180 protein-coding genes and 12 pseudogenes (1 of these 192 cut by a window edge) are annotated in these 214,473 nt (G+C 72.2%); 104 read left to right on the top strand and 88 right to left on the bottom strand.

Annotated elements, in window-relative coordinates; genetic code table 11:
- Positions 1-148: 148 nt before the first annotated feature.
- The 13 genes and pseudogenes from ACZ7D7_RS17935 to hypE all read left to right on the top strand — a co-directional run bounded on the left by ACZ7D7_RS17935 (position 149) and on the right by hypE (position 12,680).
- Positions 149-737 (top strand): annotated as a pseudogene (locus tag ACZ7D7_RS17935) (4Fe-4S cluster-binding domain-containing protein).
- A 40-nt stretch (positions 738-777) separates the two neighbouring features.
- Positions 778-1,629: a universal stress protein gene (locus ACZ7D7_RS17930; protein ID WP_470825328.1), complete on the top strand. Its 852-nt coding sequence runs from the start codon at positions 778-780 to the stop codon at positions 1,627-1,629.
- A gap of 505 nt (positions 1,630-2,134) precedes the next feature.
- Positions 2,135-2,641: a hydrogenase maturation protease gene (locus ACZ7D7_RS17925; protein WP_470825327.1), complete on the top strand. Its 507-nt coding sequence runs from the start codon at positions 2,135-2,137 to the stop codon at positions 2,639-2,641.
- Complete coding sequence (hypF, locus tag ACZ7D7_RS17920) at positions 2,638-4,929, top strand: carbamoyltransferase HypF (protein ID WP_470825326.1); 2,292 nt, start codon at positions 2,638-2,640, stop codon at positions 4,927-4,929. Before ACZ7D7_RS17925 ends, hypF begins: the two co-directional genes overlap by 4 nt.
- A gap of 6 nt (positions 4,930-4,935) precedes the next feature.
- Positions 4,936-5,193: a HypC/HybG/HupF family hydrogenase formation chaperone gene (locus ACZ7D7_RS17915; protein WP_470825324.1), complete on the top strand. Its 258-nt coding sequence runs from the start codon at positions 4,936-4,938 to the stop codon at positions 5,191-5,193.
- 137 nt (positions 5,194-5,330) lie between these two features.
- Complete coding sequence (locus ACZ7D7_RS17910; RefSeq protein ID WP_470825323.1) at positions 5,331-6,494, top strand: 4Fe-4S dicluster domain-containing protein; 1,164 nt, start codon at positions 5,331-5,333, stop codon at positions 6,492-6,494.
- The gene (locus tag ACZ7D7_RS17905) at positions 6,494-6,958 is read left to right on the top strand and encodes a Crp/Fnr family transcriptional regulator (RefSeq protein WP_470825322.1); all 465 of its coding nucleotides are present in this window, start codon (positions 6,494-6,496) and stop codon (positions 6,956-6,958) included. Before ACZ7D7_RS17910 ends, ACZ7D7_RS17905 begins: the two co-directional genes overlap by 1 nt.
- Positions 6,955-7,761, top strand: a complete 807-nt coding sequence (locus ACZ7D7_RS17900; RefSeq protein WP_470825321.1) for an FAD/NAD(P)-binding protein — start codon at positions 6,955-6,957, stop codon at positions 7,759-7,761. Before ACZ7D7_RS17905 ends, ACZ7D7_RS17900 begins: the two co-directional genes overlap by 4 nt.
- Position 7,762: 1 nt before the next feature.
- The gene (locus tag ACZ7D7_RS17895) at positions 7,763-8,551 is read left to right on the top strand and encodes an NADH-quinone oxidoreductase subunit B family protein (RefSeq protein WP_470825319.1); all 789 of its coding nucleotides are present in this window, start codon (positions 7,763-7,765) and stop codon (positions 8,549-8,551) included.
- Positions 8,548-9,879 carry a Ni/Fe hydrogenase subunit alpha gene (locus tag ACZ7D7_RS17890; RefSeq protein WP_470825318.1) on the top strand — a complete coding sequence of 444 codons (1,332 nt, stop codon included), beginning with the start codon at positions 8,548-8,550 and terminating at the stop codon, positions 9,877-9,879. The genes ACZ7D7_RS17895 and ACZ7D7_RS17890 overlap by 4 nt, the downstream gene beginning before the upstream one ends.
- Before the next feature lie 23 nt (positions 9,880-9,902).
- Entirely contained in the window at positions 9,903-10,529 is a 627-nt protein-coding gene (locus ACZ7D7_RS17885; RefSeq protein WP_470825316.1) for a CBS domain-containing protein, read from the top strand.
- A 16-nt stretch (positions 10,530-10,545) separates the two neighbouring features.
- Complete coding sequence (hypD, locus tag ACZ7D7_RS17880) at positions 10,546-11,649, top strand: hydrogenase formation protein HypD (protein ID WP_470825314.1); 1,104 nt, start codon at positions 10,546-10,548, stop codon at positions 11,647-11,649.
- Positions 11,646-12,680: a hydrogenase expression/formation protein HypE gene (gene hypE, locus ACZ7D7_RS17875; RefSeq protein WP_470825313.1), complete on the top strand. Its 1,035-nt coding sequence runs from the start codon at positions 11,646-11,648 to the stop codon at positions 12,678-12,680. Before hypD ends, hypE begins: the two co-directional genes overlap by 4 nt.
- Before the next feature lie 538 nt (positions 12,681-13,218).
- Here hypE and ACZ7D7_RS17870 read toward each other — a convergent pair.
- Positions 13,219-14,232 carry an Acg family FMN-binding oxidoreductase gene (locus tag ACZ7D7_RS17870; protein WP_470825312.1) on the bottom strand — a complete coding sequence of 338 codons (1,014 nt, stop codon included), beginning with the start codon at positions 14,230-14,232 and terminating at the stop codon, positions 13,219-13,221.
- Positions 14,233-14,861: 629 nt separating this feature from the next.
- On the opposite strand from ACZ7D7_RS17870, the gene ACZ7D7_RS17865 reads away from it, so the two are divergent.
- The 8 genes from ACZ7D7_RS17865 (at position 14,862) to ACZ7D7_RS17830 (ending at position 21,300) form a co-directional block, all read left to right on the top strand.
- The gene (locus ACZ7D7_RS17865; protein WP_470825310.1) at positions 14,862-15,080 is read left to right on the top strand and encodes a hypothetical protein; all 219 of its coding nucleotides are present in this window, start codon (positions 14,862-14,864) and stop codon (positions 15,078-15,080) included.
- A 28-nt stretch (positions 15,081-15,108) separates the two neighbouring features.
- Positions 15,109-15,765: a DUF4389 domain-containing protein gene (locus ACZ7D7_RS17860; protein WP_470825309.1), complete on the top strand. Its 657-nt coding sequence runs from the start codon at positions 15,109-15,111 to the stop codon at positions 15,763-15,765.
- On the top strand, positions 15,762-16,139 hold the full coding sequence (locus ACZ7D7_RS17855) for a hypothetical protein (RefSeq protein ID WP_470825308.1): 378 nt from the start codon (positions 15,762-15,764) through the stop codon (positions 16,137-16,139). Before ACZ7D7_RS17860 ends, ACZ7D7_RS17855 begins: the two co-directional genes overlap by 4 nt.
- A gap of 110 nt (positions 16,140-16,249) precedes the next feature.
- Positions 16,250-16,471 carry a universal stress protein gene (locus ACZ7D7_RS17850; RefSeq protein ID WP_470825307.1) on the top strand — a complete coding sequence of 74 codons (222 nt, stop codon included), beginning with the start codon at positions 16,250-16,252 and terminating at the stop codon, positions 16,469-16,471.
- 89 nt (positions 16,472-16,560) lie between these two features.
- On the top strand, positions 16,561-17,523 hold the full coding sequence (locus tag ACZ7D7_RS17845) for an ABC transporter ATP-binding protein (RefSeq protein ID WP_470825306.1): 963 nt from the start codon (positions 16,561-16,563) through the stop codon (positions 17,521-17,523).
- Entirely contained in the window at positions 17,520-19,112 is a 1,593-nt protein-coding gene (locus ACZ7D7_RS17840) for an ABC transporter permease (RefSeq protein ID WP_470825304.1), read from the top strand. The genes ACZ7D7_RS17845 and ACZ7D7_RS17840 overlap by 4 nt, the downstream gene beginning before the upstream one ends.
- A 200-nt stretch (positions 19,113-19,312) precedes the next feature.
- On the top strand, positions 19,313-20,206 hold the full coding sequence (locus tag ACZ7D7_RS17835) for a universal stress protein (protein ID WP_470825303.1): 894 nt from the start codon (positions 19,313-19,315) through the stop codon (positions 20,204-20,206).
- 401 nt (positions 20,207-20,607) lie between these two features.
- Positions 20,608-21,300 carry a response regulator gene (locus tag ACZ7D7_RS17830; protein WP_470825362.1) on the top strand — a complete coding sequence of 231 codons (693 nt, stop codon included), beginning with the start codon at positions 20,608-20,610 and terminating at the stop codon, positions 21,298-21,300.
- A 62-nt stretch (positions 21,301-21,362) separates the two neighbouring features.
- On the opposite strand, the gene ACZ7D7_RS17825 is transcribed toward ACZ7D7_RS17830, so the two are convergent.
- Complete coding sequence (locus ACZ7D7_RS17825) at positions 21,363-22,103, bottom strand: CBS domain-containing protein (RefSeq protein ID WP_470825302.1); 741 nt, start codon at positions 22,101-22,103, stop codon at positions 21,363-21,365.
- Positions 22,104-22,138: 35 nt separating this feature from the next.
- Positions 22,139-22,603 carry a cyclic nucleotide-binding domain-containing protein gene (locus tag ACZ7D7_RS17820; RefSeq protein WP_470825301.1) on the bottom strand — a complete coding sequence of 155 codons (465 nt, stop codon included), beginning with the start codon at positions 22,601-22,603 and terminating at the stop codon, positions 22,139-22,141.
- Between the two features lie 195 nt (positions 22,604-22,798).
- Between ACZ7D7_RS17820 and ACZ7D7_RS17815 the strand changes: the two genes are divergently transcribed.
- From ACZ7D7_RS17815 to ACZ7D7_RS17800, 4 genes and pseudogenes are all read left to right on the top strand, one after another.
- Positions 22,799-23,068, top strand: coding sequence for a hypothetical protein (locus ACZ7D7_RS17815; protein ID WP_470825300.1), 270 nt, complete (start codon positions 22,799-22,801; stop codon positions 23,066-23,068).
- 3 nt (positions 23,069-23,071) lie between these two features.
- Positions 23,072-23,686 (top strand): annotated as a pseudogene (locus ACZ7D7_RS17810) (arginine deiminase family protein); the annotation flags it as partial.
- Positions 23,687-23,707: 21 nt separating this feature from the next.
- Positions 23,708-23,911: pseudogene (locus ACZ7D7_RS17805) on the top strand (ornithine carbamoyltransferase); the annotation flags it as partial.
- Positions 23,860-24,492, top strand: a pseudogene (locus tag ACZ7D7_RS17800) (amino acid kinase family protein); the annotation flags it as partial. The pseudogenes ACZ7D7_RS17805 and ACZ7D7_RS17800, both read left to right, overlap by 52 nt.
- Here the strand turns inward: ACZ7D7_RS17800 and ACZ7D7_RS17795 are convergent.
- From ACZ7D7_RS17795 to ACZ7D7_RS17780, 4 genes and pseudogenes are all read right to left on the bottom strand, one after another.
- Positions 24,456-24,735 (bottom strand): annotated as a pseudogene (locus ACZ7D7_RS17795) (pyridoxamine 5'-phosphate oxidase family protein); the annotation flags it as partial. The pseudogenes ACZ7D7_RS17800 and ACZ7D7_RS17795 sit on opposite strands and share 37 nt — an antisense overlap.
- A 244-nt stretch (positions 24,736-24,979) precedes the next feature.
- Positions 24,980-27,673: a bifunctional acetaldehyde-CoA/alcohol dehydrogenase gene (gene adhE, locus ACZ7D7_RS17790; RefSeq protein ID WP_470825299.1), complete on the bottom strand. Its 2,694-nt coding sequence runs from the start codon at positions 27,671-27,673 to the stop codon at positions 24,980-24,982.
- 199 nt (positions 27,674-27,872) lie between these two features.
- Positions 27,873-30,557, bottom strand: a complete 2,685-nt coding sequence (ppdK, locus tag ACZ7D7_RS17785) for a pyruvate, phosphate dikinase (protein WP_470825298.1) — start codon at positions 30,555-30,557, stop codon at positions 27,873-27,875.
- Between the two features lie 203 nt (positions 30,558-30,760).
- On the bottom strand, positions 30,761-31,645 hold the full coding sequence (locus tag ACZ7D7_RS17780; protein WP_470825296.1) for a universal stress protein: 885 nt from the start codon (positions 31,643-31,645) through the stop codon (positions 30,761-30,763).
- A 378-nt stretch (positions 31,646-32,023) separates the two neighbouring features.
- On the opposite strand from ACZ7D7_RS17780, the gene gap reads away from it, so the two are divergent.
- Both gap and ACZ7D7_RS17770 read left to right on the top strand, forming a co-directional pair.
- Positions 32,024-33,052, top strand: coding sequence for a type I glyceraldehyde-3-phosphate dehydrogenase (gap, locus tag ACZ7D7_RS17775; RefSeq protein WP_470825295.1), 1,029 nt, complete (start codon positions 32,024-32,026; stop codon positions 33,050-33,052).
- A gap of 192 nt (positions 33,053-33,244) precedes the next feature.
- Positions 33,245-34,960, top strand: a complete 1,716-nt coding sequence (locus ACZ7D7_RS17770) for a sensor histidine kinase (protein WP_470825294.1) — start codon at positions 33,245-33,247, stop codon at positions 34,958-34,960.
- Between the two features lie 26 nt (positions 34,961-34,986).
- Here the strand turns inward: ACZ7D7_RS17770 and narI (ACZ7D7_RS17765) are convergent, their stop codons facing one another.
- The 6 genes from narI (ACZ7D7_RS17765) to ACZ7D7_RS17740 all read right to left on the bottom strand — a co-directional run bounded on the left by narI (ACZ7D7_RS17765) (position 34,987) and on the right by ACZ7D7_RS17740 (position 43,815).
- Positions 34,987-35,754: a respiratory nitrate reductase subunit gamma gene (gene narI / locus ACZ7D7_RS17765; RefSeq protein WP_470825292.1), complete on the bottom strand. Its 768-nt coding sequence runs from the start codon at positions 35,752-35,754 to the stop codon at positions 34,987-34,989.
- Entirely contained in the window at positions 35,751-36,398 is a 648-nt protein-coding gene (gene narJ / locus ACZ7D7_RS17760) for a nitrate reductase molybdenum cofactor assembly chaperone (RefSeq protein WP_470825291.1), read from the bottom strand. Before narJ (ACZ7D7_RS17760) ends, narI (ACZ7D7_RS17765) begins: the two co-directional genes overlap by 4 nt.
- Positions 36,395-38,059 (bottom strand): nitrate reductase subunit beta, encoded by a 1,665-nt coding sequence (narH, locus tag ACZ7D7_RS17755; RefSeq protein WP_470825290.1) that lies wholly within the window; start codon positions 38,057-38,059, stop codon positions 36,395-36,397. The genes narJ (ACZ7D7_RS17760) and narH (ACZ7D7_RS17755) overlap by 4 nt, the downstream gene beginning before the upstream one ends.
- A gap of 34 nt (positions 38,060-38,093) precedes the next feature.
- Positions 38,094-41,771 (bottom strand): nitrate reductase subunit alpha, encoded by a 3,678-nt coding sequence (locus ACZ7D7_RS17750; RefSeq protein WP_470825288.1) that lies wholly within the window; start codon positions 41,769-41,771, stop codon positions 38,094-38,096.
- A gap of 310 nt (positions 41,772-42,081) precedes the next feature.
- Entirely contained in the window at positions 42,082-42,555 is a 474-nt protein-coding gene (locus ACZ7D7_RS17745) for a hemerythrin domain-containing protein (protein WP_470825287.1), read from the bottom strand.
- A gap of 48 nt (positions 42,556-42,603) precedes the next feature.
- Positions 42,604-43,815, bottom strand: coding sequence for a nitrate/nitrite transporter (locus ACZ7D7_RS17740; RefSeq protein ID WP_470825361.1), 1,212 nt, complete (start codon positions 43,813-43,815; stop codon positions 42,604-42,606).
- 387 nt (positions 43,816-44,202) lie between these two features.
- On the opposite strand from ACZ7D7_RS17740, the gene ACZ7D7_RS17735 reads away from it, so the two are divergent.
- Positions 44,203-44,625, top strand: a complete 423-nt coding sequence (locus ACZ7D7_RS17735; protein WP_470825286.1) for a pyridoxamine 5'-phosphate oxidase family protein — start codon at positions 44,203-44,205, stop codon at positions 44,623-44,625.
- 64 nt (positions 44,626-44,689) lie between these two features.
- Here ACZ7D7_RS17735 and ACZ7D7_RS17730 read toward each other — a convergent pair whose 3' ends face one another.
- The 6 genes from ACZ7D7_RS17730 to ACZ7D7_RS17705 form a co-directional block, all read right to left on the bottom strand.
- Entirely contained in the window at positions 44,690-45,757 is a 1,068-nt protein-coding gene (locus ACZ7D7_RS17730; protein WP_470825285.1) for an Acg family FMN-binding oxidoreductase, read from the bottom strand.
- 154 nt (positions 45,758-45,911) lie between these two features.
- Entirely contained in the window at positions 45,912-46,358 is a 447-nt protein-coding gene (locus ACZ7D7_RS17725; RefSeq protein ID WP_470825284.1) for a hypothetical protein, read from the bottom strand.
- A complete protein-coding gene (locus ACZ7D7_RS17720; RefSeq protein ID WP_470825283.1) occupies positions 46,358-48,988 on the bottom strand; it encodes a multicopper oxidase domain-containing protein in 2,631 nt (876 codons plus the stop codon). The genes ACZ7D7_RS17725 and ACZ7D7_RS17720 overlap by 1 nt, the downstream gene beginning before the upstream one ends.
- Complete coding sequence (locus tag ACZ7D7_RS17715) at positions 48,985-50,250, bottom strand: TIGR04053 family radical SAM/SPASM domain-containing protein (protein WP_470825282.1); 1,266 nt, start codon at positions 50,248-50,250, stop codon at positions 48,985-48,987. The genes ACZ7D7_RS17720 and ACZ7D7_RS17715 overlap by 4 nt, the downstream gene beginning before the upstream one ends.
- 376 nt (positions 50,251-50,626) lie before the next feature.
- Positions 50,627-51,130 (bottom strand): hypothetical protein, encoded by a 504-nt coding sequence (locus ACZ7D7_RS17710; protein ID WP_470825281.1) that lies wholly within the window; start codon positions 51,128-51,130, stop codon positions 50,627-50,629.
- Positions 51,131-51,249: 119 nt separating this feature from the next.
- On the bottom strand, positions 51,250-52,083 hold the full coding sequence (locus ACZ7D7_RS17705; protein WP_470825280.1) for a DUF2249 domain-containing protein: 834 nt from the start codon (positions 52,081-52,083) through the stop codon (positions 51,250-51,252).
- 401 nt (positions 52,084-52,484) lie between these two features.
- On the opposite strand from ACZ7D7_RS17705, the gene ACZ7D7_RS17700 reads away from it, so the two are divergent.
- From ACZ7D7_RS17700 to ACZ7D7_RS17660, 9 genes are all read left to right on the top strand, one after another.
- A complete protein-coding gene (locus tag ACZ7D7_RS17700; RefSeq protein WP_470825278.1) occupies positions 52,485-56,183 on the top strand; it encodes a nitrate reductase subunit alpha in 3,699 nt (1,232 codons plus the stop codon).
- Positions 56,183-57,718, top strand: coding sequence for a nitrate reductase subunit beta (narH, locus tag ACZ7D7_RS17695; protein WP_470825277.1), 1,536 nt, complete (start codon positions 56,183-56,185; stop codon positions 57,716-57,718). Before ACZ7D7_RS17700 ends, narH (ACZ7D7_RS17695) begins: the two co-directional genes overlap by 1 nt.
- On the top strand, positions 57,715-58,527 hold the full coding sequence (gene narJ / locus ACZ7D7_RS17690; protein WP_470825276.1) for a nitrate reductase molybdenum cofactor assembly chaperone: 813 nt from the start codon (positions 57,715-57,717) through the stop codon (positions 58,525-58,527). The genes narH (ACZ7D7_RS17695) and narJ (ACZ7D7_RS17690) overlap by 4 nt, the downstream gene beginning before the upstream one ends.
- Positions 58,524-59,300 (top strand): respiratory nitrate reductase subunit gamma, encoded by a 777-nt coding sequence (gene narI, locus ACZ7D7_RS17685; RefSeq protein ID WP_470825275.1) that lies wholly within the window; start codon positions 58,524-58,526, stop codon positions 59,298-59,300. Before narJ (ACZ7D7_RS17690) ends, narI (ACZ7D7_RS17685) begins: the two co-directional genes overlap by 4 nt.
- Positions 59,297-59,932, top strand: coding sequence for a vitamin K epoxide reductase family protein (locus tag ACZ7D7_RS17680; protein WP_470825274.1), 636 nt, complete (start codon positions 59,297-59,299; stop codon positions 59,930-59,932). Before narI (ACZ7D7_RS17685) ends, ACZ7D7_RS17680 begins: the two co-directional genes overlap by 4 nt.
- A gap of 61 nt (positions 59,933-59,993) precedes the next feature.
- Positions 59,994-60,275, top strand: coding sequence for a DUF6457 domain-containing protein (locus tag ACZ7D7_RS17675; protein ID WP_470825273.1), 282 nt, complete (start codon positions 59,994-59,996; stop codon positions 60,273-60,275).
- Between the two features lie 45 nt (positions 60,276-60,320).
- Positions 60,321-61,163, top strand: a complete 843-nt coding sequence (locus tag ACZ7D7_RS17670) for a class I SAM-dependent methyltransferase (protein WP_470825272.1) — start codon at positions 60,321-60,323, stop codon at positions 61,161-61,163.
- An 11-nt stretch (positions 61,164-61,174) separates the two neighbouring features.
- Positions 61,175-61,525 carry a cupin domain-containing protein gene (locus tag ACZ7D7_RS17665; protein WP_470825270.1) on the top strand — a complete coding sequence of 117 codons (351 nt, stop codon included), beginning with the start codon at positions 61,175-61,177 and terminating at the stop codon, positions 61,523-61,525.
- Positions 61,526-61,822: 297 nt separating this feature from the next.
- Positions 61,823-62,194 carry an Rv1733c family protein gene (locus ACZ7D7_RS17660; protein ID WP_470825360.1) on the top strand — a complete coding sequence of 124 codons (372 nt, stop codon included), beginning with the start codon at positions 61,823-61,825 and terminating at the stop codon, positions 62,192-62,194.
- A gap of 140 nt (positions 62,195-62,334) precedes the next feature.
- Here ACZ7D7_RS17660 and ACZ7D7_RS17655 read toward each other — a convergent pair whose 3' ends face one another.
- From ACZ7D7_RS17655 to ACZ7D7_RS17645, 3 genes are all read right to left on the bottom strand, one after another.
- Entirely contained in the window at positions 62,335-63,327 is a 993-nt protein-coding gene (locus tag ACZ7D7_RS17655) for an Acg family FMN-binding oxidoreductase (protein WP_470825269.1), read from the bottom strand.
- A gap of 67 nt (positions 63,328-63,394) precedes the next feature.
- A complete protein-coding gene (locus ACZ7D7_RS17650; RefSeq protein ID WP_470825267.1) occupies positions 63,395-64,300 on the bottom strand; it encodes a universal stress protein in 906 nt (301 codons plus the stop codon).
- Between the two features lie 24 nt (positions 64,301-64,324).
- Positions 64,325-65,230: a universal stress protein gene (locus tag ACZ7D7_RS17645; protein ID WP_470825265.1), complete on the bottom strand. Its 906-nt coding sequence runs from the start codon at positions 65,228-65,230 to the stop codon at positions 64,325-64,327.
- A 328-nt stretch (positions 65,231-65,558) separates the two neighbouring features.
- Here ACZ7D7_RS17645 and ACZ7D7_RS17640 point away from each other — a divergent pair.
- Both ACZ7D7_RS17640 and ACZ7D7_RS17635 read left to right on the top strand, forming a co-directional pair.
- Positions 65,559-65,845, top strand: a pseudogene (locus ACZ7D7_RS17640) (globin family protein); the annotation flags it as partial.
- 429 nt (positions 65,846-66,274) lie between these two features.
- A complete protein-coding gene (locus ACZ7D7_RS17635; RefSeq protein WP_470825264.1) occupies positions 66,275-66,442 on the top strand; it encodes a hypothetical protein in 168 nt (55 codons plus the stop codon).
- A 108-nt stretch (positions 66,443-66,550) separates the two neighbouring features.
- On the opposite strand, the gene ACZ7D7_RS17630 is transcribed toward ACZ7D7_RS17635, so the two are convergent.
- Positions 66,551-66,895, bottom strand: coding sequence for a helix-turn-helix transcriptional regulator (locus tag ACZ7D7_RS17630; protein WP_470825263.1), 345 nt, complete (start codon positions 66,893-66,895; stop codon positions 66,551-66,553).
- Positions 66,896-67,052: 157 nt separating this feature from the next.
- Between ACZ7D7_RS17630 and ACZ7D7_RS17625 the strand changes: the two genes are divergently transcribed.
- From ACZ7D7_RS17625 to ACZ7D7_RS17610, 4 genes are all read left to right on the top strand, one after another.
- A complete protein-coding gene (locus tag ACZ7D7_RS17625; protein WP_470825262.1) occupies positions 67,053-67,673 on the top strand; it encodes a universal stress protein in 621 nt (206 codons plus the stop codon).
- Positions 67,673-67,798, top strand: a complete 126-nt coding sequence (locus ACZ7D7_RS17620; RefSeq protein WP_470825261.1) for a hypothetical protein — start codon at positions 67,673-67,675, stop codon at positions 67,796-67,798. Before ACZ7D7_RS17625 ends, ACZ7D7_RS17620 begins: the two co-directional genes overlap by 1 nt.
- A 142-nt stretch (positions 67,799-67,940) precedes the next feature.
- Positions 67,941-68,993: a TerC family protein gene (locus ACZ7D7_RS17615; RefSeq protein ID WP_470825260.1), complete on the top strand. Its 1,053-nt coding sequence runs from the start codon at positions 67,941-67,943 to the stop codon at positions 68,991-68,993.
- Entirely contained in the window at positions 68,990-69,526 is a 537-nt protein-coding gene (locus tag ACZ7D7_RS17610; RefSeq protein ID WP_470825259.1) for a hypothetical protein, read from the top strand. Before ACZ7D7_RS17615 ends, ACZ7D7_RS17610 begins: the two co-directional genes overlap by 4 nt.
- A gap of 150 nt (positions 69,527-69,676) precedes the next feature.
- Here ACZ7D7_RS17610 and ACZ7D7_RS17605 read toward each other — a convergent pair.
- Positions 69,677-70,432: pseudogene (locus ACZ7D7_RS17605) on the bottom strand (Tn3 family transposase); the annotation flags it as partial.
- Between ACZ7D7_RS17605 and ACZ7D7_RS17600 the strand changes: the two are divergent.
- Positions 70,429-70,851, top strand: coding sequence for a hypothetical protein (locus ACZ7D7_RS17600; RefSeq protein ID WP_470825258.1), 423 nt, complete (start codon positions 70,429-70,431; stop codon positions 70,849-70,851). The pseudogene ACZ7D7_RS17605 and the gene ACZ7D7_RS17600 overlap by 4 nt on opposite strands.
- Before the next feature lie 198 nt (positions 70,852-71,049).
- On the top strand, positions 71,050-72,621 hold the full coding sequence (locus ACZ7D7_RS17595; protein WP_470825257.1) for an oleate hydratase: 1,572 nt from the start codon (positions 71,050-71,052) through the stop codon (positions 72,619-72,621).
- 470 nt (positions 72,622-73,091) lie between these two features.
- Here ACZ7D7_RS17595 and ACZ7D7_RS17590 read toward each other — a convergent pair whose 3' ends face one another.
- Positions 73,092-74,102, bottom strand: coding sequence for a zinc-dependent alcohol dehydrogenase (locus ACZ7D7_RS17590; RefSeq protein WP_470825255.1), 1,011 nt, complete (start codon positions 74,100-74,102; stop codon positions 73,092-73,094).
- Positions 74,103-74,129: 27 nt separating this feature from the next.
- Positions 74,130-75,050: a universal stress protein gene (locus ACZ7D7_RS17585; RefSeq protein ID WP_470825254.1), complete on the bottom strand. Its 921-nt coding sequence runs from the start codon at positions 75,048-75,050 to the stop codon at positions 74,130-74,132.
- A 46-nt stretch (positions 75,051-75,096) separates the two neighbouring features.
- Here ACZ7D7_RS17585 and ACZ7D7_RS17580 point away from each other — a divergent pair, with 46 nt between their 5' ends.
- Together ACZ7D7_RS17580 and ACZ7D7_RS17575 are read left to right on the top strand one after the other, a co-directional pair.
- Positions 75,097-75,630 carry a hypothetical protein gene (locus ACZ7D7_RS17580; RefSeq protein WP_470825253.1) on the top strand — a complete coding sequence of 178 codons (534 nt, stop codon included), beginning with the start codon at positions 75,097-75,099 and terminating at the stop codon, positions 75,628-75,630.
- 77 nt (positions 75,631-75,707) lie between these two features.
- Positions 75,708-75,833 (top strand): annotated as a pseudogene (locus ACZ7D7_RS17575) (ArsR family transcriptional regulator); the annotation flags it as partial.
- Positions 75,834-75,897: 64 nt separating this feature from the next.
- Here ACZ7D7_RS17575 and ACZ7D7_RS17570 read toward each other — a convergent pair.
- The 5 genes from ACZ7D7_RS17570 to ACZ7D7_RS17550 all read right to left on the bottom strand — a co-directional run bounded on the left by ACZ7D7_RS17570 (position 75,898) and on the right by ACZ7D7_RS17550 (position 79,276).
- Positions 75,898-76,122 (bottom strand): hypothetical protein, encoded by a 225-nt coding sequence (locus tag ACZ7D7_RS17570; RefSeq protein ID WP_470825251.1) that lies wholly within the window; start codon positions 76,120-76,122, stop codon positions 75,898-75,900.
- A 24-nt stretch (positions 76,123-76,146) separates the two neighbouring features.
- Positions 76,147-76,722 carry a TSUP family transporter gene (locus tag ACZ7D7_RS17565; RefSeq protein ID WP_470825250.1) on the bottom strand — a complete coding sequence of 192 codons (576 nt, stop codon included), beginning with the start codon at positions 76,720-76,722 and terminating at the stop codon, positions 76,147-76,149.
- Between the two features lie 72 nt (positions 76,723-76,794).
- The gene (locus tag ACZ7D7_RS17560; RefSeq protein WP_470825249.1) at positions 76,795-77,862 is read right to left on the bottom strand and encodes an ArsO family NAD(P)H-dependent flavin-containing monooxygenase; all 1,068 of its coding nucleotides are present in this window, start codon (positions 77,860-77,862) and stop codon (positions 76,795-76,797) included.
- Entirely contained in the window at positions 77,859-78,971 is a 1,113-nt protein-coding gene (gene arsB / locus ACZ7D7_RS17555) for an ACR3 family arsenite efflux transporter (protein WP_470825247.1), read from the bottom strand. Before arsB ends, ACZ7D7_RS17560 begins: the two co-directional genes overlap by 4 nt.
- Entirely contained in the window at positions 78,968-79,276 is a 309-nt protein-coding gene (locus ACZ7D7_RS17550; protein ID WP_470825246.1) for an ArsR/SmtB family transcription factor, read from the bottom strand. Before ACZ7D7_RS17550 ends, arsB begins: the two co-directional genes overlap by 4 nt.
- 95 nt (positions 79,277-79,371) lie before the next feature.
- Here ACZ7D7_RS17550 and ACZ7D7_RS17545 point away from each other — a divergent pair, with 95 nt between their 5' ends.
- Together ACZ7D7_RS17545 and trxB are read left to right on the top strand one after the other, a co-directional pair.
- Positions 79,372-79,794, top strand: coding sequence for an arsenate reductase ArsC (locus tag ACZ7D7_RS17545; RefSeq protein WP_470825359.1), 423 nt, complete (start codon positions 79,372-79,374; stop codon positions 79,792-79,794).
- 19 nt (positions 79,795-79,813) lie between these two features.
- Complete coding sequence (gene trxB / locus ACZ7D7_RS17540; protein ID WP_470825358.1) at positions 79,814-80,764, top strand: thioredoxin-disulfide reductase; 951 nt, start codon at positions 79,814-79,816, stop codon at positions 80,762-80,764.
- A gap of 633 nt (positions 80,765-81,397) precedes the next feature.
- Here the strand turns inward: trxB and ACZ7D7_RS17535 are convergent.
- Positions 81,398-84,211, bottom strand: coding sequence for a heavy metal translocating P-type ATPase (locus tag ACZ7D7_RS17535; protein ID WP_470825245.1), 2,814 nt, complete (start codon positions 84,209-84,211; stop codon positions 81,398-81,400).
- 212 nt (positions 84,212-84,423) lie between these two features.
- On the opposite strand from ACZ7D7_RS17535, the gene ACZ7D7_RS17530 reads away from it, so the two are divergent.
- Both ACZ7D7_RS17530 and ACZ7D7_RS17525 read left to right on the top strand, forming a co-directional pair.
- Entirely contained in the window at positions 84,424-84,687 is a 264-nt protein-coding gene (locus ACZ7D7_RS17530; protein ID WP_470825243.1) for an SHOCT domain-containing protein, read from the top strand.
- Positions 84,688-84,736: 49 nt separating this feature from the next.
- Positions 84,737-84,991 (top strand): DUF2933 domain-containing protein, encoded by a 255-nt coding sequence (locus ACZ7D7_RS17525; RefSeq protein ID WP_470825241.1) that lies wholly within the window; start codon positions 84,737-84,739, stop codon positions 84,989-84,991.
- A 792-nt stretch (positions 84,992-85,783) separates the two neighbouring features.
- Here the strand turns inward: ACZ7D7_RS17525 and ACZ7D7_RS17520 are convergent.
- The 4 genes from ACZ7D7_RS17520 to ACZ7D7_RS17505 form a co-directional block, all read right to left on the bottom strand.
- The gene (locus tag ACZ7D7_RS17520) at positions 85,784-86,074 is read right to left on the bottom strand and encodes a cation-transporting P-type ATPase (protein ID WP_470825239.1); all 291 of its coding nucleotides are present in this window, start codon (positions 86,072-86,074) and stop codon (positions 85,784-85,786) included.
- Positions 86,075-86,346: 272 nt separating this feature from the next.
- Positions 86,347-87,225, bottom strand: coding sequence for a potassium channel family protein (locus tag ACZ7D7_RS17515; RefSeq protein ID WP_470825238.1), 879 nt, complete (start codon positions 87,223-87,225; stop codon positions 86,347-86,349).
- Between the two features lie 112 nt (positions 87,226-87,337).
- On the bottom strand, positions 87,338-89,734 hold the full coding sequence (locus tag ACZ7D7_RS17510; protein WP_470825237.1) for a glycoside hydrolase family 65 protein: 2,397 nt from the start codon (positions 89,732-89,734) through the stop codon (positions 87,338-87,340).
- Positions 89,735-89,792: 58 nt separating this feature from the next.
- Positions 89,793-90,668, bottom strand: a complete 876-nt coding sequence (locus ACZ7D7_RS17505) for a universal stress protein (protein WP_470825236.1) — start codon at positions 90,666-90,668, stop codon at positions 89,793-89,795.
- Positions 90,669-90,988: 320 nt separating this feature from the next.
- Between ACZ7D7_RS17505 and ACZ7D7_RS17500 the strand changes: the two are divergent.
- The 5 genes and pseudogenes from ACZ7D7_RS17500 to ACZ7D7_RS17480 all read left to right on the top strand — a co-directional run bounded on the left by ACZ7D7_RS17500 (position 90,989) and on the right by ACZ7D7_RS17480 (position 94,888).
- Positions 90,989-91,356, top strand: a pseudogene (locus tag ACZ7D7_RS17500) (Crp/Fnr family transcriptional regulator).
- A gap of 36 nt (positions 91,357-91,392) precedes the next feature.
- A pseudogene (locus tag ACZ7D7_RS17495) lies at positions 91,393-91,647 on the top strand (CBS domain-containing protein); the annotation flags it as partial.
- A 314-nt stretch (positions 91,648-91,961) separates the two neighbouring features.
- A complete protein-coding gene (locus tag ACZ7D7_RS17490) occupies positions 91,962-92,831 on the top strand; it encodes a universal stress protein (RefSeq protein WP_470825234.1) in 870 nt (289 codons plus the stop codon).
- Between the two features lie 82 nt (positions 92,832-92,913).
- A pseudogene (locus ACZ7D7_RS17485) lies at positions 92,914-93,518 on the top strand (P-loop nucleotide/nucleoside kinase family protein); the annotation flags it as partial.
- A gap of 341 nt (positions 93,519-93,859) precedes the next feature.
- Positions 93,860-94,888, top strand: coding sequence for an alcohol dehydrogenase catalytic domain-containing protein (locus ACZ7D7_RS17480; RefSeq protein WP_470825357.1), 1,029 nt, complete (start codon positions 93,860-93,862; stop codon positions 94,886-94,888).
- Positions 94,889-95,554: 666 nt separating this feature from the next.
- On the opposite strand, the gene ACZ7D7_RS17475 is transcribed toward ACZ7D7_RS17480, so the two are convergent.
- Positions 95,555-96,520: a pirin family protein gene (locus ACZ7D7_RS17475; RefSeq protein WP_470825232.1), complete on the bottom strand. Its 966-nt coding sequence runs from the start codon at positions 96,518-96,520 to the stop codon at positions 95,555-95,557.
- A 186-nt stretch (positions 96,521-96,706) separates the two neighbouring features.
- Here ACZ7D7_RS17475 and ACZ7D7_RS17470 point away from each other — a divergent pair, with 186 nt between their 5' ends.
- Together ACZ7D7_RS17470 and ACZ7D7_RS17465 are read left to right on the top strand one after the other, a co-directional pair.
- Positions 96,707-97,054, top strand: coding sequence for a tetratricopeptide repeat protein (locus ACZ7D7_RS17470; RefSeq protein ID WP_470825231.1), 348 nt, complete (start codon positions 96,707-96,709; stop codon positions 97,052-97,054).
- A gap of 32 nt (positions 97,055-97,086) precedes the next feature.
- Positions 97,087-97,737: a peptide deformylase gene (locus ACZ7D7_RS17465; protein ID WP_470825230.1), complete on the top strand. Its 651-nt coding sequence runs from the start codon at positions 97,087-97,089 to the stop codon at positions 97,735-97,737.
- Between the two features lie 46 nt (positions 97,738-97,783).
- On the opposite strand, the gene ACZ7D7_RS17460 is transcribed toward ACZ7D7_RS17465, so the two are convergent.
- On the bottom strand, positions 97,784-99,217 hold the full coding sequence (locus ACZ7D7_RS17460; RefSeq protein ID WP_470825229.1) for a dihydrolipoyl dehydrogenase family protein: 1,434 nt from the start codon (positions 99,215-99,217) through the stop codon (positions 97,784-97,786).
- Positions 99,218-99,383: 166 nt separating this feature from the next.
- Between ACZ7D7_RS17460 and trxA the strand changes: the two genes are divergently transcribed.
- Complete coding sequence (gene trxA / locus ACZ7D7_RS17455; protein ID WP_470825228.1) at positions 99,384-99,788, top strand: thioredoxin; 405 nt, start codon at positions 99,384-99,386, stop codon at positions 99,786-99,788.
- 55 nt (positions 99,789-99,843) lie between these two features.
- Here the strand turns inward: trxA and ACZ7D7_RS17450 are convergent, their stop codons facing one another.
- The 3 genes from ACZ7D7_RS17450 to ACZ7D7_RS17440 all read right to left on the bottom strand — a co-directional run bounded on the left by ACZ7D7_RS17450 (position 99,844) and on the right by ACZ7D7_RS17440 (position 103,215).
- Positions 99,844-101,277 (bottom strand): benzaldehyde dehydrogenase, encoded by a 1,434-nt coding sequence (locus ACZ7D7_RS17450; protein ID WP_470825226.1) that lies wholly within the window; start codon positions 101,275-101,277, stop codon positions 99,844-99,846.
- Between the two features lie 136 nt (positions 101,278-101,413).
- Positions 101,414-102,451: a LacI family DNA-binding transcriptional regulator gene (locus ACZ7D7_RS17445; RefSeq protein WP_470825225.1), complete on the bottom strand. Its 1,038-nt coding sequence runs from the start codon at positions 102,449-102,451 to the stop codon at positions 101,414-101,416.
- Between the two features lie 62 nt (positions 102,452-102,513).
- The gene (locus ACZ7D7_RS17440) at positions 102,514-103,215 is read right to left on the bottom strand and encodes a TetR/AcrR family transcriptional regulator (protein WP_470825224.1); all 702 of its coding nucleotides are present in this window, start codon (positions 103,213-103,215) and stop codon (positions 102,514-102,516) included.
- Between the two features lie 178 nt (positions 103,216-103,393).
- On the opposite strand from ACZ7D7_RS17440, the gene ACZ7D7_RS17435 reads away from it, so the two are divergent.
- Positions 103,394-103,957: an NAD(P)H-dependent oxidoreductase gene (locus ACZ7D7_RS17435; protein WP_470825223.1), complete on the top strand. Its 564-nt coding sequence runs from the start codon at positions 103,394-103,396 to the stop codon at positions 103,955-103,957.
- Between the two features lie 52 nt (positions 103,958-104,009).
- On the opposite strand, the gene ACZ7D7_RS17430 is transcribed toward ACZ7D7_RS17435, so the two are convergent.
- Positions 104,010-104,942, bottom strand: a complete 933-nt coding sequence (locus ACZ7D7_RS17430) for a LysR family transcriptional regulator (protein ID WP_470825222.1) — start codon at positions 104,940-104,942, stop codon at positions 104,010-104,012.
- Positions 104,943-105,066: 124 nt separating this feature from the next.
- Here ACZ7D7_RS17430 and ACZ7D7_RS17425 point away from each other — a divergent pair, with 124 nt between their 5' ends.
- From ACZ7D7_RS17425 to ACZ7D7_RS17415, 3 genes are all read left to right on the top strand, one after another.
- Positions 105,067-105,285 (top strand): hypothetical protein, encoded by a 219-nt coding sequence (locus tag ACZ7D7_RS17425; protein WP_470825221.1) that lies wholly within the window; start codon positions 105,067-105,069, stop codon positions 105,283-105,285.
- Positions 105,286-105,386: 101 nt separating this feature from the next.
- Complete coding sequence (locus tag ACZ7D7_RS17420; RefSeq protein ID WP_470825220.1) at positions 105,387-105,845, top strand: MarR family winged helix-turn-helix transcriptional regulator; 459 nt, start codon at positions 105,387-105,389, stop codon at positions 105,843-105,845.
- A 32-nt stretch (positions 105,846-105,877) separates the two neighbouring features.
- Entirely contained in the window at positions 105,878-107,068 is a 1,191-nt protein-coding gene (locus tag ACZ7D7_RS17415) for a CaiB/BaiF CoA transferase family protein (protein ID WP_470825219.1), read from the top strand.
- A gap of 12 nt (positions 107,069-107,080) precedes the next feature.
- Here ACZ7D7_RS17415 and ACZ7D7_RS17410 read toward each other — a convergent pair whose 3' ends face one another.
- Positions 107,081-107,737 (bottom strand): phosphoribosyltransferase, encoded by a 657-nt coding sequence (locus tag ACZ7D7_RS17410; protein WP_470825217.1) that lies wholly within the window; start codon positions 107,735-107,737, stop codon positions 107,081-107,083.
- Between the two features lie 285 nt (positions 107,738-108,022).
- Between ACZ7D7_RS17410 and ACZ7D7_RS17405 the strand changes: the two genes are divergently transcribed.
- Positions 108,023-109,234 carry a polysaccharide pyruvyl transferase family protein gene (locus ACZ7D7_RS17405; protein ID WP_470825216.1) on the top strand — a complete coding sequence of 404 codons (1,212 nt, stop codon included), beginning with the start codon at positions 108,023-108,025 and terminating at the stop codon, positions 109,232-109,234.
- 25 nt (positions 109,235-109,259) lie between these two features.
- Positions 109,260-110,699 carry an FAD-dependent oxidoreductase gene (locus tag ACZ7D7_RS17400; protein ID WP_470825215.1) on the top strand — a complete coding sequence of 480 codons (1,440 nt, stop codon included), beginning with the start codon at positions 109,260-109,262 and terminating at the stop codon, positions 110,697-110,699.
- 21 nt (positions 110,700-110,720) lie between these two features.
- Here ACZ7D7_RS17400 and ACZ7D7_RS17395 read toward each other — a convergent pair whose 3' ends face one another.
- A complete protein-coding gene (locus tag ACZ7D7_RS17395; protein WP_470825214.1) occupies positions 110,721-111,377 on the bottom strand; it encodes a dienelactone hydrolase family protein in 657 nt (218 codons plus the stop codon).
- Positions 111,378-111,528: 151 nt separating this feature from the next.
- On the opposite strand from ACZ7D7_RS17395, the gene ACZ7D7_RS17390 reads away from it, so the two are divergent.
- Together ACZ7D7_RS17390 and ACZ7D7_RS17385 are read left to right on the top strand one after the other, a co-directional pair.
- Positions 111,529-111,984: an archease gene (locus ACZ7D7_RS17390; RefSeq protein ID WP_470825212.1), complete on the top strand. Its 456-nt coding sequence runs from the start codon at positions 111,529-111,531 to the stop codon at positions 111,982-111,984.
- 138 nt (positions 111,985-112,122) lie between these two features.
- Complete coding sequence (locus ACZ7D7_RS17385) at positions 112,123-112,575, top strand: YbhB/YbcL family Raf kinase inhibitor-like protein (protein WP_470825211.1); 453 nt, start codon at positions 112,123-112,125, stop codon at positions 112,573-112,575.
- A gap of 6 nt (positions 112,576-112,581) precedes the next feature.
- Here the strand turns inward: ACZ7D7_RS17385 and ACZ7D7_RS17380 are convergent, their stop codons facing one another.
- Both ACZ7D7_RS17380 and ACZ7D7_RS17375 read right to left on the bottom strand, forming a co-directional pair.
- Positions 112,582-112,923, bottom strand: coding sequence for a DUF6343 family protein (locus tag ACZ7D7_RS17380; RefSeq protein ID WP_470825209.1), 342 nt, complete (start codon positions 112,921-112,923; stop codon positions 112,582-112,584).
- Positions 112,924-113,077: 154 nt separating this feature from the next.
- Positions 113,078-113,506 carry a VOC family protein gene (locus ACZ7D7_RS17375; RefSeq protein ID WP_470825208.1) on the bottom strand — a complete coding sequence of 143 codons (429 nt, stop codon included), beginning with the start codon at positions 113,504-113,506 and terminating at the stop codon, positions 113,078-113,080.
- Positions 113,507-113,747: 241 nt separating this feature from the next.
- Between ACZ7D7_RS17375 and ACZ7D7_RS17370 the strand changes: the two genes are divergently transcribed.
- From ACZ7D7_RS17370 to ACZ7D7_RS17360, 3 genes are all read left to right on the top strand, one after another.
- Positions 113,748-114,386: a LysE family translocator gene (locus ACZ7D7_RS17370; RefSeq protein WP_470825207.1), complete on the top strand. Its 639-nt coding sequence runs from the start codon at positions 113,748-113,750 to the stop codon at positions 114,384-114,386.
- A 250-nt stretch (positions 114,387-114,636) separates the two neighbouring features.
- Positions 114,637-116,061 (top strand): amidase, encoded by a 1,425-nt coding sequence (locus ACZ7D7_RS17365; protein WP_470825206.1) that lies wholly within the window; start codon positions 114,637-114,639, stop codon positions 116,059-116,061.
- A 9-nt stretch (positions 116,062-116,070) separates the two neighbouring features.
- Positions 116,071-116,535 carry a type II toxin-antitoxin system PemK/MazF family toxin gene (locus tag ACZ7D7_RS17360; protein WP_470825205.1) on the top strand — a complete coding sequence of 155 codons (465 nt, stop codon included), beginning with the start codon at positions 116,071-116,073 and terminating at the stop codon, positions 116,533-116,535.
- Positions 116,536-116,580: 45 nt separating this feature from the next.
- On the opposite strand, the gene ACZ7D7_RS17355 is transcribed toward ACZ7D7_RS17360, so the two are convergent.
- Positions 116,581-117,432, bottom strand: a complete 852-nt coding sequence (locus ACZ7D7_RS17355; protein WP_470825204.1) for a TIGR02452 family protein — start codon at positions 117,430-117,432, stop codon at positions 116,581-116,583.
- A gap of 287 nt (positions 117,433-117,719) precedes the next feature.
- On the opposite strand from ACZ7D7_RS17355, the gene egtA reads away from it, so the two are divergent.
- The 4 genes from egtA to egtD are packed head-to-tail and all read left to right on the top strand — an operon-like array spanning position 117,720 to position 122,123.
- Positions 117,720-119,060, top strand: a complete 1,341-nt coding sequence (gene egtA, locus ACZ7D7_RS17350; protein WP_470825356.1) for an ergothioneine biosynthesis glutamate--cysteine ligase EgtA — start codon at positions 117,720-117,722, stop codon at positions 119,058-119,060.
- Positions 119,057-120,373: an ergothioneine biosynthesis protein EgtB gene (gene egtB, locus ACZ7D7_RS17345; protein WP_470825202.1), complete on the top strand. Its 1,317-nt coding sequence runs from the start codon at positions 119,057-119,059 to the stop codon at positions 120,371-120,373. Before egtA ends, egtB begins: the two co-directional genes overlap by 4 nt.
- A complete protein-coding gene (gene egtC, locus ACZ7D7_RS17340) occupies positions 120,373-121,164 on the top strand; it encodes an ergothioneine biosynthesis protein EgtC (protein WP_470825201.1) in 792 nt (263 codons plus the stop codon). Before egtB ends, egtC begins: the two co-directional genes overlap by 1 nt.
- Entirely contained in the window at positions 121,161-122,123 is a 963-nt protein-coding gene (gene egtD / locus ACZ7D7_RS17335) for an L-histidine N(alpha)-methyltransferase (RefSeq protein ID WP_470825200.1), read from the top strand. The genes egtC and egtD overlap by 4 nt, the downstream gene beginning before the upstream one ends.
- 78 nt (positions 122,124-122,201) lie before the next feature.
- Here the strand turns inward: egtD and ACZ7D7_RS17330 are convergent, their stop codons facing one another.
- Complete coding sequence (locus ACZ7D7_RS17330) at positions 122,202-123,461, bottom strand: extracellular solute-binding protein (protein ID WP_470825199.1); 1,260 nt, start codon at positions 123,459-123,461, stop codon at positions 122,202-122,204.
- 222 nt (positions 123,462-123,683) lie between these two features.
- Here ACZ7D7_RS17330 and ACZ7D7_RS17325 point away from each other — a divergent pair, with 222 nt between their 5' ends.
- Positions 123,684-123,899, top strand: a complete 216-nt coding sequence (locus ACZ7D7_RS17325; RefSeq protein WP_470825197.1) for a dodecin — start codon at positions 123,684-123,686, stop codon at positions 123,897-123,899.
- A 36-nt stretch (positions 123,900-123,935) separates the two neighbouring features.
- Here ACZ7D7_RS17325 and ACZ7D7_RS17320 read toward each other — a convergent pair whose 3' ends face one another.
- A complete protein-coding gene (locus ACZ7D7_RS17320) occupies positions 123,936-124,427 on the bottom strand; it encodes a phosphatase domain-containing protein (protein WP_470825195.1) in 492 nt (163 codons plus the stop codon).
- Positions 124,428-124,587: 160 nt separating this feature from the next.
- On the opposite strand from ACZ7D7_RS17320, the gene rpmF reads away from it, so the two are divergent.
- Genes rpmF through ACZ7D7_RS17305 form a run of 3 tightly spaced genes read left to right on the top strand, consistent with a single transcriptional unit; the run spans position 124,588 to position 126,989 of the window.
- Entirely contained in the window at positions 124,588-124,758 is a 171-nt protein-coding gene (rpmF, locus tag ACZ7D7_RS17315; protein ID WP_101375277.1) for a 50S ribosomal protein L32, read from the top strand.
- A 4-nt stretch (positions 124,759-124,762) separates the two neighbouring features.
- Positions 124,763-125,941 carry a GTP-binding protein gene (locus tag ACZ7D7_RS17310; protein ID WP_470825193.1) on the top strand — a complete coding sequence of 393 codons (1,179 nt, stop codon included), beginning with the start codon at positions 124,763-124,765 and terminating at the stop codon, positions 125,939-125,941.
- A gap of 49 nt (positions 125,942-125,990) precedes the next feature.
- On the top strand, positions 125,991-126,989 hold the full coding sequence (locus tag ACZ7D7_RS17305; RefSeq protein WP_470825192.1) for an LLM class flavin-dependent oxidoreductase: 999 nt from the start codon (positions 125,991-125,993) through the stop codon (positions 126,987-126,989).
- 63 nt (positions 126,990-127,052) lie between these two features.
- Here ACZ7D7_RS17305 and ACZ7D7_RS17300 read toward each other — a convergent pair whose 3' ends face one another.
- Entirely contained in the window at positions 127,053-128,369 is a 1,317-nt protein-coding gene (locus ACZ7D7_RS17300) for a phytase (RefSeq protein ID WP_470825191.1), read from the bottom strand.
- 160 nt (positions 128,370-128,529) lie between these two features.
- On the opposite strand from ACZ7D7_RS17300, the gene ACZ7D7_RS17295 reads away from it, so the two are divergent.
- Positions 128,530-130,872: an ATP-binding cassette domain-containing protein gene (locus ACZ7D7_RS17295; RefSeq protein ID WP_470825190.1), complete on the top strand. Its 2,343-nt coding sequence runs from the start codon at positions 128,530-128,532 to the stop codon at positions 130,870-130,872.
- Here the strand turns inward: ACZ7D7_RS17295 and ACZ7D7_RS17290 are convergent.
- The 5 genes from ACZ7D7_RS17290 to ACZ7D7_RS17270 all read right to left on the bottom strand — a co-directional run bounded on the left by ACZ7D7_RS17290 (position 130,829) and on the right by ACZ7D7_RS17270 (position 136,299).
- Positions 130,829-131,872, bottom strand: coding sequence for a lysophospholipid acyltransferase family protein (locus tag ACZ7D7_RS17290; RefSeq protein ID WP_470825189.1), 1,044 nt, complete (start codon positions 131,870-131,872; stop codon positions 130,829-130,831). The two genes, ACZ7D7_RS17295 and ACZ7D7_RS17290, sit on opposite strands and share 44 nt — an antisense overlap.
- Entirely contained in the window at positions 131,869-132,642 is a 774-nt protein-coding gene (locus tag ACZ7D7_RS17285) for a GNAT family N-acetyltransferase (protein WP_470825188.1), read from the bottom strand. Before ACZ7D7_RS17285 ends, ACZ7D7_RS17290 begins: the two co-directional genes overlap by 4 nt.
- Positions 132,643-132,930: 288 nt before the next feature.
- A complete protein-coding gene (locus ACZ7D7_RS17280) occupies positions 132,931-133,680 on the bottom strand; it encodes a succinate dehydrogenase/fumarate reductase iron-sulfur subunit (RefSeq protein WP_470825187.1) in 750 nt (249 codons plus the stop codon).
- Positions 133,677-135,626, bottom strand: a complete 1,950-nt coding sequence (locus ACZ7D7_RS17275) for a fumarate reductase/succinate dehydrogenase flavoprotein subunit (RefSeq protein WP_470825185.1) — start codon at positions 135,624-135,626, stop codon at positions 133,677-133,679. Before ACZ7D7_RS17275 ends, ACZ7D7_RS17280 begins: the two co-directional genes overlap by 4 nt.
- Position 135,627: 1 nt before the next feature.
- Positions 135,628-136,299 (bottom strand): succinate dehydrogenase, encoded by a 672-nt coding sequence (locus ACZ7D7_RS17270; protein ID WP_470825355.1) that lies wholly within the window; start codon positions 136,297-136,299, stop codon positions 135,628-135,630.
- Between the two features lie 119 nt (positions 136,300-136,418).
- Here ACZ7D7_RS17270 and ACZ7D7_RS17265 point away from each other — a divergent pair, with 119 nt between their 5' ends.
- Positions 136,419-137,303: a LysR family transcriptional regulator gene (locus ACZ7D7_RS17265; RefSeq protein ID WP_470825184.1), complete on the top strand. Its 885-nt coding sequence runs from the start codon at positions 136,419-136,421 to the stop codon at positions 137,301-137,303.
- Between the two features lie 114 nt (positions 137,304-137,417).
- On the opposite strand, the gene ACZ7D7_RS17260 is transcribed toward ACZ7D7_RS17265, so the two are convergent.
- The 3 genes from ACZ7D7_RS17260 to ACZ7D7_RS17250 all read right to left on the bottom strand — a co-directional run bounded on the left by ACZ7D7_RS17260 (position 137,418) and on the right by ACZ7D7_RS17250 (position 141,568).
- A complete protein-coding gene (locus ACZ7D7_RS17260) occupies positions 137,418-139,559 on the bottom strand; it encodes a putative bifunctional diguanylate cyclase/phosphodiesterase (RefSeq protein ID WP_470825183.1) in 2,142 nt (713 codons plus the stop codon).
- The gene (locus ACZ7D7_RS17255) at positions 139,556-140,368 is read right to left on the bottom strand and encodes an SAM-dependent methyltransferase (RefSeq protein ID WP_470825182.1); all 813 of its coding nucleotides are present in this window, start codon (positions 140,366-140,368) and stop codon (positions 139,556-139,558) included. The genes ACZ7D7_RS17260 and ACZ7D7_RS17255 overlap by 4 nt, the downstream gene beginning before the upstream one ends.
- A 255-nt stretch (positions 140,369-140,623) precedes the next feature.
- Positions 140,624-141,568, bottom strand: coding sequence for an SCO0930 family lipoprotein (locus tag ACZ7D7_RS17250; RefSeq protein ID WP_470825181.1), 945 nt, complete (start codon positions 141,566-141,568; stop codon positions 140,624-140,626).
- A 449-nt stretch (positions 141,569-142,017) separates the two neighbouring features.
- Between ACZ7D7_RS17250 and ACZ7D7_RS17245 the strand changes: the two genes are divergently transcribed.
- The 3 genes from ACZ7D7_RS17245 (at position 142,018) to ACZ7D7_RS17235 (ending at position 143,946) form a co-directional block, all read left to right on the top strand.
- Positions 142,018-142,437 carry a hypothetical protein gene (locus ACZ7D7_RS17245; protein ID WP_470825179.1) on the top strand — a complete coding sequence of 140 codons (420 nt, stop codon included), beginning with the start codon at positions 142,018-142,020 and terminating at the stop codon, positions 142,435-142,437.
- An 18-nt stretch (positions 142,438-142,455) separates the two neighbouring features.
- Positions 142,456-143,220: a bestrophin-like domain gene (locus tag ACZ7D7_RS17240; RefSeq protein ID WP_470825178.1), complete on the top strand. Its 765-nt coding sequence runs from the start codon at positions 142,456-142,458 to the stop codon at positions 143,218-143,220.
- Positions 143,221-143,409: 189 nt separating this feature from the next.
- A complete protein-coding gene (locus ACZ7D7_RS17235; protein ID WP_470825177.1) occupies positions 143,410-143,946 on the top strand; it encodes a hypothetical protein in 537 nt (178 codons plus the stop codon).
- 137 nt (positions 143,947-144,083) lie between these two features.
- On the opposite strand, the gene ACZ7D7_RS17230 is transcribed toward ACZ7D7_RS17235, so the two are convergent.
- Positions 144,084-144,569 (bottom strand): hypothetical protein, encoded by a 486-nt coding sequence (locus ACZ7D7_RS17230; protein ID WP_470825176.1) that lies wholly within the window; start codon positions 144,567-144,569, stop codon positions 144,084-144,086.
- 332 nt (positions 144,570-144,901) lie between these two features.
- Here ACZ7D7_RS17230 and ACZ7D7_RS17225 point away from each other — a divergent pair, with 332 nt between their 5' ends.
- Complete coding sequence (locus tag ACZ7D7_RS17225) at positions 144,902-145,567, top strand: class F sortase (RefSeq protein ID WP_470825175.1); 666 nt, start codon at positions 144,902-144,904, stop codon at positions 145,565-145,567.
- 29 nt (positions 145,568-145,596) lie between these two features.
- Here the strand turns inward: ACZ7D7_RS17225 and ACZ7D7_RS17220 are convergent, their stop codons facing one another.
- On the bottom strand, positions 145,597-146,430 hold the full coding sequence (locus ACZ7D7_RS17220; protein WP_470825174.1) for a polysaccharide deacetylase family protein: 834 nt from the start codon (positions 146,428-146,430) through the stop codon (positions 145,597-145,599).
- 159 nt (positions 146,431-146,589) lie between these two features.
- Between ACZ7D7_RS17220 and ACZ7D7_RS17215 the strand changes: the two genes are divergently transcribed.
- Together ACZ7D7_RS17215 and ACZ7D7_RS17210 are read left to right on the top strand one after the other, a co-directional pair.
- Positions 146,590-147,051: a universal stress protein gene (locus tag ACZ7D7_RS17215; protein ID WP_470825173.1), complete on the top strand. Its 462-nt coding sequence runs from the start codon at positions 146,590-146,592 to the stop codon at positions 147,049-147,051.
- A 141-nt stretch (positions 147,052-147,192) separates the two neighbouring features.
- Positions 147,193-148,605 carry an amino acid permease gene (locus ACZ7D7_RS17210; RefSeq protein ID WP_470825172.1) on the top strand — a complete coding sequence of 471 codons (1,413 nt, stop codon included), beginning with the start codon at positions 147,193-147,195 and terminating at the stop codon, positions 148,603-148,605.
- A 40-nt stretch (positions 148,606-148,645) separates the two neighbouring features.
- On the opposite strand, the gene ACZ7D7_RS17205 is transcribed toward ACZ7D7_RS17210, so the two are convergent.
- Entirely contained in the window at positions 148,646-149,797 is a 1,152-nt protein-coding gene (locus ACZ7D7_RS17205) for a CapA family protein (RefSeq protein ID WP_470825171.1), read from the bottom strand.
- 210 nt (positions 149,798-150,007) lie between these two features.
- Here ACZ7D7_RS17205 and ACZ7D7_RS17200 point away from each other — a divergent pair, with 210 nt between their 5' ends.
- From ACZ7D7_RS17200 to ACZ7D7_RS17190, 3 genes are all read left to right on the top strand, one after another.
- Positions 150,008-150,553, top strand: a complete 546-nt coding sequence (locus ACZ7D7_RS17200) for a sigma-70 family RNA polymerase sigma factor (RefSeq protein WP_470825169.1) — start codon at positions 150,008-150,010, stop codon at positions 150,551-150,553.
- A 134-nt stretch (positions 150,554-150,687) separates the two neighbouring features.
- Entirely contained in the window at positions 150,688-151,191 is a 504-nt protein-coding gene (locus tag ACZ7D7_RS17195; protein WP_470825168.1) for a hypothetical protein, read from the top strand.
- A gap of 197 nt (positions 151,192-151,388) precedes the next feature.
- The gene (locus ACZ7D7_RS17190; RefSeq protein ID WP_470825167.1) at positions 151,389-152,048 is read left to right on the top strand and encodes a zf-HC2 domain-containing protein; all 660 of its coding nucleotides are present in this window, start codon (positions 151,389-151,391) and stop codon (positions 152,046-152,048) included.
- A 45-nt stretch (positions 152,049-152,093) separates the two neighbouring features.
- Here ACZ7D7_RS17190 and ACZ7D7_RS17185 read toward each other — a convergent pair whose 3' ends face one another.
- Together ACZ7D7_RS17185 and ACZ7D7_RS17180 are read right to left on the bottom strand one after the other, a co-directional pair.
- A complete protein-coding gene (locus ACZ7D7_RS17185) occupies positions 152,094-152,957 on the bottom strand; it encodes an Fpg/Nei family DNA glycosylase (RefSeq protein ID WP_470825166.1) in 864 nt (287 codons plus the stop codon).
- A gap of 31 nt (positions 152,958-152,988) precedes the next feature.
- On the bottom strand, positions 152,989-155,076 hold the full coding sequence (locus ACZ7D7_RS17180) for a SpoIIE family protein phosphatase (RefSeq protein ID WP_470825165.1): 2,088 nt from the start codon (positions 155,074-155,076) through the stop codon (positions 152,989-152,991).
- Positions 155,077-155,280: 204 nt separating this feature from the next.
- Here ACZ7D7_RS17180 and ACZ7D7_RS17175 point away from each other — a divergent pair, with 204 nt between their 5' ends.
- A complete protein-coding gene (locus ACZ7D7_RS17175; RefSeq protein WP_470825164.1) occupies positions 155,281-156,702 on the top strand; it encodes a lipase maturation factor family protein in 1,422 nt (473 codons plus the stop codon).
- A gap of 180 nt (positions 156,703-156,882) precedes the next feature.
- On the opposite strand, the gene ACZ7D7_RS17170 is transcribed toward ACZ7D7_RS17175, so the two are convergent.
- Both ACZ7D7_RS17170 and ACZ7D7_RS17165 read right to left on the bottom strand, forming a co-directional pair.
- The gene (locus ACZ7D7_RS17170) at positions 156,883-157,977 is read right to left on the bottom strand and encodes an aldo/keto reductase (protein WP_470825163.1); all 1,095 of its coding nucleotides are present in this window, start codon (positions 157,975-157,977) and stop codon (positions 156,883-156,885) included.
- A gap of 177 nt (positions 157,978-158,154) precedes the next feature.
- Positions 158,155-161,178, bottom strand: a complete 3,024-nt coding sequence (locus ACZ7D7_RS17165) for an alpha-mannosidase (protein ID WP_470825161.1) — start codon at positions 161,176-161,178, stop codon at positions 158,155-158,157.
- Positions 161,179-161,412: 234 nt separating this feature from the next.
- Here ACZ7D7_RS17165 and ACZ7D7_RS17160 point away from each other — a divergent pair, with 234 nt between their 5' ends.
- Positions 161,413-162,765, top strand: coding sequence for an amidase (locus tag ACZ7D7_RS17160; protein ID WP_470825160.1), 1,353 nt, complete (start codon positions 161,413-161,415; stop codon positions 162,763-162,765).
- On the opposite strand, the gene ACZ7D7_RS17155 is transcribed toward ACZ7D7_RS17160, so the two are convergent.
- A complete protein-coding gene (locus tag ACZ7D7_RS17155) occupies positions 162,766-163,248 on the bottom strand; it encodes a GNAT family N-acetyltransferase (RefSeq protein ID WP_470825159.1) in 483 nt (160 codons plus the stop codon).
- 44 nt (positions 163,249-163,292) lie between these two features.
- The gene (locus ACZ7D7_RS17150; protein ID WP_184826938.1) at positions 163,293-163,466 is read right to left on the bottom strand and encodes a hypothetical protein; all 174 of its coding nucleotides are present in this window, start codon (positions 163,464-163,466) and stop codon (positions 163,293-163,295) included.
- Positions 163,467-163,697: 231 nt separating this feature from the next.
- Between ACZ7D7_RS17150 and ACZ7D7_RS17145 the strand changes: the two genes are divergently transcribed.
- On the top strand, positions 163,698-164,144 hold the full coding sequence (locus tag ACZ7D7_RS17145) for a hypothetical protein (protein WP_470825157.1): 447 nt from the start codon (positions 163,698-163,700) through the stop codon (positions 164,142-164,144).
- A gap of 31 nt (positions 164,145-164,175) precedes the next feature.
- On the opposite strand, the gene ACZ7D7_RS17140 is transcribed toward ACZ7D7_RS17145, so the two are convergent.
- From ACZ7D7_RS17140 to ACZ7D7_RS17115, 6 genes are all read right to left on the bottom strand, one after another.
- Positions 164,176-165,678, bottom strand: coding sequence for an SDR family NAD(P)-dependent oxidoreductase (locus ACZ7D7_RS17140; protein WP_470825156.1), 1,503 nt, complete (start codon positions 165,676-165,678; stop codon positions 164,176-164,178).
- Between the two features lie 71 nt (positions 165,679-165,749).
- Entirely contained in the window at positions 165,750-167,126 is a 1,377-nt protein-coding gene (locus ACZ7D7_RS17135; RefSeq protein ID WP_470825353.1) for a wax ester/triacylglycerol synthase family O-acyltransferase, read from the bottom strand.
- A 436-nt stretch (positions 167,127-167,562) separates the two neighbouring features.
- On the bottom strand, positions 167,563-170,190 hold the full coding sequence (locus ACZ7D7_RS17130) for a PA14 domain-containing protein (protein WP_470825154.1): 2,628 nt from the start codon (positions 170,188-170,190) through the stop codon (positions 167,563-167,565).
- A gap of 237 nt (positions 170,191-170,427) precedes the next feature.
- Complete coding sequence (gene glgC, locus ACZ7D7_RS17125) at positions 170,428-171,648, bottom strand: glucose-1-phosphate adenylyltransferase (RefSeq protein WP_470825153.1); 1,221 nt, start codon at positions 171,646-171,648, stop codon at positions 170,428-170,430.
- Positions 171,649-171,699: 51 nt separating this feature from the next.
- Complete coding sequence (gene glgA, locus ACZ7D7_RS17120) at positions 171,700-172,869, bottom strand: glycogen synthase (protein WP_470825151.1); 1,170 nt, start codon at positions 172,867-172,869, stop codon at positions 171,700-171,702.
- A gap of 50 nt (positions 172,870-172,919) precedes the next feature.
- Positions 172,920-173,636 carry a (2Fe-2S)-binding protein gene (locus tag ACZ7D7_RS17115; RefSeq protein WP_470825352.1) on the bottom strand — a complete coding sequence of 239 codons (717 nt, stop codon included), beginning with the start codon at positions 173,634-173,636 and terminating at the stop codon, positions 172,920-172,922.
- 324 nt (positions 173,637-173,960) lie between these two features.
- On the opposite strand from ACZ7D7_RS17115, the gene ACZ7D7_RS17110 reads away from it, so the two are divergent.
- Positions 173,961-175,247, top strand: coding sequence for a DMT family transporter (locus tag ACZ7D7_RS17110; RefSeq protein WP_470825149.1), 1,287 nt, complete (start codon positions 173,961-173,963; stop codon positions 175,245-175,247).
- On the opposite strand, the gene ACZ7D7_RS17105 is transcribed toward ACZ7D7_RS17110, so the two are convergent.
- On the bottom strand, positions 175,237-176,544 hold the full coding sequence (locus tag ACZ7D7_RS17105) for a transglycosylase family protein (protein WP_470825147.1): 1,308 nt from the start codon (positions 176,542-176,544) through the stop codon (positions 175,237-175,239). The two genes, ACZ7D7_RS17110 and ACZ7D7_RS17105, sit on opposite strands and share 11 nt — an antisense overlap.
- 324 nt (positions 176,545-176,868) lie before the next feature.
- On the opposite strand from ACZ7D7_RS17105, the gene gndA reads away from it, so the two are divergent.
- Positions 176,869-178,311, top strand: a complete 1,443-nt coding sequence (gene gndA / locus ACZ7D7_RS17100; protein WP_470825146.1) for an NADP-dependent phosphogluconate dehydrogenase — start codon at positions 176,869-176,871, stop codon at positions 178,309-178,311.
- 550 nt (positions 178,312-178,861) lie between these two features.
- Here gndA and ACZ7D7_RS17095 read toward each other — a convergent pair.
- From ACZ7D7_RS17095 to ACZ7D7_RS17075, 5 genes and pseudogenes are all read right to left on the bottom strand, one after another.
- A complete protein-coding gene (locus ACZ7D7_RS17095) occupies positions 178,862-179,503 on the bottom strand; it encodes an aspartate/glutamate racemase family protein (protein WP_470825351.1) in 642 nt (213 codons plus the stop codon).
- A gap of 23 nt (positions 179,504-179,526) precedes the next feature.
- Positions 179,527-179,871, bottom strand: coding sequence for a GNAT family N-acetyltransferase (locus ACZ7D7_RS17090; RefSeq protein ID WP_470825145.1), 345 nt, complete (start codon positions 179,869-179,871; stop codon positions 179,527-179,529).
- A gap of 43 nt (positions 179,872-179,914) precedes the next feature.
- A complete protein-coding gene (gene panD / locus ACZ7D7_RS17085; protein ID WP_470825143.1) occupies positions 179,915-180,334 on the bottom strand; it encodes an aspartate 1-decarboxylase in 420 nt (139 codons plus the stop codon).
- A gap of 437 nt (positions 180,335-180,771) precedes the next feature.
- A pseudogene (locus ACZ7D7_RS17080) lies at positions 180,772-180,846 on the bottom strand (nucleotidyl transferase AbiEii/AbiGii toxin family protein); the annotation flags it as partial.
- A gap of 34 nt (positions 180,847-180,880) precedes the next feature.
- The gene (locus tag ACZ7D7_RS17075; RefSeq protein WP_470825142.1) at positions 180,881-181,021 is read right to left on the bottom strand and encodes a hypothetical protein; all 141 of its coding nucleotides are present in this window, start codon (positions 181,019-181,021) and stop codon (positions 180,881-180,883) included.
- A 604-nt stretch (positions 181,022-181,625) separates the two neighbouring features.
- Here ACZ7D7_RS17075 and ACZ7D7_RS17070 point away from each other — a divergent pair.
- The 4 genes from ACZ7D7_RS17070 (at position 181,626) to ACZ7D7_RS17055 (ending at position 195,743) form a co-directional block, all read left to right on the top strand.
- Positions 181,626-188,021, top strand: a complete 6,396-nt coding sequence (locus ACZ7D7_RS17070; protein WP_470825141.1) for a protein kinase domain-containing protein — start codon at positions 181,626-181,628, stop codon at positions 188,019-188,021.
- A gap of 58 nt (positions 188,022-188,079) precedes the next feature.
- The gene (locus ACZ7D7_RS17065) at positions 188,080-191,034 is read left to right on the top strand and encodes a helicase-related protein (protein WP_470825140.1); all 2,955 of its coding nucleotides are present in this window, start codon (positions 188,080-188,082) and stop codon (positions 191,032-191,034) included.
- Positions 191,034-195,158, top strand: coding sequence for an Eco57I restriction-modification methylase domain-containing protein (locus ACZ7D7_RS17060; protein WP_470825139.1), 4,125 nt, complete (start codon positions 191,034-191,036; stop codon positions 195,156-195,158). The genes ACZ7D7_RS17065 and ACZ7D7_RS17060 overlap by 1 nt, the downstream gene beginning before the upstream one ends.
- Positions 195,159-195,377: 219 nt before the next feature.
- Entirely contained in the window at positions 195,378-195,743 is a 366-nt protein-coding gene (locus ACZ7D7_RS17055) for a hypothetical protein (protein WP_470825138.1), read from the top strand.
- A 46-nt stretch (positions 195,744-195,789) separates the two neighbouring features.
- Here ACZ7D7_RS17055 and ACZ7D7_RS17050 read toward each other — a convergent pair whose 3' ends face one another.
- Both ACZ7D7_RS17050 and ACZ7D7_RS17045 read right to left on the bottom strand, forming a co-directional pair.
- Positions 195,790-195,975 (bottom strand): DUF397 domain-containing protein, encoded by a 186-nt coding sequence (locus ACZ7D7_RS17050; RefSeq protein ID WP_086686122.1) that lies wholly within the window; start codon positions 195,973-195,975, stop codon positions 195,790-195,792.
- Positions 195,972-196,862, bottom strand: coding sequence for a helix-turn-helix domain-containing protein (locus ACZ7D7_RS17045; RefSeq protein ID WP_470825137.1), 891 nt, complete (start codon positions 196,860-196,862; stop codon positions 195,972-195,974). The genes ACZ7D7_RS17050 and ACZ7D7_RS17045 overlap by 4 nt, the downstream gene beginning before the upstream one ends.
- A 320-nt stretch (positions 196,863-197,182) precedes the next feature.
- On the opposite strand from ACZ7D7_RS17045, the gene ACZ7D7_RS17040 reads away from it, so the two are divergent.
- Both ACZ7D7_RS17040 and ACZ7D7_RS17035 read left to right on the top strand, forming a co-directional pair.
- Positions 197,183-197,407: a DUF397 domain-containing protein gene (locus ACZ7D7_RS17040; RefSeq protein WP_470825136.1), complete on the top strand. Its 225-nt coding sequence runs from the start codon at positions 197,183-197,185 to the stop codon at positions 197,405-197,407.
- A gap of 93 nt (positions 197,408-197,500) precedes the next feature.
- Positions 197,501-197,968, top strand: coding sequence for a hypothetical protein (locus tag ACZ7D7_RS17035; RefSeq protein ID WP_470825135.1), 468 nt, complete (start codon positions 197,501-197,503; stop codon positions 197,966-197,968).
- 7 nt (positions 197,969-197,975) lie between these two features.
- Here the strand turns inward: ACZ7D7_RS17035 and ACZ7D7_RS17030 are convergent, their stop codons facing one another.
- Positions 197,976-199,049, bottom strand: coding sequence for a hypothetical protein (locus ACZ7D7_RS17030; protein WP_470825134.1), 1,074 nt, complete (start codon positions 199,047-199,049; stop codon positions 197,976-197,978).
- Positions 199,050-199,260: 211 nt separating this feature from the next.
- Between ACZ7D7_RS17030 and ACZ7D7_RS17025 the strand changes: the two genes are divergently transcribed.
- On the top strand, positions 199,261-199,707 hold the full coding sequence (locus tag ACZ7D7_RS17025; RefSeq protein WP_470825133.1) for an ATP-binding protein: 447 nt from the start codon (positions 199,261-199,263) through the stop codon (positions 199,705-199,707).
- A gap of 25 nt (positions 199,708-199,732) precedes the next feature.
- On the opposite strand, the gene ACZ7D7_RS17020 is transcribed toward ACZ7D7_RS17025, so the two are convergent.
- The 5 genes from ACZ7D7_RS17020 to ACZ7D7_RS17000 are packed head-to-tail and all read right to left on the bottom strand — an operon-like array spanning position 199,733 to position 208,519.
- A complete protein-coding gene (locus ACZ7D7_RS17020) occupies positions 199,733-201,049 on the bottom strand; it encodes a hypothetical protein (protein ID WP_470825131.1) in 1,317 nt (438 codons plus the stop codon).
- A 49-nt stretch (positions 201,050-201,098) separates the two neighbouring features.
- A complete protein-coding gene (locus tag ACZ7D7_RS17015; protein WP_470825129.1) occupies positions 201,099-202,211 on the bottom strand; it encodes an AAA family ATPase in 1,113 nt (370 codons plus the stop codon).
- Positions 202,212-202,216: 5 nt separating this feature from the next.
- On the bottom strand, positions 202,217-204,100 hold the full coding sequence (drmB, locus tag ACZ7D7_RS17010) for a DrmB family protein (protein WP_470825127.1): 1,884 nt from the start codon (positions 204,098-204,100) through the stop codon (positions 202,217-202,219).
- On the bottom strand, positions 204,097-207,246 hold the full coding sequence (locus tag ACZ7D7_RS17005) for a helicase-related protein (RefSeq protein WP_470825126.1): 3,150 nt from the start codon (positions 207,244-207,246) through the stop codon (positions 204,097-204,099). Before ACZ7D7_RS17005 ends, drmB begins: the two co-directional genes overlap by 4 nt.
- Before the next feature lie 37 nt (positions 207,247-207,283).
- Positions 207,284-208,519: a sigma-70 family RNA polymerase sigma factor gene (locus tag ACZ7D7_RS17000; RefSeq protein ID WP_470825125.1), complete on the bottom strand. Its 1,236-nt coding sequence runs from the start codon at positions 208,517-208,519 to the stop codon at positions 207,284-207,286.
- Between the two features lie 464 nt (positions 208,520-208,983).
- On the opposite strand from ACZ7D7_RS17000, the gene ACZ7D7_RS16995 reads away from it, so the two are divergent.
- The 3 genes from ACZ7D7_RS16995 to ACZ7D7_RS16985 are packed head-to-tail and all read left to right on the top strand — an operon-like array spanning position 208,984 to position 214,217.
- Positions 208,984-210,795, top strand: coding sequence for a DUF4357 domain-containing protein (locus ACZ7D7_RS16995; RefSeq protein WP_470825124.1), 1,812 nt, complete (start codon positions 208,984-208,986; stop codon positions 210,793-210,795).
- Positions 210,792-212,045 carry an McrC family protein gene (locus ACZ7D7_RS16990; RefSeq protein ID WP_470825122.1) on the top strand — a complete coding sequence of 418 codons (1,254 nt, stop codon included), beginning with the start codon at positions 210,792-210,794 and terminating at the stop codon, positions 212,043-212,045. Before ACZ7D7_RS16995 ends, ACZ7D7_RS16990 begins: the two co-directional genes overlap by 4 nt.
- A gap of 36 nt (positions 212,046-212,081) precedes the next feature.
- The gene (locus ACZ7D7_RS16985; protein ID WP_470825121.1) at positions 212,082-214,217 is read left to right on the top strand and encodes a UvrD-helicase domain-containing protein; all 2,136 of its coding nucleotides are present in this window, start codon (positions 212,082-212,084) and stop codon (positions 214,215-214,217) included.
- Between the two features lie 62 nt (positions 214,218-214,279).
- Here ACZ7D7_RS16985 and ACZ7D7_RS16980 read toward each other — a convergent pair whose 3' ends face one another.
- Positions 214,280-214,473, bottom strand: the 3' end of a protein-coding gene (locus ACZ7D7_RS16980) for an N-6 DNA methylase (RefSeq protein ID WP_470825120.1). 1,462 nt of this gene lie beyond the right edge of the window; the window shows 194 of its 1,656 coding nt (coding positions 1,463-1,656); the start codon falls outside the window, past its right edge — the gene reads right to left on this strand; it ends in the stop codon at positions 214,280-214,282.

Below are 214,473 nucleotides of genomic sequence, written 5' to 3'. Positions count from 1 at the left end.
CCATCCGGGTCTCCGGATACGCCGTCAACTTCGTCCGCCTGACCCGCGAGCAGCAGCTCGACGTGATCAGCCGCACCTTCCACGGAGCGCTGTGAGCGAGCGGACCGTGAAGGCGATGACGACAGACCGAGCGACAAGGCGCGGCCGGATGACCGGGCCCGGCCGGGCGACCGAACCCGTCCGGGTGACGGGCCGGGTCCACTCCTGGGACCTGTCCACCGGGGTGGACGGTCCCGGGACCCGGTTCGTGCTCTTCCTCAGCGGCTGCGCTGCCTGTACTGCGCCAACCCCGACACCTGGCACATACGGGACGGGCGGGAGACCACCGTCGACGAGGTCCTGGCGAAGATCGACGAGTACCGGGCCTTCATCACCACCGCGGGCGGTGGAGTGACCCTCACCGGCGGGGAAGCGCTGCTCCAGCCCGCCTTCACCGCCTCCCTCCTGCGCCGCTGCAAGGAAGCCGGACTCGCCCTCGACACCTCCGGCGATGTGGATCCGCTACGTCCTCGTCCCCGGCTGGACCGACGATCCGGCGGCCGTCGACGGACTCGGCGCGTTCCTCGCCGGCCTCGGCAGCGTCGACCGCGTGGACGTCCTGCCGTTCCACAAGCTCGGCGCCCACAAGTACGACGCCCTCGGGATCCCCTTCCCTGCGCGACACACCTACCCCGGACTCCGAGCTCACCGAGCGGGTGCGCGAGCAGTTCCGGGAGCACGGCCTGCGGGCCTTTTGACCAGAAGTGCACCAAGAATCCATGAGGGAGTGCGAGAGAGATGACTACTCGTCATGTGACCGTCGGAGTGGACGGCTCCCTGACCGCCACCTGGGCGCTGGACCGAGCCGCCGACGAGGCGGAGCGACGCGGCATCGCGCTGCACATCGTGTACGCCGTGCCCGACCGTGACGAAGCCGGACCGGTCCTGGCCTCGGCCGCCTCCCGGGTGCGCGCCCGGCACCCCGGCCTGCCGGTCGTGGCCTCGGCCGTCGAGGGGAGCCCCGCGCACGCTCTGGTGCGCGAAGGACACGACGCCGATCTCACCGTGGTCGGAACCCGAGGGCTCGGCGGCGTCGCCGGCAGGCTGCTCGGTTCGGTGAGCCTGCGCCTGGCCGCGCACACCCGCGGCCCGCTGCTCGTCGTACGGGGCGACCAGCCGTCCGGGGAGTCCGGCACGGTACTGCTCGGCATCGAGAGCGACGCCGACGCCGACGCGGCTGCCTACGCTTTCGCCGAGGCGGAACGCCGCGCAGCGCGGCTGAGCGTCGTGCACGCCTGGACGCACAGGCGCCTCTCCCCCGAACTGCCGTCACTGGTGCCCGCGACGAGCCCTGGCCAGCAGGAGGACGCGCGGCGCGCCCGGAGCGAGGAAGCGGTACCCCGCTTCACCCTGGCCGGGCTGCAGGAGCGGTACCCGCACGTGGGCGTCGAGACACGCACGGTGCGTACGGTGCCGGCGCAGGCGCTCCTGACGGCCACCCGAGAAGCCGACATCGTGGTCATCGCCGCACACCGCGACCCGAATCGGCACGGGGTGCACCTGGGGCCGGTCACCCACACCCTGCTGCACCACTCCCACTGCCCTGTCGTGATCGTGCCGGCCGGATGGGACAAGGGTTCTCCGACCTGAGGGCCTTGAACGCGTGGTCAACGTCGTCGATCCGGTCCGGCGCTGCCCAGGGAGGAACCGTCTCGGCATCGAGCGGATACGCCACACGACGGTCAGCTGTGCCCCAACCGGCCGTCCGACGGTGGGGTCGGTTGGGGCACGGCACGGGCCGATGGCCCTCTTCACGGCGTGTGGGTCCTCGGCTCCGCAACGCCTCCGACCGCACCCCGATGTCCACATCACGCCGACACCCGCCTCCGGTCCCCGGGCGGGGTACTGCTCCGGCGGACCTGCCCGAGCGGTTGAGCCGGGGCAGCACGACCGGCAGGGCCGGCCCAGCGCATTGGACCTTCTGGACAGTCACCGGCCTGGCAGTGGCCGGACGCCGCACGGTGACACCGCTCTCGCCCTGCTGCTGCACGCCAGGTGCCCCGTCGCCGTTGTTCCGGCCTGACCCCGGTCGGCCCTCTGCCTTGGGCCCTTCGGCCCCTGTGGGACAGGGCGGCCTCGCGCCACCGTGGGAGGCGTGAGGAAGCGCGATCGGGTCGCCGTCATCGGCGTCGGGAACGAGTTCCGGCGCGACGACGGCGTGGGCTGGGCCGTGCTCGCCCGGCTGCGGGAGCGAGCGGAGGAACGGCCGCTGCCGCCGGGCACCGACCTCGCCACCTGTGACGGCGAGCCGGGGCGACTGATCGGCCTGTGGGAGGGCGCCCGCCTCGCCGTGGTGGTCGACGCGGCCCACGCCCATCCGGGCACCCCGGGCCGGGTGCACCGCCTCGAACTCGACGCCGGGCTCCTCGACCAGCCGCCGACCACCAGCTCGCACGGCCTCGGCCTGGGTGAAGCCATCGAACTCGCCCGGGCGTTGGACCTGTTGCCGGACCGGCTGGTCGTGTACGCCGTGGAGGGCGCCGAGAGTGAGCTCGGAAGAGGCCTCTCCCCTGCCGTCGCGGACGCCGTGGAACCACTCGTCGAGGCCGTCGCGCAGGAGATCGTGCAGCTTCGGGACGCGTCCACCGGGAGGCCGGCATGACCGTGCGCCGCTTCCATGTGGAGGGCATCGTGCAGGGCGTCGGCTTCCGGCCCTTCGTCTACCGCACCGCGGCCGACCTCGGCCTGGACGGCTGGGTGGCCAACGTGAACGGCCACGTGGAGGGTGAGGTCGCCGGGCAGGCCCGGACGATCGAGGAGTTCGCCGCCCGCCTGCGCTCCGGCGCGCCCGCCCTGGCCCGGGTGCGCCGCGTCGAACTGACCGCCGGCACGCGGCAGTCGTCGTACCGCCCGGGCTTCCAGGTGCGCCGCAGCGCTCCCGGTCACGCGGACACCGCGCCCCGCGAGGTCCCGCCCGACGCGGCGATCTGCGACGCCTGCCTGCGCGAACTGCGCGATCCGCGCGACCGGCGCTACCGCTACCCGTTCATCAACTGCACGGACTGCGGCCCGCGCGCCTCGATCATCGAGGAGCTGCCGTACGACCGGGTCCGCACGACCATGCGTCGCTTCCCCCTGTGCCGGCAGTGCGCGGCCGAGTACGGCGATCCCGGCGACCGGCGCTTCCACGCCGAGCCCGTCGCCTGCCCCGTGTGCGGGCCGCGGCTGGCCTGGGAGGACCTGCGGGGCGAGGAGGCGCTGCGGGCGGCGGCGAAGACGGTCACCGAGGGCGGAATCGTGGCGCTGAAGGGGCTGGGCGGCTACCAGCTGGTGTGTGACGCGGGCGATCCGGCGGCCGTCGCGGAGCTACGACGCCGCAAGCACCGCCCGTCGAAGCCCTTCGCCGCGATGGTCCCGGACCTGCGGACGGCGGCCTGGATCGCCCGGATCGGCGCCACGGAACAGCGGGCTCTGACGTCTCCGGAGCGCCCTGTGGTGCTGCTCGCCCGCCGCCGACGGCGGGGAACGGTTCCGCCGCTCGCGCCCGAGGTCCACCCCGGCCTGCACCGTGTCGGCCTGTTCCTGCCCACGACCGGCCTGCACCACCTGCTGCTCGACGAGCTGGCCCGGCCTCTCGTGGTCACCAGCGGCAACCTCAGCGACGAGCCGATCGCCGTCGACGACGCGGAGGCCGCGCGCGCCCTTGCCTCGGTCGCGGACGGCTTCCTCACCCACGACCGGCCGATCCGGTCCCGGTACGACGACTCCGTGGTGCAGTACGCCGGGCGGACCCGGATCACGATCCGCCGGGCACGCGGGCTGTCCCCGGCCCCGCTACCGCTTCCGGTACGGGAGCCGGTTACCGGTGCCGGCGCCCAGCTGAAGCACACGTTCACCCTCGCCGCCGACGGCCGGGCCCTCATCGGGCCGCACACCGGAGACCTGGCCGACCTGCCGACGTACGAGGCGTTCACCGCGTCGTACGACCATCTCAAGCGGCTGACCGGTATCGACCCCGCCGTCCTCGCCCACGATCTGCACCCCGGCTACCTGTCCACGCAGTGGGCGAAGGCGCAGCCGCTGCGCCGGATCCCGGTGCAGCACCACCACGCGCACGTGGCCGCCTGCGCGGCCGAACATGGAGTGCGGGGGCCGTTCCTCGGCGTCGCCTACGACGGGCTGGGGCTGGGCGACGACGGCACACTGTGGGGCGGCGAAATCCTCGTCGCCACTCTGAGCGGCTACCGCCGCGTGGGCAGGTTCGCGACCGCGCCCCTGCCCGGCGGCGACGCGGCGGTACGCCATCCCTCCCGCACGGCCCTCGGCCATCTGCTCGGCGCCGAGATGCTGGGCTCCTCGCGCCCGTACTCCTGGCTCGTCCGGCCGTTCACCGACCGGCTCGACCCGGCCGAGGTCGATGCCGTGCGCGCCATGGTCGCGCGGGACGTCAACTGCCCGCGGGCGTCCAGCGCCGGACGGCTCTTCGACACGGTGGCCGCGCTGCTCGGCCTGTGCCACCGGATGAGTTACGAGGGTGAGGCGGCCGTCCTGCTCGAGGCAGCGGCCGGTGACGAGCACGCCGTGCCGCTCGCCCACCGGGTCGTACGGGAGCGGGGCCTGTCGGTGTACGACCCGGCGCCTACCCTGACCGACCTGCTGATGCGGCAGCGCGACGGGGAGCCGGTGGCCCGGCTGGCGGCGGCGTTCCATCTGGCGCTCGCACATGCCACCTCGGACCTGGTCGCCCGGGCCGTGGCCGAGGGCGCGCCGCGCACGGTGTGCCTGGGCGGTGGCTGCTTCGTCAACCGCAGGCTGCTGACCGAGGTGAAGCGCCGGCTGCACGCACAGGGGCTGCGGGTCCTCGTCGGCGGCCAGGTCCCGGTCGGGGACGGCGGGATCAGCTACGGCCAGGCGGCGGTCGCAGCCGCGCGGCTGGCCGGGGAGGAGTGAGCGGCGATGTGCCTGGGCATCCCGGGCAGGGTCGTGGAGATCCACGACGATGCCGGACTGCGCATGGCGACCGTCGACTTCGGCGGTGTCCGGCGCGAGGTCTGCCTGAGCTGCACGCCCGAAGCGGGCGTGGGGTCGTACGTCATCGTCCACGTCGGCTTCGCGATCACTCAGGTCGACGAGGTGGAGGCGCGGCGGACGCTCGCCGTGCTGCGGGCCATGGCGGGCGCGGTGGAGGGGGAGCTGGGTGAGTCACTGCCGTAGCGGACCCGAGGGCCCGTGGGCTTGGAAGGAGCCGGTCGGCCCGTCAAGAGGGCCGGTCAGCCCCTGCCGCGAGCACCGCCGCGCGGCGCAACCTGACAGTGGAGAAGCACGGAACCGCCCGTAAGAGGAGGACCGTCATGACCGCCCCCGCAGCCCCGGCCGTGCTCGACCGGGATGGTCTGAACGCGTTGGTCGCGGCTCTGGTGGCGCAGGGGCGAACGGTCATCGGGCCGACCGTCCGCGATGGTGCGATCGTGCTGGCCGAGCTGACGTCGGCGGACGCGCTCCCCTATGGCTGGGGCGTCGAGCTGGACGCCGGACGCTATCGGCTGGTCCCTCGGGCGGACGGCGCGGCCTTCGCGCACAGCGCCGGTCCGCAGTCCTGGAAGTCCTATCTGCACCCGTCCCGGGAGCGCCTGTGGAGTGCCGACCGGACGCCGGAGGGAGACGTGTCCTTCACTCCGGACGAGCCGGAGGTCCCCTCGTACGCCTTCCTCGGTGTCCGCCCCTGTGACCTGCGAGCCATCGCGATCCAGGACCGCGTCCTGACCGGCGGGCACTACGCGGACGACGGCTACGGCAGGCGTCGCCGCAAGGCACTGCTGATCGCCGCCGAGTGCACCGAGCCCGGGGCCACCTGCTTCTGCGTGTCGACCGGCGGCGGCCCGGCTGCCGATCCCGCATACGACCTCGCACTCACCGAGATCGCGAACCAGGACGGGCACCGCTTCCTCGCGCGCGTCGGCAGCGACGAAGGCGCCGAACTGCTGGACGGGATACCGCACGGCGACGCCGACCGGACCACGCAGGACACCGCCGACGCAGCCGTGGACGCGGCCCGCGACCGCATGGGCCGTTCACTGCCCCCAGTCGATCTGCGCACCCTCATGGGCGCGAGCCTGACCGCCGAGCGCTGGGACGACGTCGCCGCCCGCTGTCTGACCTGCGGCAACTGCACCATGGTCTGCCCGACCTGCTTCTGCACCACCACCGAGGAGGTCACCGACCTCACCGGTGACCACACCGAGCGCCGGCAGCGCTGGGATTCCTGCTTCGACCTGGACTTCTCCTATCTGCACGGCGGCCCGGTCCGCTCCTCGGCCCGCAGCCGCTACCGGCAGTGGGCCACCCACAAGTTCTCCACGTGGCACGACCAGTTCGGTTCCTCGGGATGCGTCGGGTGCGGGCGCTGCATCGCCTGGTGCCCGGCCGGCATCGACATCACGGAGGAAGTCGCCGCCCTGGACGCCGAACTCGCCCAGCACACCGCACACGCGGCTTCCGGAACGGAGACGGACTGATGCCTCCCTCGCTCGCCCTGCGCAGGAACCACGCTCTGCCCGTCGAGCACCGCGAGCGGCTGCTGCGCCTCGGCCGCGAGGTGAGCTTCGCGCCGGGCACCCGCCTGTTCGAGGAGGGCGGACACGCGAACCGCTTCTGGATCGTCCGCGACGGCACGGCAGCCCTCGACATGCATGTGCCCGGCCGTCGGCCGCCGGTCGTCGAGACGCTCGGCGTCGGCGACCTCGTCGGCTGGTCCTGGCTGTACGAGCCGTACGTGTGGCAGCTGGGCGCAGAGGCCCTGACCCGTCTGCGGGCCTACGAGTTCGACGCGGTCGCCGTCCGTCTCATGTGCCTGGACGACCCCGAGTTCGGGCGTGCAGTGGAGCACTGGGTCGGACGGGTGCTGGCGCACCGCCTCAACGCAGCCCGCGCCCGGCTGGTCGACCTGTACGGGATCTACGAGACGAAGGAAGTGCGATGACCGCCGTACCGGTCCCGCATCGCGTGGTCGCCCGTCGGCCGGAGACCGCGGACACGGTCACGCTGGGCCTCGAACCGGTTGCCGCCGCCCTGCCCGACTTCGCGCCGGGACAGTTCGCGATGGTGCACTGCTTCGGCCGCGGCGAGATCCCCGTCTCGGTGAGTTCCGTGCAGGCCACGGGCGGTCTCGCGCACACGATCCGCTCGGTGGGCGCGGTCTCCGACGGGCTGTGCGCGAGCCGGGTCGGCGACGTCGTCGGGCTCCGTGGTCCGTACGGCAACACCTGGGAACTGGTGCGGGCGTACGGCTGTGACGTGCTGGTCGTGGCCGGCGGCATCGGTCTCGCCCCGCTGCGACCGCTGATCCTGAGCGCGCTGGCCGAGCCGGAAGCGTACGGCCGCCTCAACGTGCTGGTCGGGGCGCGCACCCCGGGCGACCTGATCGCCCGGCAGGAGATCGAGAGCTGGCGCACGGCGTTCACCGGTGTGACGGTCGACCAGCCCGATGCCGACTGGCGCGGGGACGTCGGCGTGGTCACCCGGCTGCTGGGGCGGGCACACCTCAGCCCCGAGCACACGTGGGCGTTCGTCTGCGGCCCCGAGCCGATGATCCGGGCCACCGCCCGCGAACTCGCCCAGCGCGGTGTCCGCCGCGACCGCATCCGCGTCTCCCTGGAACGCAACATGCGCTGTGCCACAGGGCACTGCGGACACTGCCAGCTCGGCCCCTTGCTGCTCTGCCAGACGGGTCCCGTCGTGAACTGGACGCAGGCCGAACCCCTTCTGTCGGTGAGGGAGTTGTGAAATGGCACCCACACTCGCCGTGTGCAAACTGGCCTCCTGCGACGGCTGCCAGCTCACCCTGCTGGACTGCGAGGACGAACTCCTGGCTCTGGCGGGCGAGGTGCAGCTCGCGCACTTCCTGGAGGCGTCCAGCGCGGTGGAGCCCGGACCGTACGACCTGTCCCTCGTCGAGGGCTCTGTCACCACGGCCGAGGACGCCGAGCGCGTCCGCGCGATCCGGGCGGCCTCGCGCCACCTGGTGACCATCGGAGCGTGCGCGACCGCCGGAGGCATTCAGGCGCTCAGGAACTTCGCGGACGTCGACGAGTACCGGCGCGTGGTGTACGCGCACCCGGAGTACGTCGAGACCCTGGCCACCTCCACGCCCGTGTCGGCGCATGTGGACGTCGACTTCGAGCTGCGCGGCTGCCCGATCGACAAGCGTCAGCTCATCGAGGTGATCACCGCGTTCCTCGCCGGCCGCAAGCCGGACATCCCGGATCACAGCGTGTGCTTCGAGTGCAAGCGGCGCGGCACGGTCTGCGTGACCGTCGCCCACGGAACGCCCTGCCTCGGCCCGGTCACGCACGCCGGGTGCGGGGCGCTGTGCCCCGCATACGGCCGCGGCTGCTTCGGCTGCTTCGGCCCGTCCGGATCGGTGAACCTGCCCGCGCTGATCCCGCTGCTGCGCCGCGACGGCCTCGACGACGACGCCGTGGAGCGGTTCCTGCACACCTTCAACGCCGCCGCGTTCGAGAAGTTCGAGAAGTTCGAGGAGTTCGAGAAGTTCGAGAAGGAGTCGGCCAAGTGACGCACCGTGGTTCCCGTCTGCTGCACGTCGGCTCGCTGTCCCGGGTCGAGGGCGAGGGCGCGCTGCGCCTGCACGTCCACGACGGCACGGTCACCGAGGCACAGCTGAACATCTACGAGCCGCCGCGGTTCTTCGAGGCGTTCCTGCGCGGCCGTTCCTACACCGAACCGCCGGACATCACTGCCCGGGTATGCGGGATCTGCCCGGTGGCGTACCAGATGAGCGCCTGCGCGGCGATCGAGGACGCGTGCGGGGTGACGGTCGATCCGGTGATCCGCGATCTGCGCCGATTGCTGTACTGCGGCGAGTGGATCGAGAGCCAGGCGCTGCACATCCATCTGCTGCACGCCCCGGACTTCCTGGGCCGCGCGAGCGCGATCGAACTGGCCCGCACGCACCGGGCCGAGGTCGAGCGGGGGCTCCGCCTGAAGAAGGCCGGCAACTCGCTGATGGAGTTGCTCGGCGGTCGGGCGGTGCACCCCGTGAACGTCCGCCTCGGCGGCTTCTACCGGGTGCCCACCCGCGAGCAACTCCGCCCGTTCGCCGAGGAGTTGAAGCAAGCACTGGGCGACGCGTGGGACACCGTGCGCTGGGTCGCGGGCTTCGAGTTCCCGGACGCCCGGGTCGAGGCCGATCTGCTGGCGCTGGCGGAGCCGGACACGTACGCCATCGAAGGCGGCACGCCGACCGTCCTGCACGCCGACGGGACCACCGGCTCTTTCCCCCTGCGGGACTTCACCGAGCACGTCGCCGAGACGCATGTGCCGCACTCCACCGCACTGCACTCGCGGCTCGACGGGCGACTGCATCTCACCGGCTCCCTGGCCCGGTTCGCGATCAGCGGGGCGCGGCTGTCGCCGGTCGCGCTGGAGGCGGCTGTGGAGGCCGGACTCGGCGATCCGCGGGCGGGGGCTGTGTGCCGTAACCCGTTCCGGTCGATCCTGGTGCGGGCCGTGGAGACGGTGTACGCCGTCGGCGAGGCGCTGCGGATCATCGAGGCGTACGAGCCGCCCGCGCGTCCATACACCGAAGTCCTGCCGGTAGCGGGTATCGGGCACGGTGCCACCGAGGCTCCCCGCGGGGTGCTGTACCACCGCTACGGACTCGACGCCGACGGCCTCGTCACCAGCGCGCTGCTGGTGCCGCCCACCGCGCAGAACCAGGGCGCCATCGAGGACGACCTGCGGCGGCTGGCCCAGCGCGCCATCGCCGGACACGACGCCGGCGACGCCGAGCTGACGGCGCTGTGCGAGCGGGCGATCCGCAACCACGACCCGTGCATCTCCTGCTCGACCCATTTCCTCGACCTGACGGTCGTCCGTACCTGAAGAGAGACATGCGGGAGGTTGTCATGCCTGAATCTCCGTACACCGTGAGCGACGTGATGACGCACACCGTCATCGCGGTCGGCAGCGAGGCGCCCTTCAAGGAGATCGTCGAGCTGCTCGACCAGTGGAAGGTCAGTGCCCTGCCGGTGCTGGCCGGTGAGGGCCGGGTCGTCGGGGTGGTCTCCGAGGCCGATCTGCTGCCCAAGGAGGAGTTGCGCGACGGCAACGAGGCCGGCAGCGATGTCGAGGTGCGGCTCAAGGCGGCCGCGCTGACCGCGGGTGAGCTGATGAGCACCCCGGCGGTGACCGTCCACGCGGACGCCTCGCTGGCCGAGGCGGCCCGCATCATGGCCCGCCGGCACGTCAAACGGCTCCCGGTCGTGGACGGCGTCGGCATGCTCCAGGGTGTCGTCAGCCGCAGTGACCTGCTCAAGGTGTTCCTGCGGCGCGACGCCGAGATCGCCGACGAGATCCGCGGCAGCGTGCTCACCCATCTCCCGGTCACCACCGATCTGGGGGTTTCGGTCACCGAGGGCGTGGTCACGCTGACCGGCTCGATGCCCGAGCGCGGGCTCGTGCCCGTGGTGGCCCGGGCCGTGCGGGCCGTCGAGGGAGTCGTCGACGTCCAGCTGGACCTGACCCATCGATGAAGGGCCGGCACGATCGATGAGGTACCTCGACGAGTACCGCGATCCCGTCCTCGCCCGGCGCCTGCTGGACGAGCTGCGGCAGACCGCCACGCGCCCCTGGCGGATCATGGAGGTGTGCGGCGGCCAGACCCACACCCTCGTCCGCCAGGGCATCGACGAACTGCTCCCGGCCGGAATGCGGATGATCCACGGCCCGGGCTGCCCGGTCTGCGTGACCCCGCTGGAGACCCTGGACCGGGCCATGTCCGTCGCTACCCGGCCCGACGTGATCCTCACCAGCTTCGGCGACATGCTTCGCGTGCCCGGCACCGACACCGACCTGCTGTCGCTGCGGGCCCGGGGAGCGGACGTACGGGTGGTCTACGCCCCGATGGACGCCGTGCGCCTGGCCGCCGAGCACCACGACAAGGAGGTCGTGTTCCTCGCGGTCGGCTTCGAGACGACCGCTCCCGCCAACGCCACGGCCGTGCTGCACGCGGCTCGCCTCGGGCTGACGAACTTCTCGATGCTGGTCAGCCATGTCCTCGTCCCGCCCGCGATGACCGCGCTGCTCGAAGACCCCGACTGCGAGGTGCAGGCCTTCCTGGCGGCGGGGCATGTGTGCGCGGTGATGGGCTGGCGGGAGTACGAGCCGATCGCCGCGAAGTACCGGGTGCCGATCGTGGTCACCGGCTTCGAGCCGCTGGATCTGCTGGAGGGCATCCTCATGGCCGTACGGCAGCTCGAGTCGGGTCGGTACGAGGTGGAGAACCAGTACGTGCGGGCCGTGCGGCGCTCGGGCAACAGCGAGGCGCAGGACGTGGTGCGTGAGGTGTTCGAGGTGACCGACCGGGCTTGGCGGGGCATCGGGGCGCTGCCCGACAGCGGGCTGGAACTGACGGCGAAGTACCGGCGGTTCGATGCGGCCCTGCGCTTCGACGTGGGCGGGCTGTGTCCCGTCGAGGACGCCGAGTGCATCGCCGGCGCCATCCTCACCGGGGCCAGGCTGCCCAGCGACTGCGCGGCGTACGGCACCCGCTGCACGCCCCGTCACCCCCTCGGCGCGCCCATGGTGTCGTCCGAGGGCACCTGTGCCGCCTTCCACGCGGCCGGACGCACCCCTGCGAGGAGCACGCCATGACCACCCAGTGCCCCACCCCGCACATCGAGAACGAGGTCGTCCTGCTCGGCCACGGAGCCGGCGGCCGTCTCACTGCGGAGCTCCTCGAGCGGCTGGTCCTGCCCGCCCTGGACGGTGACTGCGGCCCCATGGAGGACGCGGCGCTGCTGCCCGGCTACCGGGAACTGGTGATCAGCACCGACAGCTTCGTCGTCAGCCCGCTGTTCTTCCCCGGCGGGGACATCGGGTCCCTCGCCGTCCACGGCACCGTCAACGACCTCGCCATGCGAGGCGCGTGGCCACTCGCCCTGTCCGTCTCCCTCATCATCGAGGAAGGGCTGGCGCTGAACGAACTCCGCGCGGTCCTGGACTCGTTGGGCAAGGCCGCTCAGGGCGCGGGCGTGCCCGTGGTCACCGGGGACACCAAGGTCGTGGGGCGCGGTGCCGCCGACAGGCTCTTCATCAACACCACCGGCATCGGGCAGCGGCACGGCTCCCTGCATCCGTCCGCCGCACTGGCCCGCCCCGGCGACACGGTCCTGCTGTCCGGGCCGATCGGGCTGCACGGCACGACCGTCCTCAGCACCCGTGAGGGGCTCGGCTTCGAGGGCGACATCGCCTCCGACACCCGCCCGCTGCACCGCCTGGTGGGCGCCCTGGCACCGCTCGGCGCCGACGTCCACGTCCTGCGCGACCCGACGCGCGGCGGGCTCGCCGCCGCCCTCAACGAGATCGCCCGCGACTCGTCCGTCGCCATCGAGATCGAGGAGAGCTCCGTGCCGGTGCCCGAGCCCGTCGCCTCCGCCTGCGATCTGCTCGGCCTGGACCCGCTGATCGTCGCCAACGAAGGCTGCCTGGTCGCCTTCGTCGCCGCGGACGCGGCCGAGGACGCGCTGACGGCAATGCGGTCGGTGGTGGAGGGCGCGCAGGCGGTGCGGATCGGCGAGGTGCTGCCGGACGGGCCGGCGGGACGGATCACGCTGCGCACGCTGGTGGGCGCCCGGCGCATCGTGGACATGCCGCTCGGGGAGCAACTGCCGCGGATCTGCTGAAGCGGGCGGACTCGTGAACGGTATCGGTCCGAACCGGCGCACGAGGCCCAGCCGACGAGAACCACGGTCGCGCCGACACTCACCGCGGCCACCGTTCCGAGCACGGCGCCCTGGGGTTCTGCCTGGTCGGCGGTCGCGGGCGCGGCCATGAGACGGCCCTCGGCGTCCAGCCACACCCGGCTGTTGTCCCACCCTCTCGCTGCCGGGCTCGACGTGGGTCAGGCCCGTCCGCGCCCTGCCGTCCTGCCCGATCCAGCGGACGGTGGCCCACGCCCGGTCGTCACCGACGCCCTCGGACGAGGACGCGGTACGTTCCGCATCCTCGCTGAGCACGGCCGGCACGGCGATTCGCTGCGCCCGCAGACTGTCCATGGTGTGTTCGACGGCATGCGCGGTCAGGACGCCCGAGACGACGGCCGCCACCGCGAGTGCCCAGGCTCCGAGCAGTAGCCAGGCCTCGACGAGATGGCTGCGGCGCCTGAGCGGGCTGGCTTTGAACTGCCAACGGAGCCTGTTACGGGGCCCCTACGGGTCATTGTCACCACCGGACCGGATACCCGTCGCGGGCCAATACCACGGCGGGCGGGCGCCGTGGCGTGCACCACAGTTGGGGCGCCCTCCCGAAGCGCAGGATCACCTGCGGGAACCGGCCACCGGTCACGTGCGCCCGGATCTCCGATCGCAGCACGGGCAGTTCGAGGGGCTGGGTGTGGAAGGCCGCCACGACCTGATGGGCCGCCGCGTACAGCAGGACGCGCTGGAGGGCCTGCCCTGAACGCAGCCAGTGCGGGCACCCGTCGTAAGGCGTGGACAGGACGGCGACGACGCCCGTGCGTCCAGGACACTTGCGGTACGGGCCGCCGAACCGCCGGACGCGGCCCAGATAGTCACGGCCGGCGAGCACAGTGCGGTCCGGGTGCTGGCGGCACGCCTCAACCGGCACTCCGTCCGGGCCGACGGACCGCGCGATCTCGGCGTCGTGCCCCGGGTCCGCGCGGTGAAGGTCCTCTGCGGTACGCACCAGGTCAGCGAGCAGCCGGAGTTTCTCCGGTTCGTCGATGACCTGCAGGAAGGCCCCCTCGGCCCGGGCGTGGTCGTGCAGTTCGTCGATGAGCGCGTCGGGCACGGGGGCGGGGCCGAAGGGGCCGCGGTGCGTGTGCCGGTGTGGCATCGCGCGGGCCATCAGTGTCTCGTCGGGGGTGGCCGGGGCGTGTGCGGCGTAACCCACGTGGGCCAGGAAGGCGGAGTCGCCGGGTTCCGGCAGGAGGTCGACGGCGGGCCGGAAGCCGAGGTGCCGTACGGCCATCCGTACGTTGAACAGGGCCGCCCCGCAGGCGATCACCGCCTCCCGGCCGCCCGGGTCGGTCAGGGTCAGTCGGCGTCCGGAGTCCAAGTGCACCTCGAAGCCGTGGTCATGGCCCTCCTCGGCGAAGAACCAGGGCTGGCTGTTGTGCGGCGAGGGCGCCAGAGAGGCGGCGCGGGCCAAATGGAGAGCCGCCCTGCCGGGGGCGCGCTGCGAAGCGTGGCCGGGACTCTCGTACGACAGGGCCATGGCGCATCCACCTTTCGTAAGCTTTCAGGGCCACGCGGCCCGCTCGTACCCGGGTCCGGGCCCGAAACTGCGGTGGTCCCGCCGGGCGAGGTGGCGCCATCGCCATTCGGGCCGGCCTTCGGACCACCGAGGCCCGCGAGCGCTTCTCCAGTGCTGCTCCTCGGCTTCGGCCTCCCGAGCCGCCGTGGTGAGCACGTCGACCGACCCGGCGGCGTCGCCTCGCGGGCCGTCCTCGGGCACTGCCCCGAAGCCGCGGAAGGTGCGCCCGGCCGGGTATCCGCTTCCAGCGTCGGCCCCGGGAGTGCCGACGCTGCAGGGGCCACAGGTCCCCGGCCGGGACCGCCCGGCCCAACGACCCCTGAGATCACCGAAGTGGCGGGCGTGACTGGACGAACGGCAGCAGCGGCGCCCGGCCCTGCCTGCGCCCACGGCCGTCAGGGCATCAGGGCATCAGGGCATCAGGGCATCAGGACGACTCTCCTGACCGCACTTCGGCGTTGGGGCCGATCGGCCCGGTCACATGCCCATTCAGCCCTTGGGCCGTCTGGTTCGCCGGCGGGACGCTGGAACCGAGCCCCCCGCTTCAAGGACCCGGCGTTCAGGACCGGGCACAACTGAGGAGAGCAGCGATGGTTCCTCTCATCCTGATCGGCGCGGTCGTGCTGGGCGCCAGCCTGGTGTTCGGCCAGAGCTCGTTCATCGTCGGCTTCGTTCTGATGGCCGCCGGCGCACTCGGTCTCATCACCTTCATCGCCACGCCCGGCCTGGTCCGGCGTCCCGGTGAGGGAGCGGTCGTGATCGAGAAGCACTTCATCGGTGACGACGACCACCGGCGCTACCGCACGTGATCACCACGCCGTTCGAAGGGAGCGACTCATGGCTACCGAAGCACTGCGCCCGGCCCATCCAGCCCGGTTGACCGCGGCGCTCGATCCGCACCTGTCGCGCTGGCTGTGGCTGGTGAAGTGGCTGCTCGCCCTGCCGCACTACGTCATCCTCGCCTTCCTGTGGGTGGCGTTCGTCCTGGTGAGCGTGGTGGCCTTCTTCGCCGTGCTCTTCACGGGCCGCTACCCGCGCGCGTTGTTCGACTTCAACGCGGGCGTGCTGCGCTGGAGTTGGCGTGTGGGTTACTACGCGTACAGCGCCCTCGGCACCGACCGCTACCCGCCGTTCTCGCTCGCCGACGTGCCCGACTACCCGGCCCACTGGGACGTGGCGTACCCCGAGGAGCTGTCCCGGGGGCTTGTGCTGGTGAAGTGGTGGCTGCTGGCCCTCCCGCACTACCTGGTGCTGGGGTTCCTCCTCGGCGGGATCCGGGTGGTCTGGGTCTCCGGCGGACTGATCGGGCTGCTCGCCCTGTTCGCGGGCGTCGCGCTGGCCTTCACCGGCCGCTATCCGCGCGGCATCTTCGACCTGATCACCGGCCTCAACCGATGGGTCCTGCGCGTTGCGGCCTACGCGGCCCTGCTCACCGACGTGTATCCGCCGTTCCGGCTCGACATGGGCGGCGACGAACCGGAGGCGCTGTCATGATCACCGCACTGGTCTCGGCGTTCCTGTTCGCCCACGGGCTGGTCCATCTGGCCGTGTGGCTGCCGCACGACAGCACCGACCAGCCGTTCGACCCCCGGCACTCGTGGGCGCTGGCGTCGGCCGGCCTGGCGCAGGCCAGGGTCGTGGACAGGACGGCTGTCAGCCTTGCTTCGGTCACCGCGATGCTCTACGTCATCGCGGGTGCGGCCACCGCGGCGCAGAGCAGCGGCTGGGCCGACGCGGCGGTGCTCGCGGCGACGGTCGGGCTGATTCTGAAGTCCGTGTGGTTCAACGCCTGGCTGTCGCTCGGCGTGCTGCTCGACATGGGCGTCATCGCCGCCGTGGCCCTGAGCTGGCCGGGCTCGCTGTACTGAGCCGGGCCATCGGCAAGGACCGTCGGGCACGGCGCCGGAGCCACTCGGCCCACGCCCCGTCCGTCCGGGGCGCGGCACGGTGGGAGCAGAGGCCGTTCGAGGAGGCAGCCATGACCGAGCACACCGGAGGAATCGTGGTGGGCGTCGACGGGTCCGAGGCGTCCGTGGCCGCACTGCGCTGGGCCGCTGGACAGGCGCGGGCCCTTGGCACGGAGGTCGTCGTCGTGCACGCCTGGGAAGCGGCTGCGGCCGGGCCTCTCCCGGCCCGAGCGGCCCTTCAAAGGTCGCGGCCGCCAGGTCTCTGGCGCGTTGACGTCCGCGTCACCGCCTGACCTTCAGGGGCACCCCAGGGACCTTCGGCCCCTGCCGGGAGCGCACCACCATAGGAAAGCATCGAGGGAAGCCGACGCGGGAGACGCCCATGTCCACTGACTCCGCTCCACACCGCCGCAGTACGCCCGGTGGCGACGGCTCAGCTGCTGCCTCCGTCTCGGGCCTGGTGAAGACCTTCGGTCGCACCCGCGCCCTGGACGGGCTGGACCTGACGGTCGCGGCAGGTGAGGTGCACGGCTTCCTCGGGCCCAACGGCGCGGGCAAGACCACGACCATCCGTGTCCTGCTCGGGTTGCTGCGCGCTGATGCGGGCGAGGTCCGGCTGCTGGGCGGCGACCCCCGGCGCGACGCCGTCGCCCTGCACCGGCGGCTGGCGTATGTGCCGGGTGACGTCAGCCTGTGGCCCAAGCTCACCGGCGGCGAGATCATCGACGTCTTCGGGCGGCTGCGCGGCGACCTCGATCCGGTCCGGCGGGACGAGCTGCTCGATCGGTTCGAGCTGGACCCGGCCAAGAAGGCACGCACCTACTCCAAGGGCAACAGGCAGAAAGTGGGCCTGGTCGCGGCGCTGGCCTCCCGAGCGGAGCTGCTGCTCCTGGACGAGCCGACGTCCGGTCTCGACCCGCTGATGGAGAGCGCCTTCCAGGAATGCATCCGCGAGATCAAGGCCGAGGGCCGCACGGTGCTGCTCTCCAGCCACATCCTGGCCGAGGTCGAGGCCCTGTGCGACCGGGTGAGCATCATCCGCGCGGGCCGCACCGTGGAGAGCGGCACGCTGGCCGAGCTGCGGCATCTGACCCGTACATCCATTGACGTCGAGACGGTCCGCCCGCCCACCGGGATCGGCGCGCTGCCGGGCGTGCACGATCTGCGCGTCGAGAACCACCGGGCTCGCTTCGACGTCGACACCGACCGCCTCGACGACGCCGTACGCCACCTCACCGGCTTCGGTGTCCACACGCTCACCAGTCAGCCGCCCACGCTCGAGGAGCTGTTCCTGCGCCATTACGGCGAGGAAGCGGCCCACCGGGAGCACAGGGAGCGCTCATGACCCGCACGGCAGAGCTCACCGGCACCGTCACGCTCACCCGACTGATCCTGCGCCGCGACCGCATGCGCGTTCTGGTCTGGACCGTGGCCGTCCCCCTGCTGGTGCTGCTGACGGCGGCCAGCGTCAAGGGCCTGTACTCCACGCAGCACGATCTCGACGTGGCGGCCCGGGCCAGTGAGGACAACGCCGCGGCGATCGCGTTCAACGGTCCACCCCTGGCACTGGACACGCTGGGCGGCGAGGTGGCCTTCCAGGTCGGCACCTTCGGACTGGTCATGGTCGCCCTGATGAGCACCTTCATGACCGGGAGGAATACCCGTGGCGAGGAGGAGGCCGGCCGCACCGAGCTGATCCGCTCGCTCCCCGTCGGCCGCCATGCGAACGCCACCGCCACCCTGCTCGTCGTGGTCGGCATGAACGTGGCCGTAGGCGCCGCGAGTGCGCTCGGCCTCATCGCCTTGGACCTGCCCACCACGGGGGCAGTGGTGTTCGGCACGTCCTTCTGCGTGCTCGGCCTCGTCTTCGCCGCGTTCACGACCGCCCTGGCCCAGATCTCGGAGAACACCAGGGTCGTACACGGCAGCACGGGCGCCGTGCTGGGCGCGGCCTTCGTCCTGCGGGCGGTCGGAGACATCGGCGACGGGACGGCGTCGTGGTTCTCCCCCATCGGCCTGGTCCAGAAGGCCAGGCCGTTCGCGGGCGAGCGCTGGTGGCCGCTGCTGCTCGCGACCGCCTGCGCCGCCTTCGTCATCGCCGCAGCCCACGCCTTGTCCGACCGGCGCGACCTCGGCGCGGGACTCGTCCAGCCCCGGCCCGGTCCGCCGCGCGCGGCACCCGGTCTGGGCCGGCCACTCGGTCTGGCCCTGCGGCTGCAGCGCGGGTGCCTCATCGGCTGGAGCTGCGGGGTGTTCCTCACCGGCCTCGCCTACGGCTGGGTCGCCGCCGACGTCGAGGACTTCATCGGCGACAACGAGACCATGACGGACTTCGTCGCCCGGTACGGCACGACGGACCTCACCGACTCCTACCTCGCCCAGTCCCTGCTCGTCGTCGCCCTCATCGGCACCGGCTTCGCCGTCCAGTCCGCGCTGCGTCCCCAGGGCGAGGAGACCGGTCTGCGGGCCGAGCCACTGCTCGCCACGCCCGTCTCCCATGGCCGCTGGCTGGCAAGCCACCTGGCCGTGGCACTGGCCGGCAGCGTGGTCGTGCTGGCCGTCGCGGGCCTGGGCACGGGACTCGCGTACGGCGTCGCGGGCGGCGGCTGGGTCCAGGTCCCCCGTCTGGTCGGCGCCGCGCTCGCGTATGCGCCGGCGCTGTGGCTGCTCGTGGGGCTCGCGACAGCGCTGTTCGGGCTGGTGCCCCGAGCCACGATCGCCGCATGGGCGTTCCTCGTGGCCTGCCTCGTCATCGGTCTGCTCGGCGGAGTTCTCGACCTGCCCGCCTGGGCCATGGATGTCTCGCCCTTCGAACACATCCCGCACCTCCCAGCGGGCAATCCGGGTGTCACGGCACCGCTGCTGGTCGCGGCACTCGCCGCCGTACTCACGGCGGCCGGCCTGGCGGGCTTCCGACGGAGGGACATCGGCTAGGTTCAACGGCACCGCCAGTGCGCTGTGCCACGGCCCCTGCATCCCGGCCGAGTGGCAGCGTGACCAGCGGCAAAAGGGCCGTTCGGCCCCGTTGCGGGCCCCGTCGACCCCTGCCGGGGGCCGTGCCTGCCCGGCGATCCTGGTACTGGAGAGAGCAGCCTCGCGTCAGAGGCGGGGGACCGACCTGGGAGGTGTTGGCCGTGCTTCGTCCTGTTGTCGTGGGACTGGACGGTTCTCGTGAGAGCCTCGCTGCAGCCGACTGGGCGGCCCGCGAGGCACTCAGGCGCGGCCTGCCGCTCCGCCTGGTGCACGCCTGGGAAGGCGGCATGCCGGCCGACGAGTCGGAGCTGCCCGAGCTCGAGACGCCGCGATACTGGGCGCGGCGGATCCTGCGCGGAGCAATGGACCGGCTCAACGAACGCTATCCGCAGGTCTGTCCGAGCGCCGACCAGATCTCCCGGCCCGCGGCCGACGCCCTGGTCGCGGCGGGTGACGAGTCGGAACTGCTGGTCCTGGGCAGCCGGGCGTTCAGCGGCTTCGGCGGGTTCATGGCCGGTTCCGTGGCACTGGCGACGGTGGCCCATCTGACGCGGCCCGTCGTGCTCGTACGCGCCGACCAGACACTCGCGGACGAGCACGAGCAGGACGCCGAGCACCGGGCGTCGGCGCACACGCCGTACCGAGCCGTCGTGGTGGGCGTGGATCCGGCGAGTCCGAGTGAGGAACTACTCGCGTTCGCCTTCGGGAGTGCGGCTCTGCGTGCCGCTCCGCTGCGGGTCGTGCACGCGTGGCAGCTGCCGTACGTGCCGCGTGCGCTGGAGGCGAAGGCGCGCAGGGACGTGCGGGCGGCCGCCGTGCGGGCGCTGGACGCCGTGCTCGAGCCGTGGCGCACGAAGTTTCCCTCGGTGGAGGTCCACGAGCTGGTCGAGGAGGGGCGTCCGGCGCAGCAGCTTCTGGCCGCGACGCAGGATGCCGGTCTGCTGGCCGTCGGCCGCAGGATCCGCCCGGCCAGGATCGGCGTGCACACCGGGCCGGTCGCGCACGCCGTGATGCACCACGTCCGTTGCCCTGTCGCGATCGTGCCGCACGAGTGAGTCCCCGTACGGGTGAGTCGTCCTTCCCGTCCATCCAGCCAGGGCCGGACCGGAAAGGACTCACGGTCCGCGGCGGGCCAGGCGCTCCCGATGGGCCGGACGGGTCCCTTGCCGCAGAGTCGGACGTGGTCCGTAAGAGCTCCGCGCCGTCCGCGTCCAGGCAGAAGCTGACCGGCAGACCACGGGTAGCGCCCGACGCGTGTACACGACACGACCGACGGGCACCTTCGCCGGCAGACGCAGGGCCGACAGACGCGGTTGTCGGCCGCCGCGGGCCCAGGGGAGAAATCGGACCGGTCGGCCCTGTTCGTCTGGCCGCGATGCGAGAAGGATCTCCTTAGGAAGGCCGATGCTGTCCTGGAGTGGGTATCGGCGCGGAGCGCGTGAGCGAGGAGTATGTGATGGCGGACAGCGAGCAGCCCGGTACCGACACCCCGATCCGGGTCTTCCTGCTGGACGACCACGAGGTGGTACGCCGGGGAGTGCACGACCTGCTGGACGACGAGCCGGATATCACCGTGGTCGGCGAGGCCGGCACGGTTGAGCAGGCCTTGGCGCGTGTGCCGGCGCTTCGCCCGCAGGTGGCCGTGCTCGACGTCCGACTGCCCGACGGCGACGGCGTGACCGTGTGCCGTGAGCTGCGCTCGCGCATGCCGGAGCTGGCCTGCCTGATGCTGACCTCGTTCGACGACGAGGAGGCCCTGCTCGACTCGATCATGGCGGGCGCATCCGGGTACGTCCTGAAGCAGATCCAGGGCTCGGACCTGGTGTCGGCCGTCCGCACGGTGGCCCGGGGGCAGTCTCTGCTCGACCCCAGCGCCACGACCAGGCTGATGGCACGGCTGCGCGGAGGCCAGGAGCAGGAGCAGGAACCGGACGCGCTGCCGGGCCTGACCGACCGCGAGCGGGAGATTCTCGCCCTGATCGGCGAGGGCCTGACCAACCGGCAGATCGGTCAGCGCCTCTACCTCGCGGAGAAGACGGTCAAGAACCACATCTCCCGCTTGCTGGCCAAGCTCGGTGTCGAGCGGCGCATCCAGGCCGCGGTGATCGCGACGCAGGCCAAGGACCGGCTCAAGCACGAAGGGCACTGATCGCGGCAGGCCAACCTATCGGCGGTCGTGCGACGAGCGGGCGGGGACGGGTTCGCCTGTGCCTACCCCGATGCAGGAGACGTGCTCGCGTCTCCTTCGGAGAGCGACGCGCCGCCGCCCGTGACGGCTGTGGCCGATTCCGTCGTCTCGGGAGAACGGCCGGATCGCGTGAGGTCGAACTCCACGTCCACCACTCCCTCGACGGCCCGGACCAGGCGCGCGGCCACCGGGACGAGGGACGTGTCCCGGACACGGCCGCTGAGCGTCACTGCCCCGTCCCGCACCTCGACTCGTACGGCGGACGTGGCGCCGGGGAAGAGGTACGACACGACCTCCCGCCGGACCTCCTCGGCGATCTCATCGTCTTCGCGCAGGAACACCTTCAGCAGGTCCGCGCGGCTCACGATGCCTCGCAGCATGCCCGAGTCATCGACCACGGGAAGCCGCTTGACCTTGGCGCGTGCCATGGTCCGTGCGGACTGTGCGAGTGTTGCGTCCGCTTCGACGGTGAGGGCCGGAGCTGTCATCAGCTCCGCTGCCGTCAAGGCGCCCGCCTTGGCAAGGTCGGACAGGCGCCGCAGCTGCGTGTACCGGTCGGGGTCGCCGTCGCGGAACTCCTCCTTGGGCAGCAGGTCGGCCTCGGAGACCACGCCGACGACGCGGCCCCCGTCCTCCAGCACGGGCAGGGCGCTGACCTTCCGCTCCTGCATGATCCGTACGATCTCCTTGAAGGCGGTCTCGCGGCTGATGGCGGCGACCGAGTGGGTCATCACATCGCTCACGATGTGCGGGGTGCCGTGCATGGTGCCTCCCTGGTCCGTTCCACGCGAAGTGACAGTCATCGGGAGACGCCACTCCCGTACGGGGCGTACAGATCCATCAGCCGGGTGCGGGCGGACCGCAGGCGGTGGGCCAGGATGTCGCCCACCCACTGGGTGACCGCCAGGCCGAACTCGGGATCGTCCCGGCACATCGAGCGGACGCAGTCGGCGTCGAACTCGTACGCGCGCACCGGGGTGGTCGCCTCGGCGCCCATGTGCCAGGTGTGCGGCGCGAACAGCCAGGACCATCCGACGAGTTCGTTGTGCCTGAGGGTCTCGATGACGGCCGCCCTGCGGCCGGGGACGCGTATGTCGAGGTCGACCGAGCCGGTACGGATGATCCAGAACCGGTCCGCGTGTCCACCCTCCTCGAAGAGGCGCGTGTCCTGCGGGAACGACACCTCGCGGGCGATCCGCATGAGTCGCTGCTGGTGGTCGGCGGACAGTGCCCGCAGCATGCTGGGCGTGGCGGGGGCGTTCATGACCGTGCCTCCTGAGAGAAGGGCGTACGGGTCTGTCGCTTCCAGGGTGGTCCCCGTGCACCCGCCCGGACCAGGGACCGACCGGCCCCACGACCGGGCCACTCGGCAATGGGTGAGGGCCCTTCGGCATGCTGCGTCGGCACCGGATCCGAGGTTCGATGAAGAGGGCGAGAAGTTCGCGGAAGGAGGCATACCGTGAGTACGTCACCGACTCCCGATGTGTGGCGGCTGTCCGCTGTTCTTCTGGTGAGTTCCGCTGCGGTCACGTTCGCGGTCAGCGCCGTGCTCGACGTGCTGGCGGAGCGGGCGGCGCGGAATCGCCGCGCCCGTCAGCGGGCGTCGGTCGGGCCGACGAGCGATGTGACGGGCACCGAGGAAACGTCAAGGCTCGAACAACAGGCGGTCCCAGAGCAGGTCAGGCTCGGAGCGCGTCCGCCGGTCGAGGCAGCGGTCGCCGGCCGATAGGGCCGGCGCGAGAGCCTGCACGCCGAGGCCGTCTACCGCTTCCATCCGATGTTCGCGTCCGCCGCGCCCGCACCGCTGCTCGCCGGCCCGGCGGGCACCCTTGAAGGAGGGGACGTCCATGTCCTGGGAAACGGTGCCGTCATGGTCGGCATGGGCGAGCGGACCACGGCTCAGGCTGTGGAGAACCTGGCCGTCCGGCTCTTCGCCACGGGCACGGCCAGCGGGCTGATCGCGGTCCAACTCCCCGCCGCCCGCGCGTACACGCACATCGACACCGTGCTCACCATGGTCGACCGCGACGCCTTCACGATCTACCCGGGTCTCGCCGACTCCCTGCGTTCCTGGACGCTCCTGCCCAGCACCGCTCGCGAGACCGGCTTCGCCGTCACCTCCAACTCCGATCTGGCCACTGCCCTGGCCGAGGCCCTCGACCTGGACAAGGTCCGCATGCTCTCCGCGCCCCAGGACATCCGCAACGCCGAGCGCGAGCAGTGGGACGACGGCAGCAACTTCCTCGCCCTCGCCCCCGGAGTGATCGTCGGCTACGAGCGCAACGTCACCACCAACACCCACCTACGCAAGCAGGGCATCGAGACCGTCACCATCGCCGGTGCCGACACAAAGGAGGTCGAGACCGCCGTGCACGGCGCCGACTTTCCGCACACCGGCGTCTGGGTCTCCATGGGAGAACCGGCCGAGACCTGGCGGGAGCGCATCGAGCTGCTGCTCCCCTACCAGGTCAACGACAAGACCCTCGCGGCCACCGACAACCCCGCCGTCAAGTTCATGCACTGCCTGTCGGCCCTTCACGACCACCAGACACGCCTCGGCTCCGAACTGCTCGACGCCCACGGCCTCAACGGGCGCGAGGTCACGGACGAGGTGTTCTCCTCGCCCGCCTCGCCCACGAGCACGACATCGTCGTCACCCATGGCATCGGGCCGCAGATCGGACTGCTCGCCGTCGAGAGCGCCACCGACCCGGCCCTCAGCGCCCCCTGTCCGCCGGACCTGCTCGGCGCCCAGACCCAGGGCATGATCGGCTCGCTCCTGGCGCGGACCCTGCACAGTGCCCTGCCCGGGCGCCGGATCGCCGCGCTGGTCATCCACACCCTCGTACACGCCGACGACCCTGCTTTCGGCCGTCCCACGAAGTGCTTCGGCCAGGTGTGTCCGCGAGAAGAGGCACGCAAGCTCGCCCGCAAGCGTGGCTGGCACATCGCCCAGGACACCACCGGCTGGCGCCGCGTGGTCCCTTCCCCCTTGCCGGAGCGCATCGTGGAGACCGACACGATCCACGATCTGCTCGGCATCGGCACGCTCGTGATCTGCGCCGGCGGCGGAGGCGTCCCCGTGACCGCCGACAACGACACCGGCGCGTTGACCGGACCGAGGTGCGTGTCCGGGTCGATGGTGTCGGCTTCGTAGGCCACGACCACGCCCGGCTGCCGGCCTGACGGTGCGACGGGTCGGGGCCGCGCCCTCGTGAGTACGGATGATGATGTCACCGTCGTCCAGGACGTGATTGACCGGACGGACGGTCGGCAGCGCATGCCGGGTGAAGACGATCCTGCCCAGGGACGCGCTTCCCGGCAGGCGCAGGGCTTCGTCCTTGGCGAGTGCCACGCTCTGGCGCGGCCCGGTCGGCACAGTACGGGCGTTGTCGATGGTCGTGGCGGACTTCCGGACGGCTCGGTCACTTACTGCTGTGCGCCTGTGGACCGCGCGCAGCAAGGCTGTCGCGGCCCGGTTGCCGTCCCGGCAGCCGAGGCGGCCGGGACGGCTTGGGCGTCGTCCCTCTCGGACGCGAGCGCGTCCCGGCCCGGGCACCCGCCCAGGGCCGACGCCGGGGACGGGCTCGATCAGGCCATGGCAACGGCACCCGGCACCTCGCACCAGGGCCTTGCGGCTCTCATTCCGCGTCCGGCCGACCCGCGTCCGGTCGGCGAGGCATCCGGCCGTAGTAGGCCCTGCGCATGATGTCCTGCATGTCGTCGAGCATCGGCATCCGCGGGTTGGCCGGCGCGCACTGGTCCTCGTAGGCGTTGAGCGCCTGCTGGGGCAGTGCGTCGAGGAACCTCCGCTCGTCGACGCCGAGGGCCTGGAACGACGGCTCGATGCCCACCGCCCCGCGGAGCCGTTCGACGGCCACGGCCAGCGACTCCACGCCCTCGGCCGGGGTGGCGGCGGGCAGGCCGAGGGTGCGGGCGATGTCCTGGAAGCGTTCGGGGGCGCGGTAGTTCTCGTACTTGGGCCAGCCCGTCAGCTTGGTCGGGATGGTGCCGTTGTAGCGGATGACGTGGGGCAGCAGGACCGCGTTGGTGCGGCCGTGGGCGATGTGGAAGGTGGCACCGAGGGTGTGGGACATGGCGTGGACGATGCCGAGGAAGGCGTTGCCGAAGGCCATGCCCGCGATGGTGCCGGCGTTGTGCATCTTCTCCCTGGCCTCTGCCGAGCCGTCGCGGTCGTTCACGGCCGCTTCGATGTGTTCGAAGATCAGCCGGATCGCGTGCAGCGCGAGGCCGTCGGTGAAGTCGTTGGCGTACACGGACACGTACGCCTCGATGGCGTGAGTGAGGGCGTCGAAGCCGCTGTCGGCGGCCAGCGCCGGGGGCAGCTCGGTGGTGAGCAGCGGGTCGACGATGGCCACGCTCGGGGTGAGCGCGTAATCGGCCAGCGGGTATTTCTTGCCGGTCGCCGGATCGGAGATGACCGCGAACGGCGTGACCTCCGCTCCGGTGCCGGACGTGGTGGGCACGCACACCAGGCGGGCCCGGCTGCCCAGCGTTGGGAAGCGGAAGGCGCGCTTGCGGATGTCGGAGAACTTCTGCCGCATGTCCGCGAAGTCGATCTCCGGCTGCTCGTACAGCAGCCACATCACCTTCGCCGCGTCCATCGGCGAGCCGCCGCCGAGCGCGATGATCGTGTCCGGGCGGAAGTCCCGCATGAGGCCGGCGCCGCGGCGCACCGAGTCGATGCTCGGCTCGGGCTCGACGTTGTCGATGATCTGCAGGGTCACCGGCTGGGGCCGACGCTGCAGGACGCGGCTCACCCGGTCGACGAAGCCGAGGCGGGTCATGGTGGCGTCGGTGACGACGGTGACGCGGTGCACGTCCGGCATGGACTGCAGATAGCGGATGGCCTGCGGCTCGAAGTAGATCTTCGGCGGGACCTTGAACCACTGGAGGTTGTTGCGGCGTGTGCCGACCCGCTTGACGTTCAGCAGCTGGGCGGCGGAGACGTTGTTGGACACCGAGGTGCTGCCCCAGGAGCCGCAGCCCAGGGTGAGCGACGGCAGCAGGCCGTTGTAGATGCCGCCGATCGCGCCTTGCGAGGAGGGCGAGTTGACGATGACACGTACGGTCTTCATGCGACGGCCGTACGCCTCGGCGAGCTCGCGGTCCTCGGTGTGGATGACCGAGCTGTGGCCCTGGCCGTGGAAGGCGACCATGTCGGCGGCCAGGTCGAAGCCCTGCTGCTCGGAGCCGGCCCGCAGTACGGCGAGCACCGGGCAGAGCTTCTCGCGCGTCAGCGGCTCGTCCGGGCCCACCCGTTCGGCCTGGACGAGGATGACCGAGGTGTTCTCGGGCACGCTGAACCCCGCCTCGCGTGCGATCCACGCGGGGCTCTGTCCGACGGCCGCCGCGTTCACCTTGGGCTCGCAGCCGCCGCCCGGGGACTTGCCGGCCGGAAAGAGAAAGCTCTCCAGCTTGGTCTTCTCCTCGGCGGTCGCCAGGTGGGCGTGCAGCGTGCGGAACTCGGCGAGTGCCGCGTCGTAGATCTCCTCATCGAGGACGACGGCCTGTTCGGAGGCGCAGATCATGCCGTTGTCGAAGGACTTGGACAGCACCAGGTCGTTGACGGCCCGGCGCAGCTTGGCGCTCTTGTGCACATACGCCGGGACGTTGCCGGCGCCCACTCCGAGCGCGGGCTTGCCGGCCGAGTAGGCGGCCTTGACCATGGCGTTGCCGCCGGTGGCGAGGATCAGCGCGACGCCCGAGTGGTGCATCAGTGCGCTGGTCGCCTCGATGGACGGAGCCTCGATCCACTGGACGCAGTGCTCCGGCGCGCCGGCCGCGACGGCCGCGTCCCGGACGATCCGCGCCGCTTCCGCGCTGCACCGCTGCGCGGAGGGGTGGAAGGCGAACACGACCGGGTTGCGGGTCTTCAGCGCCATCAGCGCCTTGAAGATCGTGGTGGAGGTCGGGTTGGTCACGGGGGTGATGGCGGCCACCACGCCGACCGGCTCCGCGATCTCGACCATGTCCTCGATGTCGTCGCGGGCGATGACGCCGACGGTCTTCATCCTGCCCATGCTGTGGGTGACGTGCTCGCACGCGAACATGTTCTTCGCGGCCTTGTCCTCGAAGACGCCGCGGCCGGTCTCCTCCACGGCAAGGCGGGCCAGTGCGGTGTGCTGGTCGAGGGCGGCGACCGAGGCCTTCTTCACGATGTGGTCGACCTGCTCCTGGTCGAGGGAGTCGTAGTCCGCCAGCGCCTTCAGCCCGTTCGTGACCAGCCGGTCCACGGCGATCGCGGTGTCGGAGGGCCCGCCTTGGGGGTGCTGCCGGGCAGCGGTCCGGTTGCGGTCGTCCTTGTGGGCCATGGAAATGCGCCTCCTTGATCGGCGTGCCGAAGTGTGGACTCGACGTTCGTGGAGGGAGCGGCACCTCGGGGGATCGGTGCCGTTCCCCTTACGACGGTCTCTCAGCGGGGCGCTCGCTCCCAGGTGCCGACGGTCCTCCCTCGGGTCCGACCGGCCCGGAGATCCAGGGCCGGTCGGACCCGGGACCGCGAGCCCGACCTCACCTGCTGTCGCTGCCCTCGGTGTCCGGGAGTGCCGCCCGGCCCGCCTCCAGTCGGGCGACCGGGACACGGAACGGGGAGCAGGAGACGTAGTCCAGTCCCGCACCGTGGAAGAAGTGCACCGAGTCCGGGTCTCCGCCGTGCTCGCCGCACACGCCGATCTTCAGGTCGGGCCGTGCGGCGCGGTCCTCGGCCACGGCGATCTCCACCAGCCGGCCCACGCCCTCGCGGTCGATCGTCTCGAACGGGGAGACCTTGAAGATGCCCTTGTCGAGGTAGGCGGAGAAGAACGCCGCCTCGACGTCGTCGCGGGAGAAGCCCCACGTGGTCTGGGTGAGGTCGTTGGTGCCGAAGGAGAAGAACGCGGCCTCCCGCGCGATCCGTCCGGCCGTCAGCGCGGCCCTCGGCAGCTCGATCATCGTGCCCACCGGGCAGTCGACGGCGATGCCGGTCCGCGCGGAGACCTCGGCCAGGACCCGCTCCACCTCCGCGCGGACGATGTGGAGTTCCTCCACCGCGTCGATGAGCGGCACCATGATCTCGGCCTTGGGGTCCCCGCCCGCGCGCTTGCGCTCCGCGACGGCTTCGGCGATGGCCCGGACCTGCATGGCGACAAGACCCGGGACCACCAGGCCGAGGCGTACGCCGCGCAGGCCGAGCATCGGGTTCTCCTCGTGCATGCGGTTCACGGCCTCGAGCAGCTCCGCGTCGTGCGGGTCCGGCGCGTCGCCGTGCGCCTGAGTGGCGGCGACGCGCACCGCCAGTTCGGTGCGGTCCGGCAGGAACTCGTGCAGCGGCGGGTCGAGGAGCCGGATCGTCACCGGCAGGCCGTCCATCGCGGCGAGGATCTCGATGAAGTCCTGCCGCTGGAGCGGCAGCAGCCCTTCGAGGGCCCGGTCCCGCTCGGCGTCCGTGCGGGCCAGGATCATGGCCTCGACCAGCTTGCGGCGCTCGCCGAGGAACATGTGCTCGGTACGGCACAGCCCGATGCCCTCGGCGCCGAAGCGGCGGGCGCGAGCGGCGTCCTCGGGGGTGTCCGCGTTGGCCCGCACGCCCAGTCGCCGTACGGAGTCGGCCTGTCGCATGGCACGGGCCACGGCGTCGACCAGCCCGGCCGGCTCCTCGCCCCTCTCGAAGTAGCGCATGACCGCCGAGTCGACCAGCGGCAGCGAGCCGAGATGGACTGCGCCCTCCGAGCCGTCGACGGAGATGACGGTGCCCTCCTCGACGGTGACGCCGTTGGCGGTGAACCGTCGCGCGCCGGGATCGACGGTGAGCTCCTCGGCACCGCAGACGCACACCTTTCCCATGCCGCGTGCGACGACGGCCGCGTGGCTGGTCTTGCCGCCACGGCTGGTCAGTACCGCCTGGGCGGCGACCATGCCGGGCAGGTCGTCCGGGTTGGTCTCCTGCCGTACGAGGACGACCTTCTCCCCCGCCGCGGCGCGCCGCACCGCCTCCGCGGAGTCGAAGACCGCGGCCCCCACGGCGGCCCCCGGCGAGGCCGGAAGGCCGTGCGCCAACGGTGCACCGGCATCCGAGGTGTCGAAGCGGGGGAACATCAGCCGGGCGAGCCCCTCGCCGTTCACCCGGGCCAGCGCCTCGGCGGGACCGATCAGGTTCTCGTCGGCCAGTTCGGCGGCGATGGCGAACGCGGCCTCCGCGGTCCGCTTGCCGACGCGGGTCTGGAGCATCCACAGCCTGCCGCGCTCGATGGTGAACTCGATGTCGCACAGGTCGCGGTAGTGGTTCTCCAAGGTCCGCATGTGTTCGCACAGTTGCCGGTACGACTCCGGGTCGAGCCGCTGGAGCTCGTCGAGCGGGACGGTGTTGCGGATGCCCGCCACGACGTCCTCGCCCTGCGCGTTGGACAGATAGTCGCCGTAGACGCCGGGCCGGCCGGTGGCCGGGTCTCGGGTGAAGGCGACGCCGCTGCCGGAGTCGGGGCCCAGGTTGCCGAACACCATGGTCTGGACGTTGACGGCGGTGCCCAGGTCGTCGGGGATGTGCTCGCGCCTGCGGTAGACGCGGGCGCGCTCACCGTTCCACGACTCGAAGACGGCGCGAACCGCCCGGCGCAGCTGCTCGTCCGGGTCCTGCGGGAAGTCCTCGCCGGTCTCCCGGCGGATCAACCGCTGGTAGACGTCGACCAGTCCGGCGAGGTCGGCGGCTCCCAGGCGCAGGTCGTCGGGCGCGTTGCGCGTCTTCTTGAGGGTGTCGAGGGCGTTCTCGAAGAGCGCTCCGTCGACCCCCATCACCGTGCTGCCGAACATCTGGACGAGGCGGCGGTACGAGTCCCAGGCGAAGCGCTCCTGACCTGAGGCCTTGGCCAGTCCCTGCACGGACTCGTCGTTCAGGCCGATGTCCAGGATCGTGTCCATCATGCCGGGCATGGAGAACCGCGCCCCGGAGCGCACGGACAGCAGCAGCGGGTCGTCGGGCTGCCCGAGCCAGCGCCTGGCGGCCCGTTCCAGGGCCGCCAGGTGCTCGTCGATCTCCTGCGTCAGCCCGTCGGGCTCGGTGCCCGAGGCCAGGAAGGCCCGGCAAGCCCCTGTGGTGACCGTGAAACCGGGCGGAACCGGCAGGCCCATCCGGGTCATCTCTGCAAGGTTGGCACCCTTGCCGCCGAGGAGGCCGGCCATCTCCCGGCCGCCTTCGGTGAAGTCGTACACGTATCGGGTCATGGCCTGCATCCCTCTTCTCTCGGATCTTCCCTCGGGCCTTGCCGTGCGTGGTGCGCGTGACGCGTCGGTCCGCCCGGCTCGGTCTCGGCTCACGTCCTGGTATTTCGTGTGCCGGCGTCCGGCGCGCCGGGGAAACAGACTCATCCGGGTGGTACTCCCGGCTGCAGGCCCCGGATGTCCCCGCTCTGCGGTCCGGTGGCCCCTCAGTCGTGGGGTACGACGGCGACGGGCGCGGCTGCATGGTGGATCACGCCATGGGTGACGGGACCGATGCGCATACCGAGGGCCGGCCGGTGCGTCTCACGGCCCACGACCACGATCGCCGCGTTCCGTGCCGCTTGGAGGATGACTTCCGCGGCGGTCGCGAGGCCGATCCTGTGGGCCACCCGGACCTGCGGATAGCGCTGCCGCCAGGGCTCGATGGCCTCCAGGAGCTCCTTCTCGACCCGGGCCTCCATGCCGCCGTCCTCGTCGCCCACGACCACGGCCCGGTACGCGAACGCCGGTGGACGGCTCCAGGCGTGCACCACGCGCACGCCGGCCCCGCGGGCGGCCGCGACGGTGAAGGCGAACTTCAGCAGTTCCTCTGCGGGTTCGTCCCGGTCCTGGATTCCGACGACCACTTCGCCGCCGTCCTCGTCCGCTGCCTGGGCGTCTGCAACGCCGTCGGGCTGGGGCGCGCGTACGAGCACCACGGGAACGTGCGCCCGGGCGAGCACGTGCTGACCGACGGACCCGAGGAGGAAACCGGTGATGACGCCTTGCCCGCGCGAACCCAGCACCAGCATCTCGGCGCCCTCCGCACTCCGCAGCAGCGCCCGGGGGGCAAGATCGGACACCTGCTCGACGGCGACCGGCAGAGCCGGATGCTTCGCCGCGAGGTCCTGCCTGGCCTCGTCCAGGAGCTGCTGCGCCCACTGCTTCTGGGCTTCCGACTCCTGGGCCGAGGGAACGTCGACCGGCCGCCAGATCCAAGCGGTGACCAGGCGCAACGGCAAGCCGCGACGCTGAGCCTCGCGGGCTGCCCAGTCAACAGCGGCGCGGCTCTCGGCGGTGCCGTCAAGGCCGACGACGATAGGGGAAAGCATGGGGGACACCTCCGTATCCGGTTACGTCCTGCGCGGGCCTCGGCACACCCGCCGGCCCGGGAGGTCCGGTGGATCCACGCGGCGCTGCCTCAGCACGACCACGCGGAGCCACCGGTCCCCCGCTCCGATCGTCGCGACGCCCCGGTCCGTGCGCCCAGGGGCCGCTGGTCCCCTCCCACGACCACTCGGCCCTCCCGGTCAGGACCCGGTGGGCCCCTCCACCGCCTTGCCGCGGTCCCTCGTCGGCCGGCCGGTCCACCCAGCCCCCGAAGCCGGGCCGAACGTCCCCCTGCCCGCCCCCGTACGGCCCATCCCCGCTCCTCCCCCACACTCGCAGACTGGTCTGGACATCGCAGACCGGAGGAAAGGACGAGGGAGATGACCGTGCGGGTGGGAATCAACGGCTTCGGGCGTATCGGGCGCAACTACCTGCGCTTGGTGCTGGAGCGCGCGGAGGCGGGCACCGGCACGCCGATCGAGGTGGTGGCGGTCAACGACCTCACCTCCCCGGCGGCCCTCGCTCACCTGCTCGCCTTCGACTCGACGTACGGCAGGCTGCGCCGCTCGGTCGAGCACGACGACACCTCGATCACGGTCGACGGCCATCGCATCGCCGTGACCGCAGAGCGCGACCCCGCCGCCCTGGACTGGGCAAGCCTCGGTGTGGACGTCGTCATCGAGTCCACCGGCCGCTTCCGCACCCGCGAGGACGCCGGACTGCACCTCAAGGGCGGGGCCCGCAAGGTGCTGCTGTCGGTCCCCGGCAAGAATGTCGACGCCACCATCGTGATGGGCGTCAACGAGGGCACGTACGACCCGGAAGGCGACCAGGTCGTCTCCAACGCCTCGTGCACCACCAACTGCGTGGCCCCGATGGTGAAGGTCCTGGACGAGGCCTTCGGCATCGACAAGGGCCTGATGACCACCATCCACGGCTACACCAACGACCAGGTCGTCCTCGACGGCCCGCACAAGGACCTCCGCCGTGGCCGCACCGCCGCCGTGAACATCATCCCCACGTCCACCGGCGCCGCCCGAGCCGTCGGACTGGTCATGCCGGAGCTGGCCGGCACCCTTGACGGCCTCGCTGTCCGCGTTCCCGTCGAGGACGGCTCGCTCACCGACCTGACCGTCGTCCTCGACCGGGAGGTGACCGCCGAGGAGGTCAACACGGCCTTCCGCGAGGCCGCCGCCGAGTCCCTGAAGGGCATCCTGCGGGTGTCCGACGCGCCGATCGTCTCCCGTGACATCGTCGGCGACCCCGCCTCCTGTGTATTCGACGCGCCGCTCACCCAGGCGCACGGCAGCCTGGTCAAGGTCTTCGGGTGGTACGACAACGAATGGGGCTACACCAACCGCCTCCTCGACCTCACCGAGTACGTCGTCGCCCGGCTGCCGGAGAGGTGAGAGCCCACCCTCCACGTTTGCGCAGTGGCCTCCGGCCCGGACCTCCGTTCCGGGCCGGAGGCCACTGGTCGTCCCGCTGCCGCGCCTGGATTCCCGTCCCGTTCCACGACACGGCCCCGGCCGGATACGGTGACATGGCGGGAACGATCTGCCGTTCCCGCCCCGCCACGGGAAACGCACACGGAGGAAGCGGTGAAGAGCTCCCAGGACAGCCGCGTTCGGTTGCCCCAGCTCCGGCTGGACGAGCTGCTGGAAGAGCTCCAGGCCCGGCTGGACGCGGCCCGCGGTACGCGGGACCGGGTGCACAGTCTGCTCGAGGCCGTACTGTCGGTCGGTCGGGAACTGGACCTGGAGCAGGTCCTGCGCAGCATCGTGGAAGCCGCGGCGACTCTGGTCGAGGCACAGTACGCGGCCCTCGGTGTCATCGGGCCGGACGGGAAGCGGCTGTCGGAGTTCCTCACCGTCGGGGTGACCGAGGAACAGATCGCCAAGATCGGCCCCTTCCCGTCCGGGCACGGCATCCTGGGCGAGTTGATCAGGAATCCGGAGCCGCTGCGACTGTCGAAGCTCTCGGACCACCCGGCCTCGTACGGCTTCCCGCCGCACCACCCGCCGATGAACACCTTCCTCGGCGTGCCGATCAGGGTCCGCGATCACGTCTTCGGCAACCTCTACCTCACCGAGAAGCGCGGCGGCGCTCAGTTCGACGAGGAGGACGAGTCCGTCCTGTCGACCCTGGCCGTTGCGGCCGGTGTGGCGATCGACAACGCCCGCCTGTACGAGGAGTCCACCCAGCGCGAGCGCTGGCTGCGGGCGAGCGGGGAGATCACCCACAGCCTGATGTCCGGCAGCCCGCGCACCGAGGTCCTCGGGGTCATCGCCGAACGGGCACTGGAGATAGCCGGTGCAGAGCTGGCCGCGGTCGCCGTGCCGGTGCCGAACACCGACACCTTGGCGGTGGAGCTGGCCATCGGCCAGGAGGCGGAGACACACCGCGGCCTGGTGCTGCCGGTCGAAGGCAGCCTGATCGGCGCGGCCTTCTCCGCCGCCGAGCCTGTGACAAGCGCGGACGTCACACGCGACGAGCGGATCTTCGCCGGCCCTCAGCGATTCGCGGGGCTTGGGCCCGCCGTGGCCGTGCCGATCGGAACAGGTGACGGAGTGCGCGGTGTCCTCCTGCTCGTGCGGGCCGCCGGACGCACTGTCTTCGCCGAGGCGGAGACGGGACCGCTGATGGTCTTCGCAGGCCAGGCGGCCGTGGCCATGGAACTCGCCGAGCGACGGGCCGACGCCGAACAGATCGCGTTGCTCGCCGACCGGGACCGCATCGCCAGGGACCTGCACGACCTGGCGATCCAACGGCTCTTCGCCACTGGGATGACGCTGCAGAGCGCCGGACGCCTCATCGACCACCCCGACGCGTCCGAGCGCGTACTGCGGGCAGTGGACGACCTGGACGAAACCATCAAGATCATCCGATCGACGATCTTCGGGCTCCGCGCGCGGGAGACCAGCGGCAGGGAAACGCTGCGTTCCCGCGCGGCGCGTTCCGCCGGGGAAGCGGCCCCGGTTCTCGGTTTCGCCCCCAGCCTCCGGATGGAAGGCCTGCTGGACACCAATGTGCCTCCGGAGATCGCCGACCACGTGGTGGCCGTACTGTCCGAGGCACTGACCAATGTGGCCCGCCACGCCCACGCCAGCCGGGCGGATGTGAGCCTGAAGACGGACGGCGTGGAAGTGACCCTCACCGTCACCGACGACGGCGTCGGCATCCCGCCCGAAGGGCGCCGCAGCGGTCTGCGCAACCTCGCCGAGCGCGCGGAGCAGTTGGGAGGAGCATTGGAACTCCTCAGCCCACCCGGCGGCGGAACCACCCTCACCTGGCGGGTCCCGGTCGGGGAGCACTGATCGCTGGTCCGGCGGGTGACCTCCTGTCACCGGACGCGTTCCCACCCCCGGTGCGGGGCCCTGGCGCCGAGCCGGGTGTCGCGGCTGCGATAGACGATGTAGGGCCGGGTCAGATAGCCGAGCGGTGCGGTGAGCATGTGGACGAGCCGGGTGAAGGGCCAGATCGCGAACAGGAGCAGGGCGCTGAGGGCGTGGAGCTGGAAGAGCACCGGGGCTTCGGTCATCAGATCCGGGTCGGGCTGGAGGTAGAAGATGGAGCGGAACCAGGGGGAGATGGTTTCGCGATAGTTGTAGCCGCCGCCGACGAGGTTGGCGGCCACGGTGGCGGCCAGGCCCAGGGCGATGGTCGCCGTCAGGGAGACGTACATGGCCTTGTCGTTGCGGGTGGTGGCCGAGAACACGGGCCCGACGGTGCGGCGTCGGTAGATCAGGACGGCCAGGCCGCCGACGGTGGCGACGCCCGCGATGGCGCCGAGGACGACGGCCGAGACATGGTAGGCGTCCTCGCTGATGCCGGCCGCTTCGGTCCAGCTCTCCGGGATCACCAGGCCGCCGATGTGGCCGAGGAGCACGATGAGGATGCCGAAGTGGAACAGCGGGCTGCCGATGCGCAGCAGGCGCCGTTCGTACAGCTGGGAGGAGCGGGTGGTCCAGCCGAACTTGTCGTAGCGGTAGCGCCAGATGTGGCCGAGGACGAACACCGCGAGGACGACGTACGGCAGGACGACCCACAGCAGGATGCCGCCGGTGCCGGCCTCGACCGCCAGGGTGAGGGGCTGTGCGGGTGTGGTCATCGAGGGCCTCCTACGACGGGATCGGGCAGGAGTTCCGGCGCCGCGTACGGGTCGAGGCCGACCTGTTCCTCGGGCGGCCCCTGGGCGGCGAGCCGGGCCACCGCCGCGCGCTCGTCGCCCGCGAGGGCGGGCAGGGTGGCGGACACGGAGTCCAGGACGTGCGCCCAGGGCGAAGCGGCGTCGCGGAGGGCGAGTCGCAGCAGTTCCAGGCCCGCGCGGTGATCGGTGAGCAGCCGTGCTCCGGTGGCGGGTTCGGCGGCGGCGAATTCGAGAACGACGGCGAGGTGGTCGGGCAGTTCGTCGTCAGTGAGCCGCCATCCGGCTCTGGCGTAGGTCTGCTTCAGCCGCAGCAGGGCGACGCCCCGCTTCCTGGTGTCGCCGTGCGCGTAGTAGGTGAGGTACGGGCAGCAGCGTTTGCGGTGGTCGAAGGTGGCGACGTAAAGGGCGGCCAGGTCCGGCAGCGGGGTCCGCTCGGCGTGCTCGGCGAAGTGCACGAGGGGTTGGGCGACTTCCTTGGGCTGGGTGGCGGCGACCTCGCGAGCCAGGGGGAGGCGCTCGGCGAGTCGCTCGTCGGGGTAAGCCAGCAGCAACGACTGGATCTGCCATGCCAGGGTGTTGCGGACCGCGGCGGCGGGCGACTTCATGACGCGGGGCCCTCCTCGTCGTGCTCGGCGGGTGGGAACAGTCCGGGCGGGCGTCCCTTGCCGTCCCAGTTGAGGAGGTTGACGCGGGTGGCCTTGTCGGTGGGGGCGGCTGGAGTGTCGGAGGTCTGGCGGTCGCGCAGGGCCCGGTAGTTCTCGACCGCGATGGGCGCGGCACCGCCGGAGGTCTCGCCGAAGGGACCGGAGCCGCCCATGCCGGGGCCGCCCTCGTAGTCGAGGCTGCACTCGGTGGCCAGCTCCTCCAGTTGGTGGGCCTGTTCGGCGTGGGCGGGCGGGATGACGTACCGCTCGTCGTACTTGGCCAGGGCCAGCAGCCGGTACATGTCGTACAGTTGCTCGCCGCTCATGCCGACCGACTTGGGGATGGTGTCGTCGGGCTCGCGCCCGAGGTTGATGTCGCGCATGTAGGAGCGCATGGCGGCCAGGCGGTGCAGGACCGCGTCGACGGGTGCGGGATCGCCGGCGGTGAAGAGCTGGGCGAGGTAGTCGACGGGGATGCGCAGGGCGTCGACGGCGGCGAAGAGGTTGCGGTGGTTCTCGGCGTCGTGTCCGGTGTCGCGGACCGCGTCGACAACCGGGGACAGCGGCGGGATGTACCAGACCATGGGCAGGGTGCGGTACTCCGGGTGGAGCGGCAGGGCCACCTTGTACGTGTTGATCAGGGAGTGGATCGGGGAGCGCTGAGCGGCCTCGATCCAGTCCCGGGGGATGCCTGCCTTCTCGGCTTCGGTGATGACCTGAGGATCGTGAGGGTCGAGGAAGACCTTGCGCTGGGCCTCGTACAGGCCGGTGTCGTCGGGGGTGGAGGCGGCCTCGAGGACGCGGTCGGCGTCGTAGAGGACGAGGCCGATGTAACGCAGTCGGCCGACGCAGGTCTCGGAGCAGACGGTGGGCAGGCCGACCTCGACGCGGGGGAAGCAGAAGGTGCACTTCTCGGCCTTGCCGGTGCGGTGGTTGAAGTAGACCTTCTTGTACGGGCATCCCGTCACGCACATCCGCCAGCCGCGGCAGCGGTCCTGGTCGACCAGGACGATCCCGTCCTCCTCCCGCTTGTAGATCGCGCCGGAGGGGCAGGAGGCCGCGCAGGACGGATTGAGGCAGTGCTCGCAGATGCGCGGCAGATAGAACATGAAGGTCTGCTCGAACTCGAACCTGATCTTCTCCGAGACCTCGTTCAGCAGGACGTCCTTCGCACTGGTCGCGGCCGATCCGCCGAGGTCGTCGTCCCAGTTCGCCGACCAGGAGATCTTCATGTCCTTCCCCGAAATCAGGGATTTCGGGCGGGCGACGGGGGTGTGCTCCTGCAGCGGGGCGTTGGTCAGGGTCTCGTAGTCGTACGTCCAGGGCTCGTAGTAGTCGTCGAGGGACGGCAGAACGGGGTTGGAGAAGATCTGGATCAACTTCTTGAACCGGCCGCCGGCCTTCAGGGCAAGGCGGCCCCGCTTGTTGAGTTCCCAGCCGCCCTTCCAGGTGTCCTGGTCCTCGTAGCGCCGCGGGTAGCCCTGGCCGGGGCGGGTCTCGACGTTGTTGAACCAGACGTACTCGACGCCGGTCCGGTTGGTCCACGCCTGTTTGCAGGTGACCGAGCAGGTGTGGCAGCCGATGCACTTGTCGAGGTTCATCACCATCGCCATCTGGGCCATACAGCGACCGACAGTGACTCCGTCACGGGGCATGTCAGTACTCCACGTCCTGGCCGCGGCGGCGGACGACGGTGACCTCGTCGCGCTGGTTGCCGGTCGGGCCGTAGTAGTTGAAGGCGTAGGAGAGCTGGGCGTAGCCGCCGATCAGGTGGCTGGGCTTGATCAGCAGGCGGGTCAGGGAGTTGTGGATGCCGCCGCGGCGGCCGCTCGTCTCCGTGCGGGGCACGTCGATCAGGCGGTCCTGGGCGTGGTGCATGTAGACGGTGCCTTCCGGCATGCGGTGCGATACGACCGCGCGGGCGGCGACCACGCCGTTGCGGTTGACGGCCTCGATCCAGTCGTTGTCGTGCACCCCGATCTTCGCCGCGTCCTGCGTGCTCATCCAGATCGTCGGGCCGCCCCGGGACAACGACAGCATGAACAGGTTGTCCTGGTACTCCGAGTGGATGGACCACTTGTTGTGCGGGGTCAGGTAGCGGACGGTCACGCCGAGTTCCCCGACGTCTCCGATCCGGGGCTCGTCGAACAGTGCGTCCATGTTCAATGGAGGGCGATAGATGGGGAGTTGTTCGCCGAGTGCGGTGATCCAGTCGTGGTCGAGGTAGAAGTGCTGGCGGCCGGTGAGGGTGTGCCAGGGTTTGAGGCGCTCGACGTTGACGGTGAACGGTGAGTAGCGGCGCCCGCCCGTCTCGGAGCCGGACCACTCCGGAGAGGTGATGACCGACACCGGAGCTGCCTGGGTGTCGGCGAAGGTGATCTGCTTGCCCTCGTGCTCGGCGGCCAGGTCCGCCAACTGTGTGCCGGTGCGGGTTTCGAGGGTGTGGAAGCCCTGGGTGGCCAGGTGGCCGTTGGTGGTGCCGGACAGGGCGAGGATCGCCTCGCAGGCGTGCACGTCCCGGGCGATCGACGGCCGTCCGTCGGCCGCTCCGCCGCGCACGGTGCCGTTCTTGTGCCGCAGGTACTCCAGCTCACGGTCGACCTTGAAGGTGACCCCCTTGGTGGTGGCACCGAGGGTGTCCAGCAGGGGGCCGAGAGCGGCCATCTTGTCGGCGACGGCCGCGTAGTCCCGCTCGACCGTCACGAGTTTCGGCATGGTGCGGCCCGGCACCGGCTCGCACTCGCCTGCCTTCCAGTCGCGGACGCGGCCGTGCGGGGTGGCCAGTTCGTCGGGGGTGTCGTGCAGCAGCGGGGCGGCGACCACATCCCTGCGGACACCGAGGTGGCCGGCGGCCTGGCGGCTGAACTCCTTGGCGAGGGTGTGGAAGGCGTCCCAGTCGGTGCGGGTCTGCCAGGGTGGGGCGATCGCCGGGTTGAAGGCGTGTACGAAGGGGTGCATGTCCGTGCTGGACAGGTCGTGCTTCTCGTACCAGGTGGCGGCGGGCAGGACCACGTCGGAGAAGACGGTGGTGCTGGTCATCCGGAAGTCCAGGGCCAGCAGCAGGTCGAGCTTGCCGACCGGGGCCTCCTCCCACCACACCACGTCCCGTGGGCGGGCGTCCGGTGGGGCCTCGGTGGCCCGGACCGAGGCGTCGGTGCCGAGCAGGTGCTTGAGGAAGTACTCGTTGCCCTTCGCCGAGGATCCCAGCAGGTTGGCCCGCCACACGGTGAGCACGCGCGGGAAGTTCTCCGGCGCGTCCGGGTCCTCGCCCGCGAACCGCAGCCGTCCCGCCTTGAGTTCGTCCACGATGTGCTCCGCGACCGGTCGGCCCGCTGCCTGCGCCTCGTCGGCGAGGTCCAGCGGATTGCGGTCGAAGGTGGGATACGACGGCATCCAGCCCATGCGTGCCGACTGCGCGATGACGTCCGCGGTGGTCTTCCCGGCGAACGGGCCTGCTCCGCCGCCTGCCGCCGCGAGGGTGTCCGCGGAGAAGGGGTCGTAGCGGAACTGGTCGCTGTGCAGGTACCAGTACACAGTCTGGATCATCAGCCGAGCCGGACGGTTCCAGTCCGCGGCCGTCGCGATCGACTGGTGGCCGGTGATCGGGCGTACCTTCTCCTGGCCCACGTAGTGCGCCCAGCCGCCGCCGTTGACGCCCTGGCAGCCCGTCAGCGTCGTCAGCGTCAGAAAGGCTCGGTAGATGGTGTCGGAGTGGAACCAGTGATTGGTCCCCGCCCCCATAATGATCATTGAACGGCCACCGGACTCCTCGGCGTTGGCAGCGAATTCCCGAGCGATCCGCGCTGCCCGCTCAGCGTCCACACCGGTGATCGCCGCCTGCCAGGCAGGGGTGTACGGCTGATGCGCGTCGTCGTACGAGTGGGGCCACTGACCGGGCAGGTTCTCGCGGACCACTCCGTACTGCGCCAGCAACAGGTCGAACACTGTCGTGACCAGGCGCCCGGCCACCCGCCGCACCGGCACCCCGCGCCACAGCCGCCGCGGTCCGCCGTCCGGCGCGTCGAAGCACGGCAGCTCCACGACCACTGGTGGTTCGTCACCGCCGTCGGCGGACAGCAGCGGATCGATGCCCCCCAGGTCGAGGTTCCACTTCCCGGCGCCCGCCTCGCCGTAGCGGTCGCCAAGCGTGCCGTTCGGCACGACAGGGTGCCCTGTGGCACTGTCCAGCAGCACAGTGCGGAACTCGGCGTGCTCCACCGCGGCGTGTTCTCCGCCCAGGTCGGCGGCGGTCACGAACTTGCCCGGTGCGCACGAGCCGTCCTCGCGCTCCTCGACGGCAACGAGGAAGGGCAGGTCCGTGTACTGCTTGACGTACGAAGTGAAGTACTCCGTCTGCCGGTCGACGAAGAACTCCTTGAGGATCACATGCCCCATGGCCATCGCCAGCGCTCCGTCGGTGCCCGGCTGGGCGGGCAGCCACTCGTCGGCGAACTTCACGTTGTCCGCGTAGTCGGGCGACACGGCGACGACCTTCTGTCCTCGGTAGCGCGCCTCCGCCATCCAGTGCGCGTCCGGCGTCCGGGTCACCGGCAGGTTCGAGCCCCACATGATCAGATATCCGGCGTCCCACCAGTCCCCCGACTCCGGTACGTCGGTCTGGTCGCCGAACACCTGCGGCGAGGCCACGGGCAGGTCGGCGTACCAGTCGTAGAACGACAGCATGGCGCCGCCGAGCAGCGAGTAGAAGCGGGCGCCGGCCGCATGGGAGACCATCGACATCGCCGGGATCGGTGAGAACCCCGCCAGCCGGTCCGGCCCGTACTCCTTGATCGTGTGCACATGGGCGGCGGCGACCATCTCCACCGCCTCGTCCCAACGCGCCCGCACCAGGCCACCCTTGCCGCGCACTTGCTTGTAGCGGCGCGCCTTCTCCGGGTCGGAGACGATGTCCGCCCAGGCCGCCACCGGATCCCCCAGCCGCGCCTTTGCCTCGCGGTACATCTGCAGCAGCACGCCCCGCACGTAGGGGTGACGCACCCGGGTGGGCGAGTAGGTGTACCAGGAGAAGGCGGCGCCGCGCGGGCAGCCGCGCGGCTCGTACTCGGGCCTGTCGGGGCCGACCGACGGGTAGTCGGTCTGCTGTGCTTCCCAGGTGATGATGCCGTCCTTGACGTACACCTTCCACGAGCACGAGCCGGTGCAGTTCACGCCGTGCGTGGAGCGGACCACCTTGTCGTGCGACCAGCGGTCCCGGTAGAACTCGTCCGCCTGCCGGCCACCCTTTCTGTGCAGGGTGCGCAGGTCGTCGGAGACCTCCGCCTTGGTGAAGAACCGGCGGCTGCGCACCAGCGCCTCCGCCAGATCGCTGTCCATGCCCGTCCGCGACTCTTCCCGGCTGGTCTCCGTACCCACCGTGCCACTCCACCCCGGACGCCCCGGACGTCCGTTCGAATTGTGATCGGTTCCGGCCGCAAACGACTTTACGACCGCCGTCCCCCGGGCGGTCAACAGCCACACCGCGAACAACATCAGGGCTCGTAAAGATCGCCTGCGTGCAGCGCCGGTCAGCCCGGCTCCGCGCGACCACGCCGACGTCGGCAAAAAGCCCGTACCCCCGCTCGGCGTGAGCGGGGGTACGGGGCTTACAGGGGTAGCTGCCCTGGACCGCGGGGACGTGGGAACGTCAGACGGCCGGCCGAGACAGGGTGCTCCCCGCCTTGGCGCGGGCGGCCTCGACCGCTTCCCACTGCTCGGTGCTGAGGCCGGCGAGTGCGGCCGGGAAGACACCGTCCTGCTCCTTGAGAATGTGGTCCCGCAGCAGGTCGAGGGTGCCGATCAGCCGATCCGGCCAGGCCGCGTCGGCCAGGTAAGGCCCCTCCGCCTCTGCCAGCACCGCCTCGATGCGGCGGTGCTCGTCCTCCAGCGCGGCGATCTGCTCGGGAAACTCATCGGCCATCGCCGGGAACAGGCCATGCTCCTCCACCTCGGTGTGCGGGCCCAGCACGGCCGCGATCTCACGGGCGAGCTCCGCCATCCGGGCGATGGCGCCGTCACGCCGGGCGTCCCGTACGAGGCTGATGAGGCTGACGACCTTCTCGTGCTCCTGGGTCAGTTCGTCGATGGTCTCCAGGGCCTGGCAGCCGCAGTACTCACACACCGTCTTCTTCTCCCTGCTCCTCGAACCCGTCGTTCTCGTCCGCCGTCCTCACGCGGTGGTGCCCGAGGTGCGGTGCCCACGTCGGCGGCCGGTGCTCGGCTTGCGCTCGCCGCCTACGTCCGCGGCGCGCACACCGGTGAGGGTGAAGACCAGGGCGGCGGCGGCCACGATCGCGAGCAGGGCGAGGCCGGCCGCGTACGTCCCGTACTGGCCGTACAGCGAGCCCATCACCAGCGGCGGCAGGAAGCCGCCCAGACCGCCCGCCGCGCCGACCACGCCGGTGACCGAGCCGACCTTGTTGGCCGGGGTGCGCAGGGCCACCAGGGCGAACGTCGCCCCGCTGGCCGCCCCGAGCGCGGCGGCCATGGACAGGAAGGCGATGGTGCCCACCGGCGCCAGGGCCGGGGTGAACGACTGCGCCGCCGCGCCGGCCACGACCACGGCCAGCGAGCCGGCCAGCACCCGGACCGGGCCCAGGCGGTCGGACAGCCAGCCGCCCATCGGGCGCATCGCCACCGCGAGGAGCACGAACCCGGCCATGCGGTTCGCGGCGTCGGCCTGGGTGAGGCCGTAGCCGGTCTTGAGGTAGGTGGGCAGGTAGACGGAGAAGGCGACGTAGCCGCCGAACGCGACCGCGTACAGCGCGGATGCCTGCCAGGTGATGCGCAGGCGGGCGGTGGCTGCCAGGCGGCGGGCCAGCGGCTCGGTCGGCACGATGCGGCCGGGCGCGTCGCGCAGCAGCAACGCGGAGGCCACGGCGTACACGGCCAACACCCCGGCGGTGATCAGGAAGGGGGTGGACATGCTGTTGGCCTCGACCAACTTCACGGTGGTCAGGGCGCTGATCGCGGTGCCGCCCATGCCCGCACCGAAGACACCGATGGCCAGGCCGCGCCGCTCGGGCGGGAACCAGGCGTTGACGAGCGGCACGCCGACGGCGAACGCGGTTCCGCCGATGCCGAGGAAGAAGCCGCCGACCAGCAGGGCGGCGAGGGAGGAGTGTCCGGCCAGGCCGAGGTAGAGCACCGGCACGATGGTGGCCGCCGACACGATCGGGAACACGACCCGTCCACCGAACCGGTCGGTCAGCGCGCCCACGGGGATGCGGCCCAGTGACCCGACCACGACCGGCACCGCCACCAGCAGCGACTGCTCGAACGACGACAGGTCGAGGCTGTCCTTGAACCGCGGGCCGAGCGGGCTGAGCAGCGCCCAGGCCCAGAAGTTCACGGCGAAACCGACCGTGGCCAGGGCCAGCATCAGCCAGGCCCGGCCGGACACCGGCGCACCCGGCGATGAGCTCCCGCTCTTCGACTTCAACGGCTGGACCATGTTGTCCGTCCCTTTCCTCTCCATGGTGGTACGGCGCCACCGGGAGCGCACGAGCACCGCAGGCCCCTTGCCCGCAACGGCGTCCCCTCACCACTGTCCGCACCGGGGATCACCACAGGCATGGGCCATGAGTCCCTGTCGGCGGACAGAAAGTCCCCGGGGTTCGGGCCCGGCGGTCCCTCCGCACAATCCCGCCCACGGCGGTGCCCGCGCGGCTACCGCCCGACAACGGCTGCGACCTGCCGTCCTCTCGTCGTGTGGCGGTAGGGCCGGTCGGCCCTACCGCCCGGCCGCGACCGTGGGGACGATGGACTGATGTTCCAGAACGACGCCTTTCGTGCACTCGGCCGACAGGAGTGCCTGCGCCTGCTCGCCAAGGTGCCGGTCGGCCGTGTGGTCTACACCCGGCAGGCGCTGCCCGCGGTCCTCCCGGTCAACTTTTCCCTGGACACGGACGCCTCCGTCCTGCTGCGGACCTCTCGGAACTCGGATCTCGTCCGCGCCATCGGCGGCGTCGTGGTCGCCTTCGAGGCGGACGAGTTCGATGCGGCCACGTGGTCCGGCTGGAGTGTGGTCGTCACCGGACGGGCCACCGTGGTGACCGATCCCGCCGAGCACGAGCGCCTGTCCGAGGCCGGCCCCACGTCCTGGATGCCCCTGCGGGACGCGCTCTTCGTACGGATCGAGTCCGAGATGGTCACCGGACGCGAACTCAAGGGATCGCGCGGCACACGATAGGGCGCGACCAGTCCGCCTCCTGGCGTCCACCGCGCGGACCGGGGGCGGAACCTGCGATGCGGACTCAGTCCGTCGGCTCGGGCCTCGCATCGGTCCGCGCATCGGTCCTCATGTGAGGAGTCTCGATGTGAGGAGTCTCGGGCCTCCGTCCCGTGACGATCCCAGGCACGGTGTGTGCGGACGCACGGGGCGTACGGCCACCGTCCGGGCCGTACCCGAAGCGGATCAGCAGCTGCGGGAAGCAGCGCCGCCTCGATCCGGCCATCGCCGCCCGCAGATCCGGCCACTCCATCGCCTGGTGCAGCATCGAGGTGCGCACCCCGTGTCGGACCGCCGTGAGCAGCACACGTTCCAGAGCCTGGCCTGCCCTCAGCCAGTCCTCGCCCCGGTCGTGGGCCGTCCACAGCAGCGCCACCTGGGCATGGCGTTCAAAACGCAAGGCGGGCAGCCGCGGTACGGGCAGCACTCCGGTGAAGTCCCGCACCGGCATCCGTCCGGAAGCATCCCGTGGACCGAGCGCTGTTACGGGAATGCCGTAGGAAGCACCCTTTCCCGGAGCGGTGATCCAGGCACGGGTCTCGGCCGCGCGGGCCGGGTGGACGGCGTTGCGCGCCTCGGCTGCCCGGGTCAGGTGCAGCAGGCGCCGGGTCCCCATGATGTCGGGTACGTCCAGGTGGGCGCCCTCGGCCCGGGCTGCGCTGATCATCTCCGTCACGATCGAGTCCGGAACCGGGCGGCCGGTGAACGGCATCCGGCTCGAGTGACGCCGTTCGATCGCCTCATACAGGTCACGCAAGGGCAGTTGCTCGTCCGCGGTACGCCCGGCCAGTTGCACGGTGGCCAGCAGATCCTGATCGTCGGCGACGGGAAGCAGCCGGACGTCGGGATCCCAGCCCAGATGCACCGCGGCCACCTGGAGGTTGAAGACGGCCGCCCCCACTGACAGGTGCTGGGCGCGCAGATCCGGGTCCGCCATCGGCAGCTGCCGCGCCCGGTCGACACGGACCTCGATCGACCGGCTGCCCGGATCCAAGCGGAACCGCCAGGGCTGCGTGTTGTGGATCGACGGTGCCGCCACCGCCGCGGCCAGCAGGATCTGAACGGCTGTGGCATCGACTTCCGGGGTCTGCATCACGGCTCCTTCGTGAAACTCTCGTCCGCTCCGTCAACCCTGCGCCGTCGTTCTCGGCGGCAGGAGGGTTGGCCGGCCCGACGTTGTGGGCCACAGGGCCTCATTCGTCGGCCAGGAAGCCGGTGACAGGACGCGGCATCCGGAGCCAGGCCGGTCATGTGGCGGGCAGGGCGGTGGCGAGCAGGACGACGCCGAGTGAGCCGACGAGGGAGACGACCGCCAGGGCCCGGGCGAGGTCGGCGCGGCCCCTGGCGTGGGCGATGCCGTGGCCGGCCGCGACCAGCATCACCACCACGAAGAGGGCGAGTTTGGTCGCCAGGGTACGGCCGTAGCCGGGTTCGGCGAGGGAGGCCCAGGTGACTCCGCTGTGCCAGGCCATGGCCCAACCGGTGGCCAGTTGGACCGGCAGGAACACCGCTCCGGTCAGCATCCCGAGCCGGCGGCCGGCCGCGGCCGTGAAGCTGTCCTTGGCCTCCGGGGCGAGCGTGTGGCGGGCCAGCGGCAGGATCACCAGGGAGAGGGCCAGCTGTCCGCCGACCCACAGGGCGGCTCCGGCCACGTGCGTGAACCGCACCAGGGACCACCAGCCGACGGTGTCCATCAGTCGCTCACCTCCACCATGCCGTGCGCACCGGCTTCGGCGTGGCGCATGTCGTGGTCGACGAACGGATAGTGGCCGGCTTCGGGGAACGTCGTCTCGACGTAGCCGCCCTGCGCAGGGGCCAAGTCCAGCACCTGTGCGCCGCCCGCATCGCCGGGCTTCAGCGAGTAGGCGCCCTCCTTGTACACGGTGTCGAAGACGGTGCCGACGACGTGGAAGGCGATGCCGTCGCCGGGGCCCGCGGCGACCACCCAGAAACGGGCCCGCTCGCCGGGCTTCACCTTCAGGGGCTGCTGGGCGTACTGGTTCGCGATGCCGTTGAACGCCCAGGCGTCCGGGGTGCCCTCACGCATCTTCGTCACCTGGGCCGTGCTGCCGGGCGTGCCGAGGTAGAGCTCGGACGAGACCAGCACGTACTCGTGATCGACCTTCGCCAGGCCGGGCGGGTCGATGACGACCGCGCCGTACATGCCGTTGCCCATGTGCTGGAGCATGGGCGCGGTGCTGCAGTGGTACAGCCATGCGCCGGCCTTCTCGGCCTTGAACCGGTAGACCAGCCGCTCGCCGGGCCGGATCGTGCGCATCGGCCGGTCCGGGGCGAGGGATCCGGCGTGGAAGTCGATGCCATGACCCATGCCCTCGTCGTCGTTGACGAGCGTGACCTCGAAGATGTCGCCGACCTTGCCGCGCAGGGTGGGCCCCGGCGCGGTGCCGCCGAAGGTCCACATCTGCTGCTTCACGCCGGGGGCCACCTCGACCGTCGTGTGGGCGGCGTGCAGTTCGACCTTGTGGACCGTCCCACCGGGTGCGGGGGCCAGGTCGGCGTCGCGTGCCTGCCAGCCGGTGGAGAAGTCGGCGGCAAGGTCCAGGCCGCTGTCGTCGGCGGCCGGCGATGTGTGGCCCTCGTGTCCGCTGCCGGTTGCCGCGTCGTCCGTCACGACGATGTCCATCGTCATCCCGGCCGCCCTGTGGCCCGGCAGGGTGCACCAGGCCTCGCGGTCCTCGGTGACCGGGCCGAGGTCGAGGACTCGTGTGTCGCCCTTGGCGAGCATCGGCGTTGACGGGCCGTCCTCGACCTTGAGGTCGTGACGCTGGGCGTCGGCATTGGTCACCCTCAGCCGCAGCGCGGTTCCCTCGGTGACCTCGACCCGGGCCGGACGGACGCGCATGTCGGCGAGGGTCACGTCGACGGTGCGGGTCGCGCCCGCGGCCCCGCCTCCCGCCGCGGAGGCGGCGGCCGGGGCACCGGTGTCCCCACCGCTGTTGGCCACGAGGACGGCCAGCACGGTCAGGACGACACCGGCGGCCGTGCCCCACAGGGCGGGCCGCCCCGACCCCGCGCTGGTGCCTCCGTCCGGCGCCCCCCTCCTGCCGCTACGGGCGAGTACGGGCACCGCGAGGGCGAGGAACGCGGCCCCGGCCAGTGCGGCCAGCAGCATGCCGGTCGTGGCGGCCGGGCCGGGCAGCGGAAGCGCCGCCAGTGCGACACCGGTGTTGAGCGCCACCAGCCTCGGCAGCCAACCCCGTTCGAGGACCGCACGTACGGCGGCACGGTCCTTGGGGCCGCTGCTGAGGACGACCGGCAGCAGATAGGTGAGCGCGCCGATCAGGACCTGGGCGACGAAGCCGATGAGCAACACCGGGAGCAGAACGTCGATCTCGGCCTGTGCCGCCGCGAGCGGCCGGGCTGCCAGCCACGCGAGATCGGCCGCCACCGCGATCAGCAGCCAGCAGGTGGCCGCGGCGAGCATCCAGGCAGCCGCCGCGGACACGGGCCGGTTGCCGCGTACGGTACGGACGAACAGGTGGACGGCGAGAGCCGCTCCCTCCGCGTAGAGGGCGAGGCCCGCCACGGCCGGCCAGCGCCACCCGAGCGCCAGCGCGACCACGGCCACCAGCAGTCCACTGCCGTTGAGCCACAGCACCCATCGGGACACCTTCGTGGTGCGGTCCTTCATCCGTACACCCAGCACGGTCGGCCACAGCATGAACAGCGTGCCGAGGACGGGCAGTCCGATCCAGCCGAGGAGCGTGACGTGGATGTGGGCCAGCCGCAGCCCGGCGTGCCGGTCGGGCCCTGCTTGGCCGGAGGCGAGCAGCCAGCCGAGGACGGCCCCGGTGATCAAGGCCGCCGTGGCCGCCCGGTAGTAGGAGACGATCGGCTTGAGCCGCCCGACTAGGGCACCCCGCCCCAGGCGGACCAGCACCACCAGATGCGCGGCGGCCGCGACCACCAGCAACACGGCGGAGACGGCGGTCAGTACAGGCTGTGCCATCCCCACACCGATGAGGAGCCCGGCCACCGCGACGTTGGCCGTCGCGAGCCGGGCGGTGCTCCAGCGCTCGTCGGGGATCTTCGCGTGCAGCAGGGCGACGGCGAAGTGCTCGCTCCAGATGAGAACGGCGGTGGTGACGGCGCCGAGCAGGAACATGTGCACGGCCAGCCAGCGAGCCACTGGGAGCGACCCCTGCAACGGGACCGCCGCCAGCGCCAGGCCCAGCCACCCCACGACCAGTACGTGGCCGCGCAGATGCCGGGCCTTCACGCCGGACGCCTTGAACCTGTTCGGATACTTGGCGGATCCGCTCGTGTCGCCGGTCCCGGCGGGCCCACCGGCCATGCTGGTCATGCCACTCCTCGGTGCTGGATCGAACCCGCGCCACCGTCCCTGTGCGACGCGTTCCTGCCGTCGGCGCCGCCGGGCAGCAGCGCGGCCAACTCCTCCTGGTGCGGGAAGGATCCCGGGACGTATCCGCACCACGGCTCCTCTGCGTACGGATCGCCGGTGACGCCGTACGCACGCGACCGTGAGCCGCCGCAGACCCGGCGGAACTCGCACACGCCGCACCGTCCACCCAGCCGGTCGGCGTCCCGCAGGCGGGTGAACAGCTCGGAGGTGCGGTAGATCTCCGTCAGCGGTGTCTCACGCACACTTCCGGCGCCCAGCGGCAGGAAGCCGCTCGGGTGGACGGTGCCGGTGTGGGAGATGAAGACGAAACCGCGGCCCGCGTTGACGTCCAGAGGTGGGCGCCTGGCTCGGCGCGCTGCGGCGTCCAGGCCCAGCTCGGCGGCCCGCTCGCGCAACTCCCGGTAGAGCGGCCCGAGTCCGAGCACCGCCACGTGGTCGTCGCCCCGGTCGGCGAGGATCTGCCGTTGCAGGGCGACGCGGCGGAAGTGGTGTGCCTCGGTGGTCTTGGCGGGGACGGTCAGGCCGACGTCGTAGACGAAGTTGAGGATGTCCTCCGCCTCGGCCGGAGTGAGCGCGCCGAGGGTGCGGCCACGGCCCGTGGGCACCAGGAGGAAGGCACTCCACAGCATCGCCCCGTGCTCGGCGACCAGGCGGACGATGTCGGGAAGGTCGTGCAGGTTGTGCCGAGCGACCGTGGTGTTGATCTGCACCTTCATGCCGAGGGCACGCGCCGTGTCCCACGCGTCCAGGGTCCATCGGAAGACCCCCGGTACGCCACGGAAGGTGTCATGGATGTCATCGGTGGACCCGTCCAGGCTCAGCGAGAGCCCGACGGCGCCCGCCTCGCGCAGCTCCCGCAGCCGCTCGGCGGTAAGCGTGGGGGTACCGGACGGCGACACCGCGATCCGGACCCCGATCTGCCGGCCATGGATGATGAGTTCGGTCAGGTCGGGGCGCTGGAACGGATCGCCCCCGGTGATCACGAACAGCGGGGCGGGCTGCCCGAAGGCGGCCACCTGACGCAGCAGGTCCTTGGCCGCGGCGGTGTCCAGTTCGCGCGGGTCGCGGTCGGGCGCGGCCTCGGCGCGGCAGTGCAGACAGGCAAGGGGGCAGGCCCGGGTGGACTCCCAGATGACTATGAAGGGCCGCTCCCCCGCGTCGTGCCGCTGGCGGCGAACGGCCCGGGCGCTGACGGTATTCATCGGACGGCCCTCCCTGGGCGGTCTTGCCGAAGTCCGGTGCGGTACCACGCCCCGACGGAGGCCGCAGGCCTCTGAGGGGCGCGGGGAACTGCGCGACCAGCCACAACGGACCCGCAGCTTCGCACCGCATGTCCAGCGGAGCGCTTGTGCACGGGGTACCTCCGAAATCGGTCGCCGTCAGCATCCACCGGCGGCGGTGGTCGGCGCGGCGGCCGATGGTCTTGTCGAACAGGGCCGTTGGTCCCTCTTGGCGGCAGGCACAACCAGGCAGCAGGGTCGACAGAGGGGCGACGACGCGTTCGGGGGTGCCCTGCGACAACCGGGTGCCCCCGAGCAGACGGGAGTCGCTGTCCCATCCGTGCGCACCGCTGCACGGTCAGCAACGGTCGGGGCAGTGGGGAGCCAGAGCGTCCGCAGTGGCCACCAAGGCGGCACCCAGGCCGGTCAGTGCGGCACCCAGGCCCGTGACCAGGGTCGTCAGATGCCATGCCTGGCAGGCGGACATCAGCGAGGCGCGCAGGGACTGGCCCATGAACGCGGTCTGGCGCAGCTCGGCGAGCTTCTCGTCGTCGCCGCCGGCTGCGTGCAACTCGGCGCTTATCTCGGCGTAGGTGCGACCGCCCGTGATGTGGGCGAGATTGCCCTTGATGAAGTCGGCGTAGGCGTGCGCTTCGGGGCCGGTTTCCACGCGCCGGCCGGCGTAGGCGGCGAGTTCGGCGGGGAGCCCCCGCTCGGGGAAGGTGATCTTCTGGGCGGCCAGCTCGGTGCGGATCTCCCTCCTGCCGCTGCGGCCGCGCCACAGCATGACCGGCCCGGCGACTGCCAGGGCCATACCGACCGTCCCGAGCAGGGCACCGGCCCGACGGTGTGATCCGTCCATGACGTGTGGTCCTTCTTTCTCATGTACGTGGGGTGCAGCGGGCTGTACGGGGGGTGCGGCGACGCGCGCACGCGAGTGCAGCAACGTCCGTGTGTCGCAGGGTTGTTGGAGTGGCCGGGTCAGCGGTGGCTGAGCCGCAGTCGCCAGGTCGCGGGGCCGCGTTCCAGGTACTCCACGGCGAAGGCTCCCGGGCTGCGCTGCTCGATCTGCGCGAGCAGCGGGAGCGGGTCGTGCGGGGCGACCAGCACCAGCGCGGTGCCCACCGGGACGGCGTCGAGCGCGCCGAAGACCGTGGCGTGACGAATGGTGTGCGGCACCTCCCGCACGTCCAGTTCGGGTTCGTTCGCCTCTTCGGCACCGCCGCAGCCGCACACTCCGCCGCAGCCGCCGGCCTCCTCGATCCGCGCTTCCCGCATGTCCGGTCCTTCCTCGCGGTCCTGATCTTCTCGGGCGCCCCCCGTGCCCGTGTCCTGCGCGATCCGCTGGTGCATGTCGGCCATCAGGTCCGCCAGGGAGACGTCGGGTGTCATGGCGAGCAGCGGCAGCACGAGGCCGTCCTCCTTGGCCACGTGTTCTTCGAAGAGCACTTGCAGGGCCCGGGCATCCGCCGCCGCACCGGCCGGGCCGGGTGCGGCGCGCAGGGTGTCGACGAGCGCGGCGAGGCAGCGGTGTTCGCCGATGAGACTCTCGATCAGCAGGCGGGCCTCGGGCATGCCGTGGGCGGCGGGATAGAGCGCGGCTTCCTCGGCCGCGGCATGCGGCAGGAGCGAATGGTCACAGAAGGCTACGAGCCCGGCGTGGATCCTCTCTGCGGCGCTCGGGGCGCGGTCCACGGCAGTGAGCAGCATCGTCACCCGGCCGGCCAGCTCCCCGGCCAGGCGGGCGTGATGCGCCTCGGCGCTTTGCAGGGCCGTGGCGTCCTCGGGAGCGGAGGCGAGGGTGAGCACGCTCATGAAGGTGTCTCCAGCAGGTCTCGGCCGGTCGGCCGACCGGGTGCGGGTGTGTCGGACATTCCGGGGCGTCGGCACCCGGGGGGAGGATGCCGCGTCCGGCCGCGAGGGGCGGCCGGACGCGTGACCGGACCGGGCGCCACGCGCCGCACGCGCTGCACCTGCGAGGGCCGGGGAGGGGGAATCGGCGGCCTTGCAGACACGGAACGCGCCACGGAGGTGGCGCCTGCGGTTCGATCACCGTCAGCATGCAACGCGCGGCATGCCCGGCTCCCCGGCCGACCGGACCCAGTCCCGGGACCATTGGTCCCTACTCCGACCAGCCGAATTGGGCCGGTAGGCCATCGGCCGGGGACCGGCAGCCCCGGGCGGAGGGCGGGGTGCGCCGCCTAGCGTTCCGGGCCATGGAGAACGATCAGAAAGCACGGCCTCAGGCGCCGCGCGCCGGTGAGGGCTGGCCGATGGCCGCCCGCAGACTGCTCACCCGCCGCGAGGTGTCCGCCGACGGACGCGCCGTGTTCGGCACAGGCGATCCGCACTGGGAGGGCTTCTACCGGGACCGCTGGGCGCACGACAAGGTCGTGCGCTCCACGCACGGCGTCAACTGCACCGGTTCCTGCTCGTGGATGGTGTACGTCAAGGACGGGATCATCACCTGGGAGCACCAGGCGACCGACTACCCGTCGATCGGCGCGGACTGCCCCGAGTACGAGCCCCGCGGCTGCCCCCGCGGCGCCTCGTTCTCCTGGTACACCTACTCCCCCAGCCGGGTGCGCTACCCGTACGTGCGCGGCGAGCTGCTGAAGCTGTGGCGCGAGGCCCGTGAGCGGCTGGGTGACCCGGTGGCCGCCTGGGCCGAGATCACGTCCGATCCGGCCAAGGCCCGTGCCTACAAGCGGGCCCGCGGCAAGGGTGGCCTGGTGCGCGCCGAGTGGGACGAGGTGAGCGAGCTGATCGCCGCCGCCCATGTGCACACCGTCAAGGCGTACGGTCCCGACCGCGTCGCCGGCTTCTCCCCGATTCCGGCGATGTCCATGGCGTCCTTCGCGGCAGGCGCCCGCTTCATGTCGCTGATCGGCGGCACGCTGCTGTCGTTCTACGACTGGTACGCCGACCTGCCGATCGCCTCGCCGCAGGTCTTCGGCGACCAGACGGACGTACCGGAGGCCGCCGACTGGTGGAACGCCGGCTATCTGATCATGTGGGGCTCCAACATCCCCGTCACGCGCACGCCCGACGCGCACTTCCTGACCGAGACCCGCTACAACGGCACCAAGGTCGTCGCGGTCAGCCCCGACTACGCCGACAACGTCAAGCACGCCGACGAGTGGCTGGCCCCGCACCCCGGCACGGACGGGGCGCTGGCGATGGCCATGGGGCATGTGATCCTGCGCGAGTTCCTGGTCGAGCGTGAAGTGCCCTACTTCCAGGACTACCTGCGCAAGTTCACCGACGCACCGTTCCTGGTGAGCCTGCGGGAAAACGCCCACGGCCTGGTCCCCGACGGGTTCCTGACCGCCGCCGACCTCGGCCGCGACACGGAACACGCCGAGTCCAAGACCGTTCTCCTCGACTCGGTCACCGGACGACCGGTCGTGCCGAACGGCTCGCTCGGCTTCCGCTGGGGGGAAGCCGAGCCGGGCCGCTGGAACCTCGACCTGGGCGACACCGTGCCCGAGTTGAGTCTGCTCGACCGTGCGGAAGAGACCGTGGCCGTAACCCTGCCCCGCTTCGACGAGGGCGACACGGAGGGCGGCTCGGTCATGGTGCGCGGGGTGCCCGTCCGCAGGATCGGCGGTCGGCTCGTCACCACCGTCTTCGACCTGATGCTCGCCCAGTACGGGGTGCGGCGCCCCGGTCTGCCGGGCAGCTGGCCGTCGTCGTACGACGACGCCTCGCAGCCCTACACCCCTGCCTGGCAGGAGACGATCACCTCTGTGCCTGCCGAGCAGGCCGCCAGGATCGCCCGGGAGTTCGCCCGCAACGCCGAACGGACCAAGGGCCGTTCGATGATCGCACTGGGTGCCGGCACGAACCACTGGTTCCACTCGGACACCATCTACCGGGCCTTTCTCGCGCTGGTGACGATGACCGGCTGCCAGGGCGTCAACGGCGGCGGCTGGGCGCACTACGTGGGCCAGGAGAAGATCCGCCCGATCACCGGCCTGCAACACCTGGCCTTCGCCTTCGACTGGCAGCGTCCCACCCGGCACATGGCAGGCACCTCGTACTGGTACCTCAACTCCGACCAGTGGCGGTACGAGGCCTTCGGGCCGGACGAGCTGGCCTCGCCGCTCGGCAAGGGGCGGTTCCGGGGCAAGGGGTTCGCCGACTGTCTGGCGCAGGCCGTGCGGCTGGGCTGGACGCCCGGTCACCCCGGCTTCAACCGCAATCCGCTCGACCTGTCGGACGAGGCGCGGGCGCAGGACAAGGAGGTCACCGAGCACGTCGTCGAGGAGCTGAAGTCGGGGCGGCTGCGGTTCGCCGCCGAGGACCCGGACGACCCGGCCAACTTCCCCCGGGTGCTGACGGTGTGGCGGGCCAACCTGCTGGGCTCCTCCGGCAAGGGCAACGAGTACTTCCTGCGCCACCTGCTGGGCACGGACGCGGCGGTCCGCTCCGAGGAGACCCCGCCCGAGCACCGCCCGCAGGACGTGGTCTGGCGTGAGGAGGCACCCGAGGGCAAGCTCGACCTGCTGGTCACGGTCGACTTCCGGATGACGTCCACCGGCCTGCTCGCCGACGTCGTCCTGCCGGCCGCGACCTGGTACGAGAAGGACGACCTGTCCAGCACGGACATGCACCCCTTCGTGCACGCCTTCACCCCCGCCATCGCCCCGCCCTGGCAGGCCCGAACCGACTACGACACGTTCCTGACGATCGCCGACCGGTTCAGCGAACTGGCCGCCGAGCACCTGGGCACCCGCACCGACGTCCTCGCCGTGCCGCTGCTGCACGACACCCCCGACGAACTCGCCCAGCCGGGCGGGGTCGTACGGGACTGGAAGACCGGCGAGTGCGAGCCGGTCCCCGGCCGGACCATGCCGAAGCTCGTCGTCATCGAGCGGGACTACGCGGCCGTCGCACAGAAGATGCGCGCCGTCGGCCCGCTCCTGGACAAGCTCGGCACGACCACCAAGGGCATTACCGTCCACCCGGACCGGGAGATCGACGAACTGCGCCGCCGCAACGGCACGGTCCGCGACGGAATCGCAGCGGGCCGTCCCTCCCTCGCCACCGCCACCGGCATGTGTGAGGCGATCCTCGCTCTGTCCGGCACCACCAACGGGCGCCTGGCCACCGAGGGCTTCCGCGCACTGGAGCGGCAGACCGGCAGCGAAGGGCTGGTGGAACTCGCCGCCGAGCGCGAGGCCGAACGGATCACCTTCGCCGACACCCGCACCCAGCCCCGCGCCGTGATGACGTCGTACGAGTGGTCGGGCAGTGAGACCGGTGGCCGCCGCTACTCGCCGTTCGTGATCAACGTGGAGCACCTCAAGCCCTGGCACACCCTCACCGGCCGCCAGCACTTCTTCGTCCAGCACGACTGGATCACGGAGATGGGCGAGCAACTCCCGGTCTACCGGCCTCCCTTGAACACGCCCCGGCACTACGGCGACGAGCACCTGCACGAGGGCGGCCGGGCAGAGGTCACCGTCCGCTATCTGACCCCGCATTCGAAGTGGTCCATCCACTCGAACTACCAGGACAACAAGTACATGCTCGACCTGTCCCGCGGCGGCCCGGTGATCTGGATGTCCACCGCCGACGCCGAGAAGATCGGCGTCAGGGACAACGAGTGGATCGAGGCGTACAACCGCAACGGCGTCGTCGCCGCGCGGGCAGTGGTCACCCACCGCATGCCCGAGGGAACCGTGTACATGTACCACGCCCAGGACCGCAACGTGAACGTGCCGAAAACCGAGGTCAGCGGCAGGCGCGGCGGCATCCACAACTCCCTGACCCGGCTCCTGCTCAAGCCCACCCATCTCGCGGGCGGCTACGCCCAGTTCACCTACGCGTTCAACTACTACGGACCGACCGGCAACCAACGCGACGAGGTCACCGTGATCCGCAGGCGGTCTCAGGAGGTCGATTACTGATGAGGGTCATGGCCCAGATCGCGATGGTGATGAACCTCGACAAGTGCATCGGCTGCCACACCTGCTCGGTCACCTGCAAGCAGACGTGGACCAACCGCACCGGCGTCGAGTACGCCTGGTTCAACAACGTCGAGACCAAGCCCGGCGTCGGCTACCCCCGCCGCTACGAGGACCAGGAGCAGTGGAAGGGCGGCTGGATGCTCGACAAGCGCGGGCGTCTCGTCCTGCGCTCCGGAGGTCGCGTCAAACGCCTGCTGTCGCTGTTCTCCAACCCGGACCTGCCCAGCCTCGAGGACTACTACGAGCCGGTCACCTACGACTACGACAACCTGGTCAGCGCTCCTGCCGGGAAGGACATCCCCGTCGCCCGCCCGCGCTCGGTCCTCACCGGCAAGCCCACCGCCATCACCTGGGGCGCCAACTGGGAGGACGGCCTGGGTGGCGCACCCGAGAACGCCGACGGCGACCCCAACCTCAGCGGTGAGTGGGCGCGAAAGGTCAAGTTCGAGTTCGAGCAGACCTTCCTCTTCCACCTCCCCCGCCTGTGCGAGCACTGCCTCAACCCGGCCTGTGTGTCGGCGTGTCCGTCGGGCGCCATGTACAAGCGGGTCGAGGACGGCATCGTCCTGGTCGACCAGGACCGCTGCCGCGGCTGGCGGATGTGCGTGACGGCGTGCCCGTACAAGAAGGTGTACGTCAACCACGCAACCGGCAAGGCCGAGAAGTGCACCTTCTGCTTCCCGCGCATCGAGGCCGGCCAGCCCACCGTCTGCTCGGAGACCTGTGTGGGACGGCTGCGCTATCTGGGGCTGTTGCTGTACGACGCGGACCGCGTCGGCGAGGCCGCCGCGACACCCGACGAGACGGACCTCCTCGAAGCCCAGCGCGGCGTCTTCCTCGACCCGCAGGACCCCGAAGTCGTCGCGGCGGCACGGGAGTCGGGGATACCGGAGGACTGGCTGGAGGCGGCCCGCCGGTCCCCGGTGTACGACCTGGTGATGCGGTACAAGGTGGCGCTGCCGCTGCATCCGGAGTACCGGACGATGCCGATGGTCTGGTACGTGCCTCCGCTCTCGCCCGTGCTCGACGCCGTCGACGCGGCCGGCGGCAACCAGGACGACCCCGACCACGTCTTCGCCGCCGTCACCCGGCTGCGCATCCCGCTGGAATACCTGGCCGAGCTGTTCACCGCCGGGGACACCGATGTGGTCGGCGGGGTGCTGATGAAACTCACCGCGCTGCGCTCCTACATGCGCGAGCGCACCCTCGGGGAGGACGGGGACGAGACGGTGCTCAAGGCCGTCGGACTCACGGTGCGTGAGGCGGAGGACCTGCACCGGCTGCTCGCCGTCGCCAAGTACGCCGACCGGTACGTCGTCCCCGCCGCCCACAAGGAGGACGCGGCAGCGCTGACCGCCATGGAGAGCCGCTGCCCGGTCGAGTCCGCCGAGCCGGCCGAGCCTCGCAAGGTCATGCTCGGCATCCCCACCCTGCGCCGCCGTACGTCCGAAGCACCAGCCGGAGGCCACCAGTGAGCCCGCTGCCGACGACCGTTCCCGCCATCATCCGCTCCCGCGTCCGGGCCGCGGTACGCCGCCCTGGCCGTGCAGCCCGCCCGGGACGTCCGGCCCTGCTCACGCCGGAGGAGGCTCAGGACCGGGCGCTTCTGCTGCGGCTGTGCTCGCTGCTGCTGCAGTACCCGGACACCGAACTCACCGCCGCCCGCACCGAATTGACGGCGACTGTCAAAGCACTACCGCCCTCCCCCGCCACCGGGCACCTGACCGCGTTCACCACCTGGCTCACCGACGCGGAGCCGCAGGCGCTGGAACGCCACTACGTCGAGATGTTCGACCTGCGCCGCAAGAGCAGCCTCTACCTCACCTACTACCTGCACGGCGACACCCGCCGTCGCGGCATGGCCCTGCTCACGTTGAACCAGCGGTACAGGGCAGCGGGCTGGGACACCGACGGCAGCGAACTGCCCGATCACCTCCCTGTCGTCCTGGAGTTCGCCGCGCTCGGCGGCCCACGGGCGGGCGAGGCACCCTTGCGCCAGCACCGGCGCGGGCTCGAACTGATCCTGCGTGCCCTGACCGACGCGGACTCCCCCTACCGCCACGTCCTGGCCGCCCTGCTCACCCTTCTGCCGCCGCCCACCGAGGCCGATCTGCGGGCGGTGGCCGAGCTGGCCGCGCAGGGCCCGCCCAACGAGGACGTCGGCCTCGACCCCTACGGGGCGGGCGAGTTCGCGCCGCCGGACGCGTTCGTACCACCCGAGCAGGCACCGCCCACCCTCATGCCGCCCCTGTCCATCCCCGTGAACCCGGAGGGTCCCCGATGAGCGCCGCTCCATCCCCTCTCGCCGCAGCGAGCGGCGCCGACCTGCTCCTGTGGGTCGCCATCCCCTACATCTGCCTCGCCGTGTTCGCCGTCGGACACGTCTGGCGCTACCGCCAGGACCAGTTCGGCTGGACCTCCCGCACCACCCAGCTCCTCGAACACCGCTGGCTGCGCTGGGGCAGCCCGCTGTTCCACCTCGGCGCCTTCATGGTGATCGCCGGGCACGTCGTGGGGCTCGCCATCCCCGATTCGTGGACCGAGGCCGTGGGCATCAGCGAGCACGCCTACCACACCACGGCCGTCTGGGCGGGCTCGGTGGCCGGCGTCGCCATGGTCGCCGGGCTGGGCATGCTGTGCGCCCGCAGACTGCTGACCCGCCGGATCCGACTCGGCACCGACCGCAGCGACAAACTCCTCTTCCCGCTGCTGTCCGCCACCGTCCTGCTCGGCATCACCGCCACCTCCGCCCACAACGTCTTCGGCGCCGGATACGACTACCGCTCCACCGTCTCCGTATGGTTCCGCGGCCTGTTCGTCCTCCAACCCCGGCCCGAGGCCATCGCCGACGCACCGCTGCTGTTCCAACTGCACGCCCTGAGCGCCTTCCTGCTCTTCGCGGCCTGGCCGTTCACCCGCCTGGTGCACGTGTGGAGCGCCCCGATCGGATACCTCGCCCGGCCGTACCTGGTCTACCGCCGGCGAGCCACACGGGCCTCGGCTCCGACGGCACCTGGCCGCCCCCGGCCTGCCTCCGGCTCCCGACGAGCCGCATGAGCCACGGACCCGCGCTCGCGCCGGACGCCACGACCGCCCGGCGCCCACGGACAGTGGGCGCGAGCCGCCGGACGGGATGGGTGATGGTCCTCACCGGGACCGTCGGCTGGCTCGCCTCCTTCCGACTCACCGTGGACGACTGGCGGTTGCTCCGCGATCCCGGCTACCAACCGCCCTGCGACCTCAGCCCCGTCGTGAGCTGCGGCAGCGCCATGTCCAGCCCGCAGGGCAGCCTGCTCGGCTTCCCCAACATGCTGCTCGGACTGGGCGCCTTCGCCGCCGTGACCGCCCTGGGCATCGCCGTACTCTCCGGGGCACGCCTGCACCGCCGGCTGTGGCTCACGCTCGACGCCGGTGCGCTGGTGGGCGTGGCGTTCGTGCACTGGCTGATCCGGCAGTGCCTCTACGAGCTGAACAAGATCTGCCCCTACTGCGCCGTCGTCTGGGTCGTCACCATCGCCCTGTTCTGGTACGTCACCCTGCACTGCCTGGAACAGGGAACCGTCCCCGCGCCCGGGGGTGTCCTGGAGGTCGTCCGGGACACGCACTGGATGCTGCTCGGCGCCTGGTACGGGGTGATCGCGCTGCTCGTCCTCACCCGCTTCTGGCCGTACTGGAGCAGCCTGCTGTGACAGACGTGCGATCACACCGCGCCAGCCGCACACAGGCAGCGCGAACCAGAGAGCATTGATCATGGACGACGTACCGAAGGAGTGGACGGCGTCCCTCGAGGCCGCGCCAGGCATCGACCACGCGGGCGATGCCGCTCACGGCGTCGCCCGGCCTGCCACCCCCCCTGACGACTTCCTGGTCGGGTACACGGCGGGGGAGGCCGGCGGCGGTCCTGACGCGGTGGTCAGTTGTCCCGCAGCTCGTCCGGCAACGCCTGGCGGCGCCGAAGCCGCCTGCCGACGGACCATTGGGCCCTGCGATCGGGACGTTCGGCCCCGGCACTCCACCACCATTCCAGGTTAGGCTCACCTAAGTAGTACGGACGCAGGCAGAGAGCGAGGCACGCGCATGGCAGCGACGGACCATTCGGCCCTGCAGAAGCACATCCCTGTTCCCGGCGACGGACTGGACGCCGCGCGCATGCCCGGCCACTGGCTGCTGGCCCGCCTGGGCAAGCGCGTCCTGCGCCCTGGCGGTGTGGAGCTGACCCGGTGGATGCTGGACGCCCTGGGCGTGGATCCGGAGGACCGCGTGGTGGAACTGGCCGCCGGCCTGGGGGCCACAGCCCGGCTGACCCTGGCCCGCCGCCCGGCCACCTACACCGCCGTCGACCGCGACCCCGCCGCCGTGGCCGCGCTCAGTGCCCTCGCCACCCCCGGCCCGACCAAAGTGCGTGCCGTACGGTCGGACGCCGCGGACACCGGGTTGCCGGACGGCGACGCCACCGTCGTGTACGGCGAGGCGATGCTGACCATGCAGCCCTGTCCCGCGAAGCGGCGCGTCGTACGGGAAGCACGGCGCCTCCTCGACGACTCCGGCCGGTACGCCATCCACGAACTGTGCCTCCTGCCCGACGATCTCGATCCGTCCCTCGCCGACCGCATCACCGCGGACCTGCAGGACGCCATCCACGTCGGCGCCCGCCCCCTGACGCCCACCGGCTGGAGTGAACTCCTCGCCGACGAGGGCTTCACCGTCACCGCCCGCAAGACCGCGCCCATGGCCCTGCTCGAACCGCGCCGACTCGTCGCCGACGAAGGCCTGTTCCCCGCCCTGCGCATCGCCGGCCGGGCGCTGCGGAACCCGGCCGCCCTGCGCCGTGTGATGCACATGCGCCGCGTCTTCCGCCGCCACGGCGCCCACCTGGGCGCCATCAGCCTGCTCGCCGTCCCGACCCCGTCCCAGTTCTGAGGAGGCACCCCATGCCCGCCACTGTTGTCGCCGACCTGGCCGCCGAGTTGACCGTGCCCGAGGACGGCACCCTCAGCCGCGTCCTGTACCGCGACGACCGACTGCGCGTGGTCGGCTTCGCTTTCGCCGCCGGCCAGGAACTCACCGAGCACACCTCCGCCCTGCCCGTGGTCATCCAAGTCGTGCGGGGCCGCCTCGACCTCGTCCTGGGCGAGGAGAGGACCGAGGCCAAGCCCGGGAGCTGGGTCCACCTGCCCGCACGGCTGCCGCACACCGTGCGCGCCACCGAGCCCAGCGTCATGCTGCTGACCATGCTGTCGGCCCCGGAGTCCTCCGCGTCCGGGGCGCCTTCCGCCGCGTGACCGACGCCCGGCCGCCAGCGCGATGGGGCGCCCACTTGATGAGCACCTGCACCGTCAGGTGCTCCGTCTGTCATGAACGGCACTGTGCCCGGCGGTGCTTCGGCAACCGATTGGCGCCGGCCGGCCCTTCGCAACGGGGCCGAACGGCCCTTACCCGACGGCCCTGTCGGTACCTGCCGCCATCGATCGGCGATCCGCCACCGCAGCGGTGCGATGTTCAGGTCCGTCGCGCTCGGAAGGATGCACCCATGCTGAAACAGGCAGGAGGAGTGTGGCTCTGGCGCTGGCGCGCAACCCATCGAGGACGTCCCCGCGACACCGTCACGGTTCTCCGGCATGGCGGACGGCCAGGTGCGGGCGACCGTACGGCGGGCGAGGCCCGACGGCTCTTTCAAGACCGGTGAAGCCCTGGTGTCGGCGGGCAGCAAGGCGGGCGCGTCCACCACGGTGTGGCTCGACGAGGAGGGCCGGCTTCGTCCCGCACCACCCACCCCGGCACAGGCCAGGTCGCGGGGAGCAGCCCTCGGCGCAGCCGCCGGAGCGGGTACCTGCGTACTGGTGCTGGGCGGCTGGTGGGTCGCCCGGGTACGACTGGATGTGCGCCGCGGGGCGCAGTGGGACCGGGCCTGGGCCGAGTCCAACGCCGGCCGGGGCCACCGGCACGCGTAACGCTTCCGCCAGCGGGGCCCGTGTACGCCTTCACCACGGAGATGCCGAGAGGAGCGAGGGCTGCGGTCAGCCATGCCCGCCGCTACGTCCCTTGCCCTGGGCGCGTCCCGGTACGTCGCACAAGCCGCCGCCGTGCCCGGTTACGCGGTCTCCAGTACGTCCCTTACCGGGCGGCGGGGGGTAGCCGGGCCCCGCGGCCCGTAACCAAGCCGCAGCACCATCTGGACCTGCCCGGTGCCCGATGTCGGGTCGCGGGTCAGCAGGCGCAGCTCGCGGTCTTCCAGGGCGTGGGAGGTCAGAGAGGTGGCCAGGTCGACCAAGGTGGCCTCCAGCAGGACTCGCTCCAGAGCCTGACCGGCGCGCAGCCAGTCGGCCCGGCCGTCGCCGGGAGTGCTTAGCAGGGCGAGGTGCGGGGTGTGCTCGAAGGTGGTGGTGCCACGGTCGGCTACAGGCCGCCGCCCGGTGAAGTCCCGTACGGGGGCCCTGCCGTCCCGTTTGCGCGGGCCGAAGGCGTACTCGGGGACTCCGTCGACAGCGGTGTCCGCCCCCGGCCCGAGCCGGGTCCAGCGAACCAGGTCCACGTTGGCGTCGGGGTCCAGTGTGCCGCGACTCTCGGCGTCACGGACCAGGTCGAGCACGGTCTCGATATGCCACGCGCCGGGGAAGAGCAGCACGGCTCCCTCGCGCGCCGCCGCGTCCTGCAAGGTGGCCCGCACGTCATCGGGGATGTCCTTCTCGACGAAGGGATGGCGGCTGGTGTGCCGGTGCCGGATCGCCGGGTGCAGCCGCGCCAGTTCCTCGTCCCGGGCGCTTCCAGGCGGATCGGCCAGATGGACTGCGGCGAGCAGCAGCGGGTCGTCCGGCTCGGGCAGCAGCGTCGTCTCCGGGGCGAGGTCCGCGTGCGCAGCCGCGACGCGCAGGTTGAAAAGCGCTGCCCCGCACCCGATGTGCAGCGCCCGGTTGTCGGGATCGGACCGGAGCATGGCCCGCTCGGGGTCGGCCCGCAACTGCAGCACACGATCGCCGCTCAGGTGGCGAAAGCGCCACGGCTGCGCGTTGTGCATGGACGGCGCCGCGGTGGCCTCGGCCACCAGCATGGTCACCGTCTTCTCGTCGAGTGGTCGCTTTGCCATGGCATCCTCCTCGCAGGTGAGCGCAGACTTACGTCCCCGATCACGCGGCGAGCCTCTGAGAGGCCGGTCAGACGTCGTGGTCCCGGTGCGGAACGACGGCGACGGGGCAGGCGGAGTGGTGCAGCGCGGCGTGGGCGGTCCGCCCCAGCTGGAGTCCCCACTGACCCTCGCGACGCCGGGCGCCGACCACCAGCAGGTCGGCGTCGTGCGAGGCGTCGACCAGCACCCGCCGGGCATGGCCTTCGACAGTGCGCCGGCGTACTTCGACGTCCACCGGGACGTCCTGCAATGCCTCTTCCAGTTCCTGGGCCGCCTTCTCCTCGTGCAGGCGGGCGGGCTCACCGGCCAGAAGCGGGTGGTCGGTGGTCTCGTGCGCCGGGCACCGCCAGGCCCGTACGGCCTCCAGAGTCACTCCACGCCGCCGTGCTTCCTCGACCCCGAAGCGCACGGCCGCCGAATCCTTCGCGTCGTCACCGACGCCCGCGACAACGCGACCGCGCACCGGCGGCGTCGCCTGGTTGTCGTGGCTGCCTCGTAGGACGATCACCGGGCAGTCGGCATGGGCGGCGACGGCCAGGCTGACGGAGCCGAGCAGCAGCTCGGCGATGCCGCTGCGGCCGCGCGTGCCCACCACCAGCGCGGAGGCGTTCCGCGCCTCACGAACCAGGGCGTACTCCGGCTCCTCGAAGACCACGTCGGCGGTCACCTCCAGATCCGGGTGGCGGGCGCGCGCCCGCTGAGCGGCGCCGCCGACGAGGTCCTGGGCCAACGGCAGCGCGGTCGGCTTGCCGATGTCCCGGGCGAGTGCGGCACCCTCGTACCGTTCCCACAGGCAGGCGTACACCACCCGCAGCGGCGCCCCGCGAAGTACGGCCTCGTCGGCCGCCCAGTCGACGGCCCGCAGGCTCGGCTCGGAACCGTCCACGCCCACGACCAGGGGCGCTCCGATGGGTCGTTCGATCGGTGCGTTCATGCTCTCCACTCCTCCTGAGGGCGTTCAGTCGTGCGCGATGACGGCGACGGGGGCGGTGGCGTGGTGCAGCACGGCGTGCGTGACGGGTCCGATGTGGGCGCCGATCGGGCTGCGGCGGATCCTGCGGCCGACGACGACCAGCGATGCCTCGCGGGAGGCGTCGATGACGTGGTTGGCGGGGCTGCCGGAGCGGGATTCCTCGACGACCTCGACGTCCGGGTACTTCTGCCGCCACGGGCGAAGCACCTCGGCCAGAGCGGCGGCTTCCTGTCGACTCAGTTCGGCGTTGGGCTCAGGGTCGGCGGGCAGGCCGAAGGCGAAGTAGGGCGGCAGGTTCCAGCCGTGCACGGCCTTCAGCACGGTGCCGCGGCGGGTGGCCTCCTCGAAGGCGAAGGCGATCACGGCGTCATCGGGGTGGTCGGTGTCGAGGCCTAGCACCACGGGCCGGTATGCCGTGGCGGCGGACGGGATGCCCGCCGGGTCCTTCTCGTGCTCGTCCGCGGCCTGTTCGCCGGAGCGCACGAGGACCACGGGGGTCTCGGTTCGGGCGATGACTGCCATGCCCACGGACCCGACGAGGAATCCCCCGATCCCGCTCAGCCCGCGCGAGCCGAGGACCAGCAGCTCAGCGTCCTTCGCCGTCTCGGGCAACACGTCCATCGGCCGGCCCGGAATCTGCTCCACGGCCACGTCCACCCCAGGGTGGCGCAGGCGGAGCCCTTCAGCCGCCTCGCGCGGAATCCGCTCGCTCCAGTGCGCTTGCGTCTCGGCACCCAGAAGCGGGGCCTGCACCATGGGCTCCGGGACGGGCTCCCAGACGTGCACCAGCCGCAGCGGCAGCCCGCGCAGCTTCGCCTGACGGGCCGCCCACTCGGCGGCCGCACGGCTCTCGGACGAGCCGTCGAGGCCCACTGTGATGGTGCGGGACATGGTGTCCACCTCCTGAATCGGGGTTCCGATCACAGGGTGGCGGTAGGACAACGGCACCGTGCAGAGACCGCAGGTCCCCGGTCGGGGGCCGATGGGCCCCAAGCCGGGAACTGGTAGGCAGGGGCAGCGGCGACAGATCCGCCGGGCTTGCGACGGCCGACGTCCGAAGTGGCGCCGCGATCAGTAAGCCGCCCTGGGATCCGTCGTCCACAGCGCGAGGGCAGCGGGGTGCCCGGCGATGTCGCCGGGGGCGGCGTTCGCCCAGAACAGCCGCCGCCCGATGCGATGCGGCTTCCCTTCACACCTCATCCCCTGCCCGGGAGGCTTCATGCTGTCCGCAGAATCCGCCGCCGTGGTCCGTGCCACCCTGCCCGCCGTGGCCGGCGCGCTCGACGAGATCACCACGCGCTTCTACGGCGCCATGTTCCGCGACCGGCCGGAACTACTCGACGGGATGTTCAACCGCGGCAACCAGGCAAGCGGAGCCCAGCGCCGCGCGCTGGCCGGCTCGATCGCCGGGTTCGCGACCACGCTGCTCGACGATCCCGACATCCGCCCCGACACGCTGCTGGACCGGATCGCCCACAAGCACGCGCGGTCGGCGTCACCGACGACCACGGCCTCGGAGAACAATGGAACAGCGGTTGGCGCTAAGGAATGATCTTGTCCGAGTTGGAGCCCCAGCAGCGTGACGTGAAGGCGTCACACTCGCTGGTAGAGCGCCGATTTGTGACGCCGTCGCCGCGCCCGGCCGCCTGCGGTTCCCGGTGGCCGCGGCGCTGGCCGATCGCCTGGATGACACCACCGTGGTCGATGTCTCGGTCCGGCTTGCCGCCGCCCGCGGTGCGCCGCTGCTGTTGATCGCCGTGATGCCCCCGCTGCCGCCGCGGCTGGCGCCCCCGCCCGGACGGGGCTGCGGCCCGAGCGGTGCTGGGGCGGGCGCTGCCGCGCCTGGCCCGCGCCGGCCTCGCCTACAAGCCGGCCGCCTACCACCGTCCCGCGAACGGGGCTGGGCGCCTGTGTGAGGCGAAGGGCCTGCTGGACGTGGCCACCACCCATGGCTGCTCGCTGCTGGTGGTCTCGCGCAGCGGGCCGGCGGGGCTGGACGCGTGCACGGTGATGCAGGCGGCGGCGATCCGCGGCGGCCCGTTCGTCCATGCTGCCCCACCGGTGCCCTGGGCGCCGCTGGCCGCGCCCTGCCCGCCCGCCTGACGCCGAGCGACCGAGCAAAGGGACCGGCCCCGGACCGCCCTACGGGGGGAGGGCGGCCGGGGCCGATGTCACGCACCCTGGCGCCGCTAGGGGCTACCGGGCAGGGCTTCAGGAAGTGGCGGCGCGCTCGGCGTCGGCGGCGGGGGTGTCCTCGCGGTGCAGGAACGTGGTCAGCAGGTCACCGACGGGATGGTCGGCCTCGGCCGGGTGGCGCAGGGCCACGGTGGGGTCGATGGTGTAGCGGTTGCGCCGCCCCACGCGGGTGCGAGTGAGGTATCCGGCCGCTTCGAGGTCGGCGACGATCAGCTGCACGGCGCGTTCGGTGATGCCGATCCGGTCGGCGACGTCGCGTCCGCGCGCTTCGGGGTCCCGGGCGAGGGCGATAAGGACGCGGGCGTGGTTGGTCAGGAACGTCCACTGGTCGCCGCGCGCGGCAGAGGAGGGTTGAGTCATGAACTCCATCCTACGAAGCCAGCTTCGCATGAACAAGCTTCTTTCGCGAAACAGTATTGCCGAAATAGTTTTCGCGTAACTCTTGACGGGAATCAGACGGTCGGGTGACGCTGAACACACCCGCCCATTGGCTCCGACCCCCGGAAAGGGGGCCACGATGTCCGCCCCGACCCTGACCCGTCCCGCCGCCTCCGGCACGCCCGTTCTGCCCGTCTCACTGCCGCATCCGGTCACCGCACCGGTGACCAACCGGCCCGAGGACATCGCCGTGGTGGACGCTGCGGTCCGCCTGGCCGCCCCCCGCAAGGCGCCGGTGCTGCTGGTGGCCGTGCTGTCCGCCGAGCGGCGGGCCCCCGGCCCGTACCGCGCGGGCCTGGACACCGCCCGGATGTTCCTGGCCCGGGTGCTGCCCCGGCTGCGGTCCGCGGGCGTCGGCTACATCCCGGTCGCCCACCGCACCCCGGCCGACGGCGGCGGACAGCCGCGGCTGCGGGCCGCGGGCGGGGTGCTGGCCCTGGCCGCCCGCCATCACTCACCCCTGGTGGTCGCCTCCAGCCGGGGACCTGCCGGACTCGACGCGCACAGTCTGATCGAAGCCTCCGCCATACGCGGCGGGCCCTTCGTCTACGCCGTCGCCCCGTCTCGGTTCACGGCGTCGGTCGGCGGCGCGGGCCTGGGACCGTCCGACCTGTCCCCGGCCGGGGTACGCAACGTGTGGGCCCTCGCCCAGCGCCGCCTGCCCACCGCCGCCGCCCGGCCGGTGGCCGAGGAGGCGTGATGGACGCGCTGACCGCGCTCGCCCCCTGGTGGCTGCTCGCAGCGGTGGACCTGGCCGTCGGCGGTGTGTGCATCGCCCTCGCGATGCGCCCGCGCCGCCGCACCACCCTCCGTCGACCGGCGTGACCGGGGAGGTGAGCGCCTATGTGAAGCCCCATCGGCGGCCCGGGCCCGGCTACCCCTCCGCATGTCTGCCAGGGCCCGGCACCCGCCCCCTCCTTCTCGTTTCACCGTCCTCTCCGTCTCCGTCCCAGGAAGCCGATCAGCCATGAATGAACTGTCGTTCGCCGTCCCGCTGTGGGTGTGGGCCGCGGTCACGCTCGGCATCGGCGTGATGCTCGCCGTCGACCTGATCGCCCACCGCGACAACCACGTGATCGGCTTCCGCGAGGCCGCGATCTGGAGTTCGATCTGGATCGCCATCGGCCTCGGCTTCGGCCTCATCCTTCTGGCCTGGCAGGGCGGGGATGCGTCCTCGACCTACTACGCGGGCTATCTGATCGAAAAGGCGCTGTCGATCGACAACGTCTTCGTGTTCGCGCTGGTCTTCTCGTTCTTCGCGGTGCCGGACGCCTACCAGCACAAGGTCCTGTTCTGGGGCGTGATCGGGGCGCTGGCCTTCCGGCTGGTGTTCATCTTCATCGGCGCCGAGCTGCTGCAGGTGTTCTTCTGGACCGCCTACCTGTTCGGCGCGTTCCTGATCTGGACCGGCTGGAAGATGGCCGTCTCCAAGGACGAGGAAGTCCATCCCGACCGCAACCCGGTCGTCCGCCTGGTCAAGAAGCTCATCCCGACCGATCCGAAGTTCCACGGCGACAAGTTCTTCATCCGGGCCAGCGGCAAGCGCGTCGCCACCCTGCTGTTCGTGGTCCTGGTCGCGATCGAGGCGACCGACCTCATCTTCGCCGTCGACTCCGTCGCCGCCGTCCTGGCGATCACCACCAACACGTTCATCGTGTGGACCGCGAACGCCTTCGCCGTTCTGGGCCTGAGGAGCCTGTACTTCTGCCTGGCCGGACTGCTGCGCCGCTTTACGTACCTGCACTACGGCCTGGCGGTGCTGCTCGCCTTCGCCGGCGTCAAGCTCATCCTGTCCGAGACCCCCGTCGGCAAGCTGCCCATCCCCCTGACGCTGGGCGTCATCGTCGTCACGATCACCGTCTCCATCGCCTGGTCGCTGATCGCCACCCGCGGACCAAACGGCGACGCCCCGCACGGCACCGGCCACCCGGACGAGACCGCCAAGCCGACACCGGCCACCAGCACCCGTCCCGCCACGTCCTCCACGACCCCGCACCGCACGGAAGGGCCCCCGTCATGAGCACCCTGACCCCAGGCCAGCACGTTCACGCCCCGCCTGCCGCACCCCGCACCCCGGCCGTCCACACCTACACGCTCCCCGGCCGCCCGGCCAGCCGTGTCCTGGCCGTCCTCACCGGGGCCCGCGCCGACAGCGACGTCGCGGCCCACGTCGGGCGGCTCGCCGCCCGCACCGGGCAGAAGATCACCGCCGCCGTGGCCTTCCGCTCCACCGGCTTCAGCCTCAACGCATTGCTCCACATCGCCCGACAGCGCCGCCTGAACCACCAGGCCGACGCGGTCCTCGCCACCCACTCCGACGCCCTCATGGCCGCCGGCCACTACCAAAGCACCGTCGTGGCGCTGCCCGCCCGCACCAACCCCTACCACCGCCTGCCCGCCCGCACCCTGGCCAGGCTCGCGGCCCGCACCGGTGCCGCCACCGTCATCACCTCCGTGCCCGTCCACCCGCCCGGCCCGCATCTCATCCCCGGCACGGCCACCGCATCCCGCCACGCCGATCCGCCCGTGCCTTTCACCCCACCGGGTCGCTGAACGCCACGAACGCGGGTGTGCAACCGCCGCAACCCGGCTCCCCCGGCGGGCAACGCCCCAGCGCATCCGCCCTCTCCGGTAGAACCGGCCGGTGAAGCGCGCGGCCCCCGGGACGTCATGGCCTAGAACAGTCCCGGGGGCCGCCGCACCTCACCCCTCCTCAGCCTCGTCGGTGTCGGCGGCGGCCGGGTCGCGCAGCGGGCGCAGGCCCCAGCCGGCCGGGGCGGCGGCACAGAAGCTGCAGCGGCCCAGGCAGTTGAGGTTCGCATGACGCAGAGGGGAGAGCCGGGCGACGTCCTCGTCCAGGACGTCGTACTCCCGCTCCTCGGCGGGCAGCGCCCGCAACTGCTCCACAGCGGCGTCCAGGTAGCGGGGGGTCCACAGCACGGCAGCGTTCAGGCCCAGGCCGAGCGCGCCGAGCTGGTCCTCCTGGCCCTCGCGGTACGCCTGCATGATCTGCCCGCGCTTGCCGTGGCAGATGTCCCTCGCCAGCTTGTGGCGGGACTCCTGCACGGTCAGCTGCCGGTTCATCTGTCGCCGGTAGGTGTCGTCCACCGGGTCGACCACCCGCAGCAGGTGCAGCGTCTTGACGATCCGCCCGTACTCGGCGAACGCCTGCCCCATCGGTGTCGGGCGGCCCTCGCGGCCGAACATCCGCAGCAGGTCGTAGGCGCGGACCTGCCCGGTCACCAGGGAGCCGGCCACCCGCAGCATGTCCGGCCAGTGCGTGATCACCTTGCCCAGGTTGACCTTGTGACGGGCCAGCGTCTCCAGCGGCCCGTACCCGCCGGTCTCGACGCCGGGCATCTCCGCCCACCAGAACCGCTGGTCGACCAGGTCCCTGAACCGGGGCGAGAAGCTGTGGCCGAGCAAGGAGAACAGGCCGAACACCATGTCGGAGTATGACCAGCAGTGACATCCCGACCACCGCTCTTTCCGTGTTGCTGCGTTCGGAGGGCGAGGTGGACCAGGAGACCCTCGCGTACGCCCGCACGAAGATCGACGCCGTCGTAGGCAGGCCCGGACTGCCCGCCGTCCATGGCGAGGTGCGCATCACGAGAGCGACCGCCCACCACGCGGACCGCTCCTGGTCGGCAACGGCCGCCTTGCACGTCGGACGGCGTGAAGTGGTCGTGCTCGCCGAGGAGGCCACCGGCCGTGAGCTCGTCGACGAGCTCCAGGACCGGCTGCGCCGCCAGACCGACAAGGCCGCCCGCGCGGGACACAACGACCACCGGCAGGTGTCTCCGCCATGGCGCGGCGGCTCCCACACCCCACGCGCTGCCGGAGGCGGCGCAGGCGCGCCGGACTCTCACCCGGCGTGAGTCCGCGGTGAGTGCAGGCCCGGTCGGTGACGGTCCACCGACCGGGCGTCCTTCGTTCCCGCACCCGGGCCTGGGGGGCGAAGTGCGGGCCGTTCGGACCGGACAGGTGACCAACGGCCCACTGACGGCCCCGACCGGAGCGGGAAAGGCTGATGTCGTGCGGTTCCCGATCAACGGGCGAGAACGAGGAGTTGTGTGATGGCGAAGGCGTACCTGGTGGGCAGCGGTGTCGCGGCGCTCGCCGCGGCCACGTTCCTGATCCGCGACGGCGGATTCGACGGAGCTGACATCCACCTCTTCGAGGAGCAGCGTCGGATCGGCGGCAGCCTCGACGCGGGCGGCACGGCTGACGCCGGCTACACCATGCGCGGCGGGCGCATGTTCGAGGCCGAGTACCGCTGCACCTACGACCTGCTGTCCGGCATCCCCACCCTCGACGACCCCTCGGTGTCCGTGACGCAGGAAATCCTCGCCGGACACCAGGACTTGGCCTGGGACGACATCGCTCGTCTTGTCGACAGCGACAGAAAGATCGTGGACACCCGCTCGATGGGGTTCAGCGAGCGCGACCGACTGGAGCTGGTTCGCTGTCTGGCCGTTCCCGAGGGACACCTCGACGGCAAGCGGATCACCGACTGCTTCGGCGAGCACTTCTTCACCACCAACTTCTGGTTCCTGTGGTGCACCACGTTCGCCTTCCAGCCCTGGCACAGCGCCATCGAGTTCCGCCGCTACCTCAGGCGCTTCCTCCACCTCTTCCCCGAGCTTTCGTCCATGTCCGGCATCCACCGCACCCGTTACAACCAGTACGACTCCGTCGTACGACCCCTGACGGCCTGGCTGCGCGAACGCGGCGTCACCGTCCACACCGGATGCCGCGTCACCGACCTCGGGCTCGCACCGGGCCGCCGGAGTACGAGAGTTGAGCGCATCCACCTGTCTCGTAGCGGCCGTGACGAGCAGATCGAGGTGGCTCCCGAGGACCTGGTCCTGGTGACCAACGGCTCCATGACGGATGCCTCCACCCTCGGCTCGCACACCGCCGCGCCGTCCGTGCGCCCCCATCGCTCGGACTCCTGGCTGCTCTGGCACCGACTGGCACGCGGGCGTGACGACTTCGGCGACCCGGCCGTCTTCGACAAGCACATCAAGGAGTCCCGCTGGGAGTCGTTCACCGTCACCACGACGGATCCCGCCTTTCTCAGGGCACTGGAGGAGTTCAGTGGCCGCGAGACCGGCAAGGGCGGTCTGATGACCTTCACCGACTCCAACTGGCTGCTCACCCTCGTGGCCAACCGCCAGCCCGTCTACCGCGAGCAGCCGGAAGGCGTCGCGGTCTGGTGGGGCTACGGCCTGCACCCCGGCCGCGCGGGCAACCACACGCCGAAGCCGATGACGATGTGCTCCGGCCGGGAGATCCTCGAAGAGGTCCTGCACCACCTGCCCTTCGACGAGTCGCTCGTGGCCCGCGTGCTGAAGACCTCCACCGTCATTCCCTGCCTGATGCCGTACATCACCAGCCAGTTCCTGGCCCGGCGCCGCGACGACCGGCCGAAGGTCGTACCCGAAGGGTCGGTGAACCTCGCCTTCATCGGCCAGTTCGCAGAGGTGCCCGACGACGTGGTCTTCACCGTCGAGTACTCGGTACGCACGGCCTGGACAGCGGTGGCTCAACTCCTCCACCTCGACAGGCAACCGCCCCAGGTCTACAAGGGCCACCACGATCCCCACGTCCTGGCCGCCGCCCTGGAGACCATGCACCGCCGGTAACCCGTAGCGTGATCAGGGAACACATCTGCGATGTGCGGGTCCTGCCGGGTGGACGATGCCGGTCTTCTCCTGGCGGGTGTGATACCGCGCCCTGATTCAGACGGCCGAGGGGACAGGCTCCCACCGCGTCGGGCTGCGCGTGCGTACTCGGCGAGGGTTCGAGGACCGCGCTTCCCACCGGTCATGCCGTACCGTTCACCCCGTGGCGGACACCGACGCCACGAAGTGTTGTCTCCAACTCGCCTGTCTCCGGCTGATCGCCCAGAACGCCGCGTTGGGCATGTGGTGTGAAGCCGAGCGCGGAACAGGCCGCCGCTCTCGGCATGGGACCGTCACCGATCGGGATGGGCGCACGCCCGCGGTCGAAGGGGCGCCCAGAGCCGCCCGCCGCGCGCACCGGCGTAGACGCGAGGGACCACGCGGATGTGAGCGCGAAGGGCGGCAGAAGGCCGGTGCGACGGAGCGTCCTCTCACATCTCGAAGACGATGCGCGCCTCGACGTTCCCGCGCAGCACGTCCGCGATGGACTCGTTGACGGTATCGAGGGAGCGCGTCTGATAGATGACCTTCGTACGGCCTGCCGCGTGCAGGCGGAACACCTCGTCGAGGTCCTGGCGGGTGCCGACGATGGAACCGATGACGGAGGTGCCGTTGAGGACCGTGTCGAAGATCGGGACCTGGATGGTGCCGCCCGCGGGCAACGCGACCATGATCAGCTTGCCGCCGCGGCGCAGACCGCCGTAGACGGCAGCGAACGCCTGCTCGTTGACCGCGAGCGCGATGGCGCAGTGGGCGCCGCCGTGAGCCTTGAGCACCTCCGCGGGATCCTCCTTGCGGGCGTCGACGAGGATGTCCGCGCCCAGCTTCCTGGCCAGTTCCAGCTTCTCGTCGGTGACGTCGATCGCGGCCACCGTGGCTCCGGCGATCTTCGCGTACTGCACGGCCAGGTGGCCCAGGCCGCCGACGCCTGAGATCGCCACCAGCTGCGTCGGGGCAACACCGGCGACCTTGAGGGCCTTGTAGGTGGTCACGCCCGCGCAGGTCAGAGGGGCGGCGTCGCGCGGGTCGATGCCCTTCGGCACCGGGGCGGCGTAGTCCGCGGAGGCGAGCATCTTCTCGGCGTACCCGCCGTCGACGCTGTAGCCGGTGTTGTGCTGCTGCTCGCACAGTGTCTCCCAGCCGGACAGGCAGTGCTCGCACCGCCCGCAGGCCCAGCCGAGCCAGGGCACGGCGACCCGCTGCCCGATCTCGAGGTGGGTCACTCCGTCGCCGAGCGCCTCGACGATGCCGACGCCCTCGTGGCCGGGGACGAACGGCACGGTGGGCTTGACCGGCCAGTCACCGTGCGCGGCGTGGATGTCGGTGTGGCACAGCCCGGACGCCTCGACGCGGACGCGGACCTGGCCGGGGCCGGGCTCGGGGTCGGGGCGCTCCTCGATGACCAGGGGTTCACCGAAGGCTCGAACAACTGCTGCCTTCATGATCTCGACTCTCCTCGGGAGTGGGTGTCAGTCGTGCGGGACGACGGCGACGGGGGCGGTGGCGTGGTGCAGGACTGCGTGGGTGACCGGGCCGATGCGGGCTCCGACGACCGACTGGGCGGCCTTGCGGCCGACAACCAGCAGCGAGGCGTCATGGGAGGCGTCGGTCAGGTGCGAGCCGGCCCTGCCGATCACGCCCTGGCCCCTCACCTCGACGCCGGGGAACTTGTCCCGCCATGGGGCCAGGACGTCGCTCACCGCGCGGCGGACGTTTCCCGTCAGCTCGGCGTGCAGATCGTCGTTGAGCGCGCCGCTGTTGTCGTAGTAGGGGCGCGGCGGGTTCCAGCCGTAGACGACGCGCAGCCCGGCCGCGCGACGGGTGGCGGCGTCGAAGGCGAACTCGATCACGGCGTCGTGCGGGTCCTCGAGATCGAGTCCGAGGACGACGTCGCGATACGCGGTGGCCTGCGACGCGGCGCCAGAGGCGTCCGGCAGGTGCTCGTCTCCGGCCCGCTCGCCCTCGCGTACCAGGACGACCGGCCGTCGGCTGCGCGCCACCACCGCGAGGCCGACAGATCCGAGCAGGAAGCCGGCGACGCCGCCCAGCCCGCGCGAGCCGAGCACCAGCATCTCGGCGTCCTCGGCGGCCGCGAGCAGGGCGGGGACGGCCTGGTCGGCGTCCTGGGCGGTGCTGATGCGCAGGCCGAGGTGGTGGTCGGCCAAGTGCGCCTGGCTCTCCCGCAGCAGTCGCTCGGACCAGCCTTGCAGGTCGGTGTACAGCGACGACGCCGAGACACCGGCGAACGCCGCCGACGCGCTGGGCCGTGGCTGCCAGGCATGCACGAGACGCAGGGGCACGTCGCGGAGCAGAGCCTCACGAGCCGCCCAGGCGGCGGCCGCCCGGCTCTCGTGTGAGCCGTCCAGGCCAACGACGATGGTGTCGGACACGATTCTCCTCACCAGGCAATCCGGGATTCGGTGACTTCTCGGTGCGTTGCCATGGTGCTGTCGTGCCATCGGTGATCGCAGGGGCCGCGGGGCCCGTGGTGCAGGGCCGAACGTCCCTGCACCACGGGCGGCCACCCGCGCCCCAGTCTCCTTCCTGCCGCAGATCCGCGAGGGCAGGGACCTGCACCACTGGCTGACGACCACCGGCTTCGACCACCTGCCGCCGCACTGGCTGATCCACCATGTCGGCGGCACCCCGGTCCTCGACACCGGCCGCTACCAGAACGCCCTGGAGTCGGGGAGGCTCCAGCGGCGGCCCATGTTCACCGCCCTGGGTGGCGACGAGGTCGTATGGGACGGCGGGAGCCGGGAGAAGGCCGACGTGGTATTACTCGCCACCGGATACCGGCCCCACCTCGACTACCCGGCCAAGCTCGGCGCACTCGACGAACAGGGGGCACCGCTGCACGCGGGGGGCATCTCCCTCACCCATTCCGGGCTGGTCCACCTCGGCCTGGAGTTCCAGCGGCCCTTCGCTCCAACACCCTGCGCGGCGTCGGCAGGGACGCCGAGTACGTGATCGACGCACTGGCCGCACACGTCCGCAAGGCCCCGGCGGCCGCCGGCCTGCAACGCTGACCGGCGAGGGGGCGGCCCGTGATCGCACGCAGCTCCACCCCTCTGTTCTCGGCGGTCGCCTCGCACCCCAGCGGAGAGGCATGCGTGTGCGACATCTCCGACGTCGGCGTCTCCCAGCCCACCGTCTCCCACCACTTGAAGAAAAGAAGCTGAAGGAGGCCGGCCCGCTCAACTGACTCGTGGCGGGGGCGAAGGCGGCCTTACGGAGTCAGTCGTGACGGGCGAGTTTCACCGAGGAGACGAGCAGGATCACCACCAGTACGGGAAGGAGCACCAGGTCGGAGAGGACGCCGACCAGTACTGCGCCCAGCAGCGCGCCGGCGATCGAACCCGCCGCCATCACGGCGGTGAAGCGCAGGTTGGCACCCAGGACCGCGAAGCTGCCGTCGCGGCTGTAGCGGGCGAAGGCGACCAGCATGGTCGGCAGCGACACCAGCAGGGACAGACTCCCCGCCGTCTAGATGTCCAGGCCGAACAGCAGCACGATCGTCGGGATCAGCAACTCGCCCCCGGCGACGCCCATGATCGCGGCGACCACGCCGATACCGAAGCCGGCCACGACTCCGCAGGGCACCTGGGCCCACAGCGGCAGCGTGAGCGTCCCCACGGTGGCGAGGTGGGTAGCCGGCAGAGCGGCGGCCATGAGCACCATCAGGGCGGCCAGCACCTTGTACAGGGTGCTGCTGTGCACCCGTACCGCCCAGCTCGCCCCGGCCCATGCGCCCAGCAAGCTCCCGGCCAGCAGGTTGACCGTGACGGGCCAGTGACCGGCCAGCTGGGAGGCGGACACCGCGGCCAGCCGGACAGGCAGCGCGACGACGACCACGACCAGGCTCATGGCCTTGTTCAAGATGACCGCGGACAGTGCCGCGATCCCGAACAGACCGATCAGGAGCGGCAGGCGGAACTCCGCACCGCCCAGGCCGATCATCCCGCCCAGGACGCCGATGCCCGCGCCCGCGCTGAACACCACGGGCACAGAGCGCACCCGGCCCACCGGGCGAGGAGGATCGGAGGCCAGGGGCGAGGTCATGGAGGGCAGTCTGCAACGATCACGCCGCGACGCGACACTGGGGGAAGTCACGAAACACGCTGGGCCGCCTCGTCAGTTGCGCGCGAGCAGCGCCGCCATCTCGCGGACGGCGTCCCGCGCGGGGCGCCCCACCCCGATCAGCGTGGCGGACGCCGGGCCGGTCCAGTCGCCGTAGCCGAGCAGGTGAAGGCGCGGTTCGCCGACTGCACGGGTGCCCTTGGTCGCGATGTGCCCGCGCGTGCCCCGGAGCTGGAGCGGGGCGAGGTGGGACAGGGCAGGGCGGAAGCCGGTGCACCAGATGACCGCGTCCGCCTCGGCGCGGGTGCCGTCGGCCCACTGGACGCCGTCGGCGGTGAGCCGGGTGATCATCGGCTTCGCGTGCAGGAGCCCGGCGTCGCGGGCAGCGCGTACGGGCGGCACGGCCACGATGTCGCCGAGCGAGGCCACCCCGCCGGTGTCGCTGCGGCCCTCTTCGAGGGCGCGGCGGCGTGCGGTGGCAACGTCGAACAGGGCGCGGCCGTCGATGTCGTCGGCGAGGAAACGCGGCGGGCGCTGAGTCACCCACGTGACGTCGACCTGGCCGTCCAGGGCGAGGTCGGCGGCGATCTGGGCGCCGGAGTTCCCTGCGCCGATGACGATGGCGCGCTGTCCGGCGAAGTCGGCCGGAGAGCGGTAGTTCACTGTGTGCAGCTGCCGCCCGGTGAACACCTCGCCACCGGGGACGGCAGGCAGGAAGGGCCGCGACCAGCTGCCGGTCGCGCTGATGACCGCGCGGGTCCGCCAGGTGCCGGTGTCCGCCTCGACCAAGAGTCGGCCTGCGACGCGGCGCACGGCGCCCACGCGGGTGCCGCGCTGGACAGGCAAGTCGTAGCGCTTTTCGTAGTCGGTGAGGTAGTCCACCACGTGCCCGGCGCCCGGGTAGATCTCGCCCGCCTGGGCGGGCATGCCCCGTCCAGGCAGCGAGGAGTGCTCGGCCGGGGAGAACAGGTGCAGGGAGTCCCACATGTGCTGCCAGGACCCGCCCGGCGCCGTGCCGGCGTCCAAGACGGTGAAGTCCAGGTGCTGGCGGCGCAGGTGGTAGCCGGCGGCGAGCCCAGCCTGGCCACCGCCGACCACCACCACGTCCGTCTGCTGTGTCACGGGGCCGTCGTGACCGCGTCGGCGGCGAACTTCCTTCGCCAGGTGAGCGCGACGTAGACCAGGCCGATCAGCACCGGCACTTCGATGAGCGGTCCGACCACGCCGGACAGGGCCTGACCGGAGGTGACGCCGAAGGTGGCGATGGCGACCGCGATGGCCAGCTCGAAGTTGTTGCCCGCCGCGGTGAACGCCAGGGTCGTAGTGCGGTCGTAGGCGAGGCCGAGGCTCTTGCCGAGGAGGAAGGTGCCGAAGAACATGATCGCGAAGTAGACCAGCAGCGGCAGTGCGATCCGGGCGACGTCCAGCGGCTGCGAGGTGATGGTCTTGCCCTGCAGGGCGAAGAGGATGACGATCGTGAACAGCAGTCCGTACAGCGCCCACGGTCCGATCTTCGGCAGGAACTTCTGCTCGTAGCCCTCACGGCCCATCTTCTTCTCACCGACGCGGCGGGTGAGGAAGCCGGCCAGTAGCGGGACGCCGAGGAAGATGACCACGTTCAGGGCGATCTCCCACATGGAGATGTCCAGGTGCTCGCCGTCACCGAGGCCCAGCCAGCCGGGCAGCAGGTCGAGGTAGAACCAGCCCAGCAGGCCGAACGCGATGACCTGGAACACGGAGTTCAGTGCGACGAGGACGGCGGCGGCCTCGCGGTCGCCGCAGGCGAGGTCGTTCCAGATGATCACCATGGCGATGCAGCGGGCCAGCCCCACGATGATCAGGCCGGTGCGGTACTCGGGCAGATCCGGCAGGAAGATCCACGCCAGCGCGAACATCACCGCGGGTCCGAGAATCCAGTTGATGACCAGGGAGGAGATCATCAGCTTGCGGTCGCCGGTGACGGCGTCCAGCTTGTCGTAGCGGACCTTGGCCAGGACCGGGTACATCATGACCAGCAGGCCGAGCGCGATCGGCAGGGAGATCCCGCCGATCTCCACCTTCGCCAGCGCGTCGTTCAGTCCCGGGATCACCCGCCCGAGCCCAAGGCCGACGGCCATGGCGATGAGGATCCACACCGCGAGGTAGCGGTCGAGAGTGGAGAGCTTCTTGACGATCGAGTCGTCCCCACCGCCGGCCGGAGCGGGGGCGGTGGTGGGCTCGGTGGAGGTCACGGGCAGGCCCTCTTGTTCTCGGAAGCGGTACGGGCGGAGTCGGCCAGCGCGGCGAACTGCTCGGACAGCCCGGCCAGGACGTCGGGCTTGAGCTTGAAGTAGGTGAAGCGGCCGCACGGCTCGGTCTCCACCAGCCCGGCCTCGCGCAGCACCTTCATGTGGTTGGACAGGTTGGTCTGCTTGGCTCCGGTCTCCTCAACCAGGTGCGTCATGCAGAGCGTTTCGCGCGCCAGCAGGGTCACGATCTTCAGACGGAGCGGATCGCCCAGCCCTCGGATCACGTCAGGATCGACTGAAGTCAGCATGCACTGATACTCTCACATCATCGCCCGCTGATACCAGCGGGGGCTGAAGTCATTGGCGGCTGGGTTCCGCCATGCGACGAGAGAGAACGATCACCATGGCCGACAAGCCGTCCGTCCTGTTCGTCTGCGTCCACAACGCCGGCCGCTCCCAGATGGCCGCAGCCTGGCTGACCCACCTGGCGGGCGACCGTGTCGAGGTCCGCTCCGCCGGCTCCAACCCCGGCGACCAGGTAAACCCGGCCGCCGTCGAGGCCATGGCCGAGGTCGGTATCGACATCTCCCAGGCGACGCCGAAGATCCTCACCGTCGACGCGGTCCGCGAGTCGGACGTCTGCATCACCGTGGGCTGCGGCGACACCTGCCCCGTCTTCCCCGGCAAGCGCTACCTGGACTGGAAGCTCGAGGACCCGGCCGGGCAGGGCGTCGAGGCCGTGCGCCCGATCCGCGACGAGATCAAGACCCTGGTCGAGGGCCTGATCGCCGAGATCGCCCCGGCGAAGCCGGAGGCGACGGCGTGAGCGAGATACGCGAGTCGTCATCATCGGCTCCGGCCCCGCCGGATACACCGCCGCCCTCTACACCGCCCGCGCGCAGCTGAGGCCCCTGCTCTTCGGCAGCAGCATCTTCGTCGGCGGATCGCTGACCACCACGACCGAGGTCGAGAACTTCCCCGGCTTCCCCGAAGGCGTCGACGGGCCCGTCCTGATGGAGAACATGCGGGCCCAGGCCGAGCGGTTCGGCGCCGAGATGATCGACGACGACATCACGGCCGTCGACCTGACCGGCGACATCAAGCTCCTCACCGACTCTGCGGGCACCGTGCACAGCGCGAAGACGGTGATCATCGCCACGGGCTCCGGCTACCGCAAGCTCGGCCTGCCCAACGAGGACGAGCTGTCCGGCCGCGGCGTGTCGTGGTGCGCGACCTGCGACGGGTTCTTCTTCCGCGACCGCGTCATCGTCGTGGTCGGCGGCGGCGACACCGCCATGGAGGAAGCCACCTTCCTCACCCGTTTCGCCCGCTCGGTCACTGTCGTCCACCGCCGCTCCACCCTGCGTGCCTCCAAGGTCATGCAGGACCGGGCCTTCGCCGACGACAAGATCTCCTTCGCCTTCGACAGCGAGATCGCCGAGATCAAGGACACGGGCGGCATGCTCGGCGGCGTCGTCCTGCGCGACGTCTTCACCGGCGCCACCCGCGACCTGGACGTCACGGGTCTGTTCATCGCCATCGGCCACGACCCCCGCACCGAGCTGTTCACCGGTCAGCTTGACCTCGACGGCGAGGGCTACATCACCGTCGCCTCCACGACGACGCGCACCAGCCTGCCCGGCGTATTCGCCGCCGGAGACGTCGTCGACCACACCTACCGCCAGGCCATCACCGCCGCCGGCACTGGTGCGGCCGCGGCCCTGGACGCCGAGCGCTACCTCGCCGCCCAGGGCGCGACAGAGATCGAGCCAGCGACCGCTGCCGTCTCGGTGTGAGCAACTCCAGCACCCGTCCGGTCAGTCCGGCGAGTAGCCGGTCGCGGTGTGTCGCGCCGCCGCGCCGGTCGGGCTCGGCGGCGATCTTCAGATACTGGCGGGCGAAGCGCGGGCGTTGCAGTCCCTTGCGGTCGGTGGTGGTCATGCGCCCTCCTTCGCGGCTGCTTGTCTGCTGCGATGCAGTGGATGGTGGGGAGGAACTCCCCTCGGGACCATGGTCTCGTTCAAAGCGGCAGTTGGCGGTCAGCGTGAGGAGGTCCCACGAGAGGGCTCGGCAGGCCGGGTGCCCGAGCTCGGGTGAAAGCCATGACGACAGCCGCCGACCGCTGGGTAATGCCGTGCGGCTACGTGCACCATCTCCTCAGAAGTTTCTGCCCCCGCTGGGCACCAAGGTGTGGCTCACAGGCGCAGTGTGCGGCGCATGGCGCCAGCGAGTTCCTCGAACTGCTCCTCGGCGTGGGCGGGGTCGGTGCGGGCGGCATCGGTGACGCAGCCGCGGACGTGGTCGTCAAGGAGGCCGAGGGCGACTTCTTGCAGGGCGCGGCTGGTCGGCCTTGTGGTCGGCGTATCCCGGTGCCTGGATGTGTGGTTCGTGGGCTGGGCGGTGGGAGGTCTGGGTGGCGGGAGTGGCGGTCACCTGTGTTCGCCTCCTTCACGCGTCCCCCCGGATCCGGAGCCGGTGTGGCGCTGCGGGTCGGCGTCGAATGCGGCGACGCAGTGGGCGGAGCAGAAGTACTGGGTGCCTGTGCCGGTGTTCCGCGAGTGCGCTGCGGACGCCTTGTCGATGCTCATGCCGCAGACGGGGTCCGTGACCGCGCTGCCGTCGGAGTGATGCTCGTGCGCTTGGTCGTGCGGGGCGGGATGCTGTTCGGTGGCGGCGGTGCCGCCGGCCGAGGAACGGTCGGTGGCGGATTCGACGCGGGGCCGGACGCTCGCGGGCCGGGCGCCCGGCAGTGGCTGGGTATGCCAGCGGCGCAGCCGGGAGGCGTTGGTGACCACCGACAGAGAGCTGAGCGCCATGGCGGCAGCGGCGATGATCGGGCTCAGGCGCAGCCCCCACACCGGGTACAAGGCGCCTGCGGCGAGGGGGACGCCGACGGCGTTGTAGATCAGGGCGAAGAACAGGTTCTGCCGGATGTTGCGCATCGTGGCGCGCGACAGCCGGATGGCGGTGACGACGCCGCTCAGCGAGCCGGAGATCAGGGTGATGTCGGCGGCCTCGATGGCCACGTCGGTGCCGGTCCCGATGGCGAGGCCAACGTCGGCGGCGGCCAGTGCGGGCGCATCGTTGATGCCATCGCCGACCATGCCGACCGTCCGGCCCTCGCCCTGCAGACGGCGGATCTCGTCGGCCTTGTGCTCGGGCAGCACCTCGGCCAGCACCCGGCCGATGCCGACCTGGGCGGCGATCGTCGCGGCGGTGCGGGCGTTGTCCCCGGTGAGCATGACGACCTCGACACCCAGGCGCTGCAGGGCGGCGATGGCGGCAGCGGAATCGTCCTTGACGGTGTCCGCCACAGCGAGCACGCCGGCGGGCCGTTGGTCGACCGCGGCAAGGACGGGTGTCTTGCCTGCGGCCGAGAGGTCGGCCGCGACGGGGTCCAGTGCGCTGGTGCCGATGCCGACGTCGCCCAGCAGCCGGGCGGTGCCGACCAGGACGGCGTGCCCGTCGACGGTGGCCTGGACGCCCTTGCCGGTGACCGAGTCGAAGCCGGTCGCCCCGGGCCACGCCAGCCCGCGCTCGCGGACGCTGGCGACGATGGCCTGCGCGAGCGGGTGTTCGCTGTCGGCTTCGGCCGCCGCCACGAGCCGCAGCAGCTCGGTCTCGTCGATGCCTCCGACTGTGTGGACGTCGGTCAGGACCGGTTTGCCCTCGGTGACAGTGCCAGTCTTGTCCAGCACCACGGTGTCCAGCTTGTGCGCCGTCTCCAGGGCTTCGGCGGAGCGGATCAAGATGCCCGCCTGGGCGCCCTTGCCGGTCCCGACCATCACCGACAGCGGGGTTGCCAGTCCCAGGGCGCACGGGCAGGCGATGATCAGCACGGCGACGGCGGAGACGAGGGCCAGGGTCAGCGCGGGGGACGGACCGAGGGTGAACCAGACGGCGAAGGTGCCGATCGCGACGGCGATCACCGCAGGAACGAAGTAGGCCGACACCGCGTCGGCGAGCCGCTGGATGGGGGCCTTGGACGCCTGGGCCTGCTGCACCAGGCGAATGATCTGGGCGAGCATCGTGTCCGCGCCGACCTTGGCCGCCCAGGCCCGCAGGGATCCGGTCCCATTGACGGTGGCGCCGATGACGACGTCCCCGGCGCGCTTGGTGACCGGCATTGGTTCGCCCGTAACCATCGACTCGTCCACTGTGGAGGAACCGGAGAGCACCTCGGCGTCGACGGGGATCTTCTCCCCGGGCCGGATGAGGATTTCGTCCCCGACGGCCACGTCCTCCACCGGGATCTCACGCTCGGTGCCATCCCGTGTGACACGGGCGGTGCGAGCCTGCAGGCCCAGCAGGGCCCGGATCGCCTCGCCGGTGCCGGCCTTCGCACGAGCCTCCAGCAGCCGGCCGAGCAGGATCAGGGTGAGGATGACGCCGGCGGCCTCGAAGTAGACCTCGCGCACGTCCTCGGGCAGCAGGCCGGGGGCCAAGGTGACCAGCAGGCTGTAGCCGTAGGCGGCAGTCGTCCCCAGGGTGATCAGGGAGTTCATATCCGCGGCGTGGTGGCGCAGGGTCAGCCAGCCGGTCGCGTGGATAGGCCGACCGGTGTAGAACATCACCGGGGTGATCAGCGCCAGCTGCAGCCAGTGGTTCAGCATCCAGCCGGGAACCCAGTCGGCGCGGAAGAGTTCGTGCGCCATCACGGCGAACAGCACCGGGGCGGTCAGCACCGCGCCGAGCAGCACCCTGCGCGTCAGGTCCTTGATCTCCGTCTGCCGCTCGGCGGCGTCCGCCGCCTCCGCCTCGGCCGCCGTCCGCTCCTCTCCCACGGGCGGCCCTTCGACCGTCGGAGCATCGGGCTTGGTGCCGGTGTCATGGCCTTCGGGGGAGGGTGGCGGGCCTGCCAAGCCGTCGGCGGGTTCGACCAGGAGCGTGCCGTGGATCATGTTCATGCCGCAGGCGAAGCCGAAGGAGCCCGGCCTGTCCGGGTTCAGCCGCACGGTGGTACGTGCGTGGGCCGGCAACCCGGCACCGGCCTTGAAGTCGGGGAAGACCACGCGGGAGGTGCACTCACCTGCTTCCTGTCTGTCGAAGACCAGCTCCACCGGCGTGCCCTCACGGACTCTGATCAGGTCGGGGCTGTAGCCGCCCCGCACCGTGACCTCCACCCGCTGCACCCCGCCCTCGATCCGGGCGACGCCTGACCGGCGCGGCCCGAAGAAGTACCAGCTCAGCCCGGCGATCAACAGCACAGCGGCCAGGACTACCACGACATCGAGGGCACCCATGAGCTGCTCGCCTCCCTTGGAAGGTCGCTTTCCAGCCTGCGCTCGGGTACTCCTGCCGGGTAGGGGCTGAACGGCCCACAGGTCCTGGACCGTCCGGCCCAAGAGCGCCACTTATGCAGGGGAACAATGGAGGTGAGGGCAGCAGCCCGCTCCGGAGGACGGGCTCCGCGCCCGTACCGGTCGCCGAAACGAGCCGAAGCAGGTGAGTGGCGATGATGTTCTGGTACGACCACGATGTCAGCGGCTGGGGCTGGTTCGGGATGTCGGTCGGCATGGTCCTGTTCTGGGCGCTGATCATCACAGCCCTTGTTCTGGTCTTCCGTGCCGCCAACCGGCCCCATGAACACACCCACACCCCCACCGCACCCACACCTGAGCAGATCCTCAGTGAGCGGTTCGCCCGCGGGGAGATCGACGAAGAGGAGTACCAGCGCCGACTGAACGCCCTGCACGCCGGCCCTCTCACCAAATCCTGAACACGGCCGCACGCCCTGTGGCCTGGCCCTCCGCTGAAGGAGGCCCGTGATGAACGACAAGCGCAACTACGGCACGTACGCCCTCGCCGCCGCGATCGTCGTCGTCGGCGCCCTGATCGTCGGCGCGTCGCTGGAAAGCCTGGCCTGGCTCGCCCTCGTCGCCGCCTGCCCGCTGATGATGTTCTTCATGATGCGCAGCATGGGCGGCCAGGGCATGCACGGCGGACAAGATCAGCACCGCGACGACCAGGACGGGGGCCCGCTGCGCAAGCACGACCACCACACCGGGCCAGGACGGTCCTGACCGCCCCGGCCCGGGCAGGGGGTGAGTGCCATGGCGCGGCCCGAGTGCACCGCTGGGGCGGCCCCGTACCAGGTAACCCTGGCCCTACCTGTTGCCGGTTTGCTCGCCTTGCCCGCGCTCCTGCTCGACGAGGCGCCAGCCGCGGCCTGGGGCCTGTGGGGCACCGCCACCCTCGCCGCCGCCCTGACTTGGGCCGTTCCCGACACCTTGCGCGATGTGCCGGCTCGGGCTCGGCATACGGCGCGGAGGACACCATGACCGCGACGTGGCCAGGCCGCCGCAGGCCGAAACAGTCTCCGCCGCAACAGCTCCGGCCTCTGCGTCGACCGCCCCAGGCGTAGTGCTCCAGGCGTCAGGCATCGCCGACCGAGCACACGCCGTACGCAGACTTACCCGCCCACACAGCAGGCAAGGGCCGCTACGGCAGCCCTGTCTCCCCTCGCGCCTGACAGGCGATCGCCGTCCCGCATGCACCCACCCGGCGCTCATAAGGGAACAGACAGTTTGGCCGCCCGCCGTGTGAACCCCGGCGCAGGCGAGCGGCCGTGTGCTCCTTCTTCTCCTTGATCACCAACCGGATGCCGAGCCCTACGGAGATAAGGTACGTGAGCGGTTTCACTGCATAGCTCCCGGCCGATCCAGTCGAGATGCACGGTCAGCCCTTCACCACCCGGAAGTCCTGGATTCGTTCGAGTTCATGGGCCAAGCCGTCGTAGTCGCTGAGATGACAGAGGCGTGGGCCAAGCTCCCGGCTTCTGGACGAGGAGCGCGGGCACAGCGTCATGGTGTGCCTCATTCGGGTTCGCGCTGAGCTGTGCCGAGGATGTATGTGGCGGCGGGCGAGGGCAAGCGGGTGCCGGGGAAGGAAAACGTCTCCACCTGGATCAGAGGGTCTCGCAACTGCTGCAGCACCCGCCGCCACGCGGGGGCGCGCGGCTCCGCCGGGATCGCGTTGGGCCCGTAACGCGTCAGTCGGCGCGCGGCCTCGGCCGACGACAGACCCGCCGCCGAAGATGCGGGCGACGTCGTACGGGGTGCGTCGGTGCCCGCACCAAAGCCGCGGCCGCCCCGCTGCGCGCTCATGTGCCCGGCGGAGTTCCGTACGCGCGTGCGCCACGGACTGCTCGAAGGTCGCCGTCACCCACCGAGAGGACGCCGGGGCGTGCCAGAGCGGCCGCATCAGGACCGGCTTGTTCGCTGTGCGCCATCCACCACACTCCCGTCATGCAGGGGACCTCTGTCCCCGAATACCGGTGTCCGCTTGTCAGAGTGCCACCGCTGACGCCGACCGGCATGACCGACAACTCGTCGTCTGGGCGGTCCTGGGCGCTGCGTGCCAGGCATGGGCCGGTTGGTCAGGGCTGTGCGAGGCTGCGCCCGTGGTCGGCGGCGTACGCGGCGAAGACCTCCGCCGCCGTGCCACCGGTGTGGAGAAAACGCTGGTCAAGGATGGCGGCGAGGTCGTTCAGCGCACCGGCGAGCAAGTCACCTGCCAGGCGCACCTCCGGCCGCTGGGCTGCCTGTCCTCGCTGGGCGAGGGTGGCGGCGTAGCCGACCGTGGCCGCCAGCGACGAGTGGTCCTCCCCGTCATGGAAGTAATACGCCTCGGCGTACTGGGTGAAGTCGATCCGGACACGTACGACTTCGGTGGCCAGGCTGTCCAGCAGCAGCGCCCCGGCTGTGCAGTCGATCTGCTGCGGTGTCGGCGCCGAGTCGCGCAGCAGTGCCAGCCGGATGGCCAGGACCCTCCTGCGGGTCAGCGCCGGGTAGATCTCCAGCACCCAGGAGACAGTGGCCGTCAGAAGGGCGAAACCGACGAGGGCTTCCAGCGGGGAGACCAGGCGGAGCCAGCCCTCACCGGGTGCGATGTCCCCCAGCCCCAGGGTGGCCACCGTGACGAGCGACAGGTACAGGGAGTCGAGCAGCGCGGGCTCCTGGGCCGCTTCGGAGCCGGGCGAGAAGGTGAACGCCCCGGGCATGTGGGGCCAGTAGATGATGGCCCATCCGAGGATGACGGTGGCGGCCCACATGAACACGACCGTGACCATGGCGAGCGGTCCGACGAGCCCGACCACCCGCCGGCGCGCTCGGAGGCGCCGGGCGAGACGCCACAGCGCCGTCATGACGAGGCGGCTCAGCCCACCGTGGCGGGTGGGGTGCCAGAGGGTATGAAAGAGGTCCCGCAGGGTGAGCATGACGAGCCCGGCACCGACCAGCGAGACCAACCACTTCATCCACGTCTCCCACGGCACTGTCGCCTGAAGCCGAACCCCGCTTTTCGAAGCCTATGACCTGTCCGGCGGATCCTGCCGCAGACGCCGTGGTCGGCACGCCCGTCTGCGCGGATCAGCTCTCCGGCAGCACGAGCGTGCAGGCCTCTCCGGGCGCGACGGTCACAGCCCGGTCGGCCAGCACCACGCGGATCGGTGACTCCTCCGAGTCGGGCACCCGGATCTCCAGCTGCCCGCCCCGGCGCCGTATGCCGACACCCCAGTGCCCGCGGTAGCGCAGGGAAAACCCGTACTCCGACAGTGCAGGAAGGGGTACCGGATCCAGCCAGAGCGCGTCCTCACGCGTCTCCAGTCCCGTCAGGCCGCGTTGCACCAGATCCAGAGTCCCGGCCATGGCGCCGAGGTGGATGCCTTCGCCGGTCGTGCCGCCCTGGATGTCGGCGATGTCCGCCTCCAGGGCCTCGTGGACGTAACTCCACGCCTCGGCTCGTCTGGCCCGGGCGAGGACGAGCCCGTGGACGAGTCCGCTGAGGGTGGAGCCGTGGCTGGTGCGCTGCAGGTAGTAGTCGACGGTCCTGCGCCAGACCTCGTCGTCCACTTCGTACCCGAGACGGCGGAACAGATCCCGCAGTTCGGCGGGCGAGAAGAGGTAGCCGAGCATCAGGACGTCGGCCTGTTTGGAGGCTTGGTAGCGGTTCACGGAGTCGCCCTCGGCCTCGAGGATGCGGTCCAGCCGCCGGATGCTGTTGTAGCGGGTGCGGTAGGCGTACCAGTCCAGCTCGGTGAGGTCGCCGTAGCCGTCGAACTGGCTGATGACGCCCTGGTGGAACGGCACTCGCAGCCGCCGGGAGACCTCCTCCCACTTCGGGAGTTCGCCGCTGTCCAGCTCGATACGTTCGAACAGCTCCTGTCGGCGCCATGCCGGGAGGAGCCGCACCAGGTCCAGGGCGCGAGTGATGACCCAGACGGCGGTGACGTTGGTGTACGCGTTGTCGTCCAGGCCCGGCCGGGCGGCGTCGGGGTAGCTGTCGTGGTATTCGTCGGGGCCGACCACGCCGAGGATGCGATACCGACCGAGGCCGGGGGCGAACTGCGCGCTGTCCGCCCAGAAGCGGGCGATCTGCAGCAGCATCTCCGCGCCCTTGGTGTGCAGGTATTCGGTGTCGCCGCTCGCTTCGCAGTACTGCCACACGTTGTAGGCGATCGCCGAGCCGACGTGGTGCTGGAGCGGGGAGTGGTCCGGCAGCCACCGGCCGGATCGGGGGTTGAGGTGCAGCTGCTGGGTCTCCTCGCGGCCGTCGCTGCCGGACTGCCACGGGTACATCGCCCCGGCCCGGCCCGCCGCGTGGGCAGCGCGGCATGCCTGGGGCAGGCGTCGGTGACGGTAGTTGAGCAGGGCCCGCGAGACCTCCGGGAAGTGCAGGTTCAGATAGGGCAGTACGAACAGCTCGTCCCAGAAGACATGGCCCCGGTACGCCTCGCCGTGCAGCCCACGGGCCGGCACGCCCACGTCCAGGTCCGCGGTGTGCGGCGACAGTGTTTGCAGCACATGGAACAGATGCAGGCGCAGGACACGGCCCGCCTCCCCCGGTACCTGGATGTCCGCCCCCCGCCACAAGCGCGCCCAGGCCGCGACATGGGAGTCCACAAGCGCCGGGAAGCCCGCGGCCGTGGCCACCTGGTCGAGCGCCGCACCGAGCGGGTCACTGATCGCCGGATCACGGGAGGTGTGCAGGGCCACTGTCTTGTCCACGACGGCGGGTCGGTCAGGAGCGACCGGTATCACCAGCCGGTGTACGGCACGGCGATGAGACGGCCGAAACTCCGACGACGTGGGCGGCCCGGCGGCGACCGTACGGGCCGCCATGCCGATGCCGACGTCGGAGGTGCTGGTGCGGCAGCTCAGCCACGTCACGTCGGTCGCGGACGCGCCGGTCCGTACACGGGCCAGGTGGTGACGGTTGAGGGACCTGTAACGGTGCACGTTGCTGTTGATCACGTCGCCATCAAGGGCGGCTTCGACCTCCAGTTCTCCCGACCATTCCTCGGCTGTGACAACGGTCCGCAGTGCGGCCAGGTGCGGATCCGCCATGTGCACCAAGCGAATTTGCTCCACGCCCAGCGTGCCTGCCGCCTCGTCCCGAAACCGGAACATGCGCGTCAGCGTGCCACGGCGCAGATCAAGGGTGTGCCGGTAATCGAGCACCGGACGCGTGTCGGGAGAGAACCACGGGCCCGCCGATCCGTCGGCAAGGCGGAGACGGAAGCGCAGGAACAGCCAGTTGGGGAGATTTACGAGGTCCTCGTTCACCACCCGTCGCCCGGCCACGGTCGACTCCAGGCGGTTGTAGACCCCGGCCGCGTAGGTGGCCGGGTAGTGCACCAGGCTCGCCCTGCTCTCGGGTACGGCGCCGCGGGTGGCGAAGTAGCCGTTGCCGAGCGTGCACAGCGATTCACGCAGCCGCTCGCCGGCCGGGTCGTAGCCCTCGTCCTCCCAGGTCCACTCCGACATCCGCCACCCCCTCCTTCTCCCTGCACGAGGTGTGCAGGAGTGTGAGACGCGCGTCGGGTCAGGCCCGTTGGGGGACGACGGCCACCGGGCACTCGGCGTGATGCAGCAGGGCGTGGGCGACCCTGCCGAGCTGCAGACCTACATGGCCATGGCGCCTGCGCGCACCCACGACCACCAGGTCGGCGTCGGAGGAGGCGTCCAGCAGGACCTTGTGGGCGGGGCCTTCGACAGCCTGACGATGCACTTCTGCCTGCGGGTGATTGCGTACGGCGTCGCGCAGCGCGTCGGTGAGGAGGGCGGAGGCGCGCTCCTCGTGGGCACCGGCGGCATCGTCGGCGATCAGGGGATGGTTCACGTGTTCATGGGCGGGGCGGCGCCAGGCCCGTACGGCGTGCAGGGCGCAGCCGCGCGTCTCGGCCTCGCGGAAGGCGAACCGCACGGCGGCCGAGCCCTCCGTGGAGTCGCCGAGGCCGACAACTACCCGGCCGAAGGAGCCCTGCCGGTTCGGCTCACCGCCCCGGACCACGATCACCGGACACACGGCACGGGCGGCCACCGCCAGGCTGACCGATCCCAGCACCATCCCCGCGATTTCACCGCGGCCGCGGGAGCCCGTGACCAGGGCGAAGGATTCATGAGCTGCGTGCAGGAGTGCGGACACGGCGTCGTCGGGCAGTACGTCGCTCGAGACCTTCACCTCCGGGTTGCGCAGCCGGGCTCGTTCCGCGCAGGACGCGGCGATGTGCTGGGCCATGACCTCTTCGGCTGGACGGCCAGTACTGAAGGACGGCCGGCCTCCCTCGTACCGCTCCCACAAAGAGGCGTAGACGAGCCGCAGAGACAGCCCGCGGCGCGCGGCCTCGTCCACCGCCCAGTCGACGGCGTCCAGGCTGGAATCCGATCCGTCGACTCCCACGACCAGCGGGAGGTCCATGGTCACTACCACCTTCCTGCCCGGCCACTGCCTTGAAGAAGCCCTTGTGAATACCGTCGCACCGCATGGGTTCCGTCGCGACACATGGACGCTCTCGAAAAGGGACGTCGGCCCAGGTTGCACTGCGGCGATTTGCGACGATCGTGGAGTCATGCGGTCGGATAAAGAACGAGGTTCCATTCCTCGCATCGCCGCCACGGCCGTCGCATCGGCCTGATACGAGCGGGTTTCCGCTTCGAGGTCATGGTGAAGGGAAGACGATCGTGGTTGCCAGGACCGGCGTCTTCGGCGCCCTGACCAAGGAACATCACGAACAGCTCATGCCCCTCGCTCGCGAGGTGTCGTTCGCGACCGACGAGCGCATCTTCAACGAGGGCGGCAAAGCCGACCGCTTCTGGATCATCCACACGGGGACCGTCGCCCTCGACGTACATGTGCCCGGCCGCCGCGCAGCGGTCATCGAGACCCTCGGTGCCGGGGAGCTGCTGGGCTGGTCCTGGCTGATCCCTCCCCGCTACGTGCCTACGAGTTCGACGCGGCTGCGGTACGTGAGCTGTGCGGGAACGACCCAGGGCTGGATCACGCGCTGTTGACCTACGTCGCCGGCGTGATCGCGGGTCGGCTCAGGTCCTCCCGGGTGCGGCTGCTCGACCTGTACGCACCCCACGGCGCCGGCGAGGTGCCCTGACAAGGCCAGACGAGGAGGATTGCGGTGCCTGAGACGGGGCGTGTCATCGGTGTCGTCTCCGAGGCCGACCTGCTGCCCAAGGAGGAGTTCCGCGACAGCGACCCGAGCCTCTTCGAGCAACGCCGGCGCCTGTCCGACGTCGCCAAGGCCGGGGCGGTGACGGCGGAGGAGCTCATGAGCACCCCCGCGATCACGGTCCACCCCGACGCCACCCTGGCACAGGCGGCCAGGATCATGGCCGTTCGGCACGTCAAGCGGCTGCCCGTGGTCGACGACATCGGCATGCTCCGCAGGAGGTGGAGCGGCACACCGTGCCGAACGGCTTCGTCGGCGGCCCAGTCAACCGCCTCCAGGCTCGCCACGAACCCGTCGACGCCGACCACCAGGGGAATCGTCACCGGCCCCTGTCTTTTCTCGTCCGGACCCCGCACCTCCGGCCCCCTTCTCCGGTCCGCATGCGCCGCGGAGGGGATTGCGGTACTCCTCGAATGAGAGAACCCGCCGCGCCCGGCGTGCCGACGACGTCCGGACCATCCACACCGTCGGACTCGTTCACCGTCATCCACCCGTCATTTCCAGCTTCGTACGAGACGGAGGACGCCGCCATGCAACAAGTCGTCACCGTGGGCCTGGACGGCTCACCGGAGAGTCTTGCCGCTGCCCGCTGGGCCGCCGACGAGGCCGAGAAGCGCAAGCTCACCCTCCGCCTGCTGCACGCCTGGCCACTGCTGGCACCGGAACCGACCCGCGTCCCCTCCGAAGTCGATCAGAACTACTGGGCGAAGCGTCTCGTCCACACCGCGCAGGCAGAACTCCAGGCACGTCACCCGGGCCTGTCCATCGTCGGGAACCTGGTCGCCGACGATGCCCAGAACGCCCTGCTCCAAGCGGCGTCGGAGTCCGACATGCTCGTGCTCGGTTCGCGGGGGCTGGAGCCCGTCGAGAGTTACTTCCTTGGCGACGTAAGCATGCCGGTCGTGGCACGGGCAGAGCGGCCGGTGGTACTGGTCCGTGCCCAGAGCGGCGGGGAAGGGGCAGCTTCGGCATCCGCAGGCCGTGTGGTCGTGGCCCTGAAACTGCACGGTTCGTCCGACGACCTGCTCGACTTCGCCTTTCACACCGCTGCCGCCAGAGGCGTTCCCCTCCAAGCCATCCACGGCCGAAGCGTGCCACTCCACGCACGCGTTCCCTGGGGCGTGGACCACAACGTCACCGAGGAGATCACGCGGGACGCGCTGAAGGAGCTGGGCAAGGCGCTCCGGCCCTGGCGCGAGAAGTACCCGCAGGTGGACGTGGCCGACGGCATCCGTCTCGAAAGCCCTGCCAAGGCGGTCGTACGGGCTGCCGAAGGCGGCGCGCTGCTCGTCGTCGGCCGACGCGGACACCGTCCGGGGCTGGCGCCCCACCTGGGTCCTGTGGCGCAGGCGGCCATTCATCACGGGCGCTGCCCCGTCGCCGTCGTTCCTCATGACTGAGCCCGGCCTCCGCGGGAGGTCAGTGGGATCGGTGCCCCGGGCCGACGCGTCCGTGCTCCGGTCCAGTGACCGGTACGGCGGCGAGCTCGGCGCCCCGCAGGCCGCGGCGTACTTCCTCGCCCAGTACGGCGAGTACTCCGGCGATCCCGCACCTCCGTCCCTGTGGCACCACTACGTCGCCTACCGCGCGTTCGTCCGCGCCAAGGTCTCCCTGATCCAGGCCCGCCAGGGCGCGCCAGGCGCGGAGGCCGCCTCGCGACGGCGCTGCGCCACCTGCGCACCTCCGCCGTCGGCCTGACGCTCGTCGGCGGGCTGCCCGGCAGTGGGAAGTCCACCCTCTCCGGAGCGCTGGCCGACCGGCTGGGGGTCACGCTGCTCAGCAGCGACCGTCTCCGCAAGGAGCTGGCGGGGATCCCGGCTGAGCAGTCCGCGGGGGCCGGCTACAGCGAGGGCCTTTACACGCCCGAGTGGACCGCCAGGACCTGCGCCGCTCTGCTCGACCGTGCGTCCGCCCTGCTGTCCTCCGGCGAGTTCGTCGTCCTGGATGCCACCTGGTCAGATGAGGCACAGCGCGAAGCGGCTCTGCGCATGGCCGAACGCACCAGCGCCGAGCTGGTGGCCCTGCACTGCCACGTGCCGGGCGACGTGTCAGCGGCCCGCCTGAGCACGCGCGCTCCCGCGCCCTCATCTGATCGCTGCTCGCGATGACGAGGACAGCGCGGTTGCCGTGCTGCGACTGGTGAACAGCCCCGGTCGCGGTCTGGTGGCCGTCCGCCCGGACGGGCATGTCAGCTTCCGCTGCGGGGCCGCCGACCCCGCCGGGCTGACCGGCTGGCTCTCCCTGATCGGCGCAGCGGCATCTTCACCCGTTCGGCCATGAACACCAGGCGACGGAGCCCCACCTACCTCCCCGCTACAAGAGTCCGATGAACCTCAGGAGTCAGCGGGCTGATGGTCCCGGTTGCCCAGGCGTCCTTCCAGAGCGACGGTGGAGAGAGGCGGCCGAGTCGGCCAGGGAGTGGATGACCATGCGAGCCCTCGTCTACCACGGCCCCGGACAGATCTCCTGGGACAGCGTCCCCGATCCGGCGATCGAGGACGCTGCCGACGCCGTCGTGCGCGTCGAGGCCACGACCATCTGCGGCACCGATCTGCACATCCTGCGCGGAGACCTGCCCGAGGTGAAGCCGGGGACGATCCTCGGTCACGAGGCCGTCGGCGAGGTCATGGAGGCCGGCAGCGACGTCCACGACCTGCGCCCCGGAGACCAGGTGATCGTGTCGTCCGTCTCGGCCTGCGGCCGCTGTCCGGCCTGCCGTGACACCTTGCGCGGACAATGCCGCGGGGGCGGTGGATGGATCCTTGGGAATCTGATCAACGGGACCCAAGCGGAGTTCGTACGGGTCCCCTTCGCCGACCACTCCACCCACCGACGGCCCTCCGCCCTCTCACTCAATGACGCGGTCCTGCTCGCCGAAGTCCTCCCCACCGCCTACGAGGTCGGCGTGCGGAACGGAGAGGTGGGCCCAGGAGACACCGTCGTCGTGGTGGGCGCGGGTCCCGTCGGTCTCGCCTGCGTCGTCGTCGCGCGGCTCTACTCGCCCCGCCGGATCATCGTGGTGGACGTGTCCTCCGCCCGGCTGGAAGCCGCCGCCCGTGTGGGGGCCGATGCCGCCGAACTACCCGGGACGATGATCGCCGAGCTGTCCGAGGGACCGGGTGCCGACCTGGTCATCGAGGCATCGGGTGAACCGGAAGGCTTCGTCCTGTGCACCCGCGCCGTCCGCGCGGGAGGGCACATCGCCAACATCAGCACGCACGGCAGGCCCGCGACCTTGCATCTCGAATCCCTGTGGCGCAAGAACGTGACGATCAGCACCGGCCAAGTGGACACCTACTCCACACCGTGGCTGATGGAGTTGGTGAGGTTCGGCCGCCTGCACGTCTCACAGCTGGTCACCCACACCTTCGGCCTCGATCGGGTGGAGGACGCCTACGAGGTGTTCTCCCACGGCACGACTTCCGGTGCGCTCAAGGTCGTACTGCACCGTGAGTGAAGGGCCCGGCCGACAGGAGTCCGGAAAGGCCGTTCGGTCCCTTTTCATGGGCCGTCCGGCCCTGGAACTCGCCGGCGAGCGGCAGTGCTATGGAAATGAGCCGAGGGCCACAGGAGACACGGCGAAGCGGAGCGATACCGCGCACCGTGCAATTCGGGCCCGCAAGAAGCGGGCGGCCCTCGGCTCCATGAACGCCGGCAGCGACCACCGCCGGCCCCCCCTCGGGCGCCCGTGCCCGCGGGCGTCCGGCGGAACTGCCCGGCGTCGAGGCGACCGTGCTGGAGCAGGGCGAAGACGGCCGGGCGCAGATCATCGGCGGTCGGTCACCAAGGTTCAACGCCCCGGAGTCGAGGGCGAGTTGGCGCTGCGGCCGGGCTGGCCGTCGATGTTCCGCGGCTATCTGCACGACAAGGAGCGCTACGACGCCGCGTTCGCCGACGGCTGGTATCCGACGGGTGACTTGGTCCGGCGGGACGCGGACGGCTGGTACTGGTTCGTGGGGCGCGCCGATGACGTCATCAAGTCGGCGGGGCATCTGATCGGCCCGTTCGAGGTGGAGAGCGCTGCGGCACACCATCCGCTCCCCCGCGAGCGGCCGCCGAGCGGGAGCCAGCACCCGACAGCACGTCACCCGCCCGGCACCGAACAATCCGTCGTTTCCGCAGGTCAACGGGCTCTTCCTCGCGGCTTCAGAGGCGTCGGCGGCAGCTCGGGGGCCGGCAGCGGAGCCCCGTCGTACCCCTTCACCTCCCCGAATCTCGACCCTTCCATCCAGTCCCGGCGAGCCTGTACGATCTCCTCCTGCGACCGTCCGATCCAGTTCCAGAACATGATGAGCTCCTCCTCGAACGGCTCGCCGCCCAGGAGCATCACTTCCGCGTCCGACTCCGCCCGCAGCGGCAGTTCCGTGCGGCCGCAGCCGAGGTAGAGCATGGAGCCCGGCAGGACCGGCACCCCGTCGACGTGGGCCTCGCCGGACATGGAGAGCACGGCGTACTCGTAGTCCGGCTCCACCGGGAGGCGGACGTCCGCGCCGCGGCTCAGGGCCAGGTCGGCGCCGACGATCGGGGTGTACGTCGTGCCGGGCGACGCCGCGCCGTCCAGTTCGCCGAGGATCATCGTGGCCCGCAGGCCCGGGGCCGTGACGACGGGCAGCTCGGCGTGGTGCTCGAAGCGCGGGTCGGTGTGGCGGTGGCCGTCCGGGAGCGCCACCCACAGCTGTGCGCCGTGCAGGAAGCGGGCGTGCGACCTGGGGCTCTCCTCGGAGTGGCTGATCGCCCGGCCGGACGTCATCAGGCCCAGCTCGCGGGGGCGGATCGTCTGGAGGCTGCCCGTGGAGTCGCGGTGCAGGACCTCGCCCTCGTGCAGCCAGCTCACCGTCTGCAGGCCCATGTGCGGGTGCGGGGGCACCTGCATGCCGGGCTCGTCGGCGATGTCGTCGGGCCCGTAGTGGTCGACGAAGCACCAGGCGCCGACCATGCGCCGGCCCAGGTTGGGCAGCAGCCGTCGGACCTCGGTGGACTCACCGAGTTTCACTCGCCGCGGGCTCAGGAGTTCACGTACCGGCTCCGCCACCACGAAGCCGCGCCCACCGCACACCGCCGGAGCCGGCTGCCGATCGAGATTGCTCATACCGCCCAACCTAGCCCGCCGGAGGCGTCGCGTCAGGCCTGGCCGCCCGGCCGGCGGCACCCCGGCGTGCCGCGGCGCCCCTGGGCCACAGTGCGGCGCCCGCGGACCACAGTGCCGCAGCCGCGGAGCATGTTGTGGAATGTTTAACCAACTCCGTCGGTTGCGGTACGGCGAAGGAGGTCACGAGTGGACACGACGTACTACGACCACGGAACGCCGGCGGAGCGCTGGGAGCGCGCGCTGATGTTCTTCGACGCCAAGGACTACGCCGCCGCGGCGCGCGTCCTGGGCGGACTGGTCGAGGAGGTGCCGGAGCAGACCGGACCGCGGCTGCTGCTGGCGCGCTCCTACTACCACTCTGCCCAACTGCGCCGCGCGGAGGCCGAGTTGCGCGTCCTCGTGGAGCGCGACCCGGTGGAGCACTACGCCCGGCTGATGCTCGGGCGGACCCTCCAGCGGCAGGGCCGGCACGAGGAGGCCGAGTCGCACATGCGCATCGCCTCCGCGCTCGCCGGTGACTTCGAGCGGCTGTAGGCCTTCTCCCGAAAGGTGCGATGCTGAGCGGCATGGGATCTGCGCGTGGGCCTGCTGTGCCACTGGCCGAGAAGGTGGCGGAACTCCTCGACGGCGGCGGCCCGTTGCCGATCGTGGCGGCCGGTGATCCGGTGCTGCGGCGCGGCACGGAGCCGTTCGACGGTCAGCTCGGTCCCGCGCTGCTCGCCCGCTTCGTGGCGGCGCTTCGCGCGACGATGCGCGCGGCGCCCGGCGTGGGTCTCGCGGCCCCGCAGGTCGGCGTGCCGTTGCGGATCGCGGTCGTCGAGGATCCGGCCCCGGTGCCGGAGGAGGTCCGGGTCGCCCGGGGGCGGGTGCCGCAGCCGTTCCGGGTGCTGGTCAATCCCTCGTACGAGCCCATCGGCACCGCACGTGCGGCGTTCTTCGAAGGATGTCTGAGCGTGCCGGGCTGGCAGGCCGTCGTGGCCCGGCACGACGCGGTGCGGCTGACCGGACAGGACGAGCACGGCCGCCCGCTGGACGAGGTGGTCACGGGCTGGCCCGCGCGGATCGTCCAGCACGAGACCGATCACCTCGACGGCGTGCTGTACCTGGACCGCGCAGAACTGCGCTCGCTCTCCTCCGCCGCGGCCATGACCGAGCGCTGGAACCGACCGACCCCCGAGGACGCGGCACGGGAGCTGGGCTTCGACCTCCCCGGCTGACCGATTCACCGGCGGACCGGCGGACCGCACCGGCTGACGCGACCCGTCACTGGTCCCGGTACGCCTCCAGCAGCCGCAGCCACACCTCGCTGATCGTCGGGTACGGCGGGACGGCGTGCCACAGGCGGCTCAGGGGGACCTCGCCGGCGACCGCGATCGTCGCCGAGTGGATGAGTTCGCCGACGCCGGGGCCGACGAACGTCACGCCGCGCACGATCTCGTCCTCCAGGTCGACGACCATGCGGGCGCGGCCCCGGTAGCCGTCGGCGTAGAGGCCGGCGCCGGCGACGGAGGAGAGGTCGACGTCGACGGCGCGTACCCGGTGGCCCGCCTGTTCCGCCTCGGCCAGGGACAGGCCGACGGCCGCGGCCTCCGGGTCGGTGAAGACCACCTGCGGTACGGCCGCGTGGTCGGCGGTGGCGGCGTGCGCGCCCCACGGCTCGGACTCCGGGACGGGCACGCCGGAGGCGCGCGCGGCGATGGCGGCGCCCGCGATGCGCGCCTGGTACTTGCCCTGGTGGGTGAGCAGGGCGCGGTGGTTGACGTCGCCGACCGCGTACAGCCAGTCGTGCCCGGTCACCCGGAGGCTGTCGTCGACCTCCAGCCAGGAGCCGGGGGCCAGGCCGACCGTCTCCAGGCCGATGTCGTCGGTGCGCGGGGCGCGGCCCGTCGCGAAGAGGATCTCGTCGGCCTCGATGCGGTCGCCGCCGTCGGTGACGACCACGACCGTGCCGTTCTCGCGGGTCACGGACTCCACGGACGTCCCGGTGCGGATGTCGGCGCCGGCTTCCGTGAGCGCCTCGGCGACCAGTTCGCCGGCGAAGGGCTCCATGCGGGGCAGCAGGCCCTTGCCGCGCACCAGGAGCGTGACGCGGGAGCCGAGGGCCTGCCAGGCCGTGGCCATCTCGGTGGCGACGACACCGCCGCCGACCACCACGAGCCGGCCGGGGGCGCTCTCGGCGCTGGTGGCCTCGCGGCTGGTCCACGGCCGTACGGCGTCCAGGCCCGGCAGGCCGGGCAGGGCGGCGCGGCTTCCGGTGCAGACGGCGACCGCGTGCCGGGCGGTCAGGACGCGCTCGGTGCCGTCCGGGCCGGTCACGGTGACGGTGCGGGGGCCGGTGAGCCGGCCGTGTCCGCGGTACAGGTCGGCGCCGATGCCGTCGATCCACTGGACCTGGCCGTCGTCACGCCAGTGGGAGGTGTAGTCGTCGCGGTGGGCGAGCACCGCCGCCGTGTCGAGGGGGCCCTGGACCGCCTGGCGCAGCCCGGGCACGCGGCTGGCGTCGGCGCGGGCGATGACCGGGCGCAGCAGGGCCTTGCTCGGCATGCAGGCCCAGTAGGAGCACTCGCCGCCGACCAGTTCGCTCTCGACGACCGCGGTGGACAGGCCGGCCGCGCGGGTGCGGTCGGCGACGTTCTCCCCCACGGGTCCGGCTCCGAGCACAACGACGTCGTACGCGATGGGTTCCGTTTCCGTCATGGGGCCCAGTCTGGTGGGTGGTGTGCGGCGTGGCCACACGGGTACGAGCGCCGAAGCGTGGGTGTCGGCGCGTGGAGACGCGCCGGCGCCGGCGCGTGGAATACCCGTTCGTCCGGCCGTGTTGTCCGGACGGCCAACCCCGGATACCAGGAAGAGGGATCACGCCATGAGCAGCACCGTGGAGCTCACCAAGGAGAACTTCGACCAGATGGTCACGGACAACGAGTTCGTCCTGATCGACTTCTGGGCGGACTGGTGCGGACCCTGCAAGCAGTTCGCGCCGGTCTACGACAAGGCTGCGGAGGAGAACCCCGACCTGGTCTTCGGCAAGGTGGACACCGAGGCGCAGCCGGAGCTGGCGGCGGCCTTCGGCATCCAGTCGATTCCGACGCTGATGATCGTCCGTGAGCAGGTGGCCGTGTTCGCGCAGCCCGGCGCGCTGCCCGAGGCCGCGCTGACGGACGTCATCGGGCAGGCCCGCAAGCTCGACATGGACGAGGTCCGCAAGGCGGTCGCCGAGCAGCAGGCCCAGGCGGCGCAGCAGGGCCAGGCCGAGCAGAACGGCCAGTAGGGGCCGGGAGGCAGGCACCCTTCTCTTTGCGGGGTCCCCCAGGGGGATCCGGGGTCTAGAACGGGTACGTCGCCACGTCGCCGCGCACCGTGGTCCAGCGCAGTTCGGTGAACGCCTCCAGGTTGGCGTCGCCGCCGAGGCGGGCTCCGGTGCCGGAGGCGGCGACCCCGCCGAACGGGGCCACGGCCTCGTCGTTGACGGTCTGGTCGTTGATGTGGACGATCCCGGTCGGGATGCGGTCCGCCAGGTCGAGTCCGCGGGCGGGGTCGCGGGTGACGATGCCGAGGGAGAGCCCGTAGGGGCTGCGCGCGGCGAGCGCGGCGGCCTCGTCGGCGCTGTCGAAGGGCCGTACGGGTGCGACGGGCCCGAACACCTCCTCCGCGTAGGCGGGGGTGTCGTCGTCGACGCCCGCGAGGACCGTGGGCCGGTAGAACAGCCGGTCGTGCCTGCCTCCGGCGGCCAGTTTCACGCCCGCCGCGGTGCTGGACTCGACCAGGCCGTGCACCTTGCCGAGCTGCTTGTCGTCGATGAGCGGGCCGAGGTGGACCTGCTCGCGGTGCGGGTCGCCGACGGCCATCGCGTCGGCCTTGGCGGCGAGCCGCTCGACGTACTCCTCGTACAGGGAGCGGTGGACGAGGTGCCGCCCGGTCGTCATGCAGATCTGTCCCTGGTGGAAGAACGAGCCCCAGGCGGCCGTGGAGATCACCGCGTCGAGGTCGGCGTCCTCCAGGACGACCAGGGCGGAGTTGCCGCCCAGTTCCAGGTGGGCGCGCTTGAGGTGGCGTCCGGCGGCCTCGCCGATCGCGCGGCCCGCCGCGGTGGACCCGGTGAAGGAGACGACGCGTACGCGCGGGTCGGCGACCAGGGCCTGGCCCACGTCGGGGCCGCCCGGCAGGACGTGCAGCAGCCCTTCGGGCAGGCCGGCCGCCTCGAACACCGCGGCCAGTGACAGGCCTCCGCAGACCGCCGTGCGCGGGTCGGGCTTGAGGACGACCGCGTTGCCCAGGGCGAGGGCCGGGGCGACGGAGCGGATGGACAGGATCAGCGGCGCGTTGAACGGGGCGATCACTCCGGCGACGCCGACCGGGACCCGCCGGGTGTACGACAGCCGGGGCGCCTCGCTGGGCAGCGTCTGGCCGGTGGGGCGGGAGACGAGCGCGGCGGCCTCGTAGCACTCCTGGGCGGCCGCGTGCAGTTCGAAGCCGGCCTTGCCGGGGACCGAGCCGGACTCGCGGACCAGCCACTCGCGCAGTTCGTCGGCGTGCTCGGCGACCAGGTCACCGGCGCGGCGCAGCACCCCGGCGCGGACGAAGTGCGGGGCGCGCGCCCACGCGCGCTGCGCTTCGGCGGCGGCCCCGGTGGCCGTGCCGACGTCGGCGGAGGTGGCGAGCGTGACGGTGGCGAGCGTGTCGCCGGTGGCGGGCTCGGTGACCGCGTAGTCGTCTCCCGCGAAGGGGGACCGCCAGGTGTTCGGGTCGAGCAGCGGCATGGGGGCGCTCCGATCCACCGTCTTGGTCGGTCTCGTGCGTCTCGCGCGTCCGGGTCTCTCCTGTTTCCGTGCGTCTCGTGGGAGTACGAGTGGCCCGTTGCGCGCGTTCCAGACACCGACGGGAGCGCGGGGCGTCTCAGGTGGAGTCGCGGTGGACCACCGACGCGCCGAGGACCTTGTGCCGCTCGGGGGCCGTCGACGGGTCGCGGACGGCGCGGTCGACCAGTTCGGCGAGGTCGCGGCCGGACGGCAGCTCGATGTGGACGGTGCTCAGCCGCGGCCGCAGCAGCCTGCCCAGCATCAGGTCGTCGGCGCCGATCACGGCCGTCTCGTCGGGGACGGCGACGCCCTCGTCCTGGAGGGCGCGCATCAGCAGCATCGCGTACTCGTCGTTGTACGCGAACACCGCGTCGAGGCCCAGGTCGCGCCAGTGGGCGGCGAGGCGGGCCGCGGATTCCTCGTCGTGGTCGAGGGGCAGTTCGGTGACCGTGGCGTCGGTGCCGCGCAGGGCGTTGCGCACACCGGCGAGGCGCGGCGCGGAGAACAGCTCCAGGCCGGGTTCGCCGGGCACGACGACGCCTACGCGGCGCCTGCCGCGCTCGTACAGGTGGCGGGCGGCGCACTCGCCGACGGCCTCGTGGTCCATCAGCAGCGCGTGCGCGCCCTCGACGGGCTCGGGGCCGAGGGTGACGACGGCACGGGCGCCGGAGCGCTTGAGGACGGCGACGCCCCGCGCGCCGAGTCCGGAGCCGGGCACGAGGACGGCGACCGGCCTGAGTTCCGCCCAGGCGCGGGCGGCCTCGTCGTCGTGGGGTCCGGCCGTGCCGTACTGGACGACGGTGTAGTCGAGACGGCTGAGCGCCGACTGGAGTTCGGCGATGAACCGGGTGTAGAGCGGCCCGACGGGGAAGTCCGGGGCGGGCATCAGGACCATGCGGCTGTGGCCGGCGCGCAGGCTGCGGGCGGCGGCGTGCGGGACGTAGCCGAGTTCCCGCGCGGCGGCGTGGACGCGGCGGCGGGTGGGTTCGCTGATGCGTACGGCGCTGGTGTTGTTGAGGACGTAGGAGACGGTCGCGCGGGACACGCCGGCCAGCCGGGCGACATCGGCGCTCGTGGGCACGGAGCGCGGCGGTGCGGGCGACGCGGGGGCGGGCGAGTTCGGTATCTGCACCATGACGTACCGCATCTTGGCAGAAGCGGGGGCGGGAGGTGCGGGCGGGTGCGGCGCGGGCCGCCTCAGCGCTCGGGCGTGCTCTCTTCGGGGTGCTTGGCCGTGTGCTCTTCGGAGTGCTTCGCCGTGGTCCCCCCGGGATGTCCGGCCGTGCTCGCCGTGGGGCCGGTTCGCGTCACCCGCGCCACCAGGTCGAGCCACGCCGCCTCCAGCCTCTCCAGCGGCATGCCGCACTGCTCGGTGAGGTGGTGGACCAGTGCCGGGTCCACCGCGCTCATGAGCGTGTGCGCGAGCAGTTCGGCGTCGCCGTCCGGGACCGCCTCGCGCAGCAGCAGGGCGACGTGGCCGCGCAGGAAGCGGCGGGGGGCCGCGGTGTACCTGCGGTCCGGAGTCGGTTCGGCGGCGAGTTGCAGGTCCAGTTCGTCGACCGTGCGGCGCAGCAGGGCGCGGCCGAAGGCGCGCAGGCGCTCGACGGCGGGCGCGCCCGGGCCGAGGGGCGGAGGGCCGCTGAGCAGCGCGGCCTGGAACTTCTTCTCCGAGTGGTCCAGCAGGGCCATGAGCAGGCCGGTGCGGTCGCCGAAGCGGCGGAAGACCGTGCCCTTGCCGACCGAGGCCGCCGCTGCCACGCCCTCCATCGTGAGGCAGTTCGCGCCGTGCTCGGCCACCAGGCGCTCGGCCGCCTCCAGCAGCCGGGCCCGGTTGCGGGCGGCGTCGGCGCGCAGACACGGCTCCTCGGGCTGCGGGAACGAGAGCGGGGCGGCGGCCATGAAGCCAGGGTAAAGCATCGGGAAGAAAACTGGACCCCGGTCCGTTTAGGGTGCTACAACGGAAGCGGACCTCGGTCCGGATTATTGCGGCGGTGTTTCGGGGCGTTGGTCCCCGCCGCCCGTGCAGGTCTTTTCCAGTCGTTCGTCACGACGGTTTTCTCAGCCTCAGGGAGTTCCCATGTCAGTTCGCATTCTCGCGCTCGTCGGCAGCCTGCGCGCCGGTTCGCACAACCGCCAGCTCGCCGAGGCGGCCGTCAAGCTCGCCCCCGAGGGTGCCGAGGTGGACCTCTTCGAGGGCCTGGCGGACATTCCGTTCTACAACGAGGACATCGACGTCGAGGGCTCTGCCCCGGCCGCCGCGCTGAAGCTGCGCGAGGCCGCCGGGTCCGCCGACGCGCTGCTGCTGTTCACGCCGGAGTACAACGGCACGATCCCGGCCGTACTGAAGAACGCCATCGACTGGCTGTCGCGGCCGTACGGTGCCGGGGCGCTCAGCGGCAAGCCGGTCGCCGTGGTCGGCACCGCGTTCGGTCAGTACGGCGGTGTGTGGGCGCAGGACGAGACGCGGAAGTCGCTGGGCGTGGCCGGCGGCAAGGTGCTGGAGGACGTCAAGCTGGCGATCCCCGGGTCCGTGACGCGGTTCGCCGAGACGCACCCCGCCGACGACGCGGAGGTCGCCGCGCAGCTGACCGAGGTCGTGACCCGGGTGCAGGGGCTGGTGTCGGAGGCCGCCGCGGCCTGACGCACGTCGGTCGCGCGGGGCGCGGGAGTACGGAGTGCGCCCCCCACCTGCCCTACGGCGACTGCGGCGCGGGGTGCGCCCAGGCCACCGCCTCCGTCGCCAGGTCGCGCAGTCCCCCGAGGGCCGCCTGGACCGCCGGGCGGGTGCGGACGCCGCCCCGCGTGCAGGTCAGGAGTTTGCGGTGCGGGTTGCCCGTGCAGCGGACCCGGGTGATCGGCAGGTGGGGCGTGAGCTGGGCCAGGCGGGGAATCAGGGCGACGCCCAGGCCGTGGGCCACCAGGTGGGCGGTGACGTTCCAGTCGAGGACGTGGTGGACCACGTCGGGCGTGAAGCCGGCGGCGCCGCACGCCGACATGACGTGCGGGCGGCAGGGACTGTCCGGAACCGGGGCGATCCAGGGCTCGCGGGCCGCCTCGGAGAGGTCGATCCGGGCGTGGCCGGCGAGCGGGTGGTTCTCGGGTACCACCAGGTCGAACGGGTCGTCCAGCAGAGGCTGTTGGTCGAATCGCGTGTCGCCGAGCGGCGGGTTGCGCGGGGTCGCCTCGACGACGGCCAGGTCGGTCTCGCCCTCGAAGAGCAGGTCGAAGCACTCCGGGACACCGGCCTCCGTGATGTGCACGGACAGGCGGGGATGCCGCTCCCCCAGGCGTACGGCCATGGGGGCGAGCAGGACCGAGACGGCGACCGGGAAGCCCGTGACGCGCAGCAGGCCCGCGGGCTCCCCGTCGTCCGCGCGCAGGTCGAGCTCGGCCTGTTCCCAGCGCGCCTGGATCGCGTCCGCGTGGGCCAGCAGGCTCTCGGCGGCCGGGGTGAGGCGGACGCCGCGGCCCTGCGGTTCGAGCAGGTCGACGCCCAGGTCCCGGGCCAGTTGGCGGATCTGCTGGGACGCGGCGGACGGGGTGAAGTGCAGGGCGCGGGCGGCGGCGGTGACCGTTCCGTAGTGGGCGACCGCCCTGAGGACGTGCAGCCGGCGCAGGTCAATCATGAAGTCCACGCTTCACGGTGACGTCCACAAAGTCAACCTGGACGTGTACGGAGCGTGTACCGCACGCTTGGTGTGTCGCGACGGGCGGAACAGCCAACACGTCGTCCCACACGAAGGAGTCGCCATGACCAGCACGACCGGCCCCCTCTGCCCGCACTGCGGCTGGCCGGACGGCGCCGAGCCCTTCCAGGTGGTGTCCTGCCACACCACCGGGGCAGGGAGCACGGTGTGGACGCGTTGCGGCTGCGGATCGCTCCAGATGCGCGTGGTCGACACGTGCGGCACCCGGGTCGTCTCGCGCAGCCGGCCCCCGGTGACCGAGTCGAGCGCGGCGTGGGGCTGACGACCGCTCACGCGGGTGCCGGGCGGGCGCGGGTATTTTCGGCGATGCCATACCCTGGAGACCGGCCGGTTCGGACCGGTTCGGACGGAGGAACAGGGACCATGACGGCGACGGATCCGGCGCTCACCGCCCTCGCGCAGGGCTGGTGCGCCCTCTCCCTGCTGCACGGCAGGATCGAGGCGCACATCGAGCGCGCCCTGCAGTCCCGGCACGACCTGAGCGTGCGCGAGTACTCGCTGCTCGACGTCCTCAGCCGGCAGCACGAGGGCGACGGCGGGCACCTCCAGATGAAGCAGGTCGCCGACGCGGTGGTGCTCAGCCAGAGCGCCACCACCCGGCTGGTGACCCGGCTCGAGGACCGCGGGCTGCTGGAGCGGTACCTGTGCCCGACCGACCGGCGCGGCATCTACACCAACGTCACCGAGGCGGGCCTGAAGCTGCTCGGCGAGGCCCGGCCCACGAACGAGGCCGCCCTGCGCGAAGCCCTCGACAAGGCCGCCGCCGACCCCGAACTCGCCCCGCTCGTACGCGCCGTCGAGGCGCTGCACGCCCCCGCCTGACCGCCGCCGCACCAGCCCCAGGAGCGACAGGAATGAACGTGCGGCATCCGCTGTCCGGGATCACCGTGGTCAGCCTGGAGCAGGCGGTGGCCGCTCCCTACGCCACCCGGCAGCTCGCCGACCTGGGCGCCCGGGTCATCAAGGTGGAGCGGCCCGGCGAGGGGGACTTCGCCCGGCGCTACGACACGACCGTGCACGGGCACTCCAGCTATTTCGTCTGGCTGAACCGGTCGAAGGAGTCCCTGACCCTCGATCTGAAGGATCCGCGGGGCATCGAGGTCCTGCACCACCTCCTCGCCGGCGCCGACGTGTTCGTGCAGAACCTCGCTCCGGGCGCCACGGACCGGCTGGGCCTCGGCACCGACGTGCTGACGCGGCGCCACCCGCGGCTCGTCCCCTGCACGATCTCCGGCTACGGCACGACCGGGCCGTGGGCCGACCGGAAGTCGTACGACCTGCTGGTGCAGTGCCAGACCGGCCTGGTGTCCCTGACCGGCACCCCCGAGGAGACCGCCCGCACCGGGATATCCGTCGCCGACATCGCCGCCGGGATGTACGCGTACAGCGGCGTCCTCACCGCCCTCTACACGCGGGCCACCACCGGCGTGGCGCACCCGGTGGAGGTGTCCCTGTTCGAGGCGCTGGCCGAGTGGATGGGGCAGCCCGCCTACTACACGCGGTACGGCGGAAGCCAGCCGCCGCGGCTGGGCACGCAGCACGCCACGATCGCGCCGTACGGCACCTATCGCGCCGCCGACGGCAAGGAGGTGCTGTTCTCCATCCAGAACGAGCGCGAGTGGGCCGGGCTGTGCGCCGAGTTCCTCGGCCGGCCCGAGCTCACCGCGGACCCGCGCTTCGCGACCGGCTCCGACCGGGTCGCCCACCGCACCGAACTCAACGCGGTCGTCGCCGAGCGGTGCGCCCGCTCCGACGCAGCCGAACTGCTGGAGCGGCTCCGGGCCATCGGCATCGCCTGCGCCGGTGTCAACGACGTCGCCGCGTTCCTCGACCATCCCGTACTCGCCGGCCGCGACCGCTGGCGGGAGGTCGCCGTGCCCGGCGGCGCGACGGTCGAGGCACTGCTGCCGCCGGCCGACCTGGCGGGGACGGAGCCGCGCATGGACCCGGTACCGGCGGTCGGCGAGCACACCGACGCGATCCTGGCCGAACTCGGCCGCTCCCCCGCCGACATCGCCGCCCTGCGCGCGGACGGCGTGGTCTGACCCGGTGGAGGTCTAGCCTCCCACCGTGCGCTGGGCGCGCAGGGCCGCCAGTACGTCCTCGTCCGTCAGCTGCTCGAAGTCGTCGTACCACTGGCCGACGGCCATGAACGCCTCCGGCCGGTGCGGGCAGACGACGAGGTCGGCCTCCGTGCTCAGTGACCTCGCCGCTTCCGGGGAGCCGACCGGCACGGCCAGCACGGTCCGGGCGGGGGCACGGCGGCGCAGCGCGCGCAGGGCGGCGCGGGCGGTCGAGCCGGTCGCCAGTCCGTCGTCGACGACGATCACCGTGCGGCCCCGGACCTCGGGGGCGGGGCGGCCCTGCCGGTAGCGCTCCTCGCGGCGCCGCAGCTCGGTCCGCTCCCGTTCCACGACGGGCGCCAGGTCGTCCGGGCCGAGACCCAGGCGGGCCAGGGCATCGTCGTCGTACAAGGGCTCGTCGTCCCCGGCGAGTGCGCCCACGCCGTACTCCTCGTGGTGGGGCGCGCCGATCTTCCGCACGACGAGCACGTCGAGCGGGGCGTCCAGGGCGTGGGCGACCTCGCGGGCGACGGTGACGCCGCCGCGCGGCAGGGCGAGGACGAGGGGATCGGGAAGGCCCCCGGCCTCGCGGAGTTCGCGCAGTTCCCCGGCCAGTTCCCGCCCGGCCTGACGGCGATCACGGAACAGCATGGCCGTCGTGCCTCCTTCCCGCACCGGAGGACGGGCCCCGGCCCGCTCCGGAAGTCGCGCCCCGCGTACCCCTCCTCGCCCCGCCGATGCACGCCGGCACGGCGGGGCCAGGTCCGCAAGCGGGAAACTCGCCGGATCGGGTGCGTTTCCCGCCGGGCAGGTGAGGCAACCCGGCACCCTGCGCGGGCGCGACCGCCGCTGCGTCATGGGCGGCCGGGCCCGCCGTACCCCGGCGAGGTCCGCGCCGTGCGCACCCGCCCGATCCCCACCGACGGGAGACTTCGGATGACCACTGCCCCCTCGCTGCCCGCCCGGTCGGGCCCGCGCATCGGCGTGCTCGGTTCCTACGGCGGTTTCAACATCGGCGACGAGTCGATCCTGTCCTGCGTGCTGGGCTGTCTGCGGTCACTGCGGCCCGACGCGCGGCTGGTGGTGTTCAGCCGCAACGCCGAGCACACCCGGGCCCACCACCAAGCCGCCGACCAGGTGCTCGACTGGGAGGGCGTGAGCCTCAACCACGTCCTGGACACGCTGGCCTCCCTCGACCTGCTGGTGCTGGGCGGCGGCGGCATCCTCTACGACGGTGAGGCGCGCCGCTACCTGCGGCTGGTGCGGGCCGCCCAGGAGCGCGGCGTGCGCACGTTCGCGTACGCGGTGGGCGCCGGCCCGCTGCGGGAGCGGGACGACCGGGAGGCGGTGCGGACCGTACTGGCGGAGATGGACGACGTCGTGGTGCGCGACGAGGAGTCCCGGCTGGTGCTGGAGGAGGTCGGCCTGGAGCGGGAGGTCGTCGTCACGGCGGACCCGGCGCTGCTGCTGCGGCCGGAGCCGTTCACCGACGCGATGATGCGCGACGAGGGCGTGCCGACCGACGCCCGGCTGGTCGGCATGTCGGTGCGCGAGCCCGGCCGGGCCGCGGAGAAGCTCGACGAGGGCGACTACCACGCGCTGCTCGCCGACGTCGCCGACTTCCTGGTGCGGCGGCTGAACGCGCACGTGGTGTTCCTGCCGATGGAACGGCACGACGTCCGGCACGCGCACGCCGTGCTGTCCCACATGACCGCCCCCGACCAGGGCCGCATCCTGCACGGCTCGTACAGCCCGGGACAGGTCCTCGGGTTCATGCGGCACCTGGACCTGGCCGTCGGCATGCGGCTGCACTTCGTGATCTTCGCGGCGCTGTCCGGTCTTCCGGTGCTGCCGCTGCCGTACTCCGGGAAGGTCTTCGACTTCGCCCGCCGTGTGGGGAGCCCGGCGCTCGTGGGTGTGGCCCGGCAGCAGGCGGGGCTGCTGCTCGCGGAGGTGGACCGGCTGTGGGACGAGTTCCCGGAGCGCCGGGACGCCCTCAACGCCCGCGTCCGGGAGCTGCGCACGACGGCCACGCAGACCTGCGACCGGTGCGGCGACCTGCTGGACGACATCGACGGCGGCCGGTCGGCCCCCGCCTCGGAGCCGGCGGATCTCACCGTCCCGTCGGCGGGCTCCCTGAGCGTGTGACCGGGCCGGACGCGGAAGGACAGCGATGCCGATCCTGCGACAGCCCTCCAATCCGGAAACCGTCACCCTGCCGTCCCGGCCGGCCCAGCACGGCGGCCGGGTCGACGTGCTGGTGGTGGGCGGCGGACCCGCGGGGTGCGCCGCCGCGGTGGCCGCCGCCGACGCCGGGGCGGACGTCGCCCTGGTGGAGCGGTACGGGTTCCTCGGCGGCAACGCCACCGCGGCGCTCGTCATGCCGCTGATGTCGTTCCACAACGAGCACAAGCAGGCCACCTTCACGGAGTCGGGCGACGACGCACGGCTGCTGCCCACCGACCACGGCGAGGGCGAGCCGGTCGTCGCGGGCGTGCTGTGGCGGCTGATGGACCAGTTGCTGTCGCGGGGCGGCGCGCTGAAGCCGTCCCCGAGGACCGGGTACACCGTGCCGTTCGACCCGGAGCTGTTCAAGCTGGTGCTGCTCGACATGATGGACGAGTCGGGGGTGCGGGTGCTGTTCCACGCCTTCGCCTCGACGGCACTGCGCCTGGACGACGGCTGGCGGGTGGTGTTCGAGACCAAGTCGGGGCCGGTGGTGATCGACGCGTCGGTGGTGGTGGACGGCACCGGCGACGGCGACGTCGCGGCGGCCTGCGGGGCGCCGTACGAGATCGGGCGGCGCGAGGACGGTCTCGTGCAGCCGATGACGCTGATGTTCCGCGTCGCCGACTTCGCCCGGGCGGACTTCGCGGACTACGTGCGCGCGCATCCCGACCAGTGGCGCGGCGTGCACGGTCTGTGGGACCTGGTGGAGGAGGCGCGGGCGGACGGCGACCTGCGGCTGCCGCGCGAGGACATCCTGTTCTTCGGCACGCCGCACCCCCGTGAGGTCAGCGTCAACAGCACGCGCGTGAACCGGGTGCTCGGCACCAGCGTGTGGGACCTGACCCGCGCCGAGTACACCGCACGCCGCCAGCTCGCCCAGATCGACCGCTTCCTGCGCACGCGCGTGCCCGGCTTCGAGGAGTCCTACGTCGTGCAGTCCGGCACGCACATCGGGGTGCGCGAGACGCGGCGGGTGCTGGGCGACTACCAGCTCACCGGCCACGACATCCTGGGCGCCCGGCCGTTCCCGGACGTCGTCGCGCACGGCGCGTACCCGGTCGACATCCACAACCCGCGCGGTTCCGGCACGGTCCTCAAGCGCGTGCCGATGGGCCAGTTCTACGACATCCCGCTGCGCTGCCTCGTGCCGCGCGGCACGGAGCGGCTGCTGGTGGCGGGGCGCTGCATCTCCGGCACGCACGTGGCGCACTCCTCGTACCGGGTGATGCCGATCGCGATGGCGACCGGGCAGGCGGCGGGGGTGTGCGCGGCGCTGACGGTGCGGCACGGGCACGGTCCGCGGGGTGTGCCGTACCGGCTGGTGCAGCGCGAACTGCTGCGGCAGGGCGCGCGGTTGAGGATCACGACGCCGTCGGCCGGGTGAACCGCCGGGGAGATCGCCGGGTCAGTCGGTGGGGGCGCCCACGTGCGCGTCGCACCAGCGGCGGGCCGCGTCGGCGACCCGTTCCAGCGCGCCGGGCTCCTCGAAGAGGTGGGTCGCGCCGGGCACCACGTGCACCCGGTGCGGCGCCCGCAGCCGCCGCGCCGCCTCCTCGTTGAGGCGCAGCACCTCCCGGTCGTCGCCGCCGACGATCAGCAGCACGGGCGCGCGTACGGCGTCGAGGGCCTCGTCGGCGAGGTCGGGCCGGCCGCCCCGGGACACCACGGCCACCACCCGGTCGGGCCGCTCGGCGGCGGCGACCAGGGCCGCTGCGGCGCCGGTGCTCGCGCCGAACAGGGCGACGGGCAGCGCGGCGGTCTCCGGCCGGCCGGCGAGCCAGTCGGTCGCGGCGACCAGACGGCGGCCCAGCAGGGGGATGTCGAAGCGGTGCTCGGCGGTCCGCAGGTCCCGCTGTTCCTCCTCCTCGCTGAGCAGGTCCATCAGCAGGGTGCCGAGGCCGGCCGTGCGCAGGTCGGCGGCCACCTGCCGGTTGCGCGGGCTGTGCCGGGAGCTGCCGCTGCCGTGCGCGAACAGCACCACGCCGCGCGCGGCGTCCGGCAGGTCGAGGTCGCCGGCGAGTGACACGCCGTCGGCGGGGACCCGGACCAGGCGGGAGATCATCGCGATCGCCCCTTCTCACTCGTGGGTGCGGTCCGTTCTCACCGGCCGGGTACCCAGGGCGGGCCTGCGCAGGGCCGGCCGCTTCCGTCCTTCCGGTACAACGGGCGGTCCGGGACCGCATGTGTGTCCGGCGCGAGGGAAGACGGTGGGGATGGTGGGTGAAGCGGACGACGACAGGCAGGCCCGGCGGCAGGGTGAGAGCGGGCACCGCGCGGTGCCGCACAGCGACGACATCCGCGTCGAGGCGTGGGCGGCGGACCGTGAGCGCTGCCTGGCGGAGGCGGTGCTGGGCATGGTGGAGTCCTTCGCCGACGTGTCCGGGGTACGGGCCACGGGCGTGGACCGGGTCCGGCTGGCCGAGGGCAGCGACGACGATCTGCTGGCGACGCTGCTCGACGAGGTGCTCTACCGGCTGGAGGCGCACGGGCAGGTGCCGGTGGACGTCGAGGCGGAGGACGTCGAGGGCGGCCTCGACATCCGGCTGGCGGTCGCCCGGCTCCGGGAGGTGGAGATCACCGGGTCGGCGCCGAGAGCCGTCGAATGGCAGGACCTGCACATCGGGCCGGACGCGTACGGCTGGTCGTGCGCGGTGACGCTGGACGCGTGAGGCGCGGGGCGCGGAGCGCTGGGGTGACGGGGGGGCCGGGGTGGCGGGGCCTCCGCGTGACGGGGGCGGGCGGGCACTGCGGGGCGGCGGGGCGGCGGCGCGCGCATGCCCCGGGTCGAGAGGGGTACTTCGGGCCCCATGTCCGGCATCGACCTCCGCAGCAGCGCATTCGACGATCACGCCCCCATCGCGCGCCACTACGCGCTGGAGGGCGAGAACGTGTCCCCTCCCCTGTCCTGGAGCGGCGTCCCGGACGACGCGGCCGAGCTGGTGCTGGTGTGCGAGGACCCCGACGCGCCGTCGGGCACCTTCGTGCACTGGATCGTCGTGGGCGTCGACCCGCACAGCGACGGCGTCGGCGCCGGACAGGTACCGCCGGGCGGCACGGAGCTCGTCAACGGGTACGGCCGGGAGGGCTGGGGCGGCCCGCACCCGCCGCCCGGTGACGACCCGCACCACTACGTCTTCCGGCTGCTCGCCCTCTCCGAGCCCTGCGTCCTGTCCGACGCGCCGACCGCCGACGAGGTGCACCGCGCGGTCGGGGAACGGCGGCTGGCGGAGGGCGAGTTGGTGGGCCTCTACCGGCGCTGACCGGCGTCAGCGGCCCCGCGGCCCGCCCCGTTCCCGGCGCAGGCGGCGTCCGACGACCCACAGGTCCACGGCCGCCGTCAGCGCGAGCACTCCGCAGACGACGGCCAGGACGACGAGTTCGCCGCGGTCGAGAGCGGCTCCGGGCTCCGCGGCGGCGGCCAGCACCGCGAAGAGCACGGTGGCCGCGACGAACAGCGGCAGGAAGAGAGCCGCGAGCAGTCGGCGCGTACGCACCGCGCTCTGGGCCGTCCACGGTTCGGTGCCGGTCCGGGGCCACCGGCGGCCGAACGCGCCGGACCGCGCCCGCGGGACCGGCCGCTCGGGGCGGTCCGTACGTCGACTGCTCACGCGGCCTCCTCACCACTCGGCTCCCCGCCCGCGTAACCGGCACGCGGACGGGTAAACCGGGTGGGCCGGTGAACCGGACGGGCCGGTCGACCGGGTCGCCGGCGAACCGAGTGGTCGGGTGACCGGCCGGTGAGGCGCCGCTCGGGGCGAGGGCTCAGACGGCGCCGGGGACCGGCTCCGTGACGCCGTTGAGCGGCGACGCCGGATCGGTGCCGTAGGGGCGGGTGAAGACCTCCAGGCCGTGGCCCGCGGGGTCGGTGAAGTACACGCCGCGCCCGCCGTCGTTGCGGTTGATGCGGCCCGGGTGGCGGCCCTGCGGGTCGGCCTGGACGGGCACGCGGTCCGCGACGAGACGGGCGAGGACCTCGTCGAACTCGTCCTCGGAGACGAGGAACGCGTAGTGCTGCACGGGGATGTCGATGCCGACGGTCGCGAAGTCCAGCGTGACGCCGTTCGCGGTCGTCACGGGCAGGAACATCCCGGCCGGTTCCCCGACCTCCAGGCCGAGGACACGGGCGAGGAATCGGGCGGACTTCTCCCGGTCGCGGGAGAGAACGATGGTGTGGTTGAACTCGACTGACACGGGCAATGCCTCCACGGGCATCTCCACGGCGCCTCCATGCCTCACCCGGCCGGTGACCGACACGCGATGCCGCGCCGGGATCGTAGGCAGGACCTTCCGAGCACGTCCACCGATTTCCGGCCGCCCCGGCCATGGACGGCGCTGACGTCCGGTCTCGCCGGGGAAATCCCGTCGTCGGGGAAATCCGGTTGCCGGAGAAATCCGGTTGCCGCGGCGTGCCCCGCACGTCTTGCATGGCCGCATGGTGTCCACCGACCGTCTGGCCGCCTTCGCGGCGATGTCCTTCCTGCTGATCGTGATCCCGGGCCCGAGCGTGCTGTTCGTGATCGGGCGGGCGCTCGCGCAGGGCCGTCGCGCCGCGCTGACCACGGTCGTCGGGAACACCGCCGGCGCCTACGTCCTCGTCGCGGCCGTCGCCCTCGGTGTCGGGTCCGTCGTGGAGCGCTCGGTCCTCGTCTTCACGGCGCTGAAGCTGGCGGGCGCCGCCTACCTCGTGCACCTGGGGGTGCGGGCGTGGCGGGACCGGGGCGCGCTGCGGGCCGTGTTCGCCGGTGAGGCGCCCGCGCCCGGGGGACGGCGGACGTTCTGGGAGGGCTTCGTGGTCGGGGTGACCAATCCGAAGACGATCGTGTTCTTCGCGGCGGTGCTGCCGCAGTTCGTGGATCCGGACCGCGGCGGCGTGGTGGCCCAGGTGCTGCTGCTCGGCCTCGTCTTCAACGTGATCGCGGTGGCCTGCGACAGCGTCTGGGGGCTGGTCGCGGCCGGCGCCCGGGACTGGTTCGCGCGTTCGCCGGGGCGGCTGTCCCTGGTCGGCGGGGCGGGCGGGCTGTCCATGATCGGCCTCGGCGTCACGGTGGCGGTGACCGGCCGCAAGGACTGACGCCGGCCCCACAGGGACGGTGTTCGTGGGCGTAGTGGCGCGGGAAGGTGGACGCCTGCTTCTCGGTGGTGCTGCTGGAGGCCGTCACCACGGGCAGGTTGAGCAGTCCGGACTGCTTCTGCCGAACGCCACGCGTGGCCGCGCATGACGGTGTGAATACCTGTGAACTGCCCGCCGCGCCAAGGGCGTTCCGTCACCCGCCGCCCGACGTTACTGTTCGGTAGACACCGTGCTCCCGGAGGTGGCCCGCATGACGCCGACGCCCGACCGTGCCGCGGGACTGGTCGAGTCCGCCCGTGCGCTGGCCGCCGGGGACGTCACCTCCCGCGCGCTGGTCGAGCGGGCGCTGGCGCGGATCGAGGCGACGCGGCGATCGCTGAACGCCTTCCGGGTCGTGCGGGCCGAGCGGGCCCTCGCCGAGGCCGACGCCGCCGACCGTCGACTCGCCGCCGGGGAACGGCTGCCGCTGCTCGGGGTGCCCGTGGCGGTGAAGGACGACATGGACGTGGCGGGCGAGCCGACGGCGTTCGGCTGCCCCGGCGAGTTCCCGCCGGCCGCCGAGGACGGCGAGGCGGTGCGGCGGCTGTGCGCGGCGGGAGCCGTGGTCGTCGGCAAGACCAACACCTGCGAGCTGGGGCAGTGGCCGTTCACGGAGGGGCCCGCGTTCGGCGCGACCCGCAATCCGTGGCACCCCGGGCACACGCCGGGCGGCTCGTCCGGCGGTTCGGCCGCCGCGGTCGCCGCCGGTCTGGTGCCGGCGGCGCTCGGCTCGGACGGCGCCGGATCGGTGCGCATCCCGGCCGCCTGGACCCATCTCGTCGGCATCAAGCCGCAGCGCGGCCGGATATCGACCTGGCCGCGCGCCGAGTCGTTCCAGGGCATCACCGTCAACGGCACCCTGGCCCGCACGGTCGCCGACGCCGCCCTGCTGCTCGACGCCGCGAGCGGCAATCACGACGGCGACCTGCACCGGCCGCCGTCCGTCGACGCCCGGGCGGCGGCCCGCCGCGACCCCGGCCGGCTGCGCGTCGCGCTCTCCCTGAAACCGCCCTTCACGGCGCTGCCCGCCCGGCTGCACCCCGAGGTGCGGGCCCGCGTGGTCGAACTCGCGGAGCGGCTCGCCGCTTCGGGGCACCGCGTCGAGGAGGCCGACCCGCCCTACGGGCCGATCGGGCTGACGTTCCTGCCGCGCGCCACCGCGGGGATCGCCGAGTGGGCCCGCGAGGTGCCCTGCCCCGCGCTGCTCGACCGGCGCACCCGGGACGCCGCCCGGCTCGGCCGGCTGCTGGGCGGCGCGCCGCTGCGGGCCGCGCGGCGGGCGGAGGCGGCGCTGCGGCGTCGCGTCGGCGCGTTCTTCACGTCGTACGACGTGGTCCTCGCGCCCACCACGGCGACTCCCCCACCGCGCATCGGCGCGCTGCTGGAGCTCGGCGGGTTCGCCACCGACCGGGCGATGATCGCCGCCTGCCCCTACGCCTGGCCGTGGAACGTCCTCGGCTGGCCCGGTGTGAACGTCCCCGCCGGGTTCACCGCCGACGGACTGCCCGTCGGCGCGCAGCTCCTCGGCCCGGCGAACAGCGAGCCCCTGCTGGTGTCGCTGGCCGCGCAACTGGAGGCGGACCTGCGGTGGTACGAGGCGTGGCCGACGGGGCGGGTGACGCCGGTCGGGTCGTGAGCCGTTAGCGTGACGCCCGTGACTTCCTCCACCGACGGCACCGCAGAGCACGCCCCCGGCCGGTACGGCCCCACCGCCACGACCGAGGCCGACGCCGCTTCGGCCGGGCGGGTGCGCACCGAGTACTCCCCCGCGTACGACGGCGACCCCGACCCGGGCGAGATCGTCTGGACGTGGGTGCCCTACGAGGAGAACGACGGCCGGGGCAAGGACCGCCCGGTGCTCGTCGTCGCCCGCGAGGCCGCCGGCACCCTGCTCGCCGTGCAGCTGTCGAGCAAGCGGCACGACGGCGACCGCGAGTGGGTCCCGATCGGCAGCGGGCCGTGGGACCGGACGGGGCGCGAGTCGTGGGTGGACGTGGACCGGGTGCTGCGCCTGCACGACGGCGGCATGCGGCGGGAGGCGTGCGCGCTGGACCGGATGCGCTTCAACCTCGTACGGCAGCGGCTGCGCGAGCGCTACGGCTGGCGCTGAAGCCCGGAGGCCGGCCCCGAAGCCGGGCCGTCGCGCGGTCCGGCGTCACGGGGTGCCGCTCCGCCGTGGGACGCGTGCTGTGCCCGCCGGGCGCGCGAAGGCACGGGCGAAGGCCTCCCTGACGTCCCCGCCCGGTGTCCGGTCCAGGACGCCGAAGGTCACGTGCGCGAACGCTCCCGCGAAGCGGCCCCCGGCCCCCAGCAGGGCCCGGAACGCGTCTGCGACCTGCGCCGGGTCGTTCTGGAAGACCCCGCAGCCCCAGGCACCCAGCACCAGCCGCCGGTGGCCGCGGGCCGCGGCCGTCTCCAGGACGCGCTCGGCCCGGGTCGCCAGCGCGGCCGGCAGGGCGGCGGCGCGTTCCGGTGCCGTGCGGCGGACGACGCCCGCGTTCGGTGCGGCGGCGGTCAGGAAGGCCACCGTGTACGGCTCGTCCAGCAGGTGGCCGCGGTCGTCGCGGAAGACGGGTACGCCGGGCGAGTGGATGACGCGGTCTGTGTAGAACGGGTCGCGGTGGGCGCGGTGGTGGTCGTAGAACTCCCGGGCCCGCAGCAGGCAGGTGTGCAGCGCGGACGCCCGGCACAGGGCCTCCTCCTGGCCCTGTGCTCCGTTCAGGTAGCCGCCGCCCGGGTTGCGGGCGGAGGCGAAGTTCAGGACGGCCGTCCCGGGGCCGAGGCGGCGTGCGGCCTCCAGGCTGCTCTCGCCGGTGACCTCGATCAGGGTGTCGAGGCGCGGCGCGTCCGGCACCGGGACCGGGCCGGGCCCGTACGTCCGGGTGCCCGCGCGCGCCGCCTCGACCGCCGCCGCGATCGGCACCTCGCGCCCGTCGGACGCGCGGTAGCCGCCCGCCGTGACGATCTCCTCGGTCCCCCGGGCGATACCGCGCAGCCGCGCGCTCATGGCGCCACCCCCGTGGACGCCTCGGGCCCGCGTGACGCGCCCTCCCCCGTCGTGTTCATGACGGCATCGTGAGCGATCCCGCCGACGTGGCGCAACGGAGTTTTCCCGCCCGCGAACGCGGGGGAAAGCCCCAGGAAACGGAGCGGACAGCGCGGACGATCGACCGGGAACGTCCCGGATCGCCCCCTTGTGCGGAGCATCAGGAGCGTCTTGGGTGGGACGGGTGACGCTCAACCGGGCCAGAGAACCGGGTGGGTGGCATGGTGGAATCTCAGGAGGATCCCGACATGTCCGATTCATCAATAGATACGGCGGGTGACTGTACGGATTCCCGTACACCCGTCACGGAGGCAGAGGTGGAGGCCCTCGTCCGGGGCATCTGCTTCAAGACCGGCCCGCCCCGCAGCCTCGGGGTGGAAGTGGAATGGCTCGTCCACGAGCTGCGCGACCCGCGGCTGACCGTGGCGCCCGGCCGACTCGAAGCGGCCTACGCCGCACTGCGGACCGTGCCCCTGCGGTCCGCGCTCACCGTGGAACCCGGCGGCCAGCTGGAGCTCAGCTCGCCGCCCGCCGCCTCCCTCATGGAGTGCGTGCGTACCGTCTCCGCCGATCTCGACGCCGTCCGCGCGGTCCTGCGCCGCGCCGGGCTCGGTCTCGCCGGCATCGGCCACGACCCCTGGCGGGCCCCTCGCAGATTCCTGCGCCGGCCGCGCTACGACGCGATGGAGGCCTGCCTCGACCGCATCGGCCCGGCCGGCCGCGCCATGATGTGCACCTCGGCGTCGGTGCAGGTGTGCCTGGACGCCGGGTACGAGGAGCCCGGCACCCTCGGCCACGTGCGGCGCTGGTGGCTCGCCCACCAGCTGGGCGCGGTCCTGGTGGCCGCGTTCGCGAACTCCCCGCTGGCGTCCGGCCGCCCCACGGGCTGGCTGTCCACCCGGCAGCTGCGCTGGACGCAGATCGGCACCGGCCGGGCGGGCGGCCCCCGGCTGGACGCGGACCCGCGCGCCGCCTGGGCGTGGCACGTCCTGGACGCACCCGTGATGTGCGTACGTCGGGACAGCGGGCCCTGGGACGTCCCGGAGGGGCTCACGTTCCGGCAGTGGGCCCGGTCGGGGGCGCCGCGGCCGCCGACCCGGGGGGATCTCGACTACCACCTGACGACCCTGTTCCCGCCGGTCAGACCGCGCGGCCACCTGGAACTGCGCATGATCGACGCGCAGCCCGGCGAGGACGGCTGGATCGTGCCGCTCGCCGTGACGGCCGCGCTGTTCGACGATCCGGAGGCCGCCGAGACCGCCTACCGGGCGGTGAAGCCGCTGGCCGAGCGGGCGCTGGCCCTGCCCGCCCCGCACAACCCGCTGTGGCTGGCGGCGGCCCGGTACGGCCTGGCCGACACCGAGCTGCGCGAGGTCGCGGTGGTCTGCTTCACGGCGGCGCTGGAGGCCCTCCCCCGGATCGGGGCCACCGCCGAGGTCACCGGCGCCGTCGCCGCGTATCTGGACCGCCATGTCGCCCGGGGCCGCTGCCCCGCCGACGACCTGCTCGACGGGCTGCGCGCCGGGGGCCGCCCCGGCGGGGAGACGTACGGCGAGCACGGGAAGAACCGGAAGGACGTCCGCTCATGACCGAGCCCGCGACCGACGCCGAGACCCTGCGGGAGCGCGCGATCGGCTCGCTCGTCACCGCCCGCGACCGCACCACGCTGCTGACCAGCTGCGTCGAGGACCCGGACCTGACCGCGCAGCACTCGCCGCTGATGTCCCCGCTGGTGTGGGACCTCGCCCACATCGGCAACCAGGAGGAGCAGTGGCTGCTGCGGGCCGTCGCGGGCCGGGACGCGATGCGGCCCGAGATCGACGGCCTGTACGACGCCTTCGAGCACCCCCGTTCCGAGCGTCCCTCGCTGCCGCTGCTGCCGCCCGCCGAGGCCCGCGCGTACGCCGCCGAGGTGCGCGGCCGGGTCCTGGACGTGCTGGAGGGCACCGCGTTCCACGGGACGCGGCTGACCGAGGCCGGTTTCGCCTTCGGGATGATCGCGCAGCACGAACAGCAGCACGACGAGACCATGCTGATCACCCATCAGCTCCGCAAGGGCCCGCGGGCCCTGACCGCGCCCGACCCGGACCCGGTGCCGCTGTTCACCGGACCGGCGGAAGTCCTGGTGCCCGGCGGCCCGTTCACGATGGGCACCTCGACCGAGCCGTGGGCCCTGGACAACGAACGCCCCGCGCACCGGCGGGAGGTGCCGCCGTTCTGGATCGACACCACCCCGGTGACGAACGCCGCCTACCGGGCGTTCATCGAGGACGGCGGCTACGACGACCCGCGCTGGTGGACGGCGGAGGGCTGGGCGCACGTCCGGCAGCACTCCCTGCACGCCCCGCTGTTCTGGCACCGCGACGGCAAGCAGTGGCTCAGGCGCCGCTTCGGCGTGACCGAGGCCGTGCCGCCCGACGAGCCGGTGCTGCACGTGTGCTGGTACGAGGCCGACGCGTACGCCCGCTGGGCGGGCCGCCGGCTGCCCACCGAGGCCGAGTGGGAGAAGGCCGCCCGGCACGATCCCGCCGGTGACCGCTCGACGCGCTACCCGTGGGGCGACGCGGACCCGGGCCCCGAGCACGCGAACCTGGGCCAGCGGCATCTGCGTCCGGCGCCCGCCGGGAGCTACCCGGAAGGCGAGTCGCCGCTCGGGGTACGGCAGTTGATCGGCGACGTGTGGGAGTGGACGGCGAGCGACTTCCTGCCGTACCCCGGCTTCCGGGCGTTCCCGTACAAGGAGTACTCGGAGGTGTTCTTCGGCCCCGAGTACAAGGTGCTGCGGGGTGGTTCGTTCGCCGTGGACGCGGTCGCCTGCCGAGGCACCTTCCGCAACTGGGACTACCCGATCCGGCGGCAGATCTTCGCCGGGTTCCGCACGGCCCGCTCGGAGGGCCTCTGATGTGCCGTCATGTGGCGTACCTCGGGCCCGCGTTGCCGCTGGGCCGGCTGCTGGTGGAGCCGCCGCACGCCCTGTACCGGCAGTCGTGGGCGCCCCGCCGGCAGCGGTACGGGACGGTCAACGCCGACGGTTTCGGCGTCGGCTGGTACGCGGAGGGCGACCCGGTGCCCGCCCGGTACCGGCGGGCCGGACCGATCTGGGCCGACCGGTCCTTCGCCGACCTCGCGCGCGTCGTGAGCAGCACGGCGCTGCTCGCCGCGGTGCGGGACGCGACGCTGTCCGGCGCGGACGCGGAGGCCGCCGCGGCGCCGTTCGCGGACGGTCCGTGGCTGTTCAGCCACAACGGCGCGGTGGCGGGCTGGCCCGACGCGCTCGCGCCGCTCGTGCCGACGCTGCCCGCCGTCGACGTGCTGTCGCTGGAGGCCCGCAACGACTCGGCGTTCGTGTGGGCGCTGGTGCTGGCCCGGCTGCGGCGCGGCGACGACCCGGGCCAGGCGCTGGCCGACACGGTCGCCGAGGTCGCCGAGGCCTCCCCCGCGTCCCGGCTCAACCTGCTGCTGACCGACGGCGCCCGCGTCGCCGCGACCGCCTGGGGCGACACCCTGTGGTACCGCGCGCAGGGCCCGGCCACGGTCGTGGCCTCCGAGCCGTACGACGACGATCCCCGCTGGGTGGAGGTCCCCGACCGCACCCTCCTCGTGGCGAGCCGCACGGACGTGCTGCTCAGCCCGCTCAAGGAGCCGGGCGCCGACGCCCCGGCCCACGCATCCGCGAAGGAGCCCCGTACGTGAGCCCGTTCCTTCTCACCCGCACGCTGCCCGAGGACGCCAAGGAGGCCGCGCTGCGCGCCGACGTCCTCCAGGGCCTGACCGCCACGCCGAAGACGCTGCCGCCCAAGTGGTTCTACGACGCGCACGGCAGTGAACTGTTCGAGCGGATCACCGAGTTGCCCGAGTACTACCCGACGCGCGCCGAGCGGGAGATCCTCGTCGACCGCTCCGGCGAGATCGCCGCGGCGACCGGCGCCCGCACGCTGATCGAGCTGGGCTCCGGCTCCTCCGAGAAGACCCGGCACCTGCTCGACGCCCTCGACGGGCTGCGGACCTACGTGCCCGTGGACGTCAGCGAGAGCGCGCTCACCCTGGCCGGGCAGGCGCTGGTGGCCGAGCGGCCCGGGCTGCGCGTGCACGCGCTGATCGCCGACTTCACGGCCGCCCTGACACTGCCCGAGACGCCGGGGCCCCGGCTGGTGGCGTTCCTCGGCGGCACGATCGGCAATCTGCTGCCGGGCGAGCGTGCCGCGTTCCTGTCCTCGGTCCGCGCCCTGCTGGCGCCCGGCGACGCCCTGCTGCTCGGCACGGACCTCGTCAAGGACGAGGACGTGCTGGTCAGGGCGTACGACGACGCGGCCGGGGTGACGGCCGCGTTCAACAAGAACGTCCTGTCCGTCGTCAACCGCGAGCTGGGCGCCGACTTCCACCCGGACGCCTTCGACCACGTCGCGCTGTGGGACGCCGGGCGGGAGTGGATCGAGATGCGCCTCAGGTCGCGTACGGCGCAGACCGTGAAGGTGCCCGCGCTGGACCTCGCGGTCGACTTCGCGGCGGGCGAGGAACTGCGCACCGAGGTGTCGGCGAAGTTCCGCAAGGAGGGAGTGCGCGCCGAACTCGCGGCGGCCGGGCTGGACCTGGCGCGCTGGTGGACGGACGCCGCGGGCCGCTTCGCGCTGTCGCTGAGCATGGCGCGTTGAGCGCGGAGTCGGGCATCACGCGGTGAGCCCGGCGCGCTGACCGGGCCCGGCGCGCGGGAAAGCCCGCGCGCCGGGCCGTCAGTTGAGTTTCGGGCTCAGGAGTTCCGTGATGCGGCGGGAGGCGCGGCGGGCCTCCGTCACCGGGTCGGCGCCGGTGAGCACCCTCGTCATGTACGCCTTGATGGGGTTGTCCGCCTCGACGTCCGCCCACTCGGGCGTGCTGGGGGTCGCCCTGCCCTGCGCGGCCCCGGCCGCCATGGCGGCGACCCCTTCCTCGCCGGCGACGGCCTTCGCGAGGGTGGTCTTGTTGGGCACGTAGTTCATGGTGCGGGCGAGTTCGGCGTTCCACTTGGCGCCGGCGAGCGCGCCGACGACCTCGACGGCGCCGTCGCGTTCGTCGGTGTTCGCCGGGACGACGAGGTCGGAGCCGCCGGTGAAGACGGCGCCCGGCTCGGCCGCGCTCTTGCCCGGCACGGGGAAGAAGCCGAGCCTGCCCTCCAGCTCCGGGTTCTGCTTGACGATCGCGCGGGCGAGGCCGGGCACGGCGACGATCTGGGCGACCTCGCCCTCGGCGAAGACACCGGCCTGCGGCGGGTGTTCCTCGTCCGCGCCGGCCGGTCCCTCGCCGAGGGCCTGGAGCCGGCGGTAGAAGTCCATGCCGCGCAGGGCGGCCGCGCTGTCCAGGGCGCCCCGCCAGGTCCCGCCGCTCTCCTCGGCGAGGTCGCCGCCCTCGTCCCAGATGAACCCGGCGAGCGTGTACCAGTCCTGCCCGGCGAGGTAGATGCCCTGTCTGCCGTCGGAGTTGAGCTTCTCGGTGGCGGTGAGCCACTCCTCGCGGGTCTTCGGCGGCGCGGTGACGCCGGCCTGTTCGAAGAGGTCCTTGCGGTAGATGACGACGCGGTTGGCCGCGTACCAGGGGATGCCGTACTGCTGGGAGAACCGCTGGCCGGGTTCGGCGAGGCCGGGCAGCCAGTCGCGGTTGCCCCAGTTCCGCATGGACTCCAGGGTGAGGTCGAGCAGCCCGTCGCCCTCCACGTACTGCGGGACCTGGGTGTTGCCGACCTCGATGACGTCCGGCCCCGAGGTGCCGTCGGCGGCGAGGGCGGCGTGCACCTTCTCGCCGATGCCGGTCCACTGCTGGATGCGGATGTCGAGGTCGAGGTCGGGGTGGGTGCGTTCGAAGTCCTCGGTGAAGCGGTCCAGGAAGTCCTGCGAGGCGCTGTCCTTCATCAACCAGACGGTCACGGTGCGCCGCTCGCCCTCTCCTCCGGGCAGCATGCCGCAGCCGCCGAGCAGGGACGTGGTGACACAGGCGAGGGCGAGGAGGCGACGTCTCACGGAGGGTCCTGTTCTGTCTTGTGGACAGGGCTGGGAAACCCGACGTGGGGGGCCGAGCGGGGCGCTCGCACGGGCGTGACCGGGATTTTGGTATGGACCAATGCGGCGGTCAAGTGTCGCCCGCCCGGAGGTGCGACGCCTCGCGCTCCGCCGCAGCTTGGGGCACCGTGGAGTGACGCGCGACACATGCCGCACCGTCGTCACCGCGAGAGGAGCACCCGCATGTCCAACCACACGTACCGGGTCACGGAGATCGTCGGCACCTCGCCCGACGGCATCGACCAGGCGATCAGCAACGGCATCTCCCGCGCGTCGCAGACGCTGCGCAATCTCGACTGGTTCGAGGTGACCCAGGTCCGGGGCCAGATCGAGAACGGCGGCATCGCGCACTGGCAGGTGGGCCTCAAGGTGGGATTCCGCCTGGAGGACTCGGAGTGACGCGCCGCCGGCCCGCCCGGGGCGCGAACCCCGGCGTCAGGTCCGGCCCTCGCGCTCCTGCGCCACCTTCAGCTCGGCCGACGGGGTGGCCCAGTTCGCCCGTACGACGGTGAAGCCCGCCTGCTCGGCGTCCGCGCAGACCAGTTCGTCGTCGTCCACGAGGACACGGATCTCGCGGGTGCGGGCCAGGCGGCGCAGGGTCTCCAGCTTGGTGCGCCGGGCGGGGCGGCGGTCGTGGTCGCGCCGCATGTGGACCGGACCCTCGGGCAGCCCGTGGGCGGCGAGCCAGTCGAGGGTGTCCCGCCGGCACCGCTCGGGCCGTCCGGTCAGGTAGACGACCTCGCACTCCTCGGCGCTCTCGACCGCCATCGCGACGCCGTGCGGCAGCGGCGGGTCGTGGGGCGCCGCCGCGAAGAAGGCGTCCCAGTCGCGCGGCTTGCGCTCCAGGAACTTCTGCCGGTGCGCGGTGTCGGCGAGGGTGTTGTCGAGGTCGAAGACGGCGATCGGACGCTTGCTGCTGTCGGTCACACCGCCACCTTAGACAGCCGGGTCCCGCGATGGGCGCCGGTCGCCGCCCCTCCGGCTGCCGGACCGGCGGGAAATTGTTAATGGGATCCATTTTCATATAGCGTCCTCGGTGCTCGTGCGCGGTGCCCGGCACCGTCTTTCGTCCACCGAGGAGGAACCCATGGCCGTCCCCAAGCGGAAGATGTCCCGCAGCAACACCCGGCACCGCCGCGCCCAGTGGAAGGCCGCCACGCCGACGCTGGTCCCGGTCACCGTCGACGGCGTCCGGCACCTCGTCCCGCAGCACCTCGTCCGGGCCTACGAGCGCGGGCTGCTGCGCCCCGAGGGCTGATCCCGTGACCGTGGACCGACTGCCCGTCACCGTGCTCTCCGGGTTCCTCGGCGCGGGCAAGACCACTTTGCTCAACCACGTGCTGTCCGGCCGCGGCGGCCTGCGGGTGGCCGTCGTCGTCAACGACATGAGCGAGGTCAACATCGACGCCTCGCTGGTGCGCGGCGGCGAGGCGGCCCTGTCAAGGACCGAGGAGCGGCTGGTCGAGCTGACCAACGGCTGCATCTGCTGCACGCTGCGCGACGACCTGCTGGAGGAGGTCGACCGGCTCGCCCGCGAGGGACGCTTCGACCACCTCCTCATCGAGAGTTCGGGCATCTCCGAGCCGATGCCGGTGGCGGCCACCTTCGCCTTCGCCCGCGACGACGGCGCCACCCTCGGGGACGTGGCAGAGCTGGACACCATGGTCACCGTTGTGGACGCCGCGAACTTCCTCGCCGAGCTGGACAGCGGCGACGACCTCACCGAGCGCGGCCTCGCCCCGTTCGAGGACGACGAGCGCACGGTCAGTGATCTCCTCGTCGACCAGGTCGAGTTCGCCGACGTGCTGGTCCTCAACAAGCTCGACCTCGTGGACGAGACGGCGGCCGGGCGGCTGCGGGCGGCACTGCGCCGCCTCAATCCGGTCGCCCGGATCGTGCCGGCCGTGCACGGGCGGGTCGACCTCCACCAGGTGCTCGGCACCGGCCTGTTCGACCTGGAGCGCGCCCAGCAGGCACCCGGCTGGGTGCGCGAGCTGAACGGCGACCACGTGCCGGAGACCGAGGAGTACGGCATCTCCTCCACCGTGTTCCGCTCCCACCTGCCCTTCCACCCGGGCCGGTTGTGGTCGTTCGTGACGGAGGGCCTGGACGGCGGGACGTACGGGCGGGTCCTGCGCTCCAAGGGCTTCTTCACGCTGGCGTCCCGGCCGCGCGTGACGGGACTGTGGTCGCAGGCCGGCGCCGTGGCCCGCTTCGAGCCGTCCGCGGCCCGCGACGCCGACGCCCCGTACGCGCAGGAGCTGGTGTTCATCGGGACCGGCCTGGACGCCGGGGCGCTGCACGCGACGCTGACCGCCTGCCTGATGGCGCCCGGCGAACCCCTGCCACCCGACGACCCGTTCCCCGCGTGGGAGGCGCACGGCGTCGACGACGCCTGCGAGCACGAGCACGACGCGGAGCTGTCGGTACCGGCGCGGTGACGTCCGGTGAGGGCGGGAATGCCGCGGGCCGTCCGGCGTTGGAAGCAGTGTGAGTTCCGTGATCGCCGCGACCCGCTTCTCCGTCCTCGACCGCTCCCGCACCCGTGAGGGACACAGCGCGGCCGAGGCGCTGCGCGACACCGTGGCGCTGGCCCGGGAGGCGGAGCGCCTCGGCTACCACCGCTTCTGGGTGTCCGAACACCACGGGGTGCCCGGCGTCGCGGGCTCCGCGCCGACCGTGCTGGCCGCCGCCGTCGCGTCCGCGACCGGCACGATCCGGGTCGGCACCGGCGGCGTGATGCTGCCCAACCACCAACCCCTCGTCGTCGCCGAGCAGTTCGGGGTGCTGGAGTCCCTCTTCCCGGGGCGCGTCGACATGGGCCTCGGCCGCTCGGTCGGTTTCACCGACGGGGTGCGCCGGGCGCTCGGCCGGGACAAGGGCGACGCCGGCGACTTCGAGGCGCAGCTCGCGGAGCTGCTCGGCTGGTTCCGCGGCACCTCCCCCACGGGTGTGCACGCGCGGCCCGCCGAAGGGCTCACCGTGCCGCCGTTCGTGCTGGCCATGGGCGAGGGCGCCGGCATCGCGGCGCGCGCCGGGCTGCCGCTGGTGATCGGCGACCTCAGGAACCGGGAGAGGATGCGGCGCGGCGTCGACCACTACCGCGCGGCGTTCACTCCCTCCGAGTGGGCGAGCGAGCCGTACGTCGTGATCTCCGGCACGATCGCCGTCGCGGCCACGCCCGAGGAGGCGCGGCGGCTGCTGATTCCGGAGGCCTGGTCGGCGGCGTACTCCCGCACCCGCGGCACGTTCCCGCCGCTGCCGCCCGCCGAGCGGGTCGAGTCCCTGGCGATGACCGCCAAGGAGCGCGGCCTGTACGAGGCCGCGCTCGCCGGTCACCTCGCGGGCACCGAGGAGCAGGTGGCGCACGAACTGGAGACGGTGCTGAAGGAGACGGGCGCGCAGGAGGTGCTGGTCACCACCAGCACCCACGACCGGGCGGCGCTGCTGGACTCCTACCGGCGGCTCGCCTCGCTCGTGCGGGCCTGAGCGCCTGCGCGCCAGGCGGCCGTCCGCCCGGGGCGCCGACGGCACCGGGCGGACGCCACGGCGTCAGTCGGCGTCGCGGGGGTCGAACGACGTGGTGTCGACGGTCAGCGGCCGGGGGAAGGCCCCGGCGACCGCGTCCCAGCGGACCAGCTTGAAGTCGGTGCCCTCACGGTCGCCGTCGCCCGGCGTGGCCTCGCCGTCGTGGGTGACGAGCAGGCCCTTCGGGTAGCCGGCGCCGAGCGGCACGTTGACCAGGGCGGAGCCGTCGGAGTGCTGCACGCCGTCGGTGGCGGCGCTCTCGGTGACGGCGAAGGAGCCGACGTAGTCGTTGCCGCCGTCGCGCTCGTACACGGCGAAGGTGTTGTCGCCCTGGCTGGAGGCGAGGACGTAGCCCCTGCCGTCGGCGGCGTGGTAGACGGCGGCGCCCTCGGCGTCGGCGCTCAGGTGCTCACCGCCGAAGCCCGGGTCGTTCGCGGTGTCGAGGACGCACTCCTCCTCTTCCGCGTCGTAGGTCCACGGGGTGCCGTACTCGCGGACCCGGTCGACGATCCTGGGCGTGTCGAACTCCTCGTCGTCCAGGTCGATCCGCCACAGGCCGACGTCCTCCTGCGCGGCGTACAGCACGTGCTCCTCCTGGTCCACGGCCATGCCCTCGACCTGCGGGCCCTCGCCCGGGTCGGCGCACGGCGTCCAGTCGCGGCCGTTCGGCAGCCGGAAGGCGGACGGCAGGGCGAGGGTGTCCTCGGTGCGGTAGCCGACGCGGCCGCCGCGGTCCTCCAGCCGGAGCAGCCGTACGCGCGTCTCGTTGCGCTGCGACACGACGACGTACGCCTCGTCGTCGTCGCTGTAGGCGGCCAGGCCGTAGGCGGTGTGCTGCTCGTCGACCTCGGCCTCGCTCGCGGCGAAGACCGGCGCGGCGTCGGCGGCCGTCACGTCCCTCAGCGGCGGGCGGCCGGCCGCGACGGCGGCGGGGTCGATGGCGTAGGCGCGGACGCGGTCCCTGCCTCGGTCGCTGACGAGGGCCAGGTCGGTCCGGCGGCCGTTCAGTTCGAAGCCGTAGACGACGTCGACGTTGTTGAACCGGCCGACGGCGGCGTCCTCTCCGGGGGCCGGGGGCGCGGCGATGTGCTGGACGCGGCGCCCGTCGAGGCCGTAGACGTCGAGACCGGCCTCCTTGAGGGTGCCGATGACGATGCTGCGCGCCGGGTCCTTCGGGTCGACCCAGACGGCGGGGTCGTCGGCGTCGGCGTTGCCGCCCGCCTCGTCGTCGTACACGGCGGGCGTCTCGGCCCGCGCGGACACGGACACCGGCTGCTGTGCGGCGGCCGGGGTGACCATCAGGAACGCGGCGGTCAGAGCGGTCAGAGCGGAAGCGCTCACGGTACTCCTCGGTAGGGGGCGGTCGCGCGAGAGGCTAGGGGCGGCCGGTGGAGTCGAGCCGACGGAGCCGTGAACTCCGCGTGGACCCTCGGGACGCCCGCCCCGTTCGCATAGAATCGCGGGGTTTGCCCGACCACCAGCACCCCCGGAGCCCTCCCGCATGCACGCCCCGCACGACCCGTACGTCCGCGTCCGCGGCGCCCGCGAGCACAATCTGAAGGGCGTGGACGTGGACATCCCGCGGGACGTGGTCGCGGTGTTCACGGGCGTGTCCGGCTCGGGCAAGTCGTCGCTCGCGTTCGGCACGATCTACGCGGAGGCGCAGCGCCGGTACTTCGAGTCGGTGGCGCCGTACGCGCGGCGGCTGATCCACCAGGTGGGGGCGCCGAAGGTGGGTGAGATCACCGGGCTGCCGCCCGCGGTCTCGCTCCAGCAGCGTCGTGCGGCGCCGACGTCGCGGTCGTCCGTCGGCACGGTCACCAACCTGTCCAACTCGCTGCGGATGCTGTTCTCGCGGGCGGGCGCCCACCCTCCCGGCGCCGAGCGGCTCGACTCCGACGCCTTCTCCCCGAACACCGCGGCGGGCGCCTGCCCCGAGTGCCACGGCCTGGGCCACGTGCACGGCACGAGCGAGGAGTCGCTGGTTCCCGACCCGTCGCTGTCGATCCGCGAGGGCGCGATCGCCGCGTGGCCGGGCGCCTGGCAGGGCAAGAACCTGCGGGACGTCCTGGACGCCCTCGGGTACGACGTGGACCGGCCGTGGCGCGAGCTGCCCGCCGCCGAGCGGGAGTGGATCCTGTTCACGGACGAGCAGCCGGTGGTCACGGTCCACCCGGTGCGGGACGCCGGCCGCATCCAACGCCCGTACCAGGGCACGTACATGAGCGCGCGGCGGTACGTGATGAAGACGTTCGCCGAGTCCAGGAGCGCGACGCTGCGGGCGAAGGCGGAGCGGTTCCTCGACAGCGCGCCGTGCCCCGCCTGCGCGGGCCGCAGGCTGCGCCCGGAAGCGCTCGCCGTGACGTTCGCGGGCCGGACCATCGCCGACCTTGCGGCGCTGCCGCTCACCGCGCTGGCCGGTGTCCTCGCCGACGGGCGTTCGGAGACGGCCCGCGTCCTCATCGACGACCTGAGATCCCGCATCGCGCCGGTCGTCGAACTCGGCCTCGGCTACCTGAGCCTCGACCGTGCCACGCCCACACTGTCGGCGGGCGAGCTGCAACGCCTGCGCCTGGCCACGCAGTTGCGGTCCGGCCTGTTCGGCGTGGTGTACGTCCTGGACGAGCCGTCCGCCGGGCTGCATCCGGCGGACACGGAGGCGCTGCTGACGGTGCTGGAGCGGCTGAAGGCGGCGGGCAACTCGGTGTTCGTGGTCGAGCACCACCTGGACGTGGTGCGCGGCGCGGACTGGCTCGTGGACGTGGGCCCCGGCGCCGGGGAGCACGGCGGGCGCGTCCTGCACAGCGGTCCCGTGGCGGAGCTGGCCGGGACGGCGGACTCGGCGACCGCCCGCCACCTGTTCGACCGCTCGCCGACGCCCGTGCGCCAAGTGCGCGCGCCGCGCGGCGGGTTGACGGTGGGTCCGGTCACGCGGCACAACCTGCGCGGGGTGACGGCCGAGTTCCCGCTCGGGGTGCTGACGGCGGTGACCGGGGTGTCGGGGTCGGGCAAGTCGACGCTGATCGGTGAACTCACCGAGGACCTGCCGGGTGTGGACCGCCTGGTCTCCGTCGACCAGCGGCCGATCGGCCGCACGCCGCGCTCCAACCTGGCCACGTACACGGGTCTGTTCGACGTGGTCCGCAAGGTGTTCGCGCAGACCGACGACGCGCGCGCACGGGGCTACGGCGTGGGCCGGTTCTCCTTCAACGTGGCGGGCGGGCGCTGCGAGACCTGCCAGGGCGAGGGCTTCGTCGCCGTGGAGCTGCTGTTCCTGCCGAGCACGTACGCGCCGTGCCCGGACTGCGGCGGGGCGCGCTACAACCCCGGGACGCTGGACGTGAAGTACCGGGGCCGGAACATCGCCGAGGTGCTGGACCTGACGGTGGAGTCGACGGCGGAGTTCTTCGCGGGCACGCCGGCCGTCGCGCGCAGTCTGCGCACCCTGCTGGACGTCGGGCTCGGCTACCTGCGGCTCGGCCAGCCCGCGACCGAGCTGTCCGGCGGGGAGGCCCAGCGCATCAAGCTGGCGAGCGAGTTGCAGCGGGTCCGGCGCGGTCACACGCTGTACGTCCTGGACGAGCCCACGACCGGTCTGCACCCGGCCGACACCGAGATCCTGATGGCCCGCCTGCACGCCCTGGTCGACGCCGGTCACACGGTGGTCGTCGTCGAGCACGACATGGCCGTGGTCGCGGACACGGACTGGGTGATCGACCTCGGCCCCGGCGGCGGCGACGAGGGCGGCCGGATCGTCGCGGCGGGCCCGCCGTCCGAGGTGGCCCGGGCCGCGGGCAGTGCTACGGCGCCGTATCTGGCGCGGGCGTTGTCCCTGCCCTCCTGAGCGCGCGGCGGGGCACCCTCACCGGACCCCGCGCCGGGGTCTTCACCGGGCCTCGCGCCGGGGTCTTCACCGGGCCTCGCGCCGGGCCCCTCACCAAGTCCCGCGCCGGTTCGCGCAGCACCGACCGCTCGGCCGCCGCCGCGAGTCCGCGGCGGTCCCGGTGGGCTCCGGGCCGGATCGTGTCCCGCACGTGCACCTCGGCGACGAGGCCCCGGGCGGACGTCACGCGCCAGACGGACGCGAGCAGGGTGTCGTCGCCGACGAAGGCGGGCGCCGTGGCGAGGCACCCGTCGGCGCGGCGGTAGCGGATGCGGACCGGCTGGACGGGGACGCCGGCGTCCAGGGCGGCCTGGAAGGCGGCACGCCGGAAGGTGCCCTGCGCCCGGCCGCACCAGGTGCTGCCCTCGGGGAACACCGCGATCGCGGCCCCCGAGCGGAGCAGGGACGTCAGGTGGGCCACCGTGTGCGGCAGCGCGCGCAGCCGGTCGCGGTCGATGAAGACGGCACCCCGCGCGGCCATCGGACCGGCGACGGGCCATGCGCCGATCTCCTTCTTGGCGAGCATCCGTGCCGGACGCACGGCGGCGAGCAGCGGGATGTCCAGCCACGAGATGTGGTTGGCGACCAGCAGGACCCCGCCGTCCGGCGCCGCCGCGCCCGAGAAACGCACCCGGACACCGGCGGCCCGCACGAGCCACCGGCACCAGCGCCGCACGAGCCCTGCGGGGACGCGCCGGACGAGGGTCGACAGGACGAGGCCGGTGAGCAGCAGGCCGACGAGCCCCGCGATCCGCGCCAGCGCGCGCGGCGCCGCCGTACGGGAGGCCCGCGCCGGGACGCACGCGGCCGGAGTGCAGGGAGCGGACGGCAGCCAGGCGGAGCCCGCGGGGAGGGCGCTGGTCGCGTGCGGGCCGGCGCCGGCCACGCCGCCCGTTCCGCCCGCGCGGGCGCACCGTACGGCGCCGGCGGCCGCACGGCCGATCCGGACCGCGGTCATCACGCCGGCACCAGCGACAGGAAGTGCTTCAGATAGCGCGGGTTCACCCGCCGCATCGACAGCAGCACGTACAGGTCGGCCACCCCGAAGTCCGGGTCGTGGGCGGGTTCGCCGCACACCCAGGCGCCGAGGCGGACGTAGCCGCGCAGCAGGGGCGGCAGTTCGGTGCGGGCGGCGGGGCGGGCGATGCCGTCCGGGCTCCACGGGCGCAGGGGGCTCACCCGGTACTCCTCGGGGGCGAGGTTCCTGGCCCGGACGCGGTCCAGGGTGGCGGCGGCGAAGGCGCCGCCGTCGGCCAGCGGGAGGGAGCAGCAGCCGGCGAGCCACTCGTGTCCGCGGTCGACCATGTAGCGGGCGATCCCGGCCCAGATCAGCCCGATGACCGCGCCGTCGCGGTGGTCGGGATGGACGCAGGAGCGGCCGACCTCGACGAGGCCGGGGCGGATCGCGTCCAGGGCGGTGAGGTCGAACTCGCTGTCGGAGTAGAGCCGTCCGGCGACGGCGGCCCGCTCGGGCGGCAGCAGCCGGTACGTGCCGACGACCTGGCCGGTCACGGTGTCCCGCACGAGCAGGTGGTCGCAGTAGGCGTCGAAGGCGTCCATGTCGTACCCGGGCTCCGGCGAGGCCAGCAGGGCGCCCAGCTCGCCGGCGAAGACGTCGTGCCGCAGCCGCTGGGCGGCTCGTACGTCCTCCTCGTCGCGGGCGAAGGTGACGGTGTAGCGGGTGGGTGCCGCGGGCTGCGGGGGGCGGTCGAGCGTGGTGACGCCGTTCATGGCTCTCTCCTGGTACGGGCCGGGTTCGGCGGCGGCAGAGGGCAGGACCGGTGACTATTCGGCCCGCCGGTCCTGTTCTTCCGATCCCGGTTGGCGTGCACGTGACATGTGCCAGGAGGGGGGATGTGGGGTTGTTGAACGACGTGGGCCGGGTTCCGCGGGGCGGCGGGGCGCTCGGCGGAGCCGACGGGGTACTTGGCGGGGCCGGGGTTCTGAGCACCACTCCCGGCCCCGCCCGTCCGCACCTCGTCGGCGAACGTCTGGGGGTCTCCGCGCGGGTGGCGGGACCTACTTCCGGGCCACCTCGCGGGTCGCGCGCAGCCACTCCCTGTTCATGCTCGTGATGGACGTCAGGGGGATGCCCTTGGGGCAGGCGGTGGCGCACTCGCCGGTCAGGGTGCAGCCGCCGAAGCCCTCGTCGTCCATCCGCGCCACCATGTCGAGCACCCGGGTCTCGCGCTCGGGCGCGCCCTGCGGCAGGACGCCGAGGTGGTTGACCTTCGCGGAGGTGAACAGCATCGCGGCGCCGTTGGGGCAGGCGGCGACGCAGGCCCCGCAGCCGATGCACTCGGCGTGCTCGAACGCGAAGTCGGCGTCCGGCTTGGGCACGGGCGTGGCGTGGGCCTCGGGCGCGGCGCCGGTGGGGGCGGTGATGTAGCCGCCGGCCTGGATGATGCGGTCGAAGGCGGAGCGGTCGACGACGAGGTCCTTCACGACCGGGAAGGCCGCCGCCCGCCACGGTTCGATGTCGATGGTGTCGCCGTCCTCGAAGGACCGCATGTGCAGCTGGCAGGTGGTGGTGCGCTCCGGGCCGTGCGCGTCGCCGTTGATGACGAGCGAGCAGGCCCCGCAGATGCCCTCGCGGCAGTCGTGGTCGAAGGCGACCGGGTCCTCGCCCTTGAGGATGAGCTCCTCGTTGAGGGTGTCCAGCATCTCGAGGAAGGACATGTCGGGTGAGACGCCGTCCACCTCGTACGTGGACATGGCGCCGTCGGCGTGGGCGTTCTTCTGCCGCCAGACGCGCAGGGTGAGCCTCATGCGTAGCTCCGCTGGGTGGGGTGGACGTACTCGAAGACCAGGTCTTCCTTGTGCAGGACGGGCGCCTCGCCGGTGCCGGTGAACTCCCAGGCGGCGGCGTACGCGAACGCGTCGTCCTTGCGGGCCGCCTCGCCGTCCGGGGTCTGCGACTCCTCCCGGAAGTGGCCGCCGCAGGACTCGGTGCGGTGCAGCGCGTCGAGGCACATCAGCTCGGCGAGTTCCAGGTAGTCGACGATGCGGTTGGCCTTCTCCAGGGACTGGTTGAACTCCTCTCCGGTGCCGGGGACCTTGATCCGCCGCCAGAACTCCTCGCGGATCTGCGGGATGCGCTCCAGGGCCTTGCGCAGCCCGGAGTCGGAGCGGGCCATGCCGCAGAACTCCCACATGAGTTCGCCGAGTTCACGGTGGAAGGAGTCCGGGGTGCGGTCGCCGTCGACGGCCAGCAGCAGGTTCAGCCGGTCCTCGGTCCCGGCCAGCACGTCCTGTACGACGGGGTGCCGGGCGTCGATCTCGTCGCCGCGCGGGGTGCGGGCGAGGTAGTCGTTGATGGTGGCCGGCAGCACGAAGTAGCCGTCGGCGAGGCCCTGCATGAGGGCGGAGGCGCCCAGCCGGTTGGCGCCGTGGTCGGAGAAGTTGGCCTCGCCGATGGCGAACAGGCCGGGGACGGTGGTCTGGAGGTCGTAGTCGACCCACAGGCCGCCCATCGTGTAGTGCACGGCGGGGTAGATCCGCATCGGCACCCGGTACGGGTCCTCGTCGGTGATCCGCTGGTACATGTCGAAGAGGTTGCCGTACTTGGCCTCGACGGCCTCGCGGCCCATGCGCTCGATGGCGTCGGCGAAGTCCAGGTAGACCCCCTGCCCGCCGGGGCCGACTCCCCTGCCCTCGTCGCAGACGTTCTTCGCGGCGCGGGAGGCGATGTCGCGGGGCACGAGGTTGCCGAAGGACGGGTAGATCCGCTCCAGGTAGTAGTCGCGCTCGTCCTCGGGGATCTCGTGCGGCGGGCGGGTGTCGCCCTTGGCCCTCGGCACCCAGATCCGGCCGTCGTTGCGCAGCGACTCGCTCATCAGCGTCAGCTTCGACTGGTGGTCGCCGGTGCGCGGGATGCACGTGGGGTGGATCTGCGTGAAGCACGGATTGGCGAAGAGGGCGCCGCGCCGGTGCGCCCGCCAGATCGCGGTCGCGTTGGAGTTCATGGCGTTCGTCGACAGGTAGAAGACGTTGCCGTAGCCACCGGTCGCGAGCACGACGGCGTCCGCGAAGTACGTGGAGAGCCTGCCGGTGATCAGGTCGCGGGCCACGATGCCCCGGGCCCGGCCGTCGACGACGATCAGGTCGAGCATCTCGGTGCGCGGATGCATCTCGACGTTGCCCGCGGCGATCTGCCGGGACAGCGCCTGGTAGGCGCCGAGCAGGAGTTGCTGACCCGTCTGGCCGCGGGCGTAGAAGGTGCGGGAGACCTGGACGCCGCCGAAGGAACGGGTGTCGAGCAGTCCGCCGTACTCGCGGGCGAACGGCACGCCCTGCGCCACGCACTGGTCGATGATCTCGACGGAGATCTGCGCGAGCCGGTGCACGTTGGACTCGCGGGCCCGGAAGTCGCCGCCCTTGACGGTGTCGTAGAACAGGCGGTGGACGGAGTCGCCGTCGTTGCGGTAGTTCTTCGCGGCGTTGATGCCGCCCTGCGCGGCGATCGAGTGGGCGCGGCGCGGGGAGTCCTGGTAGCAGAACTGGACGACGTGGTAGCCCTGTTCGGCGAGTGTGGCGCCCGCCGAGCCGCCGGCCAGGCCGGTGCCGACGACGATGACGGTGTGCTTGCGGCGGTTGGCGGGGTTGACGAGTCTCGCCTCGAAGCGTCGCTTGTCCCAGCGCTCGGCCACCGGGCCGGCCGGCGCCTTGGTGTCGACGAGCGGCTCGCCCGTCGTGTAGTTCGCGTAGTCGGTCATGTCAGCTCACCACTCCGGTCATGACGGCCACGGGTACGGCGACGAAGCCGGCCGTGAGCAGCAGCGCGAGGACGCCGGCGGCGGCCTTCAGGGCGCGGTCGCGGGTGCGGCTGCCGACGCCGAGGGTCTGGGCGGCGCTCCAGAAGCCGTGCCGCACGTGCAGGCCGAGGGCGAGCGTCGCGACGATGTAGATGACGTTGCCGTACCAGGTGGAGAAGGTGTCCACGACGTTCTGGTAGGGCTTGCCGGACTCGAAGCCGCCGGAGTGCACGGTGCCGGTGGTCAGGTCCAGGATGTGCCAGACGACGTACAGGCCGAGGATGATCCCGCCCCAGCGCATGGTGCGCGTCGCGTAGCTCGCCCGGGGCTTCTTGTGGACGTACTTGTCGGGCCGCGCCTTGATGTCGCGGCGGCTGAGCTGGTACGCGGACACGGCGTGCGCGACCACCGCGACGACGAGGACGACGCGGACCAGCCACAGCGTCCAGCCGTAGTGCATGAACGGCTCGCCGACCGTGCGCAGCCAGTGGGCGTAGCGGTTGAACTCGCCGGGCCCGAAGAAGATCTTCAGGTTTCCGATCATGTGGACGACCAGGTAGGACAGCATGATCAGGCCGCTGACCGCCATCACTGCCTTCTTGCCGACGGTCGAGTCCCACACCGTGCGCGCCATGGACGGCCGTCGGTCCGTCCGCGTTGCCAGAGCCATGTCACCGAAGGTAGGCGGCCGACGCCCCATCGGTCCAAGACATGGTCGGCCTTGATTCGATAGGGCGAGCCTATGATGGCTGCGTGCAGTTCCATCAGCTCCAGTACTTCGTGGCGGTCGCCGAGACCCGGCACTTCACACGGGCCGCCGACCTGGTCCATGTCGCGCAGCCGTCGCTGTCCCAGCAGATCAGGGCGCTGGAGCGGGAGCTCGGCGCGGACCTGTTCCTGCGGGCCCGCGGCAACATCACGCTGACCGACGCCGGCGAGGCGCTGCTGCCGCTGGCCCGGCGCATCCTCGCCGACGCGGACACCGCACGGCACGAGGTGCTGGAGCTGGTGCAGTTGCGGCGCGGCCGGGTCCGGCTGGGCGCGACGCCGAGCCTGTGCACGGGCCTGCTGCCGGACGTGCTGCGCGCCTACCACGACCGCTATCCGGGCGTCCGGCTGCTGATCGAGGAGGGCGGCTCGCACGACCTCGTGCGCGAACTGGCCCGGGGCGCGCTCGACTTGGCGCTGGTGGTGCTGCCGCTTCCCACGCCGTCGCCGGCGCTGACGACGGTGGAGCTGCTGCGCGAGGACCTGGTGGTGGTGTCGTCGCCCGACGCGCCCCGGCCGGGCGGCGGGCGGCGCACGGTGCGGATCGCCGATCTGGAGGGCGAGCGCCTGGTGATGTTCCGGCACGGCTACGACCTGCGGGAGCTGACCGTGGCGGCGTGCCGCTCCGCCGGTTTCGAACCGGACTTCGCGGTCGAGGGCGGCGAGATGGACGCGGTGCTCGGGTTCGCGCGGGCGGGGCTCGGGGTGGCCGTCGTGCCGCGGATGGTGGCGGCGCGGGCCGGGCAGGGCCTCAGGGTGACAACCCTGGCCCGGCCCGGACTGCACCGCACGATCGCGCTGGCCCACCGCAGCGATGTGGCTCCGCCGCGGGCCGCGCGGGAGCTTCAGCGAATGCTGCTGGAACGGTGAACCGCGTTGTTCCGCCCACCGCCGCGGGTGGTGGTTGCCCTTCGTCCCGGACCGACGGTCGCGTGGGGCTTGTCGCGCAGTTCCCCGCGCCCCCTCAGGGGCGCCCCCTTCCGGTCACCTCGTCGCGTCCACCAGGGCCAGCTCGTGCAGGCGCTCCGGTGGGCCCGGGCGGGCGTAGTACCAGCCCTGGGCCGTGTCGCAGCCCAGTATGCGCAGTTGCTCGGCCTGGGCGCCCGTCTCCACGCCCTCGACCGTGACCGCGAGATCCAGGCTGTGGGCGAGGGAGACGATGCCCTCGACGATCTTCAGGTCGACGGGGTCGGCCGGGAACTGCTGCATGCTCTGGGTGAAGGAGCGGTCGAGCTTGAGGACGCTCACCGGCAGGCGGCGCAGGTTGGCGAGGTTGGAGTAGCCCGTGCCGAAGTCGTCCAGCGCGATGTCGACGCCCATCTCGGCGAGCCGGCGCAGCGGCTTGAGCAGGTCGTCGTCCGCGCCGATCAGCGCCGACTCCGTCACCTCCAGGCACAGCACCTCGGGGCCGACGCCCGCGCGCTCCAGGATGTCGACGGTGTCCTGCACGAGTCCGGGGTGGGTGAGCTGGCAGGGCGAGAGGTTGACGTTGATGCGCATCGGCCCCGCGTCGACGTGCTTCTCCCGCCAGGTGCGGGCCTGCCGCACGGACTGCTCCAGCACCCAGCGCCCGAGCGGCACGATCAGCCCGGTGTGCTCGGCGAGCGGGATGAACTTGTCCGGGCCGAGCACCCCGTGCTGCGGGTGCAGCCAGCGCACCAGCGCCTCCGCGCCGCGCACGCTGCCGTCGCCGAGGCGCACCAGCGGCTGGTACTCGATGAAGAACTCGCCGCGCTCCAGGGCGGCGGGCAGCGCCGTGGTGAGCCCGTGCCGGGTGATGGCGCGGGCGTCCGCCTCCGGGTCGGCCAGCTCGTAGCGGTTGCCGCCCGCCGACTTGGCCCGGTACATGGTGATGTCGGCGCTGCGCAGCACCTCCGCGGGGCTGCGCTCGCCGGCCGGTCCCTCCACTATGCCGATGCTGCCGCGCACGGTCAGCTCCCGGCCGTCGACGCTGACCGGGGCGAGGAGCGCGTTCATGATGCGGTCGGCGAGCTCGTCGACCTCGCGCTGGGTGTCGGGGCCGGTGGTCAGCGCCACGAACTCGTCGCCGCCGAGCCGGGCGACCATCTCGCCGGGCGCGGTCGCGCAGGACTGGAGCCGGTCGGCGACCTCCACGAGCAGCCGGTCGCCGGCTGCGTGGCCGAGGCTGTCGTTGATCGTCTTGAATCCGTCCAGGTCGAGGTAGCACAGCCCGAAGCGCTGCCCCTCGCCCGCGGCCAGGGCCTTCTCCAGGCGCTCGAAGAAGAACGTGCGGTTGGGCAGGCCGGTGAGCGCGTCGTGGGTGGCCTCGTAGCGCAGCCGCAGGTTGAGCAGCCGCCGCTCGGTGGTGTCCTCCATGAGGGCGAGCTGGTACTGCGGGGCGCCGTCCGCGTCGCGCAGCAGGGACACCGTCAGGTTGGTCCACAGGACCGTTCCGTCGGGCCGGTAGAAGGCCTTCTCGACGTGGTAGTGCTCGCGCTCGCCGCGGACCAGCTCGTCGTACAGCCGCCAGGTGTGGGGCGCGTCCTCGGGGTGGGACCAGTCCATCACCTTCTGCCCGCGAAGGGACTGCTCGGACACCCCGAACATGCGCAGCAGCGCGCCGTTGACCTGGAGCACGGTGCCGTCCAGGTCGGCGATGCCGATCCCTATGGCGGCGCCCTCGAAGACGGCGCGGAAGCGGGCCTCGCTGGCGTGCAGCGCCTGCGCCACGACGCCCTGCGCGAGCAGCGCGGCCTGCGCGATGGACTCCTGTTCCGACAGGGTGCGTTCCCGCAGCGCCTGCGCGAACCCGGCGGCCATGGCGTGCTGGAGGCGCGCCGAACGCGCCCGCAGGTCCTCCTGGTCGCCGCCCTCGCCGCAGTACAGCACCAGGTAGGCGTCGACGCAGTCCAGGGTGCGGCTGAGCGCCTCCGGGTCGGTGCAGTGCGCGTCGACGAGGGCCGCGCCCACGGCCCTTCCCTCGCCGGCGTCGAAGGCCCGCGATCTGAGGGCCTCGCTCAACCGCCGGGCGAGGGGCAGCAGTTGTCGCTCGAACTCCGGCCGGGTCGCGGACGTCGAGGTCACCGGGAACACGGCCCGGCTCCAGATCGTCGCGAACCGGCGCAGTCTGTCCTCCGGCCCGTCCGGCTCCGTCTGATCGCTCACGCCCGCCGCCCCACGCCCGCGAAGCCGGAGTGGGCGTACGGGTCCTCGTCGTCCGGCGAGGTGTCGGGCCGCCAGTTCGCCATCGACACCAGTCCGGGTTCCACCATGTCGTACCCCTCGAAGAACCGTGCGACCTCGTCGCGCGAGCGGATGATCACCGGATTGCGGATGTCCTTGTACACGTCGACCGTGCCCTGGACCTGCTCCTGGGGCAGCGGGATCCCCTCGTACGCGGCGTGCGTGAGCACGAGCAGACTGCCGGGCGCGAGCGCGTCCCGCAGCTCGGCCACCGCACTGTACGGGTCGTCCGCGTCCTCCACGAAGTGAAGTATGGCAACGAGGAGCACCGCCACTGGCCGATTCAGGTCGATGAGCCGCTCGACCTGAGGGCTCGACAGGATTTCGTGGGGCTTTCGGAGGTCGGCCGCGACGACGTCCGTGTTCTCGTTGCCCGCCAGGACCGCCTGGCTGTGCGCCACCGCCACCGGGTCGTGGTCGACGTACACGACGCGCGCGTCGGGACGGGCGGCCTGCGCCACCTCGTGCACGTTCCCGAAGGTCGGGATGCCGGATCCGATGTCGAGGAACTGGGTGATTCCCTCGTCGGCCGCGAAGCGGACCGCGCGGCGCATGAACGCCCGGTTCGCCTGCATGATCTTGGGAAGTCCCGGCATGAACTCCATGGCCCTGCGGGCCGCTTCCCTGTCGACCTCGAAGTTGTGCGAACCGCCCAGGTAGTAGTCGTAGATCCGGGAAACGCTGGGCACCGAGATGTCGATGCTCCGTGGGGCCCAGGCGGGACGCTCCATCTACCTCTCCAAGGCTCGGCGATCCGGTGTTCGAGCTGAGGCTACTGATCGCCCGCCAAAGGAGCGAGCCGAAACGGAAATTGACCGTCCGTTCCCGGTCACTGCCTGCGGCACGTGCCAAATGGCTGTCGGGCGCGGCCCGTTCGAAAACGCTACGAAAGGTAGCGGACCCGTATCGGATCCGTGAACACGCAAACCGGTACGCCCCTTCCACACACCGCGGAAGGGACGTACCGGAATGTGACGGAGGGCGCTCTACTTCTTGGGTGCGCCGACCGGTTTTCCGTCGGGGGAGACGGCGTACCAGGTGCCGCCCACGCCCTGGCCGTTGGTGTCGCCGGGCTTCTTGTCGCCGGCGAAGGTGTAGATGGGCCAGCAGTCGACCGTCTGCTGCTCGGCACCGTCGGGCCGCGTGAAGCTCATGAGGCCCTCCTTGTCGAGGCCCTTGGTGTCATTGACGGCCACGGGGGCGACGACCGGCCACTTGTCCAGGCACGCGCCGGTGCACGCGGAGACGGGTTTCGGCCAGGCCTCGTCCTTCATGAACCGGTAGACGGTCATGCCGTTGCCGTCGACGACGATCTCGCCCAGCTCCGGGTCCTCGCGGGTGGACAGCCCGGGCAGGTCGGCGGACCGCGCCTTCTTGCCGTCGGGGGCCAGCGCGAACCACTTGCCTCCGACGCCCTGCCCCTTGACGTCACCGGCGTTGACGTCCTTCACGTAGCGGTACGCCGGCCAGCCCGCGACGGTCAGCTGCTTCGTGCCGTCGGAGCGGGTGATCTCGCCGAGCAGCGCCTTGTCGATGCCCTCGCCGGCCTCGACGTCGTCGGCGGGCACCGGGGGCCAGGTCTTGGCGCAGTCGCCCTCGCAGTTCGACACGGGCGGCTCGGCCGTGTCCTGGTCGAACCGGTAGAGGGTGAGCCCGACACCGTCGGTCATCAGCTTGCCGAGTTCGGCGTCGGTCGCCACGGACAGCTTGCCCGCGGGGGCCTCGGTCGGGCTCGGGGCGGCCTGTTCGCCACCGGCGAGTCCGCCCGGGCCCTCACCGGCGCCGACGCTGCTGTAGTCGCCGGGCGAGGCCGTGGCGCCGACGTTCTGGCTGTTCGCGGCACCGCCGGTTTCCTGACCGCACGCCGTCGTCAGCGCCAGCACCGCCGCGGCGCCCGCCACGAGTGAGGCGCTCCGCCAGGAGGTCTTCATCTTCAACTCCCCATATCAGCAAGGGTGTTGCAGCGCCCTGCTGCGCCGCCGCACGACAGGGGGTACGCACGCGGGTCCCGGTTGTGTTCAATCCGCCCGCGCTTTTCTTCCGCTGTCCGCCATCGGCCGTCCGCCGTCGGCCCCGAGCCCGCCGCGCGACGGTCGCGGTCAACGGGCCGCAGGGCGCCCGTCCTCCCTTCGGGGCATTCCTGGTGCGCGGCGGCGCGGCGCGTCCCGGAGCCGATCATGCTCTTGGTCGTGCGAGAACCCGAACCGACCCAATCCGCTGGCCCCGCAAGGGCGTTGGCTCTCATGACACTGATGTGGTCGCTCGTCGGGGCACCGGCCGGCACCGCCGTCGCCGACGCCTGCGCCTACGCGTCCACGGGGCCGGGCGGCACGACGGCGGTGGCGGTCGCCGGGAGCACCACCTGGCCCACGTTCCCGCCGTGCCAGAAGCCCACGCCACCCCCCGAGCCGACACCCACACCCACACCCACCCCTCCGCCTCCGCCTCCCCCGCCACCGCCACCGCCACCGCCGAAGCCCACGCCGACCCCGACACCACCACCCCCGTCGCCGCCGCCGAGGCCCGAGTCGCCCCCGCCGCCCCGCCCGGCGCCGCCGCAGGCCCGCCCGGCGCCCACTCCCCCGCCGCGCGCCACGCCCACGCCCATTCCCCGGCCGACCCCGAGCCCCCGCCGTCGGCCGAGCCCTCGCCGAGCGCCTCCCTGGCGCCCGTGCACTACCCGCGCCACCGCGCCGCGCCGCATCGGCGGCCGACACGGGACGCGCCGTCCCCGCTCACCTTCGTCCTGCTCATCGCGACGCCCGCGGTGATCGCCGTCGCCGCGCTGCGGCCCCGCTGACCCCTCTGGAGGCTCCCCTTGCCGGAATGGCTTGTTCTCACCCTCGCGATGCTCGCCGCGTGCGCGGTGGTGGTCGTCATCACGCTCGTACGCCACCGCACGGCGTCCGAGGACGAGGACCCGAGCGAGACCCCGGACGTCATCGAGTACATGACGATGTGGATCGGCGTGGTGTACGCCATCGTCCTGGGTCTCGCCATCGCGGGTGTCTGGGAGGCACGGAGCGCGGCCCAGGAGCACGTGCGGGCGGAGGCCGTCGCGCTGCACGAGATCTCCGAGCGGGTCCGGGTCTACCCGCCCGACGTCCGTGACCGCATTCGCGACGACGTCAACGCCTATGTCGGACACGTCGTCACCACCGAGTGGGAGGTCATGGCCGACCACGGCCGCGTCACCGAGCGCGGCACGGCGCTCATGGACCGGGTCCGCGCGGACGTCACCGACTACGAGCCGCGCACCGACTTCGAGGCGCAGGCCTACCAGCCGCTCCTCGACCAGGTGACGGCCGCCGACCAGGCGCGCAACGCCCGGTCGGAGTCGACCGGGGCGACCATGCCGGGGGTGGTGTGGTTCGGGCTGGTGGTCGGGGCCGCGGCCACGATCGGGATGGTGTTCGCGCTGCAGATCCGGCGCACCGCGCGCGAGCTGGTCCTCGCCGGGCTGTTCTCCGCGCTGATCGCCTTCCTGCTGTTCCTCATCTGGGACTTCGACGCGCCCTACGGCCGCGGCGTCGCCGCCTCCGCCGACCCGTTCCTGCGGCTCTTCCTGCACCTCGGGAACTGACCCACCACGGGCCGCCCGGGAGACGGCGACACGCACGCCGTTCCCCTGAGCGGCCCACAGGGTTGCCCCGTTCGCCCGACACGGATCGCGCGTCCGTTCGCATGTTCCTAGCGTTTCGGTCATCGAGGTGCATTTCTGACGCGAGCGGAAGAAGTCCGCCGCTGCTCCTCGGGGACCCGGAGGATTCACATGCGCGCGATACGCGTCGCTTCGGCCGCGCTGCTGGGCGTCGGCGCCCTCGCCGTGACCGCGCCGTCGGCCGCCGCCTACGGACAGGGGGACATCACCCCGTTCGGCTTCAGTGTCCTGCCCTCCACCATCGCGGCCGGCGGTCAGGTCAGCCTGCGGGTGGACCGGGACGACGGCGGCTGCAAGGGTCCCGCGAGGGTGTCCTCGGCGGTGTTCGACCCGGTGACCATCCCGCCGCGCCGGTCGACGGCGACGGCCGTGGTCGACTGGGACGCCAAGCGGGGCGCGGTCTACCAGGTGACGTTCACCTGTGACGGTGCGAGCGGGTCGACGGGCCTGACCATCGCCGGCGGGCGCCCGGAGCCCACGCACCACCCCGAGCCGCTGCATCCGCCGCACGGCGTGCACGCCGGTGAGGGCGGCAGTGTCGCGGGCCTCGACCTGCGGGAGATCGGCCTGGGCGCGCTGCTGATCACCGGCTCGGTCGGCGCGGCGTACCACCTGTCCCGCCGCCGCGCGGGCGAGGACGGCGCCTGACCGGGCCGTCTCCGCACAGGGCTTCGCCCCGGATCCTCGCGGGATCCGGGGCGAAGCCCTGTCGGCGTGCTCGGCGTGCTCGGCGTGCGATCCGAAGGGGGCGGATCACCGCCGGACGGGAACGTCCGGCGGTGCGGTCAGATCTTCTCGGCCCGGCGGCGCATCCAGAACAGTCCGCCGCCGAGGGCGGCCGCCGCCACCAGCCCACCGCCGATGGCGATGTCGGTCGGCGTGGCCCCGGTGGAGCTGCTGCCGCCGAGACCGCCGCGGACACCGCCGATGACGGTGAAGGCCGCCGGACGGGTCAGCGTCTTGCCGCCGCAGTTGACAGTGATGTCGTAGGAGCCCGGGCGGGCGTGGCGGTTGATGGTGGCCGTGCCCCGGGCGCTCTCCTTGGGGGAGCCGGGGACCGCGGTGAGGTTGGCCGTGGGGAACGCGTTGGACGTCATGGTGCCGCCGGCCTTGCAGCCGTCGACCGTGACGGTCAGCTGGCCGCCGCGGGCGATGACGCTGGGCAGGGCGACGATGTTGCTCGGGGTGTCCCAGGCGACGGCCGCGGGGGCGGCGAGCCCCACGGCGGCGATCGCCGCGGCAGACACCGCCAGGGCACGAGTGTTACGCATGTGATCCTCCGCGGAAGGCGCCCCGGGACCCGTCCCCGGAGAATCGGCGAGAAAGCGCCTCCCAGAAAGACCCTCAGTTGCCTTGCGCGGCACCGCATTTCGGGAATGGTCCGTCCTGGTGAGCGAAAACACCGCGGCGCATGCGCGGGAGGATATATCGCCGCAGGTCACGGACCGTCAGAAAAATTCGGCCGGTGGCGACTCGGATGGCTCACCACAAGGCGCGGGGCCACCCGTTCGCCACTGCCCCGTCGCCGGTTTTCCACGCGGCGCTTAGCGTTCCCGTATGCGCGAATTGACGCGGCGACGGCCGGGTCGAGAGGGGATGGCCCATGCATGAGTCCGAACTGGCCGAAGAGGAGGAGCGGCGGAGGAAGCGCGCTCCGTGGGGCGTGATAGCGCTTGTGCTGCTGACCGGCCTCGCGCTCATTCGGAATGGTTCGGGGGAATTCGACGTGGGTCCGCCGCAGCCCGCCTCGGCGGCCGCGACGGACGGCCGGGTGGCCGGCGGCACCTTCGCGAAGTCCGCGCGGGACCCGCTGCCGTACTCCGTGCCCGACCGGGTCAGGATCCCCGCCATCCAGGTCGACGCGCCGATGATGCCGGTGGGTCTGGACGCGGAGGGCTGGGTGGACGCGCCGCCCCCGGAGGACCCGAACCTGGCCGGCTGGTTCACCGGCGCGGTCTCCCCCGGCGAGAAGGGCACCGCCGTCGTCGTCGGGCACGTCGACAACAAGCAGGGCCCCGCCGTGTTCTACGGCCTCGGGGCCCTGAAGAAGGGGCATCGCGTCGAGATCTCCCGCCAGGACGGGAAGACGGCCGTATTCGAGATCTACGGCATCGAGGTCTTCTCGAAGAACGACTTCCCCGGCGACCGCGTCTACAGCTCCAAGGGCACCGCCGAGCTGCGGGTCATCACCTGCGGCGGCGGTTTCTCGAAGGAGAACGGCTACGAGGGCAACGTCGTCACCTTCGCCCGCCTGGTCGAGGTCCGCTGAGCGGTCCCCGGCCGGGCGGGCGCGCCCCGTCAGGCGAACTGCCGGCGGGGCACGGTGACGTGGTAGCCGGATTCGAGCAGTCCGGGAAGGTAGGCGCGCAGCGCCTTCACGCTCTGGGAGCGGTCGCCCCCGGCGTCGTGCGAGAGCACCACGACGCCGGGGGCGGCGCCGTTCTCGACCCGGCGGGCGATGCGGTGGGCGCCGGGCGTGGTCCAGTCGAGGGTGTCCACGGTCCAGGCGAGCGGTTCCATGCCGAGGTCGGCGCCGATCTGGAAGGCGGCCCGGTTCCAGGCGCCGTAGGGCGCGCGGAACCACTGGGGGCGTTCCCCGTACGTCTCCTCGATGACGTCGCTGGTGCGTTCCATCTGGGAGCGGATCGCGGAGCGGGTCAGCCGGGTCAGCAGCGGGTGGGACCAGGTGTGGTTGCCGACGACGTGCCCCTCGTCGGCCATGCGGGACACCAGGCCCCGGTGCGCGTCGGCCATCTCGCCGCACACGAAGAACATGGCCCGCACCTCGTGTTCGGCCAGGGTGTCGAGGATGTCGGGGGTGTAGCGGGGGTCGGGCCCGTCGTCGAAGGTCAGCACGAGGGTGCGGCCGCGTCCGGACACGCGCAGCAGGGGCGCGCGCCGCACGGGGGTGCGGCCGGGCGCGGTGCGCTGCGGTCCGTAGCCGGCCAGGGGCTGGAGTCGGTAGGCGGAGGACTTGAGCGGGCGCCGCGCCCGGGGGCCCGGGGCGGGTGCGGGGGGCGCCGGCTCGCTCCCGGTGACCGCAGCGAACACGCCGGCGGTGCCGGCCGCCCCGAGAGCGCCGGCGCCGGCGAGCAACGCCCGGCGTCGCGTGAGCAACTGATCCTTCTTCATGACTCATCAGTCGCCCGGTGCGGCACCGACGCTCGCCGGTGACACCGGTGCGGCGGCACGATTCCACTCGCCCGGCCCACACCGCGCGGCGCGGGTGTGGGCCGGGTGGGCGGCGCCCGCCGGGGCCCGCGGCCGGGGTCCGGCGATAGCCTCGGCCGTGTGACGGAACAGCATTCCCGCGGGTTCGAACGGGGCACGGACGGACCGAAGGTGATCGTCGTCGGCGTGGACGGCTCCGAATCGTCGCTGCGGGCCGCGGCGTACGCGGGCGGTCTGGCCAGGCGGCAGCGGGCGCTGCTCGCGGTCGTGTACGTGCAGCCGGTCATGGCGGCGGGTGCCGCGCTCGGCGCGCCGGTCGCGGACACGACGAACGGGACAGCCGAGGACCTGGTGGCGCACATCCGGGAGGCCACCGAGCGGGTCAGGGGGACGTTCGACGTGCGCTGGGAGTTCCACACGTTCCGCGGCGACCCATACCACGGTCTGGTGAAGGCGGCCGACGAACTGAAGGCGGACGCCGTCGTGGTGGGCGCCTCGGAGCAGGCGGGCCACCGGATCGTCGGATCGGTCGCGGTGCGGCTGGTGAGGGCGGGGCGCTGGCCGGTGACGGTGGTTCCGTAGACGGGGCCCGCGGCGCGAGGCCTGCCCGGGTGCCCCGCACGGGGCCTGCCGTGCGCCGTGCGTGGCGTCTTTCCTCGGACCCGGCGCTGAGCCATCATGATCCGCCGTCAGCCGATTGCCGATCGCGAAGAGGTGAGGCGCATGGCCGGGCTCCGATCGGGTGAGGGCGTTCTCCGCCGCAAACCCATCGAACACATCGAGGAGACGGAAGTCGGCGAGGGCACCCGGCTGGAGCGGTCGCTCGGGCTGTGGCAGCTCACGGCGATCGGTGTCGGCGGCATCATCGGCGCGGGCATCTTCACGCTGGCCGGCACGGTCGCCAACGGCACGGCGGGGCCGGCGGTCCTGCTGTCGTTCCTCGTGGCGGGCGTGGCGAGCGCGGCGGCGGCCCTGTCGTACGCCGAGTTCGCGGGCATGATCCCGAAGGCGGGTTCGGCGTACACCTACGGCTACGCGGTGCTGGGCGAGCTGGCGGGCTGGTTCATCGGCTGGGACCTGCTGCTGGAGTACACGGCGATCGTCGCGGTGGTCGCGATCGGCATTTCCGGCTACTTCAGCTTCCTGGTCGGCGAGATGGGTGCCGACCTGCCGGACTGGATGCTGGGCGCGCCCGGCACCGGCGACGGGCACCGCGTGGACCTGTTCGCGGCGCTGCTGTGCCTGCTGATCGCGTACCTGCTGAACCTCGGCATCAAGAACGCGGCCCGCTTCGAGACGGCCGTGGTGGTGCTGAAGGTGCTGGTGGTGCTGCTGGTCATCGCGGTCGGCGTCTTCCACATCGACACGGCGAACTACGACCCGTTCTTCCCGTACGGGGTCGGCGGGGCGTTCACGGGTGCGGCGACGGTGTTCTTCGCGGTGTTCGGGTACGACGCGATGTCGACGGCGGCCGAGGAGTCCAAGGACGCGCAGCGGCACATGCCGAAGGCGATCCTGTACTCCCTCGCGATCTCGATGGTGCTGTACGTGGCGGCCTGCCTGGTGCTGACGGGCATGCAGCACTACTCGGACATCGACAAGGAGAGCGGCTTCTCGACCGCGTTCAAGTCGGTGGGCCTGAGCGGCCTCGCGGACGTGATCGCGGTGGGCGCGATCATCGGCATCCTCACGGTGATGTTCACGTTCATGCTCGGCGTCACGCGGGTGTGGTTCGCGATGTCGCGGGACGGGCTGCTGCCGGCGTGGTTCGCGAAGACGCATCCGACGCGGCACGTGCCGACGCGGGTCACCTGGATCGTGGGGTTCGCGTCGGCCGCCATCGCCGGGTTCCTGCCGATCGGCGAGGCGGCCGAACTGACCAACATCGGCATCCTGCTGGCGTTCGTGGTGGTGTGCGTGGCGGTGATCGTGCTGCGCTACCGGCAGCCGGACCTGCCGCGCACGTTCCGCACGCCGTGGATGCCGTTCGTGCCGGCGCTGGGCGTGGTGTTCTCGATCTGGCTGATCACGTTCCTCCAGTGGCAGACCTGGGCCCGCTTCGCGGTGTGGTTCGCGCTCGGGCTCGTGATCTATTTCGGCTACTCCTACCGCCGCTCGGCGCTGGCGCGGCGCTGAGCCCGCGTACGGTCCGGCCCTCCGACCGGCCCCGCCCGGGTCAGTGGCCCATCGTCAGGCCGTCGCTCGCCGCGCCGCGGCTGAGGGTGATGTCGCGGATGCGGTCGCGTACGGCCCGGACCTCGGCGCCCCGGGCGAGGGCCTCGTTGAGGTTCACGACGCGCCCGGCGTCGACGTCGAACCACTGCGGTACGAACTCGGCCCGCGTCACCTTCCAGCGGCCGCCGGGCCCGGCGGGCGGGGCGAAGGTGAAGCGGCCGACGGTGGACTCGTTGCCGCGCGGGTCCTTGAGGCCCGCCGGGTTGACCATGCGGCCGGCGATCTGGTCGCCCATGCCGTAGACCACCCAGGTTCCGTTGACCTTCTCGTACGCCTGCGGGACGTGGGCGTGGGTGCCGAGGATCAGGTCGATGTCGGGGCGGCCCCCGGTGCGGGACGCGGTGAGGGTGCGGGCCAGCGTGAGCTGCTGCCGGTCGGGGGCGTCCTGCCACTCGGTGCCCCAGTGCAGGGACACGACGACCACGTCGGCGCCCGCGCGCCGGGCGGCCCGCGCGTCCGCCAGAATGCGGCCCTCGTCGATCAGGTTGACCGCCCAGGGCCGGTCCGCGGGCAGCGGGAGGCCGTTCGTGCCGTAGGTGTAGGCGAGGTGGGCGACGGACGCCTCGCCCGCGCGCAGGATCGTGGGGGTGCGGGACTCGGCCTCGGTGCGCGCGGAGCCGGCGTGGCGCAGGCCGGCCCGGTCGAAGGCGTCGAGGGTGCGGCGGATGCCGTCGGCGCCGTCGTCGAGGGTGTGGTTGGAGGCGGTTGAGCAGCCGTCGTATCCGGTGGCGGCGAGGCCGCGCGCCACCTCGGGCGGGGACTTGAACAGCGGGTAGCCGGTGTAGTCGCCGTCCGCGCCGTACACGGTCTCCATGTGGCACAGGGCGAGGTCGGCGCGGGAGACGACGGGCCGGATGCCGGCGAGCATCGGGGCGAAGTCGTAGCCCTTGCCGCCCGCGTCGAAGCGCGCCCGCTCGATGATGTTGCTGTGCGGGAGGACGTCGCCGGACGCGACCAGCGTGAAGCCGCGGCCGGAGTCCGACGCGCTCGGGGCCGGGCTGCCGGGCGGTTCGTGCCGGTCGGCCTGGCAGGCCGCTCCCGCGACCAGGAGCGCCGTCAGCGCGAGGGCCACCTGCCGTCTGCGTGCGATCATCACTCACCCCGCTGTAGTCGTATTTGCGGATAAACAGGTAAGAATCCGCATGGGGTGCTGAGTGGCTCCGACACGCGTTTTAGGCCGTCCGGCGTGCGGACCCGGCGTCACCGACCGTTCGTCGTACCGTTCATCGACGCGATCGACCGTCCGCCGCACACTCGTGTGCGTGGCCTGTCCCCCGGCAACGCCCTGCGATGCCATACGGCCATGAACGCCGGAACCACCATGACGAGCGGGACGACCGCCGAGCACGAGCTCGCCGCGCTGCAGCGCGAGCACGGCCGGCCCCTCTTCGCGCTGCTGCTCCGGCTCTGCGACGGCGACCGGCAGCGCGCCGAGGACCTGGTGCAGGAGACCCTGGTGCGTGCCTGGCAGCACCCGGAGGCCCTGCGCGCCGACGACTTCGACTCCGTACGGCCCTGGCTGCTGACCGTGGGACGGCGGCTCGCGATCGACGCGCGCCGCGCCAGGCAGGCCCGGCCGCCCGAGGTCGGCGACGCCGTCCTGGAGAACGCCCGGGTCTGCGCCGACCACGCCGAGCGGGCCGCGGCGACCCTCGACGTACGGAAGGCTGTGAAGACTCTCACGCCCGAGCACCGTGACGTACTGGTGCTCGTGTACTTCCAAGGGGCGAGTGTGGCGGAAGCCGCGAAAGCCCTGGGCATCCCGCCCGGTACCGTGAAGTCCCGCGCGTATTACGCGCTGCGCGCCCTGCGCCGGGTGCTTCCGGGCTACGCCACCGACCTGCGGTGAAACTGACGCTTGAGTCAAACCTCCGTAAAGCGCCTTGCTGAGGACCCCGGTTGAGTAATCGGCTGTTCTCATCCGTGTTCCGGACCGAGGCCCGGCTCGGGCGACGCGCACGTACCGGAGGAAGGCAGGAAGGGATGCAGCACAGAGGTCGAGAGAGCACGGACGGTGAACTCACCGTCCCCATGGCCTGGTTGTACGCCGAGTACATCGCCGACGAACTGCTGCGCAGCGGCGACCTGATGCCGCCGACGTCCTTCGAGTTCCGCGCCGGCCGGGACGCGCTGGCCCTGACCGTGTTCCTGTCCGACACGGACGGCGAGCTGTCCGGCATCCGTGTCGTCACCCAGCTGGAGACCTGGCTGTCGCTGACCGCGTACGACCAGCCGTGGCAGGAGTGGGTCCGCGAGCGGCTGGCCGATCTCGCCGCCGACGCCGCCGCCGCGGGCCGCCCCGCGCCGGACCTCGCGCTGGCCGAGGCCGCCTGGCGCTGGCTCCAGGAGACCGAGCTGCTCGCGCCGGACCTCAACGCGGTGCCCGGCGGCGCCCCGGTGACCGGCGAGGACGAGGGGCCGAAGGTGTGGACACCGGCCTGGCAGCTGGGACTTCCGCTGGGGCACCTGGCGATCCACCTGTTCTAGCGCCGGGGCGCCGGGCACCCCTTGCGGGCCCGCTCCGGCCGGCACAGGTTTTCCGGAACCGGACCAATCCGCGGGCCGGTCCGCTCCGAATCCCTCGGCCGCGTTTTCCGCCCGCGCGTGAGTGATTCGAGTCCCGGGTGCGTACCGGTGGGAGCAACGAGCAACCCCACCCGCACCCAACGGCACGAGGATTCGGCATGAGGTCCCTGGAAAGGCATCGCGACGTCGGCGCGTACGCGCTCGGCGTGCTGGACGAGGCGGAGGCTTTCCGTTTTGAAGACCACCTCCTGGAGTGCCCCAGCTGCACCGCCCAGGTGACCGAATTCGCGCCGACCACACGCCAGTTGCTGCTCTACCGCCGGGCCACGCCCCGCTTCGTGCCCCCGCTCGCCGGCCCCGGCGCCCGGCTGCTGGACCGGCTGCTGTCCGACGTCACCGCCCTGCGCAGGGCCGGGCGCCGGCGGACGCTGTACGCGGTGGCCGCCGCCGTGGTGCTCGCCCTCGCCGGGCCCGCCGTGGCGTTGCACGCGGAGGGCGGGCGGGGCCCGGTGCGGGTCACGGCGACCGACGAGCGGTCCGGGGTGTGGGCGCGGCTCGTCTCGGAGGACGAGGCGTGGGGCAGCGACGTGGAGCTGACCGTCAAGGACGGCGCCGGGCCGCGCGTCTGCCGCCTGGTCGCGGTGGGCCGGGACGGCTCGGAGGAGACGGTGACCAGCTGGAACGTCCCGCGGCACGACGCCCGCCCCAACACCATGCGCGGCGGCGCGGCCCTGCATCCCGAGGAGATCGCACGGTACGAGGTGCGCACGTCGGACGGGGAGCACCTGGTGACGCTGCAGTCGCCGCCCGGCCGGTGAACGCGGCAGGGCACCGGCCCGCCTCACGGGGAGACGGCCCCCGCGTCACTTGAGCAGACGGGACAGCCTGCGGTCGGCCAGTGGCTTGCCGCCGGTCTGGCAGGTCGGGCAGTACTGGAGCGAGGAGTCGCTGAAAGACACCTCGCGGATCGTGTCGCCGCACACCGGGCAGGGCTCGCCGGTGCGGCCGTGGACGCGCAGGCCGCTCTTCTTCTCCGCCTTCAGCCGCCCGGCCGCCACGCCCCGGGAGCGTTCGACGGCGTCGGTGAGCGTGGCGCGCAGCGCCTCGTACAGGCGGGTGGTCTCCTCGGGGGTGAGGGACGCGGCCAGCTTGAACGGCGACATCTTCGCGGCGTGCAGAATCTCGTCGCTGTAGGCGTTGCCGACGCCGGCGATCAGGCTCTGGTCGCGCAGGGCGCCCTTGAGCTGCCGGCGCTCGTCCTTCAGGAGCCCGGCCAGGCGCGCCTCGTCGAAGTCGGCGGCGAGCGGGTCGGGGCCGAGGCGGGCGATGCCGGCGACCTCCGCCGGGTCGGCGACGACGTACACGGCGAGGCGTTTTTGGGTGCCGGCCTCGGTCAGGTCGAAGCCGGCGCCGGTCTCCAGGGCGACGCGCAGCGCGAGGGGGCCCTTGCCGGGGCGGGGCGGTGCGTCGGGGAGGCGGTCCTTCCAGTGCAGCCAGCCCGCGCGGGCCAGGTGCGTGATCAGGTGCGGCCCGCCGCCGGTGGCGAGGTCCAGGAACTTGCCGTACCGGCGCACGGCGGTGACCTCGCGGCCCTCGACGGCGCCGGGCGGCGGGTCGTACGTCTTCAGGACGCTGATCGCCACGGGCAGCACCCGGACGATCTCGTGGCCGACGAGGTGCTCGGTGAGGAAGTCCTTGAGCGCCTCGACCTCGGGGAGTTCCGGCATACGTCCAGGGTGCCATCCGGGGAGCGAGCGGTCAGGTCCGCCGCGGCGTCACGAACTCGCTCCACACGCACTTGCCGCCGCCGCGCGCCTCCACGCCCCACACGTCGGAGAGCAGCTCCACCAGCAGCAGCCCGCGTCCGGACACGCCCGCCTCGCCCGGGTCGCGGCGGCGCGGCAGGGCGCTGGAGGAGTCCTCGACCTCGACGCGCAGCCGCCGGTCGGAGCCGGTGAGCACCCTGAGGGTGACGATCGCGGCGCCCTCGGTGTGCATGAGCGCGTTGGTGATCAGCTCGTCGGCGGTCAGTTCGATCTCGTCGGCGCGGTCGGCGGCGCCCCAGGCGCGCACGGCGGCGCGGATCATGTGCCGGGCGGCGTGCAGCGCCTCGGCGTCGCCGGGCGCCACGTGCTGCTGGAGCCGGCCGCCCGGCTGCGGGGTGTCGGGCACCCGGCGGCGCAGCAGGAGCAGCGCCACGTCGTCGTCGCCGCCGCGTTCCTCGGCGACGTCGATGAGCAGGTCGGCGAGGGCGCGTACGTCGTCCGGGCCCGAGCAGACGAGGTCGGCGAGGGTCCGCATGCCGTCGTCGAGGTCGCTGCCGGGCGTTTCCACGAGGCCGTCGGTGCACAGCAGCAGGGTGCAGCCGGGGTCGAGTTCCAGGGTGCCGACCGGGTAGTCGAGGCTGCCGAACTCGGCGGACAGGCCGAGCGGCAGGCCACCCTCGACGGGGACGCGGCGGCAGCCCCCGTCGGGCCGGCGCACCAGGGCGTCGAGGTGTCCGGCCCGCACCACCTGCACGACGCCGGTGGTGAGGTCGGCCTCGGCGTACAGGCAGGTCGCGAAGCGGTCGGTGTCGAGTTCGTGCAGGAAGACGGATGCGCGGGCCATCACGGTGGCCGGTGGGTGTCCCTCGGCGGCGTAGGCGCGCAGCACGATGCGCAGCTGGCCCATGACGGACGCGGCGTGCGTGTCGTGGCCCTGGACGTCGCCGATGACGGCGCCGACCCGGCCGCCGGGCAGCGGGATCAGGTCGTACCAGTCGCCGCCGATGTCCCGGCCGAGGGTGCCGCCGATGGACGCGGCGCGGTAGCGGACGGCGACGTCGGCGCCCGCGACGCTGGGAATGGTGCGCGGCAGCATGGCCTGCTGAAGGCCCTCGGCGAGGTCCATCTCCTGCTCGTAGAGCATGGCCCGCTGCAGGCTCTGGGCGATGCCGGTGCCGAGGGCGAGGAGGACGTTGCGGTCCTCGGGCGTGAAGCCGTGCCGGTCGCTGTAGAGCAGGCCCATCGCGCCGATCGGGCGGGCCTGGGCGATCAGCGGGAGGTAGGCGGCGGACGTGACGTGCAGATCGCTCAGGTGCGGCCACAGGATCGGGTAGCGCTCGGCGAACTGCTCCGGCGACTCGATGAAGCGCGGGGAGAGGGTGCGCACGACCTCGCTCATCGGGTAGGGCTCCTCGATCCCGGTGAGTTCGATGCCCGGGACGAAGCTGCCGGCCGGGCCCTCGGCGATCAGCCGGATGCGGCCGGCCTCGACCAGGCCCATGACGAGGCTGGTGGCGCCCAGATGGGTGAGGCCGTGGTTGTCCTTGAGGACGTCGACGATGTCGTCCACGGTGCGGGCGTGGGCGAGCGCGGCCGTCGCGAACTGGACGACGCCGGTCTGCTGGCGGCGCGCCGTCTCCAGGGCGGCCTGCTCGTGGCGGGTCGCGAGTTCGTCGAGTTCCTGGGTGGCGTCCCGGAGGATGCCGATGATCCGGCGGGGGCGGCCGGTCTCGTCGCGCCGGATGTAGCCCTGGGTGTGGGTCCAGCGCAGGGAGCCGTCGCGGCAGCGGATGCGGAAGTACGTGCCGTAGTTCTCGCTGCCGTCCTTCATGGCGCGGGAGACGATGGCGTCGAGGCGGTAGCCCTCGGTACGCGGCACGCGGACGGCGAGGCTCTCGGGTCGGCCGTCGTACTCGTCGGGGCGCAGGTCGAACACCTCGTGCGCCTGGGCGTCCATGTGGAAGTGCCCCGCGTCCAGGTCCCAGTCGAAGCTGCCCATGCGGTTGAGAGCCAGGATCGGCTCCGGGTGGGCGGGCCAGTCGTCCGGGAGTGACAGGGCGCTCGCTCCCCGATCAACCATGGGCCCACCTTGCCAGCATTTGTCCGACCCTTCGACTGGGAAGCCACGGGAACGCGACCACACCGATCGACATTCGCCCCCTATTGTCCGCTTTGCCTACCCGGGTTGCGCAAGCACCGGGGTGGTACATGGAGGGTGACCCCGTCCCGCGGCGCCCGCGCCCGCGTGGCACCGCGCGTGGCCCGAAGGGAGGAGCCGACGGCCGTGGAGTGGTTCAGCGCACCGGACTACTGGCTGACCAGGGTGGTCTTCCAGCGCACGCTGGCCGCCGTGTACCTGGTGGCGTTCCTGACGGCCGCCCTGCAGTTCCGGGCCCTGATCGGCGAGCGGGGGCTCCTGCCGGTCCCGCGGTTCGTGGCCCGGGTGCCGTTCCGGCGGGCGCCGAGCCTGTTCCACTGGCGCTATTCCGACCGTCTGTTCGCCGGGTGCGCCTGGACGGGCTGTGCGGTGTCGCTGGCGCTCCTCGCCGGCCTCGACGGACTGCTGCCGCTGTGGGGCGCGATGCTGCTGTGGCTGGTGCCGTGGGCGCTGTACCTGTCGATCGTGAACGTCGGCCAGACGTGGTACGGCTTCGGCTGGGAGTCCCTGCTGCTGGAGGTGGGGTTCGTCGCCGTGCTGCTCGGCAACGACGAGGTGGCGCCGCCGGTCGTGGTGCTGTTCCTGCTGCGCTGGATCCTGTTCCGCGTGGAGTTCGGGGCGGGTCTGATCAAGCTGCGCGGCGACGAGTGCTGGCGGAAGCTGACGTGTCTGGACCACCACCACGAGACGCAGCCGATGCCGGGCCCGCTGAGCTGGTTCTTCCACCACCTGCCGAGGCCGCTGCACCGCGTGGAGGTGGCCGCGAACCACGTCACGCAGCTCGTGGTGCCGTTCCTGCTGTTCACGCCGCAGCCGGTCGCGTCGCCCGCCGCCGCCCTGATGATCGTCACCCAGCTGTGGCTGGTGCTGTCCGGGAACTTCTCGTGGCTGAACTGGATCACGATCGTGCTCGCGCTGTCGGCGGTGCGGTTCCCGGGCGACGCGCCGGCCCGGGTGCGCGGCGCCCCGCTGTGGTACGCGGTGCTGGTCCTGGTCGTCGCCGCGGGGCTGGTGGCCCTCAGTTACCGACCGGTCCGCAACATGCTCTCGCGGCGCCAGGTGATGAACCGGTCCTTCGACCCGCTGCACCTCGTCAACACCTACGGCGCGTTCGGCAGTGTCAGCCGCGTCCGCCACGAGGTGGTCGTCGAGGGCACCTGGGACGACGTGCCGCGCGAGGACGGGGACTGGCGCGCGTACGAGTTCCGGGGCAAGCCCGGCGATCCGCGGCGCTGGCCGCGTCAGTTCGCGCCCTACCATCTGCGGCTGGACTGGATGATGTGGTTCGCCGCCCTCTCGCCCGCCTACGCCGGGTCGTGGTTCGGGACGTTCGTGGAGCGGCTGCTGGAGGGCGACCGGGCCACGCTGCGGCTGCTGCGCGCCTCCCCGTTCCCGCCCGACCGGCCGCCGCGCCACGTACGGGCCCGGCTGTTCCGCTACCGGTACACGACCTGGCGCGAGCTGCGCGAGACGGGGGCGTGCTGGGAGCGGACATACGTGCGGGAGTACCTGCCGCCGACACGGCTGGCGGGGGCGGCGCGGCGCTAGGGGGCAGAGACCGTGGACGCGTACGGCGGTCTGCTGGAAGACGGCGGCGCGCTCGGTGCCGGTCGCCGGCCGTGTCGTCGCGGCGGGGCGTGAAGCGGCGCGGCGGGGCCGGTTCGGGGCCGGTGAGCCGGTCCTGGTCCCGTACGGGCCACTCCCGCACGTGGTGGTGCGCGTCGGCGGTCAGCCGGGGTGCTCCCCGGCCGGTACGGGGGCGTCGGGCGGGAGCAGGCCCGTCGCGCGCAGTTCCGCCCACAGGGCCGCGGGGACGGGCGCCGCGAACTGCTGGGCGCAGTCGTCGACCTCGGCCGCCGAGCGGGCGCCCACGAGAACGCCGCCGACGGCCGGGTGCGCGGCGCAGAAGGCGAGGGCGCAGGCGCGCAGGGTGGTGCCGTGGCGGTCGGCGATCTCCTTCAGGCGCAGGGCGCGGTCCAGCAGGACGGGCGGCGCGGCGGCGTAGTCGTAGGTGGCGCCGGGTCTCGGGTCGGCCAGCAGGCCGGAGTTGAAGGCGCCGCCGATCAGCACGGAGACGCCGCGCCGCTGTGCGGCGGGCAGCAGGTCGGTGAGGGCGCTGTGGTCGAGCAGGGTGTAGCGGTTGGCGCACAGCACCACGTCGACGTCGGTGTCGCGGACGAAGCGGGTCAGCATCGCGGTCTGGTTCATGCCGACGCCGATCGCGCCGACGACGCCCTCGGCGCGCAGCCGCTCCAGCGCGGGGTAGCCGTCGCGGAAGGCCGCCTCGGCGTGGTCGTCGGGGTCGTGGAGGTGGACGACGTCGACGCGGTCCAGTCCGAGGCGCTCCAGGCTCGCCTCCAGGGTGCGTCGGATGCCGTCGGCGGTGAAGTCCCACACGCGGCGGTGCGTGGCGGGGACGGCGAAGCCGTTCGCGAGGTCGTCGCCCGTGCCGTCGGCGGGCTCCAGGCGGCGGCCGACCTTGGTGCCGACGGTGTACTCGGCGCGGGGCCGGCCGGCGAGGGCGGCTCCGATGCGCCGTTCGGACAGGCCGAGTCCGTAGTGCGGCGCGGTGTCGAAGTAGCGGATGCCGTTGCGCCAGGCGGCGTCCAGCGCGGCGTGCGCCTGCTCGTCGGTGAGCGGCGCGTAGAGGTTCCCGATGGCACCGCCACCGAAGCCGAGACGGCTGACGCGGACGGGGCTGCGGCCGAGGCGCCCGACGGCCGCACCACCACCGGCACCGCCTCGGCCGGGCCCGGCCGCGCCGCCGGATCCGCTGTCGGTGCCGCCTCCGCCGGTTCCCGTGGACCCGGTTGCTCCGTTCACCTCGTTCGCTCCGCTCATCCGCCGTCTCCGGTCACCGTGGCTCCGGGCGGAGCCTGCGGCCCTTCATTGTTCCTCCCCGTCCCAGGCGTCGGCTGCCCACCGGGCGCGGCCTCGCGGCGCCGGTCATCTCCCGCAGTCCGATGCGCGCGGCCGTGGAACGACGCCTGCCACCCCTGCCTACGCGGCCCTGCGGAACCGCAGCGTCACCAACTCGAAGGGGCGCAGGCGCAGTTCCACCCCGTCGCCCTCCAGCCGCACGGCGGAGTCCGGCAGGGGGCGCTCCAGCAGGTCGGTCGCGCGGACGTCGGCGGCGTCGAAGTCCGTCGTCAGGGTGGCGCGGGCCCGGCCGCCGTGCGCCTCGTGCAGGCGGACCACGACGTCGCCGCTGCCGTCGTCCGCGAGCTTCACGGCCGTGACCACGACGGCGTCCCGGTCGGCCGTCACCAGCGGCGCGGTCCCGGCCGTGCCGGTCAGGCGCCGTTCCGGCAGGTTGATCCGCCAGCCCTCACGGACCGCGTCGCCGATCGAGGCGCCCGGCACGAGGGCGTGCCGGAAGCGGTGCACGCCCTGGTCGGTCTCCGGGTCCGGGAAGCGCGGCGCCCGCAGCAGGGACACCCGGACGGTGGTGGTCGTGCCGCGGTCGCCGTCGGTGCGCACGGCCCGGGTCACGTCGTGGCCGTACGTCGAGTCGTTGACGACCGCCACGCCCCAGCCCGGTTCCTCCAGGTGCACGAAGCGGTGGTTGCACGCCTCGAACTTGGCCGCCTCCCAGCTGGTGTTGGTGTGCGTGGGCCGGAAGACGTGCCCGAACTGCGTCTCGGACGCGTACCGTTCGGCGTGCACGTCGAGCGGGAAGGCCAGTTTGAGGAACTTCTCCGTCTCGTGCCAGTCGACCTCCGTGTCCACGACCAGCCGCCGCTCCCCCGCCGCCAGCGACAGCACCTGCGTGACGCGGGACGCGCCGAAGGACCGCGTGATCCGCACCGAGGCGCCGTCGTCGCCCGCCGTGACCTCGTCGGCGTCGGTGAGGTCGGTGACGGTGTTGCGGTAGAACTTGTCGACGTCCCAGGCGTCCCACTTGTTCGGCAGATCGGGGTGCAGCTGGAGCAGGTTGGCGGCTTCGCCGGGGGCGACCGTCTCGCGGTCGGCAACGATGTCGAGGGCGGAGACGACCAGGCCCCGGGCGTCGATCTCGACGCGCAGCAGCCCGTTGTCCAGGACGTGTCCGCCGCCCTCGCGCACGGTGAGCGCGGTCGGGGCGCCGACGGCGACGGCCAGTCCCGCGCCGCCCGCCGGGACGCCGTGGCGGGCGTGCGGGGCGGAGTTGAACAGCAGGGGCGTGCCGCCGTCGCCGGCCAGGGCGCCCTGCGCCGCCTCGACGATGCCCTCCAGCTCGGCGGTGATCCTCTCGTACGTGGCGCGGGCCTCGCGGTGCACCCAGGCGATGGACGAGCCGGGCAGGATGTCGTGGAACTGGTGCAGCAGGACCGTCTTCCAGATGCGGTCCAACTCCTCGTAGGGGTAAGGGAATCCGGTACGGACGGCGGCGGTGGCCGACCACAGCTCCGCCTCGCGCAGCAGGTGTTCGCAGCGCCGGTTGCCCTGCTTGGTCTTCGCCTGGCTGGTGAGGGTGGCGCGGTGGAGTTCGAGGTAGAGCTCGCCGACCCAGACGGGAGCGTCGGGGTACTCGGCGGCGGCCTTGTCGAAGAACGCCTTGGGTGTCTCCCAGGTGACGGTCGGCGAGCCCTCCAGGTCGCGCAGCCGGGCGGCCCTGGCGACCATCTCGCGGGTGGTGCCGCCGCCTCCGTCGCCGAAGCCGGTGGGGGCGAGGGAGTGCCGGGCGGCGCCCTTGTCCTTGAAGTTGCGGGCGGCGTGGGCGATTTCGGCGCCGGTCATGGCGCAGTTGTAGGTGTCGACGGGCGGGAAGTGCGTGAAGACGCGGGTGCCGTCGATGCCCTCCCACTGGAAGGTGTGGTGCGGGAAGCGGTTGGTCTGCGACCAGGAGATCTTCTGCGTCAGCAGGTACCTGGAGCCGGCCGCCCTGATGATCTGCGGCAGTCCGGCGGCGAAGCCGAACGTGTCGGGCAGCCACGCCTCGTCGTTCTCGATGCCGAACTCGTCGAGGAAGAACCGCTTGCCGTGCACGAACTGCCGGGCCATGGCCTCGGAGCCGGGCATGTTGGTGTCGGACTCCACCCACATGCCGCCGGCCGGCACGAACCGCCCGTCGGCGACGGCCTTCTTCACCCGCGCCCACACCTCGGGCCGGTGGTCGCGCACCCACGCCCACTGCTGGGCCTGCGACATGGCGAAGACGAAGTCCGGCTCGTCCTCCAGCAGCGCGGTCATGCCGGCGGCGGTGCGGGCCACCTTGCGGACGGTCTCGCGCAGCGGCCACAGCCACGCCGAGTCGATGTGGGCGTGGCCGACGGCGCTGACGCGGTGCGCGGACGGCGCGGCGGGAGAGGAGAGCACACCGGTGAGGCGGGTGCGGGCCTCGGCGGCCGTGCCGCCCACGTCCTGGAGGTCGAGCGCGTCCAGGGCGCGTTCCACGGCGCGCAGGATCTCCCAGCGGCGGGCCGAGTCGGCCGGCAGCTCGGCCATCAGCTCGCCGAGCACCTCCAGATCCGTCACGAGGTGCCACACCGTCTCGTCGAAGACCGCGAGGTCCATGCGGGTGAGGGTGTACTGCGGTTCACCGCCGGCGGTCTCCTTGTCGCCGAGCGGGGTGGGCCGGAAGGGGTGCGGGCCGAAGATCACCGGGTTCGAGGCGGCCTCGATGTGCAGCCGTACCTCCTCGCCGCCCGCGGCGGGCGCGGCGACCCGCACCCACTGGTTGAGCGGGTTGACGCCCTTCACCGGGGAGCCGTCCGGCCGGTGGACGAGGCCCTCGCACTGGAAGCCTGGCATGTTGCCGTCGAAGCCGAGGTCGAGCAGCGCCTCGACGGTCTTCCCGGCCCACTCCTTCGGAACGGTCCCGGTGACGGTGAACCAGCTGGTGCCCCACGGGGCGCCCCAGCGGGTGCCGACCGTGATCGGCTCGGGTACGGCGGCCAGGCCCTCGGCGACCGGCACGGGTTCGCCGGGGGCGTGCCACACCGCCACGTCCAGCGGCACGGACTCGGGATACACGGCGGGGCGGACTCGGTCGTCGAGGACGCGCCTGAGGCGGGCTTCGACCAGGGTGCGGTCGTCATGCATGCGGGCTGCTCCGTAAGGTCGTCCGTCGCGAGGGGGGGACGGGTGCCGGGTGTGCGTGACGGTCAGGGGGCCGACGACAGGTACAGCTCCCCAGCGGCGCGGTGTTCGAACCGTGCCCGCCGCCGCCCCGCCTGTCGCACCCTCTCGACGCGGCGGCCTCCCGCGTGCAGAGTTCTCCCTGTACTCGCCAGTAATGACGTTGCGTCCCGTCGCACCGCACCCCGAGGAGCCCGCGTGACCACCTGGGTCGGCCGTACCGCCGTCGAGATCGCCGCCGCCGTCCGCGAGAAGCGGGTCACGCCCCGCGAGGTGGTGGCCGAGCACCTGGACCGCATCGAGCGGCTCGACGGCCGGATCGGCGCGTTCCGCGTGGTGCGGGCGCGGGCCGCGCTCGCCGAGGCCGAGGAGGTGGCCGCCCGCGGCGACCTGGACCGGCTGCCGCTGGCCGGGGTGCCGGTGGCCGTGAAGGACAACGTGGCGGTGGGCGGCGAGTCCCTGCGCGTCGGTTCGGCCGCGACCCCGGACACGCCCGCCGGGCAGGACCACGTCACGGTGGCCCGGCTGCGGGCGGCGGGCGCGGTGGTCGTGGGCCTGACGAACGTGCCGGAGCTGTGTGTCTTCGGCACCACGGAGGGCGTGCACGGCACGTCCCGCAACCCGTGGGACCCGAGCCGTACGGCGGGCGGCTCCTCGGGCGGCAGCGCGGCAGCGGTCGCGGCCGGGATGGTGCCGATCGCCCTCGGCAACGACGGCATGGGCTCGCTGCGCATACCCGCCGCCAACTGCGGTCTCGTCACCGTCAAGCCCGGTCACGGCGTCGTCCCGGCAGGGATCGGCGAGGGCGACTGGTTCGGCATGTCGGAGAACGGCCCGCTCGCGACGACCGTCGCGGACGCGCGGCTGATGCTGGCGGTCCTCGCCGGCGCCGAACCGCCCGGCGAGGCGGAGGCCGCGGCGCCCGGCTCGCTGCGGATCGCGCTCTCGCTGCGCAGCCCTCTCGCCGGCGTGCCGCTGAGCGGGCCGTACACCTCCGCCGCGCGGGACGCGGCCGGGGTGCTGATGCGGGCGGGACACCAGGTGCGGCGCGCCGACCCGCCGTACCCGGCGTCGCTGCCCGTCACCTCGCTGACGCACTGGACGGCGGGCACGGCCGTGGACGCCGCCGGTCTGGACCCGCGTCTGCTGGCGCGCCGCACCCGCGTGCACGCGCGGATCGGGCGGCGCTTCGTGGGCCGGGTCCGCACCGGCCGGGCCCGCGAGCGGCTCCGCGACCGGCTGCGGCCGTTCCTCACCGAGTACGACGTCCTGCTCACCCCGGCGCTGGCCCGCCGCTCCCCCGCGGCCGGGCCCTGGCACGAGCGGGGCTGGCTGCGCAACATCGCGGCGAACACGGCGTATTCGCCCATGACGCCGCCGTGGAACCTGACGGGCTGGCCCGCGATGTCCGTGCCGTTCGGGACCCTGCCCTCGGGCGCCCCGTGCGCCGTGCAGCTGGTGGCGCTCCCCGGCCGCGAGGCGGACCTGCTGGACCTGGCCGCCCGGCTTGAGGAGCTGCGCCCCTGGCCGCGGACCGCTCCGCCGGCGTGACTACAGCGCGCGGTGCATGACGTGCAGGCCGACCCGACCGTGCCGGGGATGGTCGTAGGCGTCCGGGATCGTGCCGACGACGGTGAAGCCGAGGGACGTCCACAGGCGGACGGCGGGGTTGGTCTCGACGACGGCGTTGAACACCATCGCGCGGTAGCCGGCGGCCCTGGCCTCGGTGAGGACGTGCTCGGCGAGGGCGCGGCCGATGCCGCGGCCCGCGTGGTCGGGGTCGACCATGAAGCCCGCGTTGGCGATGCCTGCGGCGGGGCCGCCGTAGTGGGGAGTGACGTAGGCGGAGCCGACGACCGTGCCGGGGGCGTCCTCGGCGACGTAGACCTGTTTGGCCGGGTTCATCCACAGGGCGCGGGCGTCGGCCTCGGAGGTGTCCGGGTCCCAGGTGTAGGTCTCGCCCGCGGCGACGATGCGATGCCAGAAGGGCCAGATCCGCGGCCAGTCGTCGGTGGTTGCTTCCCTGATCGGCATGGGTGTGAGTCTCGCACGCCCATGCCGGTCGTGATCGCCGCCGGTCAGTCCACGCTGGGCAGGATGTGCGGTTCGGCGAGGTCGTCCTCGTAGCCGGCGAGCCGGATGGGGGCGGACCGGGCCCACACGTCGAGGCTGCCGAGTTCGCCGGGGCGGCGCCCCGCGCGTTCCGGGCGCTCCTTGGGGCGTTGCTCGCGATTCGTCTTCTCCGGTGTCACCGCGCACTCCTCACGTGTCGGACACCCTGCCGGATGACCGTCGGGCTACAGACTAACCAAATGAGCGGGGCCCCGCTCGATGGGGCTGAAAACATGGTGTAACCATCGTGAGTCGCCCCGTGAACGGGGACGTGGGCGTGGCCGCGCAGTTCAAATCCCGTTGGCCGGACCGCAAGCTCGCCATGGTCTGCTGCGTGACGAACAACGGCTGTCTCGCGGGAGGACTGACGCATGGAGCTGCGCAGCGTCGAGGAGCTGATGGACCTGCTGTACGCGTGCCGGGGCACGCGGGACACCGCGCACCTCGGCGGCGCCCCCGTCGACCTGCACGACCACGCCCTGCGGACGGCCGCGCTGCTGCGCCGCCGGCCCGCCGACAAGGAGCTCCAGGTGGCCGGTCTCGTGCAGGCCGTCGGCGCCCTGCTCGGGCAGGGCGACGCGGGGGCGAGGGCCGGCCGGGCGGCGGACGCCGTGCGGGCCCTGCTCGGTGAGCGGGTCGCCGGGCTCGTGCGCGCCTCGGCCGACCCGGACGCGCGGGCCGACGAGGACGTCCTCGGACTGCGTCAGGCCGGCGAGGAGGGCCGCGGCGCCGCGTTCGACGCGGGGGTGCTGGAGGACTGGCGCACGGTGCTGGAGCTGGTGGCGGCCCGCAACTCCCGGCTGGGCGCGGTCGACTGACCGCGCCCGGGACCGCCCGGGCCCCGGCGGGTCACCACTTGCCGGGCGCGTAGTCCTTCAGGAAGACGCCGTACAGGTCCTCGCCCTGCTCGCCGCGCACGATCGGGTCGTAGACGCGGGCCGCGCCGTCGACCAGGTCGAGGGGGGCGTGGAAGCCCTCCTCGGCGAGGCGCAGCTTGTCGAAGTGGGGACGCTCGTCGGTGATCCAGCCGGTGTCGACCGAGGTCATCAGGATGCGGTCGGTGTCGAACATCTCCTGGGCGCTGGTCCGCGTCACCATGTTCATCGCGGCCTTCGCGGCGTTGGTGTTGGGGTGGCCGGCGCCCTTGTAGCCGCGCGCGAACACCCCTTCCATCGCCGAGACGTTGACGACGTACGCGCGTCCCGCCGACGCCCGGCGCGCGGCCTCGGCCATCGCCGGGCGCAGCTTGCTGATCAGGATGAACGGCGCCGTGTAGTTGCACAGCTGCGTCTCCAGCAGTTCCACCGGGGAGATCTGCTCGATGGTCTGCACCCAGGTGTTGCTGTCCACGACGTCCGGGAGGAGGCCGCCCGCGTCGATGGCGGTGCCGTCGCGGTGGCGTTCCACGCTGGCGTGGCCGGCGACCAGGGCGAGTTCGGCGACCTGCTGCGCGTCGAGGCCGCTGACGCCGACGGGCAGCGCGGTCAGGCCGTCGACCGAGCCGGAGCCGAAGGCGCCGATGACGTGGTGGGCGGGCAGTTCACCGGCCGGCAGCGGAGCGCTCTCGCCGTCGACGAGCGCGGCGTACGCGGAGGGCAGGCGGCGCACGGTCTGGGTGGCGTTGTTGATGAGGATGTCGAGCGGGCCCTGCTCGGCGACCTGGTCGGCGAGGGCCACGGCCTGGGCGGGGTCGCGCAGGTCGATGCCGACGACCTCCAGGCGGTGGATCCAGTCCGCGGAGTCGTCCATGGCCTTGAAGCGGCGGATGGCGTCCTTCGGGAACCGGGTCGTGATCGTGGTGTGCGCGCCGTCGCGCAGCAGCCGCAGCGCGATGTACATGCCGATCTTGGCGCGACCGCCGGTGAGCAGGGCGCGCTTGCCGGTGAGGTCGGCGCGGGCGTCGCGGCGGGCGCGGTTCTCGGCGGCGCACTTCTGGCAGAGCTGGTGGTAGAAGTAGTCGACCTCGACGTACCGCGTCTTGCAGACGTAGCAGGAGCGGGGCCGCTGGAGTATGCCCGCGATCTTCCCCTCCTCGACGCGGGACGAGGGCAGCACTCCCTCGGTCTCGTCGTCGATGCGCTCGGCGGAGCCGGTCGCGGTGGCCTCGGTGACCGCCCTGTCGTGCGCGGTCTTGGCGGCGCGGCGTTCCTGGCGGCGGCGCTGCTTGACCGTGCGGTAGATGTGCGAGGTCGCCCGGCGCACCTTGATCGCGTCGGGGTGGTCGACGTCCAGCTTGTCGAGTTCCTCCAGCACGCTCAGGCAGACGGCGAGCCGTTCCGGGTCGATGCCGGGGCCGTACGGCTCCTCGGGCGCCTCGTGCGTGGTCGCCGGGCCGTCGTCTGTCACGGTCATCGCTCTGTCGTTTCCCCTGATCACGCGCGCGGCGCTCCGGTCGCGCCCGCTGTCGAACGGGGGATTTTACTTCAGCGCCGGGCGGCCCCACCAAATCCGTGGGCCCCGGCGTCGCAGGCGGTGATCAGCTCCGCGAGTTCGTCGGTGAGGGCGGCGGCGAAGCGGTCGAGGTCGGGGACGGCCCGCGCGTCGGCGACCAGCCCGTAGTGGACCCGGCCCCGGTACGTCGAGACGGCCACCGCGAGGGACTGGCCGCGGGCCAGGGGCGCGTAGGGGAACACCTCGGTGAGCGGGTTGCCGCCGAGCCGGAGGCCGAGGCCGGGCAGCGGCACGCTGGTCACCAGGATGTCGAACCAGAGGCGGGCGGCCTGGCCGACGAAGGGGCCGCCGAGCCGGTGGCCGAGCGCCGGGACGTGGTCGGCGAGCAGCGCGACGGCGCCGGCGCCGCGGTGCGGTCCGGCGTCCTTGTTGCGGTCCATGGCGGTGCGGACGGCGGCGAGGCGGGCGAGGGGGTCGGGGTCGCCGACGGGGAGCCGTATCAGGTAGCCGGAGAGGCGGTTGCCCTGCGGGTGGGCGGTGCGCGGGCGGCGCCGGGAGACGGGGATCAGGGCACGCGGCGCGACGCCCTCGCTGCCGTCGCCGCGTTCGTCGAGCCAGCGGCGCAGGGCGCCCGCGACGACGGCGATCACCACGTCGTTGACGGTGCCGCCGACGGCCTTGCGGACGAGGTGGACGTCGTCGATGTCGACGGCGACGCCCGCGGTGCGGCGGGTGCCGGTGGGCCGGGAGGTGAGCGCCGGAATGGGGCGGGCGGTCAGGCCCGAGAGGGCGACCGAGGCGCCGATGTCGAGGGCGCGGCCGAGGTCGGACACGGCGCCGCGCAGCATCCCGGGCAGCCTGCGCACGTCGGGCAGGAGGTGGCGCGGGGGCTCCTGCGGGCGGGGGCGGCGCTCGGGCAGGTCGACGGGGTCGAGGACGGCGGCGGCCAGGGTCAGCGCGCGCAGGCCGTCGGCGAGGGCGTGGTGGAACTTGAACAGCACCGCGAAGGACGCGCCGTCCTCCCCCGGCAGCACGTGCGCCTCCCAGGGCGGCCGGCCGCGCTCCAGCGGGCGCTGCATGAGCCGGCCCGCGGTGGCCTGGAAGTCCCCGGTCGGATCGTGCAGCCGGACGTGGTCGAGGGGGTCGAAGTCCGGGTCGGGCTCGCGGGCGGCGCCGCCGAACGCGGTCGCGAGGGCCGGTGCCGGGGCGAGCGGCAGCCACACGTCGCGGATGCGCATCCGCAGCCCGGGCACGCCGGCCGCGCGGGCGGCGAGCAGGTCGGCGGCGTGCGCGCCGGCAGTGGGCGACGTGGCCGCGAACACGCCGAGTGCCCCGAGGTGCATGGGGTGCTCGGGGGACTCCATGTTCCAGAACGCCAGGTCGAGAGGGGCGAGCAGGTCGGCAGTCAAGGGCTTGGCCTCGCGCTTCGACAACGGGTGGACAAGCAGTGAATCCCTCCGGGGCGATTACGGTCAAGCGCGATCACGCTACGCACAGTTAACAGCAGATTAAGTCCGGCCCCTCCGGCGGGCCCGGTGGGACCGCCGGGTGGGGGCGGCGTCGTGGCGCCGCTGGTCCCACTTCGCCGCGGACGAGGCTGTGTTGGCCGCGGGGCTCCACTCCCACGGCCGCGCGCCGGAGGCGAGGGGCGAGGGCGCGAACCGGGGGCAGGACGTCCGCCGTCGGATACGCCCGGTCGTAGGACACGCCGCCCGCGTCGGCCGACCGGACGTGACGGCCCGTGGCCGGCGCGGCGGCGGCCCGGGTGCCGGTGCGGCGGCAGCGGGGGGTCGTCGCTGCCCGCCGCACCGGCCGTGCCCCGGCGCGGGGCGCCGGGGCCGTTCCTCATGCCGTGTCCCCACCTCCGGTGGCCGGGCAGCCCGCGGGCGCCGCGCGGGACGCGTCGCGGATCAGCGCCTCGTGGGCGGCCTTCAGGCGGGCCGTGTCGGGCTTGAGCACCTTGCGGTCGTAGGTGAGGAAGCCGTTCAACTCGCCCTCGACGTCCGTGATCTGGGTGTAGACGGCGCCGTTGCTCCCCCTGCAGACCAGGGCGCGCACCTCGTCGAGCTTGGCGAGGTAGTCCTCGGTGTAGGTGGCCGGGTCGACGTCGACGTACGACTGCTGCACCGACCAGGCGTGGCCCGGCACCGCCAGGCCGAGGCCTCCGTACTCGCCGCTCACCAGGGCGCGTTCGCCATCCGGGTGGGGCGGCAGGGCCGGGCTCGGGTAGCCGTGCTCGTCCATGATGTCACCGGCGCCGCCGTCCGCGCCGAGGTTCAGGCCGGACTGGTTGTTGACGAGCCGGGTCGGGTCCCAGGCCTTGGCCTGCTCGGCGACGCGGCCGATGTCGTACTGGCCCCAGCCCTCGTTGAAGGTGACCCACATGACGACCGACGGGCTGCTGGCGTGCTCGTCGATCATCTCCTTCATCTCCCGCTCGTACTGGGCGCGGGCCTCGGTGGACGGGTTCACCCCGGCCGTCATCGCGGGCATGTCCTGCCACACCAGAAGGCCGAGCCTGTCGGCCCAGTGGAACCAGCGGTCGGGCTCGACCTTGATGTGCTTGCGGACCGAGTTGAAGCCGAGCTCCTTGTGCGCCCGGAGGTCGTAGGCCAGTGCCTCGTCGGTCGGGGCGGTGTGCAGGCCGTCCGGCCAGAAGCCCTGGTCGAGGGTGGCCATCAGGAAGACCGGCTCGCCGTTGAGCATCGTGCGCGGCACGCCGTCGATCTTCTCCACGGCGACCGAACGCATCCCGAAGTAGCTGCTGACGCGGTCGGAGCCGACGGTCACCTTCAGGTCGTACAGGAACGGGTCGTCGGGCGACCACAGGCGCGGGTCGTCGATGGTCAGGGTCAGGGGCGAGCCGGTACGGCCGGTGGCGGAGGCGACCCGCTTCGTGCCCTCGTACGCCGTCGCCGTGACCGGCACGCCGGTCCGGACGCCCTTCGCCTCGACGGTGAGGGTCCGCTTCACGACGTCGGGGACGAGCTTCAGGGAGTCGACGTGGTCGGCGGCGACCGGTTCCATCCACACCGTCTGCCAGATGCCCGAACTCGGCGTGTACCAGATGCCGCTCGGGTCCAGGCGCTGCTTGCCGAGCGGCGGGTTCTCACCGCCGGACGCGTCGGTCGGGTCGTACACGCCGACGATGAGTTCCTGCGTGCTGCCGGGCCTGAGGGCGTCGGTGATGTCGGCGCTGAACTTGTCGTAGCCGCCCTTGTGTTCGGCGACCTTCGTGCCGTTGACGTACACCTCGGACCGCCAGTCGACGGCGCCGAAGTTGAGCTTCAGGCGCTTGCCGGAGCCGATCCGCCAGTCGTCGGGCACGGTGAAGGTGCGGCGGTACCACATGCGGTCCTCGTGCCGCTCGATGCCCGAGAGCTGGGACTCCACCGGGTACGGGACGAGGATGCGCTCGGCGAGATCGCGGCCCACGGGCGGCTGTTCACCCGCCTCGGCCGCCGCGAACTGCCAGCGCCCGTTGAGGTTCTTCCACTGCGTGCGGGTCAACTGCGGGCGCGGGTACTCGGGGAGGGCGTTGTCCGGCCCGACCTCGTCGGCCCACTTGGTGCGCAGCTGGTACGTCGAGTGGTTGGGGCCGCTGCTCCAGAACGCGCCGACAACGTTGCCGTCCGTACCGGCGAGGCCACCCTGTCCGTCGTAGCGGATGTCGGCGGTGCCGCGGGCGGTGCCGGTCTTGTTGCCGACGACGGGCTGTTCCAGCGTGACGAGGAGTGCGGTGGGGTCGGCCGGGTCCGAACGGACGTCTCCGAGCGGCCACTTGGCGCCGCCGATGACCGCCTCGAAGTGGTCGGCGAGGCCGGCCGGGGGCGCGGCGAGGGGCTGCGCGAAGTCGAGCTTGAGGGTGCGGCCGGTGGCGAGGACGGTCGCGGCGGTGGCGCCGTCGTAGTCCCAGCCGTCGGGGAGGCGGAACGCCAACTGCGGGACGGGCTGCTTGGTGCCGCCGGGCGGGGTCCAGCGCAGGTGGAGGTTGGAGCCGCCGTAGTGCTCGAAGTACTCGACCTTGATGTCGTAGGCCGTACCGGCGGTCAACTCCACGGGCTGTGCGGTCTGTTCGCGGTCCCAGTCGTCGACCCAGTGGTCGATGGCGAGCCGTCCGTCGATCCACAGGCGGAAGCCGTTGTCGCCGATCATGGAGAAGGTGTGCGGGCCGGTCTTCTCCGGGACGACCTTGCCGGTCCAGCGCACGCTCGCGTCGTCGGAGCGGCCGGTGGCGAACGCCAGGCGCGGCTCCAGGTTGTCGAAGTCGATGTTCCGGTCGAATCCGGTGGCCTTCAGCTCGTGGAAGTCGAAGGCGCCGGGGGCCGACTGCGTGTAGTACTCGCCCTTCAGCCCGTGCGCCTCGGCCGCCGGGTCGGCGGCGGACGCGGACGGTGCGGCGGTGAGTCCCGCGAGGCCGAGGGCGGCGGCGAGCAGGAGCGCGAGCCTGGTTCTGAGTCGTCTGACGCGCACAGATCCTCCGTGTTGGGGGTTGGCGGGAGGTGGCGGTTTTCCTGACACTCGGTGGGGGGTTGACGTGGTGCCGAACGGTGCTTTGTGTGCGAACTTGGGCGCTACAACGTTGTCACTACGGGCAGTTGGCATGACAACACGGATTCCGCTTGCCGTCCAGGGACATGACAAGACACAGGAAGAAGTCCCGCCCTCGACAGGGACGGGACTCCTCGGACCGCTGCGCGCGTGAGCGGGTTACGGCACCCGCTGGCCCTTCCCGAGGGCGATCACGCCGCCCTTGGACACGGTGTAGAGCGCGGCGTCCCGTTCGGGGTTGACGCCGATCGTGGCGCCCGGCGGCACCTCGACGTTCTTGTCCAGCACCGCGCCCCGCACGACCGCGCCGCGCCCGATGTGCACGTTGTCGTGCAGCACCGACCCCTGCACGACCGCCCCCGGGTCGACCACGACGCCGGGCGACAGCACCGATCTGGTCACCTGGCCGCGGATCAGGCAGCCCGCGCTGATGATGGACTCGCTCGCGATGCCCCCGGCGTTGAAGCGGGCCGGCGACAGCTGGTACGAGTGCGTGTAGATCGGCCAGCTGCGGTTGTAGAGGTTGAACGCGGGCCGCTCGGCGATCAGGTCCATGTGGGCGTCGTAGTACGCGTCGAGGGTGCCGACGTCCCGCCAGTAGCCCTGGTCGCGGCTGGTTTCGCCGGGCACGTGGTTGGCGCTGAAGTCGTACAGTCCGGCCTCGCCGCGGTCGGTGAGCTGCGGCAGGATCGAACCGCCCATGTCGTGCACCGAGTTCTCGTCCTCGGCGTCCCGGTGCAGCGCCTCGATCAGCGCCTTCGTCGTGAAGACGTAGTTGCCCATCGACGCGAACACCGACTCGGGGTCGTCGGCGAGGCCCGGCGGGTCGGCGGGCTTCTCCAGGAAGCGTTCCACGGTCCGCCCGTCCGAGCCCGGCGTGATCACGCCGAACGCCGAGGACTCCGTGCGCGGCACCCGGATCCCGGCGACGGTCACGCCCGCGCCACTCTCGATGTGCTGGGCGAGCATCTGGCGCGGGTCCATGCGGTACACGTGGTCGGCGCCGAACACGGCGACGTACTCGGGCTGCTCGTCGTGGATCAGGTTCAGCGACTGGAGGATCGCGTCGGCGCTGCCCAGGTACCAGCGCGGGCCGAGCCGCTGCTGCGCCGGGACCGGGGTGACGTAGTTGCCGAGCAGGCTCGACATCCGCCACGTGGTGGTGATGTGCCGGTCCAGCGAGTGCGATTTGTACTGCGTGAGCACGCAGATGCGCAGGATGTCGCCGTTGACGAGGTTGGACAGCACGAAGTCGACGAGGCGGTACGTGCCGCCGAAGGTGACCGCGGGTTTCGCGCGGTCCGCGGTCAGGGGCATCAGGCGCTTGCCCTCTCCGCCCGCCAGTACGATGCCGAGCACCGAAGGACCACCACGACGCATGGCCGCTCCCCTCACCCTGGTTGCCCCATGCCTGCCCCTGGGCCGGGCAGACTAAGCCTGTCCGAGGATCTCCCGGTAGAGCCGCACCGTGCGGCGGGCCACCGCGTCCCAGCCGAATTCCTCCACCGCGCGCTCCCGTCCCGCCCCGCCCATCCGCCGGGCCTTGTCCGGGTCGTCGAGCATCGCGTCCAGCGCCCGGGCGAGGCCCGCCTCGAAGGCGGCGTCCGACTCGTCCGCGGTCACGAGTACCCCGGTCACGCCGTCCTCCACGACCTCCGGGATGCCGCCGACCCGGGACGCCACGACCGGCGTGCCGCAGGCCATCGCCTCCAGGTTCACGATGCCGAGGGGTTCGTAGACGGAGGGGCAGACGAAGACGGCCGCGTGCGTCAGCAGCTGGACGACCTCCGAGCGGGGCAGCATCCGCGGGATCCAGTGGACGCCGTCGCGGGTCCGGCTCAGCTCCTCGTACAGCTCGCGGAACTCGCGGTCGATCTCGGGGGTGTCGGGCGCGCCCGCGCACAGCACGACCTGCGCGGCCGGGTCGATGTCCCGCACGGCCCGCAGCAGGTGCGGCACGCCCTTCTGGCGGGTGATCCGGCCGACGAAGAGGACGTACGGGCGGGACCGGTCGATGCCGATCCGGTCCAGCGCGTCGGTGCCGTGGTCGGGCCGGTACAGCGCGGTGTCGATGCCGTTGTGCACGACGTGCACGCGGGCCGGGTCGAGCGCCGGGTAGCAGGTGAGGATGTCCTCGCGCATGGCGCCGGACACGGCGATCACCGCGTCGGCGGACTCGATCGCGGTGCGCTCGGCCCAGCCGGACAGGGCGTAGCCGCCGCCGAGCTGCTCGGCCTTCCAGGGGCGCAGTGGCTCCAGGGAGTGGGCGGTCATCACGTGCGGGATGCCGTACAGCAGCTTGCCGAGGTGTCCGGCGAGGTTGGCGTACCAGGTGTGGGAGTGGACGAGGTCGCTGCCCGCGAGGGCGGCGGTCATCGCGAGGTCCACCGAGAAGGTGCGCAGGGCGTCGTTGGCGGTGTCCAGCGCGGGCCAGGGCCGGTGGCGCAGGACGCCCGTCGCGTCGAGGGAGCCGGCCTCGCCCCAGCAGTGCACGGCCAGGTCGACCAGGGGCCGCAGCTCGCGGGCGAGGAACTCCACGTGGACGCCTGCGCCGCCGTACACGTCCGGCGGGTACTCCCGGGTCAGCAGTCCGACGCGCACCCGCAACCCCTTGTCGCCGCCGTCCGATCACGCTTCTGGCCACTTCATGGTCACTCAGACGGGGCTCGGGGGGAAGGGCGCGGGGGCCGTGGGAAGCAGCAGTCGCCGCAGACGCCGCCGGACGGGACGCGGTAGTAGAGGCAGCAGCTGCGGCGGCGGAACGACGTTCCGGTCAGGGTGCCGGTGCCGGCCAGCAGGGGGTGGCGCAGGAGGTCGGCGGCGAGGGCGCGGGAGCGGGCGGCGGTGTCGGGGCGGCCCTGGACACGGGCCCAGCGGTCCAGTTCCCGGGCGGCGCCCGCGAGGGCGGACGCGGCGTTGCCCCACAGCAGTCCGGTCGCCAGGCCGTAGCGGGCCCGCAGGGCCGCGTTCAGCGGCGCGAGGTGACCGTCGACGACGACCTCCGCGAGGGTCGGCGCGTCACCCGGCAGCGGACGCACTCGCGGCAGCCACAGGTCGTCGGGGGCGGAGGCGTCGGGGTCCCAGCGCAACAGCCGCGCGTCCAGGTCGGGGACGGCGCCGTGGAGGGCGGCGCAGCCGAGAGCCACGGACCACAGCCGCGCCGCGAGGCCCTGCTGGGCGACGGACGCGGCGACACGCGGCTCGGGCGCGCGCAGGGCGGCGCCGACCTTGCGGACGCGGCGGGTGAGCGGGTCGCGGTGAACGTCGCCCGGTACGGCTCCGTATGCCTCGGCGAGCGCGGGAACACGGGCGGGGTCCTCGGACGTTCGCAGGACGAAGAAGCCGCCGAGGGCGTGCAGGGCGGCCAGTCCGGCGTCGAGCGCCGGAGCCGGGCACGGAGTGCGGTCGGGGGCAGTGTCCGGGGTGCGGTCGGGGGCTCGGTGGGGGGCGAAATCGGGATCCACGCAGAGCAGTAGTACCAGGGACACTGAGGGAAAACCCCCTGGGGCCTGGCGCGTTCGGTACCCACCCTGGGGAGGACGGCGCCCGATTCGTACTCCATCGGCAGTAGGACGCATTGACGCCTCAGGGACGACGACGGGAAGAAGCCGGCACGGCATCGTGTTCTCCATGGCAGACGACCCTTCGCCGCGTCGGGCCCCGAGCCCCCGCCTCACGCAGAGGAGCAGCCGATGAGCGCCCTCGCGTTGTCCGTGCTCCTCTCACTCGTGTCCGCCGTCGCCTACGCGGGCGGCGCGATCGTGCAGGAGCGGGTGGCGGTGTCCTCCGGACAGACGTACGCGCCGCTGCGCCGACCCGGCTGGTGGGCGGCGGTCGCGCTCAACGGCCTCGGTGGTCTGCTGCACGTGGTCGCCCTCGCCTACGGCCCGCTGAGCCTCGTCCAGCCGCTGGGCGCGCTCACCATCGTCTTCGCGCTGCCCATGGCGGCGCTGTTCGTGCGCCGCAGGGCCGGCGCGGCGGCGTGGCGGGGCGCCGTCATGGCGACCGTCGGCCTCGCGGGGCTGCTGTCCCTGGTCGGCACGGCCGACGCGCAGTCGCTCGCCACCGCCCAGCGGGTGGCCGTCGGCATCGTCACCGCCGGCGTCGTCGCGGGGCTGATGATCGCGGCCCGTGCCGCGCACCGTCACCCGGCGGTGCGCAGTGTGCTGCTCGCGGTCGGTTCCGGCATCGCGTTCGGCATGTCCTCGGTGTTCACCAAGACCGTCGCCGTCGACTGGACCGGCGGCGTGTCGGCCGGCGACCTGCCGTCCCTGGCCGCGATCGGCGTGTTCGCGACGGCGGGACTGCTGCTGTCGCAGGCGGCCTACCGGGGCGCGGGCCTCGCGGCCCCGCTGGCGACGCTGACCGTCGTGAACCCGGTGGTGGCCGCGGCGGTGGGCATCACGATGTTCGGCGAGACCTTCCGGTACGGCACGACGGGCACGGCGCTCGCGCTGAGCTGCGGTGTCGTGGCGGCGGGCGGCCTCATCCTGCTGACGACGGAACGGATCGCGCGGACGGAGGGCGACGCCGAGGCGGTGGAGACGCTGTCGGAGGAACCGCCGAAGAAGCCGCTGAAGACACTGCCGAAGGCACTGCCGGAGACCACGGCGGACGGCGAGGGTCCGGCACCGGCGTCGGCGCCTGTCGCGTCCGCGCCGGTCGCAGCGTCCGCCGAGACGGGTCTGCCGGCCCTGCTCCCCGAGCCCGCGCACCCGGTGGGAGCCCCGCTCGACGACACGCTCGTACCGGCGGTCCTCCCGGGCCCCGAGGACACTCTCCTACCGGCGACGGTGACCGCGGCGGCGGTGACGGAGGCGGCGGACGAGCTCGTGCCGGCGGCGGTGACCGGGGCGTCGGACGCCGCCGCCGACCGGCCCGGTCACGACGACGGCCCGTTCCACTGCACACCGATCTACGGAGGTCCGTGGATCCCGGTGCTGGTGATGGACCGGCACCGGGTGCGTGTCAAATCCTGACGCCGCCGGCCCGGAGGTACGCCACCGGGTCGATGTCGCTGCCGAAGCCGGGCCCGGTCCGCACCTCGAAGTGCAGATGCGGGCCCGAGCTGTTGCCCGTGGAGCCCGAGCGGGCGATCCGCTGCCCCGCGCCGACCGTCTGCCCGGCGCGCACGGAGATCGCCGACAGGTGGGCGTACTGGCTGTAGCGGCCGTCGTCGTGCCGGATGACGACCTGGTAGCCGTAGCTGCCGCCCCAGCCTGCGCTGACCACCCGGCCGGAGGCGACCGACTTCACGGACGTCCCGGTGGGGACGGGGAAGTCGACGCCGGTGTGGTAGCCCTTCGACCAGGAGGAGCCCGCCTGGCGGTACGGCGTGCCGAGCGCGGCGCTGACGGGCGCGACGACGGACTGGCCGGTTCCGGCCTTGCGGTCGGCGCGCTCGGGCGAGGCTTGCTTCCTGCTCTCCTTGGGCGCGGCCTCCCGGCGGTCCTTCCGGCTGTCCTTCTGGCTGTCCTTCCGGGCTTCTTTCCGGGCCTCTGTCCGTGCGTCTTTCGCGCGGTCGTCGTCGGCGGACGGCTTCGGCCGGGGCTCGGCGCGGCGCGCGGCGTCGGACTCCCGCGACTCGGACGGCTTGGAGGCCCGCTTCGGCGGGGCCTCGGTCGCCCCGGCGCGCAGCGACAGCCGCTGTCCGGGCAGGATCAGGTCCGGGTCGGGCCCGAGCGTCTTGCGGTTGGCGGCGTAGAGCCGCTGCCAGCCGCCCTCGACCTGCCGCTCCTCCGCGATCCCCGACAGCGTGTCGCCGCGGACCACCGTGTACATCTCGGTGCTGCCGACGCGGGACTGCGGCGTGGTCTGCGGCCGTACGTCCGCCTGGGCCCGCGGCGCCGCGTCGCGCTGCTCGCGGGCGCCGGCGGGGCGGACGTCGGGGGCGTCGCCGCCCCTGGTCAGCCCGGCCCGCTCGGAGCACGCCGGCCAGGCGCCCGGCCCCTGACCGTCCAGCACCTTCTCGGCGACGGCGATCTGCTGGTCCCTGGTGGCCAGGTCGGCGCGCGGCGCGTACGCCGTGCCGCCGTAGGCCTCCCAGGTGGACTGGGTGAACTGCAGGCCGCCGTAGAAGCCGTTGCCGGTGTTGATGTCCCAGTCGTTGGTCGACTCGCAGGCGGCGACCTTCTCCCAGGTCTCCAGGTCGGCGGCCTGGGCGGTGCCGGTGCCGATGAGCGGAAGGGCCATTCCGGCGCCGCCCGCCGTGACGGTGAGTGAGGCGCGGTTGATCCTGTTCGGCTGATACCGGCGGTGCCGGCCGCGCGCGGCCATGGAGCCCCCCATCGACATGCGTCAGGAGCCGCAAAAGTAAGCGGCGCGAACATGCCGTGACAAGGCGGCAATCGGCCTACCGTTCACGCCAAGTGGCCGGGAATCCGCCTATGTTGGCCCGACCTGAGCCGGGCGTCGCTGAGGCTCGGAGCGGGTCTCGCGCGTACTGGATCCCGTACGGGCCGGCCGTCCGGTCGGGCCGTGCTCGTGCGGTGGGCACACCGGCACGTCACGATGGTCCGAGCGGCCATACTGACGCGCACGACCGGCACCACGTTTTCGCATGGTCCCGAGGACCTGTACGCATCTCTAGGAGCAGGCGGTATGAGCACTACAGCGCAGATCGGCGTCACGGGCCTCGCGGTGATGGGCCGCAACCTGGCCCGGAACTTCGCCCGCAACGGCTACACGGTGGCCGTGCACAACCGGACGCCCGCGCGCACGCGCGCGCTCGTGGAGGAGTTCGGGAGCGAGGGCGAGTTCGTCGCGGCCGAGACCGCCAAGGAGTTCGTGGCGGCGCTGGAGCGCCCGCGGCGCCTGGTCGTCATGGTGAAGGCCGGTGAGCCGACGGACGCGGTGATCCAGGAGTTCGCGCCGCTGCTGGAGCCCGGCGACATGATCATCGACGGCGGCAACGCGCACTTCGCGGACACCCGGCGCCGGGAGCGGGAACTGCGCGAGCAGGGCATCCACTTCGTCGGCACCGGCGTCTCCGGCGGCGAGGAGGGCGCGCTGCACGGCCCGAGCATCATGCCGGGCGGCTCGCAGGAGTCGTACGAGTCGCTGGGCCCGATGCTGGAGAAGATCTCCGCGAAGGCCGCCGACGGCGCCCCGTGCGTGACGCACGTCGGCCCGGACGGCGCCGGCCACTTCGTGAAGATGGTGCACAACGGCATCGAGTACGCCGACATGCAGCTGATCGGCGAGGCGTACCAGCTGCTGCGCGACGTCGCCGGGTACTCCCCCGCCGAGATCGCGGAGATCTTCCGCACCTGGAACACGGGCCGGCTCGACTCCTACCTGATCGAGATCACCGCCGAGGTGCTGTCCCACGTGGACGCGGCGACGGGCAAGCCGTTCGTGGACGTGGTGGTCGACCAGGCCGAACAGAAGGGCACCGGCCGCTGGACCGTCCAGATCGCCCTCGACCTCGGCGTCCCCGTGTCCGGCATCGCGGAGGCGGTCTTCGCCCGCTCGCTGTCGGGGCACGCGGCGCTGCGGGAGGCCTCGCGAGGGCTGGCCGGACCGACGGCGTCGCCGCTGGGCCGGTCGGAGGCGGGCGCGTTCGCCGACCGCGTCGAGCAGGCGCTGTACGCGTCGAAGATCGTGTCGTACACCCAGGGCTTCCACGAGATCGCCGCGGGCAGCGAGGAGTACGGCTGGGACATCGACCTCGGCGCGGTCTCCTCGATCTGGCGCGGCGGCTGCATCATCCGCGCCGCGTTCCTGGACCGCATCCGCGCCGCGTACGACGCCCGGCCCGACCTGCCGAGCCTGCTCGCGGACGAGACGTTCGCACGGGAGATCGCCGACGCGCAGGACGACTGGCGCGAGGTGCTGATCGCCGCGACCCGCCAGGGCGTGCCGACGCCGGGCTTCGCGGCGGCGCTGGCGTACTACGACGCGCTGCGGGCGGAGCGGTTGCCCGCGGCGCTGACGCAGGGGCAGCGGGACTTCTTCGGCGCGCACACGTACCGGAGGGTGGACCGGGAGGGGTCGTTCCACACGCTGTGGGGCGGGGACCGGTCGGAGGTGGCGGGCCAGTAGTCCGACGCATGGCCCCGTGCACGTGCCGGTGCCGCGCGTGCCGGGGCAGGGGCCGGGCCCCCTGGCGTGGCGGTGGGCGACCTTGACGGTCGCCCACCGTTCCCTTCGGTCGCCGTAGTCCTTCGGGTTCAGGACAGCGGTGGGCCGGGTTCCGGGTTGGGGACGGGTTCCGGGCCCGGGGGGATGGGGGACGGGTCGGGGCCCGGAACAGGACCAGGACCAGGCCCTGGGCCGGGCACAGGACCAGGGCCGGGGCCGGGGCCGGGTCCCGGTGTCGGGTCAGGCGGCTGGGGCGCGGGTGGGGGCGGGGTGGGCTCCGGACCGGGAGGTGGTTCCGGGTTCGGCACGGGGTTGGGTGCGGGCTCCGGATCCTTCGGATCCGGGCCCGGGGTGGGCCCCGGCGGTACGGGGTCCGGGAACGGGTTCGTCATCGTGTCCTCCAGCCAGTCGGACGACTTCGGCCCTGGACTACTCCCCCGCCTACCCGACCGCGGAGCGGCCAGTCACACGACGGCATGAAGCGCGGGGGCCCACTGGGCTATCGCCGCGGCTACGGGCGCGCCGCCGCCCGCGCCCCGGCGGCGAGCCCCCGGCGCGGGCTGGAGAGCACCGGCACGGAGGTGGTGGCCAGCCGCTCGGCCGGGGCCATGGAGGCCTGGGCGAGGACGATCGCGTCGGCGTGGGCGTCGGTGATCGTGTCGGCGGCGTCGGCGACAAGGCGTGCGCAGTGCTCGGGGTCGCCGGCCTCGAAGGCGCGCCAGGCGTCGGCCAGTACCCGGGTCCGCACCTCGACGGGGCGGCCTGAGCGGGCGGCCTCCTCCGCCACGAGGGCCAGCGTCGGCCCGAGCGTGCTCTCCAGGGTGGCGAGGACGACGACGCGCGGCCCGAGGGCGACAGCGGCGGCGGCCATCGGACGATCCACGCGCAGCACGGGCACGCCGACGTCGCCGGCGCCGGCCTCCGCGACTCCGCCGAGGGTGGAGCAGGTGCACAGCACGGCGCGCGCACCGGCGGCGACCGTCTGCCGCACGAGGTCACGCACCTCACTCGCCACCGCCGACGTCCCGTCGCGGCGGGCCCGGTCGAGCAGCTCGGGCACCACGACGTGCCGCAGCTCCAGGCCGGGGTGGTGCCGGTCGCGCAGCGCGTCGAAAACGGGGACGTGGACGGGCGAGGTGTGCAGCAGGGCCAGTGCCGCCGGCCCGCCGGCCGGGCTCAGAACCGGTCCGGGTGCGCCTTGAGCCAGTCCTTCGCCGCGCGCAGCAGCTCGGGGTCGGCGGCCGGGGCCTCGTCGGGGTGCCGCTCGGCCCACTTGACGACGTAGGGGCACAGCGGGGCGACGGGGACTCCCTCGCGCGCGGCGGTGGCGTAGAGCTCGCGGGCGAGGGAGCCGGCGATGCCCTTCCCCTCGTGGGCGGGCTCGACGACGGTGTGGACGGGGACGAGGGCGCGCCCCGGCGACTCGAGGACGAAGTACTCGATGCGGCCGACGACCTCGTCGCCGGTCACCGCCTCCAGGCGGCCCGCCGCCCGGTCGTCGCGGATCTCGATGTCGCTCATGGGCACGCTCCTCGTGCGCTCGTGCGCTGCGTCGGGTGGCCCGTCAGACCGTGACGGCCCGCGGGCTGCGCTGCTGGTCCGAACCCGGAACCGGCTCGGACGGGTCGGCGCCCAGGGCCACGATGCGGTTGTCGCGGTCCACGTGGACGACCCGGGGTTCGAGTGCCCGCGCCTCGGCGTCGGTCACCTGAGCGTAGCTGATGATGATCACCAGGTCGCCGGGGTGGACGAGGTGGGCGGCCGCCCCGTTGATCCCGACGACCCCGGACCCGCGCTCCCCCTCGATCACGTACGTCTCGAGGCGGGCGCCGTTGGTGATGTCCACGATGTGCACGAGCTCGCCGGGCAGCAGATCGGCGGCGTCGAGCAGCTCCGCGTCGATGGTCACCGATCCCACGTAGTGCAGGTCGGCCTGGGTGACGGTGGCTCGGTGGATCTTGGACTTGAACATGGTTCGCAGCATGTCGAACTCCTGGAGGACGGCTCCCTGCCTGCTTTGTGCAGGTCAAGGGCGGTCTCGACTGTACACCGGGACACGCCGGTCGGAGATTGTGAGGAACATCGCTCCGCTCGGGCGAGACAGCTTCACGCCTGAGCTCTCGCGCCGCACCGGCGCCTGTTCAGGCAATCCGCCGGGAAATCCCGGCGACTCATGCTGACCGGATGCTGACTTTCCTGATGAGGTATCGGATGCGGGAAACTACGCTGCACACGGACAACGTGCCTCCACGCACCGCCCCAGGGAGGCACGATGACCGTCCACGTACAGCCGAAGAACCACGCCTCAACGGCCCCCGAGTCGAAGCGTTCTCGGCGTGGACGAGTACGCCTTCGGCTCCTCGCCAGAGGCGACATCGAGAAGTACCGCGCCCTCGTCCACACAAGCCGCGGCGTCCGCCCCCGCGTCACCTTTCCGTGCGCCACGGCGGATCCGCCGGTGAGGACCAGAGGGTAGGGGGAGCCGAGGTCGAGGATGTCGGCGAGGAGACGTTGTGGCGCGGAGTGAGCTTCATGTGGCGATCGTGTCGGCCGGAGCGGTGCGGAGCAGCTCGGGGAAGGCGTCCTCCCAGACCTCGCGGATGTAGGGACCGATCAAGCGCCGCAGCACGGGCCACTGCTCGGTGAGCAGCCGGTGGTGCAGGAGGGCCACCAGGTCCTCGCGCAGTCCTCTGGTCCGGGCGGACGAGCTACAGCCGGGACGGTCCGAAGTCCCGCATGACGCTTCGGCCTGGCGGATACGGGGCTCTCCCGTAGGTACAGGTCGGGCGTCCCCCACCCTCCTGTCGGACATCTCACCCAGTAAGCGCACAGCGCATCGTGGCCTACTTGCGCAGCCCCCAGGCGGCAGGCAACCGCCCCGGGAACAGCCCTGCTCGCGAGTGAGGGTGATCGTGACGTAGCAGGTCACACCGAGGCCTCCGCGGTGAAATCGGCTGCGGCTTCGGCCTCGGTGTCAGGAATGACGACGACATCGAAGCCGAGGCCCATAGCACTGAAACAAGGTCTTCCACAGGGCGAACCGAGAACTCTGACCGCGAAGGGCCGATGTCACTGCCCCTGCTGTGCGACGACTCACCGATGAGACCCGCCCGTCTGACGCCTCTCGGGCAGCCGCCAGGCCAGCCGCCGCAAATCAACCCCACAACACGTTGACAACGTCAACACAGATGTACGATCCTCTTCAACCGGGACGGTATACCCTCCCATGCGGGATACACCCACCGCGTACGCAACGGGTGAAATGGGGAGGGGCAGTGGGCCTGGAGACGGTCGGCGGACGTTTCCGCATCACGGGCATCGTCGGGCGCGGGAACATGGGCGAGGTGCACCGGGCCGAGGACCTCGAGGCCGCCCCGGACTCCCCGCACCGGCAGGTCGCCGTCAAGACCCTGCTGCGCAGCCGCACCGGAGGCGCGATCGACGCCTCCGGGTCGGGTAAGGAAACCGCCCGTTTCCGCCGCGAGGTGCGCATCATGCGCATGCTCTCCCAGGGACACCCGAACCTGACCCTCCTGATCGACGGCGGCGTGGACGACACCGCGGACGGCGGCGGACTGCCGTACCTGGCGATGGAGCTGCTGGACGGCAGTCCGCTCGCGGACCTCATCGACGAGGAGCCCCAGCTGCCGGTCTCCTGGGTCGCCGCCATCGGTGCGCAGATCGCGTCCGGACTCACCGCCGCGCACACCGCCGGGGTCGTCCACCGCGACCTGAAGCCGGCCAACGTGATGCTGACCGGTGACGGCACCGTCAAGGTCCTCGACTTCGGGATGGGCTCGATCGTCGACGACCCCGACCAGACGCGACTGACCAGCACCGGCGTCAGCCTCGGCACGGCCCGCTACATGGCGCCCGAGCAGTTCCGCGCCGAGCAGGTCTCCGCCTCGGCCGACCTCTACGCACTCGGCTGCATCCTGTACGAACTGCTCATCGGCCGTCCGCCGTTCTCCGGCCGGACCCATTACGAGATCTCCGAGCAGCATCTGCGTGAACTGCCCCCGCAGTTGACGCTGGTGCGTCCGGATCTGCCTGCCGCTCTGGTCCGGCTGGTGGAGCGTTTGCTGGAGAAGGACGCCGAACACCGCCCGGAGAACGCCGCGTTGGTCCGCGAGGTGCTGGTCCCGCTCGCGCTCTCCCACGACCCGACGGCCGCCCTGCTCGCTCCGCACTGGCAGGAGTCCGACCCGGTGGCGCGGCTGCGCGCCCTGCTCCCCGAGCGGGCCCCCGCCGTACCCGCGCCCGCGCCGCGCAGGCAGCCGCGTCTGCCGGAGGCGATGGACGTCTTCGGCATCCACGCCGACCTGATCACCGAGTACGAGAGCTTCACCAAGAGCGGCACGGTGATCCGGGACGCGCGCATCGAGGGCTTCGTCGCCGACGATCTGCGGGCGAAGTCGCAGTGGCCCGACCCATGGCTGTCGCTGAACCCGTTCTTCGCCGACGGCGGCCAGGTGACCGATCTGGTGCGGGACGGCATCCTGCACCCGAGGTGCGCGGAGATCTTCCAGGCCGGCAAGAAGGAGACGTCGGCGCGTCCCGACGGACGGCCGCTGACCTTCCACCTGCACCAGCGCCAGGCGATCGAGGCCGCGCAGGCGGGCGACTCCTACGTGCTGACCACCGGCACCGGTTCCGGCAAGTCGCTGTCGTACATCGTGCCGATCGTCGACCGCGTCCTGAAGGAGCGTGAGGCGGCGGGACCGAACGCCGAGCGCCGGGTGCGGGCGATCGTCGTCTACCCGATGAACGCGCTGGCCAACTCGCAGCTCGGGGAGCTGGAGAAGTACCTGCGCCACGGTTTCGGGAAGGGCCGCGAGCCGGTCACCTTCGCCCGTTACACCGGTCAGGAGTCCAGCGAGGAGCGCCGTGAGCTGCGCAAGAACCCGCCGGACATCCTGCTGACCAACTACGTGATGCTGGAGCTGATGCTGACCCGGCCGGACGACCGGGACAGCCTGATCCGCATGGCGGAGGGCCTTCAGTTCCTCGTCTTCGACGAGCTGCACACCTACCGGGGCCGGCAGGGCGCCGACGTGGCGTTCCTGATCCGCCGGGTCCGGCAGGCCTGCCGGGCGTCGGAGTCCCTCCAGTGCATCGGCACCTCGGCGACCATGTCGACCGAGGGCACCTGGGACGACCAGCGGCGTGAGGTCGCCAAGGTCGCCAAGCGGCTGTTCGGCACGACGGTGCTGCCCGAGCGGGTCATCGGCGAGACTCTGGTGCGGGCCACCGACGAGGCGCCGGAGTCCGTGCCCGCCGAGCGGCTGCGGGTGCCCTCGGCGCCCCGGTCGTACGAGGCGCTGACGAAGGACCCGCTGGCGCGCTGGGTGGAGTCGCGGTTCGGGCTGGAGCGGGAGGAGGGCACGGGCCGGCTGCGCCGGCGTGCCCCGGCGACCGTCGAGGAGGCGGCGGCGGAGCTGTCCGCCGTGTCCGGTGTCGCCGAGGAGACCGTGCGGGAGGCGATCCGCACGACGCTGGAGGCGGGCGCGCAGGCCAAGCACCCGGTGACGGAGCGGCCGCTGTTCGCGTTCCGGCTGCACCAGTTCCTGTCCAAGGGCGACACCGTCTACACGACGCTGGAGGACCCGCTCACCCGGCCGCTGACCCGCATCTATCAGCTGGAGCAGCCGGACAGCGGCGGCAAGCCGCTGTTCCCGCTGGCGTTCTGCCGCGAGTGCGGCCAGGAGTACCTGACGGTCTGGCGCACCGAGGACGGCGGCGCCTTCCGGTACGAGCCGCGCCGGGACACCTCCGCCTCCGGGGGACGCGCGGGCGAGGGCTACCTGTACCTCGGCATGCCCGGGCAGGACTACGAGTGGCCGGCCGATCCGCAGAAGGCCGTGGACGACCGCCGACTGCCGGAGTCATGGCTGGAGCCGGACGCGAACGGCGGGATGACCGTCAAGAAGTCCTACCGCCCCCGCCTGCCGAAGCGCGTCGTCGTGGACGCCCACGGCAACGAGTCCGGGGAGGGCCTGGTGGCGGCGTTCGTGCCGGCGCCGTTCCTCTTCTGCGTGCACTGCCAGGTCAGCTACGAGCAGACGCGCGGTCGGGACTTCGCCAAGCTGGCCACCCTGGACCAGGAGGGGCGTTCGTCCGCCACCTCGCTGATCTCCGCGTCGATCGTGAAGTCCCTGCGGGCGGTGCCCGAGGACAGCCTGGGCAAGGAGGCGCGCAAGCTCCTCACGTTCGTCGACAACCGGCAGGACGCGTCCCTGCAGGCAGGGCACTTCAACGACTTCGCCCAGGTGACGCAGTTGCGTGGCGCGCTGTACCAGGCGGCGGCGCAGGCGGGTGAGGACGGGCTGCGCCATGACGACCTCGCGGAGGCCGTCACCGAGGTGATGGGCCTGACGCCCCGCGACTACGCGTCGGGCACCAACCTGCCTCCGTCCATGGAGAAGCGGGCGGCGAAGGTGTTCCGGGACGTCGTCGGGTACCGCCTCTACCGCGACCTGGAGCGCGGCTGGCGCATCACGATGCCGAACCTGGAGCAGACCGGTCTGCTGCGGATCGACTATGAGGACCTGGCCTGGGTCGCCGCCCAGCCGGACCGCTGGCAGTCCGTGCACGCGGTGCTGCGTGACGCCGACCCGGAACTGCGCGAGGAGATCGGTCGCACGCTGCTCGACCACATGCGGCGTGAACTGGCCATCGACGTGCAGTACTTCCGCGACGACTTCGACACCTTGCAGCGGGCGAGCGAGGAGCGGCTGACCGGGCCGTGGGTGCTGAGCGACTCCGACCAGCCGACCGTCAGCACCGCCTACCCGTACGGCTCGCGGCCCGGCATGGAGCGGTCCGCGCTGTTCCTGTCGGCGCGCGGCAAGTTCGGCAAGTACCTGCGGCGGAATCTGCCCACACTGCGCGAGGCGTCCATCACACTCGACGACGTCCAGTGCGTCATTGAGGACCTGCTGAAGGTGCTGCGGGACGCCGAGCTCGTGCGCGAGGTGGAGGCGGCTCCCGAGCGTTCGGGGCCTGCCTTCCGCCGCCGCGCGTCGGAGAAGCGCACCGGCTACCGGGTGGCGGCCGCCGCGTTGATCTGGCGGGCCGGCGACGGCGAGCGGGGCGCGGTCGACCCGCTGGCGCGCACGTACAGCAGCGGCGAGGGACCGCGCGTCAACCCATTCTTCCGCGACCTGTACCGCACGGCGGCGGCCGAACTGGCCGGCCTGTTCGCGCGGGAGCACACCGCGCAGGTCACGCCGGAGGACCGGCTGGAGCGCGAGCGGCAGTTCCGTGACGCCGAACTGCCGCTGCTGTACTGCTCGCCGACGATGGAGCTGGGCGTGGACATCTCCTCGCTCAACGCGGTGATGATGCGCAACGTGCCGCCGACCCCGGCGAACTACGCGCAGCGCTCGGGCCGGGCGGGCCGCTCCGGCCAGCCCGCGCTGGTCACCACGTACTGCGCGACGGGCAACAGCCACGACCAGTACTACTTCCGGCGTTCCCAGGACATGGTGTCGGGGCAGGTGGCCCCGCCGCGCCTGGACCTCGCGAACGAGGACCTGGTCCGTTCGCATCTCCAAGGCATCTGGCTGGCGGAGACCGAGATGAAGCTCGGTGCCGCGATCCCGGACGTCATCGACGTCGCCTACGACCCGGACGGCGACGACCGCCCCGATCCGCAGATGCCGCTGCCGCTGCTCGACCGGATCCGGGACCTGTCCCTGGACGAGGGCGCCCGCCGCCGTGCGGTCGCCGCCGCCCGCACGGTCCTCGCCCCGCTGATCGCGGACTTCGAGGCGACGACCTGGTGGTACGACGAGTGGATCGAGGACCGGATCGAGCGGGCCCCGGCGAAGTTCGACGCGGCGTTCGACCGGTGGCGGGACCTGTTTCGGGCGGCGGTCATCGACCAGTACGAGCAGAACAAGCGGGTCGTCGACCACACTCTCTCCCCCGGTGAGCAGGCGCGGGCGCGCACCCGCCGTCGGGAGGCGGAGACGCAGACGAACCTGCTGCTGAACCGCTCCACGGACAGCAAGTCGGTGATGAGCGACTTCAACCCGTACCGCTACCTGGCGTCCGAGGGGTTCCTGCCCGGCTACAGCTTCCCTCGGCTGCCGCTGGCCGCCTACATCCCGCGGTCCGGCAACCGCCGCAACGCCGACGGCGACTACCTCCAGCGGCCCCGCTTCCTCGCGATCCGCGAGTTCGGCCCCGGCGCGCTCATCTACCACGAGGGCGCCCGTTACCAGGTGACCCGGGTGCAGCTGCCGCCGGACGCCTCGGGCGACCTGGCGACGGCGGAGGCCCGCCGCTGCGACGGCTGCGGCTACCACCACGACGTCAAGGCCGGTTCCGACCTGTGCGCGATGTGCGGCGAGCCGCTGCGCGGCAAGCGCACGGGCCTGCTCCAGCTCCACACCGTGTACACCACCCCGCGCGAGCGGATCTCCTCCGACGAGGAGGAGCGGCGCAGGGCCGGTTTCCGCCTGGAGACGTCGTACGCGTTCCAGGACCACGGCGCCCGCAAGGGCCGTCTCACCTCGCACGTCAGCGACGGGGACGGCGCGCCCGTCCTCGACCTGGACTACGGCGACTCGGCGACCGTCCGCATCACCAACCTGGGCCGGGTCCGCGACAAGGAGGGCGAGCCGGACGGCTACTGGCTGGACCTGGGCGACGGCCGCTGGCTGAACGACCGGGCCGCCGCGGACGCCATCGAGGGCACCGGCATGCCGGTGGTCGACGAGGACGGCAACGAGAAACGCCGCAAGAAGCGGGTCCTGCCGTACGTGGAGGACCGCCGGAACATCCTGGTGGTGACGCTGGACGAGCCGCAGCCGGAGCCGGTGGCACTGTCGTTCCTGTACGCGCTGGAACGGGGCATCGAGGCGGCGTTCGAGCTGGAGGACTCCGAGCTGACGGCGGAGCTGCTGCCGCCGGACGACGGGCCACGCCGCCGCATGCTGTTCACGGAGGCCGCGGAGGGCGGCGCGGGCGTGCTGCGCCGTATCCAGCACGAGAAGGACGCGCTCGCGAAGGCCGCCCGGACGGCGCTGGAGATCTGCCACTTCGACCCGGACACGGGCGAGGACCTGGGCGGGCCGTCGGAGCACGAGAGGTGCGCCCGAGGCTGCTACACCTGCCTGCTGACGTACGCCAACCAAGGGCACCACCGGCAGCTGAGCCGGCACACCGCCCGTCCGCTGCTGCTGCGTCTGGCCGGCGCCCGCACCGAGCGGGAGGACCGGGGCGAGTCGCGCAGCGAGGCGTTCCGCAGGCTGGTCCCGGCGGTGACGGCCGCCGGCACGGGCGGCACCACGGCGGCCGCGGAGACTCCCGCCGCTGCCGAGGACTCCCCCGTGTCCGTGCCGACCCCGCTGGAGACGGACCTGGCGGCGCTCGTCGCGCAGGGCAATCTGGTGGGCTGGCTGAAGGCGAAGGGCTACCGGCTGCCGGACGAGGTCGACGTGTTCGTCGACGGGGCGGCGGCCCGGCCCGACCTGGTGTTCCGCCTGGACGGCGTCCACCTCGCCGTGTTCGTCGACACCCCGGACCGGCCGGCCGACTCCTCCCGCGACGTGGAGGCCGGCTACCGCCTGGAGGAGGCGGGCTGGGACGTGCTGCGCTTCCCTGCGGACGCGGACTGGGACGCCGTCGTCGAGCACCACGCCGCCTACTTCCACCTGCGCTGACCGTCCCGCGCCCCCTTTCGACCTCCTGACGTATCGATCCGAGGAACTGAGACATCCCATGAGCCCCACGTACACAGCCGGCTCGCTGGTCGCGGCCCGTGGCCGGGAATGGGTGGTGCTGCCCGAGAGCGCCCCCGACATGCTGGTGCTGCGCCCGCTGGGCGGGAGCGAGGACGACATCGCGGCCGTCTTCCCCTCGTTCGAGGAGGTGCGCCCCGCCGAGTTCGCCGCGCCGAGCCCGGACGACCTGGGCGACCAGCGTGCCGCCGGTCTGCTGCGCACGGCGCTGCGCATCGGGTTCCGGTCGGGCGCGGGCCCGTTCCGCTCGCTGGCGTCGATCGCCGTGGAGCCCCGCGCCTACCAGCTGGTGCCGCTGCTGATGGCGCTGCGGCAGCGCACGGTACGGCTGCTGATCTCGGACGACGTCGGCATCGGCAAGACCGTCGAGGCGGGGCTGATCGCCAAGGAGTTGCTGGCGCAGGGCGAGGCGACCCGGCTGGCGGTGCTGTGCTCCCCCGCGCTGGCCGAGCAGTGGCAGGGCGAGCTGCGGGAGAAGTTCGGCATCGACGCGGAACTGGTGCTGGCGTCCACGGTGTCGCGCCTGGAGCGGAACCTGGAGCTGGGCCAGTCCCTCTTCGACCGGCACCCGTTCACCATCATCTCGACGGACTTCATCAAGTCGACCCGTCACCGTGAGGACTTCGTCAAGCACTGCCCCGACCTGGTGATCGTCGACGAGGCGCACACCTGTGTGGCCGCCGACGACCCCGCGCAGGGCGGCGCGTCCTCCGCGACGAACCAGCTCCGCTACGAGCTGCTGCGCAAGGTGTCCGCCGACGCCGACCGCCACCTGCTGCTGCTGACGGCGACCCCGCACTCCGGCAAGGAGTCCGCGTTCCGCAATCTGCTCGGCCTGGTGCGGCCCGAGCTGGCGACGCTGGACCTGGAGACGCCGGCGGGGCGGGCGAAGCTCGCCGAGCACTTCGTGGCCCGCAAGCGCGCAGACGTCCGCGACTACCTCACCAAGGAGGACGGCCTCGCCGACGACTCGCTGGCCGAGCGGACCGCGTTCCCCTCCGACCGCTGGACCAAGGACGAGCCGTACAAGCTGACGCCCGCCTACCGGGCGCTGCTGGACGACGCCATCGCCTACGCCGCGGACCGCGTCCACGCGGCCGGCGAGCAGGGCAAGCGGGAGGCCCGCATCGCCTGGTGGTCGGTGATCGCCCTGCTGCGTTCCATGGTGTCGTCCCCGGCCGCCGCCGCGCAGACCCTGAAGACGCGCTCCGAGTCCGCCACCGCCCGCACCGCGCAGGAGGCGGACGTGCTTGGGTCCCCGGTGGCCGCCGACTCCGCCGAGAACGACCGGCACGAGGGCATGGACGTCGCGCCCGGCGCCGCCGAGTCGGAGGACGCGGGCGCCCGCCTGCTGGAACTCGCGTCGCGCGCCCAGGAGTTGATGGGCCCGGCGGGGGACGCGAAGCTGAAGGCGCTGACCAAGCACCTGAAGGACCTGATCGCCGAGGGCTACAACCCGATCGTCTTCTGCCGTTACATCCCCACGGCCGACTACCTCGCCGCGCAGCTGGACGGCAAGCTCGGCAAGAAGACGAGGATCGCCGCCGTGACCGGCACGCTCTCCCCGCAGCAGCGCCTGGAGCGGATCGAGCAGCTCGCCGCCGAGGAGGGCGAGGCGGGCGACGACCCGTCCGTGCGGCGCGTGCTGATCGCCACCGACTGTCTCTCCGAGGGCGTCAACCTCCAGCACCACTTCGACGCCGTCGTCCACTACGACCTGGCCTGGAACCCCACCCGCCACGACCAGCGCGAGGGCCGCGTCGACCGGTACGGGCAGAAGCGCGACCAGGTCCGCGTCATCACCATGTACGGCGAGGACAACGGCATCGACGGCAAGGTCCTGGAGGTGCTGTTCAAGAAGCACCGCCAGATCAAGAAGGACCTCGGCATCTCCGTCTCCGTGCCCGACGAGACCGCGAGCGGCGTCACGGACGCCGTGGTGGAGTGGCTGCTGCTGCACGGCCGGCAGGGCAGCCAGGAGAGCCTGTTCGAGATGGACGGCCACCAGGAGTCCTTCGACCGCATCGAGCGGGAGTGGACGTCGGCGGCCGAGCGGGAGAAGACCTCCCGTTCCAAGTACGCGCAGCGTGCCATCCACCCGGAGGAGGTGGCCCGCGAGGTCGCCGCCGTACGGGCCGCGCTCGGCGGTGCGGAGGAGGTGCGCGAGTTCACGCTGGAGGCGCTGCGGGACCTGGACGCGCTGATCCGCGACCCGCGCGACGGCAGCGGCGACTTCACCGCCCAGGTCGGCGGCACCCCGGCGGGACTGCGCGACGCGCTCGCGGCCACGCTGGGCAACCGGCTGGTCGAGGAGGACCGCGCGATCCCGTTCCGCACCACGCCGGCGATCGGCCGCGGCGAGGCCGCCCTCGTCCGCACCGACCCGGCGATCGGGGCCATCGCCTCCTACGTCCTGGACTCGGCGCTGGACGCGAAGGCGCTCGGGCCCCGCCCGGCCCGCCGCTGCGGTGTGGTGACGACGGACGCGGTGAGCGTGCGCACCACGCTGCTGCTGGTCCGCTACCGCTTTCACCTCACCCTGCCGTCCCGCACCGGCGAGCGGCAGGTGGTCGCCGAGGACGCCCGCCTGCTCGCCTACGAGGGCCTGCCGCAGCGCGCCCGCTGGCTGGACGACGACGCGGCCGCCGCGCTGCTCGGGGCCCGCGCCACCGCCAACACGCACGAGCTGGCCGCCCGCAAGGCCATCACCCGCGCGCTGGAGGGCCTGCCCGGCCTCGCCGACCACCTCAGCGAGTACGGCACCCGTCTGGCCGCCGAACTCGACGCCTCGCACCGCCGGGTGCGCAAGGCCAACGAGGAGATCGTCCGCGGCCTGAAGGTCGTCCCGCAGGAGCCCGCCGACGTGCTCGGTGTGTACGTCTACGTGCCGCCCGCCGCCCCCGCCGCCTCTACCGTGTCCGGAGCCGAAGCCTGATGTCCGCCGCCGCCACTCGCACCGCCCTGGCCTTCACCGCCGTCACCACGGTCGGCGGTCTGCTCCCCGCCGACATGCTGCTGCGCATCGCCGAGGCGCGGAACCTGCCGGGCACCAAGCCCGCCGACTACGGCCTGCCCGCGTCCGTGCCCGTGCGGGACGAGGCCGAGCGCGCCTGGGAGTACCTCAAGCCGCTCTGGCGCGACCTGCGGGCCGCACTGCCCTCGGACCCGGTCACGGGCGCGCCGTCCGCCGACCCGACGGGGCGGGCCGGCTCCGACTGGCTCGCCCAGCTGTTCCGCAAGCTGGACTTCGGGGCGCTGACGGAGGTCGGGGCGGCGGGTATTCCGGCGGATGCGGATGCGGAGAAGCGGTTCCCGGTGTCGCACCGGCACGGTCCGGCGCTGGTGCATCTGGTGCCGTGGAACCAGGAGTTGGACAAGCGGCCCGCGGCCGGTCAGGTGCCGGCGCAGTCGATGCTCCAGGACTGCCTGAACCGGACCGAGGCCCACCTGTGGGCGGTCCTGACGAACGGGCGCCGGCTGCGGCTGCTGCGGGACTCGTCTTCCTTTGCTACGGCGGCCTACGTCGAGTTCGACCTCGAGGCGATCTTCGACGGGGAGCTGTTCAGCGAGTTCGTGCTGCTGTACTGCGTGCTGCACGCGTCGCGGTTCGCTGTGCCGGAGGGGGCGGCGCCTTCGGGGTGCTGGCTGGAGAAGTGGCGTACGGAGGCCGTCACGTCGGGGGCGCGTGCGCTGGACCAGCTGCGGCTGGGGGTGCAGAACGCGCTGACCGTGCTCGGGACCGGGTTCCTGCGGCATCCGGAGAACGTGCGGTTGCGGGAGGACGTGGGCCCGAAGGCGTTGCGGGATGCGTTGCTGCGGCTGGTGTACCGGCTGTTGTTCGTATTTGTGGCTGAGGACCGTGACGCCCTGCTCGACCCGAACGCGAGTGAGCGGCAACGCGAGGCGTACGAGCGGTACTTCTCGTCGGCGCGACTGCGGGCGCGGGCGCGGCGGCGGCAGGGGACGGCGCACGGTGACCAGTACGAGGCGCTGCGGATCGTCCTCGATGCACTGGGTAAGGAGGGGGGCCGTCCTGAGCTGGGGCTGCCCGGTCTCGGTGGTCTGTTCACGCACACGGAGGCCGACGCGCCGCTGGACGGGCTGAAGCTGTCCAACGAGTCGCTGCTGGCTGCCGTGCGGCACCTTGCACAGGTGCGGGACCTGGGCGCGCGGCGGTGGCGGTCCGTCGACTACCGGCACCTGGACGCGGAGGAGTTGGGCTCGGTCTACGAGTCGCTGCTGGAGCTGGAGCCGAAGCACTCGGCGACGGACCGCACCTTCGAGCTGATCGAGGTCGCGGGCAACAGCCGCAAGACGACGGGGAGTTACTACACCCCGTCCTCGCTGATCGAGTGCCTGCTGGACACGACGTTGGATCCGGTCATAGACGACGCGGTGAAGCGGGGCGAGCAGCGGGCCACGGAGGCCGGCCGTCCTGACCCGGCCGACGACATCGTCGAGGAACTGCTCGCGCTGAAGGTGTGCGACCCGGCCTGTGGTTCCGGGCACTTCCTGGTCGCCTCGGCCCGCCGCATCGCCAAGCGGGTGGCGTCGGTGCGTGAGCGCAACCCGGAGCCGACGCTCGACGCCGTGCGGCACGCCCTGCACGAGGTCGTCGCACGCTGCATCTACGGCGTCGACCTCAACCCGATGGCGGTGGAGCTGGCGAAGGTCTCACTGTGGCTGGAGGCGCTGGAGCCCGGCAAGCCGCTCGGGTTCCTCGACGCCCACGTCAAGCACGGCAACGGGCTGATCGGCGCGACGCCGAAGCTGCTAGCGGAGGGCGTGCCGGACGACGCGTTCAAGCCGATCGAGGGCGACGACAAGAGGTACGCGGCTGATTTCATCAAGCGCAATAGGTCCCAGCGCGGGGGCCAGGATGAATTGACTTTCGACTCGGACGTGCTGCCCGGCAATGATCAGTACGCCGCCGAACTTGCTCGGATCACTGCGGCTCCGGCCGACTCGTTGGAGCAGGTGCGGGCACAGGAGTCCGCGTACCGCGCCTATGTCGAGTCCACGACATACGTCCAGGACCTGCACGCTGCCGACGCCTGGTGCGCCGCGTTTGTCTGGCCCAAGCGGGAGGGAGCGCCGGAGGCGCCGACCGACCAGGTGTTCCGCGCGCTGCGCAGTCGCAACCAGTCAGCGGTCCCGGACGCCACCCACGCCGAAATCATGAGCCTGCGGGACCAGTATCGGTTCCTCCATTGGCACCTGGAGTTTCCGGAGGTGTTCGCGGTTCCGGGGTCGGGGGCGGGTGTCCAGCCGGGGACGGGGTGGGCTGGCGGTTTCGACGCTGTGGTGGGCAATCCGCCGTGGGAGCGGGTCAAGCTCCAGGAACAGGAGTTCTTCGCCCAGCGGGACCCACGCATTGCTAGGGCCAAGAACGCGGCTGCCCGCAAGCGGCTCATCGCCGAACTGCGGGACGACCCTGACGGCACTCGTCTATACGCCGAGTTTGAGGCCGCTAAGCGCCGCTCGGAAGGTGAGAGTCACTTCCTGCGCACGAGCGTCCGCTTCCCGCTGACGGGGCGGGGTGACATCAACACATACGCCGTCTTTACGGAGACGGACCGCATGCTGACGGGACCGCGCGGACGGGCGGGTGTGATCGTTCCGACAGGGATCGCTACGGATGCGACGACGCAGTTCTTCTTCAAGGACTTGGTCGAGCGAGGGTCTTTGGCCAGCTTGTTCGAGTTCGGAAACGAAGAAAAACTCTTCGCCGCAGTCAAGGACTACGTGCGCTTCGTTCTCCTTACCATGCGCAGTCAAGGTTCCCCTGACGCCCCCATCTCCATGGTTGCCAAGGTTCGCCAGGTCGCACAGATCGCCGAGCGCGCATACACGCTGACTTCGCGAGATATCCTCCGCGTCAACCCGAACACGGGGACGTGTCCGATCTTCTCGTCCCGTCGGGATGCGGACATCACGCTCGGCATCTATCGCCGTATCCCGGTCCTGATCGATGAGGCGAACAAAGCAGGCGGGAACCCCTGGGGCATCTCGTTCATGACCATGTTCCACATGGCGAACGACTCCCACCTCTTCCGCCCGGCTGTTCAGGATGGCGAGACCTTCGACGACCTCCTCAAAGCGGGATGGACCCTCGACGCCAACGTTCTCACCCGTGGCAAGGAGCGCCTGCTCCCGCTGTACGAAGCGAAGATGCTTCACCACTACGACCACCGCTTCTCTACATACGAGAACGCCACGGAGAAGCAACTTAACGAGCGCACCCTTCCACGCTTTACCGTGGACCAACACCAGGACGCCTCCGCCATACCGCTGCCTCGCTACTGGGTGCCGGAACAGGATATTCCGACCGGCGAAGTTGACAAGAACGGCAAACCCCTCGTGGAGCCAGGGATTCGCACGCGTCTGGCCGCCAAGGGGTGGGACCGGAAATGGATCCTCGGGTGGCGTGACATCTGTCGAGCGAGTGATGAGCGGACGGTGATCGCAGCAGCTGCCCCGGCTCACGGATTCGGCAATACGTATCCCTTGGCCCTGTTCGCCTTGCCGAGCTACGCTCCGCTGCTTTCCGCTGTCTGGTCGTCCATGGCCTGTGACTACGCCGTTCGCCAGAAGATCGGCGGCACGCACCTGACCTACGGATACGTCCAGCAGGTACCGGTCCCCAGCCCCGACCAGCTCGCGCCCCACGCGGAATTCGTCACGAAGCGCATCCTCGAACTCACTTACACCGCGAACGACATGCGTCCCTTCGCGCGCGACCTCGGCGACACCGGCACTCCCTTCCGCTGGGACCCGGACCGCCGTGCCGTCATCCGCGCTGAATTGGATGCCCTCTTCTTCCACCTCTATGGCATCAACCGCGACGACACTGCCTACATCCTGGACACCTTCAATGTCGTTCGCGACAACGACATCAAGGCGCACGGCGAGTACCGCACCAAGAATCTGATCCTCGCCGAGTACGACCGCATGGCCGCCGCCGGCCTGACTCTGGAGAACCCGCTTAGCGAGGGCGAGTCCGGTACCTACCGTTCCACCCTCACCCCGCCTCCCGGCCAGGGGCCTCGCCACGACTGACCTGACCCTGGGGTGGCCCCGCCTGGTGGCTGCCCCAGGGCCTGCCCACCGCTCATCCAAGGAACAACGCACGTGGTACGCGTAAACCAGAGCAGCAACCCTCGGTCGGTCGTCGTCCTAAGCTCGGGTACCGATTGGCGTACCCGAGCAGCCGGGCAGAAGCGCAGCAGCGGGGCCGAGTCTGAAATACCTCGGAAGCAGCCCGCAAAGATCAGAGCCTTGCAGCAGGCCATCAGCCTGGCGAATATGGCCATCAGCAAGAAGAACTGGAGTGCGGCGCGCTACGCACTCAGCCGGGCCCGCGTCCTGGCCGACGCCCTTCCGTCCAACGTGGCGGTCCCGGAACGCGAAAGACTCGCAGCGGCCCGCAAGAGGTTCGCCGCGCGCAACACGCCGGCCGCGAAGAAGGTCAGGCAGGCGAAGGCGACAGCGGCCAAGCGTGCGGGCGGCAACAAGCCAGCCCCCAAGAAATCCACAGCGAAGAAAGCTGCCGCGCAACCGAAGCCCGCGCCCGTGTGCGACCTCGGTGACCGTTTCATCAACCGTGCGGCTCTCGGCTACGGTCCCACAAACGAGACGCGGTGAGGGCGTGCCGCCCGCCACTCCAGCGGACGGCACGCCCTCAAGTCGCTCATCGCTCCGACGCGAACCGTACGAACTGCCCCCAGCCTTCGCGGCCGACGGCGAAGGACGGTCGGGTCACGTCCTTGGAGTCCCGCACGTGGATGGCCTGCTCGGTGACGGCGACCTCCACACAGTCGTCGCCCGAGCTACCGCTATAGCTTGACTTGAACCAGGCGAGTTCCGTCGCGCTCATGCCTCTCCTCGCAGTCGCTCCAGCAAGGCCCGGGAATCTATGGGGTGCAGGGCCTGCGACCGCAGTGTGTCATAGCGCTGTTGGAGAACTCTCACCTCTTTCGAGTCGCCAATCAGCCGCCCGCTCTCCTGGCCCTCCGAGTACGCGAGCCGACGCCCTTCCGGGGTCTCCAGCAGGCGCAGGGGCCCGTCCATGCACGAGTGGTACTCGGCTTCCAGCGGCATGACCTGCAACGTCACGTTGCGCGGGGCCGTCTGCTCCAGCACGTAGTCCAGTTGTGCGCGGCGCACCTCCGCACCACCGAGCCTCCGTCGCAGGACCGCCTCCTCAACGATGAAGTGAAACGGGACCGTCGGACGCTCGCGAAGCATCCGCTGGCGCTCCATCCTCGCCTCAACCTGCGCCTCCAACTGCTCGTCCGTCAGCAGGGGAATCCGGTTCTCGAAGAGTGCCCGCGCATAGCCTTCCGACTGCAACAGCCCCGGAACCAACCGGCACTCATACGTACACAGACTCACCGCCTCCCGCTCCAACCGAGCCCACCGCCGGAACCACGCCGCCAGCCCCGCCTCCCCCCGCGTCAGATGCCGCGCGGCCTTCCGCAACGCCCCCGTGTTGCCCAGGGCCTCCTCCGCCCGCTCCACGAACGCCTCGTCCGGCATCCGGCGCCCCAACTCCACCGACTCGACCGTGTGTTTCGAGTACTGGACCCTCGCGCCGAGGTCGGCCCGGCTCAGCCCCGCGTGCTCGCGCAGCGCCTGGACGACGGCCCCGAACGTCCGCAGGCTGTCCGACGGCTGCGGCTCCCGCTCCCACTCCACCGCCGGAACCGCCCGTGCGCCGGCGCCCCCGGCCGCCGTCTCCCCCTCGACCCCGACCACGTCCATCCACCGCCCCTTTCCTCGCCTCCGCACCACACCGCGACGGCCGTCTCACACGCCGCCCGCGTACACCCCAAGCCTGACGGATCATCAGACGTACCGTCCACTCTTCGTGTCCGTACGCTGACTCAGCGTATGGGGTGCGACACTCGTCCCCGCCCCCGTCCGACCGCCACTCTGAGGTCACGGAGATCCGGGGCAGGCCGCCCGTGTCCACCGCTCACCTGCGGAAACACCCAGGCGGCACGCCCCCTCCGTGCACTCCCGCCCACCACGGGCGGCGGCGGCCGGACCCGGCCGCTTCGGACGAGCTGGAAGGTGCAGTCATGCAGAACGGAACCGACCTCTACGCGCTGGACATCAGCGCGGCCTCATTCACGAAGGCGTGCGGCGGCCCCTGCACCGAGGGGTGCGTGACCCTGGCGCGGATCGGTGAGGACGCCTGGGCGCTGGGCGACAGCAAGCGGCCGGACGCAGAACCGCTGCGGTTCACCACGGAGGAACTGGACGCCGCCGGTATCGACCCGGCCCGCTTCGGCCTCGGCGCCTGACACCTCCCTCCCCTTCCCTCCCAGCCGCCGGCCGGACCGCGTTCCTCCCGCGCGTCCGGCCGGCACTCCTCGTCACGGAAACGGGAACAGCACGTGCACCACCACGCCTACCTCTGGACCGGCCCCAAGGCCCGTTTCGACGACGAGGCCCTGCGGCGGCCCCCGCACCCCGAACCGCCCCCGGCCGGAAGCAGGCCGGAACTCATCGAGCGTTACCGCCTGGTGGCCGCGGAGTTCCGCACGGCGGACCTCCCGCCGCTGGAGACGGCGTACTGGCTCGTCAAGCCCCGCTCACTCGTGCGGGGCACCTGGGAAGAGGCGAAGGAGGCCGCGGCCTGGCTCGGTGAGCGGCTGACCGAGTACGCCCCCCGGTTCGCCGCGGAGCACGACCGCGACACCGTACGCCTGGCCCGGCTGGTGGACTCCGCCGCCGAGCGTCTGCACGCGGGCGGCGACGTGTCGTACGGCGTCTACCTCGAACGCCCCTCGTACCTCTCCCTCGCCGTGGTCACCTGTTCCCCGAACCGCGCGGCCCCCGAACTGCCCTGCCCGTGCGCATAGACCGCTTTCATTGGATCAAGTCGGTGTGCGGGTGCTCGGGGGACTCCGGGCAGACGTAGAGCTGCATGTTGTCGGTGCTGCCCACTTCCACCCGCGTCGGCTGTGCGGGGTTCAGGCCGGCGAGGTGACCGTGGGCGTAGGCGGCGGCCCGCTCCTCCTGCGGCGCCCAGTTGTACGTTTCGCCGTCCCATTCGAAGGAGGCGATGGTCAGCAGCGGGACCATCCGGGCCTCGCACACGGCGCAGTACCGGGGGTTCGGGTCGGTACGACCCCACGGCGGCCAGCCGCCGACCTTCCAGCCGGGAGCGTCTGCCAGGTGGGCGTCGTAGTACTCCGCCGGGTACTCCTCGTACGAGCCGTGCACCACCGCACGGGCCGCCTGCCATCGGCTCCAGTCCCCCACCACCTGCCTCAACTCCGGGCTCAGATCGAGGCTGCCGGGGTACTCGGTGATCGCTTCCGGGGCCAGCAGACACGGCTCCGGCACATAGCCGTCGTAGTTGGCCTCGTACGGTTCCGGTGGCGTGGCGAGGACGTCGGTGACCGAGGCGGCCGAGCGCCAGAACACCCTGGTCGCGGGCTTCCAGTCCGGCTCGTGGTCGTAGGGGCACCAGAGGACCTGGAGCAGATCGGCCTCTCCGGGCGGCCGCAGCAGGGGCACGTCGCGCAGATACAGCTGGGCCACGGGCAGCAGCGGGACCGGGCAGTCCGCGGGCAGCGGGGGGCCCACGTCGAGCCGCTCCTCGAGCCTCGCGGCCTTCTGCTCCAGGGCCGCCACCTCCTCGGGCGTGAACGAGGGGCCGTAGGGGTCGTCATGCCGCTGGGCCCGCCGGTATCTGCCGAGCCGTATCGCTGCCGGTGACTTGCGGAAGCCGCTGTCACCGTGCAGGTGCGCGTCCTCGCAGTGCGGCCAGGGTTCGTCGGCCGGCCACAGCAACGGTCCCCCGACGGAACTGTCCTTGACCGACGGCGATCCCAGGCGTGGGTGGAGCCGGATCGCGGGACGCGCCAGCGGGGCCAGTTCGGGAAACAGCTCGGTCACCTCGACCGGCCGCGGTGGAGTCGTACGTACGAAAACCATGCCGGTGATCCTGTCACCCGCCACCGACAGTCCCCCGCCTCCGCGGAGGCTCCGGGACATCAGGAACTCCGTTCCGGCTTCCCACGTTCCTCACACAGCGCTCAGTGTGGCGGGAGTGCGGCGTACCGCGCCCCTCCCTCCTCCGTACGCTCGCTCCCCGTACGGGGCGCGGCACTCGCCCCCGCCCGCACCCGGCCGCCACGCTGAGGGCGTGAACCAGGCAACACCCCACGTGGGCACCCCCGTCGGCACCTTCACCCAGCTGCTGTCGTCCACGCGCCGCGGCGCCCGTCTCGCGCGGCTCCTCGCGGTGACCGAGCTGCGGTCCTGGGGCGTCTCGCAGGACCTGACAGACCGTGCCGCACTCGTCGTCGCCGAGCTGGCCGCCAACGCCGTCCTGCACGGCCGCATGCCCGGCCGATGCTTCCGGCTGAACCTCGTGCTCGGCCCGGCTGCCGGGCGCCTCCGGGTCGAGGTGAGCGATGCCCGTGGGGACCTGCACCCGCTCCCCTGCCCCACGGCCACCGCTCTGGACCCGCTCTCCACCGGCGGACGCGGCCTGACCCTCGTCACCGCGCTCGCCGACCACTGGGACTGCGTCCCCTACCCGCCCACCGGCAAGACGGTCCGGGCCGACCTGCTCGACACCACGGCGTGAGCGGACGCAGTGCGCCCACGTGGTGCTATGCCTCCGCGGGCAGCGCGGGGAACACGACGACCGAGCCGTCCTTCTCGCGGGCGATCTCGATCGCCACGTCCTGCGGGCGACCGCCGACCGTGACACCACGGCCCAGCTGGTGAATGCGGTGGGCCGCGTTCATGAGGCGATCGACCTCACTGGGCTTGAAGACGGGCAGCCGTCCGTTCGGGCGGGTCAGTTCCAGGGCCGACAGGCGCAGGAGGACATCTGCGAGGCCCGACTCCAGCTCGTCGAGGCGCTGCTGGTCGCTCTTGAGCTCCCGGACGAAATTCTCGAAGGGGTTGCCGGGGTCGTTCTGGGCGTGCTCGACGGCCTGAAGGACGACGACCCGGCGCTTCAACGCCACGGCGAGTGAGGCGATTTCGAGGTGGGCGCGGAACGTGCCGCCCTGGTCGTCGATGCCGGAAAACGCCTCGGTCAGGGTGTTGAGTTCGACGGGCTTGTCCTCGGGCAGTGCGTCGAGCGCGCTCTGCCACCGGGCGAGACGGCGGTCGGCTTTGCTCAGGGCCGTGTCGATGGCGTAGACCGCCGAGTCGAGTCCCAGCGAGACTCCGAGCTTGCCCTGGTCGAGCAGGATGGCCGTGGCCTTGTCGATGGCGGCCCGGCAGCCGTCGAGGGCGCTGCGCTCGTCGTCGAGTTTGTCCTCGTGGAGTTGCTCCAGCAGTTCCGTGATGTGCTCGATGGCCTGCTGGCGCTTCTGGTCGGCGTGCGCGCTCACCCCGACCGCGACGGCCATGAGCACGAGGGGGGCGGCCACGGTGAGGGCCGCACCGCCGGCGGCGACGGCCCCGGCGGTGGCACCGGCCCCACCGGCCGTACCGGCCGCGGCGGCACCTCCGACCGGCACGAACTTCGCACCGGCGGCGATCTTGCCCGCCGAGTCCACGAGCGGGCCGCGGATGGCACCGGCCGCCCCCTTCGCCACCATCGGGCGCACGAGCCCCTTCCCGACCTGGGCGGCGACCTTCGCCGGGACCACCATCCGGTACAGCACCTCGCCGGAGGCGGTCGCTCTCGCCGCCGTGAGGGAGGTGCGTGTGGACTGGTTGATGAACTGCGACAGGTGCTGTGCCAACGGGCTCGCCGCGTCGAGCGAGAGGCCACGGCTGCGGTCGATCCTGGCGGGAAGGGGATGCGCCTCCAGCGTGACGATCGGCTGGTCCGCCAGGGCGGCCAGTGCTCCGCGCAGTTCGGTCAGGCGCTCGGCCGTCATCGACTCGCCGGCGGTCAGCGCCGGCACCCGGACGTCGGCGGTCGCGAGCGTCCACACGGGCACGGTCGTCTTGTGGTCGTCGGTCATCGTCTCCCCATGTTCTTCCTGCATGTTCGTGGCCTCGGTCGTCGCGCCGTCACCGCATGTGCACCCACGCGTCCAGCCCCTCCAGGTGCCGCGGCGGCCTGATGCCCTGCCAGCCCACCACGAGCCGCTCCCGGGCGCGGGTGATCATGACGTAGTACGCCATACGGAGGGCCGCCGATGTCGGGTCGGTGGCGGAGTCGGTCTCCGCGTCGGCGATGACGACCGTGTCGAAGTCGAGGCCCTTGGCGCTGGCGCGGTGGACGACGACCACTCCGGGGCGGACCAGGTCGAGGTCACGGTACCGGCCGGAGGAGGCCGCCGAGCTGTAGAGCTGGGGCTCCTGGGCCAGACCGGCGCGCTCCAGGCGTCGCATCAGGTCGGCGGCCGTACGCAGGGAGTTGACGATGACGCCGATACGGTCGCGCGGGTGGCGGGCCGCCAGGCCGGCGATGTCGTCGGCGAGGTCGTGGGTGCCGGAGTAGTGGCGGACCACGGGCCGGCTTCCGCTGCGGAAGGGCAGGTCGGGGCGGGCGCCGCCCGTGCGGAAGTGCTCCGCGAGGGAGACGATCTCGCGGCTGTTCCGGTGGTTCCCGGTGATCGCCACGCGCTGGGTGGAGCGGCCGAGGGCGTCGGCGATCTCGGCGAGGGTGGAGTTGGTGTCCGTGAGACGCTGGCACTCGTCGGCGAACACGGTCACGGAGGCGGCTGCCAGGCGGGCCATGCGGTAGAAGCCCGGGGACAGGTCCTGGCCCTCGTCGATGACGAGGTGGGGGGTGTCCTCCTCGTTCTCGCCGAGGGCGGCGGCAGCGTCCTGGGTGAGGGCCGCCCAGTCGAACCAGCCGTCCTGGGTGCGCGGCGCGCCATCACCGAAGTGGCGCAGCACCCAGGCGTGGACGGTGGTGGCTTCGACGGGGGCGCCCGCGACCGTGAGGCCCTGGAGGGTGTCCCGCAGGAGCTGGCGGAGCAGGTTCGAGCGGGAGAGCAGCAGGGTGGGACGGCCGGTGAGAGCGAGGTGGATCGCGCGGTGCGCGGCGAGCAGGCTCTTGCCACTGCCGGGCGGGCCGCTGACGACGTGGCTGCCCGTGAGCGGCAGGGCGTCCAGGCAGTCGCGCTGGGCCGGGGTGAGGTCGGGGTGCAGGACGGGGGTGTTCGTGGTGGCCATACGGGTCATCCCTGGACGGTGGCGGCGGCTGACTCGCGGCTCGCCGTGAGGACGTCGGTGAAGTAGCCGGGTACGCGGGCGGAGCCGACGACCAGGGCGCGGTCGAGCAGGGTGTTGCCGGTCTCGCAGCTGGTCTCCGGCAGCAGGGTGCAGGCGTGGCAGGCGGCCCGGTTGAGGTTGCCGAAGCCCTGACCGGTGTGTTCGGCACACAGCGGGTCGGCGGAGCACCAGGCGGCGGCCTCGAGCATGCGGATGAGGGTTTCGGCGAAGTGCGGTGCCTCGCCCTGCCGGACCAGTCCGCCGAGCGTGCCTTCCGCGTCTCCGGCGGCCGTGTAGACGAGCAGTCCGTGCTGGCCGTACTCGGGGCGGCCGTAGACGCGTTCGCGCAGGCTGGCCGTGGTGTAGCCGGAGTCGAAGGAGAGCTGGCGGATGAGGAGGTGGGCGAGGGTGTGCAGGAGGAGGAAGCGGGGTGAGAGTTCGCTGCCGGTCGTCTCGGCGAGCTGTTCGGCACGGAACGACGCGTCGAGGTCCGTCCGCACACCGTGGACGTGGGCGCGTACGCGGGGGTCGTTCTCCCAGGCGGTCAGGCGCTGTTCGTCGAGGGTGAGGACGACGCCCTCGCCGTACACCTCGGTGGCGGGGAGCCAGCGCAGCCGGCCGCTGGTGTCGGCGGGCACCAGGGTGCCGTTCGGGGAGTAGCGGCGGAAGCCGGTCAGTGCCCGTACCTCGCGCAGGCGGTCGGCCAGGACGATGCCGCCGACATGGGCGTCGAGACTGGCCCAGGGCTCCTCCTTCTCGTCGTCGAGACCGAGTCCGCCGCGCCGGACGGAGAACTCCGCGGACGGCTCGGGGAGTTGTGCGGCGTCGAAGGCGTACCACTCGTCACGGCTCAGATCGACCTTCCCCGACTTCCCGGACTCCTGCCGGTCGGCGGGCGCCGGTGTGGGGGCGCCCGTGGCCTCCGCCACGAGGTGGTCGATGAGGTCGTCCGGGGCGTCGGTGTCCTCCTTGATCATGCCGCGGAAGACATCCGCCCTGGACGTGCCCAGCGCGTCGAGCAGGTTCGACCAGTAGCCGTGCTCCAGGACGGCGTCCGCCATGCTCCGCTCGGCACGAGGGGCTTCTTCGGTCTGCGGGATGTCGAGGGCCGAGTAGACGACGGGGTAGTAGACGTTGCCCGCGGTGCGCTGCACGTGGTGGACCTGCTGGCCGCAGGTCACTCTCTCGTCCCAGTGTTGCCACGGGTTGCGGCCGGAGCAGCGTCCGCTCTGGGGGCCGAGGACGTCGAGCAGGTCGCGTTCGGCGCCGCAGGACCTGCCGCCCGCCCCGATCGCTCCGCACCGGACCGACAGCGCTTCGAGCCCGGAGGCCCGGTCGGCGACACGGAAGGTGAGCCGGCGTGCCTTCCAGGCGTGCTGCGACTCCGAGCAGGCCTCCCGTAGTTCGGGCGTGAGCTTGGAGTGGGCCCAGTACCACCAGTCGATGTCGTCGAGGTGCCCGTCCGCGCAGATACGGACGAACCGCATCGGGGTGAGGCGGGGTGCGGCGGCACACGACGTGCACACCGGCGGCTCTCCCGGCTTCTCGTGCTCGCGCAGGAACCGGGCCATGGCCCGGCACGAGCCGCAGAACAGCCAGCCGGGGAACCGCACATAGGGGACGCCGGGGCGATCGGCGTCGTCGTAGCGGTCGTTGAGGGTGTGGGGAGCGGCGTAGAAGCCCTTGACCCCGAGGCGGGTGGCGAGCCGTTCCGAGGGGACGGCCGTCTTCAGCCGCGGCCACCGCTCGATACCTGCGGCGACGAAGGATTCGCCCTGGACGTCGAGTACCGCTCCCACGCCGAACGGCAGCACGGTCTGCGCCTGGCGGACCCGGAGTTTGCGCTTCACTTTCCTGCTCCCGTCACGGCGATCTGGCACTCCCGGTCGACGCTGCGCATCGAGTTAAGGGTCTCCCACAGTCCGTACCGCTGCTCGAATCCCTTGAGCAGATTGCGCTGTCCCTTGCCCTGACTGCGGTAGTATAGGTCCTTGCCCTCGGCGGCGGCCGCGTCGGCCTGGCCGTACCAGTCGTCGAGGAGGTAGCCGAGTTCCGCTCTTACGTCGGCGCGTACGGTACCGGCGTCGGCTCCGGTGGCCCCGCCCTCGGCGGTCGCGGCGCGCTCGGCGAGGGCGTCGGCGATCCGTCTCGCCTCGTCCTTGTGGCCGGTGATCCGTCCGGCCTGGTTCTCGGCGGCCAGGCCCAGCCGGTGGCGGACCAGGATGACGAGCGCGGCGTGCAGGGCGCGGCGTCGCGCCGGCATGGACCAGGGGGTGACGCTGGCGGGTTCGACGTAGCGGTAGAGCGCCCGGTGGTAGTCCATGAAGGTTTCGTAGTGGGACCGGTCACGCGGGCGCGTGGCGTTGAAGTAGGTGACGACGAGTCCGGGTACGTGGTGGCGGCCCACGCGGCTGGTGGCCTGGATGTACTCGGCGGTGGTCTTCGGCTGGCCCTGCATGAGCATGTAGGCGAGCCGCTTCACGTCGACGCCGACGGACAGCATGTTGGTGCAGGGCAGGAACGACACCGAGCGCGGGTCCGTCCAGGGCTTCTCGAGCCGGTCGAGGAGGATGGGCTGGTCGGCGCGCGGCACGCTGCTGTCGAGTTGCTGCACCTGGTCGCTGCCCAGCGCGCGGACCCCCGCGCCCTCGTCGAGCGAGCGGAGCTGGGCGGGGATGTCGTCGCCGGCGGCGGTGACCGTACGGCCCAGTTCGCGCAGGCTGTGGTGGTAGGCGACGAGGGTCCAGTAGTCGTCGCGGTGTTCCTCGGGGAGCTGGTGGACGCCCTGGAGCATGGCCGCCGTCGTTGCGACGGCGCCACGGCCCGCGGTGTGGCCCTGCGCCATGACCCCGAGGTAGAGACGGCCCGGGCGGCCGGTGTCGGGGACGGCGAAGAAGCTGTCGCGGGCGTCGAGTCCGGACGGCGGGAAGAGCTGGACGCCCCGGTGGTGCAGGGCACGGACCTGTTCGGCGGAGCGCCGGATGGTGGCCGTCGCGGCGACGATCTTGGGCGGGCGGCCGTCCTGATCGGTGCACAGTTCCAGGATGGCGGCCTCGTAGAGGCCGACCGTGGTGCCGAGCGGGCCGGTGAGCAGGTGCAGCTCGTCCTGGATGATCAGGGACGGGGGCGGGTTGGCGGTGCCCGCGCCGAAGAGACGGCCGGAGTCGGCCTGCCAGGCGAGCTGGGCGAACTTGTCGACGGTGCCCAGGACGAACGTGGGCGGATTCTGGTACAGGTGCTGGTCCACGACGGCGACGGGCAGCACGTCGTGGAAGGCGCACGCGTCACGGGTGCAGTGGAAGGCGAACTCGTCGGCCTCTGCCCGCACTCCGTAGTCGGCGCGGACGCTGGACCAGGTGGGCGGCAGGATGCGGGTGCCGCACCAGGGGCAACGGTCGAGGATGAAGACGTCCTCGGGGTGGCTGGCCGCGCGCTGCTCGTCGAAGACGGTCTGGGCCGTCGCGAACGTGTTGGGGGTGGTGGAGTCACCGACCCACAGGCCGATGGTGATCGGCTCGCCACCGAGACCGAGTCCGGGTTCGGCGCGGCGGAGCAGTTCCAGGGCGCAGACGGTGGTGGCGGCGCGCTGGAACTGCTGGGTGGTGAGCAGGCTGAGGGTGTAGCGGCTGAGCACGGTGGTCCCGCCGCCTTCGCCGCGGATCCGGCGCAGGGCGATGGTGAAGGCGGCCAGGAGCAGATACGCCTCGGTCTTGCCACCGCCGGTGGGGAACCAGATCAGGTCGGTGGTCCCGCGGTCGGGGTGCCCGGGGTCGGCGACCCCGTCGAGGGCGAGGAGGAAGAAGGCGAGCTGGAACGGGCGCCAGGCGGCCTCGAGGTCGACGGGCGGGTCGAGGGCCACGGCGTCGGAGCGCTGCCATCTCTGCCCGGCCTGGTCGGGGGCGGAGTGCCGCATCTGGAGCAGCATGGCGCGCTGGGCGATACGGAAGGCGTCGAGGAGTTCCGGGCGGTCGGGGTCGCACAGCGTCCGCACGCCCGCCTCGATCCGGACGACCGCCTGCCGGACCCGGTCGAGGATCCGGTCGGCGGCCTCACGGCCCCAGGGCGGCACCTCGACGGATCTCTGACCCACGTACCAGGCGTGATAGGAGGCCGCGAACTCGGTCAGCTCCTCACGGAGTTGGTCCCTGCCGACGGCCGGGTCGGCCAGGTGGGCGAGGGTGAGGACGGGTGTGTCGAGCGGGCCACCCGCCCGTACGGCCGGCACCTCGGCGCGGGGCAGTGATTCGCAGGCCAGCAGGGCGACGCCGCCGTCCTCGCCGCGCTCCTCGCGGACGGCGCAACCGTGGCCGACGGCGTGGGTGACGACGTGCCGATACTGGAGGCGCAGTTCGCGTTCCTCGGGGTCCCGGCTCGCGAGCCGGACGCTCGGGTACGGCAGCACGGCGCCGTCGACGGGCCGGACGCTGAGCCGGCACTGGAACAGCATGTCGCCCCAGTCGGGCGTCTTGTCGTCGGCGCCGCCGTGGCGCTTCTCGTTGATGAGCGCCACCGTGACGAGGGTGCCCGCCCCGTAGGAGCGGCGGGTCACCTGGATCTTCGCGCGGCCGCCGAAGACGGGCTCCTCGTGCCGCTCAGGACCGAAGGTGAGTCTTTCCGGCCTGAGGGGGACGCGCTGCCAGCGCCGGCCCCTACCGGTCTCGTGCCGCTGCGTCTCGTAGCGGGCAGCGGCACAGCGCACCTCGACGTCCACGGCGTCCGTGTAGAAGCTGAGCCCGAGCGAGGCGGGGAGCCAGCTGTTGGCGTCCGGCACGGGGTCGGCGGCCGGGCTCACGTCGGGGGCGTCCTGCTCGGCGCCGGGTGCCTCCGGATCGTCGGCGGCCTTGTCCAGCCGGCGGCGGAGGTCGGTCTGCTGCGGGTAGAGCGTGCCCATCAGGTACTGCCGGTCGGGCGGAGCGTCGAGGACCTCGTCGTCCCCGCCGGCGGGACCGACGAGCTGACGGGTGAGGTAGTCGACCAGCTCCTGGCGCGGGTCCATGTGCGGGTTCCTTCGGATCGGGCGGGATGCGGCAGGTTCACTGGTGGGACGCGACCATCCGGTGGCGGATCAGATGGCCGAGCAACTTGGCCTTGGCCTTCCGTTCGAGCTGGCGGATGCGTTCGCGGGTGACGCCGAAGACGACTCCGATGTCCTCGAGCGTGTCCGGCTCCTCACCGTCGAGTCCGGTGCGCCGGATGACGATGTGCCGCTCGCGCTCGGGAAGGTGCTCCAGGACATGCCGCAGCCGTGCCTGATGCTCCTTGCGGATGACGACGACCGGGGGTTCGGGCAGTCGGCACGGCCCGATGACCAGATCGCCGAGCGCGGTGTCCTCCCCGATGATGCGGTCCAGGGAGTCGGTGGGCCGGCTGATCCGCCGCACCTCCTCGACCTGGGCGAAGGTGAGGCCGGTCGCGTAGGCCACGGCGTCGACGGTCCTCGGGCGGCCTTCGTTCATGAGCTTGCGCTCGGCCACGGAGACCTTGCTCACCCTTTCGTGTATGTACGCGGGCAGCCGGATCGTGGTGCCCTCGTCAGCGATGCCCCGGGTGATGGACTGCTTGATCCACCAGGTCGCGTAGGTGGACAGCTTGAAGCCCTTCGTGACGTCGAACTTGCGGACCGCGCGCATGAGTCCAAGCGTTCCGTGCTGCACGAGGTCCTCGATGTCCAGCCCGTGTCCCTGGAACCCCTGCGCGATCTTCCAGACGAGCCGCTGGTTGTGCAGGACGAGGCATTCGTAGGCACGCCACCGCTCGCCGGTGCGGGGCAGCGCTTTGATCTCCTCCTTCGGCACATCGCGGTCGAGGTCGCCGACCCCGTCCCGCAGCAGCATGGCGAGACCAACTTCCTCGTCCGCCGTGAGGATCGCCTTGCCCGGGTTCCGGCGCCACCGATCGTCCTCGAGGACGGCCTGGGCCGCCCGGACGGCGTCCCGCACACCGTCGTCGGTGGCCGGGACGACGGAAAGGGCGCCGCGCTTCTTGCCGACCGGCGGCTTCGGAGAGGCAGGGGACGCGACCCTGGGACGCGTGGGTCGGCCCGTCCCGTCGACGACGAGCGTCCGGCTGGAGGTGCGGGGCGGGCGGGGACGGGTGATCGGGAACTCCGCCGTCAGTTCGCGTGCTTCGGCGGCGCTGAGACCGTGGAGCCTGACGACGCCGTCGTGGGCGAGTCTGCCGACCGAGCCGTCGGCGTCGGCGTAGCGGGCCAGCATCCGCCTGGCCTGGGCCAGCCGGACAGCGGCCGGGGACGGGGTGGCGGGCTGCACGGGGGCCGCCTCGCCTGCCGCTACCAAGGTCCGGCGCGGAGGCGTTCCCGCGCGAACCGTCCCGCCCGCGGCTCCCGGAGTCCGGCGCAGAGGCTTGACGTGGATGCCGAACTCGGCGAGCCCTTTGCTGAGTCCGCGCCGCTGTTCATCGGTGCTCAGCCCGAGCCGATCCGCCTCGGCCGCGAAGGCCCGCTGACTGACCACCCCCGCGCGCGAGGCGCAGCTTTTCAGTCTTGCGATGACGGACGGCAACTCCGCCTCGATCGCGCGCCGCTCAACATCGGCCACCCGCTCCCCCTCACAGCCCCGCTCCGACCCCCGCCGGAATTTCCACACTTTACGACCGGAGTAGTTACACTCTCAACAGATTCTGTGCATGCGTTTACTTGTACACTTAGTCTCTTGACAGCGTCAACAGGTAAACTGCGAGTCACGATGAAGCCGCCCGTCCGGAAAGGTCACTGATGACTCGCCCCGAACTCCTCCCCGGCACACCCGAGTTCCTCATTCGACTACCCAAGGGCGGCGAGGCGCGCGGGCATTTGCTCTCCGAGTTCGGCGGCAACGGCACGAACAAGTTCCTGCTGCGGGAGGGGTCCCTCGTGACCGCCGACGAGTGGCCGGGGCTCGGCCGCCACGCGCGCCGCTTCCGGGCGGAACTCCGCGCGGACGGCGCCCTCGTGGATGCTCCGGCCGTCCCCGGCCGTATTCAGGACGCGCCCGCGCGCTGGGTGGTGACCCGGGACATCGAGTGCAACTCCTCGTCGGCCGCCGCCGCGCTGGTGTACGGCTACGACGCCTCCGGTCCGGAGTCCTGGCGCACCGACGAGGGCCACCCGCTCTCCGACTACCTGTCCACCGGCTGGCGTCCCCCGCACAAGGCGTGGCTAGTGCGCGGCTCGAACGTCTCGGGCCACAACCTGGTGCGGCGGCTGTGGCTGAAGGAAGGGTTCGTGTCGCTGTCGGGCGCGCACCTGCCGCCGCTGGAGGAGTCCGATCCGACCAAGAGCGCGTTGCGCCGCTTCGTCGAGGAGGGCTACGAGGGAGCGGCCTCGTACCACCAGAAGCAGGGCCTGGTGGACGAGTTGCACGCGTTCCTGACGCAGATGCGGGTCGGGGACACCGTGGCCACCTACGACGACGACCGGCTGTACCTCGGCCGGATCACCGGGGACGCCGTACAGACCACGTCGCCGGGCGGGCTGTCCAATCTGCGCCGGTCGGTCACCTGGCGGGCGGACAGTCACCCGTACGACGAGCTGCCCGGGGAGTTGCGGCAGAAACTGTCCGTGCAGCACGACGTGGTCGATCTGACCGGCGTCCTGGACGCCCTGGACGGACTGACCGGTCAGGCGGACAGCACGGACGAGACGGAGGTCGCGGAGACCCTTGAGCGGCCGGTGCCGAAGGAGTTGACGCTGCCCGAGATCAGCGGGTCGCTCGCCGCCGAGCTCCTGGTCCACGACCGGGCGTGGCTGCATGAGCTGCGCGAGCTCCTGCTCGACGAGAAGCAGTTGGTGTTCTACGGTCCGCCGGGCACCGGCAAGACGTACCTGGCGATGAAGCTGGCCGAGTACTTCGGGGGAGGACCGGAGCAGGTCAAGATCGTGCAGTTCCACCCGTCGTACTCCTACGAGGACTTCTTCGAGGGGTTCCGGCCGGTGGAGGACCCCGAGACGCGGGAGGTGGCGTTCCGGCTGACCGCCGGCCCGCTGCGGGAGCTCGCCGACCTCGCCTCCCGCGAGGGCAACCGGCACATCCCCCACTTCCTGATCATCGACGAGATCAACCGTGCCAACCTGGCCAAAGTCTTCGGGGAGCTGTACTTCCTGCTGGAGTACCGGGACCGGTCCGTCCGGCTCACCTACTCCGGGGACGACCTCCCGCTGCCGCCCAACCTCTTCGTGATCGGCACGATGAACACCGCCGACCGGTCGATCGCGCTGGTCGACGCGGCGATGCGGCGCCGTTTCGCGTTCGTGGAGCTGTCCCCGCGCACCGAGCCGACCGCCGGGCTGCTCGGACGCTGGCTCGAGCGCGAAGGGCGCGACCCGGAGCCGGCCCGCCTCCTCGACGCCCTGAACTCCCGGATCGACGACGCCGACTTCGCCATCGGCCCCTCGTACCTGATGAAGCCGGGCGTGTACCGCGACGGCGGCCTCGAGCGGACCTGGCGCACGAAGATCCTGCCACTCCTCGAAGAGCACCACTACGGCGAGGGCATCGACGTCGCCGCCCGCTACGGCCTCGACTCGCTGCGCGAGCGGCCGGCATGACCGCACCCGTGCCGGATGTGGTGCTGCACGAGTACGGGCCCGCCGTCTCCGTGCCGCTCGGCGCCGCGGCCGGCCGGGCCCTCGCCGCCTCCGGCATACTCCAGTCCGCCACTCCGGACCCCGCCCGGGACGGGCACTGGCTGCTGCGGGCGGGGAGCCGGGTCGGCGCGCTCCGCACGCCCGGCGGTCCGATCGTACGGATCATGCCCAAGACCCCGGTGAGCCGGATCTTCTTCCTGCTCGGGTTCAGTCTCGACCCGGAGCGGGCCTGGCGCGACGACCGGGAGGGCACCGTCGACACCGGCGCGTACGACGACGTGGTGCCCGCGCTCACCCACGCCGTGGAGCGGCGGATCGACGCGGCGCTGCGGCAAGGAGTCCTCCAGGGTTACCGGGAGGTGGAGGAGTCCTCGCTGGTGGTGCGCGGGCGGATACGCGAGGCCGAGCAGATCAGGCGGCATTTCGGCCGCACACCTCCCGTGGAGATCGCGTACGACGCCTACACCGCGGACACCGCCGAGAACCGCATCCTGCGCGCCGCCGTCGAGCGGCTGCTGCGGCTGCCCGGCGTTCCCGGCCCCGTGCGGCGGCGTCTGGCCCACCAGCGGGTCCGCCTCGCCGACGCCCTGCCACTGGTCCGGGGGCAGGATCTGCCACGCTGGCAGCCCTCCCGCCTCAACTCGCGCTACCAGCCGGCTCTGCGGCTCTGCGAGGCCGTGCTGCGGGGCTCCTCACCGGAGCACCTGCCGCCGGGGGCCGATCCGCTCGCCGTGGACGGCTTCCTGTTCGACATGAACCAGCTGTTCGAGGACTTCGTCACCGTCGCCCTGAGCGAGGCCCTGAAGGAGCACGGGCTGGCCCCTCGCCTCCAGGACCCCCACCACCTGGACACCGCCGGCCTCGTGCGGATCCGACCCGACCTCGTGGTGCGCACCGGTGACGGCCGGACGCCGATCGCCGTCGTCGACGCCAAGTACAAGGTGGAAAAGGCCGACGGCCGCCTCAACGCCGACCTGTACCAGGTGCTCGCGTACGCCACGGTGCTGGGCCTGCGCGAGGCACACCTGGTGTACGCGGCCGGACGGCTGCCCACGCGCTTCCACGAGGTGCGCGGAACGGCGGTGGAGGCGGACGGGCGCGGTGTGCGGCTCTACCAGCACAGCGTCGACCTCTCCCGCGAACCGGGACAGCTCATGTCGGCCCTGCATGACATCGCCGGACGTCTGGTCCGCGCCGGCTCCCCCGCGTGACCGTGACCATCAGCCCGACGGAAAGGAAGACACCATATGCCCCGGCTCGCCTTCGCCCAGAGTTTCTGGGACGGCTACGACACCCTGGAAAAGCCGGTCCGAGCCGGAGTGCGCAAGGCCATGGCGAAGTTCCAGGCCATGAGCGCCGCCGAACTCAACGCCGACAAGGGCCTGCATCTGGAGTCCGTCGAGAACGCCCGTGACCGGCGGATGCGCACCATCCGCATCACGGACTTCTGGCGTGGCGTCGTCCTCGCGCCCGACGACGGCAGCGACGTGTTCCTGCTCGTCAACGTGCTGCCGCACGACGACGCCTACACCTGGGCCGCGAAGCGCCTGTACAGCGCGAACTCCGCGACCCGGGCCCTGGAGGTGCGCAACGCCGTCGCCCTGGACGAGCTCACGCCGCTGTACGAGACGGCGGCCCGCTCGGCTCCTCGGCTGCTCTTCGAGCACATCTCCGACGGCACGCTGCGCGAGCTCGGCATCGACGACCAGGTGCTGCGCGCTGCGCGCTCCCTGGTGGACAAGGCCCAGCTGGAGGCGTTCTCCACGCTCCTGCCGGAGGACCAGCTGGAGGTGCTGCAGTACCTCGCCGAAGGCTTCAGCCCGGAAGAGGTCTACCGGGACGTCGTGGCCGTCCGCCGGCCCGCCGACGCGCCCGCCGAGCCGGTCGAGGACCTGGCCACGGTGATCGCCAACACCCCCGCGCGCATCCGCCTGGTCACCGGCCCGCAGGAGCTGGAGGAAGCCCTGGACAAGCCGTTCGCCGCCTGGCGGGTCTTCCTCCACCCCTCCCAGCGACGCGTCGCCTACCGCACCTCGTTCGGGGGCCCTGTCCAGGTCACCGGCGGCCCCGGCACGGGCAAGACGGTGGCGGCCCTGCACCGCGTCAAGCACCTGCTGGGCCGCTCCGACGACAGCCGCATCCTGCTCACCACGTACACGAACGCGCTCGCCGCCGGCCTGCGCGACATGCTCGGCCTGCTCCTCGACGAGGACGAGAAGCTGCTGGCGCGGGTCGACGTGACCACGGTGGACGGCTACGCACACGGTGTGGTGCGGGCGGGGTCGGCGACCGCACCCAGGCCGATCGGGGACCGGGAGCAGCGGCAGCTGTGGGAGAAGGTCGTCAAGCAGCTCGATCTGCCGTTCACCGCCCGGTTCCTGGCGCAGGAGTACCGGCACGTCGTCCTCGGCCAGGACCTCCGCGATCTCGACGCCTACCTCGGCGTGAGTCGTCGAGGGCGCGGCACCGGTCTCGGGCCCGCACGCCGCCGGGAGGTGTGGAGCGGCGTGGAGCGGTTCGAGCGGCTTCTGCGGGACCGCGGTGAGACCACGCACCTGGGGATCTGCGCACGCGCCGCGGATCTCCTCGCCGAGGCGCCGGCCCCGTACGGCCATGTCGTGGTCGACGAGGCACAGGATCTGCACCCCGCGCAGTGGCGTGTGCTGCGCGCCGCCGTGTCCCCGGGTCCCGATGATCTGTTCGTCACCGGCGACCCGCACCAGCGGATCTACGACTCCCGGGTGTCCCTCGGGTCCCTGGGCATCGCCACGGCCGGCCGCAGCTTCCGGTTGCGCGTCAACTACCGCTCGACCGAGGAGATCCTCGCCTGGTCGGCGCGGCTCCTGTCGCCCGTCACGGTCGACGCGCTCGAGGGCGAGGACACGGACTCGCTCGCCGGGTACCGTTCGCTGCTGCACGGGCGCCACCCCCAGGCACAGGGCTACGCCACACGGCAGGAGGAGACCGAGGCCCTGGTGGACCGGGTGCGGGAACTGCTGGACGAGGGCCTGGCACCGCACGAGATCGGCGTGTGCGCGCGCTTCAACCTCTCTCTGGACTCGGCGGAGGAGAAGCTGAAGGCCGCCGGTATACCCGTGCTACGGGTCAAAGGTCAGACCGCGCAGAGCGCCGAGGGGGTGCGGCTGGCGACGATGCACGCGATGAAGGGCCTGGAGTTCCGGGCGGTGTCCGTCCTCGGCACCGGCGAGGGCGCCGTCCCGTTCACCCGGGAGGTCACCCCGCGCGAGGCGGACCCCATGCAGCACGAAGCGGACCTGCTCCGGGAGCGCTGCCTCCTCTTCGTCGCCTGCACCCGCGCTCGCGAAGCCCTGAGCGTCACATGGAGCGGAGCTCCGAGCCCGTTCCTGCCACACGTCGCCTGACCAGCCGCCCGCTGCGGCCCGTGCGGAGCTTGCGGGGCCCGCGCCAGACGCCCCGCACCTCCTCACTTCTCCGGCGCCAGGGCTCCCGTGGAGAGGCCGTCGCGGGCGATTTCGGTGAGCTCCCGACTCAGCTCGCCGACCTTGCGCATCCCTTCCTCGAAGGCGGACAGTGTCCGGAAGGCGGAGCCGTACCGACGCTGCTCGTCGATGCCCATGCGAGGGATGCGTGAGCCCCTGCCGTCGAGGCGGTAGGTCC

It is taken from the genome of Streptomyces sp. NPDC037054 (genome assembly GCF_055606745.1).
Note: the sequence above shows the minus strand (reverse complement) of the source record. Positions and strands in the feature narration are given on the sequence as shown.

What these genes read in the sequence shown, in the direction of transcription:
- ACZ7D7_RS17720 (WP_470825283.1), bottom strand. Translation starts at nt 48,988, where the DNA reads ATGACCAGCATGGCCGGTGGGCCCGCCGGGACCGGCGACACGAGCGGA.
- ACZ7D7_RS17165 (WP_470825161.1), bottom strand. Translation starts at nt 161,178, where the DNA reads ATGCATGACGACCGCACCCTGGTCGAAGCCCGCCTCAGGCGCGTCCTC.
- ACZ7D7_RS17855 (WP_470825308.1), top strand. Translation starts at nt 15,762, where the DNA reads ATGATCACCGCACTGGTCTCGGCGTTCCTGTTCGCCCACGGGCTGGTC.
- ACZ7D7_RS17295 (WP_470825190.1), top strand. Translation starts at nt 128,530, where the DNA reads ATGCACGCCCCGCACGACCCGTACGTCCGCGTCCGCGGCGCCCGCGAG.
- ACZ7D7_RS17220 (WP_470825174.1), bottom strand. Translation starts at nt 146,430, where the DNA reads ATGAAGAAGGATCAGTTGCTCACGCGACGCCGGGCGTTGCTCGCCGGC.
- ACZ7D7_RS17885 (WP_470825316.1), top strand. Translation starts at nt 9,903, where the DNA reads ATGCCTGAATCTCCGTACACCGTGAGCGACGTGATGACGCACACCGTC.
- egtC (WP_470825201.1), top strand. Translation starts at nt 120,373, where the DNA reads ATGTGCCGTCATGTGGCGTACCTCGGGCCCGCGTTGCCGCTGGGCCGG.
- ACZ7D7_RS17420 (WP_470825220.1), top strand. Translation starts at nt 105,387, where the DNA reads ATGACGGCGACGGATCCGGCGCTCACCGCCCTCGCGCAGGGCTGGTGC.
- ACZ7D7_RS17275 (WP_470825185.1), bottom strand. Translation starts at nt 135,626, where the DNA reads ATGACCGACTACGCGAACTACACGACGGGCGAGCCGCTCGTCGACACC.
- ACZ7D7_RS17445 (WP_470825225.1), bottom strand. Translation starts at nt 102,451, where the DNA reads ATGGTGCAGATACCGAACTCGCCCGCCCCCGCGTCGCCCGCACCGCCG.
- ACZ7D7_RS17620 (WP_470825261.1), top strand. Translation starts at nt 67,673, where the DNA reads ATGGACGCGCTGACCGCGCTCGCCCCCTGGTGGCTGCTCGCAGCGGTG.
- ACZ7D7_RS17200 (WP_470825169.1), top strand. Translation starts at nt 150,008, where the DNA reads ATGAACGCCGGAACCACCATGACGAGCGGGACGACCGCCGAGCACGAG.
- ACZ7D7_RS17595 (WP_470825257.1), top strand. Translation starts at nt 71,050, where the DNA reads ATGGCGAAGGCGTACCTGGTGGGCAGCGGTGTCGCGGCGCTCGCCGCG.
- ACZ7D7_RS17530 (WP_470825243.1), top strand. Translation starts at nt 84,424, where the DNA reads ATGATGTTCTGGTACGACCACGATGTCAGCGGCTGGGGCTGGTTCGGG.
- ACZ7D7_RS17020 (WP_470825131.1), bottom strand. Translation starts at nt 201,049, where the DNA reads ATGACCGACGACCACAAGACGACCGTGCCCGTGTGGACGCTCGCGACC.
- narJ (WP_470825291.1), bottom strand. Translation starts at nt 36,398, where the DNA reads ATGAAGTCGCCCGCCGCCGCGGTCCGCAACACCCTGGCATGGCAGATC.
- ACZ7D7_RS17475 (WP_470825232.1), bottom strand. Translation starts at nt 96,520, where the DNA reads ATGAGCAATCTCGATCGGCAGCCGGCTCCGGCGGTGTGCGGTGGGCGC.
- ACZ7D7_RS17910 (WP_470825323.1), top strand. Translation starts at nt 5,331, where the DNA reads ATGACCGCCCCCGCAGCCCCGGCCGTGCTCGACCGGGATGGTCTGAAC.
- ACZ7D7_RS17385 (WP_470825211.1), top strand. Translation starts at nt 112,123, where the DNA reads ATGTCCGGCATCGACCTCCGCAGCAGCGCATTCGACGATCACGCCCCC.
- ACZ7D7_RS17285 (WP_470825188.1), bottom strand. Translation starts at nt 132,642, where the DNA reads ATGAACGGCGTCACCACGCTCGACCGCCCCCCGCAGCCCGCGGCACCC.
- narI (WP_470825292.1), bottom strand. Translation starts at nt 35,754, where the DNA reads ATGACCACACCCGCACAGCCCCTCACCCTGGCGGTCGAGGCCGGCACC.
- ACZ7D7_RS16985 (WP_470825121.1), top strand. Translation starts at nt 212,082, where the DNA reads ATGCCCCGGCTCGCCTTCGCCCAGAGTTTCTGGGACGGCTACGACACC.
- ACZ7D7_RS17400 (WP_470825215.1), top strand. Translation starts at nt 109,260, where the DNA reads ATGCCGATCCTGCGACAGCCCTCCAATCCGGAAACCGTCACCCTGCCG.
- ACZ7D7_RS17390 (WP_470825212.1), top strand. Translation starts at nt 111,529, where the DNA reads ATGGTGGGTGAAGCGGACGACGACAGGCAGGCCCGGCGGCAGGGTGAG.
- ACZ7D7_RS17780 (WP_470825296.1), bottom strand. Translation starts at nt 31,645, where the DNA reads ATGCTTTCCCCTATCGTCGTCGGCCTTGACGGCACCGCCGAGAGCCGC.
- egtA (WP_470825356.1), top strand. Translation starts at nt 117,720, where the DNA reads ATGTCCGATTCATCAATAGATACGGCGGGTGACTGTACGGATTCCCGT.
- ACZ7D7_RS17715 (WP_470825282.1), bottom strand. Translation starts at nt 50,250, where the DNA reads ATGAATACCGTCAGCGCCCGGGCCGTTCGCCGCCAGCGGCACGACGCG.
- hypE (WP_470825313.1), top strand. Translation starts at nt 11,646, where the DNA reads ATGACCACCCAGTGCCCCACCCCGCACATCGAGAACGAGGTCGTCCTG.
- ACZ7D7_RS17700 (WP_470825278.1), top strand. Translation starts at nt 52,485, where the DNA reads ATGGAGAACGATCAGAAAGCACGGCCTCAGGCGCCGCGCGCCGGTGAG.
- ACZ7D7_RS17845 (WP_470825306.1), top strand. Translation starts at nt 16,561, where the DNA reads ATGTCCACTGACTCCGCTCCACACCGCCGCAGTACGCCCGGTGGCGAC.
- ACZ7D7_RS17145 (WP_470825157.1), top strand. Translation starts at nt 163,698, where the DNA reads ATGGAGCTGCGCAGCGTCGAGGAGCTGATGGACCTGCTGTACGCGTGC.
- ACZ7D7_RS17355 (WP_470825204.1), bottom strand. Translation starts at nt 117,432, where the DNA reads ATGAGCGCGCGGCTGCGCGGTATCGCCCGGGGGACCGAGGAGATCGTC.
- ACZ7D7_RS17435 (WP_470825223.1), top strand. Translation starts at nt 103,394, where the DNA reads ATGTCAGTTCGCATTCTCGCGCTCGTCGGCAGCCTGCGCGCCGGTTCG.
- ACZ7D7_RS17600 (WP_470825258.1), top strand. Translation starts at nt 70,429, where the DNA reads ATGACCAGCAGTGACATCCCGACCACCGCTCTTTCCGTGTTGCTGCGT.
- ppdK (WP_470825298.1), bottom strand. Translation starts at nt 30,557, where the DNA reads ATGACCCGATACGTGTACGACTTCACCGAAGGCGGCCGGGAGATGGCC.
- ACZ7D7_RS17405 (WP_470825216.1), top strand. Translation starts at nt 108,023, where the DNA reads ATGACCACTGCCCCCTCGCTGCCCGCCCGGTCGGGCCCGCGCATCGGC.
- ACZ7D7_RS17415 (WP_470825219.1), top strand. Translation starts at nt 105,878, where the DNA reads ATGAACGTGCGGCATCCGCTGTCCGGGATCACCGTGGTCAGCCTGGAG.
- ACZ7D7_RS17645 (WP_470825265.1), bottom strand. Translation starts at nt 65,230, where the DNA reads ATGTCCCGCACCATCACAGTGGGCCTCGACGGCTCGTCCGAGAGCCGT.
- ACZ7D7_RS17905 (WP_470825322.1), top strand. Translation starts at nt 6,494, where the DNA reads ATGCCTCCCTCGCTCGCCCTGCGCAGGAACCACGCTCTGCCCGTCGAG.
- ACZ7D7_RS17680 (WP_470825274.1), top strand. Translation starts at nt 59,297, where the DNA reads ATGAGCCACGGACCCGCGCTCGCGCCGGACGCCACGACCGCCCGGCGC.
- ACZ7D7_RS17365 (WP_470825206.1), top strand. Translation starts at nt 114,637, where the DNA reads ATGACGCCGACGCCCGACCGTGCCGCGGGACTGGTCGAGTCCGCCCGT.
- ACZ7D7_RS17740 (WP_470825361.1), bottom strand. Translation starts at nt 43,815, where the DNA reads ATGCTGGCCCTGGCCACGGTCGGTTTCGCCGTGAACTTCTGGGCCTGG.
- ACZ7D7_RS17255 (WP_470825182.1), bottom strand. Translation starts at nt 140,368, where the DNA reads ATGGAGCGTCCCGCCTGGGCCCCACGGAGCATCGACATCTCGGTGCCC.
- ACZ7D7_RS17050 (WP_086686122.1), bottom strand. Translation starts at nt 195,975, where the DNA reads ATGAGCGCGACGGAACTCGCCTGGTTCAAGTCAAGCTATAGCGGTAGC.
- ACZ7D7_RS17155 (WP_470825159.1), bottom strand. Translation starts at nt 163,248, where the DNA reads ATGCCGATCAGGGAAGCAACCACCGACGACTGGCCGCGGATCTGGCCC.
- ACZ7D7_RS17545 (WP_470825359.1), top strand. Translation starts at nt 79,372, where the DNA reads ATGGCCGACAAGCCGTCCGTCCTGTTCGTCTGCGTCCACAACGCCGGC.
- ACZ7D7_RS17250 (WP_470825181.1), bottom strand. Translation starts at nt 141,568, where the DNA reads ATGAAGACCTCCTGGCGGAGCGCCTCACTCGTGGCGGGCGCCGCGGCG.
- ACZ7D7_RS17525 (WP_470825241.1), top strand. Translation starts at nt 84,737, where the DNA reads ATGAACGACAAGCGCAACTACGGCACGTACGCCCTCGCCGCCGCGATC.
- ACZ7D7_RS17895 (WP_470825319.1), top strand. Translation starts at nt 7,763, where the DNA reads ATGGCACCCACACTCGCCGTGTGCAAACTGGCCTCCTGCGACGGCTGC.
- ACZ7D7_RS17510 (WP_470825237.1), bottom strand. Translation starts at nt 89,734, where the DNA reads ATGTCGGAGTGGACCTGGGAGGACGAGGGCTACGACCCGGCCGGCGAG.
- narH (WP_470825277.1), top strand. Translation starts at nt 56,183, where the DNA reads ATGAGGGTCATGGCCCAGATCGCGATGGTGATGAACCTCGACAAGTGC.
- ACZ7D7_RS17650 (WP_470825267.1), bottom strand. Translation starts at nt 64,300, where the DNA reads ATGAACGCACCGATCGAACGACCCATCGGAGCGCCCCTGGTCGTGGGC.
- ACZ7D7_RS17090 (WP_470825145.1), bottom strand. Translation starts at nt 179,871, where the DNA reads ATGAGCGACATCGAGATCCGCGACGACCGGGCGGCGGGCCGCCTGGAG.
- ACZ7D7_RS17550 (WP_470825246.1), bottom strand. Translation starts at nt 79,276, where the DNA reads ATGCTGACTTCAGTCGATCCTGACGTGATCCGAGGGCTGGGCGATCCG.
- ACZ7D7_RS17655 (WP_470825269.1), bottom strand. Translation starts at nt 63,327, where the DNA reads ATGGCAAAGCGACCACTCGACGAGAAGACGGTGACCATGCTGGTGGCC.
- gndA (WP_470825146.1), top strand. Translation starts at nt 176,869, where the DNA reads ATGAGCACTACAGCGCAGATCGGCGTCACGGGCCTCGCGGTGATGGGC.
- ACZ7D7_RS17410 (WP_470825217.1), bottom strand. Translation starts at nt 107,737, where the DNA reads ATGCTGTTCCGTGATCGCCGTCAGGCCGGGCGGGAACTGGCCGGGGAA.
- ACZ7D7_RS17850 (WP_470825307.1), top strand. Translation starts at nt 16,250, where the DNA reads ATGACCGAGCACACCGGAGGAATCGTGGTGGGCGTCGACGGGTCCGAG.
- ACZ7D7_RS17230 (WP_470825176.1), bottom strand. Translation starts at nt 144,569, where the DNA reads ATGCGTAACACTCGTGCCCTGGCGGTGTCTGCCGCGGCGATCGCCGCC.
- ACZ7D7_RS17325 (WP_470825197.1), top strand. Translation starts at nt 123,684, where the DNA reads ATGTCCAACCACACGTACCGGGTCACGGAGATCGTCGGCACCTCGCCC.
- ACZ7D7_RS17670 (WP_470825272.1), top strand. Translation starts at nt 60,321, where the DNA reads ATGGCAGCGACGGACCATTCGGCCCTGCAGAAGCACATCCCTGTTCCC.
- ACZ7D7_RS16990 (WP_470825122.1), top strand. Translation starts at nt 210,792, where the DNA reads ATGACCGCACCCGTGCCGGATGTGGTGCTGCACGAGTACGGGCCCGCC.
- ACZ7D7_RS17425 (WP_470825221.1), top strand. Translation starts at nt 105,067, where the DNA reads ATGACCAGCACGACCGGCCCCCTCTGCCCGCACTGCGGCTGGCCGGAC.
- ACZ7D7_RS17395 (WP_470825214.1), bottom strand. Translation starts at nt 111,377, where the DNA reads ATGATCTCCCGCCTGGTCCGGGTCCCCGCCGACGGCGTGTCACTCGCC.
- hypF (WP_470825326.1), top strand. Translation starts at nt 2,638, where the DNA reads ATGACCGTGCGCCGCTTCCATGTGGAGGGCATCGTGCAGGGCGTCGGC.
- ACZ7D7_RS17610 (WP_470825259.1), top strand. Translation starts at nt 68,990, where the DNA reads ATGAGCACCCTGACCCCAGGCCAGCACGTTCACGCCCCGCCTGCCGCA.
- ACZ7D7_RS17045 (WP_470825137.1), bottom strand. Translation starts at nt 196,862, where the DNA reads ATGGACGTGGTCGGGGTCGAGGGGGAGACGGCGGCCGGGGGCGCCGGC.
- ACZ7D7_RS17870 (WP_470825312.1), bottom strand. Translation starts at nt 14,232, where the DNA reads ATGGCCCTGTCGTACGAGAGTCCCGGCCACGCTTCGCAGCGCGCCCCC.
- ACZ7D7_RS16995 (WP_470825124.1), top strand. Translation starts at nt 208,984, where the DNA reads ATGACTCGCCCCGAACTCCTCCCCGGCACACCCGAGTTCCTCATTCGA.
- ACZ7D7_RS17820 (WP_470825301.1), bottom strand. Translation starts at nt 22,603, where the DNA reads ATGAACGCCCCCGCCACGCCCAGCATGCTGCGGGCACTGTCCGCCGAC.
- ACZ7D7_RS17710 (WP_470825281.1), bottom strand. Translation starts at nt 51,130, where the DNA reads ATGGACGGATCACACCGTCGGGCCGGTGCCCTGCTCGGGACGGTCGGT.
- ACZ7D7_RS17665 (WP_470825270.1), top strand. Translation starts at nt 61,175, where the DNA reads ATGCCCGCCACTGTTGTCGCCGACCTGGCCGCCGAGTTGACCGTGCCC.
- ACZ7D7_RS17440 (WP_470825224.1), bottom strand. Translation starts at nt 103,215, where the DNA reads ATGGCCGCCGCCCCGCTCTCGTTCCCGCAGCCCGAGGAGCCGTGTCTG.
- ACZ7D7_RS17840 (WP_470825304.1), top strand. Translation starts at nt 17,520, where the DNA reads ATGACCCGCACGGCAGAGCTCACCGGCACCGTCACGCTCACCCGACTG.
- ACZ7D7_RS17705 (WP_470825280.1), bottom strand. Translation starts at nt 52,083, where the DNA reads ATGAGCGTGCTCACCCTCGCCTCCGCTCCCGAGGACGCCACGGCCCTG.
- ACZ7D7_RS17750 (WP_470825288.1), bottom strand. Translation starts at nt 41,771, where the DNA reads ATGGACAGCGATCTGGCGGAGGCGCTGGTGCGCAGCCGCCGGTTCTTC.
- ACZ7D7_RS17430 (WP_470825222.1), bottom strand. Translation starts at nt 104,942, where the DNA reads ATGATTGACCTGCGCCGGCTGCACGTCCTCAGGGCGGTCGCCCACTAC.
- ACZ7D7_RS17015 (WP_470825129.1), bottom strand. Translation starts at nt 202,211, where the DNA reads ATGGCCACCACGAACACCCCCGTCCTGCACCCCGACCTCACCCCGGCC.
- ACZ7D7_RS17460 (WP_470825229.1), bottom strand. Translation starts at nt 99,217, where the DNA reads ATGACGGAAACGGAACCCATCGCGTACGACGTCGTTGTGCTCGGAGCC.
- ACZ7D7_RS17210 (WP_470825172.1), top strand. Translation starts at nt 147,193, where the DNA reads ATGGCCGGGCTCCGATCGGGTGAGGGCGTTCTCCGCCGCAAACCCATC.
- adhE (WP_470825299.1), bottom strand. Translation starts at nt 27,673, where the DNA reads ATGGCCCACAAGGACGACCGCAACCGGACCGCTGCCCGGCAGCACCCC.
- ACZ7D7_RS17865 (WP_470825310.1), top strand. Translation starts at nt 14,862, where the DNA reads ATGGTTCCTCTCATCCTGATCGGCGCGGTCGTGCTGGGCGCCAGCCTG.
- ACZ7D7_RS17860 (WP_470825309.1), top strand. Translation starts at nt 15,109, where the DNA reads ATGGCTACCGAAGCACTGCGCCCGGCCCATCCAGCCCGGTTGACCGCG.
- ACZ7D7_RS17930 (WP_470825328.1), top strand. Translation starts at nt 778, where the DNA reads ATGACTACTCGTCATGTGACCGTCGGAGTGGACGGCTCCCTGACCGCC.
- ACZ7D7_RS17900 (WP_470825321.1), top strand. Translation starts at nt 6,955, where the DNA reads ATGACCGCCGTACCGGTCCCGCATCGCGTGGTCGCCCGTCGGCCGGAG.
- rpmF (WP_101375277.1), top strand. Translation starts at nt 124,588, where the DNA reads ATGGCCGTCCCCAAGCGGAAGATGTCCCGCAGCAACACCCGGCACCGC.
- panD (WP_470825143.1), bottom strand. Translation starts at nt 180,334, where the DNA reads ATGCTGCGAACCATGTTCAAGTCCAAGATCCACCGAGCCACCGTCACC.
- ACZ7D7_RS17060 (WP_470825139.1), top strand. Translation starts at nt 191,034, where the DNA reads ATGTCCGCCGCCGCCACTCGCACCGCCCTGGCCTTCACCGCCGTCACC.
- ACZ7D7_RS17195 (WP_470825168.1), top strand. Translation starts at nt 150,688, where the DNA reads ATGCAGCACAGAGGTCGAGAGAGCACGGACGGTGAACTCACCGTCCCC.
- ACZ7D7_RS17185 (WP_470825166.1), bottom strand. Translation starts at nt 152,957, where the DNA reads ATGCCGGAACTCCCCGAGGTCGAGGCGCTCAAGGACTTCCTCACCGAG.
- ACZ7D7_RS17725 (WP_470825284.1), bottom strand. Translation starts at nt 46,358, where the DNA reads ATGGACACCGTCGGCTGGTGGTCCCTGGTGCGGTTCACGCACGTGGCC.
- ACZ7D7_RS17480 (WP_470825357.1), top strand. Translation starts at nt 93,860, where the DNA reads ATGCGAGCCCTCGTCTACCACGGCCCCGGACAGATCTCCTGGGACAGC.
- ACZ7D7_RS17030 (WP_470825134.1), bottom strand. Translation starts at nt 199,049, where the DNA reads ATGGTTTTCGTACGTACGACTCCACCGCGGCCGGTCGAGGTGACCGAG.
- ACZ7D7_RS17040 (WP_470825136.1), top strand. Translation starts at nt 197,183, where the DNA reads ATGCAGAACGGAACCGACCTCTACGCGCTGGACATCAGCGCGGCCTCA.
- ACZ7D7_RS17280 (WP_470825187.1), bottom strand. Translation starts at nt 133,680, where the DNA reads ATGAGGCTCACCCTGCGCGTCTGGCGGCAGAAGAACGCCCACGCCGAC.
- ACZ7D7_RS17490 (WP_470825234.1), top strand. Translation starts at nt 91,962, where the DNA reads ATGCAACAAGTCGTCACCGTGGGCCTGGACGGCTCACCGGAGAGTCTT.
- ACZ7D7_RS17505 (WP_470825236.1), bottom strand. Translation starts at nt 90,668, where the DNA reads ATGGACCTCCCGCTGGTCGTGGGAGTCGACGGATCGGATTCCAGCCTG.
- glgC (WP_470825153.1), bottom strand. Translation starts at nt 171,648, where the DNA reads ATGCGTCGTGGTGGTCCTTCGGTGCTCGGCATCGTACTGGCGGGCGGA.
- trxA (WP_470825228.1), top strand. Translation starts at nt 99,384, where the DNA reads ATGAGCAGCACCGTGGAGCTCACCAAGGAGAACTTCGACCAGATGGTC.
- egtB (WP_470825202.1), top strand. Translation starts at nt 119,057, where the DNA reads ATGACCGAGCCCGCGACCGACGCCGAGACCCTGCGGGAGCGCGCGATC.
- ACZ7D7_RS17735 (WP_470825286.1), top strand. Translation starts at nt 44,203, where the DNA reads ATGTTCCAGAACGACGCCTTTCGTGCACTCGGCCGACAGGAGTGCCTG.
- ACZ7D7_RS17625 (WP_470825262.1), top strand. Translation starts at nt 67,053, where the DNA reads ATGTCCGCCCCGACCCTGACCCGTCCCGCCGCCTCCGGCACGCCCGTT.
- ACZ7D7_RS17225 (WP_470825175.1), top strand. Translation starts at nt 144,902, where the DNA reads ATGCATGAGTCCGAACTGGCCGAAGAGGAGGAGCGGCGGAGGAAGCGC.
- ACZ7D7_RS17270 (WP_470825355.1), bottom strand. Translation starts at nt 136,299, where the DNA reads ATGGCGCGCACGGTGTGGGACTCGACCGTCGGCAAGAAGGCAGTGATG.
- ACZ7D7_RS17675 (WP_470825273.1), top strand. Translation starts at nt 59,994, where the DNA reads ATGGACGACGTACCGAAGGAGTGGACGGCGTCCCTCGAGGCCGCGCCA.
- narI (WP_470825275.1), top strand. Translation starts at nt 58,524, where the DNA reads ATGAGCGCCGCTCCATCCCCTCTCGCCGCAGCGAGCGGCGCCGACCTG.
- ACZ7D7_RS17205 (WP_470825171.1), bottom strand. Translation starts at nt 149,797, where the DNA reads ATGATCGCACGCAGACGGCAGGTGGCCCTCGCGCTGACGGCGCTCCTG.
- hypD (WP_470825314.1), top strand. Translation starts at nt 10,546, where the DNA reads ATGAGGTACCTCGACGAGTACCGCGATCCCGTCCTCGCCCGGCGCCTG.
- ACZ7D7_RS17065 (WP_470825140.1), top strand. Translation starts at nt 188,080, where the DNA reads ATGAGCCCCACGTACACAGCCGGCTCGCTGGTCGCGGCCCGTGGCCGG.
- ACZ7D7_RS17140 (WP_470825156.1), bottom strand. Translation starts at nt 165,678, where the DNA reads ATGACCGTGACAGACGACGGCCCGGCGACCACGCACGAGGCGCCCGAG.
- ACZ7D7_RS17465 (WP_470825230.1), top strand. Translation starts at nt 97,087, where the DNA reads ATGGGATCTGCGCGTGGGCCTGCTGTGCCACTGGCCGAGAAGGTGGCG.
- ACZ7D7_RS17235 (WP_470825177.1), top strand. Translation starts at nt 143,410, where the DNA reads ATGCGCGCGATACGCGTCGCTTCGGCCGCGCTGCTGGGCGTCGGCGCC.
- ACZ7D7_RS17915 (WP_470825324.1), top strand. Translation starts at nt 4,936, where the DNA reads ATGTGCCTGGGCATCCCGGGCAGGGTCGTGGAGATCCACGACGATGCC.
- ACZ7D7_RS17450 (WP_470825226.1), bottom strand. Translation starts at nt 101,277, where the DNA reads ATGCCGCTGCTCGACCCGAACACCTGGCGGTCCCCCTTCGCGGGAGAC.
- ACZ7D7_RS17630 (WP_470825263.1), bottom strand. Translation starts at nt 66,895, where the DNA reads ATGACTCAACCCTCCTCTGCCGCGCGCGGCGACCAGTGGACGTTCCTG.
- ACZ7D7_RS17005 (WP_470825126.1), bottom strand. Translation starts at nt 207,246, where the DNA reads ATGGACCCGCGCCAGGAGCTGGTCGACTACCTCACCCGTCAGCTCGTC.
- narH (WP_470825290.1), bottom strand. Translation starts at nt 38,059, where the DNA reads ATGGCCCAGATGGCGATGGTGATGAACCTCGACAAGTGCATCGGCTGC.
- ACZ7D7_RS17370 (WP_470825207.1), top strand. Translation starts at nt 113,748, where the DNA reads ATGGTGTCCACCGACCGTCTGGCCGCCTTCGCGGCGATGTCCTTCCTG.
- ACZ7D7_RS17190 (WP_470825167.1), top strand. Translation starts at nt 151,389, where the DNA reads ATGAGGTCCCTGGAAAGGCATCGCGACGTCGGCGCGTACGCGCTCGGC.
- ACZ7D7_RS17110 (WP_470825149.1), top strand. Translation starts at nt 173,961, where the DNA reads ATGAGCGCCCTCGCGTTGTCCGTGCTCCTCTCACTCGTGTCCGCCGTC.
- ACZ7D7_RS17825 (WP_470825302.1), bottom strand. Translation starts at nt 22,103, where the DNA reads ATGCACGGCACCCCGCACATCGTGAGCGATGTGATGACCCACTCGGTC.
- ACZ7D7_RS17520 (WP_470825239.1), bottom strand. Translation starts at nt 86,074, where the DNA reads ATGAGCGCGCAGCGGGGCGGCCGCGGCTTTGGTGCGGGCACCGACGCA.
- gap (WP_470825295.1), top strand. Translation starts at nt 32,024, where the DNA reads ATGACCGTGCGGGTGGGAATCAACGGCTTCGGGCGTATCGGGCGCAAC.
- ACZ7D7_RS17730 (WP_470825285.1), bottom strand. Translation starts at nt 45,757, where the DNA reads ATGCAGACCCCGGAAGTCGATGCCACAGCCGTTCAGATCCTGCTGGCC.
- ACZ7D7_RS17615 (WP_470825260.1), top strand. Translation starts at nt 67,941, where the DNA reads ATGAATGAACTGTCGTTCGCCGTCCCGCTGTGGGTGTGGGCCGCGGTC.
- ACZ7D7_RS17830 (WP_470825362.1), top strand. Translation starts at nt 20,608, where the DNA reads ATGGCGGACAGCGAGCAGCCCGGTACCGACACCCCGATCCGGGTCTTC.
- ACZ7D7_RS17180 (WP_470825165.1), bottom strand. Translation starts at nt 155,076, where the DNA reads ATGGTTGATCGGGGAGCGAGCGCCCTGTCACTCCCGGACGACTGGCCC.
- ACZ7D7_RS17105 (WP_470825147.1), bottom strand. Translation starts at nt 176,544, where the DNA reads ATGGCCGCGCGCGGCCGGCACCGCCGGTATCAGCCGAACAGGATCAAC.
- ACZ7D7_RS17535 (WP_470825245.1), bottom strand. Translation starts at nt 84,211, where the DNA reads ATGGGTGCCCTCGATGTCGTGGTAGTCCTGGCCGCTGTGCTGTTGATC.
- ACZ7D7_RS17515 (WP_470825238.1), bottom strand. Translation starts at nt 87,225, where the DNA reads ATGAAGTGGTTGGTCTCGCTGGTCGGTGCCGGGCTCGTCATGCTCACC.
- ACZ7D7_RS17565 (WP_470825250.1), bottom strand. Translation starts at nt 76,722, where the DNA reads ATGACCTCGCCCCTGGCCTCCGATCCTCCTCGCCCGGTGGGCCGGGTG.
- ACZ7D7_RS17590 (WP_470825255.1), bottom strand. Translation starts at nt 74,102, where the DNA reads ATGAAGGCAGCAGTTGTTCGAGCCTTCGGTGAACCCCTGGTCATCGAG.